Origin of the sequence: Pseudocitrobacter cyperus (assembly GCF_039889165.1) — a bacterium.
Lineage (GTDB): Bacteria > Pseudomonadota > Gammaproteobacteria > Enterobacterales > Enterobacteriaceae > Pseudocitrobacter > Pseudocitrobacter cyperus.
On the sequence record NZ_JAYMYY010000005.1, the window covers coordinates 115,344 to 343,781 of the forward strand.

Annotated in this window: 207 protein-coding genes, 1 tRNA gene and 5 pseudogenes (2 of these 213 running past the window's edge); 124 read left to right on the forward strand and 89 right to left on the reverse strand. The window is 54.2% G+C overall.

All coding sequences use genetic code 11. The features are described from left to right. Window positions 1-310, forward strand: the 3' portion of a protein-coding gene (gene yicI, locus VSR74_RS16410; RefSeq protein WP_347795706.1) for an alpha-xylosidase. 2,009 nt of this gene lie to the left of the window's left edge; 310 of the gene's 2,319 nt are visible here — the last part of the coding sequence; the start codon falls outside the window, past its left edge; the stop codon is at window positions 308-310. Between the two features lie 75 nt (window positions 311-385). Here yicI and VSR74_RS16415 read toward each other — a convergent pair whose 3' ends face one another. Both VSR74_RS16415 and VSR74_RS16420 read right to left on the reverse strand, forming a co-directional pair. After that, window positions 386-2,068: an AsmA family protein gene (locus VSR74_RS16415; protein WP_347795707.1), complete on the reverse strand. Its 1,683-nt coding sequence runs from the start codon at window positions 2,066-2,068 to the stop codon at window positions 386-388. Between the two features lie 120 nt (window positions 2,069-2,188). Then, window positions 2,189-3,580 carry a nucleobase:cation symporter-2 family protein gene (locus VSR74_RS16420; RefSeq protein ID WP_347795708.1) on the reverse strand — a complete coding sequence of 464 codons (1,392 nt, stop codon included), beginning with the start codon at window positions 3,578-3,580 and terminating at the stop codon, window positions 2,189-2,191. A 271-nt stretch (window positions 3,581-3,851) separates the two neighbouring features. On the opposite strand from VSR74_RS16420, the gene gltS reads away from it, so the two are divergent. After that, window positions 3,852-5,054 (forward strand): sodium/glutamate symporter, encoded by a 1,203-nt coding sequence (gene gltS, locus VSR74_RS16425; protein WP_347795709.1) that lies wholly within the window; start codon window positions 3,852-3,854, stop codon window positions 5,052-5,054. Between the two features lie 43 nt (window positions 5,055-5,097). On the opposite strand, the gene glpK is transcribed toward gltS, so the two are convergent. Next, entirely contained in the window at window positions 5,098-6,606 is a 1,509-nt protein-coding gene (glpK, locus tag VSR74_RS16430; RefSeq protein ID WP_347795710.1) for a glycerol kinase GlpK, read from the reverse strand. Window positions 6,607-6,627: 21 nt separating this feature from the next. Next, the gene (locus VSR74_RS16435) at window positions 6,628-7,476 is read right to left on the reverse strand and encodes an MIP/aquaporin family protein (protein WP_347795711.1); all 849 of its coding nucleotides are present in this window, start codon (window positions 7,474-7,476) and stop codon (window positions 6,628-6,630) included. Window positions 7,477-7,893: 417 nt separating this feature from the next. Between VSR74_RS16435 and zapB the strand changes: the two genes are divergently transcribed. The 4 genes from zapB to VSR74_RS16455 all read left to right on the forward strand — a co-directional run bounded on the left by zapB (window position 7,894) and on the right by VSR74_RS16455 (window position 11,533). Beyond that, window positions 7,894-8,139, forward strand: coding sequence for a septal ring assembly protein ZapB (gene zapB / locus VSR74_RS16440; RefSeq protein ID WP_347795712.1), 246 nt, complete (start codon window positions 7,894-7,896; stop codon window positions 8,137-8,139). A gap of 175 nt (window positions 8,140-8,314) precedes the next feature. Next, window positions 8,315-9,304, forward strand: coding sequence for a sulfate ABC transporter substrate-binding protein (locus VSR74_RS16445; RefSeq protein ID WP_347795713.1), 990 nt, complete (start codon window positions 8,315-8,317; stop codon window positions 9,302-9,304). A 101-nt stretch (window positions 9,305-9,405) separates the two neighbouring features. Further along, window positions 9,406-10,155, forward strand: a complete 750-nt coding sequence (locus VSR74_RS16450; protein ID WP_347795714.1) for a CDP-diacylglycerol diphosphatase — start codon at window positions 9,406-9,408, stop codon at window positions 10,153-10,155. A gap of 73 nt (window positions 10,156-10,228) precedes the next feature. Beyond that, complete coding sequence (locus VSR74_RS16455) at window positions 10,229-11,533, forward strand: SLC13 family permease (RefSeq protein ID WP_347795715.1); 1,305 nt, start codon at window positions 10,229-10,231, stop codon at window positions 11,531-11,533. Between the two features lie 50 nt (window positions 11,534-11,583). Here the strand turns inward: VSR74_RS16455 and tpiA are convergent, their stop codons facing one another. Both tpiA and VSR74_RS16465 read right to left on the reverse strand, forming a co-directional pair. Next, window positions 11,584-12,351: a triose-phosphate isomerase gene (tpiA, locus tag VSR74_RS16460; protein WP_347795716.1), complete on the reverse strand. Its 768-nt coding sequence runs from the start codon at window positions 12,349-12,351 to the stop codon at window positions 11,584-11,586. Window positions 12,352-12,463: 112 nt separating this feature from the next. Then, window positions 12,464-13,057 (reverse strand): DUF1454 family protein, encoded by a 594-nt coding sequence (locus VSR74_RS16465; protein WP_347795717.1) that lies wholly within the window; start codon window positions 13,055-13,057, stop codon window positions 12,464-12,466. A gap of 113 nt (window positions 13,058-13,170) precedes the next feature. On the opposite strand from VSR74_RS16465, the gene VSR74_RS16470 reads away from it, so the two are divergent. Then, window positions 13,171-13,590 carry a DUF805 domain-containing protein gene (locus tag VSR74_RS16470; protein WP_347795718.1) on the forward strand — a complete coding sequence of 140 codons (420 nt, stop codon included), beginning with the start codon at window positions 13,171-13,173 and terminating at the stop codon, window positions 13,588-13,590. On the opposite strand, the gene fpr is transcribed toward VSR74_RS16470, so the two are convergent. Both fpr and glpX read right to left on the reverse strand, forming a co-directional pair. After that, window positions 13,591-14,337, reverse strand: a complete 747-nt coding sequence (gene fpr / locus VSR74_RS16475) for a ferredoxin--NADP(+) reductase (protein ID WP_347795719.1) — start codon at window positions 14,335-14,337, stop codon at window positions 13,591-13,593. A 94-nt stretch (window positions 14,338-14,431) separates the two neighbouring features. Beyond that, window positions 14,432-15,442 carry a class II fructose-bisphosphatase gene (glpX, locus tag VSR74_RS16480; RefSeq protein ID WP_347795720.1) on the reverse strand — a complete coding sequence of 337 codons (1,011 nt, stop codon included), beginning with the start codon at window positions 15,440-15,442 and terminating at the stop codon, window positions 14,432-14,434. Between the two features lie 105 nt (window positions 15,443-15,547). On the opposite strand from glpX, the gene VSR74_RS16485 reads away from it, so the two are divergent. Further along, window positions 15,548-16,417 carry a hypothetical protein gene (locus VSR74_RS16485; RefSeq protein WP_347795721.1) on the forward strand — a complete coding sequence of 290 codons (870 nt, stop codon included), beginning with the start codon at window positions 15,548-15,550 and terminating at the stop codon, window positions 16,415-16,417. Here VSR74_RS16485 and recG read toward each other — a convergent pair. From recG to gmk, 5 genes are read right to left on the reverse strand one after another with little or no spacing between them, the layout of a single operon-like run. After that, on the reverse strand, window positions 16,402-18,483 hold the full coding sequence (gene recG / locus VSR74_RS16490) for an ATP-dependent DNA helicase RecG (RefSeq protein ID WP_347795722.1): 2,082 nt from the start codon (window positions 18,481-18,483) through the stop codon (window positions 16,402-16,404). The two genes, VSR74_RS16485 and recG, sit on opposite strands and share 16 nt — an antisense overlap. 3 nt (window positions 18,484-18,486) lie before the next feature. Next, complete coding sequence (gene trmH, locus VSR74_RS16495; RefSeq protein ID WP_347795723.1) at window positions 18,487-19,176, reverse strand: tRNA (guanosine(18)-2'-O)-methyltransferase TrmH; 690 nt, start codon at window positions 19,174-19,176, stop codon at window positions 18,487-18,489. Between the two features lie 4 nt (window positions 19,177-19,180). Further along, window positions 19,181-21,292, reverse strand: coding sequence for a bifunctional GTP diphosphokinase/guanosine-3',5'-bis pyrophosphate 3'-pyrophosphohydrolase (spoT, locus tag VSR74_RS16500; RefSeq protein ID WP_108476544.1), 2,112 nt, complete (start codon window positions 21,290-21,292; stop codon window positions 19,181-19,183). 18 nt (window positions 21,293-21,310) lie between these two features. Beyond that, on the reverse strand, window positions 21,311-21,586 hold the full coding sequence (gene rpoZ, locus VSR74_RS16505) for a DNA-directed RNA polymerase subunit omega (RefSeq protein ID WP_000135058.1): 276 nt from the start codon (window positions 21,584-21,586) through the stop codon (window positions 21,311-21,313). A 53-nt stretch (window positions 21,587-21,639) separates the two neighbouring features. Then, the gene (gmk, locus tag VSR74_RS16510) at window positions 21,640-22,263 is read right to left on the reverse strand and encodes a guanylate kinase (RefSeq protein WP_015962457.1); all 624 of its coding nucleotides are present in this window, start codon (window positions 22,261-22,263) and stop codon (window positions 21,640-21,642) included. Window positions 22,264-22,491: 228 nt separating this feature from the next. On the opposite strand from gmk, the gene ligB reads away from it, so the two are divergent. Further along, window positions 22,492-24,189 carry an NAD-dependent DNA ligase LigB gene (gene ligB, locus VSR74_RS16515; RefSeq protein WP_411914262.1) on the forward strand — a complete coding sequence of 566 codons (1,698 nt, stop codon included), beginning with the start codon at window positions 22,492-22,494 and terminating at the stop codon, window positions 24,187-24,189. A gap of 2 nt (window positions 24,190-24,191) precedes the next feature. Here ligB and VSR74_RS16520 read toward each other — a convergent pair whose 3' ends face one another. Both VSR74_RS16520 and VSR74_RS16525 read right to left on the reverse strand, forming a co-directional pair. Further along, window positions 24,192-24,809 (reverse strand): trimeric intracellular cation channel family protein, encoded by a 618-nt coding sequence (locus tag VSR74_RS16520; RefSeq protein WP_347795725.1) that lies wholly within the window; start codon window positions 24,807-24,809, stop codon window positions 24,192-24,194. A 208-nt stretch (window positions 24,810-25,017) separates the two neighbouring features. After that, the gene (locus tag VSR74_RS16525; protein WP_347795726.1) at window positions 25,018-25,881 is read right to left on the reverse strand and encodes a YicC/YloC family endoribonuclease; all 864 of its coding nucleotides are present in this window, start codon (window positions 25,879-25,881) and stop codon (window positions 25,018-25,020) included. Between the two features lie 124 nt (window positions 25,882-26,005). On the opposite strand from VSR74_RS16525, the gene rph reads away from it, so the two are divergent. From rph to VSR74_RS16540, 3 genes are all read left to right on the forward strand, one after another. After that, window positions 26,006-26,722, forward strand: a complete 717-nt coding sequence (gene rph, locus VSR74_RS16530) for a ribonuclease PH (protein ID WP_015962461.1) — start codon at window positions 26,006-26,008, stop codon at window positions 26,720-26,722. A 64-nt stretch (window positions 26,723-26,786) separates the two neighbouring features. Beyond that, a complete protein-coding gene (gene pyrE / locus VSR74_RS16535) occupies window positions 26,787-27,428 on the forward strand; it encodes an orotate phosphoribosyltransferase (protein ID WP_347795727.1) in 642 nt (213 codons plus the stop codon). A gap of 298 nt (window positions 27,429-27,726) precedes the next feature. Next, window positions 27,727-28,686: a reverse transcriptase domain-containing protein gene (locus VSR74_RS16540; protein ID WP_347795728.1), complete on the forward strand. Its 960-nt coding sequence runs from the start codon at window positions 27,727-27,729 to the stop codon at window positions 28,684-28,686. Here VSR74_RS16540 and slmA read toward each other — a convergent pair. The 3 genes from slmA to coaBC all read right to left on the reverse strand — a co-directional run bounded on the left by slmA (window position 28,683) and on the right by coaBC (window position 31,087). Further along, window positions 28,683-29,279 carry a nucleoid occlusion factor SlmA gene (gene slmA, locus VSR74_RS16545; protein ID WP_108476537.1) on the reverse strand — a complete coding sequence of 199 codons (597 nt, stop codon included), beginning with the start codon at window positions 29,277-29,279 and terminating at the stop codon, window positions 28,683-28,685. The two genes, VSR74_RS16540 and slmA, sit on opposite strands and share 4 nt — an antisense overlap. 151 nt (window positions 29,280-29,430) lie before the next feature. Next, the gene (gene dut / locus VSR74_RS16550) at window positions 29,431-29,889 is read right to left on the reverse strand and encodes a dUTP diphosphatase (RefSeq protein ID WP_015962466.1); all 459 of its coding nucleotides are present in this window, start codon (window positions 29,887-29,889) and stop codon (window positions 29,431-29,433) included. Next, complete coding sequence (coaBC, locus tag VSR74_RS16555) at window positions 29,867-31,087, reverse strand: bifunctional phosphopantothenoylcysteine decarboxylase/phosphopantothenate--cysteine ligase CoaBC (protein ID WP_347795953.1); 1,221 nt, start codon at window positions 31,085-31,087, stop codon at window positions 29,867-29,869. Before coaBC ends, dut begins: the two co-directional genes overlap by 23 nt. A gap of 174 nt (window positions 31,088-31,261) precedes the next feature. On the opposite strand from coaBC, the gene radC reads away from it, so the two are divergent. The 4 genes from radC to mutM all read left to right on the forward strand — a co-directional run bounded on the left by radC (window position 31,262) and on the right by mutM (window position 33,476). After that, entirely contained in the window at window positions 31,262-31,927 is a 666-nt protein-coding gene (gene radC / locus VSR74_RS16560; protein WP_347795954.1) for a RadC family protein, read from the forward strand. A 217-nt stretch (window positions 31,928-32,144) separates the two neighbouring features. Continuing rightward, on the forward strand, window positions 32,145-32,381 hold the full coding sequence (rpmB, locus tag VSR74_RS16565; protein ID WP_002436699.1) for a 50S ribosomal protein L28: 237 nt from the start codon (window positions 32,145-32,147) through the stop codon (window positions 32,379-32,381). Between the two features lie 20 nt (window positions 32,382-32,401). Continuing rightward, on the forward strand, window positions 32,402-32,569 hold the full coding sequence (gene rpmG, locus VSR74_RS16570) for a 50S ribosomal protein L33 (protein ID WP_003024094.1): 168 nt from the start codon (window positions 32,402-32,404) through the stop codon (window positions 32,567-32,569). Window positions 32,570-32,666: 97 nt separating this feature from the next. Continuing rightward, complete coding sequence (gene mutM, locus VSR74_RS16575) at window positions 32,667-33,476, forward strand: bifunctional DNA-formamidopyrimidine glycosylase/DNA-(apurinic or apyrimidinic site) lyase (RefSeq protein ID WP_347795729.1); 810 nt, start codon at window positions 32,667-32,669, stop codon at window positions 33,474-33,476. Window positions 33,477-33,498: 22 nt separating this feature from the next. Here mutM and coaD read toward each other — a convergent pair whose 3' ends face one another. Then, window positions 33,499-33,978 carry a pantetheine-phosphate adenylyltransferase gene (gene coaD / locus VSR74_RS16580; RefSeq protein ID WP_347795730.1) on the reverse strand — a complete coding sequence of 160 codons (480 nt, stop codon included), beginning with the start codon at window positions 33,976-33,978 and terminating at the stop codon, window positions 33,499-33,501. 7 nt (window positions 33,979-33,985) lie between these two features. Beyond that, window positions 33,986-35,263, reverse strand: coding sequence for a lipid IV(A) 3-deoxy-D-manno-octulosonic acid transferase (gene waaA / locus VSR74_RS16585; RefSeq protein WP_347795731.1), 1,278 nt, complete (start codon window positions 35,261-35,263; stop codon window positions 33,986-33,988). Between the two features lie 527 nt (window positions 35,264-35,790). On the opposite strand from waaA, the gene rfaQ reads away from it, so the two are divergent. The 8 genes from rfaQ to VSR74_RS16625 all read left to right on the forward strand — a co-directional run bounded on the left by rfaQ (window position 35,791) and on the right by VSR74_RS16625 (window position 43,865). Next, window positions 35,791-36,840 (forward strand): lipopolysaccharide core heptosyltransferase RfaQ, encoded by a 1,050-nt coding sequence (gene rfaQ, locus VSR74_RS16590; RefSeq protein ID WP_347795732.1) that lies wholly within the window; start codon window positions 35,791-35,793, stop codon window positions 36,838-36,840. Then, window positions 36,837-37,961: a glycosyltransferase family 4 protein gene (locus tag VSR74_RS16595; RefSeq protein ID WP_347795733.1), complete on the forward strand. Its 1,125-nt coding sequence runs from the start codon at window positions 36,837-36,839 to the stop codon at window positions 37,959-37,961. Before rfaQ ends, VSR74_RS16595 begins: the two co-directional genes overlap by 4 nt. Then, complete coding sequence (gene rfaP / locus VSR74_RS16600) at window positions 37,954-38,751, forward strand: lipopolysaccharide core heptose(I) kinase RfaP (RefSeq protein WP_347795734.1); 798 nt, start codon at window positions 37,954-37,956, stop codon at window positions 38,749-38,751. The genes VSR74_RS16595 and rfaP overlap by 8 nt, the downstream gene beginning before the upstream one ends. Window positions 38,752-38,849: 98 nt before the next feature. After that, window positions 38,850-39,866 (forward strand): lipopolysaccharide 3-alpha-galactosyltransferase, encoded by a 1,017-nt coding sequence (waaO, locus tag VSR74_RS16605; protein ID WP_347795735.1) that lies wholly within the window; start codon window positions 38,850-38,852, stop codon window positions 39,864-39,866. 19 nt (window positions 39,867-39,885) lie between these two features. Continuing rightward, window positions 39,886-40,908, forward strand: coding sequence for a glycosyltransferase family 8 protein (locus VSR74_RS16610; protein ID WP_347795736.1), 1,023 nt, complete (start codon window positions 39,886-39,888; stop codon window positions 40,906-40,908). A gap of 25 nt (window positions 40,909-40,933) precedes the next feature. After that, the gene (gene rfaY, locus VSR74_RS16615; RefSeq protein WP_347795737.1) at window positions 40,934-41,632 is read left to right on the forward strand and encodes a lipopolysaccharide core heptose(II) kinase RfaY; all 699 of its coding nucleotides are present in this window, start codon (window positions 40,934-40,936) and stop codon (window positions 41,630-41,632) included. A 201-nt stretch (window positions 41,633-41,833) separates the two neighbouring features. After that, window positions 41,834-42,643, forward strand: coding sequence for a 3-deoxy-D-manno-oct-2-ulosonate III transferase WaaZ (waaZ, locus tag VSR74_RS16620; protein WP_347795738.1), 810 nt, complete (start codon window positions 41,834-41,836; stop codon window positions 42,641-42,643). Between the two features lie 73 nt (window positions 42,644-42,716). Then, window positions 42,717-43,865 carry a lipopolysaccharide N-acetylglucosaminyltransferase gene (locus tag VSR74_RS16625; protein WP_347795739.1) on the forward strand — a complete coding sequence of 383 codons (1,149 nt, stop codon included), beginning with the start codon at window positions 42,717-42,719 and terminating at the stop codon, window positions 43,863-43,865. Between the two features lie 67 nt (window positions 43,866-43,932). Here the strand turns inward: VSR74_RS16625 and rfaL are convergent, their stop codons facing one another. From rfaL to rfaD, 4 genes are read right to left on the reverse strand one after another with little or no spacing between them, the layout of a single operon-like run. After that, the gene (rfaL, locus tag VSR74_RS16630) at window positions 43,933-45,150 is read right to left on the reverse strand and encodes an O-antigen ligase RfaL (protein ID WP_347795740.1); all 1,218 of its coding nucleotides are present in this window, start codon (window positions 45,148-45,150) and stop codon (window positions 43,933-43,935) included. A 29-nt stretch (window positions 45,151-45,179) separates the two neighbouring features. Beyond that, on the reverse strand, window positions 45,180-46,142 hold the full coding sequence (gene rfaC, locus VSR74_RS16635; protein ID WP_347795741.1) for a lipopolysaccharide heptosyltransferase RfaC: 963 nt from the start codon (window positions 46,140-46,142) through the stop codon (window positions 45,180-45,182). A gap of 3 nt (window positions 46,143-46,145) precedes the next feature. After that, the gene (gene rfaF / locus VSR74_RS16640) at window positions 46,146-47,192 is read right to left on the reverse strand and encodes an ADP-heptose--LPS heptosyltransferase RfaF (protein WP_347795742.1); all 1,047 of its coding nucleotides are present in this window, start codon (window positions 47,190-47,192) and stop codon (window positions 46,146-46,148) included. Window positions 47,193-47,201: 9 nt separating this feature from the next. Beyond that, a complete protein-coding gene (gene rfaD, locus VSR74_RS16645; protein ID WP_231825916.1) occupies window positions 47,202-48,134 on the reverse strand; it encodes an ADP-glyceromanno-heptose 6-epimerase in 933 nt (310 codons plus the stop codon). 216 nt (window positions 48,135-48,350) lie between these two features. Between rfaD and kbl the strand changes: the two genes are divergently transcribed. The 3 genes from kbl to VSR74_RS16660 all read left to right on the forward strand — a co-directional run bounded on the left by kbl (window position 48,351) and on the right by VSR74_RS16660 (window position 51,899). Then, complete coding sequence (gene kbl / locus VSR74_RS16650; protein WP_347795743.1) at window positions 48,351-49,547, forward strand: glycine C-acetyltransferase; 1,197 nt, start codon at window positions 48,351-48,353, stop codon at window positions 49,545-49,547. A gap of 9 nt (window positions 49,548-49,556) precedes the next feature. Next, window positions 49,557-50,582 carry an L-threonine 3-dehydrogenase gene (gene tdh, locus VSR74_RS16655; RefSeq protein ID WP_347795744.1) on the forward strand — a complete coding sequence of 342 codons (1,026 nt, stop codon included), beginning with the start codon at window positions 49,557-49,559 and terminating at the stop codon, window positions 50,580-50,582. Window positions 50,583-50,867: 285 nt separating this feature from the next. Continuing rightward, window positions 50,868-51,899: a glycosyltransferase gene (locus VSR74_RS16660; protein WP_347795955.1), complete on the forward strand. Its 1,032-nt coding sequence runs from the start codon at window positions 50,868-50,870 to the stop codon at window positions 51,897-51,899. Window positions 51,900-51,906: 7 nt separating this feature from the next. Here the strand turns inward: VSR74_RS16660 and VSR74_RS16665 are convergent, their stop codons facing one another. From VSR74_RS16665 to gpmM, 3 genes are read right to left on the reverse strand one after another with little or no spacing between them, the layout of a single operon-like run. Beyond that, a complete protein-coding gene (locus VSR74_RS16665) occupies window positions 51,907-52,827 on the reverse strand; it encodes a divergent polysaccharide deacetylase family protein (protein ID WP_347795745.1) in 921 nt (306 codons plus the stop codon). Between the two features lie 2 nt (window positions 52,828-52,829). Then, a complete protein-coding gene (envC, locus tag VSR74_RS16670) occupies window positions 52,830-54,101 on the reverse strand; it encodes a murein hydrolase activator EnvC (RefSeq protein WP_347795746.1) in 1,272 nt (423 codons plus the stop codon). Window positions 54,102-54,110: 9 nt separating this feature from the next. Then, a complete protein-coding gene (gene gpmM, locus VSR74_RS16675; RefSeq protein WP_347795747.1) occupies window positions 54,111-55,658 on the reverse strand; it encodes a 2,3-bisphosphoglycerate-independent phosphoglycerate mutase in 1,548 nt (515 codons plus the stop codon). 246 nt (window positions 55,659-55,904) lie between these two features. On the opposite strand from gpmM, the gene VSR74_RS16680 reads away from it, so the two are divergent. From VSR74_RS16680 to cysE, 5 genes are all read left to right on the forward strand, one after another. Beyond that, a complete protein-coding gene (locus VSR74_RS16680) occupies window positions 55,905-56,336 on the forward strand; it encodes a rhodanese-like domain-containing protein (RefSeq protein WP_347795748.1) in 432 nt (143 codons plus the stop codon). An 11-nt stretch (window positions 56,337-56,347) separates the two neighbouring features. After that, a complete protein-coding gene (gene grxC, locus VSR74_RS16685; RefSeq protein WP_347795749.1) occupies window positions 56,348-56,596 on the forward strand; it encodes a glutaredoxin 3 in 249 nt (82 codons plus the stop codon). A gap of 87 nt (window positions 56,597-56,683) precedes the next feature. After that, complete coding sequence (gene secB, locus VSR74_RS16690; protein ID WP_347795750.1) at window positions 56,684-57,151, forward strand: protein-export chaperone SecB; 468 nt, start codon at window positions 56,684-56,686, stop codon at window positions 57,149-57,151. Further along, window positions 57,151-58,170, forward strand: coding sequence for an NAD(P)H-dependent glycerol-3-phosphate dehydrogenase (gpsA, locus tag VSR74_RS16695; protein WP_347795751.1), 1,020 nt, complete (start codon window positions 57,151-57,153; stop codon window positions 58,168-58,170). Before secB ends, gpsA begins: the two co-directional genes overlap by 1 nt. A 79-nt stretch (window positions 58,171-58,249) precedes the next feature. After that, window positions 58,250-59,071 carry a serine O-acetyltransferase gene (gene cysE / locus VSR74_RS16700; RefSeq protein WP_015962494.1) on the forward strand — a complete coding sequence of 274 codons (822 nt, stop codon included), beginning with the start codon at window positions 58,250-58,252 and terminating at the stop codon, window positions 59,069-59,071. Window position 59,072: 1 nt separating this feature from the next. Here cysE and trmL read toward each other — a convergent pair whose 3' ends face one another. The 7 genes from trmL to VSR74_RS16735 all read right to left on the reverse strand — a co-directional run bounded on the left by trmL (window position 59,073) and on the right by VSR74_RS16735 (window position 69,573). Continuing rightward, window positions 59,073-59,546: a tRNA (uridine(34)/cytosine(34)/5-carboxymethylaminomethyluridine(34)-2'-O)-methyltransferase TrmL gene (gene trmL / locus VSR74_RS16705; RefSeq protein WP_347795752.1), complete on the reverse strand. Its 474-nt coding sequence runs from the start codon at window positions 59,544-59,546 to the stop codon at window positions 59,073-59,075. Window positions 59,547-59,737: 191 nt separating this feature from the next. Continuing rightward, the gene (gene lldD / locus VSR74_RS16710) at window positions 59,738-60,928 is read right to left on the reverse strand and encodes a quinone-dependent L-lactate dehydrogenase (RefSeq protein WP_347795753.1); all 1,191 of its coding nucleotides are present in this window, start codon (window positions 60,926-60,928) and stop codon (window positions 59,738-59,740) included. Further along, window positions 60,925-61,701, reverse strand: a complete 777-nt coding sequence (gene lldR, locus VSR74_RS16715; protein ID WP_347795754.1) for a transcriptional regulator LldR — start codon at window positions 61,699-61,701, stop codon at window positions 60,925-60,927. Before lldR ends, lldD begins: the two co-directional genes overlap by 4 nt. Beyond that, window positions 61,698-63,353, reverse strand: coding sequence for an L-lactate permease (gene lldP, locus VSR74_RS16720; RefSeq protein ID WP_347795755.1), 1,656 nt, complete (start codon window positions 63,351-63,353; stop codon window positions 61,698-61,700). Before lldP ends, lldR begins: the two co-directional genes overlap by 4 nt. 263 nt (window positions 63,354-63,616) lie before the next feature. Continuing rightward, the gene (locus VSR74_RS16725) at window positions 63,617-68,131 is read right to left on the reverse strand and encodes a YadA-like family protein (protein ID WP_347795756.1); all 4,515 of its coding nucleotides are present in this window, start codon (window positions 68,129-68,131) and stop codon (window positions 63,617-63,619) included. 43 nt (window positions 68,132-68,174) lie between these two features. Then, window positions 68,175-68,828, reverse strand: a complete 654-nt coding sequence (locus VSR74_RS16730; RefSeq protein WP_347795757.1) for a SadB/YajI family lipoprotein — start codon at window positions 68,826-68,828, stop codon at window positions 68,175-68,177. Between the two features lie 382 nt (window positions 68,829-69,210). Then, window positions 69,211-69,573: a YibL family ribosome-associated protein gene (locus VSR74_RS16735; protein ID WP_347795758.1), complete on the reverse strand. Its 363-nt coding sequence runs from the start codon at window positions 69,571-69,573 to the stop codon at window positions 69,211-69,213. Between the two features lie 271 nt (window positions 69,574-69,844). On the opposite strand from VSR74_RS16735, the gene VSR74_RS16740 reads away from it, so the two are divergent. After that, on the forward strand, window positions 69,845-70,060 hold the full coding sequence (locus tag VSR74_RS16740; protein WP_347795759.1) for a hypothetical protein: 216 nt from the start codon (window positions 69,845-69,847) through the stop codon (window positions 70,058-70,060). 5 nt (window positions 70,061-70,065) lie between these two features. Here the strand turns inward: VSR74_RS16740 and mtlR are convergent, their stop codons facing one another. From mtlR to mtlA, 3 genes are all read right to left on the reverse strand, one after another. Continuing rightward, a complete protein-coding gene (gene mtlR, locus VSR74_RS16745; RefSeq protein ID WP_347795760.1) occupies window positions 70,066-70,656 on the reverse strand; it encodes a mannitol operon repressor MtlR in 591 nt (196 codons plus the stop codon). After that, a complete protein-coding gene (gene mtlD / locus VSR74_RS16750) occupies window positions 70,653-71,801 on the reverse strand; it encodes a mannitol-1-phosphate 5-dehydrogenase (RefSeq protein ID WP_347795761.1) in 1,149 nt (382 codons plus the stop codon). The genes mtlR and mtlD overlap by 4 nt, the downstream gene beginning before the upstream one ends. A gap of 95 nt (window positions 71,802-71,896) precedes the next feature. After that, a complete protein-coding gene (gene mtlA, locus VSR74_RS16755; RefSeq protein ID WP_347795762.1) occupies window positions 71,897-73,804 on the reverse strand; it encodes a PTS mannitol transporter subunit IICBA in 1,908 nt (635 codons plus the stop codon). 525 nt (window positions 73,805-74,329) lie between these two features. On the opposite strand from mtlA, the gene VSR74_RS16760 reads away from it, so the two are divergent. From VSR74_RS16760 to VSR74_RS16815, 12 genes and pseudogenes are all read left to right on the forward strand, one after another. Beyond that, entirely contained in the window at window positions 74,330-74,659 is a 330-nt protein-coding gene (locus VSR74_RS16760) for a DUF3302 domain-containing protein (RefSeq protein WP_347795763.1), read from the forward strand. A 5-nt stretch (window positions 74,660-74,664) separates the two neighbouring features. Beyond that, on the forward strand, window positions 74,665-75,801 hold the full coding sequence (locus tag VSR74_RS16765; protein ID WP_347795764.1) for an HlyD family secretion protein: 1,137 nt from the start codon (window positions 74,665-74,667) through the stop codon (window positions 75,799-75,801). A gap of 56 nt (window positions 75,802-75,857) precedes the next feature. After that, window positions 75,858-76,466: a glutathione S-transferase gene (locus VSR74_RS16770; protein WP_347795765.1), complete on the forward strand. Its 609-nt coding sequence runs from the start codon at window positions 75,858-75,860 to the stop codon at window positions 76,464-76,466. Window positions 76,467-76,570: 104 nt separating this feature from the next. Beyond that, window positions 76,571-77,962 carry an L-seryl-tRNA(Sec) selenium transferase gene (gene selA / locus VSR74_RS16775; RefSeq protein WP_347795766.1) on the forward strand — a complete coding sequence of 464 codons (1,392 nt, stop codon included), beginning with the start codon at window positions 76,571-76,573 and terminating at the stop codon, window positions 77,960-77,962. Continuing rightward, on the forward strand, window positions 77,959-79,815 hold the full coding sequence (gene selB / locus VSR74_RS16780; protein WP_347795767.1) for a selenocysteine-specific translation elongation factor: 1,857 nt from the start codon (window positions 77,959-77,961) through the stop codon (window positions 79,813-79,815). Before selA ends, selB begins: the two co-directional genes overlap by 4 nt. A 167-nt stretch (window positions 79,816-79,982) precedes the next feature. Then, entirely contained in the window at window positions 79,983-81,134 is a 1,152-nt protein-coding gene (yiaY, locus tag VSR74_RS16785) for an L-threonine dehydrogenase (protein WP_347795768.1), read from the forward strand. A 94-nt stretch (window positions 81,135-81,228) separates the two neighbouring features. Further along, the gene (gene aldB, locus VSR74_RS16790; RefSeq protein ID WP_347795769.1) at window positions 81,229-82,767 is read left to right on the forward strand and encodes an aldehyde dehydrogenase AldB; all 1,539 of its coding nucleotides are present in this window, start codon (window positions 81,229-81,231) and stop codon (window positions 82,765-82,767) included. A 156-nt stretch (window positions 82,768-82,923) separates the two neighbouring features. Continuing rightward, window positions 82,924-83,247: a DUF3302 domain-containing protein gene (locus VSR74_RS16795; RefSeq protein ID WP_347795770.1), complete on the forward strand. Its 324-nt coding sequence runs from the start codon at window positions 82,924-82,926 to the stop codon at window positions 83,245-83,247. A 5-nt stretch (window positions 83,248-83,252) separates the two neighbouring features. Beyond that, a pseudogene (locus VSR74_RS16800) lies at window positions 83,253-83,336 on the forward strand (hypothetical protein); the annotation flags it as partial. Continuing rightward, a pseudogene (locus VSR74_RS16805) lies at window positions 83,331-83,462 on the forward strand (MipA/OmpV family protein); the annotation flags it as partial. The pseudogenes VSR74_RS16800 and VSR74_RS16805, both read left to right, overlap by 6 nt. Window positions 83,463-83,651: 189 nt before the next feature. Next, a complete protein-coding gene (locus tag VSR74_RS16810; protein WP_015962514.1) occupies window positions 83,652-83,837 on the forward strand; it encodes a type II toxin-antitoxin system HicA family toxin in 186 nt (61 codons plus the stop codon). Between the two features lie 16 nt (window positions 83,838-83,853). Further along, window positions 83,854-84,261 carry a type II toxin-antitoxin system HicB family antitoxin gene (locus tag VSR74_RS16815; protein WP_347795771.1) on the forward strand — a complete coding sequence of 136 codons (408 nt, stop codon included), beginning with the start codon at window positions 83,854-83,856 and terminating at the stop codon, window positions 84,259-84,261. On the opposite strand, the gene VSR74_RS16820 is transcribed toward VSR74_RS16815, so the two are convergent. The 5 genes and pseudogenes from VSR74_RS16820 to VSR74_RS16840 form a co-directional block, all read right to left on the reverse strand. Continuing rightward, window positions 84,258-84,569, reverse strand: a complete 312-nt coding sequence (locus VSR74_RS16820; protein ID WP_347795772.1) for a hypothetical protein — start codon at window positions 84,567-84,569, stop codon at window positions 84,258-84,260. The two genes, VSR74_RS16815 and VSR74_RS16820, sit on opposite strands and share 4 nt — an antisense overlap. Window positions 84,570-84,667: 98 nt before the next feature. Beyond that, window positions 84,668-85,363 (reverse strand): L-ribulose-5-phosphate 4-epimerase, encoded by a 696-nt coding sequence (gene araD / locus VSR74_RS16825; protein ID WP_347795773.1) that lies wholly within the window; start codon window positions 85,361-85,363, stop codon window positions 84,668-84,670. Next, window positions 85,357-86,217, reverse strand: a complete 861-nt coding sequence (locus VSR74_RS16830) for an L-ribulose-5-phosphate 3-epimerase (RefSeq protein ID WP_347795956.1) — start codon at window positions 86,215-86,217, stop codon at window positions 85,357-85,359. Before VSR74_RS16830 ends, araD begins: the two co-directional genes overlap by 7 nt. Next, the gene (ulaD, locus tag VSR74_RS16835) at window positions 86,217-86,873 is read right to left on the reverse strand and encodes a 3-keto-L-gulonate-6-phosphate decarboxylase UlaD (RefSeq protein WP_347795774.1); all 657 of its coding nucleotides are present in this window, start codon (window positions 86,871-86,873) and stop codon (window positions 86,217-86,219) included. The genes VSR74_RS16830 and ulaD overlap by 1 nt, the downstream gene beginning before the upstream one ends. Further along, a pseudogene (locus tag VSR74_RS16840) lies at window positions 86,870-87,097 on the reverse strand (carbohydrate kinase); the annotation flags it as partial. The gene ulaD and the pseudogene VSR74_RS16840, both read right to left, overlap by 4 nt. Here VSR74_RS16840 and yiaJ point away from each other — a divergent pair. Both yiaJ and VSR74_RS16850 read left to right on the forward strand, forming a co-directional pair. Then, a pseudogene (gene yiaJ / locus VSR74_RS16845) lies at window positions 87,090-87,755 on the forward strand (IclR family transcriptional regulator YiaJ); the annotation flags it as partial. The pseudogenes VSR74_RS16840 and yiaJ sit on opposite strands and share 8 nt — an antisense overlap. A gap of 89 nt (window positions 87,756-87,844) precedes the next feature. Next, on the forward strand, window positions 87,845-88,309 hold the full coding sequence (locus VSR74_RS16850; protein WP_347795775.1) for a 4Fe-4S binding protein: 465 nt from the start codon (window positions 87,845-87,847) through the stop codon (window positions 88,307-88,309). Window positions 88,310-88,354: 45 nt separating this feature from the next. Here the strand turns inward: VSR74_RS16850 and avtA are convergent, their stop codons facing one another. Continuing rightward, window positions 88,355-89,614 (reverse strand): valine--pyruvate transaminase, encoded by a 1,260-nt coding sequence (gene avtA / locus VSR74_RS16855; protein WP_347795776.1) that lies wholly within the window; start codon window positions 89,612-89,614, stop codon window positions 88,355-88,357. 174 nt (window positions 89,615-89,788) lie between these two features. Further along, complete coding sequence (locus VSR74_RS16860; RefSeq protein ID WP_347795777.1) at window positions 89,789-91,819, reverse strand: alpha-amylase; 2,031 nt, start codon at window positions 91,817-91,819, stop codon at window positions 89,789-89,791. A 302-nt stretch (window positions 91,820-92,121) separates the two neighbouring features. Here VSR74_RS16860 and VSR74_RS16865 point away from each other — a divergent pair, with 302 nt between their 5' ends. Beyond that, on the forward strand, window positions 92,122-92,946 hold the full coding sequence (locus tag VSR74_RS16865) for a protein bax (protein WP_347795778.1): 825 nt from the start codon (window positions 92,122-92,124) through the stop codon (window positions 92,944-92,946). A gap of 40 nt (window positions 92,947-92,986) precedes the next feature. Here the strand turns inward: VSR74_RS16865 and VSR74_RS16870 are convergent, their stop codons facing one another. After that, window positions 92,987-93,868, reverse strand: coding sequence for a LysR family transcriptional regulator (locus VSR74_RS16870; RefSeq protein WP_347795779.1), 882 nt, complete (start codon window positions 93,866-93,868; stop codon window positions 92,987-92,989). A gap of 115 nt (window positions 93,869-93,983) precedes the next feature. On the opposite strand from VSR74_RS16870, the gene VSR74_RS16875 reads away from it, so the two are divergent. After that, window positions 93,984-94,838: a Vmh family MBL fold metallo-hydrolase gene (locus VSR74_RS16875; RefSeq protein WP_347795780.1), complete on the forward strand. Its 855-nt coding sequence runs from the start codon at window positions 93,984-93,986 to the stop codon at window positions 94,836-94,838. 39 nt (window positions 94,839-94,877) lie between these two features. On the opposite strand, the gene xylR is transcribed toward VSR74_RS16875, so the two are convergent. From xylR to xylF, 4 genes are all read right to left on the reverse strand, one after another. Next, window positions 94,878-96,056 carry a D-xylose utilization transcriptional activator XylR gene (gene xylR, locus VSR74_RS16880; RefSeq protein ID WP_347795781.1) on the reverse strand — a complete coding sequence of 393 codons (1,179 nt, stop codon included), beginning with the start codon at window positions 96,054-96,056 and terminating at the stop codon, window positions 94,878-94,880. Between the two features lie 71 nt (window positions 96,057-96,127). Next, complete coding sequence (gene xylH / locus VSR74_RS16885; protein ID WP_347795782.1) at window positions 96,128-97,309, reverse strand: xylose ABC transporter permease XylH; 1,182 nt, start codon at window positions 97,307-97,309, stop codon at window positions 96,128-96,130. Then, window positions 97,287-98,828 carry a xylose ABC transporter ATP-binding protein gene (locus VSR74_RS16890; protein ID WP_347795783.1) on the reverse strand — a complete coding sequence of 514 codons (1,542 nt, stop codon included), beginning with the start codon at window positions 98,826-98,828 and terminating at the stop codon, window positions 97,287-97,289. Before VSR74_RS16890 ends, xylH begins: the two co-directional genes overlap by 23 nt. A gap of 68 nt (window positions 98,829-98,896) precedes the next feature. Continuing rightward, window positions 98,897-99,889 (reverse strand): D-xylose ABC transporter substrate-binding protein, encoded by a 993-nt coding sequence (gene xylF / locus VSR74_RS16895; protein WP_347795784.1) that lies wholly within the window; start codon window positions 99,887-99,889, stop codon window positions 98,897-98,899. A gap of 349 nt (window positions 99,890-100,238) precedes the next feature. On the opposite strand from xylF, the gene xylA reads away from it, so the two are divergent. The 3 genes from xylA (at window position 100,239) to VSR74_RS16910 (ending at window position 103,583) form a co-directional block, all read left to right on the forward strand. Then, window positions 100,239-101,561: a xylose isomerase gene (xylA, locus tag VSR74_RS16900; protein WP_347795785.1), complete on the forward strand. Its 1,323-nt coding sequence runs from the start codon at window positions 100,239-100,241 to the stop codon at window positions 101,559-101,561. 96 nt (window positions 101,562-101,657) lie between these two features. Beyond that, the gene (gene xylB / locus VSR74_RS16905; RefSeq protein ID WP_347795786.1) at window positions 101,658-103,112 is read left to right on the forward strand and encodes a xylulokinase; all 1,455 of its coding nucleotides are present in this window, start codon (window positions 101,658-101,660) and stop codon (window positions 103,110-103,112) included. Window positions 103,113-103,247: 135 nt separating this feature from the next. Continuing rightward, window positions 103,248-103,583 carry a YiaA/YiaB family inner membrane protein gene (locus VSR74_RS16910; RefSeq protein WP_347795787.1) on the forward strand — a complete coding sequence of 112 codons (336 nt, stop codon included), beginning with the start codon at window positions 103,248-103,250 and terminating at the stop codon, window positions 103,581-103,583. Here VSR74_RS16910 and VSR74_RS16915 read toward each other — a convergent pair. Then, entirely contained in the window at window positions 103,576-104,571 is a 996-nt protein-coding gene (locus VSR74_RS16915; RefSeq protein ID WP_347795788.1) for an acyltransferase, read from the reverse strand. The genes VSR74_RS16910 and VSR74_RS16915 overlap by 8 nt on opposite strands. A gap of 177 nt (window positions 104,572-104,748) precedes the next feature. Here VSR74_RS16915 and VSR74_RS16920 point away from each other — a divergent pair, with 177 nt between their 5' ends. From VSR74_RS16920 to hokA, 4 genes are all read left to right on the forward strand, one after another. Continuing rightward, window positions 104,749-105,054, forward strand: coding sequence for a YsaB family lipoprotein (locus VSR74_RS16920; RefSeq protein WP_347795789.1), 306 nt, complete (start codon window positions 104,749-104,751; stop codon window positions 105,052-105,054). A 138-nt stretch (window positions 105,055-105,192) separates the two neighbouring features. Beyond that, window positions 105,193-106,104 (forward strand): glycine--tRNA ligase subunit alpha, encoded by a 912-nt coding sequence (glyQ, locus tag VSR74_RS16925; RefSeq protein ID WP_015369211.1) that lies wholly within the window; start codon window positions 105,193-105,195, stop codon window positions 106,102-106,104. A 9-nt stretch (window positions 106,105-106,113) separates the two neighbouring features. Further along, window positions 106,114-108,183: a glycine--tRNA ligase subunit beta gene (glyS, locus tag VSR74_RS16930; RefSeq protein WP_347795790.1), complete on the forward strand. Its 2,070-nt coding sequence runs from the start codon at window positions 106,114-106,116 to the stop codon at window positions 108,181-108,183. A gap of 318 nt (window positions 108,184-108,501) precedes the next feature. Beyond that, window positions 108,502-108,654 (forward strand): type I toxin-antitoxin system toxin HokA, encoded by a 153-nt coding sequence (gene hokA / locus VSR74_RS16935; RefSeq protein WP_347795791.1) that lies wholly within the window; start codon window positions 108,502-108,504, stop codon window positions 108,652-108,654. A 158-nt stretch (window positions 108,655-108,812) separates the two neighbouring features. Here the strand turns inward: hokA and cspE are convergent, their stop codons facing one another. The 3 genes from cspE to VSR74_RS16950 form a co-directional block, all read right to left on the reverse strand. Then, window positions 108,813-109,025 carry a transcription antiterminator/RNA stability regulator CspE gene (gene cspE / locus VSR74_RS16940; RefSeq protein WP_004126446.1) on the reverse strand — a complete coding sequence of 71 codons (213 nt, stop codon included), beginning with the start codon at window positions 109,023-109,025 and terminating at the stop codon, window positions 108,813-108,815. 261 nt (window positions 109,026-109,286) lie between these two features. Beyond that, entirely contained in the window at window positions 109,287-109,577 is a 291-nt protein-coding gene (locus VSR74_RS16945) for an HTH-type transcriptional regulator (RefSeq protein WP_347795792.1), read from the reverse strand. A gap of 225 nt (window positions 109,578-109,802) precedes the next feature. Beyond that, window positions 109,803-111,173 (reverse strand): MFS transporter, encoded by a 1,371-nt coding sequence (locus VSR74_RS16950; protein WP_347795793.1) that lies wholly within the window; start codon window positions 111,171-111,173, stop codon window positions 109,803-109,805. 406 nt (window positions 111,174-111,579) lie between these two features. Between VSR74_RS16950 and VSR74_RS16955 the strand changes: the two genes are divergently transcribed. Continuing rightward, window positions 111,580-112,290 (forward strand): DUF3053 domain-containing protein, encoded by a 711-nt coding sequence (locus tag VSR74_RS16955; RefSeq protein WP_347795794.1) that lies wholly within the window; start codon window positions 111,580-111,582, stop codon window positions 112,288-112,290. Between the two features lie 54 nt (window positions 112,291-112,344). Here the strand turns inward: VSR74_RS16955 and ghrB are convergent, their stop codons facing one another. The 6 genes from ghrB to VSR74_RS16985 form a co-directional block, all read right to left on the reverse strand. Further along, window positions 112,345-113,322, reverse strand: a complete 978-nt coding sequence (ghrB, locus tag VSR74_RS16960) for a glyoxylate/hydroxypyruvate reductase GhrB (protein ID WP_347795795.1) — start codon at window positions 113,320-113,322, stop codon at window positions 112,345-112,347. Between the two features lie 21 nt (window positions 113,323-113,343). Further along, complete coding sequence (locus tag VSR74_RS16965; protein ID WP_347795796.1) at window positions 113,344-114,624, reverse strand: MFS transporter; 1,281 nt, start codon at window positions 114,622-114,624, stop codon at window positions 113,344-113,346. A 140-nt stretch (window positions 114,625-114,764) separates the two neighbouring features. Next, window positions 114,765-115,703, reverse strand: coding sequence for a sugar kinase (locus tag VSR74_RS16970; RefSeq protein WP_347795797.1), 939 nt, complete (start codon window positions 115,701-115,703; stop codon window positions 114,765-114,767). Window positions 115,704-115,706: 3 nt separating this feature from the next. Beyond that, the gene (locus VSR74_RS16975; protein WP_347795798.1) at window positions 115,707-116,456 is read right to left on the reverse strand and encodes a sugar phosphate isomerase/epimerase family protein; all 750 of its coding nucleotides are present in this window, start codon (window positions 116,454-116,456) and stop codon (window positions 115,707-115,709) included. A gap of 100 nt (window positions 116,457-116,556) precedes the next feature. Continuing rightward, a complete protein-coding gene (locus VSR74_RS16980; RefSeq protein ID WP_347795799.1) occupies window positions 116,557-117,573 on the reverse strand; it encodes a LacI family DNA-binding transcriptional regulator in 1,017 nt (338 codons plus the stop codon). Window positions 117,574-117,667: 94 nt separating this feature from the next. Continuing rightward, window positions 117,668-118,330: an OmpA family lipoprotein gene (locus VSR74_RS16985; RefSeq protein ID WP_347795800.1), complete on the reverse strand. Its 663-nt coding sequence runs from the start codon at window positions 118,328-118,330 to the stop codon at window positions 117,668-117,670. Between the two features lie 167 nt (window positions 118,331-118,497). Here VSR74_RS16985 and VSR74_RS16990 point away from each other — a divergent pair, with 167 nt between their 5' ends. Beyond that, entirely contained in the window at window positions 118,498-120,828 is a 2,331-nt protein-coding gene (locus tag VSR74_RS16990) for a molybdopterin guanine dinucleotide-containing S/N-oxide reductase (protein ID WP_347795801.1), read from the forward strand. Here the strand turns inward: VSR74_RS16990 and VSR74_RS16995 are convergent. Together VSR74_RS16995 and tag are read right to left on the reverse strand one after the other, a co-directional pair. Further along, a complete protein-coding gene (locus VSR74_RS16995; RefSeq protein ID WP_347795802.1) occupies window positions 120,791-121,237 on the reverse strand; it encodes an N-acetyltransferase in 447 nt (148 codons plus the stop codon). The two genes, VSR74_RS16990 and VSR74_RS16995, sit on opposite strands and share 38 nt — an antisense overlap. Next, a complete protein-coding gene (gene tag / locus VSR74_RS17000) occupies window positions 121,215-121,796 on the reverse strand; it encodes a DNA-3-methyladenine glycosylase I (protein ID WP_347795803.1) in 582 nt (193 codons plus the stop codon). The genes VSR74_RS16995 and tag overlap by 23 nt, the downstream gene beginning before the upstream one ends. Before the next feature lie 152 nt (window positions 121,797-121,948). On the opposite strand from tag, the gene VSR74_RS17005 reads away from it, so the two are divergent. From VSR74_RS17005 to VSR74_RS17050, 10 genes are all read left to right on the forward strand, one after another. Then, window positions 121,949-122,647 (forward strand): autotransporter domain-containing protein, encoded by a 699-nt coding sequence (locus VSR74_RS17005; RefSeq protein WP_347795804.1) that lies wholly within the window; start codon window positions 121,949-121,951, stop codon window positions 122,645-122,647. A 148-nt stretch (window positions 122,648-122,795) separates the two neighbouring features. Continuing rightward, window positions 122,796-124,001: an L-lactate MFS transporter gene (locus VSR74_RS17010; RefSeq protein WP_347795805.1), complete on the forward strand. Its 1,206-nt coding sequence runs from the start codon at window positions 122,796-122,798 to the stop codon at window positions 123,999-124,001. A gap of 252 nt (window positions 124,002-124,253) precedes the next feature. Continuing rightward, the gene (eptB, locus tag VSR74_RS17015) at window positions 124,254-125,945 is read left to right on the forward strand and encodes a kdo(2)-lipid A phosphoethanolamine 7''-transferase (protein WP_347795806.1); all 1,692 of its coding nucleotides are present in this window, start codon (window positions 124,254-124,256) and stop codon (window positions 125,943-125,945) included. 91 nt (window positions 125,946-126,036) lie between these two features. Then, window positions 126,037-126,113, forward strand: a tRNA-Pro gene (locus VSR74_RS17020). A 794-nt stretch (window positions 126,114-126,907) separates the two neighbouring features. Further along, a complete protein-coding gene (gene dppA, locus VSR74_RS17025) occupies window positions 126,908-128,515 on the forward strand; it encodes a dipeptide ABC transporter periplasmic-binding protein DppA (protein ID WP_347795807.1) in 1,608 nt (535 codons plus the stop codon). Between the two features lie 100 nt (window positions 128,516-128,615). After that, entirely contained in the window at window positions 128,616-129,635 is a 1,020-nt protein-coding gene (gene dppB / locus VSR74_RS17030) for a dipeptide ABC transporter permease DppB (RefSeq protein ID WP_231825969.1), read from the forward strand. A gap of 9 nt (window positions 129,636-129,644) precedes the next feature. Next, window positions 129,645-130,547, forward strand: a complete 903-nt coding sequence (gene dppC / locus VSR74_RS17035; protein ID WP_347795808.1) for a dipeptide ABC transporter permease DppC — start codon at window positions 129,645-129,647, stop codon at window positions 130,545-130,547. A gap of 10 nt (window positions 130,548-130,557) precedes the next feature. Beyond that, window positions 130,558-131,541 (forward strand): dipeptide ABC transporter ATP-binding protein, encoded by a 984-nt coding sequence (gene dppD, locus VSR74_RS17040; RefSeq protein ID WP_347795809.1) that lies wholly within the window; start codon window positions 130,558-130,560, stop codon window positions 131,539-131,541. Further along, window positions 131,538-132,548, forward strand: a complete 1,011-nt coding sequence (gene dppF, locus VSR74_RS17045; protein ID WP_347795810.1) for a dipeptide ABC transporter ATP-binding subunit DppF — start codon at window positions 131,538-131,540, stop codon at window positions 132,546-132,548. Before dppD ends, dppF begins: the two co-directional genes overlap by 4 nt. Before the next feature lie 258 nt (window positions 132,549-132,806). Beyond that, entirely contained in the window at window positions 132,807-132,914 is a 108-nt protein-coding gene (locus tag VSR74_RS17050; RefSeq protein WP_149463619.1) for a type I toxin-antitoxin system toxin Ldr family protein, read from the forward strand. 83 nt (window positions 132,915-132,997) lie between these two features. Here VSR74_RS17050 and bcsG read toward each other — a convergent pair whose 3' ends face one another. Genes bcsG through bcsE form a run of 3 tightly spaced genes read right to left on the reverse strand, consistent with a single transcriptional unit; the run spans window position 132,998 to window position 136,424 of the window. Then, the gene (gene bcsG / locus VSR74_RS17055; RefSeq protein WP_347795811.1) at window positions 132,998-134,677 is read right to left on the reverse strand and encodes a cellulose biosynthesis protein BcsG; all 1,680 of its coding nucleotides are present in this window, start codon (window positions 134,675-134,677) and stop codon (window positions 132,998-133,000) included. Then, window positions 134,674-134,868: a cellulose biosynthesis protein BcsF gene (bcsF, locus tag VSR74_RS17060; RefSeq protein WP_347795812.1), complete on the reverse strand. Its 195-nt coding sequence runs from the start codon at window positions 134,866-134,868 to the stop codon at window positions 134,674-134,676. The genes bcsG and bcsF overlap by 4 nt, the downstream gene beginning before the upstream one ends. Then, window positions 134,865-136,424: a cellulose biosynthesis protein BcsE gene (gene bcsE, locus VSR74_RS17065; RefSeq protein WP_347795813.1), complete on the reverse strand. Its 1,560-nt coding sequence runs from the start codon at window positions 136,422-136,424 to the stop codon at window positions 134,865-134,867. The genes bcsF and bcsE overlap by 4 nt, the downstream gene beginning before the upstream one ends. 171 nt (window positions 136,425-136,595) lie before the next feature. On the opposite strand from bcsE, the gene bcsR reads away from it, so the two are divergent. From bcsR to VSR74_RS17110, 9 genes are all read left to right on the forward strand, one after another. Next, on the forward strand, window positions 136,596-136,796 hold the full coding sequence (gene bcsR, locus VSR74_RS17070) for a cellulose biosynthesis protein BcsR (protein ID WP_347795814.1): 201 nt from the start codon (window positions 136,596-136,598) through the stop codon (window positions 136,794-136,796). Between the two features lie 10 nt (window positions 136,797-136,806). Continuing rightward, window positions 136,807-137,559, forward strand: coding sequence for a cellulose biosynthesis protein BcsQ (bcsQ, locus tag VSR74_RS17075; RefSeq protein WP_347795815.1), 753 nt, complete (start codon window positions 136,807-136,809; stop codon window positions 137,557-137,559). Next, complete coding sequence (gene bcsA, locus VSR74_RS17080; protein ID WP_347795816.1) at window positions 137,556-140,174, forward strand: UDP-forming cellulose synthase catalytic subunit; 2,619 nt, start codon at window positions 137,556-137,558, stop codon at window positions 140,172-140,174. The genes bcsQ and bcsA overlap by 4 nt, the downstream gene beginning before the upstream one ends. A gap of 13 nt (window positions 140,175-140,187) precedes the next feature. Then, complete coding sequence (gene bcsB / locus VSR74_RS17085) at window positions 140,188-142,500, forward strand: cellulose biosynthesis cyclic di-GMP-binding regulatory protein BcsB (protein WP_347795817.1); 2,313 nt, start codon at window positions 140,188-140,190, stop codon at window positions 142,498-142,500. A gap of 6 nt (window positions 142,501-142,506) precedes the next feature. Next, window positions 142,507-143,613 (forward strand): cellulose synthase complex periplasmic endoglucanase BcsZ, encoded by a 1,107-nt coding sequence (gene bcsZ / locus VSR74_RS17090; RefSeq protein WP_347795957.1) that lies wholly within the window; start codon window positions 142,507-142,509, stop codon window positions 143,611-143,613. Beyond that, the gene (gene bcsC / locus VSR74_RS17095; protein ID WP_347795818.1) at window positions 143,595-147,083 is read left to right on the forward strand and encodes a cellulose synthase complex outer membrane protein BcsC; all 3,489 of its coding nucleotides are present in this window, start codon (window positions 143,595-143,597) and stop codon (window positions 147,081-147,083) included. The genes bcsZ and bcsC overlap by 19 nt, the downstream gene beginning before the upstream one ends. Window positions 147,084-147,349: 266 nt before the next feature. Continuing rightward, on the forward strand, window positions 147,350-149,353 hold the full coding sequence (gene hmsP / locus VSR74_RS17100) for a biofilm formation regulator HmsP (protein ID WP_347795819.1): 2,004 nt from the start codon (window positions 147,350-147,352) through the stop codon (window positions 149,351-149,353). Between the two features lie 157 nt (window positions 149,354-149,510). Then, window positions 149,511-150,797, forward strand: a complete 1,287-nt coding sequence (locus VSR74_RS17105; RefSeq protein WP_347795820.1) for a dicarboxylate/amino acid:cation symporter — start codon at window positions 149,511-149,513, stop codon at window positions 150,795-150,797. Between the two features lie 229 nt (window positions 150,798-151,026). Beyond that, on the forward strand, window positions 151,027-152,514 hold the full coding sequence (locus VSR74_RS17110; protein ID WP_347795821.1) for a M16 family metallopeptidase: 1,488 nt from the start codon (window positions 151,027-151,029) through the stop codon (window positions 152,512-152,514). 137 nt (window positions 152,515-152,651) lie between these two features. On the opposite strand, the gene kdgK is transcribed toward VSR74_RS17110, so the two are convergent. Then, window positions 152,652-153,581: a 2-dehydro-3-deoxygluconokinase gene (gene kdgK / locus VSR74_RS17115; protein ID WP_347795822.1), complete on the reverse strand. Its 930-nt coding sequence runs from the start codon at window positions 153,579-153,581 to the stop codon at window positions 152,652-152,654. Window positions 153,582-153,779: 198 nt separating this feature from the next. Between kdgK and pdeH the strand changes: the two genes are divergently transcribed. Both pdeH and VSR74_RS17125 read left to right on the forward strand, forming a co-directional pair. Continuing rightward, the gene (gene pdeH / locus VSR74_RS17120) at window positions 153,780-154,553 is read left to right on the forward strand and encodes a cyclic-guanylate-specific phosphodiesterase (protein WP_347795823.1); all 774 of its coding nucleotides are present in this window, start codon (window positions 153,780-153,782) and stop codon (window positions 154,551-154,553) included. An 88-nt stretch (window positions 154,554-154,641) separates the two neighbouring features. Continuing rightward, window positions 154,642-156,678: an AsmA family protein gene (locus VSR74_RS17125; protein WP_411914265.1), complete on the forward strand. Its 2,037-nt coding sequence runs from the start codon at window positions 154,642-154,644 to the stop codon at window positions 156,676-156,678. Between the two features lie 134 nt (window positions 156,679-156,812). Here VSR74_RS17125 and VSR74_RS17130 read toward each other — a convergent pair whose 3' ends face one another. The 3 genes from VSR74_RS17130 to VSR74_RS17140 form a co-directional block, all read right to left on the reverse strand. Then, a complete protein-coding gene (locus VSR74_RS17130; protein ID WP_347795825.1) occupies window positions 156,813-158,135 on the reverse strand; it encodes an MFS transporter in 1,323 nt (440 codons plus the stop codon). A 272-nt stretch (window positions 158,136-158,407) separates the two neighbouring features. Further along, the gene (gene yhjD / locus VSR74_RS17135; protein WP_347795826.1) at window positions 158,408-159,436 is read right to left on the reverse strand and encodes an inner membrane protein YhjD; all 1,029 of its coding nucleotides are present in this window, start codon (window positions 159,434-159,436) and stop codon (window positions 158,408-158,410) included. A 51-nt stretch (window positions 159,437-159,487) separates the two neighbouring features. Beyond that, window positions 159,488-160,387, reverse strand: coding sequence for a LysR family transcriptional regulator (locus VSR74_RS17140; protein WP_347795827.1), 900 nt, complete (start codon window positions 160,385-160,387; stop codon window positions 159,488-159,490). Window positions 160,388-160,506: 119 nt separating this feature from the next. Between VSR74_RS17140 and VSR74_RS17145 the strand changes: the two genes are divergently transcribed. Further along, the gene (locus VSR74_RS17145; protein WP_347795828.1) at window positions 160,507-161,265 is read left to right on the forward strand and encodes an SDR family NAD(P)-dependent oxidoreductase; all 759 of its coding nucleotides are present in this window, start codon (window positions 160,507-160,509) and stop codon (window positions 161,263-161,265) included. 447 nt (window positions 161,266-161,712) lie between these two features. After that, window positions 161,713-162,339 (forward strand): response regulator transcription factor, encoded by a 627-nt coding sequence (locus tag VSR74_RS17150; protein ID WP_347795829.1) that lies wholly within the window; start codon window positions 161,713-161,715, stop codon window positions 162,337-162,339. Here VSR74_RS17150 and VSR74_RS17155 read toward each other — a convergent pair. Beyond that, window positions 162,295-162,771 carry a lysozyme gene (locus VSR74_RS17155; RefSeq protein ID WP_347795830.1) on the reverse strand — a complete coding sequence of 159 codons (477 nt, stop codon included), beginning with the start codon at window positions 162,769-162,771 and terminating at the stop codon, window positions 162,295-162,297. The genes VSR74_RS17150 and VSR74_RS17155 overlap by 45 nt on opposite strands. A 193-nt stretch (window positions 162,772-162,964) precedes the next feature. On the opposite strand from VSR74_RS17155, the gene VSR74_RS17160 reads away from it, so the two are divergent. Then, the gene (locus VSR74_RS17160) at window positions 162,965-164,545 is read left to right on the forward strand and encodes an STY4199 family HEPN domain-containing protein (protein WP_347795831.1); all 1,581 of its coding nucleotides are present in this window, start codon (window positions 162,965-162,967) and stop codon (window positions 164,543-164,545) included. Between the two features lie 26 nt (window positions 164,546-164,571). Here the strand turns inward: VSR74_RS17160 and VSR74_RS17165 are convergent, their stop codons facing one another. The 4 genes from VSR74_RS17165 to VSR74_RS17180 form a co-directional block, all read right to left on the reverse strand. Next, window positions 164,572-166,221, reverse strand: a complete 1,650-nt coding sequence (locus tag VSR74_RS17165) for an alpha,alpha-trehalase (RefSeq protein WP_347795832.1) — start codon at window positions 166,219-166,221, stop codon at window positions 164,572-164,574. A gap of 228 nt (window positions 166,222-166,449) precedes the next feature. Continuing rightward, a complete protein-coding gene (locus VSR74_RS17170; RefSeq protein ID WP_347795833.1) occupies window positions 166,450-167,280 on the reverse strand; it encodes an SdiA-regulated domain-containing protein in 831 nt (276 codons plus the stop codon). Between the two features lie 74 nt (window positions 167,281-167,354). Continuing rightward, the gene (gene gorA, locus VSR74_RS17175) at window positions 167,355-168,707 is read right to left on the reverse strand and encodes a glutathione-disulfide reductase (protein WP_347795834.1); all 1,353 of its coding nucleotides are present in this window, start codon (window positions 168,705-168,707) and stop codon (window positions 167,355-167,357) included. 101 nt (window positions 168,708-168,808) lie between these two features. Beyond that, complete coding sequence (locus VSR74_RS17180) at window positions 168,809-169,651, reverse strand: 23S rRNA (adenine(2030)-N(6))-methyltransferase RlmJ (protein ID WP_347795835.1); 843 nt, start codon at window positions 169,649-169,651, stop codon at window positions 168,809-168,811. A 231-nt stretch (window positions 169,652-169,882) separates the two neighbouring features. On the opposite strand from VSR74_RS17180, the gene prlC reads away from it, so the two are divergent. Then, the gene (prlC, locus tag VSR74_RS17185) at window positions 169,883-171,925 is read left to right on the forward strand and encodes an oligopeptidase A (RefSeq protein WP_347795836.1); all 2,043 of its coding nucleotides are present in this window, start codon (window positions 169,883-169,885) and stop codon (window positions 171,923-171,925) included. A gap of 7 nt (window positions 171,926-171,932) precedes the next feature. Further along, on the forward strand, window positions 171,933-172,685 hold the full coding sequence (gene rsmJ / locus VSR74_RS17190) for a 16S rRNA (guanine(1516)-N(2))-methyltransferase RsmJ (RefSeq protein WP_347795837.1): 753 nt from the start codon (window positions 171,933-171,935) through the stop codon (window positions 172,683-172,685). Window positions 172,686-172,798: 113 nt separating this feature from the next. On the opposite strand, the gene VSR74_RS17195 is transcribed toward rsmJ, so the two are convergent. After that, the gene (locus VSR74_RS17195; protein WP_347795838.1) at window positions 172,799-174,001 is read right to left on the reverse strand and encodes an NAD(P)/FAD-dependent oxidoreductase; all 1,203 of its coding nucleotides are present in this window, start codon (window positions 173,999-174,001) and stop codon (window positions 172,799-172,801) included. Window positions 174,002-174,220: 219 nt separating this feature from the next. Between VSR74_RS17195 and VSR74_RS17200 the strand changes: the two genes are divergently transcribed. Continuing rightward, window positions 174,221-174,724, forward strand: a complete 504-nt coding sequence (locus VSR74_RS17200; protein ID WP_347795839.1) for an RrF2 family transcriptional regulator — start codon at window positions 174,221-174,223, stop codon at window positions 174,722-174,724. 70 nt (window positions 174,725-174,794) lie between these two features. On the opposite strand, the gene uspA is transcribed toward VSR74_RS17200, so the two are convergent. After that, entirely contained in the window at window positions 174,795-175,232 is a 438-nt protein-coding gene (uspA, locus tag VSR74_RS17205) for a universal stress protein UspA (protein WP_004106650.1), read from the reverse strand. A gap of 422 nt (window positions 175,233-175,654) precedes the next feature. Between uspA and uspB the strand changes: the two genes are divergently transcribed. Then, window positions 175,655-175,990 carry a universal stress protein UspB gene (uspB, locus tag VSR74_RS17210; protein ID WP_347795840.1) on the forward strand — a complete coding sequence of 112 codons (336 nt, stop codon included), beginning with the start codon at window positions 175,655-175,657 and terminating at the stop codon, window positions 175,988-175,990. 60 nt (window positions 175,991-176,050) lie between these two features. Here the strand turns inward: uspB and pitA are convergent, their stop codons facing one another. Beyond that, complete coding sequence (gene pitA / locus VSR74_RS17215; RefSeq protein ID WP_347795841.1) at window positions 176,051-177,547, reverse strand: inorganic phosphate transporter PitA; 1,497 nt, start codon at window positions 177,545-177,547, stop codon at window positions 176,051-176,053. A 230-nt stretch (window positions 177,548-177,777) separates the two neighbouring features. On the opposite strand from pitA, the gene VSR74_RS17220 reads away from it, so the two are divergent. The 5 genes from VSR74_RS17220 to VSR74_RS17240 all read left to right on the forward strand — a co-directional run bounded on the left by VSR74_RS17220 (window position 177,778) and on the right by VSR74_RS17240 (window position 184,221). Beyond that, entirely contained in the window at window positions 177,778-178,968 is a 1,191-nt protein-coding gene (locus tag VSR74_RS17220) for a BaiN/RdsA family NAD(P)/FAD-dependent oxidoreductase (RefSeq protein WP_347795842.1), read from the forward strand. A 128-nt stretch (window positions 178,969-179,096) separates the two neighbouring features. Further along, window positions 179,097-179,234 (forward strand): hypothetical protein, encoded by a 138-nt coding sequence (locus VSR74_RS17225; RefSeq protein WP_347795843.1) that lies wholly within the window; start codon window positions 179,097-179,099, stop codon window positions 179,232-179,234. Window positions 179,235-179,297: 63 nt separating this feature from the next. Further along, window positions 179,298-180,365, forward strand: a complete 1,068-nt coding sequence (locus tag VSR74_RS17230; RefSeq protein ID WP_347795844.1) for an HlyD family secretion protein — start codon at window positions 179,298-179,300, stop codon at window positions 180,363-180,365. After that, complete coding sequence (gene rbbA, locus VSR74_RS17235; protein WP_347795845.1) at window positions 180,362-183,097, forward strand: ribosome-associated ATPase/putative transporter RbbA; 2,736 nt, start codon at window positions 180,362-180,364, stop codon at window positions 183,095-183,097. The genes VSR74_RS17230 and rbbA overlap by 4 nt, the downstream gene beginning before the upstream one ends. Next, entirely contained in the window at window positions 183,097-184,221 is a 1,125-nt protein-coding gene (locus tag VSR74_RS17240) for an ABC transporter permease (protein WP_347795846.1), read from the forward strand. The genes rbbA and VSR74_RS17240 overlap by 1 nt, the downstream gene beginning before the upstream one ends. Here VSR74_RS17240 and VSR74_RS17245 read toward each other — a convergent pair. Continuing rightward, window positions 184,205-185,086 (reverse strand): LysR family transcriptional regulator, encoded by an 882-nt coding sequence (locus tag VSR74_RS17245; protein ID WP_347795847.1) that lies wholly within the window; start codon window positions 185,084-185,086, stop codon window positions 184,205-184,207. The two genes, VSR74_RS17240 and VSR74_RS17245, sit on opposite strands and share 17 nt — an antisense overlap. A 96-nt stretch (window positions 185,087-185,182) precedes the next feature. Here VSR74_RS17245 and VSR74_RS17250 point away from each other — a divergent pair, with 96 nt between their 5' ends. Next, window positions 185,183-185,692: a phenolic acid decarboxylase gene (locus VSR74_RS17250; RefSeq protein ID WP_347795958.1), complete on the forward strand. Its 510-nt coding sequence runs from the start codon at window positions 185,183-185,185 to the stop codon at window positions 185,690-185,692. Window positions 185,693-185,695: 3 nt separating this feature from the next. Here the strand turns inward: VSR74_RS17250 and VSR74_RS17255 are convergent, their stop codons facing one another. Further along, window positions 185,696-186,745 carry an AI-2E family transporter gene (locus VSR74_RS17255; RefSeq protein WP_347795848.1) on the reverse strand — a complete coding sequence of 350 codons (1,050 nt, stop codon included), beginning with the start codon at window positions 186,743-186,745 and terminating at the stop codon, window positions 185,696-185,698. Between the two features lie 144 nt (window positions 186,746-186,889). On the opposite strand from VSR74_RS17255, the gene VSR74_RS17260 reads away from it, so the two are divergent. Continuing rightward, a complete protein-coding gene (locus tag VSR74_RS17260) occupies window positions 186,890-188,110 on the forward strand; it encodes an MFS transporter (protein WP_347795849.1) in 1,221 nt (406 codons plus the stop codon). Here VSR74_RS17260 and VSR74_RS17265 read toward each other — a convergent pair whose 3' ends face one another. Both VSR74_RS17265 and VSR74_RS17270 read right to left on the reverse strand, forming a co-directional pair. Beyond that, a complete protein-coding gene (locus tag VSR74_RS17265; RefSeq protein ID WP_347795850.1) occupies window positions 188,111-188,668 on the reverse strand; it encodes a DcrB family lipoprotein in 558 nt (185 codons plus the stop codon). Window positions 188,669-188,741: 73 nt separating this feature from the next. Continuing rightward, window positions 188,742-189,407, reverse strand: coding sequence for a 7-cyano-7-deazaguanine/7-aminomethyl-7-deazaguanine transporter (locus VSR74_RS17270; RefSeq protein WP_347795851.1), 666 nt, complete (start codon window positions 189,405-189,407; stop codon window positions 188,742-188,744). A 188-nt stretch (window positions 189,408-189,595) separates the two neighbouring features. Here VSR74_RS17270 and tusA point away from each other — a divergent pair, with 188 nt between their 5' ends. The 4 genes from tusA to VSR74_RS17290 all read left to right on the forward strand — a co-directional run bounded on the left by tusA (window position 189,596) and on the right by VSR74_RS17290 (window position 192,825). After that, complete coding sequence (gene tusA, locus VSR74_RS17275) at window positions 189,596-189,841, forward strand: sulfurtransferase TusA (RefSeq protein WP_149464092.1); 246 nt, start codon at window positions 189,596-189,598, stop codon at window positions 189,839-189,841. A gap of 185 nt (window positions 189,842-190,026) precedes the next feature. Further along, window positions 190,027-191,010, forward strand: coding sequence for a TRAP transporter substrate-binding protein (locus VSR74_RS17280; protein ID WP_347795852.1), 984 nt, complete (start codon window positions 190,027-190,029; stop codon window positions 191,008-191,010). Window positions 191,011-191,020: 10 nt separating this feature from the next. After that, a complete protein-coding gene (locus VSR74_RS17285) occupies window positions 191,021-191,530 on the forward strand; it encodes a TRAP transporter small permease (protein ID WP_347795853.1) in 510 nt (169 codons plus the stop codon). Window positions 191,531-191,541: 11 nt separating this feature from the next. Then, window positions 191,542-192,825, forward strand: a complete 1,284-nt coding sequence (locus tag VSR74_RS17290; protein WP_347795854.1) for a TRAP transporter large permease — start codon at window positions 191,542-191,544, stop codon at window positions 192,823-192,825. Window positions 192,826-192,865: 40 nt separating this feature from the next. On the opposite strand, the gene zntA is transcribed toward VSR74_RS17290, so the two are convergent. Both zntA and VSR74_RS17300 read right to left on the reverse strand, forming a co-directional pair. Continuing rightward, the gene (zntA, locus tag VSR74_RS17295) at window positions 192,866-195,067 is read right to left on the reverse strand and encodes a Zn(II)/Cd(II)/Pb(II) translocating P-type ATPase ZntA (protein WP_347795855.1); all 2,202 of its coding nucleotides are present in this window, start codon (window positions 195,065-195,067) and stop codon (window positions 192,866-192,868) included. A gap of 78 nt (window positions 195,068-195,145) precedes the next feature. After that, window positions 195,146-195,772, reverse strand: coding sequence for a lysoplasmalogenase (locus VSR74_RS17300; protein WP_347795856.1), 627 nt, complete (start codon window positions 195,770-195,772; stop codon window positions 195,146-195,148). Window positions 195,773-195,907: 135 nt separating this feature from the next. Between VSR74_RS17300 and VSR74_RS17305 the strand changes: the two genes are divergently transcribed. After that, on the forward strand, window positions 195,908-196,264 hold the full coding sequence (locus VSR74_RS17305; protein ID WP_347795959.1) for a DUF2500 domain-containing protein: 357 nt from the start codon (window positions 195,908-195,910) through the stop codon (window positions 196,262-196,264). Window positions 196,265-196,309: 45 nt separating this feature from the next. Here VSR74_RS17305 and VSR74_RS17310 read toward each other — a convergent pair whose 3' ends face one another. Continuing rightward, window positions 196,310-196,582 carry a DUF1145 family protein gene (locus tag VSR74_RS17310; RefSeq protein WP_347795857.1) on the reverse strand — a complete coding sequence of 91 codons (273 nt, stop codon included), beginning with the start codon at window positions 196,580-196,582 and terminating at the stop codon, window positions 196,310-196,312. Further along, on the reverse strand, window positions 196,572-197,168 hold the full coding sequence (gene rsmD, locus VSR74_RS17315; protein ID WP_347795858.1) for a 16S rRNA (guanine(966)-N(2))-methyltransferase: 597 nt from the start codon (window positions 197,166-197,168) through the stop codon (window positions 196,572-196,574). The genes VSR74_RS17310 and rsmD overlap by 11 nt, the downstream gene beginning before the upstream one ends. 192 nt (window positions 197,169-197,360) lie before the next feature. On the opposite strand from rsmD, the gene ftsY reads away from it, so the two are divergent. The 5 genes from ftsY to livJ all read left to right on the forward strand — a co-directional run bounded on the left by ftsY (window position 197,361) and on the right by livJ (window position 203,094). After that, window positions 197,361-198,872, forward strand: a complete 1,512-nt coding sequence (gene ftsY / locus VSR74_RS17320) for a signal recognition particle-docking protein FtsY (RefSeq protein WP_347795859.1) — start codon at window positions 197,361-197,363, stop codon at window positions 198,870-198,872. Window positions 198,873-198,874: 2 nt separating this feature from the next. Next, complete coding sequence (gene ftsE / locus VSR74_RS17325; protein ID WP_347795860.1) at window positions 198,875-199,543, forward strand: cell division ATP-binding protein FtsE; 669 nt, start codon at window positions 198,875-198,877, stop codon at window positions 199,541-199,543. After that, window positions 199,536-200,591 carry a permease-like cell division protein FtsX gene (gene ftsX / locus VSR74_RS17330; protein ID WP_347795861.1) on the forward strand — a complete coding sequence of 352 codons (1,056 nt, stop codon included), beginning with the start codon at window positions 199,536-199,538 and terminating at the stop codon, window positions 200,589-200,591. The genes ftsE and ftsX overlap by 8 nt, the downstream gene beginning before the upstream one ends. A gap of 239 nt (window positions 200,592-200,830) precedes the next feature. Further along, window positions 200,831-201,685, forward strand: a complete 855-nt coding sequence (rpoH, locus tag VSR74_RS17335) for an RNA polymerase sigma factor RpoH (protein WP_347795862.1) — start codon at window positions 200,831-200,833, stop codon at window positions 201,683-201,685. 305 nt (window positions 201,686-201,990) lie between these two features. Next, window positions 201,991-203,094, forward strand: a complete 1,104-nt coding sequence (gene livJ, locus VSR74_RS17340) for a branched chain amino acid ABC transporter substrate-binding protein LivJ (RefSeq protein ID WP_347795863.1) — start codon at window positions 201,991-201,993, stop codon at window positions 203,092-203,094. A gap of 173 nt (window positions 203,095-203,267) precedes the next feature. On the opposite strand, the gene VSR74_RS17345 is transcribed toward livJ, so the two are convergent. Next, the gene (locus VSR74_RS17345; protein WP_347795864.1) at window positions 203,268-205,559 is read right to left on the reverse strand and encodes a hypothetical protein; all 2,292 of its coding nucleotides are present in this window, start codon (window positions 205,557-205,559) and stop codon (window positions 203,268-203,270) included. A 191-nt stretch (window positions 205,560-205,750) separates the two neighbouring features. Here VSR74_RS17345 and VSR74_RS17350 point away from each other — a divergent pair, with 191 nt between their 5' ends. Both VSR74_RS17350 and VSR74_RS17355 read left to right on the forward strand, forming a co-directional pair. Further along, the gene (locus tag VSR74_RS17350) at window positions 205,751-206,020 is read left to right on the forward strand and encodes a type II toxin-antitoxin system TacA family antitoxin (RefSeq protein ID WP_347795865.1); all 270 of its coding nucleotides are present in this window, start codon (window positions 205,751-205,753) and stop codon (window positions 206,018-206,020) included. Between the two features lie 3 nt (window positions 206,021-206,023). Further along, the gene (locus VSR74_RS17355; protein WP_347795866.1) at window positions 206,024-206,560 is read left to right on the forward strand and encodes a GNAT family N-acetyltransferase; all 537 of its coding nucleotides are present in this window, start codon (window positions 206,024-206,026) and stop codon (window positions 206,558-206,560) included. Here the strand turns inward: VSR74_RS17355 and panM are convergent. Beyond that, entirely contained in the window at window positions 206,526-206,909 is a 384-nt protein-coding gene (gene panM, locus VSR74_RS17360) for an aspartate 1-decarboxylase autocleavage activator PanM (RefSeq protein ID WP_347795867.1), read from the reverse strand. The genes VSR74_RS17355 and panM overlap by 35 nt on opposite strands. A 421-nt stretch (window positions 206,910-207,330) precedes the next feature. Between panM and livK the strand changes: the two genes are divergently transcribed. The 11 genes from livK to ugpQ all read left to right on the forward strand — a co-directional run bounded on the left by livK (window position 207,331) and on the right by ugpQ (window position 218,414). Further along, window positions 207,331-208,440 carry a high-affinity branched-chain amino acid ABC transporter substrate-binding protein LivK gene (gene livK / locus VSR74_RS17365; protein WP_347795868.1) on the forward strand — a complete coding sequence of 370 codons (1,110 nt, stop codon included), beginning with the start codon at window positions 207,331-207,333 and terminating at the stop codon, window positions 208,438-208,440. 54 nt (window positions 208,441-208,494) lie between these two features. Further along, on the forward strand, window positions 208,495-209,421 hold the full coding sequence (livH, locus tag VSR74_RS17370; RefSeq protein WP_347795869.1) for a high-affinity branched-chain amino acid ABC transporter permease LivH: 927 nt from the start codon (window positions 208,495-208,497) through the stop codon (window positions 209,419-209,421). Next, complete coding sequence (locus tag VSR74_RS17375) at window positions 209,418-210,698, forward strand: high-affinity branched-chain amino acid ABC transporter permease LivM (protein WP_347795870.1); 1,281 nt, start codon at window positions 209,418-209,420, stop codon at window positions 210,696-210,698. Before livH ends, VSR74_RS17375 begins: the two co-directional genes overlap by 4 nt. After that, the gene (gene livG, locus VSR74_RS17380; RefSeq protein WP_347795871.1) at window positions 210,695-211,462 is read left to right on the forward strand and encodes a high-affinity branched-chain amino acid ABC transporter ATP-binding protein LivG; all 768 of its coding nucleotides are present in this window, start codon (window positions 210,695-210,697) and stop codon (window positions 211,460-211,462) included. The genes VSR74_RS17375 and livG overlap by 4 nt, the downstream gene beginning before the upstream one ends. A gap of 1 nt (window position 211,463) precedes the next feature. Beyond that, window positions 211,464-212,177: a high-affinity branched-chain amino acid ABC transporter ATP-binding protein LivF gene (livF, locus tag VSR74_RS17385; RefSeq protein WP_347795872.1), complete on the forward strand. Its 714-nt coding sequence runs from the start codon at window positions 211,464-211,466 to the stop codon at window positions 212,175-212,177. 208 nt (window positions 212,178-212,385) lie between these two features. Further along, a complete protein-coding gene (locus tag VSR74_RS17390; RefSeq protein WP_411914263.1) occupies window positions 212,386-213,138 on the forward strand; it encodes a hypothetical protein in 753 nt (250 codons plus the stop codon). 297 nt (window positions 213,139-213,435) lie between these two features. Further along, window positions 213,436-214,752 (forward strand): sn-glycerol-3-phosphate ABC transporter substrate-binding protein UgpB, encoded by a 1,317-nt coding sequence (gene ugpB, locus VSR74_RS17395; RefSeq protein ID WP_347795873.1) that lies wholly within the window; start codon window positions 213,436-213,438, stop codon window positions 214,750-214,752. A gap of 123 nt (window positions 214,753-214,875) precedes the next feature. After that, window positions 214,876-215,763 carry a sn-glycerol-3-phosphate ABC transporter permease UgpA gene (gene ugpA / locus VSR74_RS17400; RefSeq protein WP_347795874.1) on the forward strand — a complete coding sequence of 296 codons (888 nt, stop codon included), beginning with the start codon at window positions 214,876-214,878 and terminating at the stop codon, window positions 215,761-215,763. Further along, entirely contained in the window at window positions 215,760-216,605 is an 846-nt protein-coding gene (gene ugpE, locus VSR74_RS17405; RefSeq protein ID WP_276218844.1) for a sn-glycerol-3-phosphate ABC transporter permease UgpE, read from the forward strand. Before ugpA ends, ugpE begins: the two co-directional genes overlap by 4 nt. A 1-nt stretch (window position 216,606) precedes the next feature. After that, the gene (locus tag VSR74_RS17410) at window positions 216,607-217,677 is read left to right on the forward strand and encodes a sn-glycerol-3-phosphate import ATP-binding protein UgpC (protein ID WP_347795875.1); all 1,071 of its coding nucleotides are present in this window, start codon (window positions 216,607-216,609) and stop codon (window positions 217,675-217,677) included. After that, entirely contained in the window at window positions 217,674-218,414 is a 741-nt protein-coding gene (gene ugpQ, locus VSR74_RS17415) for a glycerophosphodiester phosphodiesterase (RefSeq protein WP_347795876.1), read from the forward strand. Before VSR74_RS17410 ends, ugpQ begins: the two co-directional genes overlap by 4 nt. Here ugpQ and VSR74_RS17420 read toward each other — a convergent pair. Beyond that, window positions 218,411-218,548, reverse strand: a pseudogene (locus tag VSR74_RS17420) (hypothetical protein); the annotation flags it as partial. The gene ugpQ and the pseudogene VSR74_RS17420 sit on opposite strands and share 4 nt — an antisense overlap. 175 nt (window positions 218,549-218,723) lie before the next feature. Between VSR74_RS17420 and VSR74_RS17425 the strand changes: the two are divergent. Then, window positions 218,724-219,830, forward strand: coding sequence for a colicin-like pore-forming protein (locus tag VSR74_RS17425; protein WP_347795877.1), 1,107 nt, complete (start codon window positions 218,724-218,726; stop codon window positions 219,828-219,830). A gap of 71 nt (window positions 219,831-219,901) precedes the next feature. Beyond that, on the forward strand, window positions 219,902-220,168 hold the full coding sequence (locus tag VSR74_RS17430) for a hypothetical protein (RefSeq protein ID WP_347795878.1): 267 nt from the start codon (window positions 219,902-219,904) through the stop codon (window positions 220,166-220,168). Between the two features lie 153 nt (window positions 220,169-220,321). Here VSR74_RS17430 and VSR74_RS17435 read toward each other — a convergent pair whose 3' ends face one another. After that, window positions 220,322-220,762, reverse strand: a complete 441-nt coding sequence (locus VSR74_RS17435; protein ID WP_347795879.1) for a DUF2756 family protein — start codon at window positions 220,760-220,762, stop codon at window positions 220,322-220,324. 121 nt (window positions 220,763-220,883) lie between these two features. On the opposite strand from VSR74_RS17435, the gene ggt reads away from it, so the two are divergent. Then, the gene (gene ggt / locus VSR74_RS17440) at window positions 220,884-222,635 is read left to right on the forward strand and encodes a gamma-glutamyltransferase (RefSeq protein ID WP_347795880.1); all 1,752 of its coding nucleotides are present in this window, start codon (window positions 220,884-220,886) and stop codon (window positions 222,633-222,635) included. Between the two features lie 89 nt (window positions 222,636-222,724). On the opposite strand, the gene yhhY is transcribed toward ggt, so the two are convergent. Continuing rightward, window positions 222,725-223,228 (reverse strand): N-acetyltransferase, encoded by a 504-nt coding sequence (yhhY, locus tag VSR74_RS17445; protein WP_347795881.1) that lies wholly within the window; start codon window positions 223,226-223,228, stop codon window positions 222,725-222,727. A 460-nt stretch (window positions 223,229-223,688) separates the two neighbouring features. Here yhhY and VSR74_RS17450 point away from each other — a divergent pair, with 460 nt between their 5' ends. The 5 genes from VSR74_RS17450 to gntU all read left to right on the forward strand — a co-directional run. Beyond that, window positions 223,689-224,726, forward strand: a complete 1,038-nt coding sequence (locus tag VSR74_RS17450; RefSeq protein WP_347795882.1) for an oxidoreductase — start codon at window positions 223,689-223,691, stop codon at window positions 224,724-224,726. Between the two features lie 121 nt (window positions 224,727-224,847). Continuing rightward, window positions 224,848-225,543 carry a pirin family protein gene (locus VSR74_RS17455; protein ID WP_347795883.1) on the forward strand — a complete coding sequence of 232 codons (696 nt, stop codon included), beginning with the start codon at window positions 224,848-224,850 and terminating at the stop codon, window positions 225,541-225,543. Between the two features lie 102 nt (window positions 225,544-225,645). Then, complete coding sequence (gntR, locus tag VSR74_RS17460) at window positions 225,646-226,641, forward strand: gluconate operon transcriptional repressor GntR (protein WP_347795884.1); 996 nt, start codon at window positions 225,646-225,648, stop codon at window positions 226,639-226,641. Window positions 226,642-226,776: 135 nt separating this feature from the next. Continuing rightward, window positions 226,777-227,310: a gluconokinase gene (gntK, locus tag VSR74_RS17465; RefSeq protein ID WP_347795885.1), complete on the forward strand. Its 534-nt coding sequence runs from the start codon at window positions 226,777-226,779 to the stop codon at window positions 227,308-227,310. Next, window positions 227,307-228,438 carry the 5' portion of a gluconate transporter gene (gntU, locus tag VSR74_RS17470; RefSeq protein ID WP_347795886.1) on the forward strand. The gene runs 209 nt beyond the window's last position, so the window shows 1,132 of its 1,341 coding nt (coding positions 1-1,132); its start codon is at window positions 227,307-227,309; its stop codon lies beyond the right edge, outside the window. The genes gntK and gntU overlap by 4 nt, the downstream gene beginning before the upstream one ends.

Here is a 228,438-nt window from a genome sequence, read left to right on the forward strand (position 1 = left end):
GCTGGGTAACAACAACCAGAAACCGAACTATGCATGGCATGAAGAGACGGCATTCCAGCTCTTCTGCCTGGATGATGGTCGCGAGGCTGCCTGTACCGTTCCGGCAACGGATGGTTCTGCGGCGTTCACCCTGAAAGCGGTACGTGCGGGTAGCACCATCACCGTGACGGGTGAAGGTAACGCGCGTGACTGGACTCTATGCCTGCGCAATGTGCAGCAAATTGCCGGTATCAAGGGCGGTTCGCATGCGGGCAGTGAACTGGGAGTGGTGGTGACAGCGCAAAGTAATACGCTGACGATTACCCTTTAATACCGCCGGATGGGCGCTGTCACTTATTCGGCCTACAGCATGTGTAGGCCTGGTAAGCGTAGCGCCATCGGGTAATTATGGGGCGGCTACCTCCCCACCCCGCATTGTCTGCGTGACCTGTTCCTTCGCCATATTCACCGCACTCAGTTGCCCGTTCACCGTCGGTTTCAGAGGCGCATCGGCCTGCACAGCGCCCGTTGCTGTCAGTTGAATATTACCGTCGCCGCTGATGGGCAGTTCCGGCCATCCCCACGCATGTAGTGTATTTAGCGGTATCCCGCGGGCATCCAGGCTGACGTTCACCTGACGTTGCGGTAACTGGGAAATCGTTGCCGTCGCTTTCATCATCCCTTTCCCGGTGTACGCATTAAGCTCACTGATATTTACCGTCGAAGCATTGGCCGATAGCGCAAGCGTTGGGCTATTCACATCAATACGGTTAAACGTTGCCGCCGCCGCACTCAGTTGCGCATTGCCGTTCCACACGCCCCACAGGCGATTTTTCACCAGTTGCAGGTTAGCGGCGCTGCCTTCCAGTGCCGTGACCTGCCACGGGAAATCCGGGTCGATATCGATGACCAGGTTGCGGCTGGCGTTGAATTTTTTAACGGTCACGCTGTTGAGCCACTCCGGTAGCGCGTCCATCCACAGTTGCTTCCAGTTTTTCGGCAAGGTGTACTCCAGGCCGACGATTGACGCATCGTCCAGAGTGAGCGCCTGCCCGTTGCGCAACCAGAAGCCGGAGGCGCGTACCGTGCTGCCTTCCCAGCGGCTGGTGAACTGGCGTAGAGCGATCCCCTGGTCTGACAGTTCACCGTTGAAAATAGGGTCGAGAAGATGCAGCGAACCGTAGATAAATTCGCTGGCGTTGAGGGTGATTTTACCGTCTGTACTTTGCCAGCCGCCCTGGCTGAGCGTCAGATTGCGCACATTCATATCGAGATCGGTGACAGCCCAGTCGGGCCCTTGCAAACGGGCATCGACGACCTCAAGGCGACCAATTTGCAGTGAAGGAACCGTGGTGAGTGGGGCGAAGAAATCGATCAGCCCTTTGTCGCTTTGCAGACGGATATCGTTCAGCCGCAGATTATCTACTACCCAGCTACCATCGGCGTTGCGGCGGGCATTCCCGGCCAGCGAGCCGCGCGCCATCTCCGCAGCAAGCGTACTGAGCGTGACCACGCCGTTATCGATATCCCCCTCAATGGACACATTGCTGCTGGGGATGCCATTCAGCGTCAGCGACCCGGCGTTCACCTGAAGATGCGTCTTCTTGCCCAGTACGTTTCCGACCTCTGGCACCCACGGCGCAACGCTACCGCTGACCCGTTGCGCACTCAGCTCCCAACCGGTTTCCGGGCTGTTGAATGCCATATTGTTCAGTTGCAGGCGATCGGCTGCAAAGGGAAGCGGCGCGTTGGAAGGCGAAAGATTGAGGGTTCCGTCCTGCAGCAGAATGGTATCGACATGCAGCGGATCGGTGATCTGGCGGGTGCTCAGGCCGATATCCACCGCTTTCGCGACCAGCGTTGCCGGTTTGCCGTCGCGCCCGAAGGTCACGTTTTTAAACAGGATATGAGAGGGTGATGAGAAGCGGTGATCCATCGCATCGAAAGTCACCTGATAATCGGTGTTATCCGTTATCCAGTCGCTGACTTCGCGAGCGCCCCAGCGGGTTTGCAGCAGGAAGTAGAAGGCGAGAATAACCACCAACAGTGCGATGAGCAGCCAGAGAAGCAGCTTTCCAATGAATTTCATGATCTTCCATCCTGAGAAGGGCACATAAGGCAGTTATGCACGAATTATGCGCAATGCTCAAGGCGGGAATGGTGTCTTTGCGTTTCAGCAACAGGGGCCGCAGCCCCTGTCACGCGGAGATTACTCTTTCTCAGGCGGGAAAATCAGATTCAGAACAATCGCCGTGATACCGCCTGCGGCGATACCGGAGGAGAGCAGGTTTTTCAGCCAGTCTGGCGCAAATTGCAGGATCTGCGGCTGCTGGGAGACGCCAAGACCAATGGCCAGCGACAGGGCGATAATCAGGATCGCACGGCGGTTCAGCGGTTCGCGGGAGACAATACGCACCCCGGAAGCCGCGATGGTGCCGAACATCACAAGCGTAGCGCCACCCAGAACTGGCTCAGGAATATGTTGTACGAAGCCGCTTACCGCCGGGAACAGACCCAGTACGATCAGCATCAATGCAACCACAAAACCGACATAGCGGCTGGCGACGCCGGTCAGTTGAATCACGCCATTATTCTGGCCGAAGCAGGAGTTCGGGAACGTATTGAACACTGCTGAAACAAATGAGTTCAGGCCGTTGGCCAGTACGCCGCCTTTCAGGCGTCGCATATAGACCGGGCCGGAAACAGGTTGTTCAGAGACGTCAGAGGTCGCCGTAATATCACCAATGGTTTCCAGAGAGGTGATCATAAACACCAGCATCAGCGGCAGCAGCAGATTCCAGTCGATGCCCAGGCCGTAGTAGAGCGGGGTTGGGATCATAATCAGGTCGGTGTTGGTCGGCGCGGTATTTTCCGGCAGCATGCCCAGGAACCAGGCCATCAGATACCCCGCCGCCATGGCAATCACCAGCGAGGCGATGCGCAGGTATGGGTTACGCTGACGATTGAGCAGGATAATGAGCACCAGAACGACCGCCGCCAGCAGCAGATTTTTCGGTGCGCCAAAGGTGTTATCGCTCATCGCCGCATAACCGCCGCCAATGGATGTCAGGCCGACCTGAATCAGCGACAGACCAATAATCATCACCACCACGCCGGAAACCAGCGGTGTAATGATACGACGCGCCAGGTGCAGCACGCGTGAAAGCACCATCTCAGTACAGCTCGCCAGCATCAGAGTGCCGAACAGCGCCGCCATCATTGTCGGCACATCGGCACCGCCCGTTTTCAGTGCCGTGCCGCCCATAATCAGCGGTGCAACAAAGTTGAAGCTGGTGCCCTGAATTGACAGTAAGCCAGAGCCCACCGGGCCCCAGGCTTTAATCTGGATGATTGACGCCACACCGGAAGCGAATAGCGACATGCTGATAATGTGCTGAGTATCGGCCGCTGGCAGACCCAAAGCCTGGCAAATCAGCAGGGCTGGCGTGATCACCGCGACAAACATCGCCAGCAGGTGTTGCAGGGCAGCAAACAGCGTTTGCGGCAACGGTGGACGATCTTCTAAGCGGTAAATCAACTCGCTATTTTGAGTGTGCGCAACCGGTTGCGCATTTTCAGACTCAAGAGTGTTGGCGGACATCAGAGGCAATCTCGTGCTGGGAAAGCGGCGATTTTATCGGACTGGTTGGTAAAAGCAAACGGTTGCATTGTGATGGCGTTAAAAAAATACCGGAGCTTAATCTTTATCAATAATTCATCACGTAAATAGTTCATATGCGTGATTAACCTTTTTCTGTCATTTCTTCGCACTTATTGATTACAATCTGTCCCCAGATCTTAAGATGAGATCTCAACGACGCAGGAAATTTGTCGCGTATGAATGAATCATGCGTTTGGTAAGGAGCTTAAAAATGTTTCATCTCGATACGTTATCTACGCTGGTCGCGGCGACGCTGGTGCTGCTGCTGGGGCGCAAACTGGTTCATTCCGTTCCTTTCTTTAAGAAATACACCATTCCGGAACCTGTAGCGGGTGGGCTACTGGTTGCGCTGGCGCTGCTGGTGCTGAAAAAGAGCATGGGCTGGGAAATCGACTTTGATATGAGTCTGAAAGACCCATTAATGCTGGCTTTTTTCGCCACCATCGGTCTGAATGCCAACCTTTCGAGTCTGCGCGCTGGCGGTAAAGTATTAGCTACGTTTCTGATTGTGGTGGTGGGGCTGCTACTGATGCAGAATGCCATCGGCATTGGTATGGCGAAAATGCTGGGGCTGGATCCATTGATGGGGTTGCTGGCCGGGTCGATCACCCTTTCTGGCGGCCACGGTACCGGAGCCGCGTGGGGGAAACTCTTCACTGAACGTTATGGTTTCGCCAATGCGACGGAAGTTGCGATGGCCTGCGCGACTTTTGGTTTAGTGCTTGGCGGCCTGATTGGCGGGCCGGTGGCGCGCTATCTGGTGAAACACTCTTCCTCTCCGGATGGTACGCCGGACGATCAGGAAATCCCGACAGCGTTTGAAAAGCCTGACGTTGGCCGTGTTATCACCTCGCTGGTATTGATTGAAACCATCGCCTTAATCGCTATCTGCTTAACGCTTGGGCGTGTGGTGGCGCAACTCTTAACCGGCACAATGTTTGAATTGCCAACCTTTGTTTGTGTGCTGTTTATCGGCGTCATCCTGAGTAACGGGCTGGCACTGGTCGGTTTTTATCGCGTATTTGAAAGAGCCGTATCTGTTTTAGGAAACGTCAGCCTGTCGCTGTTCCTGGCAATGGCGTTGATGAGCCTGAAGCTGTGGGAACTGGCGTCGCTGGCCTTGCCGATGCTGGCTATTCTTGGCGTTCAGACCATTGCAATGGCGCTGTACGCAATTTTCGTTACCTATCGGATGATGGGAAAAAACTACGATGCTGCTGTGCTGGCGGCGGGTCACTGCGGTTTTGGCCTTGGTGCAACGCCAACGGCGATTGCCAATATGCAGGCGATCACCGAACGTTTCGGCCCGTCACATACGGCGTTCCTGGTGGTGCCGATGGTAGGTGCGTTCTTCCTGGATATCGTGAACGCGCTGGTGATTAAGCTCTATCTGATGCTGCCGCTCTTTAGTTGATAAATGAAGCGGGGGCACCTGCTTGCCCCCGCCAGTATGTGGTTTACTCGCCGTGATCTTCCCAGGCCAGGGCGCGTTTCACCGCTTTCTGCCAGCCGCTGTAACGGTAGTTACGCTCGGTGGTTTCGATACCCGGACGGAACTCGCGTTCAATTACCGCTTTCTCCTGCAACTCATCCAGATTCTGCCAGAAGCCTACGGCCAGACCGGCAAGATAGGCCGCGCCCAGTGCGGTGACTTCCCGAACTTCCGGGCGCTCTACGCGGGTACCCAGAATGTCGGACTGGAACTGCATCAGGAAGTTATTGGCTACCGCACCGCCATCCACGCGCAGGGCATGTAAACGAATACCGGAGTCAGCCTGCATCGCTTCCAGCACATCACGCGTCTGATAAGCGATAGACTCGAGTGTCGCACGAATAATGTGGTTCGAGTTTACGCCACGGGTCAGCCCGAAAATCGCCCCACGCGCATACGGATCCCAGTACGGCGCGCCGAGGCCGGTAAATGCTGGTACGACGTAGACGCCGTTCGTGTCTTTCACTTTCGTGGCGAAATATTCGGAATCGAACGCGTCGCTGATGAGTTTCATCTCGTCACGCAGCCACTGAATAGAGGCTCCCGCCATAAACACCGCGCCTTCCAGCGCATAGTTCACCTCGCCGCGTGGGCCGCAGGCGATGGTGGTCAGCAGGCCGTGCTCGGATTTCACCGCTTTCTCGCCGGTGTTCATCAGCATAAAACAGCCGGTGCCGTAGGTGTTTTTCGCCATCCCTTCTTTTACGCACAGTTGGCCGAACAGCGCCGCCTGCTGATCGCCTGCGATCCCGGCGATGGGAATACGCGTACCGCCTTTACCGCCGATGTTAGTCTGGCCATACACTTCGGAGGATTTGCGCACTTCCGGCAGCATGGCGCGCGGGATGTCCAGCGCTTCCAGCATTTTGTCATCCCAGTCCAGCTCGTTGATGTTGAACAGCATGGTACGGGAAGCGTTGGTGTAGTCCGTGACGTGTACGCGTCCCTGGGTCATTTTCCAGATAAGCCAGGTATCGACGGTACCGAACAGCAGTTCACCACGTTTCGCACGTTCGCGAGAGCCTTCAACGTGGTCGAGGATCCACTTCACTTTGGTGCCGGAAAAGTACGGGTCGACCACCAGGCCGGTCGCTTTGCGTACATACTCTTCCATACCATCGCGCTTCAACTGCTCGCAGATATCCGCTGTACGGCGGCATTGCCAGACGATGGCGTTGTAAATCGGCTTGCCAGTCTCACGCTCCCATACCACCGTGGTTTCACGCTGGTTGGTAATACCGATGGCGGCAATCTGATCGGAGTTAATATCGGCTTTCGCCAGCACTTCAACCAGCGTTGAGCTTTGTGTCGCCCAGATTTCCATTGGATCGTGTTCAACCCAGCCTGGCTTTGGATAAATTTGTTCAAATTCACGCTGTGAAACACTGATGATATTGGCATCGTGATCCATCACCACGGCGCGGGAACTGGTGGTGCCCTGGTCGAGCGCAACGATATATTTTTTGTCAGTCATAATGCGTGTTCCATAGTCAGATTACAGCGAAGCATTGTGTTGAGCGCTACCGGTGGTGGTTTCTTTCTCTTCAACCACACAGGTATCACACGGCAAATGGCGGCCAATCAGTTTGCGATAGCTGAACGCACCCAGCGCCGCGCCCACCACTGGTGCGAACATCGGCACCAGGAAATAAGGAATATCTTTGCCGCCGGTAAAGGCGACGTTGCCCCAACCAGCCAGCCAGGCGAAGGTTTTCGGCCCGATATCACGCGCCGGGTTCATCGCAAAGCCGGTCAGTGGCCCCATTGATGCGCCGATCACGGCGATCAGCAGGCCAATCAGCAGCGGAGCGAGCGGGCCACGAGGGATACCATTGCCGTCATCACCCAACGCCATGATCACGCCCATCAGAATAGCCGTAATCACCATTTCTACCGCGAAGGCCTGCACAAAATTGAGATGTGGGTTCGGGTAAGTGGAGAATATTCCAGCAAGATCAAGACTTTCTACGCTACCGCGTACCATATGGTGCGTCAGTTCGTAATCGTAGAAAAGGTTGTAATAAAGCCCGTAAACTAACGCCGCTGCGCAAAATGCGCCAGCAAACTGAGAGACAATGAAAGGGAGCACTTTGCGGCGTTCGAAGCAGGCAAATAGCCATAACGCGATGGTGACAGCCGGGTTAAGGTGTGCGCCGGAAACCCCTGCGGTCAGGTAGATGGCCATCGCCACGCCCAGGCCCCAGATGATACTGATTTCCCACTGACCAAAGCTGGCCCCTGCGACTTTTAATGCCGCTACACATCCTACGCCGAAAAAGATCAACAGCCCGGTACCAAGAAACTCTGCGATGCACTGGCCCTTTAAGGTTGAGGTTTGGCTCATAATCGGATCCTGAAGACAGTTGTTAGTTATAGTGTCGTGGTGGTCGAAGACACCCACGCTGCCATGTAGGCATGATGTTAATTTATCGTTAACGAGCATAAACGAGAAATATCGAAATCAAGATATGTGTACTGCGTCATAAAATGAGCGATTTCGCGCTAAATTATGTGTCTTTACGGAACTAAAAAAAGAGAGCTGAATCATTTCATTCCTTTCCCGCGTTAACAAATAAGGGGTAAATGCGGCAAAAGCTCCAGGTCTTGACTGAAAATTGTTGCAAACCGCAATCTACGTGCCCTGGCGCTGGACAGGGGGAGCGGCGCTCCATACAATCGAAGGTCAGAAGTGCGCATATTTTCGTTAAGGCGTCGCCGGGTTCCCGGGACGATATCAACGCCTTGCAAGATCAGGAGAGGTATGACGATGTCATTAGAAGTATTTGAGAAACTGGAAGCAAAAGTTCAGCAGGCGATTGATACCATCACCCTGCTGCAGATGGAAATTGAAGAGCTGAAAGAGAAGAACAATGCGCTGGCGCAGGACGTTCAGTCTGCACAGCACAACCGTGAAGAACTGGAACGCGAAAACCACCAGTTGAAAGAACAGCAGAATGGCTGGCAGGATCGTCTGCAAGCGCTGCTGGGTCGTATGGAAGAGGTTTAATCTTCCACTGAGTTGCTGCCTTCCTCCGGCGTCATGCCAGGAAGGCAGTCGCCTCCCTCACTATCTCCCGCCTTATATTTCAAAATCACATAATCAATCTTTTTTTATTCTTTAATGTTCGATCCACTTTCTGGCAGGCTAGCCTCATCAACGACATAACAGAAGAGAGCGGGCGATGAACAAGTGGGGCGTGGGTTTAACTCTTTTGCTGGCTTCTACCAGCGTATTGGCTAAGGATATTCAATTACTTAACGTGTCTTACGATCCGACGCGCGAATTGTACGATCAGTACAACAAAGCATTCAGCGCACACTGGAAAAAAGAGACGGGCGATAATGTAGTGATCCGTCAGTCACATGGCGGCTCCGGCAAACAGGCGACGTCTGTCATCAACGGTATCGAGGCCGATGTGGTAACGCTGGCGCTGGCCTATGACGTTGACGCGATTGCCGAACGTGGCCGCATCGATAAGAACTGGATAAAACGCCTGCCGGACAACTCCGCGCCATACACCTCGACCATTGTTTTCCTGGTGCGTAAGGGCAATCCGAAACAGATTCATGACTGGAACGACCTGGTGAAGCCTGGCGTATCTGTCATCACGCCGAACCCGAAAAGCTCCGGCGGCGCGCGCTGGAACTACCTTGCTGCATGGGGTTATGCGCTGCACCACAACAACGGCGACCAGGCTAAAGCGCAGGATTTCGTTAAATCGCTGTTTAAAAACGTTGAAGTGCTTGATTCCGGCGCGCGCGGCGCAACTAACACCTTTGTTGAACGTGGGATCGGCGATGTGCTGATTGCGTGGGAAAACGAAGCGCTGCTGGCGACTCATGAGCTGGGCAAAGATAAATTCGAAATCGTTACCCCGAGCGAGTCGATTCTGGCAGAGCCAACCGTCTCTGTGGTCGACAAAGTGGTGGATAAGAAGGGGACTCAGGCCGTTGCCGAAGCCTATCTGAAGTATCTGTACTCACCGGAAGGTCAGGAGATCGCAGCGAAAAACTTCTATCGCCCGCGTGACCCGGAAGTGGCGAAGAAGTATGAAAACGCGTTCCCGAAACTGAAACTGTTCACCATCGACGAAGAGTTTGGCGGCTGGGCGAAAGCGCAACAGACCCACTTCTCTAACGGCGGTACGTTCGACCAGATCAGTAAACGCTAATAATATTCAGAGCGTAAGAGCCCGGTGAATTTTACCGGGCTTTTTTATTTGTCACGATTATGCGGTACCCTTGCCCCTCACTGAACTACAGGGAACGCACAATGAAAAAAGCGGGTTATCTCATTCTGGCAATTATCGTCATTGCTCTCGCGGCGGGCGCAGCCTGGTGGAAGTGGGCCGGAAATCCGAACGCGCTGCGTACCATCGTGCTTGACCAGTGTCTCCCCAATCAGCTACTGCATCAGGATCCTGCGCCGTGCGCTGACGTCAACCCGGATGCCGGATATGTCGTTTTCAAAGACCGCAACGGCCCGCTGCAATATCTGCTGATGCCCACTTATCGTATTAATGGTACGGAAAGCCCGCTGCTGCTGGAGCCGTATACGGCGAATTTTTTCTGGCTGGCCTGGCAGGCGCGTAGCTTTATGAGCCAGAAATACGGCCGTGAGATCCCCGATAGCGCCGTATCGCTGGCAATCAACTCGCGCAGTGGCCGCACGCAAAACCACTTCCATATTCATATCTCCTGCCTGCGTAGCGATATTCGCATGCAGCTTGACCAGAATATGGCGAAAATCAGCACCCGCTGGTTGCCGCTACCCGGTGGCCTGCGGGGTCATGAATATCTGGCGCGTCGCGTAACCGAAAGCGAACTGGTAAAAAGCAGCCCCTTCATGATGCTGGCGGAAGAGGTGCCTGACGCGCGCGATCATATGGGCAGCTATGCGCTGGCGATGGTGCGATTAAGCGATGAAAGCTTTGTCCTGCTGGCAACACAGCGCAATTTGCTGGCGCTAAACCGCGCGTCTGCCGAGGAAATTCAGGATCATCAATGTGATATTCTGAAGTAACCCTACCTGTTCTGGCGTTTACCTGACTCGTCTGCCGTCGTATTCTTGCTGAAAAAAACGACAGGAGTCAGGTATGTCGCTCTGGTTTTCCCATCCTCTTTTCCTTCCATCGCTCATTGTTGGCATTACCATCATCCTCTGGGCGACATCGCTGTTGCCTGAATTTATCACTGCGCTTTTATTCTTCACTGTCGCGATGGCGGCGAAAATCGCCCCGCCGGAGGTGATTTTCGGCGGCTTTGCCTCATCGGCGTTCTGGCTGGTATTTAGCGGCTTTGTGCTTGGCGTAGCGATTCGCAAAACGGGGCTTGCCGACCGGGCGGCGAGGGCGCTGTCGGCAAGACTGACCGATTCCTGGCTGCGCATGGTGGCGAGCGTGGTCTTGCTGAGTTATGCGCTGGCGTTTGTGATGCCCTCAAACATGGGGCGAATCGCGCTGCTGATGCCGATAGTCGCGGCGATGGCCTCGCGCGCGGGCATCAAAGAGGGCACGCGGTCATGGTATGGACTGGCGCTGGCGGTCGGTTTCGGCACGTTCCAGCTTTCCGCGACTATCCTGCCCGCCAACGTCCCTAACCTGGTGATGAGCGGCGCGGCGGAGGGCGCGTGGGGTATTCATCTGAACTATCTACCCTATCTGTTGCTGCACACGCCGGTGCTCGGCTGGTTGAAGGGAGCGCTGCTGATTGCGCTGATTTGCTGGTTATTCCCGGGAAAACCGCAGCCGCCAAAAGAGATTGAGGCAACCCCGCCGATGAGTGCGGCAGAGAAGCGCCTGGCCTGGCTGCTGGCGATTGTGTTAACTCTGTGGGTGACAGAGAGTTGGCATGGCATTGGCCCGGCGTGGACAGGGCTGGCGGCGGCGTGCGTGACGTTACTGCCGCGTGTCGGGTTTATCAGCGGCGAGGAGTTCTCGGCGGGAGTAAACATCCGTACCTGTATCTACGTGGCTGGCATCCTCGGGTTGGCTATCACCGTGACGCAGACGGGCATCGGCGATGCCGTCGGCGAAGCGCTGTTGCGCGTGATGCCGCTTGACCCTGAACGCCCGTTCACCAGTTTCCTGGCCCTGACGGGGATCACTACCGCGCTCAACTTCATAATGACCGCCAACGGCGTGCCCGCTCTCTACACTACCTTTGCGCAAAGTTTTGCTGAAGCGACAAACTTCCCGCTGTTGAGCGTCATTATGATTCAGGTACTGGGGTATTCCACGCCGCTTCTGCCGTATCAGGCGTCGCCGATTGTGGTGGCGATGGCGTTAGGAAAGGTGCCTGCAAAGGCGGGGATGATGCTGTGTCTGGCCCTGGCGGCGGCGAGTTATCTGCTGCTGTTGCCGCTGGATTATCTTTGGTATCAGGTGCTGGGTAAATTGTGAGTTTTTCCCCTCACCCTCTCCTTGCAGGAGAGGGTGAGGGGATAACAACATTAAGCCTGTTTAGCCGCTTCTGCTGCTTTAACGATCACCGCGAAAGCGTCTGCTTTCAGGGATGCGCCGCCAACCAGCGCGCCGTCGATGTCCGGCTGGGTGAACAGTTCTGCTGCGTTGCTCGCGTTAACGGAACCGCCGTACTGGATGATAACCTGCTGCGCGATTTTGGCGTCAGCTTTAGCAATGTGGTCACGGATGAATTTGTGAACCGCCTGAGCCTGAGCTGGGGTTGCAGATTTGCCAGTACCGATTGCCCATACGGGTTCGTAAGCGATAACCACGCCTTCGAATGCTGCTGCGCCCTGCGTTTTCAGGACTGCGTCAATCTGACGTGCGCAAACTTCTTCCGTTTTGCCCGCTTCGTTTTCTGCTTCGGTTTCACCGATGCACAGAACCGGAGTCAGACCCTGCTCTTTCAGCACAGCGAATTTTTTGGCGATCAGTTCGTCAGACTCTTTGTGGTAAGTACGACGCTCAGAGTGACCGATGATGATGTACTGCGCGCCGACATCTTTCAGCATTTCTGCGGAGGTTTCACCGGTGAATGCGCCAGACAGGTTCAGGTCGACGTTCTGCGCGCCCAGTGCGATGTGGCTACCGGCTGCGGCATGTTTCGCCATATCGATGTACAGTTCTGGTGGTGCGATGGCTACGCCGCAGCCTGCAACGCCAGCCAGCTCTTTACGCAGGTTAGCAATCAGCTCGTTTACCATGTGGCGGCTGCCGTTCAGTTTCCAGTTACCCATCACTAAAGGATGTCGCATTTTAATTCTCCACGCTTGTTAGCGAATTAAGGAATATGGCCGCCCGGGAGGGCAGCATGGTCTGTGAATCAGTATAGAGAGTGTTCATCCTGAAGGCTTTGCTTTTTATCATTTATTCGCCTCCTTCAAGATTTTCAGATAGCGCCAGCTTAATCGGTTCAACAGCGAAGGTCAGCCCTTTTTCGCCATTATCGGCGACAACATATCGAATCGCGCCTTCGCTGGTGGTGTAGTAATGCTTTCCTTTGCCCTGAGCCAGTAGCTTTTGCAGTTTTTGCTGGCTTTGCGCTTTAGTCAGCGTAGGCGTGAACAGATGCAGCACGGCCGTCATATACTCCAGCGCTTTGGCTTTCGCCGCTTTCTGTTCAGGGCCGGGAATGGGCAGCCAGGTTATCTGCATCGACTTGATTTTCAGCGTTCCGCGCTCCAGTGCGGTGGACGCATACAGATTCTCGTTAATTTTGCTCGCCGCGCGCGTCAGATTGAGCTTGTCGCGGCTGGCGGAGATTGAACGAAACTCACTGAGTATCAGCGTTGGGTTATCGATATTAAACCGTTCGCGGAACTGGCTGATGGAGAGATCAAAGGTAGGTGCTCCGGAGAGGAGATAGGGTGCCGTGGCATCGGGAGACTCAACGGCACAGGCGAAGCGGCCGACGCTCAGGGCGATTAAGCCTGCAAGACTCACAGAGATCCACTTCGTCATGTTGGTCGTCCTCATATTCTCCAGCAGACGATTAAAACGGGAACGGGCTCGCTTGTCAAAAAGAGAGGGTTTCAGGGTACACTACGCCGCATGATGAGAATAAGGAATCAGACATGACCCTACAACAATGGTTGTTTTCAATTAAGGGCCGCATCGGTCGCCGCGACTTCTGGATCTGGATGGGAATCTGGCTGCTGGCGATGGTGATTCTGTTCACGCTGGCTGGCGGCGAGATGCTCACTATTCAGACCGCGGCGTTTATTCTGGTTTGCCTGCTGTGGCCAACGGCGGCGGTCACGGTGAAACGCCTGCACGATCGCGGTAAATCGGGGATCTGGGCGCTGCTGATGGTGCTGGCGTGGATGCTGCTGGCAGGCAACTGGGCGATGTTGCCGGGCGTCTGGCAATGGGGCGTCGGGCGCTTCATTCCGACGCTGATTATCGTAATGATGCTGATTGACCTGGGTGCGTTTGTCGGCACCCAGGGGGAAAACAAATACGGTAAAGATACGCAGGAAGTGAAATACCGCTGATTACCAGTAATGCTCCGCCGTCATATGGCCTGGGCGGCGGCGCAGATGTTTGGTCATCTGGCGGGTATCTTTCAGCAATTGCTGGGTATCACGCACCATCTGTGGATTACCACACAGCATTACGTGACTGGTTTCGGCACTCATCGGCAGCCCGATTGCTTCTTCCAGCGCACCGCTTTCAATCAATGCCGGAACACGCCCGGTGAGCGATCCCTCTACGGTTTCGCGGCTGACGACCGTCTGAATGCGCAGCTTGCCTTCGTAACGCTTTTCAAGTTCCTGCATCAACGGCAGATAGCTCAGGTCAGCAGCAAAGCGCGCAGCATGAACCAGCACAATATTCTTAAAGCGCTCTAAATCTTTTCCTTCCTGCAAAATCGACAGATACGGGCCAATTGCCGTACCGGTTGCCAGCATCCACAGGGTTTCACAGTCGGGTACTTCATCCAGCACGAAGAATCCAGCGGCTTCGCTGACGATTTGCACGTCATCACCGGGTTTAAGTGCGGCCAGACGTGGGCTCAGTTTTCCCTCTGGCACGATGACCAGATAGAACTCAAGATCGGGATTGCCGGGGGCGTTAACGTAAGAATAGGCGCGCTGTACACGCTCGCCGTCGACATCCAGCCCCAGCTTGGCGAACTGCCCTGCGGTGAAGGGATTAACGGGGGCATGAACGGTGAGGCTAAACAGTGCATCAGTCCAGAACTGCACCTTCGTGACTTTACCTGTTATCCAGTCTGCCATGATCGTCTCCTCTGCGCGTTATTGTTCTATCTTCGCCGCGTCAGGAGAAGATTTCCAGCCCTGATGGGCTGGAAAGCTCAATTGAACAAATGATTTACAGGATGTGATTCTGGATCTCAGGGTCTTTGCGATCGAGATAATGAATCGACTGAATGCGGCGAATGGTACGCGATTTACCGCGGATCAGCAGCGTTTCGGTGGTGGCGATATTCCCTTTACGGCTGATGCCGTCGAGCAGGTCGCCTTTGGTGATCCCGGTGGCGGAAAAAATGACGTTGTCGCTGCGCGCCATATCATCCAGCGTCAGCACTTTCCCGGCTTCGATGCCCATTTCATGACAGCGGCGCAGTTCGTCCTCACCAATGCGACGGTTCTCTTCGCTGTCGCCTTTCACGTGATGACGCGCCAGCAGGCGGCCATGCATATCGCCATCCAGCGCGCGGATAACCGCCGCAGAGACCACGCCTTCCGGCGCGCCGCCGATACCGTAAAGGACATCGACCTCGCTGTCCGGCATACAGGTCAGAATGGACGCCGCGACATCACCATCAGGAATGGCGAACACGCGCACACCCAGTTTCTGCAACTCGGCAATCACCGCATCGTGGCGCGGCTTCGCCAGAATGGTGACCGTCAGTTCCTCAAACGGCTTATTCAGCGCACCTGCGATGTTGCGCAGGTTCTCTTCCAGCGGCTTATTGAGGTCGATAACGCCTTTTGCGCCAGGCCCGACAATCAGCTTCTCCATGTACATATCCGGCGCGTTCAGGAAGCAGCCTTTATCGCCCACCGCCAGTACCGCCAGCGCGTTCGCCTGGCCCATCGCGGTCATACGGGTGCCTTCAATCGGGTCAACGGCGATATCCACCGCATCGCCCTTACCCGTACCGACGCTTTCGCCGATGTAGAGCATCGGTGCTTCGTCGATTTCGCCTTCGCCAATGACGATGGTGCCATCGATGTTGACCTTGTTGAGCATGATGCGCATCGCATTTACCGCCGCGCCGTCAGCGACATTTTTATCGCCGCGCCCCAGCCATTTGTAACCTGCCAGCGCCGCCGCTTCGGTAACGCGCGAAAATTCGATAGCCAGTTCTCGTCTCATAGCAAACTCGTTTCAGAAGAAAAATTGCGCGAAGTTTAGCACAGCGGCACCAGACAGCCCTATTAATGACGGGTGTATCCTGTGTGGAAAAATTAGGGAGGCTTTATGAAACGGAGAAAAGTGCAGGAGCCAACGCTGCGCGAACGATGCCGGGCCATCTTTCAGGATGAGCCGCCGGTGCAGTACGTCTGGGAGCCGGAGTTCGATTACGATACGGAATCGTTGCGTGAGTTGGCAAAGACGCCGTGGCAGCAGATTACGGGGCATCAACTAGGCTGCTATTACGTATTAAATCTGGTTTATCACGAACCGATGCAGCCAGAACTGTTTCGCTATCTCTTTCCCCTGTGTCTTGCTGAGTGGCATGAAGTGCTGATGGATGACGGCTATGGTGATTATTTTGAAGAGTCGTTATTGAAAGCGCTGCGACGGCCTTATCTGTGGCAAGAGATGATGGATAGCCAACAGCGTCAAAAAGTTCGTCACTTTTTGATTGAGACGATGCTGGCGCAAATGGATAACGTCCGCAGCTTTGATCGGCATCCCTGCGGATGGCTGGCCACTTACAATGGCCTGGGCGGTGCGGCTGCGGTGATACGCGCTATCTGGACGCAGTGGTGGGCGCTGGAAACACCGGGCAGAGCCATTTGTGCGCTTCAGTACGCCGCTTACCTTATCTATCCGGAAGGTGACAATCCACTTTGGCCGGACGAGCCGCGCTTATGGTATCACCCGCTAAGCGATGAACATGCGTGGACGGCGGAAAATCGCGCGTTTTTACGCGGGGTGTTAACGCCTGATACTTTACTGGCTGGGGCTCAGGCCGCTGCCGAAAGATTGCGAGATGAACCGGAAGGCGCAATGGCAGCGCGTATCGCGAGCGACGCGCAGGAGGCTCGCGATATCATCACCATTCAAATTGAAGACCTACTGCTGGACTTGTCTCGTGCCGAGTCAGGTCACGCGTTGGAATAACGTTCCGTTTCCGGCATCCAGCGCTCGATCAGCGCGGTGGCCTGCTGTGGATAACGGTCATGAACGTGGCGGGCGATGCGCTGAACTTCGGGGATCATCGCCTGATCGCGCAGTAAATCCGCCACTTTGAACTCAGCATTGCCCGTCTGGCGTGTACCGAGCAGTTCGCCCGGGCCGCGAATTTCGAGATCTTTTTGCGCAATCACGAAGCCGTCGTTACTGTCGCGCAGCACCTGCAGGCGCATTTGCGCCGTTTTGGAAAGCGGCGATTTGTAGAGCAGAACGCAGTGGGACGCCACCGCGCCACGGCCCACGCGGCCACGTAGCTGGTGAAGTTGCGCAAGGCCTAAACGTTCCGGATTTTCGATAATCATCAGGCTGGCGTTGGGCACATCGACGCCCACTTCAATCACCGTGGTGGCGATCAACAGATGCAGGTCGCCCTGCTTGAAGGCGTGCATCACCGCCTGTTTCTCGGCGGGCTTCATGCGCCCGTGTACGAGACCGACGTTCAGTTCAGGCAACGCCAGTTTCAACTCTTCCCACGTGGCTTCCGCCGCCTGCGCTTCCAGCAGTTCTGATTCTTCAATCAGCGTACAGACCCAATAAGCCTGACGCCCCTCTTCGGTGCAGGCGTGGCGCACACGGTTAATGATATCGCTGCGGCGCGTGTCCGGGATCGCGACGGTGGTGACTGGTGTGCGGCCCGGCGGCAGTTCGTCGATCACCGAGGTATCAAGATCGGCATAGGCGGTCATTGCCAGCGTTCGCGGAATGGGCGTGGCGGTCATAATTAACTGATGGGGATGGAAGCCCTGCTGTTGGCCTTTCTCCCACAGCGCCAGCCGCTGGTGGACGCCAAAACGATGCTGTTCGTCGATAATCACCAGCGCCATGCCGTTAAACTGCACCTGTTCCTGGAAAATCGCGTGGGTGCCGACAATCATCTGCACCTGGCCGCTGGCAATTGCTTCCTGCTGCGCCTGACGCGCTTTTCCTTTCTGCTTCCCGGCGAGCCAGCCCACTTCGATACCGAGCGGCTCAAACCAGTTGCGGAAGTTATTGGCATGCTGTTCGGCGAGCAGTTCGGTTGGCGCCATCAGTGCCACCTGCTTGCCATGAGCAATCGCCCTCAATGCCGCCAGCGCGGCAACCAGCGTTTTACCGGAGCCCACATCACCCTGCACCAGGCGCATCATGGGAATATCCAGCGCCATATCGTGTTCTATCTCCGCCACTACACGCGTTTGCGCGCCGGTCGGTTTGAACGGCAGTGAAGCAAGGAAACGGCTTTTCAGTTCGCCCTGCGGGCTGAGCGGCAGGGCGTGATAGCGCTGAGCCCCGGCACGAAGCGCCAGCATGCTCAGGTTATGGGCAAGTAACTCTTCCAGAATTAAACGTTGCTGGGCCGGATGCTTGCCGGTTTCCAGGTCGCTAAGTTGAAGTGAAGGCGGCGGGCGGTGCAGGGTACGCAACGCTTCCGGCAGGCTCATCATGCCCTGTGCCAGTTCGGGTGGCAGCAGTTCGGCAATGGCGCAGGTGTCGAGTAAATCCAGCGCCTGGTCGGTGAGTTTGCGTAGCGTCGCCTGTTTGATGCCTTCTGTCGTGGGATAAACCGGCGTCAGTGTTTCTTGTAACTCTGGCGTGCTCAGATCGCCCTGTACGCGGTATTCCGGGTGGATCATCTCCGCGCCAAATTTGCCGCGCTTTGCTTCGCCGTAGGCCAGCACGCGTCGCCCGGTCGCAAGGCTGTTTTTCATCGCCGCGTTAAAGTTGAAGAAACGCATGGTGAGGATGCCCGTGCCGTCGCTAATCTGGCAGGTCATCATACGGCGGCCGCCGAAGGTAATGTTTGAATTGAGAATCTCGCCCTCTACCGTGGCATAGATGCCTGGCAGTAGTTCGCCGATAGGGTAGAGATGAGTGCGATCTTCGTAGCGCAACGGCAGGTGAAGCAGCAGATCCTGCACTGTGTGCAGGCCAATTTTGGCGAGCTTCTGACTTTGTGCTGCGCCAACGCCCGTTAGCGAACTGAGCGGAACAGCATCTAACAGGCGGCCTTGCATGGATTACCTCGTGGCCTGCATGGTGGCCCACCAGACTGCATCGGCTTCAATCTCGCCGCGATCGTTGACGTGTGGGTAGGGAAGGCCTTTGCGCTTCGCGACGTTTGCCAGCACCGGATAGCCGCCTTCAAACAGCAGGCGCTGTTGTTCGTCGTCCGGCAGCATACTGTTTTCACGCTGGTACATACCGGCGTTCTGCCGCTGGCGCTGCGCTTCATACAGAATCAGCGCGGAGGCCACAGAAACGTTGAGCGACTGCACCATCCCGATCATCGGAATGATGATGTCCTGGTCTGCGAGTGCTAACGCTTCCTGAGTGATGCCGGTTTTCTCCTGACCCATTAAAATACAGGTCGGACGGGTATAATCGATTTCGCGAAAATCGACTGCTTTATCGGAGAGATTGGTCGCCAGCACCTGCATGCCACGCCCTTTCAGATGCGAAACCGCCTCGCCAATCGTCGGATGCGTTTTCACCGAAACCCAACTGTTGCTGCCCGCCGCGGTCGACGCCATAGTGCGCATGCGGCTGCCTGGCCAAACGGCGTGAACTTCATGCACGCCCACGGCGTCAGCGGTGCGCACAATCGCTGAAACGTTATGAGGTTTGTGGACTTGCTCCATGCAGACGGTCAGGTCAGGCTGTCGCCTGGCGAGCATCTCGCGGATACGCGCATAACGTTTAGAGTTCATAAAACTAGTTTCGGTTACGTGTGACTTTAATGACGTCCGGCATTACGCGAATTTTGCGCATGATATTCGCCAGATGTACGCGGTCGCGCGCGGTCAGGCGGATAAAGGCGCTGTATACGCGGCCATCTTTCTCTTCGGTATTCAGGCTCTGAATATTGGATGTCGCAGTATTGATTGCCGCCGTCAGGTTGGCCAGCGCACCCTGATGGTTGAACATATCCACCTTAATTTCGGTGATAAATTCCTGCTCCGTCTCTTTATCCCACTCAACGGCCATAAACTTCTCAGGCTCTTTCTGATAGCCACGGATGTTACGGCAGGACTCATGGTGGATAACCAGGCCTTTGCCCGGACTGACGTGAGCAATGATGGGGTCGCCAGGAATGGGGCGGCAGCATTTTGCGAAGGTGATCAGTACGCCATCTGCGCCTTTGATAGGCAGATGCGCATGGCCGGAAGCACCCGGTGCCGAAGGCGTGGCTTCACCCTGTTGCAGGTTCTTCGCGACAACAACGCTCATGGCGTTGCCAAGACCGATTTCAGCCAGCAGATCGTCGAGCGAAGTGAGCTTCATGCGGTCAAGTTCACGCTGGATGTGCTCTGGTGGAATTTCCGCGAGCTTACGACTGCCGCCCAACGCGTGGTTGAGCAGACGGCGACCCAGACTCACGGAATCATCACGCTTGAGGTTTTTCAGCAACTGGCGAATTTTAGCTCGCGCTTTCGAACTGACGACAAAGTTCAGCCACGCGGCATTCGGGCGAGCGCCAGGTGCGGTAATAATTTCGACGGTTTGGCCGCTGGAGAGCGGCTGCGACAGCGGGTAAGGCTGACGGTCGACGCGCGCGCCCACGCAGGCATGGCCGATATCGGTATGCACCGCATAAGCGAAGTCGACAGGCGTTGCACCGGCAGGCAGTTCGACAATACGCCCTTCCGGTGTGAAAACGTAAATCTCATCCGGGAAGAGATCGGATTTAACGCTCTCGATAAATTCAAACGAGCTACCGGCGCTTTGTTGCAGCTCCAGCAGGCTCTGCATCCAGCGCTGGGCGCGGATTTGTGCGGTAGTGCTGGTTTCGCCGTGCTCTTTATAAGCCCAGTGTGCGGCAACACCCATCTCCGCCATCTGATCCATATCTTCGGTACGGATCTGAACCTCAACCGGCACGCCGTGCGGGCCGATCATCGAGGTGTGCAAAGATTGATAGCCGTTCGCTTTTGGAATGGCGATGTAATCTTTCACGCGCCCCGGGCGTGGCTTGTACAGGCTGTGCATCTGGCCGAGTACGCGATAACAGGTATCGGAATCATTGACGATCACGCGGAAGGCGTAGATATCCATGATCGAGTGAAAACGCTGCTCTTTGAGCACCATTTTGCAGTAAATCGAATAAAGATGTTTCTCGCGACCACTGACGCGGCACGGTATTCCCGCCTCCTGCAAACGCCCTTCGATTTCCGAGAGGATTTTTTGGATCATCTCTTTACGATTGCCGCGCGCGGCTTTCACCACCTCTTTAATCACGCGGTAACGGTTAGGGTACAGCGCTTCAAAACCCAGCTCTTCGAGTTCGGTTTTAATGTGGTGGATACCTAAACGGTGCGCCAGCGGGCTGTAGATTTCGAGGGTTTCACGGGCGATGCGGCGACGTTTGTCCGGGCGGAGTGAGCCCAGCGTGCGCATGTTGTGGGTACGGTCTGCGAGTTTGATGAGGATGACGCGGATATCCTGCACCATCGCCATAATCATCTTGCGAAAGTTTTCGGCCTGCGCCTCTTTCTTATCGCGGAACTTGAGTTTATCAAGTTTCGACACCCCTTCTACCAGTTCGGCGACGCTTTTACCAAAAAGCTGTTCCATGTCCTGGTAGGTGGCAGGGGTATCTTCAATCACGTCATGCAATAGCGCCGCCATCAGCGTTTCATAGTCGAGTTTCATCTCGGCCAGAATGCAGGCAACCGCTACAGGATGGGTGATATAGGGTTCACCGCTTGAACGTGTCTGGCCCTCGTGAGCATCACGTGCAACGAGGTACGCCTGCCGAAGACGTTTGATTTGATCTTCCGGCAGGTAGTTTTGAATCAGTTGATTCAGGCTTTCAAACAGATACAAGGGCGACCCGCTTTTTAATTAACGACGACCTTCAGCAATAGCGGTAACGGCCTGTAATTCAGCGGCTTCCTGCTCTTGCTGTTCCTGGCGCTCGCGCACGTCGAGGATCTGGTTGTTGATCAGACCTTCTTCGATTTCACGCAGTGCAATTACGGTAGTTTTATCGTTTTCTTCCGGTACCAGCGGATCCTTTCCGCCCACCTGCATCTGACGAGCGCGACGCGCGGCGACCAGTACCAGGTCAAAACGGTTACCAATTTTCTCTACAGCGTCCTGAACAGTTACGCGTGCCATACTTTAATGCTCCACAGGTGAAGAAATGACTGGGCATGATACTGAAAGTGGGTTCAGTCTGCCAATAGTTTGCTGATTAAAGCGTCATGTCGCTGCTTTTGGCGGCTCATGCGCAGACGTTCAGCGCGGATAATCGTTTTCAGATCGCCTAACGCGGTATCAAAATCGTCGTTCACGATCAGGTAATCATATTCCGCGTAATGGCTCATTTCTGCAACTGCCTGCGCCATTCGTTTGGTGATCACCTCTTCGCTGTCCTGGCCGCGGCCACGCAGGCGGCGATCCAGCTCAATTTTGGACGGTGGCAGAATAAATATGCTGCGCGCATGCGGCATTTTAGTGCGAATTTGCTGCGCGCCCTGCCAGTCGATATCAAGAAACACATCGACGCCCGTTGCCAGCACTTGCTCAATGGTTTCGCGCGAAGTGCCGTAGTAATTACCGAACACTTCCGCATGTTCAAGAAACGCGTCTCTGCCAATCATGGTTTTAAATTCGTCATGATTCACAAAGTAATAATGTTCACCGTGTACTTCACCCGGACGCGGCGCGCGCGTGGTATGCGAAACAGAAACCTGAGTGTCGTATAACGGTTGGGTTTTCAATAAAGCCTGAATCAGGCTGGATTTACCTGCGCCACTGGGGGCAGAAACAATATAAAGCGTGCCTTGAGCCATGAGTGTCTGTGTATGTTGCCAGCAATGAAGTTCTACATACGGGCTTATTATACACGTCGGCGCATCGTGACGTAGTCTTTGTCACACTTTTTGCGCTGGTTTCTTTCATTTTGCGTGCCAGTTTCCTGATTTCATTACCCGTTGCTGCAATAAATCAAATTCTGCGGAACCGTCCCCGGAGAATACGTTTTACCCGTTAGCACTCTTTTTCGCCTGGCGGTACAACGGATGCACAGCGCAAAAGGAGGGGCGAAAGTGAAAAGGATACTACTGCTGTTAATTGCAATCGTAACGGGGGCTCAGGCGACTTGCCCTGCCTGGGCTCCCGCACGGGCGGAGCGGGAAATTGCACAGTTAACGACGCAAATCGCACGCTGGAATGATGACTACTGGCGACAAGGGGTGAGTGAGGTGAGTGATGGCGTCTACGATCAGCTATCCGCGCGGCTGGGTCAGTGGCGGCGCTGTTTTGGTTACGATGAGCGCGGTGAAAGTACGCCGCCGATACTGGCTTCCGGGGTGAGGCATCCGGTTGCGCACACGGGGGTACATAAACTGGCGGATGCGCGGGCGGTGAATCAGTGGATGGCAGGCCAGCGGGATCTCTGGGTACAACCTAAAGTCGATGGCGTCGCAGTGACGCTGGTTTATCGCCAGGGGCGATTGCAGCAGGCTATCAGTCGTGGAGATGGTCTGAAAGGTGAGGACTGGACAGAGAAAGTGCGCCATATCCCTGCTATTCCGCAAAATGTGTCGGGAAGGCTAAGCGAGAGCGTTATACAAGGCGAAATCTTTGTGCAACGTGACGGACACATCCAGAAGCAGATGGGGGGGATGAATGCGCGAGCCAAAGTTGCCGGGGCGCTAATGCGCCAGCGGGAAAGCAAAACGCTGGCTAATCTCGGCATATTTATCTGGGCCTGGCCGGATGGGCCTAAGGAGATGGAAGAACGGCTGGCGCTGCTAAGTCAGGCAGGGTTTCCGTTAGCGCAACGCTATTCACAGAAGGTGGCTCGCCTGGAAGAGGTCGCCCGCTGGCGCGAGCGCTGGTTTAGTTCGCCGCTGCCGTTCGTTACTGATGGTGTGGTGATCCGCTCAGCCAATGAGCCGGAAGGTAAGCACTGGCTACCCACGCAGGGCAGTTGGGTTGCCGCCTGGAAATATGAACCGGTATCCCAGGTAGCCGAGGTCAAAGGCGTCAGCTTTACGGTAGGGCGCACCGGGAAAATTGCCGTAGTGGCGCAACTGCTGCCGGTAACGTTGGATGATAAACAGGTGCGGCGGGTGAATATTGGTTCTGTCGGGCGCTGGCAAACACTGGATATCGCCGCGGGAGATCAGGTATTGATTAGCCTCGCCGGGCAGGGGATCCCCCGCATTGATCGCGTGGTCTGGCGCGGCACACAGCGCACGAAGCCTGTTCCTCCCGTGCAGAAGTACCATGCACTCACCTGCTTTTACGCCACGCCCGGTTGCGAAGAGCAGTTTATGGCACGGCTGGAGTGGCTGGGGTCAAAGGCAGTTTTCGATATTGATGGTCTTGGGCGCGCGGGCTGGCAGACGCTGCATCAGGCGCACCCTTTTGCGCATCTCTTCTCATGGCTGACGCTGACGCCGGAACAGTTGCAAAGTACGCCTGGGCTCTCACCGTCCAGGGCAGCACAGTTATGGCATCGGTTTGACCTGGTTCGACAGCAGCCATTTAAACGCTGGGTTATGGCATTCGGCTTACCGCTTAATCAGGCTGCGCTGGATGCACTGGCGGATCATCGCTGGGAAGAGATAGCAGCGCGTGATGAGAAGGGGTGGCAAGATCTGCCCGGTATGGGAAACAAGCGCGCGAAGCTCATGGTTGAGGCAGTACATCACCCGGATATTTCCCGACTGACGCAATGGCTCGCCAGCCAGAAAATCCCCGGATTCTGAAATTAGTGCGCGTTGTGTTTGTAATAGAACACCGGTAGCCCCAGTTTCAGGCGCAGTGCCAGCAACCGCGCGGTAAAGCCAAAAAGCAGAGTGGCAATCACGACCACATCCTGGTTGCTGACATAATGTTGCAGGGCGACATAGAGCACGGCGGCGGAAAACGACACGCCTGCATATAGCTCCTTCTGGAAAACCAGGGGAATGCGTTTACAGAACATATCGCGCAGCACGCCGCCAAATACGCCAGTGACTACCGCGGCAATGGTGGCGATAACCGGGCCTTCGCCCATATCCAGCGCGATTTGCGCGCCGATGATAGAGAACACGACCAGGCCCAACGCATCCAGCACCAGAAACAGTTTGCGCAAATAGGGCATTACCGGGGCCACGATGGTCGTCAACACCGCCGCTGTCGCCACAATAATGACGTATTCCGGATGCTTCACCCAACCCAGCGGGTAGTGGCCTAACAAAATATCGCGCACCGACCCACCGCCCAGTGCGGTAGCCGTGGCGATGATGATCACGCCAAAAGTATCCATGCGTCGACGCCCGGCGGCCAGCGCGCCTGTCATGGCTTCGGCGGTAATCCCGATAAGGTAAAGAACGTGCAGTAACATAAGCGCCCCCGAAATTGATGGCGGAAGGGTAGCGATTTGTGTGCGGCGTCACGATTGAGATTTTCTAAGGTGAAGTGGTTTGGATTAGAAAAAATAATGGATGAATTTTGTTTGTTTGAGGTTTAGCGGGGTTGGAGCATTTTCATAAGATAATTTTAGCTTAGGAAAACTAAAGTGGCCCACGCGAGGTGGGCCAACGGAATACCGATTACTCGATGTTCTGAATCTGCTCGCGCATTTGCTCAATCAGAACCTTAAGTTCAATGGCAGAGTTCGTCACATCGGCATTGATGGATTTCGACGCCAGGGTGTTCGACTCGCGGTTAAATTCCTGCATCATAAAGTCGAGACGACGGCCAACGGCCTCTTTCTTCTTCAGGATGTTATAGGTTTCTTTAACGTGCGCTTCCAGACGGTCGAGCTCTTCGGCAACGTCGATGCGCTGCGCCATCAGCACAAGTTCTTGCTCGAGGCGGTTGTTTTCCAGTTGAACTTCAGCATCTTCCAGTTTTGCCACCAGGCGTTCACGCTGCCATTGCAGAATTTCTGGCATGTGCGCGCGCACTTTGGCGACTTCAGTGCTGACACCTTCCAGACGCTGTTCAATCAGCGCCTTCAGCGCCTGACCTTCTGTTTCACGGGCGATAATGAAGGCGTCCAGCGTGTTATCGAGCGCTGAAAGGATTTCAGCGGTAATCGCGTCGAGATCCTGTTCCTGTGCCGCCATCACGCCTGGCCAGCGCAGAATATCAACCGGATTAATCTCGCCTTCGTCGCTCTGCATTTTTACCCAGTTTGCGGCGTTAACCAGTTGCTTAGCCAGTTTCTCGTTGAGAATGAGCTCACCCTGAGCGCTGGCATCGGGCTCAAAACGCAGGGTGCATTCGACTTTACCGCGCGTCAGACGGGAACGCAGGCGCTCGCGTACAACCGGCTCCAGGCTGCGAAATTGCTCTGGCAGGCGGAAATAGGTTTCAAGATAACGCTGGTTCACTGAGCGCAGTTCCCAGGCGGCGCTGCCCCATTGGCCCTTGATTTCATGGCGGGCGTAGGCGGTCATACTGCGGATCATAGACGTTCCTGTTTTTAAAGGAGTGATGGGGGGATTATAGCTTTCACTCTCCTGGCAGGATAGGAATAACAGCCGGAAGTCCGTATAATGCGCAGCCACATTCGTTTTAAGCCGGAGATTTATCATGCGTCCAGCAGGCCGTAGCGCCAACCAGGTGCGTCCCGTCACCCTGACCCGTAACTATACAAAACACGCTGAAGGCTCCGTGCTTGTCGAATTCGGTGAAACCAAAGTCCTGTGCACCGCCTCTGTTGAAGAGAGCGTTCCGCGTTTCCTGAAAGGCCAGGGCCAGGGATGGATCACTGCAGAATATGGCATGCTACCGCGCGCCACTCACACCCGTAACGCGCGTGAAGCGGCAAAGGGCAAGCAGGGTGGTCGCACCATGGAAATTCAGCGTCTGATCGCGCGTGCGCTGCGTGCGGCGGTAGATCTGAAAGCGCTGGGCGAGTTCACCATTACCCTTGACTGCGACGTCATTCAGGCCGATGGCGGTACCCGCACCGCGTCTATTACCGGAGCCTGCGTGGCGCTGGCCGATGCGCTGAATAAGCTGGTCGCTGCTGGCAAACTGAAAACCAACCCAATGAAGGGCATGGTCGCGGCGGTGTCAGTCGGGATTGTCGATGGTGAAGCGCGTTGCGACCTTGAGTACGTTGAAGACTCCGCGGCAGAAACTGACATGAACGTCGTAATGATGGAAGACGGCCGCATGATCGAGGTGCAGGGCACCGCAGAGGGCGAGCCGTTCAGCCACGAAGAGTTACTCACCTTGCTGGCGTTGGCCCGAGGGGGTATCGAATCCATTGTAGCGACGCAGAAGGCGGCGCTGGAAAACTGATTATTAAGGCGACTGATGAGTCGCCTTTTTTTTGTCCGTAGAAAAGTAAGTGAGGAGCGAATCCATGAAACCGTATCAGCGCCAGTTTATTGAATTTGCGCTTAGCAAGCAGGTACTGAAGTTTGGCGAATTTACGCTGAAATCCGGGCGTAAAAGCCCCTATTTCTTCAACGCCGGGCTGTTTAATACCGGGCGCGATCTGGCGTTGTTAGGCCGCTTCTACGCCGAGGCGCTGGTCGATTCCGCAATTGATTTCGACCTGCTGTTTGGCCCAGCCTACAAAGGGATTCCGATTGCCACCACCACCGCCGTGGCACTGGCCGAACACCATGACCGTGACCTGCCGTACTGCTTTAACCGTAAAGAAGCCAAAGATCACGGCGAGGGTGGAAGCCTTGTTGGTAGCCCGCTTCAGGGGCGCGTGATGCTGGTTGATGATGTGATCACCGCGGGTACCGCGATTCGTGAGTCGATGGAGATTATTCAGGCGAATGGCGCATCACTGGCTGGCGTGCTGATTTCGCTCGATCGTCAGGAGCGTGGCCGCGGCGAGATCTCCGCGATTCAGGAAGTGGAACGCGACTACGGCTGCAAGGTTATCTCTATCATTACGCTGAAAGATTTGATTGCGTATCTGGAAGAAAAACCGGAGATGGCGGAACATCTGGCGGCGGTTCGCGCCTACCGCGAAGCTTACGGCGTCTGATTCATCAGGCTGCGGGTATCCGCCCGCAGCGTGATATGCCGAATAGTTTTTCGCGCAGCGCCCTGCTATGCTTTTCGTGTCAGCAGTGGCGATAGCGTTTCTGGAATTATCCAGAAGGGTCGGCGAGTCGCCGACTTAACGCCCGCAGTTCACTCATATACCCAAAGTCGTTCCATTGTACCCCGGCACGTTTCACGTGCACGCGCTGGCGCGCTGAGTACATTTCCACGCCTTCGGGATGGTTTTCGAGTATCGCCGCTGTTGGCGCCCACTTTATCTCAGCGATGTGGAGCGTTGAATGGATGCGACCCGGGTTTGCCTTCTGGCGCTGGACTTATTTAGCTCTCCGGGCTGGAGCGCTAACGAAGAGATTCGCAGGCTGTATGCGCTCAGCAACAGCACGTCGAAGCATTACCGAACCATCGTTTTGTCGAAGCGCAACGGCGGTGAACGGCAGATCCTGGCGCCTGATTATCTGCTCAAAACCGTACAGCGTAATATTCTAAAGAATGTGCTCGTACATTTCCCGGTTTCACCCTTTGCAATGGCCTATCGTCCTGGTAGTACCGTCGTTCACAACGCGCGGCCCCATCTTCATCAACCACAGATTTTGAAGCTTGATATAGAAAGTTTCTTCGAAAATATTAGTTGGTTACAGGTATGGCGGGTATTCCGCCAGACCACATTACCCAACGCCGTAGTGACGATGCTGACGCATCTTTGCTGCTATCGCGATGCGTTGCCGCAGGGTGCGGCCACCTCGCCGGCGATCTCGAACCTGGTCATGCTGAGTTTTGATGAACGGATGGGGCGTTGGTGTCAGGAGCGTCGGATTGTTTATACCCGTTACTGCGACGATATGACCTTTTCCGGCGAGTTTTCTGCCCGGCAGGTGCGTAATAAAGCCGCAGCGCTACTGGCTGAGCTTGGGCTACGGCTGAATAAACGTAAAACCGCGCATATACCGGCCCATAAACAGCAGACGGTAACGGGCATCGTGGTGAACGAAAAGCTGCAACTTGCCCGCGAACAGCGCCGATTGTTGCGCCAGGAAGTGCATTTCTGTCGGAAATTTGGCGTTGAGTCGCATCTCCGCCGCCGCGGTCTGCCGCCAGAATCGGCTCTGCGCTACCTTCAGAGTTTGCAGGGAAAAATGGCCTGGCTGCTACAGGTCAACCCGGACGATTGCGTATTCAGACAGGCATTGCGTGACGTGCAGCAGATGACAAGGCAGATTGCTCTGCCTGAGTCTTGTTAGCGAAGTTGGGTGGCCATTAACGGCCAGCGCGCGTCAAAATCATCGGTTGGGCGATATTTAAATTCACTGCGCACGAAGCGGGAGAGCATTCCTTCACAAAAGGCGAGCAACTGGCTTGCCAGCAGAGTTTCATCCGTCTCGTAGCCTTCCCCTTCGCGCATTTTGCGTTCACGCAGCACCTGACGCAGTTGGGCTTCAATGCGCTCGAAAAGCTGATTGATGCGCCCCTGCAGGCGATCCTGCTCAAACATCAGTGCGTGACCGGTGAGAATACGCGTCAGGCCAGGGTTACGTTCGCCAAACCCGAGGATTAGCAGAACAATCAAACGCAAACGCGCAGTGGTATCTTTTTCATCTTTTAAAATCAGGTTGATGCGGGTGATCAGGCTATCTTCGATAAACTCAATCAGGCTATCAAACATGCGTGTTTTGCTGGGAAAGTGGCGATAGAGCGCCGCTTCGGAGACACCGACGGAGGCCGCCAGTTTTGCCGTAGTAATGCGTTGGCTACCATCACTGGATTCAAGCATCAGCGCCAGAGATTGAAGTATTTCTTCGCGACGATTCCGTTTCGCAGTTTGCTTTTCTGCCATGTTCTAAAATACCCCTGAAAATAAATGCTCGTCAGGCAGACATCCACACAGCGGCCGCAAATCCGAATTTGCGGTGATGTTTTTGCATTATGGCGTTGTGGGATGCGTTCAAATGTAGCCATCCGCGCAGGCGGGATGGCTACAGATCCGGTTACTGACGCCCGGAGTGGCCGAAGCCGCCTTCGCCACGTTCGGTGGCATCGAAATCTTCAACCAGATTAAACTCGGCCTGTACGACCGGGACGATAATCATTTGTGCGACGCGTTCGCCCGGCTCTATGGTGAAGGTGGTTTGCCCACGGTTCCAGATAGAGACCATCAACTGGCCCTGGTAATCAGAGTCGATGAGACCCACCAGATTGCCCAGAACGATACCATGCTTATGACCCAGACCTGAACGCGGCAGCATCATCGCTGCCAGCGAAGGATCGGCGATGTGAATCGCCAGACCGGTCGGCAACAGCGTGGTTTGGCCTGGTTCCAGAACGATAGCGCTATCGAGGCAGGCGCGCAGGTCAAGCCCGGCAGAGCCAGGGGTTGCATAGGTCGGCAGCGGGAACTCCTGGCCGATGCGCGGATCCAGAATCTTAACGTCGATTTTTTTCATCATAACGGGTAACGATCTCGTTCAGTAATAGTTGGCCCAGCAGCGCTTTGCTGCTTAACGGTAAGCGTTTATCGCCGTCCTGCCAGAAAAGGTGTAATGCATTGTTATCGCTATTAAAGCCTTGATTTGCCTGTGATACATCGTTAGCGCAGATCAGATCGAGGTTTTTGCGGGCGCGTTTTTGCCGCGCATATTCTTCCACATTATTTGTTTCGGCGGCAAATCCGACGACGTAAGGGCGGTTCGTTTTTAGCGCTGCAACGCCTGCCACGATGTCCGGGTTTTTCACCATTTTGATAATAAATTCATCGCCCTGCGTGTCCTGCTTTTTAATTTTTTCATCGGCAATGGTGGCGGCACGATAATCCGCGACAGCGGCACAGCCAATGAAAATATGCTGTTTTTGCGCGCCAGCCTGAACGGCGGCGTTCATCTCCTGCGCGGTCGTCACATCGACGCGCTGAACGAATGCGGGCGTAGGTAGCGAAACCGGGCCGCTCACGAGTGTGACATTCGCGCCGCGCTGTGCGGCAGCTCCAGCGATAGCAAAACCCATTTTACCGGAGCTGTGGTTGCTGATATAGCGAACGGGATCTAATGGCTCGCGGGTTGGGCCAGCCGTAATCATGATGTGCAAATGTTGCAGATCTTTGACAGGCGAAAAATGTGCCGCAGCCATATCAACGATGGTTAACGGGTCGAGCATACGACCCGGGCCGATATCGCCACAGGCCTGGCTGCCGCTGTCCGGGCCCCAGATGAGCAGATTGCGAGATGCCAGAACTGACAGGTTATGCTGCGTGGCTGCCGCACGATACATCTGTTGATTCATCGCGGGCACCACGGCAACCGGTGATGGCGTCGCCAGACAGATGGTGGAAACCAGGTCGTTGGCCATACCAGCCGCTACGCGAGCGATGAGATCCGCCGTGGCAGGGGCGAGAATAACGAGATCCGCCCATTTACCCAGCTCGATGTGGCCCATTGCCGCCTCTGCCGCCGGGTCGAGCAGGCTGTCGGATACCGGATAACCGGAGACGGCCTGAAGGCTCAGCGGGGTGATGAAAGCTTTTGCCGCTTCGGTCATGGCAACGCGCACTTCGGCGCCACGGTCGCGCAGACGGCGCACCAGCTCGGGGGCTTTATAGGCCGCGATACCGCCGCTCACGCCGAGAACAATTTTTTTTCCGGCCAGGCTCATCATGATTCTTTCCTGTCGAGTTCATCAGAATTTGGGCATTTTATCACAATACTTTCGGGGTCGTGCGGTTAGGGAGTATCCACTTTGCGAGGGGCTACGCAAGAGTAAAAAGTGACCCGCGCAGGCTGCGCTTTGCTGTGGCAGGATGGCGCTCATCGTCAGGAGGATGTCGTTATGGAAATGCCGGAAGCGCTGATGCCGCGCGAAAAAATGCAAAAAATGGGTATCGAAGCATTATCTGATATTGAATTACTTGCGCTTTTTTTACGCACCGGCACACGAGATAAAGATGTGATGACATGGGCGCGGGATTTACTGCACGACTTTGGCTCGTTGTACGGGCTGCTTTCTGCTTCAGAGCAGGAAATCACCCGGCAATATGGCATGGGGATTGCGAAGTGCGCCCAACTTAAAGGCATTGCTGAACTGGCGAGGCGCTACTTTAGCCTGCGCGTACAGGCTGAACATGCGTTATTGAGCCCTGAGATGACGCGTGAATTTCTGCAAAGCCAGCTTAGCGATGAGATGCGTGAGGTCTTTATCGTTATCTTCCTCGACAATCAAAACCGGGTGCTAAAGCATAGTCGGCTTTTTTCCGGTACGTTGAGCCATGTGGAAGTACACCCGCGCGAAATTGTACGAGAAGCCATCAAAGTGAACGCAGCGGCAGTGATCCTTGCGCATAATCATCCTTCAGGGAGCGCCGAGCCCAGTAAATCCGACAGACTTATTACCGAAAGGGTGGTAAAATCATACCAATTCATGGATATACGCGTCCTTGATCACCTGGTGATAGGGCGAGGCGAGTATGTCTCTTTTGCCGAACGAGGCTGGATTTAGCAGATTATTACGCGATCCACCGGGATCTTTGTCTGTTCGGGACTTGAGCATAACGCCGGGTCAGCGTATACTACGCCACCTTTGAGAATCTCGGGTTTGGCATTTGGGCCTGGCAATCGAGAGTTCACTTAGAACTGCGATGACCGGGCTGTAAAGCCTGACGAGGCGCCGATACCCCATACGAAGCTCGAGCTAATTTGATTTTTGGAGAATAGACATGTCCCGAGTCTGCCAAGTTACTGGCAAGCGTCCGGTGACCGGTAACAACCGTTCCCACGCACTGAACGCGACTAAACGCCGTTTCCTGCCGAACCTGCACTCTCACCGTTTCTGGGTTGAGAGCGAGAAGCGTTTTGTCACCCTGCGCGTATCTGCTAAAGGTATGCGTGTAATCGATAAAAAAGGCATCGATACAGTTCTGTCCGAACTGCGTGCCCGTGGCGAAAAGTACTAAGTACTTAGAGGAAATAAATCATGGCTAAAGGTATTCGTGAGAAAATCAAGCTGGTTTCTTCTGCTGGTACTGGTCACTTCTATACCACCACGAAGAACAAACGTACTAAGCCGGAAAAACTGGAACTGAAAAAGTTCGATCCAGTTGTCCGTCAGCACGTTCTGTACAAAGAAGCTAAAATCAAATAATTTTAGTTTTGATGTCACGAAAAACCTCGCCCCGGCGGGGTTTTTTGTTTTCCGGCCGTCCCCATATTGAAGACATCAGTTAAACATCGGAGACGTTATGCCTGAATTACCTGAAGTAGAAACCAGCCGTCGCGGGATAGAACCACATCTGGTTGGCGCGACCATCCAGTATGCGATTATCCGCAACGGACGCCTGCGCTGGCCCGTCTCCGATGAAATTCACCGTCTGAGCGACAAACCCGTCCTCAGTGTTCAACGCCGTGCTAAATACCTGCTGCTGGAACTGCCGGATGGCTGGATTATTATCCATCTGGGGATGTCGGGCAGTCTGCGCATACTGACCGAAGAGCTTCCGGCAGAGAAACATGATCACGTCGACCTGGTGATGAGTAACGGCAAAGTGCTCCGCTACACGGATCCCCGCCGTTTTGGCGCCTGGCTGTGGGCCAAAGAGCTGGAAGGGCACAACGTGCTGGCGCATCTTGGCCCGGAGCCGCTCAGCGATGAATTTAACGCCGACTACCTGCAACAAAAGTGTGCGAAGAAAAAAACGGCGATCAAGCCCTGGCTGATGGATAACAAGCTGGTGGTGGGCGTAGGCAATATCTACGCCAGCGAATCACTTTTTGCGGCGGGTATTCACCCGGACAGACTGGCCTCATCGCTGTCGCCGCAGGAGTGTGCGTTGCTGGTGAGTACTATCAAGGCGGTGCTGCTGCGTTCAATCGAGCAGGGTGGGACAACGCTGAAGGATTTTCTGCAAAGCGACGGTAAGCCGGGTTACTTTGCGCAGGAATTGCAGGTCTATGGCCGCAAAGGCGAGCCTTGCCGGGTATGCGGAACGCCGATTATCGCCACCAAACATGCACAGCGTGCGACCTTCTATTGCCGGCAGTGTCAGAAGTGATGTTGTAGCAGGCCGGGTGAGGCTACTGTAATTTTTCCATTAGCGCCTGGTGAACATTGGCCGGCAGGAAGTCAGTGACATCGCCCTGATGGCGTGCTACCTCTTTCACCAACGATGAAGAGATGAACGACCACTCTTTAGACGGCATCAGGAAGACGCTTTCCAGTTCTGGCATCAGGTGACGATTCATATGCGCCAGTTGCATCTCATACTCAAAATCCGCCACAGCGCGTAGCCCACGAATCAGAACATTGGCCTGCTGGTCGCGGGCGAAGTTGGCCATCAAATCGCTAAAGCCAACGACTTCCACGTTATCCAGATGTGCAATTGCCTGACGCGCCAACGCGACGCGTTCGTCGAGGTTAAACATGGGTTTTTTGCTGGGGCTGGCGGCAATCGCCAGAATCACCTGATCGAACATTTTGCTCGCGCGGGTGATGATATCGATATGCCCGTTAGTAATGGGATCGAACGTGCCCGGATAAATCGCCCGTTTTTGCATGACAGCCTCAGTGCGCTCTGGGTGGCAGATAGGGTTCCAGCAGTTGCAGCATACGCTGTAGCGCGCCCTGATTCTGGTAGAGCACTTCAACTGCGTGACGACCGTAGAAGTTACGATAATCTTCGTCGGTCAGTAAAGAGGAAATCTCTTTCACCAGTGAGGCGGTGTCAGTCACCGTAATCAGACCGCTGGCCTGATCAAGACGGGCGCAGATATCTTTAAAGTTGAAGGTGTGCGGCCCCATCAGCACCGGAATAGCGTGCGCGGCGGCTTCCAGCGGGTTGTGACCGCCACGCTCAACCAGCGAGCCGCCAACGAATGCCAGGTCTGCAATTCCATAAAGCAGCATCAGTTCACCCATGGTATCGCCCACAACGACCTGTGTGCCAGGGGAGGGGACTTCACCGGAAGAGCGGGTGATGAAGCTTAAACCGGCCTGGCGAACCAGATTGATCGTGTCAGGGAAGCGTTCAGGATGGCGCGGAACCAGGATCAGCAATAAATCGGGGAAGGTTTTCAGCAGTTGTTTGTGTGCTTCGAGCATGATGCTCTCTTCGCCTTCGTGAGTGCTGGTCGCTATCCATACCTGGCGATGTGGCGCCCACTGGCGGCGCAGCGTAATGGCTTTGGTCGCCAGTTGCGGCGTGACAGAGATATCAAACTTCAGACTGCCGGTGACGGAAAGCTGGTTACGCTTCGCGCCTAGCGTGACAAAACGTTCGCCATCTTCTTCATTTTGCGCGGCAATCAGGGTAATGCGGCGCAACAGTGTCTGCACGAATTTGCCAAGCTTCGCATACCCGGCAGCGGAGCGCGCCGACAGGCGGGCGTTGGCAATGACAAGCGGGATTTTACGCTTATGCAGCGCGGCAATCAGATTCGGCCAGAGTTCGGTCTCCATGATTAGCACCAGTTTAGGATCCACTTTATTGAGAAAGCGGCTGATTGCGTCAGGAAGATCGTAGGGAAGATAAACGTGTTGAACATCGCTACCGAAGGCGGAAAGTACGCGCTCTGAACCCGTGGGTGTCATCGTTGTCACGGTAATCGGCAGGTCAGGGTAGCGATGGCGCAATGCGCGTACCAGCGGAATGGCTGCCAGCGTTTCGCCGACGGAAACCGAGTGCAGCATAATGCCGCCCGGGATCAACGGTTTGCGATAAAAACCGTAGCGCTCGCCCCAGCGTTTGCGGTATGCCGGTGCTTTACGGCCACGCACCCAAAGCCGTATCCAGATCAAAGGCTGAATAAGGTAGAGGAGTGTTGTGTAGAGCAATTGGAGCATAGTACGCAGTTGGCTTAGGAATGTGCTGAGGATTCTAAGTATTTAGCCCAACCTTTACCATCATTTTTGCCGATTTGAGCGGAATTAGCGGGAAAATATTCAATCAGCCAGGAATCGTTAAACAATATTTGCTTTTTTATATGATTAATTGAAGGTCTTTGTCTGGATATTGCCAGGTATAAGCGTATTCAAAAGTCGTTTAAGCTTGTTCTTAGTCTATGTTTTAAAAGTAAATTAACCCCTGTGAGGTCAAAAAATATTCAACTCGGATTGCGTTAGAATAAGTGATACACTAAGCCGCAATTAGAGCACGACGTCAGTATTCAGGTAGCTGTAAGCCTGGGGCGGTAGCGTGCTTTTTTTTCAATTCCGACTGGTAATTATACACAAAATCATTCACGTTGCATCAAGGCGGCAAAGGAGTGAATCCCCAGGAGCGTACATAAGTACGTGACTGGGGTGAACGAGTGCAGCCAACGCAGAGGCAGCTTGAAGGATGACGTGTATATCATCATAAAGAGCCGCTTGTGGAAAAAACGTTCATCCGAATCCTGGTCATTAAAATGCGTTTTCATGGGGATATGTTGCTGACAACACCGGTTATCAGTACGCTCAAACGTAATTACCCTGATGCGAAAATCGACATGTTGTTGTATCAGGATACGATCCCCATTATTTCGGAAAATCCGGATATCAACGCACTATATGGCATCAGTAATAAAGGCACAGCGGCAAAAGCGAAAATAACCAATTTCTTCTCTTTGGTGAAAACGCTGCGGACGAACCAGTATGACCTGATCGTCAATCTGACTGACCAGTGGATGATTGCAGTGCTGGTGCGCCTGCTGAATGCAAAAGTCAAAATCTCTCAGGATTTCGCCCATCGCCAGTCGGCATTCTGGAAAAAAAGTTTTACGCACCTTGCGCCATTTCAGGGAGAACACTGTGTGCTGCGTAATCTCTCCGCTCTGGCTCCTCTCGGATTAACGGAAACCTGTCTGGAAACATCTATGCCATACGCACCTGAACATTGGGAGCGTATGCGGCAACAACTGGATTCTTTCGGTGTGGGTGATAAATACGTTGTCATCCAGCCAACCGCGCGGCAACTCTTTAAGTGCTGGGATAACGACAAGTTCGCGCAGGTAATTGATTCGCTTCAGCAGCGGGGGTATCAGGTGGTGCTAACCTCCGGCCCTGGCGCGGACGATCTGGCCTGTGTCGAAGACATCGCGGCACAGTGTGCTGTCCGTCCGGTGACCGGGCTCGCCGGGAAAACGCGCTTTCCAGAACTGGGTGCGTTAATCGATCACGCGGTGCTATTTATTGGTGTCGATTCGGCGCCTGGGCACATCGCAGCAGCGGTAAAAACGCCGGTAATTTGTCTTTTTGGCGCGACCGATCACGTCTTCTGGCGCCCCTGGACTGACGATATTGTTCAGTTCTGGGCCGGAAATTATCAGGCGATGCCTCCACGATCGCAGCTCGATCGCAATAAACGCTATATGTCCGTGATCCCCGCAGAAGATGTCATTGCGGCAACGGAGAAAATGCTCCCACCGGGAGAGGCGCTATGATTGTCGCCTTTTGTCTCTATAAATATTTCCCGTTCGGCGGCCTGCAACGCGATTTCTTACGTATTGCGCAAACCGTCGCCGCGCGGGGTCATCATGTCCGCGTCTATACCCAGTCCTGGCAAGGCGATTGCCCGGCTGAATTTGAACTGATTACTGTTCCGGTGAAATCGCGGACGAATCACGGACGCAACGCCGAATATTACGCCTGGGTACAGGCGCATCTGAAAGCACATCCGGCGGAGCGTATCATCGGTTTTAATAAAATGCCGGGGCTGGATGTCTACTACGCCGCCGACGTCTGTTATGCCGAGAAAGTGGCGCAGGAGAAAGGCTTTTTCTATCGCCTGACTGCTCGCTATCGACACTATGCGGCGTTCGAACGCGCGACGTTTGAGAAGGGCAAACCGACACAGTTACTGATGCTGACGAATAAGCAAATCGCCGATTTCCAGAAGCATTATCAAACTGAACCTGAGCGCTTCCATATTCTGCCGCCGGGAATTTACCCGGATCGTAAATATAGTCGGCAAATCCCCGACGCCCGCACGGTCTATCGCGCTAAAAACGGCGTGGGTGAGCAAGATTTCCTGTTGCTTCAGGTTGGCTCCGATTTCACCCGCAAAGGCGTGGATCGTACCATTGAAGCGCTGGCCGCATTGCCGGATGCTATTCGCTGTAAAACCACGCTTTATGTCGTGGGACAGGATAAGCCTGGGCGGTTTGAAACCCTGGCTGCGAAGCTCGGTGTGCGCGAAAACGTACACTTTTTCTCCGGACGTAACGATGTATCAGAGCTGATGGCGGCGGCGGATATGCTGCTGCACCCGGCCTATCAGGAAGCAGCCGGGATTGTACTGCTTGAGGCGATTACGGGCGGTCTGCCAGTGCTGGTCAGTGAGGTTTGCGGCTACGCTCATTACATCGCGGCCGCAAACTGCGGTGAGGTGTTGGGCGAACCCTGGAAGCAAGCGGCGTTCAACGATGCGTTGCGTAAGGCACTGACGAACCCGCAACTCCGTCAGGCGTGGGCGGAGAATGCCCGACACTACGCGGATACGCAGGATCTTTACAGTCTGCCTGAAAAGGCGGCTGATATCATTATTGGTGATGTTCATGGTTGAGTTGAAAGAACCCCTTGCGACCCTTTGGCGCGGCAAAGATCCGTTTGAAGAGGTAAAAAAATTGCAGGGGGAAGTTTTCAGAGAGCTCGAAACGCGCCGTACACTGCGTTTTGAACTTGCCGGGAAAAGCTACTTCCTGAAATGGCACCGCGGTACGGCGATGAAAGAAGTGGTGAAAAACCTGCTTTCATTGCGTATGCCGGTACTGGGTGCTGACCGCGAATGGAATGCGATTCATAAGCTGCGTGACGTCGGCGTCGACACGATGTACGGCGTGGGCTATGGGGAAAAAGGACTTAATCCGATTCGCAAGGTGTCATTTATTATCACCGAAGACCTGACTCCGACTATCAGCCTGGAAGATTATTGTGCTGACTGGGTAGCGCAGCCGCCGCAGCCACGCGTAAAAAGGATGATTATAAATCGTGTCGCAACGATGGTCAGGAAAATGCATCAGGCGGGGATTAATCATCGCGACTGCTATATTTGCCACTTCCTGCTGCATCTGCCATTTGATGGCAATGAAGAAAACCTCAAGATATCTGTAATTGATCTGCATCGTGCGCAAATGCGCAGCCATGTTCCGCTGCGCTGGCGTGATAAGGATCTGATTGGACTCTATTTTTCTTCGATGAATATCGGGTTAACTCAGCGAGATATTTTCCGCTTTATGAAGATCTATTTTGCTAAGCCTCTACGGGATATCTTGCGCGATGAGCAGGGGTTGATAACTCAGGCCGCGACAAAAGCTGAACGGATCAGAGAGCGAACGGCAAGAAAGCATCTCTAGCGTTGAGCGATTTTAAATATGTTTGTTTCGCATCATAAAAATAACCAAAACATAATTGTGAGACGTGGATTCATCGTGCTGATGAGAAAGAGTGATCAATGAACCAGACTTACTTTGATGAGAGAGACGTTATTCTCTCGATCAATGACTACAACTATCTGCCCGATCCGGAGAGTGGCGCGTTCGATATTGCTTACGGGATTGATAAGAATTTCCTGTATGGCTGCGGTATTTCGATAGCATCTATCTTGTTTGCCAACCGGGAGCGTCGTCTGACGTTCCACGTTTTTACTGATTTTTTGACCGATAGTGTTCGTGAAAAGTTTGCCGCACTGGCGAAACAGTACCAGTCACGTATTGTCATCTATCTGGTGAATTGCGATAGACTCAAATCCTTACCGAGTACAAAAAACTGGTCTTACGCGACCTATTTCCGCTTTATTATTGCCGACTACTTTGCCGGGAAAAGCGAGAAAGTCCTCTATCTTGATGCCGATATCGGTTGTAAGGGGAGCATTCAGGAGCTGATCGATCTCCGTTTTGCGGATGATGAGATCGCGGCAGTCGTGATGGAAGGCAACACCGCGTGGTGGACAAAACGTGCCGATACGTTATCGACTCCGGGCCTGGCTGAGGGCTACTTTAACGCAGGGTTCTTGCTGATCAACATTGCTGCCTGGAATACTGCAGAAATATCCAGAAAAGCGATTGAGATGCTTCGAGACCCGGATGTGGTCAGTAAGATTACACATCTCGATCAGGATGTTCTGAACATGCTACTGGTCGGCAAAGCACGTTTCATCGATCCTGAGTTTAATACGCAATACAGTCTTAACTATGAATTAAAAAAATCGGTCATCAGGCCGGTGAATGAAAAGACGGTATTTGTCCACTACATCGGCCCGACAAAACCGTGGCACCTCTGGGGAGGATACCCGGTTTCTGAGTGTTTTCTTAATGCGAAACACCACTCACCGTGGCAGGATGATGCATTGTTAGCGCCGAAAACGGCGGCCCAATACCGGTACTGTGCCAAACACCAGTTGCACCAGAAGCAATTTGTTAAAGGTATATTGAGTTACGTTCTTTATTTTAAAAAGAAAATCACAAAATAAAATATATATAGGTGATGCAGTGAACTCACTTCCCGTAATTAAAATATCAGAATATAAAGTCTTTGATGATAGGACAATTTCTGGTGCTGATAATGACTCGTTAAATATAGCATATGGCGTAGATAGAAACTATCTTGACTGGGTCGGTATTTCTATTACTTCAGTTGTTATTAATAACAGTATTAATATCAATTACCACATTGTTGCTGATGAATTTAACTCTTCTTTCCTGAAAAATATAGAAGCATTAGCGAAAAAATACAAACTTAAAATAAGTTTATATTTAATTAATGCAGATAGTCTGGATTGTCTTCCGAGAACGAAAATCTGGTCGCGAGCTATGTACTTCAGGCTGTTTGCGTTCGAACTTTTCAGCAGCAAACTGGATAAACTGTTGTATCTCGATGCTGATGTTTTCTGCAAAGGGCGGTTAGATGAGTTGGCGGCCTGCGATTTAACGGGAAATATTGCGGCTGTAGTCAGAGATGTCGACTCAATGCAGAAAAAAGTGGTCGATCGGCTGAAAGATCCTGAGCTTCAGGGGAACTATTTTAACTCTGGGGTGGTTTATGCCAACTTGCAGGAATGGGTTAAAAATGATCTGACTAACCGTATCCTCACCATGCTGACACATGAGAATCATAATCGTCTCACGTATAAATATCCCGATCAGGACGTATTAAATATTTTATTAAAAGGTAAGGTAAAATACCTTCCGCGTAAATTTAATACTATTTATACGATAAAGAGTGAATTAAAAGACAAAACGCATAACAAATACAAAGAGACTATCTTTGATGAAACTGTTTTAATTCATTATACCGGAGTTACCAAACCCTGGCATAAATGGGCGACTTATCCCTCTGTACAGTATTATCTACAAGCCTTGACCGTATCACCCTGGAAAGATCAACCTCCTCGAGACGCACAGACCATTGTTGAATTGAAAAAAAGATATAAGCATTTTTTAGTTCAACATAAATATGTTGCCGGATTTGTTGCTGGTGTTTCCTATTTGCTGAAAAAAAATTCTACTCGCTAAGCGTCTTATTAACTTTTGGTTTACTATGAGTATTAAACATCACATTAATGATTATATTGTTTTCACTAAATCTGATGGTGAAAAATATATCGATGTATTTAACGATTTCTTGTCCTATAATATTAAGATATTGAAGGTTTTTCGCAATATCGAGGATACGAAAGTTTTATTGATCGATACCCAATACGGGAAGATGATCTTAAAAATATTTGCACCAAAAGCTAAAAAAACAGAACGTTTTCTCAAAGCGATGGTTAAGGGCGATTACTATGAGAAACTGTTTCAACAGACCGAGCGCGTGAGAAATGAAGGTTTGGATTCAGTTAATGATTTCTATCTGTTAGCTGAGAAAAAAACATTACGATTTTCTCATTTCTATATCATGCTGATTGAATACATTGATGGGGTTGAACTGGTTGATATCCCTGAAATTGATGATGATCTTAAACAAAAGATAAAAGAATCCATTATCGGTTTACATCAGCATGGGATGGTTTCTGGTGATCCTCATAAAGGCAATTTCATTATCGAAAATGGTGTTGTCAGAGTTATCGATTTATCCGGGAAGTCGCCTTCGACTATGCGTATGGCAAAGGATAGAATAGATCTGGAACGTCACTATGGCATCGTCAATGAAGTAAAAGATGCCGGCTACTATCGATTGATTCTTAAAAAGAAACTACGCAACTTTATCCGACGACTTAAAGGGAAAGAAGTCCGCTAACTGGTTATTACTGGTGGCGCCTCAATAATATCAGTCACAATATATATTTTAATCAATAATTGGCAGCACTGATCGATATAATCAGTTATAGACACATGTAGATTGAAAATGTTTATGCTATATACGTTTTTGTGGGGTTTATCGTAGTTCAAAGTTTGCTGTACTTGCCGGCGAAAAGTAGCCTATCTCTACAGGTTTTTTATGAAACACATTAAATATATTACACATGCTGATGTTCAGAGCCTGATTAAGTACAAAACATCGGACGATGTGATCATTTTTCTGTCGGGCCCAACATCAAAGAAAACGCCGCTTTCGGTTTTACGATCCAGAGATGTTATTGCCGTTAATGGCTCGGCGCGTTATCTTCTTGATAACAATATCAAGCCCTACATCTATCTGCTAACGGATGTTCGATTTCTCCATCAACGCCGTGATGATTTTTATGAGTTTAGTAAAAATAGCAGGAATACAATCGTTAATATCGACGTTTATGAGTCCGCTTCAGAGGAAGATCGGAAATATATTCGGGAGCATTGCCTGATGATCCGCTCTTTCTATCGAAGAGAAAAGGGTGGGTTAATTAAAAAAATTAAGTTCAATATCCTGAAGCGACTACATAATGATTTGCTTATATCCATTCCGCTATCTAAAAAAGGGCGTCTTGTTGGATTTTGCAAAGATATTAGCGTCGGGTACTGTTCCTGCCATACGATTGCCTACGCGGCGATACAAATTGCATATTCTTTACGATATAAGCGCATTATATGTTCAGGGTTAGATTTGACTGGAAATTGTCAACGCTTCTACGACGAATCGAATAACCCTATGCCATCAGAACTTAGTCGTGATCTCTTTAAAATACTTCCTTTTTTCCAGTTTATGAGAGAACGTGTGAAGGATATCAATATTTATAACTTATCTGACGATACTGCTATTCACTATAGCATCATCCCATTTATCGATTCATCAACCCTGGATGATGATGTGGTATATGAAAAGATAGGTTAATATATTTATCTTTTTTGAAATTATCTATTACTAGACGTTATATTTACAAAGCGAACTTGGGGCCATTTTCATCATGATTAAGAAAATAGTGTTTACGGTAACACCCATATTTTCTATCCCTCCTCGTGGCGCAGCAGCCGTTGAAACATGGATTTATCAGGTCGCCAAAAGATTATCAATTTCTAATGCCATTGCTTGTATTAAAAATCCGGATTATCCAGATTTTTACAAAGTAAATGAAACGTGTAATATTCACTACATTGGCTTTAGTAAGCTGTATAAACGCATTTTCCAGAAATGGACACGTCTGGATCCTTTACCGTATTCTAAACGAGTCCTTAATATCAGAGATAGTTATGCTAATGACGATGAAAGCGTCATTGTCATTCATAATAGCATGAAGCTGTATCGGCAGATTCGCAAACAGCGTCCTCAGGCCAAATTAGTTTTACATATGCATAATGCATTCGAACCTAAGGGTATCGATAAAAATACAAAAATGCTTGTGCCGAGTCAGTTTCTTAAAACGTATTATCAGGAACATATTCCTGGCATTGATATCAAGGTTGTACCCAACGGATTTTGTGCTGAAACTTACTCGGTGCAAAGTACCTGCATGCTCCGCCAGCAGCTCCATATTAATAGAAATGACAGAGTGCTGCTTTACGCCGGGCGCGTTTCGCCTGATAAAGGCATTCTGATGCTGTTGCAGGCATTTAAGAAGCTCATTGCTGAGCAGGACAATCTGAAGCTTGTCGTGGTCGGCGATCCCTTTGCCAGCCGACGTGGAGAGAAAGCGGAGTATCAAAAGAAAGTGCTCGACGCAGCAAAAGAGGTGGGCGATCACTGCATTATGGTTGGCGGACAACCCCCTGAAAAAATGCATGAGTATTATGCAGTAGCCGATCTCGTTATTGTGCCCTCACAGGTTGAAGAAGCATTCTGTATGGTTGCGGCTGAAGCGATGGCGGCGGAGAGGCCCGTGCTGGCGAGTAAAAAGGGCGGAATAAGTGAGTTTGTTAAGCCGGGTGTTACGGGTTATCACTTATCAGAACCTATTACGGTGGAAAGCATCGTAACGGACATCACCTATGTTCTTGCGGATCAAAACCGTGAACAGATAGCGAGGAGCGCGAAAGAACATGTCTTTTCTCATTACAGTTGGGATCATGTGACAGCATCTTTTGAACGCAATATCCGGGATTGGTTCGATAAAGCTTAGAAAGGCAAGCGTGGCATGATTTGGTGAAGAAAGCCCGCCGTGATGAGAATGTCACGGCGGGCTTTTTTTATTTGTTCTTTATTGCGAGTAATAAGCCAGAAATGATCCCCAGATGGGATATCTCAACCTGTTCAAAATTCCCTCGGATAATATAAAATCCAACGAAACTGAGAAACAGTAATAGTTCCACATTATAGGGTGACGCATCGTGATTGCGAAACACGCCTCTCGCGGTTTCTTTGACAATAGTGTAATAGATAGCCATCAGACCAAGAAGCCCCAGAATACCAGCTCCGAACCAGATATACAGAATCAGGTTGTGTGGCCCAATTGATTTCTTGAAATCCCATTGCGGGAAATCTTTTACGCGAGCGTTATACACTTCATGGTAAATATCATCGCCATAGCCATAACCTTTAATGGGATTTTCTTGTACTAATACCCAGGCGGTGCCCTGCGTACCATTGCCATAGCGATAAGTGCTGTCGGTCTGTTGCAGCTTAAAAATTAAGCTGGATCTGTTTTTATGCTGGTCGGGATGTGTGATGACAACACCGGCCGCAACGGCAAATAAGAGCGCACCGATTGTCAGTAACTTCCACTGACGATTAAAAATTGCCCAAGCGATTGCCACAATAAAAATTGCAACCCATGCTCCGCGCGATAATGAACCCAGCATCAGGAACATATACACAATGCCAAGTACGACAAATGCGGCCTTAGAGGCTTTATCCTTGAACAGCCATAGGTTTAATAGTGCAGGAAAAAGGAAAACCAGCGAATCAGAGATGTGTCTGTGATTGTAATTAGTAAATGGCAGGATTCCATTTTGGTAATCCTCAATATAGAGAAATATTTCTGCAAGCGATCTCAAACACAAACTGGCAAGGAATGAAACAAGTATTAATCTGGAGATGGTTTTCTTATCAGCATCTTTCAACAGCACAGGAATTAAAAGAACATATAATAAAAACCCTTTAAGAACCGTATTATTAAACTCTTTGAAACTGATGCGCATATCAGGAGAGATCAGTATTGAGTACAGCAAAACGATGGATAATAATGCTATAGCATAAAAAATACTGTTCTTAAATAAAGGAATGTACTCTCTCGGGCTTCTGGCGAATTGATAAATAACCGTTAAAATCATCAATATTTCAATGATATGTTTATAACGCGTAACACCATTCAGGAAATAGGTAGCAATAAAAAGGAAAACCAGAACTTTGTTCCAGTGTGGTTTCCATTTTTCTTTATTCTGGAAAATTGACGATGCTGCTAACATCTTAACTCCGTGATAAATTTGAGGTTAAATCAAATCTTATTAGTAAGCTTTTCGTACACAGCACTTGCCTCTACGTGGGCAAGATCCTGGGTGTCAGAACAGCACGCGATCTGGTTCTTCCCGTAACCACCAATTAACCCAGGGTCCGTTGGGCCATATAACGTAATATTCGGTCGATCCAGCGCCGCCGTGAGATGGCTGAGTCCGGTATCGACTGAGATGACAAATTTTGCCCCTGCCAGGACATGCGCGATGTCTTCCAGACTCAGGCGAGGGAGAACCTCGACAAAATCAAACCCTTCAGCCAGTCGTTTCGCTCTGGCTTCCTCATGTGGCGCTCCCCACGGCAGTTTCACCTTTAGCCCACTCCCCTGAAGTAAACCGATCAACTCTCGCCAGTGCGCTTCCGGCCAGTGTTTATCATCACGGGTGGTGGCATGGAGAAATACCGTATACGGTTCGGTATCTGCTGATGCCTGTGTCAGGAAGTGACGCGCAATGGCGTAATCCCCCTGTGTCTGTGGCTTCGCGTATCCCAGACTTTGGGCGAATAACTCGCGAGTGCGCTCCACGGCATGCTGTTGTTTAGCAATATGGTGGCGACGATTGTAGAACAGGCTCGCCAGCGGTTCGCGGGCGCTCTGCCAGTCCATGCCGTGTTTAATGCCGTGTGCCAGCCGTGTGACCAGCGCCGCGCTTTTCACCAGCCCCTGAGCGTCAATAATCGCATCGTAATGCACGGCCTGCAGCGCCTCGCGAAAAGCCTTGCGTTCAGCTTTAATCGGCGCGGAGAACCACGATTTGCGCCAGCGACGAATGGCCACCGGGATAACGCGCTCAACGGCTTCATGCCACGAAGGGATCTGCGCGAACCCCTCTTCGACCACCCAGTCAAAACGAATATCCGGGAATGCCTGCATGGCGTCAGTCAGGGCGGGCAACGTATGCAATACATCGCCCATGGAGGATGTTTTAACGATCAATACCCGCATCCGTCAGGCTTCCTCGTCCAGCAGCAGAGCGTTCAGCTCTTCCAGTACACGGGCCGGGGTGATGTCGATCAGGCTTTGATGATAGCCCTCGGCGGCATCGCCTTTACGCACTTTGTGGTAGCCGGTAATCAGGCGGATAACGCGCGCTTTATGTGATAGCGGCGGGGTGAAGTCCGGGCTGCTGGGGCCGTAAAGGGCGACCAGCGGGCGATTCAGCGCGGCAGCGACGTGCATCAGGCCCGAATCATTAGTGACTACGGCTTTACAGGCGGCAATCAGAACGACCGCCTGTTCCAGTTGCGTTTCACCGGCCAGGTTGCGGCACCAGGCTTGCTGTTCCACGCTCAGAGCGGCCAGAATTTCATTGCCGGCTTCGTGGTCTTTCGCGGAGCCAAACAGGACGATTTGGTAGCCTTCGTCGATCAACTGTTTCGCCAGCTCAGCGTAGTGGTAGTGCGGCCAGCGCTTCGCCGGGCCGAACTCCGCACCTGGGCAGAAGCCAATCATCGGACGCTCTGAAGAGATCCCGAAGCTGTTACAGATTTGCGACTTCTCGCCTTCGGCAACCTGCAGTTGCGGCCATAGCAGCGGCTGCGGCAGATCTTTCGCGCAGCGCATGACGCCTTTATCAAAGGCCAGCGCCACATAGCGCTCAACCATCAACGGCCAGGCGTCTTTATCCAGTACGCGGGCGTCGTTGAGCAGGCCGTAGCGCATCTCGCCACGCCAGCCTGTACGCAGGGGAATACCGGCAAAGAAGGGAACCAGTGCCGATTTAAACGAATTAGGTAGCACATATGCTCGGTCATAACGGCGGTCACGCAGGCTGTGTCCCAGCCTGCGACGTTCGCCTAACTCCAGCGCCCCGTGGCCTAACGGCATTGGGATTGCTTCGTTGACTTCCGGCATCCGTGCTAAAAGCGGACGGCACCACGCGGGCGCCATCACATCAATGACGGCCTGGGGATAACGCGCCCTGAGCGTGCGATAGAGACTTTGCGACATCATCATGTCGCCCACCCATGACGGGCCAATCACCAGTATCTTCATGTTGACTTCTTACGCGTCGCGGTTCAGCCAGGCCATATATTCCGCCACGCCTTCGGCAACGGTTTTGAACGGCTTATCGTAGCCCGCAGCGCGCAGGTTCGTCAGGTCAGCCTGCGTGAACGCCTGATAGCGACCTTTCAGTTTTTCCGGGAACGGGATGTATTCCAGCGTGCCTTTTTTGTGATACGCCAGTGCAGCATCCGCCACGGCCTGGAAGGATTCCGCGCGGCCAGTACCCAGGTTGTAGATACCGGAAACACCGTTTTCCCAGAACCACAGGTTGACGTCCGCCACGTCCCCGACATAGACGAAATCGCGTTTGAAGCCGTCGCTGCCTTCGAACAGTTTCGGGCTTTCACCGTTGTTCAGTTGGGTATTGAGGTGGAATGCGACGCTCGCCATGCTGCCTTTGTGGCCTTCACGCGGGCCATAGACGTTGAAGTAGCGGAAGCCGACAATCGGTGAGTTCGCTTCCGGCAGGATCTGACGGACATATTCGTCGAACAGGAACTTGGAGTAGCCGTAAACGTTCAGCGGTTTCTCATATTCGCGGGATTCGATGAAGTCGCTGGTGCGGCCGCCATAGGTGGCTGCTGAAGAGGCATACAGGAACGGAATTTCACGTTCCAGGCAGTAGTGCAGCAGTTCTTTGGAGTACTGATAGTTGTTATCCATCATGTACTTGCCATCCCACTCGGTGGTGGATGAGCAGGCGCCTTCGTGGAAGATCGCTTCGATTTCACCGAACTCTTCGCCAGCCATAATCTGGATCAGAAAATCTTCTTTATCCATGTAGTCGGCAATGTTCAGGTCAACCAGGTTTACGAACTTGGTGCCGTCTTTCAGGTTATCTACCACCAGAATGTCGGTGATGCCTTTGTCATTGAGCGCTTTAACGATGTTGCTGCCGATAAAGCCAGCGCCGCCGGTAACGATGATCATAACTGTAACCTTTGAAATGTGAGTGCCCTGGACAATCCAGGGCGCTAATGACTCTTATCATAACATCACATCGACCCGCCTTCAGCCTTTCGCCATCAAAGCCCCGGATGACGCGTGATTTATGCTGCAAAAACGGTAACTCGTGCTGCGTCATCTCGTACATACGTATAGCTTTAGGTAATATGTGCCGACATTTGCCGAATCTGGAGAGTTGCAATGCGTGGTGATTTTTACAAACAGTTAGCCGGTGACCTGGATACCGCCCGCGCGGAAGGGTTGTTTAAAGAAGAGCGTATTATTACGAGTGCTCAGCAGGCAGATATCACCGTCGGTGATGGTAGCCACGTGATCAACTTCTGCGCCAATAACTACCTGGGCCTGGCGAACCATCCGTCGCTGATTGCTGCCGCGAAAGCGGGTCTCGACAGCCACGGTTTCGGCATGGCATCGGTGCGCTTTATCTGCGGCACCCAGGATACCCACAAAGTGCTGGAGCAGAAGCTGGCGGAATTTCTCGGTATGGAAGATGCGATTCTTTACTCCTCCTGCTTCGATGCCAACGGCGGGTTGTTTGAAACGCTGCTGGGGCCGGAAGATGCGATTATCTCTGATGCCCTGAACCACGCCTCCATCATCGATGGCGTGCGTCTGTGTAAGGCCAAACGCTTCCGCTACGCCAACAACGACATGCAGGAACTGGAAGCGCGTCTGAAAGAGGCGCGTGACGCCGGGGCGCGCCATGTGCTGATCGCCACAGACGGCGTGTTCTCGATGGATGGCGTGATTGCCAACCTGAAAGGCGTGTGCGACCTGGCTGATAAATATGACGCGCTGGTGATGGTCGATGACTCTCATGCCGTCGGTTTTGTCGGCGAAAATGGCCGTGGTTCCCACGAATATTGCGACGTGATGGGCCGTGTGGACATCATCACCGGCACGCTGGGTAAAGCGCTCGGCGGCGCATCCGGTGGTTATACCGCAGCGCGTAAAGAGGTGGTGGAGTGGCTGCGTCAGCGTTCCCGTCCGTATCTGTTCTCTAACTCGCTGGCTCCGGCGATTGTTTCTGCGTCTATCAAAGTGCTGGAGATGGTTGCGTCCGGCGCTGAACTGCGCGACCGCCTGTGGGCTAACGCGAGCCTGTTCCGTGAAAAAATGAACGCCGCAGGTTTTACTCTGGCGGGTGCCGATCACGCCATCATCCCGGTGATGCTGGGCGATGCGGTTGTGGCGCAGGATTTTGCTCGCCTGCTGCAAAAAGAGGGGATCTACGTGACCGGTTTCTTCTATCCGGTAGTGCCGAAAGGCCAGGCGCGTATTCGTACCCAAATGTCGGCGGCACATACCCCTGAACAAATCGAACGTGCGGTGGAAGCCTTTATCCGCATTGGTAAACAACTGGGCGTGATTGCCTGAGGAAGCCAGATGAAAGCGTTGTCGAAACTGAAAGCGGAAGAAGGGATCTGGATGACCGATGTGCCGAAACCGGACGTCGGCCATAACGATCTGCTGATTAAAATCCGTAAAACGGCGATTTGCGGTACGGATGTGCATATCTACAACTGGGACGAATGGTCACAGAACACTATCCCCGTTCCGATGGTGGTCGGTCATGAGTATGTCGGCGAAGTGGTCGGCATCGGCCAGGAAGTGAAAGGCTTTAAGATTGGCGACCGTGTTTCCGGCGAGGGGCATATCACCTGCGGTCACTGCCGTAACTGCCGTGGCGGCCGCACGCATCTGTGCCGTAACACCATCGGCGTCGGCGTTAACCGTCCGGGCTGTTTTGCCGAGTATCTGGTGATCCCGGCGTTTAACGCCTTCAAAATCCCGGATAACATTTCCGATGATTTAGCCTCTATCTTCGACCCGTTCGGCAACGCGGTGCACACCGCGCTCTCTTTCGACCTGGTCGGTGAAGATGTGCTGGTTTCCGGCGCGGGCCCGATTGGCGTGATGGCGGCCGCAGTGGCGAAACACGTGGGTGCCCGTAACGTGGTGATCACCGACGTGAACGAATACCGTCTTGAGCTGGCGCGCAAAATGGGCGTCACCCGCGCAGTGAACGTCGCGAAAGAGAGCCTGGCTGATGTGATGGCCGAGCTGGGTATGACCGAAGGGTTTGACGTGGGCCTGGAGATGTCCGGCGCACCGGCGGCTTTCCGCACCATGCTTGATACCATGAATCACGGCGGGCGCATCGCTATGCTTGGGATCCCGCCATCGGATATGTCGATTGACTGGACGAAAGTCATCTTCAAGGGGCTGTTTATCAAAGGGATTTATGGTCGCGAAATGTTCGAAACCTGGTACAAAATGGCGGCACTGATCCAGTCTGGTCTGGATCTCACGCCAATCATCACCCACCATTTCAGCATTGATGACTTCCAGAAGGGCTTTGATGCCATGCGCTCGGGTCAGTCCGGGAAAGTGGTATTGAGCTGGGATTAATATTCCTCTCCTCACGCCCTTATTGGGCGTGAGGTCTATTACCTGTGATTAATCTTAAAACTTCCCGATATATGTAAATATTTGTCATTGTCATAAATGTTACGTATTTAAGGTTTAGTCTTATTTCATTACAAATCCCCCTCCCGCACGCTACCCCCTGTTTATAAAAATAATATTCTGTGGAGATTAAGGACGACTCCGAAATATTTTTGCCCCTTAATTAATTCTTAAGGTGTGAAAGGTAAAAGGTAGCCTACACGTTAAGGTGAACAGGTAATGAAAAAGATGAATAGCCCAGGGACACTCAGTGTCATCATCCCGTTGTATAACGCAGGTAATGAATTTAAAGCCTGTATGGAATCACTGCTGGCGCAAACCTGGACGGCGCTGGAAATTATCATTGTAAATGACGGCTCTACGGATAATTCTGCTGACATTGCAAAGTACTATGCTGAGAATTACCCACAGGTTCGTTTAGTGCATCAGGCGAATGCCGGGGCATCCGTTGCCCGTAACCGGGGGCTGGAGCTGGCCCACGGTGAGTATATCGCGTTTGTAGATGCTGATGACGTCACTTATCCGCAGATGTATGAAACCCTGATGACCATGGCGTTACAGGATAATCTCGATGTTGCCCAGTGCAATTCAGACTGGTGTGACCGGACGACAGGTGAAACCTGGCAATCCATTCCACACGATCGCGTTCACTCTACTGGCGTCATGAGCGGGCCGGAGTGGCTGCGGATGGCATTAGCCAGCCGTCGCTGGACGCATGTCGTCTGGATGGGGGTGTATCGCCATGAATTAATAAAACAGTGTAATCTGAAATTTGTACCCGGATTACACCATCAGGATATTCTCTGGTCGACAGAATTTATGTATAACGCAACGCGCGCACGTTATACCGAAGAATCCTTATATAAATATTTTCTCCATGACGTTTCGGTGAGTCGTAAAAAACGTACAGGGCGGAAAAATCTCTCTTATCAACGGCATTACATTAAAATTACCCGTCTGCTGGATAAACTTAATCGTGACTATGCCGGGAAAATCAAAATGTATCCCGAGTTTTACCAGCAAATAACCTATGAAGCATTACGGGTATGTCATGCGGTGCGAAAAGAGCGCGATATCATTACGCGTAAAATGATGATTGCTGAGATATTTGCATCGGGTATGTACAAGCGGATGCTTGCCAACGTGCGTAGCCCGAAACTGGCGTATCAGGCTCTGTTGTGGTCGGTGAGGTTGTATAGCTGGCAGGATCGCGGGCTGGCAAGCCGCAGGCTGGCACGTAAGGCGCTCAGCCTGCGCTAATTTCCCGCTACGGTTTATCCCACCCCTGCCATTGCAGACGCAGGTATTGCATTACGGTGCTGTTGCTGATGCTGTCTGCCATCACGGTGAAGAACTGGGTGGCATAGACAGGCTCAGGCGCTTTCTTCGTCTTACATAACGTCACGCCGCGGAACGGATTGCGCGGTTTGTCCGGCGCTTTGTCTTTTGGTGGCGTCGAGGTATCGATTTGCGGTTCGTTCAGTAAGCTGCTCGGGCGCACCAGGGTAATATCCGACGGCAGGGTGGGGAGCATTTGCTGCAACACACGCACGGTAGTCGGGTGCGGGTGGCCGATAGCGATAGCGGAACCGTTACGTCGCGCCAGCTCAACCGCCCGGTTAAACTGACGACGAATATCAGCTTCGTTCTGCGTATCGTCGAGGAACACTTTGCGTTTAATCACCTTCACGCCCGTGCCGCTGGCGGCACGCATCGCCTGGCTATTGCCAATCGTCATGCTATCGAGGAAGTAAAGGTTGTAGCGGCTCAGTGCCTGCATCACTTTCTGCATGCCGAACAGGCTGGAGGTCATCGCGCTGCCCATGTGGTTGTTCAACCCCACGGCATACGGCACTTTGCCAACCGCTTCGCGGATAATGCGTTCGATTTCGTCGCTGCTCATCTCCGGGCGCAGCGTGTCTTTTTCCAGCGGCTGTTTGCTGAGCGGCGCCATCGGTAAGTGAATTAGCACTTCATGCCCGCTATTGTGGGCTTTCGTCGCCATTTCATGTGCGTGGGGAGCATTAGGGAGAACGGCGACGGAGACCGCTGACGGCATTGCCAGCACCTGGTTCTCGTTATGCGGGCGATAGCCAAAATCATCAATGACAATCGCCAGCTTCCCCGCAAAGACTGGCGCCGCTAAGGTGAGGGCGCTAATAAGAAGGATCCTGCGAAATTGAAGCAAACTTATCTTCCCAACCACGGTAGTGGATTGACCGCCTGACCCTGGCGGCGAATTTCGAAATAGAGCGACGGTCGGCCCTGACCTCCGCTGTTACCAACCAGTGCAATCGGCTGTCCGGCGCGAACCTGCGTGCCTACGCTGACCAGCGCACTCTGATTATAGCCGTAAAGGCTCATATCGCCTTTTCCGTGCTCAACCACCACGACCAGGCCGTAACCCTGCAGCCAGTCGGCGAGGATCACGCGGCCATCGGCGATGGCTTTAACCTCAGTGCCTTCAGAGGCGCTGATAACCATCCCTTTCCAGCGCAGCTCACCCTGCAACTGTTCGCCGTAGCGGTGCAGCGTAGAGCCGCGAACCGGCCAGTAGGCCTGACCGCGCGGCGCGCCGAGACCACCGGTGCGCGACATTAGCGAGCGTTCGCTTTCGGTAGGTTTGTAGGTTTTGCCTTTGCTGGTGGCTTCTTTCTGGCGATTGCGAACCGCATCGGCTTCACGGGCTTCACGTTCGGCGCGCGCTTTGGCCGCCGCCGCTGCGCGGGCGATACTGTTGCGCAGGCGTGATTCGTTAGCGCGCAGTTCGCTTAACTGTTGCTGGCCAGCCTGAATTGAGGATTCCAGCCCGGCGATGGTTTTCTGCCGCTCGCTACGCGCCTGTTCAAGCTTCGCCTGTTGCGCTTTTTGCTCATACAGCAGGGTTTGCTGTTGGCTCTGTTTCTCTTCCAGCTCCGCTTTCTGTGCAGTCACCTGCTCGCGAGTCTGTTTAAGCTCGGCGATGGTTTCCTGGCGCGCCTGGTTGAGATAGCCGAAGTAAGCCTGCAGGCGTTGGCCGCGCTGGCTCTCTTCACCGCTGAGAATAAGCTGAATACCGGTGTGTTCACCCTGACGAAATGCCGCGTCGAGCTGGGCGGCCAGATTGCGCTCCTGGGTGGCGCGCTGGGCTTCCAGTTTAGCGATGGACGCATTCATTTCGTCGATTTGTTTATTGAGCTGCGTGAGGGTGGCCTGCGTTTCGCGAAGTTGACGCGCGGCGGCGGCGATGGCCTGATCCTGCGCTTTCAACTGGGCGAGCAGAGAGGAACGTTGTTGCTGCTGCTGGCGTACTGCGCGCTCTTTGGCGGCAATATCAGCCTGAATGGATTGTAACTGCGAGCGGTCATCGGCGTGGGCAGACGACGCGCACAGCAATACGCCAGCGCTGAGTGCGCTGGCGTATAAGGCGGACCGCAATGTGACCGCAGCCCCTTTAACTACAAAAATCGCCTTTCCCCTCATGGGGAGGGATTATTCCACGATGAACAGCGGCTTACCAGTCATCTCTTTCGGGATTTCCATGCCCATCAGCGTCAGCATGGTTGGTGCGATATCAGAAAGCTTGCCGCCATCGACTGCTTTCAGATTTTTCTCGCCCACGTAGATCAGCGGAACCGGCAGGTTGGTGTGGGCAGTGTGAGCCTGGCCAGTCGCGGGATCACGCATCTGCTCGGCGTTGCCGTGGTCTGCGGTGATCAGCAACTGACCGCCAACGGATTCAACCGCTTTCGCCACCTGATCAACACAATTATCCAGTGCTTCAACGGCTTTGATTGCCGCCTCCATTACACCGGTGTGGCCAACCATATCGCCGTTCGGGTAGTTACAGATAATGGTGTCGTATTTCCCGCTCTTGATGGCCGCGACCAGTTTTTCAGTCAGTTCTGCGGAGCTCATTTCTGGCTGCAGATCGTAGGTCGCCACTTTTGGCGAGTTGATCAGGATGCGATCTTCACCTTTGAACGGTTCTTCTACGCCGCCGTTAAAGAAGAAGGTGACGTGCGCGTATTTCTCGGTTTCGGAGATGCGCAGTTGCGTTTTGTCGTTTTTCGCCATCCATTCGCCGAAAGTGTTCGCCAGCGATGCCGGCGGGTAAGCGCACGGCGCTTTGATGTCGGCGGCGTATTCGGTCAACTGGATGAAATCGCCCAGTTTCACTTCTTTCTGGCGTTTGAAGCCGTCGAAGTCTGCGTTTACGAATGCGCGAGTGATTTCACGCGCACGGTCAGCACGGAAGTTCATGAAAATCAGCGCGTCGCCATCTTCCATTGCCGCATCAGCCTGGCCTTCGGCACGGATAACTGTCGCTTTCACAAATTCATCGTTTTCATCACGCGCATAGGCAGCCTGCAACCCTTCAACAGCGGTCGCGAACTGGAACTCGCCTTTCGCCTGAGTCATCAGGTTGTAAGCTTGTTCAACGCGATCCCAACGGTTGTCGCGATCCATTGCGTAGTAACGGCCAATGATGGACGCCACACGGCCTTTGCCCAGCGCGGCAAATTTATCTTCGAATTTCTTCAGTGAACCTTCTGCGCTGCGCGGTGGGGTATCGCGGCCATCAAGGAAGGCATGCAGATAGATTTTTTCTGCGCCGCGCTCGGCTGCCAGTTCAACCATCGCCAGGATGTGATCTTCGTGGCTGTGAACGCCGCCCGCAGAGAGCAGGCCCATGATGTGCACAGCTTTACCTGCTTTCGCTGCTTTATCAACCGCACCACCGAGAACCGGGTTAGCGAAGAAGGCGCGATCTTTAATTTCTACGTCGAGACGGGTTAAGTCCTGATACACGATACGGCCCGCGCCCAGGTTAACGTGACCCACTTCGGAGTTGCCCATCTGGCGATCTGGCAGGCCGACTTCCAGGCCGGATGCGTCGATCAGGGTATGCGGACGTTTGGCCCACAGGGCGTCCATTACCGGGGTTTTTGCGCTGTAAATAGCGTTATCCTGATGCTCTTCACGATGACCATAGCCATCCAGGATAACCAGTACCATAGGTTTTTTAGAAACCGACATTGCGACAACCTCATGCTCGAAGGAGAAAAAAATTTGCGCAATTTTACTACGGCTGAATCGATCAAACAGCTACTGAAGATCAAAAAAGAGGGAGGATTAAGCAATTGTAGAACCTATTTGCATGATTTTTTCCGAAGTCAGCCGCAGAAAATGCATTACATCGCGCGGCCTGGCTGTATTTGCTCCACTGCACAGGTATACTCCACCCCTGGTTTTTAAACATTAAGTCGGGAGTCGTTACCCCCCATGCAAGAAATTATGCAATTTGTTAGCCGTCACCCTGTGCTGAGCATCGCATGGATTGCCTTACTGGTGGCTGTATTGTTCACCACCTTCAAAGGCCTGGCGTCTAAAGTTAAAGTGATTACCCGTGGCGAAGCTACGCGCCTGATTAACAAAGAAGACGCCGTGGTTGTTGACCTGCGTCAGCGCGATGATTTCCGCAAAGGCCACATTGCTGGCTCTATCAACCTGCTGGTGGCGGACGTAAAGGCCAATAACGTCGGCGAGTTAGAGAAGCACAAGAACAAGCCGGTGATTGTCACCGACGCGTCAGGCATGCAGGCGCAAGAGCCCGCAAACGCACTGATCAAAGCAGGCTTTGAACAGGTTTATGTACTAAAAGAAGGTATTGCTGGCTGGAGCGGCGAAAATCTTCCTTTGGTTCGCGGTAAGTAAGGAGCATTTTCATGGCGACTATCGAAATCTACACCAAAGCAACCTGCCCGTTTTGCCATCGTGCAAAGGCATTGCTGAGCAGCAAAGGCGCGACCTTCCAGGAACTGCCGATTGATGGCGATGCGGCAAAACGCGAAGAAATGATTAAGCGCAGCGGTCGCACGACGGTTCCGCAGATTTTTATTGATGCACAGCACATTGGCGGCTGTGATGACTTGTATGCGCTTGATGCACGTGGTGGACTTGATCCCCTGCTGTAATAGCGCATTTGCGTGAGCGTCACGCCGACACGTATCGGTTTGAAGAATAACGCGTATTTTAAGGACAACACGAAAGGGTTTTTACACATGTCTGAGCAAAACAACACTGAAATGAACTTCCAGATCCAGCGTATCTACACCAAGGACGTATCTTTCGAAGCGCCGAATGCGCCTCACGTTTTCCAGAAAGATTGGCAGCCAGAGGTTAAACTTGATCTTGATACGGCTTCCTCTCAACTGGCGGAAGGCGTGTTTGAAGTGGTGCTGCGTGTCACCGTAACGGCTTCGCTTGGCGAAGAAACGGGTTTCCTGTGTGAAGTTCAGCAGGGCGGTATTTTCTCCATCGAGGGTATCGAAGGTACTCAGATGGCGCATTGCCTGGGTGCTTACTGCCCGAACATCCTGTTCCCGTATGCGCGTGAATGCATCACCAGCCTGGTTTCCCGTGGGACTTTCCCGCAACTGAACCTTGCGCCGGTTAACTTTGATGCGCTGTTCATGAACTATTTGCAGCAGCAGTCCGGTGAAGGTGAAGAACAACATCAGGATGCCTGATGAACGCACTTAATGCTTCAATGACTGTCATCGGTGCCGGTTCTTACGGCACCGCCCTTGCCATCACCCTGGCAAGAAACGGGCACCAGGTTGTGCTCTGGGGCCACGATCCCGAACATATCGCGGCATTACAGCGCGATCGCTGTAACGTGGCGTTTCTTCCTGATGTTCCCTTCCCTGACTCTCTACACCTGGAAAGCGATTTAGCGACGGCGCTGGCCGCCAGCCGCAATATTCTGGTTGTTGTGCCAAGCCACGTATTTGGGGTGGTGCTGCGTCAGATGAAACCGCTGATGCGCAGCGATGCGCGCGTGGTGTGGGCGACGAAAGGGCTGGAGGCTGAAACTGGCCGCCTGTTGCAGGACGTCGCGCGGGAAGCGCTGGGCGACGAAATTCCGCTGGCGGTGATTTCCGGGCCGACATTCGCGAAAGAGCTGGCGGCAGGGCTGCCTACGGCGATTTCACTGGCCTCGACCGATCCGGTTTTCGCTGACGATTTGCAGCAACTGCTGCACTGTGGCAAAAGCTTCCGCGTCTACAGCAACCCTGATTTTATCGGTGTGCAGTTGGGCGGGGCGGTGAAGAACGTGATTGCTATTGGCGCGGGGATTTCCGACGGCATCGGTTTTGGCGCGAATGCGCGTACCGCGCTTATCACCCGTGGCCTGACAGAGATGTCTCGTCTGGGTGCGGCGTTGGGCGCCGATCCTGTCACCTTTATGGGGATGGCCGGATTGGGCGATTTAGTGCTGACCTGCACCGATAACCAGTCGCGTAACCGCCGTTTCGGTATGGCGCTCGGCCAGGGCGAAGACGTTCAGGATGCACAAGATAAGATTGGCCAGGTGGTCGAAGGTTATCGCAATACCAAAGAAGTTCGCGAGTTGGCGCACCGTGTGGGTGTCGAAATGCCAATAACCGAGGAAATTTATCAGGTATTGTATTGCGGAAAAAGTGCGCGCGAGGCAGCATTGACATTATTAGGTCGTGCTCGCAAGGACGAACGCAGCGGCAAATAAATTCAGGAAACCTTTGTCACCCCAAATGACCCGGCTGGCACAGAACTGGCCGGTCATTCATCATCGTCTGGAGTATGCAATGTCGTGTGAAGAACTGGAGATTGTCTGGAACAACATTAAAGCTGAAGCGCGGGCACTGGCCGACTGTGAGCCAATGCTGGCAAGCTTTTATCACGCGACGCTACTCAAGCATGAAAACCTCGGCAGCGCCCTGAGCTACATGTTAGCCAACAAGCTGGCGTCGCCGATTATGCCCGCTATCGCTATCCGTGAAGTCGTTGAAGAGGCTTACGCCGCTGACCCGGAGATGATTGCTTCCGCTGCCTGCGACATTCAGGCTGTGCGCACGCGTGACCCGGCAGTAGATAAATACTCCACGCCGCTGCTCTATCTGAAAGGTTTTCACGCCTTGCAGGCCTATCGCATCGGCCACTGGCTGTGGTTGCAGGGGCGTCGCGCTCTGGCGATTTTCCTGCAAAATCAGGTTTCTGTAACGTTCCAGGTCGATATCCACCCGGCAGCGAAAATTGGCCGTGGCATCATGCTCGACCACGCCACCGGGATCGTCGTGGGTGAAACGGCGGTGATCGAGAACGACGTCTCGATTCTGCAATCAGTCACCCTGGGTGGTACCGGGAAAACCAGCGGCGATCGTCACCCGAAAATCCGCGAAGGCGTGATGATCGGCGCAGGCGCAAAAATCCTCGGCAATATTGAAGTCGGGCGCGGCGCGAAAATTGGCGCGGGCTCCGTGGTGCTGCAACCGGTGCCGCCGCATACCACCGCCGCAGGCGTACCGGCACGTATTGTCGGTAAGCCAGACAGCGATAAGCCGTCGATGGATATGGATCAGCACTTCAACGGCATTCACCATACGTTTGAGTATGGCGACGGTATCTGATTTAACCTCGTAAAATGGCGCCCGGATACCCCAACTGGCGCCATGCTTCATACACCACCACCGACACCGCGTTAGACAGGTTCATACTGCGGCTGTCCGGCATCATGGGAATACGAATTTTTTGTTCCGGCGGCAGGGCATCCAGAATAGACGCTGGCAGGCCGCGCGTTTCCGGGCCAAACATCAGATAGTCGCCATCCTGATAGTTCACCGCACTGTGGGCGGGCGTGCCTTTGGTGGTCAGGGCAAACAGGCGCTGGGGTTTTTCTGCCTCAAAGAACGCGTCGTAGTTTGAATAACGCGTGACAGCGGTAAATTCGTGATAATCCAGCCCCGCGCGGCGCAGACGCTTATCGTCCCAGGTAAAACCCATCGGTTCGATGATATGCAGACGAAAGCCGGTATTGGCGCAAAGGCGGATGATATTGCCGGTATTTGGCGGGATTTCTGGTTCAAATAAAACGATGTTAAGCATGCTGCCCCCTTAAGTGCGGTGGGCAGGATAGCAGAAAAGAGTGGAGAGGTGTGGGGGCTTTGGTCAGCGTTTTCCCCTCACCCTAACCCTCTCCCCAAAGGGGCGAGGGAACCGATCGTGCAAATTTGAAGAACTGCGCTGGTTTTCACCCTCGCCCCTTTGGGGAGAGGGCCGGGGTGAGGGGCTAGGCCCTACGCCGCATTCCCCTTCGCCAGGGGAGCCAGCGCCGCAGGCAGGGTTTTACCCAGCTCCTGCACCAGCGAGTCGCGGCTGATTTCACTAATCGTTTTCGCACCCGTCAGCGTCATTGCCACCTTCATCTCTTTCTCAATCAGGCTCAGCAGATTTGCCACGCCCGCTTGACCCGCCGTTGCCAGCGCATAAAGATACGCGCGGCCCAGCAGAACCGTATCTGCGCCCAGCGCGATCATGCGTACCACGTCCAGGCCGTTGCGGATGCCGCTGTCGGCGAGAATGGCAATATCGCCTTTGACTGCATCGGCAATCGCAGGCAGGGCGCGGGCAGAGGAGAGCACGCCATCTAACTGGCGGCCACCGTGGTTGGAGACCACTATGCCATCCGCGCCAAAGCGCACCGCGTCACGTGCATCTTCCGGGTCGAGGATCCCTTTGATCACCATCGGGCCATCCCAAAATTCGCGGATCCACTCCAGGTCTTTCCACGAAATCGACGGATCGAAGTTATTCGCCAGCCAGCCGATGTAATCCTCCAGCCCGGTGGGTTTGCCGAGGTAAGTGGAGATATTCCCCAGATCGTGCGGGCGGCCATTCAGGCCAACATCCCATGCCCATTGTGGGTGGGTTACGGCCTGCCAGTAGCGACGCATCGCGGCATTCGGGCCGCTCATACCGGAGTGGGCATCGCGATAACGTGCGCCCGGCGTCGGCATATCAACCGTAAATACCAGCGTGGAGCAACCCGCCGCTTTCGCCCGCTCCAGCGCGTTACGCATAAATCCGCGATCGCGAAGCACATATAACTGGAACCACATCGGGCGCTTGATAGTCGGCGCGACTTCTTCGATAGGGCAGACGGACACGGTAGAGAGGGTAAACGGAATACCGTGAGCATCAGCAGCGGCAGCGGCCTGCACTTCGCCGCGACGGGCGTACATGCCGCACAGGCCAACCGGCGCAAGAGCGACCGGCATGGAGAGCTTTTCCTTAAACAGCGTGGTTTCCAGGCTAAGGTCGGCCATGTTCTTCAGCACGCGCTGGCGCAAGGCGACCTGCGACAAATCTTCCACGTTGCGGCGCAGGGTGTATTCCGCATAGGCGCCGCCATCGATGTAGTGGAACAGGAACGGCGGCAGAATGCGCTGGGCGGCGGCGCGGTAGTCACTCGCGGCTGAAATAATCATGCTTTTTTCTCCCTGGAATGTTCAGCGTGGTCGTCGGGCAGACGGGTAATGCGCGCCTGACGAGCCAGATCTTCATCAAAACGTTTTATGGTGGTGTGGACGAAACCTAAATGGGCCATCATCGCCTGGCGCGCGCCTTCGGCGTCACCGGCCACAATGGCGTCAAGAATGGCCTGATGCTGTTCGGTCAGGCGGGCAAAGACCGGCGGTACCAGATACATACGCTGGCGGCTCTGCTTAACGGAGGATTGCAGTAAATCGAAGAAGCCGCGCATGGTTTGCAGCAGTACGACGTTATGTGAGGCTTCAGCGATCGCCAGATGGAAACGCACGTCAGCCTGGGAGGCGAGATCCGGGTCTTCGCTGAGCGTCGCTTCAAAGCAGAGGGCTATCTTCTCTTTGTCGGCATCCGTCGCGCGCATGGCGGCGTGCCAGGCGGTGCTGGCTTCAATGGCATGGCGCGCTTCCAGAATATCGAAGCTGTAATCCGGGTCATCGGCCAGCAGCGTTTTCAGCGGCTGAACGATGTTTTGCTCTGACCACGCTTCATGTGGCCAGCGCACAAACGTGCCGCCGCCGCGACGGCTGAGCAGCACGCCTTCACTGACAAGCGTAGCCAGCGCCTCGCGCAGGGAATTGCGCGATACACCCAGTTGGGCTGCAAGCTGGCGTTCGGCGGGCAACTTCATGCCCGCTTCGAGTTGTTGTTCTTCAATCAGCGCCCGCACGCGAGAGGCAATCTCGTCGGACAGGCGTCTGGGCATCACTATCATGGGATCATCCAGGTTAAGACATAGGCCTGAAGCGTGGTGATGACGCCCACCATGCAGGTGAAAATCAGGCTGTGTTTCACGGTAAAGCGGAACAGATCCGACTCTTTGCCCACCAGACCTACCGCCGCACAGGCGATGGCAATGGACTGCGGCGAAATCATCTTCCCGGTGACGCCGCCGGTGGTGTTGGCGGCCACCAACAGCACGTCAGAGACGCCAATCTGCTGCGCGGCGGTAGCCTGCAATGCGGCAAACAGGGCGTTTGATGAAGTATCGGAACCGGTCAGGAATACGCCCAGCCAGCCGAGGAACGGCGAGAAGAAGGTAAACGCATGCCCCGTATGGGCTAACGCCAGCGCCAGCGTTGAAGAGAGGCCGGAGTAGTTCGAGATAAAGGCGAACGCCAGTACCATGCCGATGGAGTAAATCGGCAGCGCCAGTTCTTTCAGCGTGGTACCGAAGGTGCTGATGGCATCTTTCGGTTTCATGCGCAGCCAGACGATAGAGAGCAGGGCGGCAAACAGAATCGCCGTACCCGTCGCGGAGAGCCAGTCAAACTTATACACCGCTGCATAAGCCGTGGCTTCGCTCACAACAGGCGGCATACGGGCGACCAGCTTGTCGAGATACGGAACCGGAATATTAATCACGAACTCATACATCGCCCCGCCCGGCGCGAACAACGCTTTGAACGGCGGGATGCTCCACAGCGTAACGGTGGCGGTCAGGAACAGGAACGGCGACCAGGCGCGAACGATTTGCCCGGCAGTGTAGTGGGTACGCGCCAGTGTCTGATCGACCTGCGATGCGCCCATATCGCCAAAGCGGAAGATACGTACCGGCTGCCAGCGTTTCAGGAACAGGGTCAAACAGACCAGCGAAACCAGTGAAGAGATAATGTCCGGCAGTTCCGGGCCAATAAAGTTAGAACTCAGGTACTGGGCAATGGCGAATGAACCGCCCGCCACCATTACCGCAGGCCACGTCTCTTTGATTCCGCGCCAGCCGTCCATAATCGCCATGATCCAGAACAGCACGATAATGGTCAGGAATGGCAACTGGCGGCCTACCATCTGGCCGATTTCGAAGCTATCCAACCCAGTCACCTGCCCGGCAACCAGAATCGGAATACCCATCGCGCCAAAGGCGACTGGTGCGGTGTTCACAATCAGGCATAGCCCGGCGGCATACAGCGGATTAAAGCCTAAACCGACCAGCAGCGCAGCGGTAATTGCCACGGGCGCGCCGAATCCCGCCGCCCCTTCCAGGAATGCCCCGAAGGAGAAGCCGACGATCAGCATCTGCAGGCGCTGGTCGGGCGTAATCGACAGTATTGATGATCGGATGATGTCGAACTGCCCGGTTTTCACTGAAATTTTGTAGACAAAGACGGCGGCGATGATGATCCAGGCAATCGGCCACAGGCCGTAGAAAAAGCCATACACCACGGAGGCCAGGGCGTTATCCACCGGCATTTTGTAGAACAGCAGGGCGACGGCCAGCGCGATAGCGACCGTCCAGCTTGCGGCGATGTACCCTTTCAGCTTGAGCTTAATCAGCGCGAAGAAGAAAAAGAGTATCGGTAGCGATGCGATCAGGCTGGAAAGCCAGATGTTACCAGCAGGATCGTAGTTTTGTTGCCAGAGGCTCATTGTGCAGGTCTCCTGGGGGCCATCCGCATAATGTGCCGAGTCTGTGCTCGATTCATTGTCACAATATACGTAAAAGTGGCCCTGCCAATATTGTATTGTAGGGATAATGACAATGAATGGTTAATCAAATGTTGCGGAATGGCAACGTCTGGCTGGAGGCTTTTTGATGAAGTGTGAACCTGTGGTCGGAATTATGTTGAAGTGGTAGGGCCAAATGACAGGAAGGGGCATTGCCCCTTCCTGATGTAACAACTATACAACCATTACCACTGGATGCCCGCGCCTATAGCCGCAGAGTAATCTCCCTGGCTATTGGTGCTGCCCTGCAGTTTGTAGACCCAGCTACCGCTGGCGCTGACCATCGACACCCCTAACGCCACGGCGGATTCGCCGTTATAGGTACCGCCGCCAATCGACGCCATGCTGGCGCCTGGTGCGTAAGCCTGCGGCAAACCGGTCATCGCCATTGCGGAGGCGATACCGCCGCTCAGCTTGCTTTCGGTTTTAGAGAGTTTATGGTCCATTTCCACCATGCGCTGATCGGTGTACTGCTTCGTTTCCTGAATGTTTTGCTTCAGTTGCGCATAGTTAACGGCATCATTGTCGTTCACCGCCGCAGAGACATTGCTGATGCGGGTGGTGCCGCCTTTGCCATCACCCAGGTTAAGGGTGCTGTAGTTGATGGTGCCATCCGCATTGGTTTCATAACGCAGGCTGCCTGCGGTGGAAGATTTCAACTGCGCGACGTTAACGGCATCGGTGTCGTTTTTACCGGCGGCGACGTTGGTAATACGGCGCTGGTTGGTGGAAGAGCCCACAGAGATCGTATTCTCTTCATCCGCCACGGAACCGGTGCCCAGTGCGACGCTGTTGTCAGCGGCGGCGATGGTGCCGGAGCCAATGGCAACGCTATCCGTACCCTGTGCGTTAGCATCAGCGCCCGTGGTGTTGGTCTTGAAGTATTTGGTGCTACCGGTCGACACGATATCGCCAATACCATTTTCGATGTTGGTGACACGGGTATCGAGGTTACTCACCTGATTGTTCAGGTTATCGATACTTTGGGTGTTTTGCGTCACGCGCGAGTCAGTGACTTTCAACTGGGCGACGTTAACCGCGTCCGTATCCTGCGAACCTGCCGCCACGTTGGTTATCTGACGTTGGCCATCCGCGCTGCCGACGGAAAATTCACCGACGGAGTTTTGCGGAGCATCCATATTGTATGCGGTATAGTTGCTCTGCGCGCCAACGGTGGTCTGCGAACCGCTACCTATAGCGATACTGTCAGCGTGATTCACCTGCGCCCGGCTGCCGATGGCGATACCGTTGATTGCGTCCTGCACCACGAGGGTGTTGTAGCCGATACCAATCCCTGCATTACCATTGACTACCGTTTTTGCCCCCATCGCCATCGCGTCGGTGCCCACGGCCAGAGCGTCTTCTTCCGTTGAGTTGGCGTGAAAATACTTGGTCGGTGTGGTCGCCACCGCGCCAATCGCGTTCTGCAACTGACGCACGGTGACAACATCGTGCGCTTCGCTACCATCGGCGACGTTGATGATCTGACGATAGCTTTGACCATCGGTACCCACAGACAGTGCGCCGAGCAGTTCACCGTCGGTGGTGTCGTAGCCAATGACGACGCCGTTTTCGCTGATGCTGGTATTGCGTGAGCCTTTAACAATCACACGATTTGAGGTGGAACCGCTGCCTAATGCGACACCGCCCTCGATGGTGCTGCTGCTGTCCATCCCCATTGCCAGGCTGTTATCAGCGGAGGCAACCGCGTTGTAACCTACCGCAGTAGCGCCGTTGCCTGATGCGCTCGCATCATGGAACTTCAGCCCGGTATCGTTGGTGCGGATGTAGTTCACACCTGCACCGTTCTCTTCGATATAGGTAGCGCTGGTATCGCCGGTGATCTGGGTGATCATATTTGTGGTGGCATTCAGCGCATCGGACACGCTGTTGTACTCGGTGTTGTCGATGGTGAAGGTCGGCGCGCTGACGTGGCCGTCAGCATCAATGGTCGAACCGCCGCCCAGTGCTTCCGCAATAGAGCTGCTGATGCCATAGAGTTGCCCGCCGTTAACCGCGTCGGTGCTGGTGTCGGCAATGGTTCCTGCTGCGACGTTGGTGATCTTGCTGTCGATGCCGTTGTGGCTGGCGCTAAAGGCATTAGCGTTGCTGTCCCACAGCAGGGCGTCGTCCAGGGTGGCGTCGATCGCGCTCAGCGCATCACCCACGTTGTCGTAATCGCTGTTGGCGATGGAATAGCTTGGCGCAGTGATAGAACCGTCCGCATTGACACTGGCGCCGCCACCCAGCGCGTCGGCAACAGAATCGCTGACGCCGTAGAGCTGACTGCCGTTGACGGCGTCGGTGCTGGTGTTGGAAACGGTGCCCGCCGCGACATTGATGATTTTACTGGTGGTGCTGGTGCCGTGCGCGGCGTTGAAGGCTCCGTTAATCGTATCCCATTGCAGAGAATCGACCGCAGATACGGTGCTCAGAGTGGTATCAAGCGCGGTGAGCGCGTCACTCAGGCTGTTGTAGTCGTTATTAGCGATAGTGTATGTTGGCGCGCTGATGGTGCCGTCGGTATTCACTGCCGCCCCGCCACCGATAATATCGGCAACGGAATCGCTCAGGCCGTAGAGCTGGCTGCCGTTAATGGCGTCGGTGCTCTTGTCGGAAACGGTGCCCGCCGCGACATTGATGATTTTACTGGTGGTGCTGGTACCGTGCGCGGCGCTGAAGGCGCTTTTGCTGGCATCCCACAGCAGGGCGTCATCCATGGAGGCGTCCAGCGCGGTGATGACATCACCCATGCTGTCATAGGTGTTATTGTTGAAAGAGTAAGTAGGGCCAGTGACAGAGCCATCGGCATTGACCGTGGAGCCGCCGCCCAGCGCGTCGGCAACAGAGTCGCTTACGCCGTAAAGCTGGCTGCCGTTGATGGCATCGGTGCTGGTGTCGGAAACGGTGCCCGCTGCGACATTGATGATTTTGCTGGTGGTGCTGGTGCCATGCGCGGCGCTGAAGGCGCTTTTGCTGGCATCCCACAGCAGGGCGTCATCCATGGAGGCGTCCAGCGCGGTGATGACATCACCCATGCTGTCATAGGTGTTATTGTTGAAAGAGTAAGTAGGGCCAGTGACAGAGCCATCGGCATTCACCGTGGAGCCGCCGCCCAGCGCATCGGCAACGGAATCGCTCAGGCCGTAAAGCTGGCTGCCGTTAATGGCGTCGGTGCTGGTGTCGGAAACGGTGCCCGCCGCGACATTAATGATTTTGCTGGTGGTGCTGGTACCGTGCGCGGCGCTGAAGGCGCTTTTGCTGGCGTCCCACAGCAGGGCGTCATCGAATGATGCATCCAGCGCAGTGATCGCGTCACCCATGTTGGTGTAGTCGGTATTGTTGACGGTGTAAGTCGGGCCAGTAATCGAGCCATCGGTATTTACCGTGGAGCCACCGCCCAGCGCGTCGGCAACGGAGTCGCTTACGCCGTAAAGTTGACTGCCGTTAATGGCGTCGGTGCTCTTGTCGGAAACGGTGCCCGCCGCGACATTAATGATTTTGCTGGTGGTGCTGGCACCGTGCGCGGCGCTAAAAGCGTTTTTGCTGGCATCCCACAGCAGGGCGTCATCGAATGATGCATCCAGCGCGGAGATCGCGTCACCCATGTTGGTGTAGTCGGTATTGTTGACGGAGTAAGTCGGGCCGGTGATAGAGCCATCGGCATTCACTGTCGAGCCGCCGCCCAGCGCATCGGCAACAGAATCACTTACGCCGTAGAGTTGACTGCCGTTAATGGCATCGGTGCTGGCGCTGGAAACTGTTCCTGCTTTTACATTGGTGATTTTGCTGGTGGCATCGGTGCCGTGCGCGGCGCTGAAGGCGTCGGTGTCCCATTGCAGGGTGTTGTTATCGAGCCCGGTCAGGGCTGCGCCCACATTGTTAAAATTACCGCTTTTCAGTCGGTAAGTGGGGGCGTTAACGGTACCGTCACGGTTGACTGTCGCACCACCGCCCAGTCGGTCTGTGACTGATTTGCTAATAGCATACAGTTGTGAACCATTGATGGCGTCGGTGCTATCGGTCGAGATATCACCAGCAGCCATATTGACGACTTTTCGCTGTAATGTACTGCTACCGACTGAAACTGTGTTGTCTCTCTCTGCAACTGACCCGGCACCAAGGGCGACAGAGTTATTGCCCGATACGATGGTTTGATTACCGATGGCGATACCGGCATCGCCCACAACAGAACTATTCGACCCCATTGCAATGCTATTCTCAGCATTAGCTGCCGCACCCCGACCCAGCGCAAGGGAATAGTCCCCGGAACTTTCGGCACCGCTGCCGATTGCGATAGTCCGGTTACCTGTCGCTTTCGACAGTTGTCCTAAAGCCACCGATCTTACTCCGGTCGCCTGGGTCTTATAACCTAATGCCGTCGCTCCCTCAGCAGCGTAACTGTTCGTTCCTATTGCAACACCAGCGGTCTGCCCTTCTGTTACCAATGTCGATGCTACAGCTCCTTTACCAATGGCAATCCAGTCATCCGTGGCTGGCGTTGCTTCAGCACTTGTCCCACCATCAAGGCCAACAGAGGCATATACTCCTGCTGATGAGAGTAACCCACTGGTTACCACTAATGCAGAAATGAGGAGTTTGCTGCGCCCCGATTTTTTGCCACGGCTTTTCGCGGTTTCGCTGGCGACCGTGACATTGCCGGTAGCCGGGTTCCGGATAACTTTAAAAATTTTATTCATTATAAATTTTCTCTATTCCTTGATGTGGAGTGATCGCCAAATATTACTTTTTGGCTTTTTTCTGTTGGCCCGTCGCAGGTTGAAGTGTGTCGAACTGCAGGTTATCCATATTGATAGCCATCTTCAGATACTTCAGGTTATTTGGAGAAACCCCTTTTAACGTCAGATTAATGTCCTGCCACTGACCGGGTAATAATTTCAGTGATGAATCCATTGCTGTGCTGAATAATAATTGCTGCCACTTCGCTAAGGCTTTCTGGTCAAGGGGTTTTTCATTGCCCCATGTCACATGGAAACCAATATTTGATACAGGAACGCTGAGCAGATTAACCAGTGACATTTTGACGACGCTACCGTTATCTACGGGGTCTATGGCGGTCACCCGCGCCGCCAGGCCAACCGCGCCGTTATTTAAAATAAAGTATTTCGTTTGTTGCGGATTAAACTCGGTAAAGACAAAGGCTTCCTGTTGCTTTTTAAGATCGCCCACTACGCCGGCCAGGGCTTTTGTGCCATTGCTTAATGCGACAATCTGTTTTTCCAGTAGGTCGATTCGTGCCTTCTGCTGGGCCAGTTGTTGGGTTTGCTGCTGATTCAGGCTGTCGCTTGATTTTATACTTTCGATGTAATCGCAGCCCGCCAGAGGCAGTATTAATGACATTGCTAATAGGTTTATGTATTTATTATTACATGGCATATAAGAACTTCCTTATTTATTTCCACGCTATCCCTGGTGGTGCTATGGAATTTCCTTAAATGTGAGATTCGGGCTGGTTATATCGGTAATGAATTAACGATCATTCAGTTGGCAAGTAAGATATTTATATTCATTTGCTAATTGAATGCATCAATGGTGTGTGAATGATGCGTTTCTATTTATGTCAAAAAGATATTATTTTGCGCGCGATTTTAATGGCTGGAAACAATTTGTGTCAATAGGGAGGCTGGAATTGACGATAGAGAATAAATATTATGAATATAAATGGAATTAAATATTTTAAATAATGATGAATAATAAACAAGATAAATGGCATTCACCGACCTGAACGCCGGTAAATGCCGCAGAGAGGGGGCGAAGCTTAGAACTCTACCTTTGAAAACCCGGTCATTACCTGCAAGCCCATTTCGCGACCCAGCGCGGTCATCGGGTGAACCACGATCAGCCCACGCACGCTTTTCTTCAGTTTGCCCATGTCGGCCTGCTCTTTTTTCGTAATCGCCCGCTGGAATGGCATTTTGGACAGCTTCTGCGCTTCTTTGCTCAGCTTTTGAGTATGAACTTCACGCAGACGTGCGATTTCGACTTCCAGCTTCGCTTTTTCGCTTTCCAGTTCAGCGTATTTATCGGCGTTTTCAACCAGCGACAGTTCAGCCTGCTGGTGATGAATGGCGTCCAGACGGTCGCTCAGGCGTTTGATTTCGTTTTTTTCGATTTCTTTCATTTGGCGTATATCTGATAAAAAATGACGTAATAGCGCATAGTATGCGCGACAGCGAGCATAATCGATAGTCAATTATATAAAAGAATCGTATTAGTCGAGCCGTTATTGCGCTGCGTATTATTAGTAATTATATGAAATTATGGCGTTTTATGAAAAATGGTTAAGCAGATCTCTTTTTTGACAAGTGATGCGGAAAATCCGCACATTTTCCCCAAACGTATCGCCCTAAATTGTCCATTCTGAAGGCAGAAATCATGAGGAGGACGACGTTATGGGCAAACTCGGCGAAAACGTACCACTTGTCATCGACAAAGCCGTAGATTTTATGGCGTCCAGTCAGGCGTTTATGGAATATCTGAAGAAATCGCCTCGCCTGAGTCATATACCGGAAGAGATCCCCGAAGAGAAAGCCGCGATGTTTCTGGAGCGATTAGAGTACTACCGCAATCTCTATCAACCGGTTGACAGCCAGGCGAAAGAAGTCTGACGGCGTTATTTCTGGAAGGCTTTTTTCAAGCTGATTCGGGAAATCAGCTCGGTCAGAGAAAGTACCATCGTTGAGCGAACGACCTGTTGATAACGCTGTTTTTGCATTGCCAGCAGGTCGGCATCGCTATCATCAAGCAGCGGCGCGGGCGGCAGGGCAGAGACGCAGTGCAGTTCACCTAACGGGCCGAGAATCTCATCGTCGGTGAAGGCATATTCGCTGCCATCATGATTTAACTCTTCGCGCAGCGCCATCAGCAATTCCGCATCTTCATACTCATGACGGCTAATCACGCCCAGCCCATAAATCAGCTTGAGCCGAACCGAAAGGTCGCCCAGCGGGCCGCTACCGTCCAGCAACGGTTCGACAGCGTATTTCACCGCGTAATCGTCTTTGCGGAACACCTGCAGCACCAGAATATTGACCGCCTCGGTCAGTAGCTCGACGGCGGCAATGAGGAAACTTCTGACGGTTTTGCCAGCATTCAGACGCTCAAGCACACGGTTTTCAAAAGCCTGTGTTTCTTCCATTATTGCCTGCATATCTGACAATCTATTGTTCAGGCGCAGGATAGCCTGCGCCGGGTCTTGCATCATTTGCTGGCGTTATAGAGGGCGACGGCGGCTTTCACCACGTCGCTGTTCGCGTCCAGACCAGAGATCTGCGCCAGCGCGGCCTGCGGGCCTTTTTCATCAATCAGCGCGGCCAGTTCCAGCGCCTGCGGATCCTCTTCACTGCGGAAATGCATCGCAGCGGCAATACCTTTTACCAGATTAACGTGCGGCAAACCGTACTCCAGCGTGCCCAGCAGCGGTTTAACCAGACGGTCGCCCGCGCTCAGTTTACGCAGCGGCTGACGGCCTACGCGCTCAACGTCATCTTTCAGATACGGGTTTTCAAAACGACCGAGGATTTTCTGAATGTATGCTGCATGTTTCTGTGCATCAAAACCGTAGCGTTTGATCAGTACCGCGCCGCTTTCTTCCATCGCGCCTTTTACCACCGCACGGATTTTCTCATCGAGAATCGCATCACGGATAGTTTGATGCCCGGCCATTTTGCCGAGGTAGGCGGTTATAGCATGACCTGTGTTCAGCGTGAAGAGTTTACGTTCGACAAATGCCATCAGGTTATCGGTTAATTCCATGCCCGGAATGTCCGGCAGCGCGCCTTTAAACTGGGTTTTATCGACGATCCACTCGCTGAAGGTTTCCACGGTCACTTCCAGCGGGTCGTTCGTTGCAGAAGCAGACGGCGGCACAATACGGTCAACGGCGGAATCGACGAAACCGACATTCGCTTCCACCCATGCTTTATCTTCCGCAGCGACGGCGGCCATCACATGGCCCTTCAACTGGCTGGTACCGCGCACCATGTTTTCACAGGCGATGATATTCAGCGGGGTGTTTACGCCCTGGGCTTTACGTTTGGCAAGGCCTTTGGCAATGGCTGGCGCGATGCGCTCCAGTACCACCGGGCCGACGGCGGTAGTCACCAGGTCAACCTGAGCAATCAGATCTATCACGTCGTCACCGATGCTGCTGACCGCGTTTACGCCGGAGACGGTATCAACCTGCTCATTTTCACCCACTACGTGAACCTGGTAGCTATGACGTGCATTCAGGGCATCCAGCACGACCTGGTTTACATCGGCGAACGTCAATGTAATGCCCGCGTCGGCCAGCAGTTTGCCGATAAAGCCACGTCCGATATTACCTGCGCCAAAATGTAATGCTTTCATAGTATTAACCTTCATTAATGTTTTTGACCCGAGAGGGCTGGGGTGAGGCTTTTCCCTCACCCTAACCCTCTCCCAATGGGAGAGGGAATAGTGTCTTACTTCTGCAACAGCGCCAGAACTTCTTCCACGCTGGTGGTGCTGGCCAGACGTTCGATGACGGATTCGTCATCCAGCGCGTTGGTCAGGCCGGTGATCACCTGAATGTGCTCGTTGTTGCGCGCGGCGATACCAATCACCAGACGGGCAATGTCGTCCTCGTCTTCGCCGAAGCGCACGCCTTCCGGATACTGACAGAACACGATCCCGGTTTTCAGCACGCGGTCTTTCGCTTCGATGGTGCCGTGCGGTACCGCGATAGATTCACCCAGGTAAGTTGGTGTCAGTTTTTCACGATCCAGCATCGCCTGCACATACTCAGGCTCAACGTAACCGCCTTTCACCAGTTGCTCACCGGCAAACAGAATCGCTTCTTCTTTGGTGGCGGCTTTGCGACCGAGGAAGATGTTATCTGCACTCAGTTTGAACAGGTTAGCGTTGCTGTCGTCGAAGCTGTCTTTCAGGCTGTCTTTCACCTTCACTTCGTTTTCGGTATGGCGCTGTGCGGCAACCAGACGCTCAGTCAGGCTGGTGTACAGGCCACTGTCGAGGAAGTTAGTCAGCGAAATGTGCTGTGCCTGCGGTACCTGGCGCATCGCACGTTCGGTCAGGTCGCGGTGGGTGATGACCAGGTCAACATCCGGCGGCAGGTTGTTAATCGCGCAGTTGGTGACTGAGATGTTGCTCAGGCCTGCATCCTGCACTTTCTTACGCAGAACGCCTGCGCCCATTGCGCTGGAACCCATACCGGCGTCGCAGGCAACGATGATTTTACGCACGTGGCTCAGGTCGTTGGTGACGTCGCCGGCCGCCAGCGGGGTGCCGCCTTTGGATTCCGCTTTCATGTCATTCATACGACGGGTTGCCGCTTCGATGTCATCTTCTTCTTTCACCTTGCTGGTTTTCAGCAAGATGGTAGAAACGATGAAGGAGACTGCCATCGCCGCAACGATAGCCGCGATGTTAGCGAAGTACGCGCCTTTTGGCGTCATCGCCAGTACGGCCAGGATGGAACCCGGGGAAGCCGGAGAGACCAGGCCGCCGTTCAGAAGGGTCAGGGTGAACACGCCAGTCATACCACCCAGAATAACCGCCAGAATCAGACGCGGGTTCATCAGCACATACGGGAAGTAGATTTCGTGGATACCACCCAGGAAGTGGATGATTGCCGCACCGCCCGCAGACTGTTTAGCACTGCCGCGACCGAAGAACATGTACGCCAGCAGAACGCCCATACCCGGGCCCGGGTTGGCTTCAATCAGGAAGAAGATAGATTTGCCGAGGTCATGAGACTGCTGAATACCCAGCGGTGAGAAGATACCGTGGTTAATCGCGTTGTTCAGGAACAGGATTTTCGCCGGTTCTACAAAGACAGAGGCCAGCGGCAGCATGTCGTGTACAACCATGAAGTTAACGCCCGCCGCCAGCAGCTTAGACAGGACTTCTACTGCCGGGCCAATGCCGAGGAACGCCAGAATGGCGAGGATCATACCAATGATGCCAGCGGAGAAGTTATTCACCAGCATCTCAAAACCGGATTTAATTTTACCGTCTACCCAGGCATCGAATTTCTTGATGCAGTAGCCGCCCAGCGGGCCTGCAATCATGGAGCCGAGGAACATCGGCATGTCTGCACCGACGATAACGCCCATGGTGGTAATCGCACCGACCACGCCGCCACGCTCGCCGCCAATCAGCTTACCACCGGTATAACCGATGAGCAGCGGCAGCAGATAGGTGATCATCGGGCCAACCAGCTTCGCCAGCGTTTCGTTCGGCAACCACCCTGTTGGAATAAATAACGCGGTGATAATACCCCACGCGATAAACGCGCCGATATTTGGCATCACCATGTTGCTGAGGAAGCGACCAAAGCTTTGCACCTTGATCTTGATATCGGATGACATAAAACACCCCTTGTTTCTGTTTACCCGCAGGTCGAACACCTGAAGTTTTATTGTTAATTGGCGGCAGAGGTAGTAGCCGAACCCTGGTTGATGATGCGAAATCTGGCACTGAATCGTTAAGCTGTCCAGATGGTGGGCTGTTACGTGACTTAGATCACACAACTATAGGAGATACCCGATGATTTTGAGTGATCACAGTCACAAAAACGCTGTGTAAAAAAACAACACAGCGGAAAAAAGCAGCATCAGGCATATGTATATGTGATGTTAATCACGTTTTGTTTTTGGTGGTTTGTCTCTTTTTTGTGACTTGATTCACAAGAAATTTTTAAGGCGGGCGGGCGAGGTGTGATCCGGGGCAAGTTCTGCCCGTGAGAAGTGAGAGGGCTGTAACTGAGCAACATCACGCAAAAGAGAATAATAAGTGGGGAGTATGGCGAAACGATAAATTGCCGATTATGTTCAAAGTAGGCGAAATTTCAGCCCATCACGGTTAATCAACAGCGTGGATTCGAGGTTACGGCTATGTTCCTGAATTACTTTGCGCTTGGCATTCTGATCTTCGTTTTTTTGGTTATCTTTTACGGCATTATTATTATTCATGACATTCCCTACATGATTGCGAAGGCGCGCAATCATCCTCACGCCGATGCGATCCACGTCGCGGGCTGGGTCAGTCTTTTCACATTACACGTTCTTTGGCCATTTCTGTGGATTTGGGCAACCCTCTACCGACCCGATCGTGGGTGGGGGATGCAGCATCCTCCCGGGGTGAATGAAGACGATGCGCTGCGCCAACGTGTTGCCGAGCTTGAGAAACAACTGAAAAAAATGCAAACGCCTTCTGGGGAATAGCCATCATGGATCTGTTGATTATATTGACCTACGTCGCGCTGGCCTGGGCGATTTTTAAGATATTCAGGATCCCGGTAAATAAATGGACGGTACCCACGGCGGTATTAGGTGGGGTATTTATTGTCGGCGCCCTGATATTAGGGATGAACTATAACCACCCCTATACTTTTCAGGCGCAGAAGGCCGTTATTTCTATCCCCATTACGCCACAGGTGACTGGCGTGGTGAGTGAGGTGACGAACAAGCAGAACCAACTGATTAAAAAGGGCGAAGTGCTGTTTAAAATCGACCCGACGCGCTATCAGGCGCGCGTTGATCGCCTGGAGGCGGATTTAGTCACCGCGATCCACAGCACGGAGGTGCTGAAAGGCCAGCTTGATGAAGCGCTGGCGAATACCACCCGTGTCTCGGCAGAGCGCGACCGATTGTATAAGGATTATCAGCGTTACTTGCAGGGCAGTAAGGCGAGGGTAAATCCGTTTTCGGAAAGCGACATTGATAACGCCCGACAAAATTATCTGGCGCAGGATGCGTTAGTAAAAGCCTCTATTGCCGATCAATCACAGATTAAAAGCCAACTGGACAGCGTGCTCAACGGCGAACAGTCACAGGTTGCCAGCCTGCGCGCGCAGTTAACCGAAGCCAAATTTAACCTTGATCAAACCATTATTCGCGCACCCAGCAACGGGTTTGCCACCCAGGTACTGATCCGCCCCGGAACCTATGCGGCGGCACTGCCGTTACGGCCGGTAATGGTCTTCGTGCCAGAGCAAAAACGGCAGATTGTGGCGCAGTTCCGCCAGAACTCGTTATTGCGTTTAAAACCTGGCGATGAATCTGAAGTAGTCTTTAACGCCCTGCCGGGGCAGGTTTTCAGCGGCAAGTTGACCAGCATTCTGCCGGTTGTGCCCGGCGGCTCTTATCAGGCGCAGGGGACGTTGCAATCGCTCAATATTGTCCCCGGCTCAGATGGCGTGATGGCGCTGATTGAGATTGCGCCCGGTACCGATGTCGATGCGCTGCCGGACGGCATTTATGCGCAGGTGGCGGTCTATTCCGACCACTTTGAACATCTGTCGATTATGCGCAAGGTGCTACTGAGGATGACGAGCTGGATGCATTATCTTTATCTTGATCATTAACGGTAACAGCATCTTTTTGCCATACTTCTCTTTTTCGTTGGCAAAAAGGACATGGCATGAAACTCATTGGCAGCTATACCAGCCCTTTCGTTCGCAAAATCTCGGTTTTATTGCTGGAAAAGGGCATTCCATTCGAATTTGTGAATGAACTTCCCTATAACCTGGAAAATGGGGTGGCGCAGTACAATCCGCTGGGCAAGGTGCCGGCATTGATGACGGATGACGGCGAGTGCTGGTTTGATTCCCCGATTATCGCGGAGTATATCGAGCTGCTGAATGTTGAGCCGCAGATGCTGCCGCAGGAGCCCCTGGCCCGGCTGAAAGTGCGTCAACTGGAAGCGCTTGCCGACGGGATCATGGATGCTGGCTTAGTGGCGGTGCGCGAACTTGCCCGCCCGGCGGCGCAGCAGTCGGAAGCGGAATGTCTGCGCCAGCGCGAGAAAATCAGCCGCAGTCTGGATGTGCTTGAAGCCCATCTGAAAGAGGGCGCGATTAACACCGATACGCTCAATCTGGCGACCATCGCCATCGCCTGCGCGATTAGCTATCTCAACTTTCGTCACATTGCGCCGGGCTGGTGTGTTGAGCGCCCCAATCTGGTGAAGCTGGTGGAAACCCTGTTCCAGAGGGAAAGTTTTGCCCGCACCGAACCGCCAAAGGCTTGACCACGCGCTATAACACTTCCTGTGGTGACGCTGTACAATCCCTCCTCACATGGACTCCCTCTCCCGTCGGGAGGGGGGAAAATCGTTAACCGTCAGGCCAATTCATGACTACTGATACTCGCTCTCTTTACAGCCAGCTTCCCGCGACCGACCGCCTGCTGCGCGACGCCGCTTTTACTTCCCTTCTGGAAAACCACGGTCATTCTCAGGTGGTGGAACAGATCCGCCAGTTGCAGGATGAAGCTCGCCTCGCGATTCGTGAAACCGGCGCGCTACCGGGCTGGTGCGACGACTGGTCTGCTGAAGTGACGCGACGGTTCGCGGCGGATACGCAAAGCGCGATTCGCCCGGTGATTAACCTGACCGGCACGGTGCTGCACACCAACCTGGGGCGCGCCCAACAGGCGGAAGCCGCCATTGCGGCGGTAGCCCAGGTGATGCGCGACCCGGTGACGCTGGAGTATGACCTTGATGACGCCGGGCGCGGCCATCGCGATCGCGCGCTGGCGGATTTGCTCTGCCGCCTGACGGGGGCGGAAGATGCCTGCATTGTTAACAATAATGCCGCCGCGGTGTTGTTGATGCTGGCGGCGACGGCGAGTGGTAAAGAAGTGGTCGTCTCGCGCGGCGAACTGGTGGAAATTGGCGGTGCGTTCCGCATTCCGGACGTGATGCGCCAGGCGGGTTGCGAACTGCACGAAGTCGGCACCACCAACCGCACCCATGCCCGTGACTATCGCCAGGCGGTCAATGAAAACACCGGTTTGTTGATGAAGGTGCACACCAGTAATTACAGCATTGAAGGCTTTACCAAAGCGGTAGAAGAAGCTGAGTTGGCTGAGATTGGCCGCGAGCTGGATATCCCGGTGGTGGCGGATTTAGGCAGTGGTTCGTTGGTCGATTTGAGCCAGTACGGCCTGCCGAAAGAGCCGATGCCTCAGGAGATGATTGCCGCAGGCGTCAGCCTGGTGAGCTTTTCCGGCGATAAACTGCTGGGTGGCCCGCAGGCGGGGATTATCGTCGGTAAGAAAGCGATGATTGCGCAGCTACAGCAACATCCGCTCAAACGCGCGCTGCGCGCTGATAAAATGACCCTGGCGGCGCTGGAGGCGACCCTGCGCCTCTATCTGCATCCTGAACGGCTTGCCGCTGACCTGCCGACGCTGCGTCTGCTTAATCGCCGTGCTGATGAGATCCGCGCACAGGCTGAACGCCTGCTTGCCCCCCTGATTCAGCACTACGGCGACGAATTTTCTGTTACGGTGATGGATTGCGCCTCGCAAATCGGTAGTGGCTCGTTGCCCGTCGATCGCCTGCCGAGTGCCGCCATCACCTTTACCCCTCTTGATGGCCGCGGCAGCCGCCTCGATGCGCTGGCTAACCGCTGGCGTAGCCTGCCGGTGCCGGTTATCGGGCGTATTTACGATGGGCGATTATGGCTCGATTTGCGCTGTCTTGAGGATGAATCACGTTTTCTGGAGATGTTGCTGAAATGATTATTGCCACCGCCGGGCATGTTGACCACGGCAAAACCACGCTACTGCAGGCGATCACCGGCGTAAACGCCGATCGCCTTCCGGAAGAGAAATCGCGCGGAATGACCATCGACCTGGGCTACGCCTACTGGCCACAACCGGATGGGCGGGTGCTCGGGTTTATCGATGTGCCGGGACACGAGAAGTTTCTCTCCAACATGCTGGCAGGCGTGGGGGGCATTGATCATGCTCTGCTGGTGGTGGCCTGTGACGACGGTGTGATGGCGCAGACGCGCGAACATCTGGCGATTCTGCAACTGACCGGCAAACCGACGCTGACGGTGGCGCTGACGAAAACCGACCGGGTGGATGCGGCGCGCGTGGCGGAGGTGCGTCACGAGATAGACGCTGTACTGCGTGAATATGGTTTTGACGACGCGACGCTGTTTGAAACCGCCGCCACGCAGGGGCTGGGTATTGATGAATTACGCGCGCATCTGCTGCAACTTCCGGAGCGTGTAAATCCGGAGAATCAACGTTTTTGTCTAGCGATTGACCGCGCATTCACTGTGAAAGGCGCCGGGCTGGTAGTGACAGGAACAGCGCTTTCCGGTGATGTAAAAGTGGGAGACACGCTGTGGCTGACGGGCGTCGATAAACCGATGCGCATACGCGGTATCCACGCGCAAAATCAGGCGACGGAACAGGCGCACGGCGGGCAGCGCATCGCCCTTAATATCGTCGGTGACGCGCAGAAAGAGGAACTCAATCGCGGCGACTGGCTGCTGTCGCAGCAACCACCCGCGCCGGTCGAACGCGTGATTGTCGAACTGCAAAGTCATGTTCAGCTCACTCAGTGGCAGCCGCTGCATATTCACCATGCCGCCAGCCACATCACCGGGCGCGTGTCGCTGCTGGAGAACAACCTCGCAGAACTGGTGCTGGACACGCCACTGTATCTGGCCGATAACGATCGCCTGGTGCTGCGCGATATCTCTGCGCGTCAGACGCTCGCCGGTGCGCGCGTGGTGACGCTTAATTCCCCGCGCCGCGGCAAACGTAAGCCGGAATATCTGGCATGGATTGCCGAACTGGCGACCGCTGAGAATGATGCACAGGCGCTCTCCATTCACCTGAAACGTGATGCGGTGCAGCTTAGTGATTTTGCCTGGGCGCGCCAGTTGAGCGAGCAGGGGCTCCAGCACTGCATTGACCTGCCGGGCTATATCCTCGCCGGAAACGCGCTGCTGGATGCGCCTTTAGCCGCACGCTGGCAACGTAAGCTACTGGATGCGCTGGCGGTTTATCACGATCAGCACAAAGATGAACCGGGGCCTGGGCGTGAGCGTCTGCGTCGTATTGCCCTGCCAATGGAAGATGAGGCACTGGTACTGACGCTGATTGAGCAGATGCGCGAAAGCGGCGTGGTCGCCAGTCATCACGGCTGGCTGCATCTGCCTGAACATAAAGCCGGGTTTACGGAAGAGCAGGATGCAGTCTGGCAAAAGGTTGCGCCGCTGTTTGCTGATGAACCCTGGTGGGTGCGCGATTTAGCCCAGCAAACCGGGAGCGATGAGCAACTGATGCGCGCGGTGCTCCGCCAGGCGGCGCAGCAGGGGATGATTACGGCGATCGTTAAAGATCGTTATTACCGTAACGATCGTATCGTGACATTTGCGAGCATGATCCGCGAGTTGGATCAGCAAAAAGGTTCCACCTGCGCGGCAGATTTTCGCGACAAACTCAATGTGGGCCGTAAGCTGGCGATCCAGATTCTGGAATATTTTAATCGTATTGGATTTACCCGCCGTCGCGGTAACGACCATTTATTACGTGATGCGCTACTTTTCCCTGACAATAAACGTAACGATTAATTTTAATAAAAAATGAATTGATACAAAAATAATATTAATTAAGACCAGATGCGCAGAAATAGTACATCTGGTCTTTTTTGCTATAGCAAAAATAGAATATTGATCATGTTTTTTATTTTATGGATTACGTACCCTACGCGCCTACTCCATTAAATTAAGGAACGATCATGGCTGCATCCACTTTTTATATTCCTTCCGTGAATGTTATTGGCGCTGATTCATTAAATAGCGCAATGGATACGATGCGTGATTACGGTTATCGCCGGGCGTTAATCGTAACGGATGCTATTTTGAATAAACTGGGCATGGCCAGTGAGGTGCAGAAAGGGCTTGCCGATCGTGATATTTTCAGTGTGATTTATGACGGTGTGCATCCTAACCCGACGACCGCGAACGTTAATGCCGGCCTGAAAGTGTTGCAGGAAAATGATTGCGACTGCGTGATCTCTCTGGGCGGCGGTTCTCCGCACGACTGTGCCAAGGGTATTGCGCTGGTGGCCACTAATGGCGGCGATATTCGTGATTACGAAGGGGTCGATTGCTCTGCAAAACCACAATTGCCGATGATTGCCATTAACACCACGGCGGGTACGGCATCAGAGATGACCCGTTTCTGCATCATCACTGACGAAACGCGCCATATCAAAATGGCGATTGTCGATAAGCACGTTACCCCCATCCTTTCCGTCAACGACTCCTCGCTAATGACAGGCATGCCGAAATCGCTGACGGCGGCAACCGGGATGGATGCGTTGACGCATGCTATTGAAGCTTATGTTTCCATCGCAGCTACGCCTATCACTGACGCCTGCGCGTTGAAAGCAGTCACCATGATCGCGGAGAACCTGACCGTCGCCGTCGCGGATGGCGCGAACGTCGAAGCCCGTGAAGCGATGGCTTACGCTCAGTTCCTGGCGGGAATGGCATTTAACAACGCGTCGCTCGGCTATGTCCATGCAATGGCGCACCAGCTTGGCGGCTTCTATGACCTGCCGCACGGCGTCTGCAATGCCGTTCTGCTGCCACATGTACAGGCCTTCAACAGCAAAGTGTCTGCCGCGCGTCTGCGCGACTGCGCACAGGCAATGGGGGTGAATGTTGCGGGTCTGAGCGACGAGCAGGGCGCACAGGCATGCATCGATGCCATTTGTAAATTGGCGCGCGACGTGGATATTCCGGCGGGTCTGCGCGATCTGAACGTAAAAGAAGAAGATATCCCGGTTCTGGCGACTAACGCGCTGAAAGATGCCTGCGGTTTCACTAACCCAATTCAGGCGACCCACGACGAAATTATGGCGATTTATCGCGCCGCAATGTAATTCGTGACCTTTGTCGTAAACCTATGAACGGCTGGCGCTTTTTTCGCCAGCCGCGTCTACTCTTGTAAGACTGCAACAGCAAGGAGAGACGGCGATGACGAACAATCCCCCTTCAGCCCGCATTCAGCCGGGTGAGTACGGTTTCCCCCTGAAGCTGAAACCCCGTTACGACAACTTTATCGGCGGCGATTGGGTTGCACCTGTCGACGGTGAGTATTATCAGAACCTGACGCCGGTGACCGGGCAACTGCTTTGCGAAGTGGCTTCGTCCGGTAAGCGTGATATCGACCTAGCGCTGGATGCTGCGCATAACGCCAAAGAAAAATGGGCACAGACATCCGTGCAGGATCGGGCGGCTGTCTTGCTGAAAATCGCCGATCGCATGGAGCAAAACCTCGAACTGCTGGCGACGGCGGAGACCTGGGACAACGGTAAACCGATCCGCGAAACCAGTGCAGCCGATGTGCCGCTGGCGATTGACCATTTCCGCTACTTTGCCTCGTGCATCCGCGCACAAGAGGGCGGTATCAGTGAAGTGGATAAAGATACTGTCGCCTATCACTTCCATGAACCGCTGGGCGTGGTCGCGCAAATTATTCCGTGGAATTTCCCGCTGCTGATGGCAAGCTGGAAAATGGCGCCAGCGCTGGCCGCAGGTAACTGTATTGTACTGAAACCCGCGCGTCTGACTCCACTTTCAGTACTGCTGCTGATGGAGATTATCGGCGACTTACTGCCACCTGGCGTCATCAACGTGGTGAACGGCGCGGGCGGAGAAATCGGCGAATATCTGGCGACATCTAAGCGCATCGCGAAAGTTGCTTTCACGGGCTCGACCGAAGTCGGCCAGCAAATCATGCAGTACGCGACCCAAAACATCATTCCGGTGACGCTGGAATTGGGCGGTAAATCGCCGAACATCTTCTTTGCCGATGTGATGGATGAGGAGGACGCGTTCTTTGATAAGGCCCTGGAGGGCTTCGCGCTCTTTGCCTTCAATCAGGGAGAAGTCTGTACCTGCCCGAGCCGGGCGCTGGTGCATGAGTCTATCTACGACCGCTTTATGGAGCGGGCGATCCGTCGGGTAGAGAGCATTCGTAGCGGTAACCCGCTGGATAGCGTCACGCAAATGGGCGCACAGGTGTCACATGGCCAGATGGAGACCATCCTTAACTACATCGACATCGGTAAGAAAGAGGGCGCAGACGTGCTGACCGGTGGACGTCGCAAGCGCTTCGACGGCGACCTGCACGAAGGCTACTACCTGGAGCCCACCATTCTGTTCGGCCAGAACAGCATGCGCGTCTTCCAGGAGGAGATTTTCGGCCCAGTGCTGGCGGTGACGACCTTTAAAACCACCGAAGAAGCGCTGGCGCTGGCTAACGATACCCAGTATGGCCTGGGGGCTGGCGTCTGGAGCCGCAACGGCAACCTGGCGTATAAAATGGGGCGCGGTATTCAGGCCGGACGCGTCTGGACTAACTGCTATCACGCTTACCCTGCGCACGCGGCCTTTGGCGGCTATAAGCAGTCGGGCATTGGCCGTGAAACCCACAAAATGATGCTGGAACACTATCAGCAAACGAAATGCCTGTTGGTGAGCTATTCAGACAAACCGCTCGGTCTGTTCTGATTTCACTGCGTTATCTGCCCGGCGGCACTGTGCCGCCGGGTCTGCCATATATCAAAACCTATATGGCATTATATAAATTAGATGTTTGCATCATATCTCATTACTCTTCTACTATTTCCCATCCCCCGGTTATTTATTTTTAATCTCTGAGGATTTATGTTTCTTAATTATTTTGCGCTGGGCGTACTGATATTTGTATTCCTGGTCATATTCTATGGCATTATCATTCTTCATGACATTCCGTATCTGATTGCGAAAAAACGCAATCATCCCCACGCCGACGCTATTCACGTTGCGGGTTGGGTGAGCCTTTTTACTCTGCATGTTATCTGGCCTTTTCTGTGGATTTGGGCAACGTTATATCGTCCCGAACGCGGCTGGGGCATGCAAAGCGCAGATTCATCGATTATTCAGCTTCATGAGCGTGTGGCCGGGCTGGAAAGAAAACTGGCTGAGGCTAAAGCGTCCTCAGCGGAGTAATATTTATGGATTTACTGATTATCCTGACCTATGTCGCTTGCGCATGGGCAATGTTTAAAATATTTAAAATCCCCGTTAACCCTTTAACGAAGAACATCATTTTACAGGCGAGCGCGATGTACAGCGTGCTGCCGGATGACATCAAAAACAGCCCGATGGTTGATCGTGAATACAGTTTTACCTTCCTGACCGGCGCGAGCTGGCATTTCCGATAAGCGCACTAACCCGGCGTTTTGCGAAGATATTCGCATCCTTACCTGTCTATTACACACTTCCCTGTTTTTCTTTTCGAGCCACTTTCCTGAAGCGAAATCTCCAGGCTGCATCATGTTTGGCGCTGCGATATTGTGATGGTGGTTACGCGATGGGTGTGTATTGTGTGTATAATTAATAAGGGCATGGATGTGAAGAGCGCGGAGGTTATTGCCATTCTGAAGCAGCATGGTTGGGTACATGTTCGTACCCGGGGAAGCCATCAGCAGTTTCATCATCCCAGCCGAGCGGGGCTGGTCACTGTGCCGCATCCTCGAAAAGATATTAAACCGGGAACCCTGGCCCAGATTTGCCGCCAGGCCGGGATAAAAATGTAAATCACCAGGAGTTTTTATGTTCTATCCGGCTTATATACACACCGACCCCGATGGCAGCAGCAGTGGTTTTTTTCCTGATGTTCCGGGTTGTTATTTCGCGGGAGATTCTCTTGATGACACCTTTCAGGATGCGCGAGGGGCGCTGGTTGCGCATTTTGAAGCGCTTTGTGAGCTTAATAAAGAATTGCCCTTACCGGGTTCTGTGGAAACGCATCTGGCTTGTGATCCACAAAACTATACTGGCGGGCAGTGGTTGCTCGTCGACATCAATATGAATCAGTTTGAGGGCAGAGCCGAACGGATCAACATCACGATGCCGAAACGGCTCCTGCAAAAGATTGACGCGTTTGTTCGCAGCAATCCCGACTATGCCAACAGAAGCGCATTTCTGGCTGAAGCTGCAAGGCGAGTGTTGCCGGGTTAATCCAGCGTTTTCACCTCAAGCGGGCGGAAACGACTGTAGATCCACAGCCCCAGACAAGCGATTGAGCCCAGCAATGCGGTAAAGAGGACGGTAACGAACAGGGCGCTGAATATTGCGGCCGGAAGCGCGAGAATGCCATGCACCGGCTGATCGTTCCATTTCACCATATCAGCGCCAAAGATCCCCATCACACCGCACACCACCGCAAAAATTTGCAATGGAATACCCAGACCTATCAGCATCAGCCGATAGATGGATGACGGTTTGATGCGCTTCAGGGTGACGACGGTGCTGCTGTCCTTGCTCATTTTTATTTTCTCATGGGAAGGTAAGGTGGCGTGATTATATCATGAGGAAATGAACCTGACCCGGCAAGCACGTGTCGTGCTGCCGGGTGGGTAATGAGTTACTGCCCGTAATACGCCTTCTCCCCATGCTTACGCAGATAATGCTTATCAAGCAGCGTGTTTTGCATTTCCGGCAGGTGTGGCGTGAGCTGGCGGGAGAAGAGCCCCATATACGCGCACTCTTCCAGCACGACGGCAGTGTGTACCGCGTCGGCGGCATTTTTTCCCCAGGCAAACGGGCCGTGAGAATGAACCAGCACCGCCGGAACCTGCATGGGGTTCAGCTCGCGTTCCTCGAAGGTTTTGATGATCACTTCACCGGTCTGATATTCGTATTCGCCGTTGATTTCATCGTCGGTCATCAGCCGTGTACAGGGGATGGCGCCATAAAAATAGTCGGCATGTGTTGTGCCCCAGGCGGGGAGATCCAACCCGGCTTGTGACCAGATGGTGGCGTGGCGAGAGTGGGTATGCACAATGCCGCCGACTTCCTGGTAGCGGCGATAGAGCGCCAGATGCGTTGGCGTGTCGGAAGAGGGTTTTTTACTGCCCTCAACGACTTTGCCGGACGCGATATCGACCACCACCATATCTTCGGCGGTCATCCTGTCGTATTCAACGCCGGAAGGCTTGATCACCATCAGCCTGCGGCTTTTATCCACCGCACTGACGTTACCCCAGGTAAATGTCACCAGGTGATGCGCAGGCAGCGCCAGATTTGCTGCCAGCACTTCAGCTTTCAGTTGTTCTAACATGTGAATCCTCCCTCCTGCATACGCGCCTCTATCCAGCGGCGCGCCTGAATAATTTCCAGCACCGGTTCGTTGGCTTTTTCTGTCCACATCTCAATCAGGAAGGCGCCACGATAGTTCAGCTTTTTCAGGGTGTGGAACACACCGACAAAATCCACGCAGCCTTCGCCAAACGGCACATCGCGAAACTGCCCCGGGCTTTGTTCGGTAACAGGTCGAGTGTCTTTCAGGTGAATCGCGGCGATGCGGTCAATGCCTAACGCCAGCTCAGCAGGCACGTCGTTGCCCCAGGCGCTCAGGTTGCCGACGTCCGGGTAGACGCTGAACCAGGGTGAAGAAAGCATTTCATCCCACTTTTTCCATTTGCTGATGGAGTTCATAAAAGCGGTGTCCATGATTTCCACCGCCAGCATCACTTGCGCTGCTGCGGCCTGTTCCACCGCCCAGGCGAGGCCCTCAGCGAAACGCTGCTGTGTGCTATCGTCATGGTCTTCGTAATAGACGTCATAGCCGGCAAGCTGAATAGTGCGGATGCCTAAATCACGCGCCAGTTTGATGGCTTTGCTCATGATGTCGCGCGCGCGTGCGCGCACGTTTTCATCGCGGCTGCCGAACGGAAAACGGCGGTGCGCCGACAGGCACATCGACGGAATAGCGACGCCGGTTTCCAGCATTGATTCGACCAGAGAGGCGCGCTGTGCGGTGCTCCAGTCGAGGCGGGATAAGCGTTCGTCGGTCTCATCGATGGACATTTCAACAAAATCAAAGCCGCAGCTTTTTGCCAGCACCAGACGCTCCGGCCAGGTGAGATCTTTTGCCAGTGCTTTTTCATAAATGCCTAGCGGGTGACGACGCATCATTTTTCTCCCCAGATAGCGTGGATCTGTGCGTGAAATTCCGCCGCGACCTGGGCCGGGTTAGCCGCCCCAGCCAGCGCGCGTCCTGCGATAAAGGCTTTGGCGTTGATCTCTTTAAACAGAGGCAGGTCGGCAGGCGTGACGCCGCCGGTGATGGAGAGTTCCAGCCCGATATCGGAGAGCGCTTTCATGCGTGACAGGTCAGCTTCTCCCCACTGTTGCCCGCTGGCCTGTGCGTCGCGGCCGCGGTGGTAGATGGCCTGGCGAATACCGGCAGCGTACCAGGCGCGGGCGTCGTCGAGCGTCCAGTTGCCGAATAGCTCAATCTGGATCTCCGCATTGCGCGCCTGTGCCACTTCATGACCTTTAATGACCGTGGCCAGTGGGGCGGCGCAGATAATCGTCATCCAGTTCGCACCTGCATCGAATGCCTGTTGCGCCAGCGTTTCTCCGGCATCCGCGACCTTACAGTCGGCAACAATGATTTTGTCCGGGCACTGCTCGCGTAAGGCGCGGACGGCGTTCAGGCCTTCCGTCAGGCAGAGGATAGTGCCCGCTTCGATGATATCCACATGGTCGCGCAGTAGCGCCACGTCGCGCTGGGCGGCCTGAAGGCTGGTGTGATCGAGGGCCAGTTGTAACAGGGGAGTACTCATGCGTTATGCTCCTTGATACGGGCATGAAAGCCCTGTAGTGCTTCAATAAGGAATTGATAGTGCTGATATTTTCTCTGATAGGCTGCATGGGCGCAGGCGTCAGGCAATAACGTGCGGATCGTCGGTTTGTGGGCATGCAGGGCGAGGTGAAAATCAGCGAAGAGCCCGGTTCCCACCTGTGCGGCCAGCGCTGCGCCAAAGCAGCCAGTTTCCTCCACCTGCGGCGTCACGCCTGCACCTGCTGCCGGAAGCTATCGGCTGACCACTAAATTTATTGCCGTTGGGCAAAAAGCGCTGTCGTCGCTCAATATCATTCACGTCGCCGCACCGCATCTTGAGGCGTTGAATCTGGCGACGGGCGAGACGGTGAACTTCTCCAGCCGTGAAGATGATCATGCGATTTTGATTTATAAGCTGGAGCCGACCACGGGCATGCTGCGTACCCGCGCTTATATCGGCCAGCACATGCCGCTCTACTGTTCGGCGATGGGCAAAATTTATATGGCCTTTGGCCATCCGGATTATGTTGAAAGCTACTGGCAGAGCCATCAGGAACAGATTCAGCCGCTGACCCGCAATACGATTATTGGCCTGTCAGCGATGTACGATGAACTGGCAGAAATTCGGGAAAGCAGTATGGCGATGGATCGTGAAGAGAATGAGCTGGGCGTTTCATGTATCGCGGTGCCGGTGTTCGATATTCATGGTCGCGTACCTTACGCCATCTCGATTTCTCTTTCGACGTCACGTCTCAAGCAGGTTGGTGAGAAGAACTTACTGAAACCGTTACGCGAGACTGCGCAGGCGATTTCAAACGAACTGGGTTTTACTTGTTCGCAGCTAGCCTTTCGGGCTTCCAGCCAGAATCTTTCTGGCGTCTGACAAAAAATACGCCTTTGCCGCGTGGGATCAAGGCGTTCCCGCCATTCGCTCTGGCACTCTTACGGCTTGAGACCCGGTTGGAGTGGAGAATGAACCCATTTATTGTTGCGGATGCGCGAAAGTGCATTGGCTGCCGAACCTGTGAAGTCGCCTGCGTGGTGGCGCATCAGGCTGAGCAGGATTGTGCGGCGGTGTCGCGCGAGGTTTTTTTCCCCCGCATTCAGGTGGTGAAAGGTGATACGTTTTCGTCTGCGGTGGCGTGTCATCAATGCGAGGATGCACCGTGCATGAATGTATGCCCAACAGGTGCGATTCGTCGCGAAAATGCGTATATCGCCGTCGAACAGAATCGATGCATCGGCTGTAAAAGCTGTATGGTGGCGTGTCCGTTTGGGGCGATGCGAGTCGTCGTGCAGAATGCGCGGTCGCAGGCGATAAAGTGCGATTTATGCAAACATCGCGCGCAGGGGCCGGCATGCGTTGAGGCGTGTCCGACATCGGCATTACGCTGTGTGGACACGAGTAAGATTAGCGTGAAGGCGAAGTTTGCCTGATGGCGCTTCGCTTATCAGGCCTGGCGTGCGCAGGCCTGAGCTGCATTACAGACAGTTACTTTCCTGCCATGCGCGTTCCACTTCTTCCGCCAGAATTTTCACGCCCGCTTCAATTTTATCCGGCTCCGGCACATAGTTCATGCGCATGCACTGGTGAGTGTGCGGCCATGGTTTTTCCAGTCCGGGGAAGAAGTAGTCGCCCGGTACCATCAGCACGCCGCGTTTTTTCAGGCGCTGATAGAGCAGTTCGGTGGTGATCGGCAAATCTTTAAACCACAGCCAGAGGAAAATGGCGCCTTCGGGTTTATGAATTAAGCAGCGTTCTTCTGGCAAATAGCGGCGAATGATCGCGATTGTTTCCTGAACGCGCTGATAGTAGAACGGTTTAATCACCGTTTCTGACAGCTTGAGCAGGTCGCGGCGTTTGATCATTTCGCACATCATCGCCGGGCCCATTCCGCCGGGAGCGAGGCTGATAATGCCGTTCATGTTACTGATGGCGGTGATGATCTCTTCGTTGGCGATGATAATGCCGCAGCGGCTGCCCGGCAGGCCGAGCTTAGAAAGGCTCATGCACAGCACGATGTTCGGGTTCCACAGCGGGCGCGCTTCGCTGAAGATAATGCCCGGGAACGGCAGGCCGTAAGCGTTATCAATCACCAGCGGGATGCCGTGCTGATTCGCCAGCGCATCCAGACGCAGTACTTCCTCATCGGTGATGACGTTGCCGGTCGGGTTAGTCGGTCGCGAGACGCAAATCATCCCCGTTTCTTCGTTGACAGGCAGGCGGTCAAAATCGACGTGATATTTAAACTGGCCGTCCGGTAGCAGTTCGATGTTAGGGCGCGTGGAGACAAACAGGTCATCTTCGAGGCCGGAATCGGCATAGCCGATATACTCCGGCGTCAGTGGGAAAAGCACTTTGCGCGTCGTGCCATCGGCGCGTCGGCCAGCGAAGAGATTGAACAAGTAGAAAAACGCGCTCTGGCTGCCATTTGTCAGTGCAATATTCTGTGGTTCAATATCCCAGCCTAATTCTTCGCGCAGCATTTCCGCCAGCGCCGCCAGTAGCTCACTTTTCCCCTGAGGGCCGTCGTAATTGCATAGCGCATCGGTGGCTTTGCCGCTTTCCAGCATATCCCCAAGTAGATTTTTGAAGTATTCATTCATCTGAGGAATTTGTGCGGGGTTGCCACCGCCAAGCATGATGGCGCCCGGCGTGCGCAGGCCATCGTTCAGGTCTTCCATCAGACGCGTAATGCCTGAGTGGCGGGCGAATTTATCGCCGAAAAGTGAAAATTTCATCGCGGATTATCTACTGGTATTGCTGCAAAGAGGCTCACCATAACGCCACCGTCCGCGCGGTGCAAATGACTTAACGCCAGGTGTGTCGGAATAACTGGCTACGATTATCTACGTATGCGGAGCTTTATGTTGTGGCGGCCCGCTCTGCATCGAACGGGCCGCATGGATGAACCTTCAGCGATTTCCAGCCCAGATAACCATCACTTTATCGTCACCGTTTTGCCGCACGAATCCATAGCCCTGTGGGAGCGTCAGCGTCGTCTGTTTGCCTGCGCCCACCGCCGGGTGGCGCGCGCGGAACTGGCCTAAACGCTGCCAGTGCGCGACGCTCGCGGCATATTTCCCGCTGACATCCTGCCAGTTCATCTCTGAACGCGTACCCTGAAGCGGGTCAGAACCGGTCGGGCCAAACGGGCGGTTTGATTCGTCGCCATAGAAAATCTGCACAGCACCTGGGGCAAGCAGCAACAATTCTGCGGCGTGGCTGCCTTTCTCCCGGAACAGACGCGTGTCGTGCGACGAGAGATAGCTCAGCACGTTGAACGATTGCAGCTTATCGGCCATCTGCTGCCAGGTGTGGTCAATATTCGCCAGGCAATCCACCGCTTTCGCCGCCTGATCCTGATAATCAAAGTTAATCATTGCGTCGAAGCCATGGCGGTAATAGTCGCTTTCCATTACGCCGTGGCCCCAGGCCTCGCCGGTCATCCAGAACGGCGCGTTATCCAGTGCTTTGTCCGGGTTAGCTTTTTTCCACTCCGCCAGTGCCTGGCTGGAGTGATCCTTGAGCTGCTGCCAGCCTGCCATTTCAACATGTTTGGCGGTATCGACCCGAAAGCCGTCGATGCCGTAATCGCGTACCCATTGACTCAACCAGTGGGTGAGATAATCGCGTGGCGTGAAATCCGCAATCGCTCTGGCCTGCGTGTCGGGCTTATGGGCATAGAAATTGGGCAGCCCCACGGCGGCGGTGGATTCAGTTTTTAAATCTGGCAGGAAGGCCAGCGACATGGTCAGATCGTCAAAACCGGGGCTGTCATAGTCGCCGATGTCGGTGCGTATCCAGCCTTTCCCCCACCACTTTTCCCATGCGGCTTTATCGCTGAAGTTGATGTAATCGTTGAAGCTGTGCCAGGTTTGACCGGGGCCCGGCGTCCAGTCCGTCCAGTTTTTCCCCAGCGTTTTCTCAACCTCGTCACCCTGTAAATAGAGCGCGCCAAACTGGAACTGCTGCATATCGGCGAGGGTGGCATAGCCTGTGTGGTTCATCACTACATCAAACAGAATGCGCATGCCGCGCTGATGCGCCCCCTCTACCAGGTTGCGCAGGTCGTTTTCGTCGCCCATGTTGGCGTCGAGTTTTGTCCAGTCCTGGGTGTAGTAACCGTGATAGGCATAGTGAGGGAAGTCGCCTTTGGTGCCACCGCCGACCCAGCCGTGGATCTGCTCCAGTGGCGAGCTTATCCACAGTGCGTTGACGCCAAGTTGTTGCAAATAATCGAGTTTACTGGTTAGCCCCTTGAGGTCGCCGCCGTGAAAAGTGCCTATCTCCTGCATACCGTCTTTGCGGCGGCCATAACTGTTGTCGTTGCCAGGTTCGCCGTTGACAAAACGATCGGTCAGGACGAAATAGACGGTCGCGTTGTGCCAGCTAAAGGCGGCGGGTTTATCCGTTTCAGCGCTTTCCAGCAGTAATAGCCCATTGCTTTCCGCCGCCGGTTGCAGGGTGATTTTCCCCCGTTTGACCTGTGTTGTTTGGCCGCTGTAGAAATCGCGCACGCGGCTGCCTTCGGCAAACGTCTGGCTGACATCGATGGTCAGCGGCTTTCCGTCCCAGCGTGGGCACTGGCGAATTGCCGTTTGTACGCGACTTTCAGCCGGGCTCTGTATGGAAATGGCCAGCGTCGGCGTGCCGGAGCGGGTGTCTATTTCCAGTTGATACTGTCCGTCGCGAAAGATGCGCCACTGCGGCGCGTCACCCTGACAGGGTTCCAGTGAAAGCACTTGATTGAGCTTAATCCCTGCCGCGGGCTGCCAGCACTGTTTGTCAAAATTTAACGTGAGGGGGCGAGTACCCTTCTCGAGTGATTTTTGGGTAACGAACTTGCCTGTGCCTTCGGCGGTAAACGCCGGGAAGTCATTGACCGCCCAGGCGGCGAGAGCGGACGTTGGGAGCAGTAGCGGTACAAGGGCTGCGAGTTTCATATCGTGTCCTGTCGCGGTTTTTTCATCAGTGTGGCAGTAAACGACAGCGCAAACCTCATCCTCTCAGGGGGAGGATAAAAAGGGGTGAGTGATGAGCGTCAAAATTCAGTAAAAAGTGCGATAACCCTATCATTTTTAATGATTACTATTAGGTTCGTGGCTTTTCACCATGGCATTGTTTAGGACTAGGACTATTCAAGCGGGTGCGCAGGCGGGCTATTTTTGGTATGATTTGAGATTAAACTCTCAATTTCGAGACAAAAATAAGGTGTTGGAATGCATAAATCCGACCAGGAGACCTAATGATATCGACTCCCATTCGACGATATGGGGCAGCGATACTTATGTTACTCACCATGATTTTTTCAGGTGGGGTGTTAGCATCGACTCACACAGTAACAGAGCATCATAAAGCCTCGGTAAAGAAGATCAGTAACACTAAGGTTAGCAGTAAACAAGAGTATTCTCGCAATAGTGTAAAGAGCAGTTCACTTCCTGATTTGCGAAAATACCCTTCCGGAACCCCAAGGAAAAGAGCGTTTCTCCGGACGGTAATGCCTTATATTACTAGTCAAAATGCAGCAATTACGGCTGATCGTAACTGGCTGATCGCAAAACAGTATGAAGGCCGTTGGTCTCCATCGGAGCGTGCGCGCCTGAAAGATATCACCACGCGCTACAAGGTGAAGTGGAACGGTAATACTCGTAAGGTGCCATGGAACTCATTACTGGAACGCGTGGACATCATCCCTGGCAGCATGGCGGCGACCATGGCTGCGGCAGAAAGTGGTTGGGGGACGTCAAAACTGGCGCGCGCCAATAACAATCTGTTCGGTATGAAGTGTGGTTCCGGTAAGTGCAAAAATGGTTCCGGTAAAGTGAATGGCTATACGCACTTTGATTCTGTTAAAGAGTCCGTGCAGGCCTACGTGATGAACCTGAACACGCATCCGGCATACTCTTCATTCCGTAAGTCTCGCGCCCAGTTGCGTAAGACGGATCAGGAAGTCACTGCCAGCGCGATGATTCATAAGCTGAAGGGCTATTCCACCAAAGGTTCGAGCTACAACAACTACCTGTTCGCGATGTACCAGGATAACCAGCGTCTGATTGCGGCGCATATGTAATCCTGAAGCCGGATCATAAAGGGAGCGGAAGCTCCCTTTTTTACGGCTTTGATAACGTCTTTTCCAGTAAATCCAGAAACGGCCTGAGCCCCCCAGGCTGATACTCCCGCGATAAATACATACCATAAATTGCCAGTCTCGCAGGTTCATAATCTGCCAGTAATGAGACCACGCTTCTTTGCGCCAGGGCTTCTCTGGCTTCCATCTCCGGTACCATCGCAATGCCACAGCCTGCGACGGCGGCATCCAGCAGTACGGTTGAAATAGTGGCACTGAAATTGCCGCTGATTTCCACGGAAATATCCCCTTCCTGCGCAGAGCTAAAATGCCAGTTTTGCCCGGCAAAACGGCTGTAATGCAGACAGTTGTGGTTTGCGAGGTCAGCGGGTTTTTGCGGGATGCCGTGGCGTGCCAGGTAATCCGGCGAGGCGCAGAGCACGGAACGACACTCACCCAGACGGCGGGCGATGGTACCGGGCTCCGGGTTATTCGTTATCCGTACAGCCACGTCGATACGCTCGCTAACCAGGTTTATCGGATGGTTATTTACATCCAGCTCCAGACGCACAGCCGGGTAGCGGGCAAGAAAATCAGCAACGATTGGGCCAATGATGCAGGAAGCGGTCAGGTGGGCGCAGGCGACGCGTAAAACGCCCGAGGGTTCATTCTGTTGATTCCGCTGCTCAATCTCCTGTGCGAGCTGAATCAGGTGGCGTGTTTTCAACAGAATCTCTTCCCCGGCCGGAGTCAACGTCAGGCGGCGCGAGGTGCGATGAATAAGTCGTGCGCCAGCCCACTGCTCCATCTGTTCCAGATAACGGCTGACCATCGGACGCGAGATCCCTAATGCCCGCGATGCAGCGCTCAGGCTGCCTAATTCACAGATGCGATTAAAGACGCGCGCGGCAGTGACTCTGTCCATAAAAGGTTCCATCTGATCGTTTTATGAAACTAAGCATATCGGTTTTCGGGAATTTTGACAGGTGATGAAATCCGTAAAATGGGTGGCAGTCACTCATAACATCATCAGGTTCACCATGAAACGCGCATTTATCGTTATCGCCACCCTTGTCATCAGCAGCACGGCTTTTGCCGCCCCGCTGACGATGGAGACCTATAACCCTCAGGAAAAAGCCGTTTTTCCTGTCTCGTCTACACTGGTTTACGGCCCCTCTGAAGCCGTGCTGTTTGATGCCCAGTTCAGCGTTAAAGACGGTGAAAAGCTGGTGGAGATGATTCGTAACAGCGGTAAAAAGCTTACGCGTATCGTTATCACCTCCGGCGATCCTGACTTCTATTTCGGTCTGGAGCCGATAGTGAAGGCCTTTCCGAAAGTCGACATTGTCGCGACGCCTGCGGTGGTATCGCATATCGAAGCCACGCGCGATGCCAAGCTGGCGTACTGGGGCCCCCAGCTAAAAGCGGATGCGCCACATCAGCTTTATACGCCACAGCCCCTCCGGGAGATGCGTTTCACCATTGATGGAGAAACGGTGGAAATTAAGCACCCGGAAAGCTATGCCGCATATGTCTGGATCCCGGCGAATAAGGCGATTCTTGGCGGTACCGGCGTTGCGTCTGGCATTCATATCTGGAGTGCCGATACGCAGACGGTGACGCGTCGAAATGAATGGCGCAGCGTACTGAAAGAGATGCAGGCAGAACAACCGCAGGCGGTGATCCCCGGGCACTATCTTGGCCGGTTGCCCTCCGGTGCGAAAGCCATCGCCTTTACGCTTGATTATCTGCAAAAATTTGAGCTGGCACTGAAAAGCCAGAAAGATTCCGCCGGGGTGATCAAGGCAATGAAAAAGGCCTATCCAGACCTTGCAGACGAGAGTTCGCTGGAATTGAGTGCAAAGGTCAATACGGGCGAGATGGCCTGGCAGTAACCGACAAGAAGCCCTCCTGCAGGAGGGCGTCTCACGCTTTTACAGCCGTACTTCGCTGTGTTGTTCGCGGTATTCTTTAGGTGTGGTGTCATACTCTTTTTTAAACACCGAATAGAAATATTGCAGGGAAGGGTAGCCGCAGACTTGCGAAATTTCGTTGATCGATAACGAGGTTGAGATGAGCAAACTGCGCGCTTTTTCCAGCTTTTCGCTGTGGATCACGGCGTGAATGGTTTCGCCCACTTCCTCTTTAAACCGTTTTTCGAGATTCGAGCGAGAAATGCCGACCGAATCGAGCACCTGTTCCACCTTAATGCCTTTGCAGGCGTTATTGCGGATATAGTGCATCGCCTGAATGACTGCCGGGTCATTCAGCGATCGGTAGTCGGTTGAGCGTCGTTCAATCACCCGCATCGGGGGCACCAGCAGGCGCTGTAGTGGCAGGGTTTCGTTATCCAGCAGACGGTGCAGCAGCTTTGCCGCCTGATACCCCATTTGCCGCGTGCCCTGCGCCACTGATGAGAGTGCCACGCGGGAGAGATAACGGGTCAGCTCTTCGTTATCGATACCAATCACACACAGCTTTTCCGGCACCGGGATATGCAAATGCTCGCAAGCCTGCAATATATGGCGCGCGCGGGCATCAGTAACGGCGATGATCCCGGTTTGCGGTGGCAGGGTTTGCAGCCAGTCGGCCAGGCGGTTTTGCGCGTGTTGCCAGTTTTCCGGCGCCGTCTCCTGCCCCTGATAAATCACGCCGCGATACTTCTCTTTAGCGACAATCTGGCTAAAGGCATATTCACGCTCCACCGCCCAGCGTTTGCCGCTGGTGCCAGGCAAACCGTAGAATGCGAAGCGATGCACGCCTTTCTCTTTTAAGTGCAGGAAGGCGGTTTCGACCAGAGCGTAGTTATCCGTGGCGATGTAATGGACGGGGGGATATTGCTCCGGGCAATGATAGGAGCCGCCGACGCCGACAATGGGCACAGTTACGTCAGCCAGCAGCGCTTCAATATGGGGATCGTCGTAATCAGCGATCACCCCATCGCCAAGCCACTCTTTGATGTTTTCGATACGTGCGCGGAAATCTTCCTCAATGAAAATATCCCACTCCGACTGCGACGCCTGTAAATACTCGCCAACCCCTTCGACCACCTGGCGGTCATAGGCTTTATTCGCGTTGAATAACAGGGTAATACGGTGACGCTTTTCAAACATGGTTCAATTTCCCTGGTGAATCATGAATGACAATACCGGCCTAATGGCCGGTATTGTCATCGTACATCGTATCAAGCGCGGCGTTTGGTGGCCGAATCCATCCAGACTGCCAGCAGCAAAATGGCGCCCTTAACGATATATTGCCAGAAAGTGGGCACGTCCATCATGCTCATTCCATTATCCAGCGATGCCATGATAAATGCGCCCATTACCGCGCCTGCGACGCTACCTACGCCACCGGCCAGGCTGGTGCCGCCAATCACGCAGGCGGCGATAGCGTCCAGCTCGGCAATGTTGCCTGCCGACGGTGAACCTGCGCCAAGACGTGAGCTGAGGATTAACCCGGCGATCGCCACCATCAGGCCGTTGATGGCGAAGACGGCAAGCTTGGTGCGTTCGACGTTAATCCCTGACAGGCGCGCGGCTTCGATGTTACCGCCGATGGCGTAAATGCGACGCCCAAACGCCGTGCGCGTGGCCATAAACATCCCGCCCAACAGCAGCAGCGTCAGCAGCAGAACCGGCGTCGGCACGCCGCGATAGTCATTCAGCAGCCAGATTGCGCCCAGTACAATTATCGCCGTCAATGCCTGACGCCCGACCACGCCGGTAGACGTCGGAGTGGCGAGCCCAAGATTCTGCCGACGCATGCGCCCGCGCCACTGCCAGACAATAAATGCCATCAGGCCAATCGCGCCGAAGGAGAAGCCAATGCCATCAGGCAGATAGCTTTGACCAATTTGCGACATCGCGGCGCTGGTGGGCGACACGGTTGTACCGTTGGTAATGCCAATCAGAATACCGCGGAACGCCAGCATCCCGGCGAGAGTGACGATAAACGACGGCACTTTGCGGTAAGCCACCCACCAACCGTTCCATGCGCCGAGCACCAGCCCCATTGCCAGCGTCACAATGATGGTCAGCGGAAGCGGCCAGCCGAGCCAGACGTCAAAAATCGCCGCCGCGCCGCCAAGCAGACCCATCATCGAGCCAACAGAGAGGTCGATTTCGGCGGAGATAATCACGAACACCATGCCTACCGCCAGAATGCCGGTAATGGCGGTCTGGCGCAGCAGGTTAGAGACGTTACGGGCGCTGAGGTATGCGCCGTCGGTGGTCCAGGTAAAGAACAGCATGATCGCCACAATGGCGGCAATCATCACGAAAACCTGTAAGTTCAGCGACTTCAGGTTAAACGTCGGTGACGGCGTCGGGGCCGCCAGTTTAATTTCAGACGGGGTGTTTTTCGACATGACGTTCGCTCCTCAGTGCGGCTTCCATCACCTGTTCCTGGGTCAGGTTGTGGTTTACCAGATCCGCTTTCAGTTTTCCTTCGTGCATCACCAGCACCCGGTCGCTCAGACCCAGTACTTCCGGCAGTTCGGAAGAGATAACGATCACCGCGATCCCTTGTTGCACCAGTTGGTTAATCAGTTTGTAGATTTCATATTTCGCGCCAATATCAATGCCGCGAGTCGGTTCGTCGAGAATCAGAATGCGCGGGTTCAGTAACAGACAGCGCGCGAGAATCGCTTTTTGCTGGTTGCCGCCGCTGAGACGGCCAATCGGCAGGTCAGGGGAGGACGTTTTCACTTTCAGTCGTTCGAGGGATTGCAAAATGCACTGCTGCTCACGTGCGTCATCCAGGCTGCTTAACGCCCCGCTGAACTGACTGAGAGCTGCCAGCGTCATGTTTTTTCCTACTGCCATGACCGGTACGATGCCGTCTTTTTTGCGATCTTCCGGCACCATTGCGATACCGTGAGCAATCGCCTGCTGGCAGTTGTTGATGGTGATAGGTTGGCCATCAAGATAGATTTTTCCCTCCCAGCGCCCGCGCCAGACGCCAAACAGGCACTGCACCGCTTCGGTACGCCCTGCGCCGACCAGCCCGGCAATGCCCAGAATTTCGCCACGCTTGAGGCTGAAGGAAATATCATTTACCCGTTTAATATGGCGATTAACGGGATGCCAGGCCGTGAGATGTTCCACCCGCAGGATCTCAGTGCCAGTGGTGTGCGGTTCGTTGGGGTAAAGCGCCGTTAGCTCGCGCCCCACCATCATGGTGATGATGTCGTCCTCGCTCATGCTGCTGGCGTCGCGGGTACCGATGTGCTGACCATCGCGGATCACGCAAATGGTGTCGGAGATAGCCTTCACTTCATTGAGCTTGTGCGAGATGTAGATGCAGGCGATGCCGTGGTGCTGAAGGTCGCGGATGATATCCAACAGCACGGCGGTTTCCTGCTCGGTGAGCGAGGCGGTTGGCTCGTCGAGGATCAGCAGACGTACCTGCTTATTCAGCGCTTTGGCGATCTCCACCAGTTGCTGTTGCCCGAGCCCTAAATCGCCGACGCGGGTGTCGGGTGAAATCGCCAGGCTCACCTGGGCGAGTAGTTTTTCGCAGCGCAGGGTCATGGCGTCGTAATCGAGAATACCGCGGCGGCTGATTTCTGTGCCGAGGAAAATATTCTCCAGCACCGTAAGGTGCTTCACCAGCGCCAGCTCCTGATGAATAATGGCGATACCTTTTCGCTCGGTATCGCGAATATGCGTCGGCGTCAGCGTTTCTCCGGCGAAAATAATCTCGCCGTCATAGCTACCATGCGGGTAAATACCGCACAGTACTTTCATTAACGTTGATTTCCCTGAGCCATTTTCACCACACAGTGACACCACTTCGCCGGGGTTTAAACGCAGGCTGACATTATCCACTGCTTTCACCACGCCAAAGGCTTTGGTGATATTTTTCATTTCAAGTAAATAAGACATAGCTGCTCCACGTAAGCCGTTAATTCAGGCCGAGCGAGAACGGCTGCCCCGTTTCCGGGGCAGAAAAATTAGAGTTCGCTCTTCTTATGGAACCCGTCTTTGACAACGGTCTGGTCGATATTGGTTTTATTGACTTCAATTGGCGTCAGCAGGCGGGATGGCACATCTTTCAGCCCGTTATTCAACGTGGCGTCTGATTTTGGCGTTTGATCGTTGCCGAGTTCGACGGCGATTTCAGCGGCGGTAGTCGCAAGCGTGGTGATAGGTTTATAGACGGTCATGGTCTGGGTGCCCGCAATAATGCGTTTCACCCCAGCAAGATCCGCATCCTGCCCGGAAATCGCCACTTTGCCCGCCAGCCCCTGCGCGCTTAGCGCCTGAATTGCGCCGCCGGCGGTGGCATCGTTAGAGGCTACCACGGCGTCAATTTTATTGTTATTTGCGGTGAGGGCGTTTTCCATAATTTTCAGCGCGTTTTCGGGCAGCCAGCCGTCAGCCCATTGATCCCCTACAACGTTAATTTTTCCGCTGTCGATATAGGGTTTTAATACTTTCATCTGCCCCGCGCGGAACAGCTTGGCATTATTATCTACCGGCGAACCACCCATCAGGAAATAGTTACCTTGCGGCACCTGATTCACCAGGCTCTGCGCCTGCATTTCACCGACTTTTTCATTATCGAATGAGATATAGAAATCGATATCCGCGTTATTGATCATACGATCGTAAGCCAGAACTTTAATACCTTCCTGTTTGGCTTCTTTAATGACGTTACTGAGAACCTGGCCGTTGTATGGAATAATAACCAGAACATCGACACCGCGGTTGATCATATTCTCAATCTGCGACATTTGTGTTTCTTCGTTACCATTAGCTGACTGTACAAATACTTTTGCGCCCAGCGCTTCAGCCTTATTCACAAAAATATCGCGGTCTTTCTGCCAGCGCTCCAGGCGTAGATCGTCGATAGCCATACCGATTTTCACTTCTTTTGCGCTGCCCGCCATGCTGGTAAGCAGAAGGGATGCACATAGCGTGAGGCAAAGATTCTTGATTTTCATAGTCGTAATGCCTTTTTGTAGGGTAGATATAAGATTGGCGATAAAAGAAACAAACACGACTTAACACGCTGCAAATTTTTAACACAGAAAGCAGAACTGGCAATTACAGATTTTTATCTTTCCATTATGATATTTGGTTTAATTGTCAATTTATGATCGTGATCGAATTTTAAAATTCGACCGGGAGAAACTTACATAAAATTTGCGGCGGCCTTATTTTGCGAGCCAGCGCACGTTTGTGGATTCTCTTAATCGCAGTGTGAAATAACGTAATTGAGGAAGTGGAAATCAGAACTCAGTATTACAGGACGAATTATTCCTCGCCGCGTATCTGATTACGGAGTTCATTATGCAAGCTTATTTCGACCAACTGGATCGTGTTCGTTTCGAAGGCCCTAAAACGGAAAATCCGCTGGCTTTCCGTCACTATAACCCTGACGAACTGGTGCTGGGTAAACGGATGGAAGATCACCTGCGCTTCGCCGCCTGCTACTGGCACACCTTCTGCTGGAACGGTGCAGACATGTTCGGCGTGGGCGCATTCGACCGTCCGTGGCAGCAGCCGGGCGAAGCCATTGCGCTTGCGAAACGTAAAGCGGATGTCGCATTCGAGTTCTTCCATAAACTGAATGTGCCTTACTACTGCTTCCACGATGTGGACGTCTCCCCGGAAGGCGCGTCGCTGAAAGAGTATCTGAACAACTTCGCACAGATGGTAGACGTGCTGGCTGAAAAACAGCAGCAGAGCGGGGTAAAACTGCTGTGGGGCACGGCGAACTGCTTCACTAACCCACGTTACGGTGCAGGTGCCGCCACTAACCCGAATCCGGAAGTCTTTAGCTGGGCGGCGACGCAGGTCTTCACGGCGATGAATGCCACGCACAAACTGGGCGGTGAAAACTACGTCCTGTGGGGCGGGCGTGAAGGTTACGAATCTCTGCTGAATACTGACCTGCGCCAGGAGCGTGAGCAGATTGGCCGCTTCATGCAGATGGTCGTTGAGCACAAACACAAAATCGGTTTCCAGGGGACGCTGCTTATTGAACCGAAGCCGCAGGAACCGACCAAGCATCAGTATGACTATGATGCTTCGACCGTTTACGGTTTCCTGAAACAGTTCGGCCTGGAAAAAGAGATTAAACTGAACATCGAAGCGAACCACGCGACGCTGGCGGGGCACTCGTTCCATCATGAAATCGCCACCGCGATTGCGTTGGGCCTGTTTGGTTCCGTCGATGCCAACCGTGGCGACCCGCAGCTTGGCTGGGATACCGACCAGTTCCCGAACAGCGTGGAAGAGAATGCGCTGGTGATGTACGAAATTCTCAAAGCAGGCGGTTTCACCACCGGCGGTCTGAACTTTGATGCCAAAGTGCGCCGTCAAAGCACCGACAAATATGATCTGTTCTACGGTCATATCGGTGCGATGGATACCATGGCGCTGTCGCTGAAAGTCGCGGCACGTATGATTGAAGGCGGCGAGCTGGATAAACGTGTGGCGAAACGCTATGCGGGCTGGAATGGTGAACTGGGTCAGCAGATCCTTAAAGGGCAGATGTCGCTGCAGGAGCTGGCAAAATATGCTGAGCAGCATCAACTGGCGCCGCAGCATCAGAGCGGCCATCAGGAGTTGCTGGAGAATCTGGTCAATCACTACCTGTTCGACAAATAATAGAAAAACACCGGGCGGCAGCCTGTTTGCCCGGTTTACCCGACTCCTGGCCCGGTAAGCGCTCTCGCCACCGGGCTTTTTTAAGGAACGCGCGCTATGTATATTGGGATTGATCTGGGTACATCTGGCGTCAAGGCCATCCTGCTGAGCGAAGAGGGAGAGGTCGTTGCGACGCAGACGGAAAAAATTACCGTTTCTCGTCCGCATCCGCTGTGGTCTGAACAGGATCCGCAACAGTGGTGGCAGGCGACGGATCGGGCAATTAAAGCGCTCTCACAGCAGCACAGTCTGCAGGACGTGAAAGCGTTAGGGATTGCCGGGCAGATGCACGGCGCAACGCTTCTCGACAAACAACAGCGCGTTCTGCGTCCGGCAATTTTGTGGAACGACGGTCGCAGCGCGGAAGAGTGCGAACTGCTTGAAGAGACGGTGACAAACTCTCGTCAGATTACGGGCAACCTGATGATGCCGGGTTTCACCGCGCCAAAATTGCTGTGGGTAAAGCGTCACGAGCCGGAAATTTTCGCCCAGGTCGATAAGGTACTGCTGCCAAAAGATTATCTGCGCCTGCGTATCACCGGCGATTTCGCCAGCGATATGTCTGACGCGGCGGGTACGATGTGGATGGATGTGGCGAAACGCGACTGGAGCGATGTGATGCTCGCGGCCAGCGGCCTGAGCCGTGACAACATGCCTGCGTTGTATGAAGGCTGTGAGATCACCGGAACCCTGCTACCGTCAGTGGCGCAGGCGTGGAATATGCCCGTTGTACCGGTGGTTGCCGGCGGCGGCGACAACGCTGCGGGCGCCGTTGGTGTCGGAATGGTTGATGCCGGGCAGGCGATGCTCTCGCTCGGAACGTCCGGCGTTTATTTTGCGGTCAGCGAAGGTTTCCTGAGTAAGCCTGAAAGCGCGGTGCATAGTTTCTGTCACGCACTGCCTGGACGCTGGCATTTGATGTCGGTGATGCTGAGTGCCGCCTCATGTCTTGACTGGGCGGCGAAACTGACCGGGTTGGGCACGGTGCCTGCGCTTATCAGTGCCGCGGAGTCTGCTGATGAGAGCGCTGAGCCGGTGTGGTTCCTGCCTTATCTCTCCGGCGAGCGCACGCCGCATAACAATCCGCAGGCTAAAGGTGTCTTCTTCGGCCTGACCCATCAGCATGGCCCGGCTGAGCTGGCGAGAGCAGTGCTGGAGGGCGTGGGCTTTGCGCTGGCGGATGGCATGGATGTGGTTCACGCCTGCGGTGTAACGCCCAAAAGTGTGACGCTGATCGGCGGCGGTGCGCGTAGCGCTTACTGGCGTCAGATGCTGGCGGATATCAGTGGGCAGCAACTGGATTACCGCACCGGTGGTGATGTCGGCCCGGCGTTGGGGGCTGCGCGTCTGGCGCAACTTGCCATTCACAAAGATAAACCGTTCGCCGATCTACTGCCGCAGTTGCAGCTTGAACAGGCGCACTACCCGGATGCGCAACGCCATGCGCAATATGCGCCGCGTCGTGAAACTTTCCGTCAAATTTATCAGCAACTGCTGCCGTTGATGTCCTGACTTGCCCGCCCCGTTGCCGGGGCGGATTTTTGCCGAGTATTTATAGATTCCGAATTTTTCCAAACTTTAGTGTTGCTCTGATGTTGCTGTGCGGTTTCCGTTCATAATGCGTTTGTTATGGATAAGGAGATCACAATGAAACTAACGCTGAAAATCCCACAGGCTGCCCTGTTTATTGGCCTCATCCTTTACGTTTTTTGCCTGTGGCGCGATTGCGCGGAGCTTATTGATAAAGGTTTTTTTATGGCGGTGTTGAGCCTGGGGCTTTTCGCTATCGCGGTGTATAAGCGCTTGCCTGAAACAGAGCGGGAAGCGTCGCGCTTTAGTGGGGTATGCCGTTTTATGTTGCTGTTGGCGGCCGGGTTACTGCTGGTGGGGGTCTGGAATTTGCCCCTTAACCTGGCGGAAAAGGGGCTGTGCGTGGCGGCCTGGTTTGTGGCGATGTATGGCGCAGCGCGCTGTTCTAGCTGACGAATCTTTTGCTGTCCACGCGCTGTAGCAGCATAGAGAGCAGCAGGCTGCCTGCGAGCGTTACGCAAAATATCCACATAATATCGAGCAGCGGCCAGCTTTTGAGATCCCCTCCGCCGCTGCGTAACGCATGAATGATCAGCGCATGAAAGCCGTAAATGCCAAGGGAGTGGCGCGAGATCAGCCCTAATCCCGGCAGAACGCGGTGGTTCAGGCAATTTTTTACCACGATGAACAGGGTGGCCGCGCAGATAAATACCATCGGCCCACAATACACATACCAGGTGTCAGCAAAGTTTCCGCGCCAGCTCAGTTCATGCAGCGTACCGCGTGAAATGACCACCACGGCCAGGATAAAACCGAGGCCGCATAGCCCGCTCAGCCAGCGTTTATTCGTCTCCATCATGCCAATCGCACGCCCCAGCAGGCCATACAGGACATAGTAAAACGTGTCGCCGCTGATATAGAGATTCACCGGCAGCCACTCAATCCCCCCTGTTTTTAGCGTCACCATATTGGGGTTGGCGATAATGCCAATCACCGCCATCAGCGCCAGCAACATTTTCCCGTTTATCACTTTCACCTCAATCAGCGGTGAGAGCAGGTAAATCACCATAATCGCGAAGAAAAACCACAGATGATAGAACACCGGTTTTTGCAGAATATTTTTCAGCGACCCTTCGATGGGAATATGGGTAAATGCCGCGATATAGATAAGCGCAACCGTGCTGTAAAACAGCAAACAGAGTGCAATACGTAGAAAATGGCGCGGCTGGGCGCTGCGTGGGCCGAAAAAGAGATAGCCGGAGATCATGAAAAAGAGCGGCACGCTAACGCGTGAGGCGGAGTTGAGAACGTTAGCGATGTCCCAGTTGACCGGGCTGATATTGTGCGCGTTGGTGATGTACCAGGTTGTCGTATGGATCATGACTACCATCAGGCAGGCGATCCCGCGTAGATTATCAATCCAGCTTATTTTGGGTTGCATTAGGGCGGTTTTCTCCTGATTAAACAAATTCTGACTCGCGATTTATTAGGCTATTTGACTGGAAAAATCCGAGTTTTTCACCCCATGCTTGTAGAGTTGCGGTGTGATTCGCAGAATGCCAGCGCAGCACAGAACCCAAACTAAAATAACAGCCCGATAGCAAGGCAGTAACGAAAAATGATGATGAAGCGACTGATTCCCCTGTTGGCAGGGCTTTTACTGGCGGGATGCGCCGCGTCCGAACCGCCAGCGCCAATGAAAGCGCAGAATGCGAAAACTAACCTTGCGCGATCGCTGGGGATGGAAAATCTTTGCAGAGAACGCGTTGCCGAGCGCTACAACACTGCCGCGCAGAAAATTAACGTAACCGGTTTTGAGCGTTTTCAGGGCAGCTATGAATTACGTGGCTATACGCTACGCAATGAAGGTTTTGTCTGTTCTTTCGACGCAAATGGCGATTTTTTACACTTATCGATGCGCTAAGAGTGACAATATGGCACGAAAAGTCGGCCTGTTTTCCTCTATTTTCCCTAAACAGGCTGCTTTCGTACTGTATATCTTCCACCCAGCGGGTATACTGATCCCTTCCTTTAAATCCACACGTATCCAGCACGAAATAATATGCAAAAGTTTGATACCAGGACCTTCCAGGGCTTGATCCTGACCTTACAGGATTACTGGGCTCGCCAGGGCTGCACCATTGTTCAACCATTGGACATGGAAGTTGGCGCGGGAACCTCTCACCCAATGACCTGCCTGCGCGCGCTGGGGCCAGAGCCGATGGCGACTGCGTATGTGCAGCCTTCCCGTCGTCCTACCGATGGCCGCTACGGCGAAAACCCCAACCGTTTACAGCACTACTACCAGTTCCAGGTGGTGATTAAGCCTTCTCCGGACAACATTCAGGAGCTGTATCTCGGTTCCCTGAAAGAGCTGGGAATGGATCCGACCATCCACGATATCCGCTTCGTGGAAGACAACTGGGAAAACCCGACGCTGGGTGCCTGGGGTCTGGGCTGGGAAGTGTGGCTAAACGGTATGGAAGTGACCCAGTTCACTTACTTCCAGCAAGTCGGCGGCCTGGAGTGCAAGCCTGTTACCGGCGAGATCACTTACGGTCTGGAACGTCTGGCGATGTATATTCAGGGCGTGGACAGCGTTTACGACCTGGTCTGGAGCGACGGCCCGCTGGGTAAAACTACCTACGGTGACGTGTTCCATCAGAACGAAGTGGAACAATCCACCTACAACTTCGAATATGCGGATGTGGACTTCCTGTTCACCTGCTTTGAGCAGTACGAGAAAGAAGCTCAGCAACTGCTGGCGCTGGAAACTCCGCTGCCGCTGCCTGCTTACGAACGTATTCTGAAAGCCGCTCACAGCTTCAACCTGCTGGATGCGCGTAAAGCCATCTCCGTCACCGAGCGTCAGCGCTATATTCTGCGCATTCGCACCCTGACCAAAGCAGTGGCAGAAGCTTATTATGCTTCCCGTGAAGCCCTTGGCTTCCCGATGTGCAACAAAGACAAGTAAGAGGCGGCCATGTCTGAGAAAACTTTTCTGGTGGAAATCGGCACTGAAGAGCTGCCACCAAAAGCACTGCGCAGCCTGGCTGAGTCCTTTGCTGCGAACTTCACTGCGGAGCTGGATAACGCCGGCCTCGCACACGGCAACGTTGAATGGTTTGCCGCCCCGCGTCGTCTGGCGCTGAAGGTTGCCAACCTGGCGGAAGCCCAGGCCGATCGCGAAGTCGAAAAACGCGGCCCGGCGATTGCCCAGGCGTTCGACGCTGAAGGTAAACCCAGTAAAGCGGCAGAAGGTTGGGCGCGTGGCTGTGGCATCACCGTTGATCAGGCCGAGCGTCTGACCACCGACAAAGGCGAATGGCTGTTGTATCGCGCCCACGTGAAGGGCGAAAGCACCGAAGCGCTGGTGCCGAACATGGTTGCCACGTCTCTGGCGAAGCTGCCGATCCCGAAACTGATGCGCTGGGGCGCGTCTGACGTACACTTCGTGCGTCCGGTGCACACCGTGACCCTGCTGCTGGGCGACAAAGTCATTCCGGCAACCATTCTGGGTATTCAGTCCGATCGTGTGATTCGCGGCCACCGCTTTATGGGCGAGCCGGAATTTACCATCGACAACGCCGATCAGTACCCTGAAATTCTGCGCGAGCGCGGGAAAGTCATCGCCGATTACGCTGAGCGTAAAGCGAAGATTAAAGCTGATGCCGAAGAAGCGGCGCGTAAGATTGGCGGTAACGCTGATTTAAGCGAAAGCCTGCTGGAAGAAGTGACCTCGCTGGTGGAATGGCCGGTTGTTCTGACCGCAAAATTCGAAGAGAAATTCCTCGCGGTGCCGTCTGAAGCGCTGGTTTACACCATGAAGGGCGACCAGAAGTACTTCCCGGTGTATGCAAACGACGGCAAACTTCTGCCGAATTTTATCTTCGTCTCTAACATTGAGTCGAAAGACCCGCAGCAGATTATCTCCGGTAACGAGAAAGTGGTTCGCCCACGTCTGGCGGATGCCGAGTTCTTCTTCAACACCGACCGTAAAAAACGCCTCGAAGATAACCTGCCGCGCCTGCAAACCGTACTGTTCCAGCAACAACTGGGTACGCTGCGCGACAAAACTGACCGCATTCAGGCGCTGGCGGGCTGGATCGCCGAGCAGATTGGCGCTGATGTGAATCACGCGACCCGTGCGGGCCTGCTGTCCAAGTGCGACCTGATGACCAACATGGTCTTCGAGTTCACTGACACCCAGGGCGTGATGGGCATGCACTACGCGCGTCACGATGGCGAAGCGGAAGATGTGGCCGTGGCGCTGAACGAGCAGTACCAGCCGCGCTTCGCTGGTGATGACCTGCCGTCTAACCCGGTGGCCTGCGCACTGGCGATTGCTGACAAGATGGACACCCTGGCGGGTATCTTCGGTATCGGTCAGCATCCGAAAGGCGATAAAGACCCGTTTGCGCTGCGTCGTGCCGCGCTCGGCGTGTTGCGTATTATCGTTGAGAAGAACCTCAACCTTGATCTGCAAACGCTGACTGAAGAAGCGGCGCGTCTGTACGGCGACAAGCTGACGAACGTTAAGGTCGTTGATGACGTTATCGACTTTATGCTGGGTCGCTTCCGCGCCTGGTATCAGGACGCTGGCTATACCGTTGACACCATTCAGGCTGTTCTGGCGCGTCGTCCGACACGCCCGGCAGACTTCGATGCGCGCATGAAGGCAGTCTCTCACTTCCGCACCCTGGAAGCGGCTTCTGCGCTGGCTGCGGCCAACAAGCGTGTCTCTAACATCCTGGCGAAAACCGATGAAGTGCTGAATGATCGCGTAAACGCCGCGACCCTGAAAGAACCGGAAGAAATTGCTCTCGCCATGCAGGTTGTGGTGCTGCGCGACAAACTGGCACCGGCTTTCGCGGAAGGGCGTTATCAGGAAGCGCTGGTTGAACTGGCTGAACTGCGTGAGCCTGTCGATGCCTTCTTCGATAAAGTGATGGTCATGGTTGATGATAAAGAACTGCGTATCAACCGTCTGACTATGCTGTCGAAACTGCGTGAACTGTTCCTGCAGGTTGCGGATATTTCGCTGCTGCAATAAGTTTACTGCTGATAAATAAAAACCTGCCGAATGGCAGGTTTTTTTATGCACTAATATAAACAAGTAATAATCATTCGATTAATGTGTGTGTGCTTACACATTTATTTTGCAAAAATCTTTTCAGAATGCATTAATTCTTTTGCGTACGCGGAGTTTGCTAGAATAGCGACGGGTGCTTGAGACTGTTTGTCTCAGGTATTACCAAAAGGCAGACAGAGAAAAGCCCCACCTGACTATAAATCAAAGTGAGGCCCCTCTATGCATGAACACCATAAAGGTAGCCTCTTGCTTGTTGGAAATCAACACCGGAGGCCGGAAATGCCGCAAAAATATTTGTTATTTGGCTTAGTAGTGATTTGTTTCACACTATTATTATTTACCTGGATGGTAAGAGATTCACTGTGTGAATTACACATCAAACAGGGAAGTAATGAGCTGGCGGCATTTTTAGCCTGTGGAAATAATAAGTAAGAGCATTTGGCGGGGAGAAATCTCCGCCTTTCTTACGGTGTGATGCATTCTCAATGCACCCTTTCTATTTGTGATATTAATATTCCTGCGGCAGTAAATGGCAGGCAAAAAAAATCCCCGCCCGAGGGCAGGGATTTAAAATTCTTTGCGGCTTAAACTTACAGAGAAGTTACGTTGCCAGCAGCAGGGCCTTTAGCGCCGCTTTCGATGGTGAAGGACACTTTCTGACCTTCGTCCAGAGATTTGTAGCCTTCGTTCTGGATAGCAGAGAAGTGTACGAACACGTCTTTAGAACCATCGTCAGGAGTGATGAAGCCGAAACCTTTATCAGCGTTGAACCATTTTACGATACCAGTCATTTTACCGGACATAGAAATTACCTTTATAAATTAAGTGAGCCTTACGGCAATATGGCATGCTTTACAGAATTTAAAGCGTAAAGGAAATGTCGCTACGAGGGGTACCAATGGATAACCTTGAAGGGAACTGCTTTACTCAACTGCTTTGTGGTCTGTGCGTCAAACCGTGAAGCTATTAACGCATACTTCTGCCCCTGAACGCAAACCTTATCTTTGTAAAATATTAAACGGCCCTGAAAAAAGGCCGTCATAAAAGTAAAAAAATCTTATTAATCAGCTTATTAAGCGTTTGCAAATTTGTGGATCTGCCTGGATTAATCGCATCAGATTAAGCTCAGTGGCGGACGGTTTTACCCGTCTGGACTCCCATTCCTGGAGTGTTGATACACTAACGCCCATCGCTTTGGCCAGATCGGCCATCTGCAAACCAGTGCCTTTACGCAGTTCTTCGAACTCGGCAAAGACAGACGTTTTTGGTGTCAGGGCGGTCATCGGCGAAGCATCTTTGAAAACAATTTGTTCCAGACTGCTTAGCAGTTCAAATGTTGGATCTTTTTCTTCCATTGATAACTCCTGTAAACACACAGCGGGATCGTGAATATCGTAGAGCTAATTAAGAATAGTCGGGATTTTTGACGAACAGATGATTGCGGATGTGACTATTTGTGATATTCATTTTCACTGTGGCGCTTACGGGCAAAAAAAGCTCAAAAATCAATGGCAGCACCACAAGGTATATTTTTGTAAAAATGGCTATGCATCCGGCGGCTGAACCGCCGGTTCGTAAACTCAGGCTTTTTGCGTATTGCTACTTAACGAAGGCGTTTGCTCACCATTTGTTTCCTTGTGACGCTGGCTGACGATATGTTTTATCAACAGCGCCAGAGCCGAAAGCAGCGCCGGAATGGCGAGCAGTGTAAAAATGGTCTGGAACGATAGCTCCGCCTGCATCAGGAATGCGCCGCTAAACGCGCCCAGAATGCCCCCAAAACGGCCGAGACCGAGCATCCATGCCACGCCCGTTGCACGGCCCTGGGTGGGGTAAAATCCTGCGGCGAGTGCTGGCATGGACGATTGCGCGCCATTCATAATTGTCCCGGCAATGAATACCATGATGCCCATCAATACCAGGCTGCTGGTTGAGAAGCCGACCAGACAGACAAAAACACCCGTCAGCACATAGCCCACCGCGACGACTTTGTTCGGGTTAAGTTTGTCCATCAGCACGCCGAGGATCAGTACGCCGATACCGCCGCCCAGCGGGAAGAGCGCGGTGATGACCGAGGCCTGACTCAGGGTCGCGCCGGTTTCGCGGATCAGTAATGGCAGCCAACTGGTCAGTAAGTAGAAAATCAGCAGTCCCATAAAGTAGGTCAGGCACAGCATCACCGTACCCACGGCGTAGCGAGGGGAGAAAATCACGCCCAGCGCAGATTTCTCTTTCACCTGCCCGGCTTCCTGCAAAACGAACCGGGCGTTTTCCGCAACAGGCGCAATACGTTTCAGGATGGCGGCAATTTTGTGCGGTGACTGGTTTTTTACCACCATATAGCGGGCCGATTCCGGCAGCATAAAAATAAGCACTACTGCCAGCGCCAGGGGCATGACGCCACCTAAGATCAACACGCTCTGCCAACCATAGTGCGGAATAAGCCACGCGGAGATAAAACCGCCCATCGATGAGCCAATCGGGAAGCCGACGAACATCAGGTTTACCAGCAGGGCGCGACGGCGTTCTGGCGCGTATTCGCTCATCAAGGTTGCGGCGTTTGGCATCGCAGCCCCTAAACCAAGCCCGGTCAGGAAGCGTAGCAGCGTCAGTTGCGTTAAATTGGTGGCGAAGGCGGTCGCCAGGCTAAATCCGCCGAAGACCAGAATCGACAGCACCAGCACCTTTTTACGGCCAATACGATCCGCCATTGGGCCTGCCGTCAGCGCACCGACTGCCAGCCCGACCAGCGCCGCGCTCATCACCGGGCCGAGATCGGATTTTTGTACGCCCCACTCCTGTACCAGGTCGGAGGCGATAAAACCGATAATCGCGGTATCAAAACCGTCCATCGCAACGGTTACAAAGCATAATGCGAGGATCATCCACTGGTATTTCGAGAAGGGATGATCGTTGATAAAAGCCTGAATATCCGTGGTTGTCTTCGACATGCGGCAATTCCTGAAAACGGCGGGGAGAAAGCTTCTCCCGCATGAACTTGGGCGATTATCGAACCTATTTTCGATAATCGTGCAATTCATCAAAGCACTTAACTTTTACGCCGACAATGCAGGGGAAATCAGGAAGTGTGCGATTATCGTACGACTTATTCATCACAATAGAACGCATGGTGATTAAATCTATATTTATCAGCTTGTTAATGGCGAAATATCTTTCGCGATGCGTCGCCATAAATGTGATGAACGCAACATTGTATTAACATTGTTATTGTGAACCCCTTTTCTGCGTTATTTCATGTCAGGAAAAGGTATCCTGCAACGCGCTGCTGGACTATCCTTGTCAGCGTTGGGCACGCGGGTGCCTGTTTGCGCTTTTTTTGGCTGAAGGAGTAATAAAATGGCGACAGGAAAGTCCTGCTCTCGCTGGTTTGCGCCTGTTGCGGCGTTATTGATGGTTGTTAGCCTGAGCGGGTGTTTTGATAAAGAAGGCGACCAGCGCAAAGCGTTTGTCGATTTCCTGCAAAATACAGTGATGCGCGGGGGCGAGCGTCTGCCTACGCTGACCGCTGACCAGAAAAAACAGTTTGGCCCCTTTGTGTCTGATTACGCCGTCATTTACGGCTATTCGCAGCAGGTGAGCCAGGCGATGGATGCGGGTCTGCGCCCGGTTGTCGATAGCGTTAACGCCATTCGCGTTCCGCAGGATTATATGACTCAGCGTGAGCCACTGCGTCAGGCTAATGGTTCGCTTGGCGTGCTGAGCCAGCAACTGGAAAATGCGAAGATGCAGGCCGATGCGGCGCATGCGGCGCTGAAACAGACCGATGACCTGAAACCGGTCTTCGATCAGGTTTATACCAAGGTGGTGACGACTCCGGCTAACGCTCTGCAACCGCTGATCCCGGCGGCACAGATCTTCACTCAGCAACTGGTTCAGGTGGGTGATTTTGTCGCCCAGCAGGGGACTCAGGTGAGCTTTGTGGCGAATGGCATTCAGTTCCCAACCTCTCAGCAGGCAAGCCAGTACAATTCGCTGATTGGCCCGCTGGCATCCCAGCACCAGGCGTTTACTCAGGCCTGGACTGCGGCGGTCGACGCGACGAAGTAATGTTCGCTTTGATGGCAGCAAAAGTAAGGCGGGGAAATCCCCGCCTTATCTGTTTTATTTCCCAGCCACCTGCGGGTTCACGCAGTTTTTATCCACTTTCCCCTGCAAGGCATCAATCAGGTTATCTACCGCACAGGCGGCCATATTAAAGCGCGTCTCGTGGGTAGCGGAGCCGATATGCGGCAGCGCGACGACGTTAGGTAGCGTTAGCAGGGGTGAGTCAGCAGGCAGCGGCTCTTGTTCAAAGACATCCAGCCCGGCGGCATGAATTTCACCCTCTTGCAGAGCGGCAATCAGTGCCTTCTCATCGACTACCGGGCCGCGGCCCGCGTTGATAAAGATGGCTGAGGATTTCATCTTCGCGAACTGCGCTTTGCCGAACAGATGGTGTGTTTCGTCCGTGAGCGGCAGGATCAGGCACACGAAATCGGACTCCTGCAACAGCGTATCGAGGTCACAGTAACGCGCGCTGAAACGCTCTTCGGCCTGCGGATGCGGGCGGCGAGCGTTATACAGAATCGGCATGCCGAACCCGCAGTGCGCGCGCTGAGCCAGCGCCATGCCGATGCGGCCCATTCCGACGATACCCAGCGTTTTGTGATGCACATCGGTGCCGAACCAGTCCGGGCCAATGCTTTTTTTCCATTCACCCGCTTTAACGCGATCCGCCACTTCCACCACCCGACGCGCGGTGCTGAGTACCAGCGCCATTACCGTATCTGCTACGGTTTCCGTCAGCACGGTGGGGGTGTGCATCAGCAGAATTTTACGCGCGTTCAGCGCATCGACATCAAAGTTGTCGTAGCCCACAGAGACGGTCGAGGCCGCACGCAGTTTTGGCATTTTCTCCAGCAGCGCTTCGTTAACGGCTTCGCTGGAACCCAGCAGACCGACCGCGTTCGCGAACAGGTCTGCATGCTGTTGGACGGTTTCCGGGCGCAGGTTAGGCACCTGCGTAACGGTGAAATGGGCTTCCAGGCGATGCAGTAAATCGTCAGGCAGTGCCTTGTAGAGAATAATGGACGGCTTCATGCGACTCTCCGTAAGTGTGATTTAAGCGTGGCGTGCGCCAACGGGAATTTGTTGATTATTCGCGGGCTTAACAATCAAAGTAAGCCACACCGAGGCGAAAAGCGCCACCCCCATAAAAATGTAAGAGGCAGACGGTGAACCGGTCGCGCCGTTGAGATAACCGACGAACCAGGAACCAAAGAATGAGCCCAGTGCGCCCATACTGTTAATCAGTGCCATTGCGCCCCCGGCGACATTGCGAGGCAGCATCTCAGGGATGATGGCAAAGAACGGGCCATAGGGCGCGTACATTGCAGCACCGGCAATGACCAGCAGGGTGTAGGAAATCCAGAAGTGGTTGGCGCCCACCGCCCAGGAACCGATAAAGGCGAACCCGGCAATCAATAGCAGCGGCCAGACAAACAGCTTACGATTTTGCATTTTGTCGGAAGCCCAGGAGACCAGGATCATCGCCGCAGTGGCGGCCAGATACGGCACAGATGACAGCCAGCCCACTTCCACCATGCCAAGGTTTGCGCCACCGCTGCGAATAATCGACGGCAGCCACAGCACGAAACCGTACACGCCGATACTCCAGGCGAAATACTGCATGCACAACAGAATCACGTTGCGGGAACGGAACGCCTCGCCGTAGTTACGCACGGCTTTAATGCCCTGCTGCTCTTTATCGAGTTCGGCCTGCAATGCGGCTTTTTCGGATTCAGACAACCAGCCCGCCTGCGCTGGTTTATCTTTTACCAGCACCCACCAGCAGAACGCCCAGATGATGGCCGGGAAACCTTCGATGATAAACATTTCACGCCAGCCGAGCGCCTGAATCAGATAGCCGGAAACCACCGACATCCACAGCACCGTAACCGGGTTCCCGAGGATCAAGAAAGTGTTCGCGCGAGAACGTTCGGATTTAGTAAACCAGTTACTGATGTAAATCAGCATCGCTGGCATCACTGCGGCTTCCACTACGCCGAGGATAAAGCGAATGGCGGCGAGCATCGGGATATTGCTGACCATCCCGGTGAGCGAGGCGCAGGCACCCCACAGAATCAAACAGACAAAAATCAGTTTGCGCACGCTTCGGCGTTCTGCGTACATCGCGCCTGGGATCTGGAAGAAGAAGTAGCCGAGAAAGAAAAGAGCGCCCAGCAGGGAAGAGATCCCTTTGGTGATACCTAAATCTTCATTGATGCCCGCCGCAGAGGCGAAGCTGAAGTTTGCACGATCGAGATACGCCAGGCTATACGTGATAAACACGATTGGCATGATGTACCACCAGCGTTTGGCTGCATTGGTTGAGCTATTCATAGTCCTGCCTCTGTAGTTGTAGGGTCAGAGTGTTATTTGGGGAAGGTGCGCGCTGGTGCCCTCACCCCGGTCAAAACCAACAATGTGCACAATCCGTTCCCTCTCCCTTGAGGGAGAGGGTTAGGGTGAGGGGGAAGGCGCTACTCCCCTAACGCCTCACGGGTCGGTAATCCTTCACTGTCGCCCTGAACCTGAATGGCCAGCGCGCCAATCTTATTTCCGCGAGTCACGGCATCATGAAGCGAGCGTCCTTCCAGCAGGGCGCTAATCACCCCGACCGCGAAGCCATCACCCGCACCCACCGTATCGACCACCTTGTCGACTTTCACCGGCGCGACGCAGCCTTTTTCACCTTCCGCTGTCTTATACCAGGCACCGTCTGCCCCGGTTTTCAGTACTACTGCTTTCACGCCACGAGCCAGGTAAAAATCGGCAATGGCTTCCGGCGTCTGCTGTCCGGTCAAAACCATGCCTTCTTTCAGGCCAGGTAAAACCCAATCTGCCTGGAACGCCAGATGGTTCAGTTTCTCCACCATCTCAGCTTCGCTTTTCCACAACACCGGGCGCAGATTTGGGTCGAATGAGAGGGTTTTACCCTGTGACTTAAATGTGCGGGCCGTATGGTCGAGCAACGCGTATGACGAATCAGAGAGTGCCGCCGCGACGCCGCTCAAGTGTAGATGGCGTGCGCTGGCGAAATAGTTTTCGTTAAAATCGTCGAGTGAAAGATGGCTGGCTGCCGAGTTTTTGCGGAAATACTCCACGATGGGATCGGTTCCATTTTCAACTTTAGATTTCACCTGAAAGCCGGTAGCGAAACGCTTATCGCAGGTGACGCCTGTCGCATCAATGCCCTCTTTTTTCAGGCTATTGATTACGAACTGGCCAAAGCTGTCATGGCCGATGCGGCTCACCCAACCCACGCGTAGCCCCAGTCGCACCAACCCGGTAGCAACATTTAACTCGGCGCCGGCAACGCGTTTGATGAACTGTTCGACCTCACTCAGGTCGCCTGTTTGCGTTGCGACAAACATCGCCATCGCTTCACCGATGGTGATGACATCCAGTTGTTTATTCATTGCTTAATCCTCGCGTAACAGATTGACATAGCGGCGAGTTACCGCGGTCAGGTCGTCGCCTTCCAGTGGAAACTCGATCCCGCGCGGCGCATCGGCGGGCAGGGCGCGTAATACGTCCAGCCAATCGCTGTTTGCCGGGTCTGGCGGAACGGCGCGGAAACTGTTCTGGTGTGGTACTGCCGCTTTTACGTGGATGTAGCACACCGCCGGTGCCAGTTGCTGCGCGGCTTCCTGCGGGCAATTTCCTACCCACTGCCAGTTGCCCATATCAAAAGTCAGGCGCACGGGAAGGCTGAGCACACGGCAGGCGGCCTTGAAACGCTGCATTGGCGGTAGCTGGCCGCATTCGGTTTGATCATTTTCCACCACCAGCGCCATACCGCTGACAGTAAGCCAGGTACGCAGGGTTTCCAGCGGCGCTTTACGCTCGAAATGGCCGAGAGAGACTTTTAGCCACAGGGCGTTCAGTGTGCGGGCTTCTTCGAGCAGAGCGGGGAGGTGAGGGTTTAGGGTACCGTCAGGGAGAAACAGCGGTTCCGGGGCGGAGTAGCAGGCGAGTAATTTTCGCGCTTCAATTTCGCGCGCCAGTTCTGGCAGGGCGTCCAGCTCGGTATTGCTGAACATTTCACGGCGGATCTCGACACCGTCTGCGCCCGCTTTCGCGATAATCGGCAGCATCGCCGCTTGTCCACCCGCGGCCCGGACGTGGTCATGTCCATAAGCGGCGGTAACGACGATAATTTGTCTTTTCATGGGGAACTCCAGCGTCATCTTATGAGTAATACGCTAGATGGAACCGGTTCCAAAGAAAAGCTCAGGATGTTGAATTTATGATCGCCATCACGAAGGATCGTTAACGGGAGGTTGATCCCCTGATAATCAGTTCGCCAGAGAAAACCTGTTCATGAATGGCGGTACTGCCGCCTTCGATACGGCGAACGACCTGCTCGACGGCCGCGAAGCCAATTTGCCAGGTGGGTTGTTTTAAGGTGGTGATGCCAACACCCGCCAGTTCCGCCCATTCGAGTTCATCGAAGCCCAGCAGGCCGATATCGCTTCCCCAGTTGAGACCGATGCGTTTGAGTGAACGGGCAACCTGAAGGGTAAGCGCGCCGTTGGCGGAGATAATCGCTTTGCGCATGCCGCGGTAGCGGGTGTGAAACTCCCGCAGCGTATTATCAAGCCGGGCATTTTCCGCCAGCGGGACTTCGGCATTTTCAGACACCACGCCGGGATAACGCGCAAGCGTCGCATTAAACGCGGCAAGACGTTCGCGGCGGGTGTTGACCGTGCCGAGCGGTTCGCTGAGAAACAAAATCGCTTCGAAGCCCTGGTCAATGAGATGCTCAGTGGCGGTGGTGGCCGCCTGGGTATTGTCGAGCCCCACCACATCGCAGGCGAAATCAGGAATTTTGCGGTCAATGAGTACCATCGGAAGCGAGGATTGTTGCAGACGATTAAGCGCTTCTTCGCGCATACCAACCGCGTTCACCACAATCCCTTCCACCTGATAGCTGCGCAGCAGGTCGAGGTAATGCTGCTCCTGATCGACTTCGTTGTTGGTATTACACACCAGTGGGGTGAAGCCTTTCTCGCGGCAGGCGGCTTCGATACCGCTTAGCACGTTAACGGAGTAAGGGTTGGTGATATCGGCGATAATCAGGCCTATCAGGCGCGTGCGGCCACGTTTCAGGCTGCGCGCCATCAGGCTGGGGCGATAATCCAGTTCGGCGATGGCGTGTTCAATCCGCGCCAGTAGCGCATCGGAAAGCAGATGTTTCTCACCGTTCAGGTAACGGGAGATGCTGGTTTTACCGGTTTTTGCTGCTTTTGCGACGTCGCTAATCGTCGGGCGTGCTGATTTCGCCATAAGGGCCTCTCTTTGCAAAGTGAGAACACCTTAGCGCGAAAATCTGGCTAAGCAAGTGATTTGCCCGGTAAACATGGCGTTACCGGGCGTTCTGTTACTGAAGAGGGCTTAAGGTGATTTCGACGCGACGGTTCTGCGCTTTGCCTGCTTCGGTACTGTTGCTGGCGATAGGATTCGCCGGACCCATGCCGCTTGTGCGGATACGGGTTGCGGCAACACCCTGGGTGATCAGGGAACTGGCGACGGAGTCCGCACGTTGCTGAGACAAACGCATGTTCAGATCCTGGCCCCCGGTGCTGTCGGTGTAACCAATCACGTTCACTGCTGTTTTCTCATACTCCTTCAGCACCATTGCGACGCCAGTCAGGGTATTCGCACCTGCCGGTTTCAACGTTGCGCTGCTGCTGTCAAAGGTCACGTTGCTCGGCATGTTTAGTACGATGTTATCGCCGTTTCGCGTCACGCTAACGCCCGTTCCCTGCATTTTCTCGCGCAGTTTCGCTTCCTGCACGTCCATGTAGTAACCGACGCCGCCGCCGAGGGCAGCCCCTGCTGCGGCGCCAATCAGCGCGCCTTTGCCGCGATCTTTCTTCGAAGAGGAGAGTGCGCCAACACCCGCGCCCACTAAAGAGCCGATACCGGCTCCAATGCCGGATTTGCCCGCTTCGCGCTCACCGGTGTAGGGGTTGGTGGTACAGCCAGAAACGGCCAGCGCTCCGCTCACGACGGCGGCAATCATCAGTACGCTTTTTTTCATCTTAGTTCCTTAATCCTTTTTTATTCTTTGCCACAGCGAGCGTGGCGGTTGATTATGACGTGGAAATAAGCGGAAAATTCCATCCATAACTCCGATTTATGTAAAAAATAATGAGTGATGGTGAATCCATCGCCACAACACCTGCATCGAACACTCAGGAGCACGCTTTGGCCAACTCAGTGAAAACACACACAATCTTAACCGCCGCCCACTGGGGGCCCATGCTGGTGGAGACCGACGGCGAAACCGTATTCTCCTCGCGCGGGGCGCTGGATACCCCGTTTGTTAACTCTTTGCAAAGCGCAGTGCGCGACCAGGTGCACAGCAAAACGCGGGTACGGTACCCGATGGTGCGTAAAGGTTATCTGCTGTCACCGGATGCGCCGCAGGGCATCCGTGGGCAGGATGAATTTGTGCGGGTGAGCTGGGATGAGGCGCTGGATCTGCTCCACGCGCAGCACAAACGTATTCGTGAGACGTATGGCCCGTCGTCGATTTTCGCGGGTTCCTATGGCTGGCGTTCGAACGGGGTGCTACACAAAGCGGCCACGCTGCTGCAACGTTATATGAGCCTGGCTGGCGGTTATACCGGCCATCTTGGCGATTACTCGACCGGCGCGGCGCAGGCCATCATGCCGCACGTCGTGGGCAGCAATGAAGTTTATCAGCAGCAGACCAGTTGGCCGATGGTGCTAGAGCATACGGATGTTGTGGTGTTATGGAGCGCTAACCCGCTGAATACACTGAAAATTGCCTGGAACGCTTCGGACGAACAGGGCATTCCATTCTTCGATAAGTTACGCAAAAGCGGGAAACGCCTGATCTGCATCGATCCGATGCGATCGGAAACCGTCGAATTTTTTGGCGATGCGATGGAGTGGATCGCCCCGCATATGGGTACCGATGTTGCGATGATGCTCGGAATTGCCCATACACTGGTGGAAAACGGCTGGCATGACGCTGAGTTTTTAGCCCGTTGCACGACGGGCTACGCCCGGTTCGAGGCATATCTGTTGGGGAGTGACGGGCAGCCGAAAACCGCAGAGTGGGCGGCGGCAATCTGCGGTGTGAGCGCCGACAAAATTCGCGAATTGGCGCAATTGTTCCACGAAAATACCACCATGCTCATGGCGGGCTGGGGAATGCAACGTCAGCAGTTTGGCGAGCAGAAGCACTGGATGGTGGTCACGCTTGCCGCCATGTTAGGGCAGATCGGCACACCCGGCGGCGGTTTTGGCCTCTCTTATCATTTTGCCAACGGCGGTAATCCGACCCGTCGCGCCGCGGTGCTGGCGTCGATGCAGGGGGCCGTGAAGGGCGGAACTGATGCGGTGGATAAAATCCCCGTTGCCCGTATCGTTGAGGCGCTGGAAAACCCCGGCGCACTCTATCAGCATAATGGAATGGACAGGCACTTTCCGGATATCCGTTTTGTCTGGTGGGCGGGCGGCGCCAACTTTACCCATCATCAGGATACCAACCGTTTAATCCGTGCCTGGCAGCGCCCGGAACTGGTGGTGATTTCTGAATGCAACTGGACGGCGGCGGCGCGGCATGCGGATATTGTTCTGCCCGCCACAACCTCCTTCGAGCGCAACGATCTCACCATGACCGGCGATTACAGCAATCAGCATCTGGTTCCCATGAAGCGGGTGGTGATGCCACAGGGCGAAGCGCGGGATGATTTCGACGTTTTTGCTGAACTGAGCGAACGCTGGGAAGCGGGCGGGCGTGAACGCTTTACCGAAGGTAAAAACGACCTGCAATGGCTGGAAACCTTCTATTGTATTGCAGCAGAGCGAGGTGCAAGCCAGCAGGTAACGCTGCCACCGTTTGCTGATTTCTGGCAGGCCAACCAGCTCATTGAAATGCCAACCAGCGAGCAAAATAGCCAGTTTGTTCGTTTTGCCGCTTTCCGTGCTGATCCGCAGGTCAATCCGTTGAAAACGCCGAGTGGAAAAATCGAAATTTATTCCGAGCGCATCGCCAGTTTTGGTTATGCCGACTGTCCGCCGCATCCCGCGTGGCTGGAGCCGGATGAGTGGCATGGCAACGCCGAGCCGCAGCAGCTTCAGTTGCTCTCTGCGCATCCGGCGCATCGTCTGCACAGCCAGCTTAATCATACATCGCTGCGTGAACAGTATGCGGTGGCGGGGCGTGAACCGCTAACCCTGCATCCGGATGATGCGCGGGCGAGAAATATTGAGGATGGCGATCTGGTACGCGTCTGGAACCATCGTGGGCAGGTGCTGGCCGGTGCGGTGGTGAGCGCGGGAATTAAGCCTGGCGTTATCTGCCTGCATGAAGGGGCGTGGCCGGATCTTGACCTCCAGGCTGAAGGCATCTGTAAAAACGGTGCCGTAAACGTGCTGACCAAAGACCTCCCCAGCTCGCGGCTGGGGAATGGCTGCGCGGGTAATACGGCACTGGCCTGGGTGGAGAAATATCGGGGGCCGGCGCTTACGCTAACGGCGTTTGATCCGCCTGCCAACGCATAATCCAGGTTGGGTGCTTTGTATCTTCCTGCCATGCGCCGTCTTCAATACGAAAACCGAGCGCATGGTAGAAATTCACCGCCCGATCGTTCTTCTGGTAGACCTCCAGGCTTAAGTCTGGGTAGCGCTGTTTCACATGGTTGAGCAGTTCGCTGCCGATACCGCGATGTAGCGCCTGCGGGGCAACGAACAGCGCGCCGATAAACTGGTTATCCATCACGCTGATAAAGCCCAGCAGCGCGTCGTCCTCTTCCCATACCCAGGTGTCCGCCGCCGGTAAGTAGACGTCGCGCACCAGGGCGAGGCTGTCATGCCAGTACTGCTCATCGATAAAAGGATGCGCAAAGGTGGTGCTTTCCAGCCATAGCGTCAGCAGCGGATCGAGGGATTTAGCTGTCCACTTGCCGATCATGTTGGTCTCCGGGGTGGCAGAAGCAGCTCGTCACGTGATCGTTAACCAACCCGCACGCCTGCATAAAGGAGTAGCAAATCGTCGTGCCAACGAACTTAAAGCCACGTTTTTTCAGCGCTTTTGATAAGGCATCTGACGCGGGCGTGGAGGTCGGTATCATCGACAGTTCCGTGGCCTGAGTGACGATTGGCGTGTTATTGACAAACGACCAGACGAAATCGACAAATGATTCACCGCTCGCTTCCATCGCCAGGTACGCACGGGCGTTGCCGATAATGGCCTGAATTTTGCCGCGATGGCGAATAATCCCGGCGTCCAACACCAGCCGTTCGACATCTTCTTCGGTCATCGCCGCAACCTTCTGCGGGTCAAACTGATGGAAGGCGTTCCGGTAATTTTGCCGTTTTTTCAGCACGGTTATCCACGATAGCCCCGCCTGTTGCCCTTCCAGACAGATCATCTCAAACAGTTGTTGCCCCTCTTTCTGGGCAACTCCCCACTCCTTGTCGTGATAGTCGATATAGAGAGGATCCTGACTGACCCATCCACAACGCTGCATATCTTTCTCCTGTTTGCGTGTTCTGGCCTGATAATAAAACCTGCAAATCAACCTTGACGCCAGAAATAAAGAGACAATATTTAATAAAGGGATTTCAACCCCTAAAAACATAACAATATCGCCGGGTTCGGCTCTACTCTGGAGTCGCTTGAATGATTGATAAGAAATGCACTGGCTATGGGCCGGGCGTTTTGACTGCGCCTGTCTTTATTTGCTTATTATTTACGACTCAGGCGCAAGCCTGGCAGCAAGAATATATCGTAACCGACACGCAAAGTAGCACTGCTGAACGCTATACCTGGGATAGCGATCACCAACCGCGCTATGACGACATTCTGGCGGAGCGGATTAAAGCGGCCAGCAATGAGCCGGGGCTGGCCATGACGACGCCGGAAGAGACCGCGCTGGATACCACAAAATCGATGAGTATAGGCTGGAATATACCCTTGACTGAGAGTCTCACCACCGGGCCGATAGCGGCATGGAACTATGACGGCTCGCCGGGGAATGCCTTCAGCGACTCGGGGGATGTCGGCAGCTATACCGATCCCCTGTGGCATGCCAGTATCAGTACGTTGGGCTGGCGCGTTGATTCGCGTTCCTGGTGGGGAGTACATCCATGGGCGCAGGTGAGCTATAACCAGCAATATGGTGAAAACCAGTGGAAAGCCCAGTCCGGCCTGAACCGCATGCCGGGCACTAATCAGGAAGGAAACTGGGTTGATGTGACGCTTGGCGCAGACATGTTGCTTAATCAGCATGTCGCTGCCTATGCCTCGCTTTCGCAGGCTGACAACATGACGGCCGGTTCTAATTATCTTTATACGATGGGCGTAAGCGCGCGCTTTTGATGTGCCGGATGACATTCCGGCACAATGCCATTCATTCCGCTCTCAGTGCATTTCATTCCGTCCTCAATGCACTTCATGCCTTTTCCCCCCATTGAATACGCGGGTTTCGTTATCGTAGCCGCAGTTAATTCAAGAAGGCATCTTCATCATGAACGCTGCAACTCAAAACCATACTCGCTGGCTGACGCTTATCGGCACTATCATTACCCAGTTCGCGCTCGGTTCAGTGTATACCTGGAGCCTGTTTAACAGTTCGCTCTCCAGCAAGCTGGATGCACCGGTCAGCCAGGTCGCTTTCTCCTTCGGTTTATTAAGCCTTGGCCTGGCGCTCTCTTCCTCGGTAGCCGGGAAATTGCAGGAACGTTTTGGCGTGAAACGCGTCACCATGGCCTCGGGGATTTTACTCGGCGTCGGCTTCTTCCTGACCGCACACTCCAACAGCCTGATGATGCTGTGGCTGAGTGCTGGCGTACTGGTTGGCCTGGCCGATGGGGCGGGCTACCTGCTGACGCTCTCCAACTGCGTGAAGTGGTTCCCGGAACGTAAAGGGCTGATCTCCGCCTTTGCTATCGGTTCTTACGGTTTAGGTAGCCTCGGATTTAAATTCATCGACAGCCATTTGCTGGAAACGGTCGGCCTGGAAAAAACCTTCATGATTTGGGGCGCGATTGTGCTGGTGATGATTGTCTTCGGCGCGATGCTTATGACCGATGCGCCGCAGCAGGAAGTGAAAAGCGTTAACGGCGTGGTTGAAAATGACTTCACCCTGGCGGAATCCATGCGTAAACCGCAGTACTGGATGCTGGCGGTGATGTTCCTGACCGCCTGCATGAGCGGCCTGTACGTGATTGGCGTAGCGAAAGATATCGCTCAGGGCATGGTACATCTGGATATCGCCACGGCGGCAAATGCGGTAACGATTATCTCTATCGCTAACCTGAGTGGCCGTCTGGTGCTGGGGATCTTGTCTGATAAAATCTCCCGTATCCGCGTCATTACTATCGGTCAGGTCATTTCGCTGGTGGGCATGGCTGCGCTGCTCTTCGCACCGCTCAACGCGACCACCTTCTTCGCGGCAATTGCCTGCGTCGCCTTTAACTTTGGCGGCACCATCACCGTGTTCCCGTCGCTGGTCAGCGAGTTCTTCGGCCTGAACAATCTGGCGAAAAACTACGGTGTAATTTACTTAGGTTTCGGTATCGGCAGCATCTGCGGTTCGCTGATTGCCTCACTGTTCGGCGGCTTCTACGTGACCTTCTGCGTTATCTTCGCTCTGCTGATTATCTCGCTGGCGCTGTCCACGACGATTCGTCAGCCGGCCCAGCCAACACTGCGCCAGATACACGCTCACTAAATGCAAGTCCGAAAAAAGAGGAGCTATGCTCCTCTTTTGCCCTTTTTAACCCCCCAACCGTCCGCTTCCGCACTTGCTTTTTTGTAAATATCTGTAGCGAAAACGCACATCATTGCCACTTTTCTCTCTTACTGTGGTCTACTTAGCCGCGCGTGTACCGAACGGACTCTATTACTCCCGCACAATTGCCTGATGCGCTGCCAGGATGGAACGGCGCTGGATCTGTTGTTCCCTTTTTTCAGGGTTATTTGCATGCGATATTTAAAAACGATGTCTCAGCAGACGCTGTGCTGGCTGCTGGCTGTTTACATCGGTCTGTTTATGAATGCTTCCGTGTTCCTGCGTCGCTTTGAAGGTTACGCTCAGGATCTCACTTTCTGGAAAGGCGTCGCGGCCATCGTTGAGATGATTGCCGCTGTTCTTATCTGCTTTTTCTTACTGCGCGTGATGTCGTTACTCGGCAGGCGAGTATGGCAGGTGCTGGCTTCGCTACTGGTATTGATTTCCGCGGGTGCCTGTTACTACATGACCACCATGAACGTCATGATTGGTTACGGTATTGTCGCGTCGGTTATGACCACGGATATCGACCTCTCGAAAGAGGTGGTTGGCTGGACGCTGGTTATTTCAGTTGTGCTGATCAGCGCCATCCCGCTGTTCCTTATCTGGTTTAACGGCAGCAACATGACGCTGTGGCGCCAGATTCGCACGCCGGAACTGCGCTGGCGCAGCGTGCTGGTGGTACTGCTGGCTGGTTTGATGGTCTGGGGGCCGGTACGTTTTCTGGATATGCGCCAGAAGCGTGATGACCGTATCGCGGGCGTGGACATGCCGAGCTATGGCGGCGTACTGGCGAACTCCTATTTGCCGTCGAACTGGCTCTCTGCGCTGGGGCTTTATGCCTTTGCTCAGGTGGATGAATCATCAGATAACAAATCCCTGATGAATCCGGTGAAGAAATTTACCTATACGCCGACGCAAAATCTTGACGATACCTATGTCATTTTCATCATCGGGGAAACCACCCGCTGGGATCACATGGGCATGCTGGGGTATGAACGTGACACCACGCCGAAACTCTCGAAAGAGAAGAATCTGGTGATGTACCGTGGTTACTCCTGTGACACCGCGACCAAGCTCTCCCTGCGCTGCATGTTCGTGCGTCAGGGCGGGGCGGAAGATAACCCGCAGCGCACGCTGAAAGAGCAGAACGTGTTTGCGGTGCTTAAGCAGTTAGGTTTCAGCTCTGACCTGTATGCGATGCAGAGCGAGATGTGGTTCTATACCAACACGATGGCGGATAACATCGCCTACCGTGAGCAGATCGCCGCAGAGCCGCGCAACCGGGGTAAAGCCGTCGACGACATGCTGTTGTCGAGCGAAGTTCAGCGCTCGCTGGATGATAACCCGCAGGGTAAACATCTGATTGTGTTGCATACTAAAGGGTCGCACTACAACTATACGCAGCGTTACCCGCGTGCTTTCGCGAAATGGGGGCCGGAGTGTTATGCGGTTGATCGTAAGTGTCCAAAAGACCTGATGATCAACTCGTTTGATAACTCCATCACCTACGTCGATCACTTTATCGATACCATTATTGACCAGGTGCGCGATAAAAAAGCGATTGTGTTCTACGCCTCAGATCACGGTGAGTCGATTGAAGAGCGCGAGCACCTGCACGGTACACCGCGTCATATGGCGCCGCCGGAGCAGTTCCGCGTACCGATGATGGTGTGGATGTCGGATAAATATCTGGAGAATCCGTCCAATGCTGCGGCCTTTGCTCAGTTGAAGAAGGAAGCGGATATGAAGGTGCCACGTCGTCACGTTGAACTGTATGACACCATTATGGGTTGCCTCGGTTACACCTCGCCAAACGGCGGTATTAACGAGAACAACAACTGGTGTCACATCCCGGATGCCAGCAAGAAAGCCGTGAATTAACAGGGATGGCGACTTTCTCGCCGAATGGATGGCTTTTTTAGGGTAAGGGATTGACGAGGGTGCATCACAGCAGTAAGATGCGCCCCGCATTCGGTGATTGGCGCAGCCTGGTAGCGCACTTCGTTCGGGACGAAGGGGTCGGAGGTTCGAATCCTCTATCACCGACCAAATTTGAAAAGCCCGCTCTATGAGCGGGCTTTTTGCGTCTGGTGTTTGAAGGCAACCCTCACCCTGGCCCTCTCCCTGAGGGAGAGGGAACCGATCGCACGCGTGTTTAAGTTCGTGCCGGTTTTCTCTCTCTCCCTGAGGGAGAGGGAACCGATCGCGCACATGTTTAAGCTTAGTGCCGGTTTTCTCCCTCTCCCTGCGGGAGAGGGCCGGGGTGAGGGCAACAGCGTGCGCCGATCACACATAAGCCCCTTTTCGTATCTGAATCACCACCACCTTGCCATTTTGTGACCTATTCCATTGCATTTTTTTATACATAGTCAGATCTTTTTTTTCGTTGCTTATGGATAACCTCAGCATTTTCCCCTGTGCGTTTTAACGTTCGCGGTATTTATCGCTCAGATAATCACCGTTCTGTCATTATTTTTTCATAATGTGATTAAACGTTAATCACTGACCTCTGAAAAATATCAAGAACAAAACCCTGGCTTATAGCCAGTAGCATAAATTTCTCTGCTGAAAATACCGCACTGGAGTTTTTTTAATCTTTGCCTGCCAATTCTCACCCTCGTTGTAAATCCCGGATGAGTGTATTGACGTTTTCACATTCTGTTGACAGATTGTAGGGCACGAGGGGCATTTCAGGGAGGATCTGCGCTGCAACTCTCACGCTTACCTGAAAGGAATCTCCATCCCCTGTAACGCCTTCGGGCACCACCGACCAGACCGGTTAAAAAACATATAAAGGCTGGCGGAATAACAACAACACAACACACATAACCTGGAGCAGAATAATGAGTATTTCCTTGAAGAAGTCAGGGATGCTGAAGCTTGGTCTCAGCCTGGTGGCGATGACGGTTGCTGCCGGTGTGCAGGCCAAAACCCTGGTTTATTGTTCTGAAGGCTCGCCGGAAGGCTTTAACCCACAGCTCTTTACCTCGGGAACCACCTATGATGCCAGCTCGGTGCCAATCTATAACCGTCTGGTGGAGTTCAAAATTGGCACCACGGAAGTCGTTCCTGGCCTCGCTGAAAAGTGGGATGTCAGCGAAGATGGCAAAACCTACACTTTCCACCTGCGTAGCGGTGTGAAGTGGCATGACAGCAAAGATTTCAAACCGACGCGCGACTTTAATGCCGACGACGTGGTGTTCTCATTTGATCGCCAGAAAAACGCTCAAAACCCGTACCATAAAATCTCTGGCGGCAGCTATGAATACTTCGAAGGCATGGGCCTGCCGGAGCTGATTAGCGAAGTGAAAAAAGTGGACGATCACACGGTTCAGTTCGTGCTGACTCGCCCGGAAGCGCCGTTCCTTGCCGACCTGGCAATGGACTTCGCCTCTATTCTGTCAAAAGAATATGCTGACAATATGCTGAAAGCCGGTACGCCGGATAAAGTAGACCTGAACCCAATCGGTACTGGCCCATTCCAGTTGCAGCAGTACCAGAAAGACTCCCGTATTCTCTACAAAGCCTTCCCGGGCTACTGGGGCACCAAACCGCAGATCGACCGCCTGGTGTTCTCCATCACGCCTGACGCCTCCGTGCGTTACGCCAAACTGCAGAAGAACGAATGTCAGGTGATGCCGTATCCGAACCCGGCGGACATTGCCCGTATGAAGCAGGATAAAAACATCAACCTGATGGAGCAGGCGGGCCTGAACGTCGGTTATCTCTCGTATAACGTGCAGAAAAAACCGCTCGATGAGGTGAAAGTTCGCCAGGCGTTGACCTACGCGGTGAACAAAGAAGCGATCATTAAAGCCGTTTATCAGGGCGCAGGCGTGGCCGCGAAAAACCTGATCCCGCCAACCATGTGGGGCTATAACGACGACGTTAAAGACTACAGCTACGATCCAGAGAAAGCGAAAGCGTTGCTGAAAGAAGCAGGCCACGCGGACGGTTTCACTATCGATCTGTGGGCGATGCCGGTACAGCGCCCGTACAACCCGAACGCGCGCCGTATGGCGGAGATGATTCAGGCTGACTGGGCGAAAGTCGGCGTCAAAGCCAATATCGTGACCTACGAGTGGGGCGAGTACCTGAAACGTGCGAAAGATGGCGAGCACCAGACCGTCATGATGGGCTGGACTGGCGACAATGGGGATCCGGATAACTTCTTTGCAACCCTGTTTAGCTGCGCGGCTTCCGAGCAAGGTTCTAACTACTCGAAATGGTGCTACAAGCCGTTTGAAGATCTGATTCAGCCAGCCCGCGCGACTGACGATCACAACAAGCGTATTGAACTCTACAAACAGGCTCAGGTAGTGATGCATGACCAGGCTCCGGCGCTGATCATCGCTCACTCCACCGTATACGAGCCGGTGCGTAAAGAAGTCAAAGGCTATGTGGTTGATCCGTTAGGTAAACATCACTTCGAAAATGTCTCTATCGAATAATAACGATGTTCCCCCTCTCCCTCAGGGAGAGGGTATTTACATTTGTGAGCAATACAGGCACCCAGTTCCAGGCTGAGTGTCACTAGAGAGAATCCGGGTTATGTTGCAGTTTATTCTCCGACGTTTGGGACTTGTCATCCCCACGTTTATCGGTATTACCCTTCTCACGTTTGCGTTTGTCCATATGATCCCCGGCGACCCGGTGATGATTATGGCGGGCGAGCGTGGGATCTCCCCTGAACGCCATGCTGAGCTGTTGGCCGCGCTCGGCCTTGATAAGCCGATGTGGCAGCAGTACCTCCATTACATTTGGGGTGTAATGCATGGTGATTTAGGGGTCTCGCTGAAAAGCCGTCTTCCGGTGTGGGACGAGTTCGTGCCGCGTTTTAAAGCGACGCTGGAACTCGGTATCTGTGCCATGATGTTCGCCGTTGCCGTGGGTATCCCCGTGGGCGTGCTGGCGGCGGTAAAACGCGGCTCTATTTTCGATCACACTGCGGTCGGCCTGGCGCTGACCGGCTACTCCATGCCTATCTTCTGGTGGGGCATGATGCTGATTATGCTGGTCTCGGTGCAGTGGAACCTGACGCCGGTTTCCGGGCGAGTCAGCGACATGGTGTTCCTTGACGATTCCAACCCGCTGACCGGCTTTATGCTGATTGATACCGCCATCTGGGGCGAAGAGGGCAACTTCATCGATGCCGTGGCGCATATGATTTTGCCTGCCATTGTGCTTGGCACCATCCCGCTGGCGGTGATTGTGCGTATGACCCGTTCTTCCATGCTGGAAGTGCTGGGCGAGGATTACATCCGTACCGCGCGCGCCAAAGGGCTGACCCGTATGCGGGTGATTGTGGTTCACGCGTTGCGTAACGCTATGCTGCCGGTGGTGACGGTGATTGGGTTGCAGGTCGGTACATTGCTGGCAGGCGCGATCCTGACGGAAACCATCTTCTCCTGGCCGGGTCTGGGCCGCTGGCTGATTGACGCCTTACAGCGTCGTGACTATCCGGTGGTGCAGGGCGGTGTGCTGCTGGTGGCGACGATGATTATCCTCGTCAACCTGCTGGTTGATCTCCTGTACGGCGTGGTGAACCCGCGTATCCGGCATAAGAAGTAAGGGGCCATCATGTCACAAGTCACTGAAAATAAAACGGTGTCCGCACCGGTGCCGATGACCCCGCTACAGGAGTTCTGGCATTACTTTAAACGCAACAAAGGCGCGGTCGTTGGGCTGGCTTACGTTGTCATCGTACTGTTCATTGCGATTTTCGCGAACTGGATTGCGCCCTATAACCCGGCGGAACAGTTCCGCGACTCGCTGCTCGCGCCGCCGGTGTGGCAGGAAGGCGGAAGCTGGGCGCATCTGTTAGGCACGGATGATGTGGGCCGCGATGTGATGTCGCGTCTGATGTACGGCGCGCGTCTTTCGCTGCTGGTAGGCTGCCTGGTGGTCGTGCTGTCGCTGGTTCTTGGGATCATCCTCGGGCTGGTGGCGGGCTACTTCGGCGGCCTGATCGATAACGTCATCATGCGCGTGGTCGACATCATGCTGGCGCTGCCGAGCCTGCTGCTGGCGCTGGTACTGGTGGCGATTTTCGGGCCGTCTATTGGCAACGCCGCACTGGCGCTCACCTTCGTCGCATTGCCGCACTATGTGCGCTTAACCCGCGCCGCCGTGCTGGTGGAAGTGCACCGCGACTACGTCACCGCCTCTCGCGTGGCGGGAGCGGGCGCGATGCGCCAGATGTTCGTCAATATCTTCCCGAACTGCCTTGCGCCGCTGATCGTTCAGGCGTCGCTCGGTTTCTCTAACGCCATTCTCGATATGGCCGCCCTCGGCTTCCTCGGCATGGGTGCGCAACCGCCAACACCGGAGTGGGGCACCATGCTCTCCGACGTGTTGCAGTTCGCGCAAAGCGCCTGGTGGGTCGTGACCTTCCCGGGGCTTGCGATCCTGCTGACGGTGCTGGCATTTAACCTGATGGGTGACGGTCTGCGTGACGCGCTCGATCCCAAACTGAAGCAGTAAGAGGTTCGAGATGGCGTTATTAAATGTAGATAAATTATCGGTGCACTTCGGTGACGAAGATACACCGTTCCGCGCCGTTGACCGCGTCAGTTACAGCGTGGATCAGGGGGAAGTGGTAGGCATTGTCGGTGAGTCTGGTTCGGGTAAATCGGTGAGTTCGCTGGCGATTATGGGGTTGATTGATTATCCCGGCCGCGTGATGGCTGAAAGCCTGGTATTTAACGGCCAGGATCTGAAGCGCATCTCGGAAAAAGAGCGGCGCAACCTGGTGGGCGCCGAAGTGGCGATGATCTTCCAGGATCCGATGACCAGCCTTAACCCGTGCTACACCGTCGGTTTCCAGATAATGGAAGCGATTAAGGTACATCAGGGCGGTAATAAGAAAACGCGCCGCCAGCGGGCGATTGACCTGCTCAATCAGGTCGGCATTCCCGACCCGGCCTCGCGTTTAGACGTTTATCCGCATCAGCTTTCCGGCGGGATGAGCCAGCGCGTGATGATCGCCATGGCGATAGCCTGTCGGCCAAAACTGCTGATTGCTGATGAACCGACAACGGCGCTCGACGTGACCATTCAGGCGCAGATCATCGAACTGCTGCTGGAGTTGCAGCAGAAGGAGAACATGGCGCTGATCCTGATCACCCACGATCTGGCGCTGGTGGCGGAAGCTGCGCATAAAATTATCGTCATGTATGCCGGCCAGGTGGTCGAAACCGGCGCCGCGCACGATATCTTCCGTGCGCCGCGTCACCCTTATACTCAGGCGCTGCTGCGCGCGCTGCCGGAGTTTGCTCAGGATAAAGCGCGTCTGGCCTCGCTGCCGGGCGTGGTGCCGGGGAAATATGACCGCCCGAATGGCTGCCTGCTCAACCCACGCTGCCCGTATGCGACGGATAAATGCCGCACTGAAGAACCGGATCTGAACCTGCTGGACAGCGCGCGTCAGTCCAAATGTCACTACCCACTCGATGACGCCGGGAGGCCTACACGATGAGTACCCAAGAGGCCGCCCTGCAACAACCGCTGTTGCAGGCAACCGATCTGAAAAAATACTACCCGGTGAAGAAAGGGCTGTTTGCTCCTGAACGGCTGGTGAAAGCGCTGGACGGCGTGTCGTTCACGCTTGAACGAGGCAAAACGCTGGCGGTGGTGGGCGAATCCGGCTGCGGGAAATCGACCCTGGGTCGCCTGCTGACCATGATTGAAACCCCGACCGGGGGGGCGCTTTCGTATCAGGGGCAGGATCTGCTCATTCCTGACCCGCAGGCGCAGAAACTGCGTCGGCAGAAAATTCAGATAGTCTTCCAGAATCCCTATGGCTCCCTGAACCCGCGCAAAAAAGTCGGGCAGATTCTGGAAGAGCCGTTGCAGATCAACACCGCGCTCAGCAAAGCCGAGCGTCGGGAAAAAGCGCTGGCGATGATGGCGAAAGTGGGGCTTAAAACCGAGCACTATGACCGCTATCCGCATATGTTCTCCGGTGGCCAGCGTCAGCGTATCGCTATCGCCCGGGGGCTGATGCTCGACCCGGACGTGGTGATTGCCGATGAACCGGTTTCCGCGCTGGACGTCTCTGTGCGCGCGCAGGTGCTGAACCTGATGATGGATCTTCAGCAGGAACTGGGGCTCTCTTACGTCTTTATCTCCCACGATTTGTCAGTGGTCGAGCACATTGCCGATGAAGTGATGGTGATGTACCTGGGCCGCTGTGTGGAGAAGGGCACCAAAGACCAAATCTTCAACAACCCGCGTCATCCGTATACCCAGGCGCTGCTTTCGGCAACACCGCGTCTGAATCCGGACGATCGCCGCGAGCGTATCAAACTGACCGGCGAGCTGCCGAGTCCGCTGAACCCACCGCCGGGCTGTGCGTTTAACGCTCGCTGTCACCGTCGTTTTGGGCCATGTACTCAGCTTGCACCGCAGTTGAAAGAGTACAACGGTCAACTGGTTGCGTGCTTCGCCGTAGACCAGGATGAAAATCCTGAGAAGGCGGTTTAACACCTGGAAGGCAGCGCGCAAATTGCATGATTGCCTGGTGAAGGGGATAAACAGAAAAGCGTAGTATCAACGCCAGGCCGGGTTCGCCCGGTCAGGCGCAATGTTGCGGGGGCTTGATCCCCGGCGGCGTTGGTTGCTGGAAAGAGAAAACCCCCGCACGTTGAGAGGATTAACCTGACAACATAACGGGGGCGATTCTTGACTCCAGACCATTCAAGGATAGCCGCGAACCGTTGTCATTTCAAGCAAGGCGGCTATATGACGTTCGCACAACTCTGTGTGATCTTCTGGCACGATCTGGCAGCGCCGATTCTGGTGGGGGTTATTACCACCGCAATCGTGAGCTGGTGGCGTAACCGGAGATAATCCGCAGGCGGGCGTCAGGCTGTCGTAATGGCAACGTGCGCCCGAAACAGGCCGCAGGGGTGACATCCTGCTGCCTTTTTTGCTTACTGCGGATACGGTACCCAGTCGCCGCCATTCAGGCGAACGTATGGTTTACCCTGGTACTGCATTACAACGGCGTTGGAGTTCTCCGAGACGGCAGCGGTCTGCGGCAGGTTGTTGGTATATGCCTGCCAGTCAACGCTGTCTTCATTGAACATTTTGCCATCCACGGCGCGCGCAACCAGTTCAGATACCGCCAGATAGCTACTCGGTTGATCAACAACGATAGGTGCGCCCTGATGCGGGGCTTTCATACCGAAGAATTTAATCGCCGCCGGGACGTGCGTGATGGATGGGCTCGGAATATCACGCAGCCCGGAGACCTGCATTTTATCGCCCTTTAACGCTGCGCCGTGTTCCGGAACGATCACCACCATCACTTTACGACCCGATTTTTCCAGTTCGGTGAAGAAAGTGTCCAGCTCATCAAACAGCTTTTGCGCGCGAGCTTTGTAATCTGCGGTTTTGCTCTGTCCCTGATAGTGGTTCCCGTCGTGTAACGGCAGAATGTTGAAGAACGTAGCGGTACGCTTGTCTGAAGCCTGTTCTTCGGCGCCCAGCCAGCGCTGCAGCACCGCGAGATCGTCATACACAGGCGAACCATCGAAGGAGAGCAGATTGACCGGCAGTTTGCTCTGATCCATCAACGGGCTTTGCATTCCGCCGTAATTACGCACTTCCTTCAGGAAGTCGCCGAAGACGCCGTCATGATCCAGCATCAGTTGTTGGCCAAAGCCCAGTTTGCTCAGGTTATCGAACAGATAGCACTGATTCCCGGCAGGCTGATAGAGGTTGGTATGAGACGGCTGCCCGCAACTGGCGCGCAGCAGGCGAATCGCCGCTGGGCCACTGTAGGAGGTCGCGGAGTTAAAGTTGGTAAAACGGATATCAAAGTGTGACCACAACGGATGCTGCATCAGGCCTGCGGCTTCAATATCCGCGTTGGAAAGCGAACAGATGTTGATGACCAGCAGTTCAAACGGCTGGGCATCCGCAGGCAATTCGGTCGGGAATTTTGTCGTGCGTTTTTCTTCCGCCTGATAAAAGCTGTTCAGCCAGGCATTAAGATTCGCGGATGTAGGCGGTGCGGTTTGCGCCGGGATATCGCCCACCACCGGCGTGTTGCCCGCCGTGGCGACTGTCGCCGCCGCGGTACCGCCTGTCGTTGTCACGGTGCTGGTTGGCTGCCCGCCAGGGAACAAGGAAAAAGAGGGGCCGACCAGGGTTATCAGGTTCAGCCACACCATCGCGGCCACCACAAAGACAGTTACCCGAATCCATTGTGTTAAGAACAACCAGGCGACCAGCAGCACAAAGAAGGCACCGACCATCTGCCAGTTAATAAAGCGGGTAATCAGATCCCAGATATAGTCGGCGCTGAATCCGGCGATTTGCGAGCCCTGGCTCATGATGCTTTCCGGGCCAGGTAGCCAGGTATCATGCCAGAAGAGGGCAAAGCCTATCGGTATGGCAATCCAGTTGCGCCATTTGTGCAGACGGCGATTGGGCAGCGGAAACAGCAGAAACGCCATAAACACCAGGTTCTGCATGGCGTGAAAATTGAGATAACCGGCCCACAACAGGCCAAATTTTACCAGGAAGTAGAAGTTCCAGCCGGACAAGCCGCGCCAGTATTGCCAGAGCGGCGATGAGGCCGTGGCGGTCTGTGTTGAATTGGTCATTTTTCTGTTTTCGCTCTGGAACCTGCATTCCGGCGTATAACGCCTGCCGGTTTGACATAACGTGGTTTAAAGAACATCAATCGGAAGGCATTTTCAATGCGTCGCTGATAGTGACGCGTCAGATAACCCAACGGGAAGAATAGTAGCGCGCACAGTACCACCAACTGAATAATATCGCTTATCGACATCATGATGACTGTTCTCCCGTATCAGCAGATAAACGGCGTGGTTCCGGGTAGCGGCGCCAGTGCCGGCCATCGTGCGTGGCGTTGATGATTTTTCCAGGCTCGGTGGTGATCGGCAGCGGTTTTGTCCAGCGTTCGGGTTTTACATCCTGCATGTCAACCAGCTCTGCTGCGATTTGCTTATCTTCGAACCAAATCACGCGGTTAGAGAAGATATCGCCAGTGGGCAACGGGAAGATATGATTCAGCGCGATATCAAGGTCGTTTACCCGGCAGAAGGATAAGAAGATCACCAGACGTTTATCCGCAATGGTCGCGATGTCGCCCATACGATGCGGGCGACATAGGGTTAACGCCTGTTCCACGCGGAGCCCTGGCGCCGGACGCAACGCGACCATTACGCCCTTGCCATCTGCAGGCAGGAGGGGGTTATTGACGATTTTTTGCACCGCATCGCAGAAGACATCCCACTTTTGATAGCCTTTGAGTTTCAACGGCTCAGTATTACTAAAGAGGGTAGCCAGATCTTCCGGTACCCGGCGGCTGAATTGCTGATTTTGTATGCTTTCAATTAGGGTCAGGCAGCGGGATAGCGCGGAACTATGGGAAATCACCAGGTTTGCGCCACAGCTTAGCAGCAGACGTTCATCAGTCGCTCGCAGGCTGGGGACGCTTTCGCGCACCACTATTTTCAGCGCGGTTCCGCGTTGGCGGCGCAGGGTATGAATATAGCGCGCAAGCTGTTCAATCTGGCTGTTCTGCCCCATAACAAAGATAACCGTAGCGGCCTGAGCGGTACGCGCGGCATTAAATACCGCATCGTTAGTATCGAACACGCTCCAGTGCTCAGAAAGCGGTGGGGCACCTTCCAGGAACGCAATATTACTGAGTACCTCTTTTTCATCGGTGCGCGGCTGAACATTTGCCAGCTCTTCCTGCACTAATTCCCAGCCCGCCTCATTTTGCTTAATAAGGAGTTGCTGACGTGCGCTGACCCCTTTTTCATTAGCCCAAAAGGCAATGTCAAAGAGTTGTCCATCGCCCTGATAACGTAAACTGGCCAGGCCCGCCAGCGACCCATATTCGCTGAGCAGGCGTGAGGTTTGTACATCAGTACTGTTGCCCGGACTGAGAATCAAAAGAGTACAACGATGGTATTTAGCCCATTTGCAGGATTTACTTAACCAATCGTGAAATTTCTCTGGAGGGATATTTTTCCATGCATTATTACTGCATAGAACGACGACTAAAAAATTTTGCGGGTCAATCGAACACAATAAATCGCGGCGCATGAAGTATAGACTGTTTTCATTTTCCTGCATGGAAAAAAGGTCTATCTTTTGCGGCCCTTGGTTTTCATTCAACTTTATGATTTTCTTTGGATCTTGCCCCATACATACCACCGCTACTCGCGCCTCTTTGTGCTGGGCGGAGAGGGTTTGATTAAGCAGGCTTACGGCGTCTTCATGGCGATCGGTATTAATCCACCACACGCCGCCAACAGGCATGTGACTGACCTCGTCCCATAATGACTGAATACCTATAGAAAATATGGGGTTCATCGCGTCCTTCTTTTTATAGATTGCCTGTGTGTTAGTTTACTAGCGAAACCAATAGAATAAACCTAAGATTGAAATTAAATAACATCAGATTTAGCATGTAAACGCTTTTCAGGAAAAGCTTAGTAGTCAAAGGACGTGTTTTCCTACCTTATTCATTATGGATTGTTTAAAATGCCTGATAATGAACTTGTAACATCATCAGATTCGACGCTCGGCTATACATTCCAGAATGACTTCCTGGCGTTGAGTCGGGCTTTTTCTCTACCTGATATTGATTACACCGATATTTCCCAACGCGAACAGCTAGCCGCCGCGTTCAAACGTTGGCCTTTGCTGGCTGAGCTTGCAGAACAAGAAAGCGAACAAAAATAAGGAAGCCATAATGGCCATTCTGGGACTTCAGGGCGTGCGGGGCGGGGTGGGAACCACTTCTGTTACGGCTGCGCTCGCCTGGTCATTGCAACTGCTTGGCGAATCGGTACTGGTCATTGACGCCTGTCCCGACAATTTGCTGCGCCTGTCATTTAATGACGACATTGCGCATAAAGGGGGATGGGCGCGCGCGGTGCTTGATGGCCAGGACTGGCGAGATGCAGGCATGCGCTACACGTCTTTGATTGATGTGCTGCCGTTTGGCGCGTTGACGCCAGGCGAGCGTGAGAATGTCCTGTCGCTTTCAGACTCGCTTGCTGAAATGACCGCGATTGCCGAGGCGTTGTACCGTCAGGGGGAGTATCAATGGATCCTTATCGACCTGCCGCACGGGTTCTATCCCTGGACGCAGCCCCTGCTGGCGGCCTGCCACAATATTCTGATGATTGTTCAGCCGGACACCAATTGCCATGTGCGTCTTCATCAGCAAGCGCTACCGGTAAACAGCCATATTTTGATTAACGACCTGCGCGTCGGGAGTCAGTTGCAGGAAGATCTCTACCAGGTATGGTTGCAATCTCAGCGTCGATTGCTGCCAATCGCCATACATCGCGATGAAGCGATGGCGGAGTGTATGGCGGCGAAGCAACCGCTGGGAGAATATCGTCATGATTCGCTGGCCGCGGAAGAGATACTGACGCTGGCAAGCTGGTGCCTGTTGCACTATTCCGGCGTCCATTCAGCCGGGGAGGCGGCATTATGATACGCCTCAGCGCCTGGCTGGTCGCTCCGGAAGCCTATGCGCGTCTGCACACGCGCTATCAGGGCTACCGCCGCGCAGGCGCATCCGGTTTTAGTGCCGGGCTTGGCTGCTTTTGGGTGGCACTGGTCTGGGCGCTGATCCCGCTTGAACACCCCCGCTGGCAGCGGTTGCTCGCCAGTCAGGATACGCTTTACCCACATATTGACGCTCATCGCCCTCGTCCGCTCGATCCGCTGCGCTATCTGCTGCAAAGCGTATGGCTGCTGACGACGAAACGCCCTGTATCTGCGAAGCCGCCTGGCTGGCGCTCGCTTGCGGCGGTGCGAGGCGTAATGGGCCGCTATCACCAGTGGATAGCGGCGATCCCCGAGAGGGTCAATGCGCGAACAGGGCACCTCGAAAGCCATAAAGAACTGGCGCATATTAACCCTAAAATACGCAAAATCGTGCTGGGCGTCGTGGTGACGCTTTCACTTATTCTGGCGCTTATCTGTATTACTCAGCCTTTTAATCCGCTGTCGCAGTTCATCTTTTTGATGCTGTTATGGGGTGTGGCCCTGCTGGTGCGCCGTATTCCCGGGCGTTTCTCGGCGCTGATGCTGATTGTGTTGTCGCTTACCGTCTCCTGTCGTTACATCTGGTGGCGCTACACCTCTACGCTTAACTGGAACGATCCGGTCAGCCTGGTGTGCGGGTTAATTCTGTTGTTTGCCGAAACCTACGCCTGGATTGTGCTGGTGCTGGGTTACTTCCAGGTGGTGTGGCCGCTCAATCGCCAGCCTGTGCCGTTGCCGAAGGATATGAATCAATGGCCGACAGTCGACATTTTTGTCCCGACTTATAATGAAGATCTCAACGTGGTGAAGAACACGGTTTACGCCTCGCTGGGTATCGACTGGCCAAAGGATAAAGTCTCTATCTGGATCCTCGACGATGGGAACCGCGCGGAATTTCGGCAGTTTGCGAAGGACGTAGGCGTCGAGTACGTTGCGCGCAGCACCCATGAGCACGCCAAAGCGGGGAACATCAATAACGCGCTGAAGCTGGCAAAAGGCGAATTTGTCTCGATTTTCGACTGCGACCACGTGCCGACGCGCTCGTTCCTGCAAATGACGATGGGCTGGTTCCTGAAGGACAAAAAGCTGGCGATGATGCAGACGCCGCACCACTTCTTCTCACCCGATCCGTTTGAACGCAACCTGGGCCGTTTCCGTAAAACGCCGAACGAAGGCACGCTGTTTTATGGCCTGGTGCAGGACGGGAATGACATGTGGGATGCGACCTTCTTCTGCGGCTCCTGCGCCGTTATTCGCCGTAAACCGTTGGATGAGATTGGCGGTATTGCCGTCGAAACGGTGACTGAAGATGCGCACACTTCGCTGCGCTTGCACCGTCTGGGCTACACCTCGGCCTATATGCGTTTACCGCAGGCGGCGGGGCTGGCGACGGAGAGTTTATCCGCGCATATTGGCCAGCGTATTCGCTGGGCGCGCGGGATGGTGCAGATTTTCCGTCTCGATAACCCCTTGTTTGGTAAAGGGCTGAAGTTTGCACAACGGCTCTGTTACCTCAATGCGATGTTCCACTTCTTATCCGGCGTGCCAAGGCTTATCTTCCTGACGGCGCCGCTGGCTTTTCTGCTGCTGCACGCCTATATCATCTACGCCCCGGCGTTGATGATTGCGCTGTTTGTGTTGCCGCACATGATCCATGCCAGTCTGACCAACTCAAAAATTCAGGGTAAGTACCGTCACTCTTTCTGGAGCGAAATCTACGAAACGGTGCTGGCCTGGTATATCGCGCCGCCGACGCTGGTGGCGCTGATTAATCCGCACAAAGGTAAATTCAACGTCACCGCAAAAGGCGGGCTGGTTGAAGAGGAGTATGTCGACTGGGTGATTTCCCGGCCATACATCTACCTCGTTTTGCTCAACCTGGTGGGCGTGGCTTTCGGTATCTGGCGTTACATGTATGGCCCGGAAGACGAAATGCTCACTGTCTGGGTCAGCCTGATTTGGGTCTTCTACAACCTGATTATTCTCGGCGGCGCAGTAGCCGTATCGGTGGAAAGTAAGCAGGTTCGCCGCTCGCACCGTGTCGAGATCAAAATGCCCGGCGCAATTGCCCGCGAAGACGGTCATCTCTTCTCCTGTACGGTGCACGACTTCTCCGACGGCGGGGTGGGGATAAAAATCAACGGTGATGCGCAGGTGCTGGAAGAGCAGAAAGTACATCTGCTGCTCAAGCGCGGTCAGCAGGAGTACGTCTTCCCGACGCAGGTAGTACGCGTGATTGGCAGCGAAGTTGGCTTGAAATTACTGCCCATGACCACGCGGCAGCACATCGATTTTGTGCAATGTACCTTTGCGCGCGCCGATACATGGGCGCTCTGGCAGGACAGCTATCCGGAGGATAAGCCGCTGGAAAGCCTGATGGACATTCTCAAGCTTGGTTTCCGGGGCTATCGCCATCTGGCGGAGTTCGCCCCACCGTTTGCGAAAATAATATTCCGGACGCTCATTTCGCTGGTGGCCTGGGTGGCTTCTTTTGTCCCGCGTCGCCCTGAACGTGAAGCGGTGCAGACGCACCCACAGCCAGCTATGGCTCAACAATAATGATGATTACACGATGAAAAGAAAACTCTCCTGGATTTGTGCAGTGGCGATGGGAATGGGCAGTTTACTGCCTGCGGCAAGCTGGTCAGAACCGACGAACGTCGCGCCGGTGATGCCGCCTGCACAGGAGAGCGCGACATCGCCTGCTGCTGAGCCATCTGACGCCTTGCCGGTCGTGGTTGAGAGCACGCCATCGCGCGATGTTAAGCTCACTTTCGCGCAGATTGCGCCGCCGCCGGGCAGTATGGTGCTGCGGGGCACTAACCCTAACGGCTCAATTGAGTTCGGTATGCGCAGCGATGAAGTGGTCTCGAAAGCGTTGCTCAATTTGACTTACACGCCATCGCCATCGTTGCAGCCCGTGCTGTCGCAACTGAAGGTGTATCTGAATGAAGAGTTGATGGACGTGCTGCCTGTAACCAAAGAGCAGTTAGGCAAAAAGGTCAGCGCACAGATCCCCATCGATCCGCTCTATATCACTGACTTTAACCGGGTGCGTCTGGAATTTGTCGGCCACTATCGCGATGTCTGTGAAAACCCGGCCAACTCGACCGTCTGGCTGGATGTCGGCCGTAATAGCTCGCTGGATTTAACCTACCAGGCGCTGAATGTGCGGAACGACCTCTCCCATTTCCCGATTCCGTTCTTTGACGCCCGGGATAATCGCCCGTTAACGCTGCCAATGGTGTTTGCCGATGCGCCAGACCTGAAGCAGCAGCAGGCAGCGAGCATTGTCGCCTCGTGGTTTGGTTCGCGAGCCGGCTGGCGTGGACAGACCTTCCCGGTCAGCTACAACACCCTGCCGGATAAAAACGCCATCGTCTTTGCCACCAATGATAAGCGCCCGGACTTCCTGCGCGATCATCCGGCAGTGAAAGCGCCGACGATCGAAATGATCAACCATCCGAACGATCCTTACGTCAAACTGCTGGTGGTGTTTGGCCGTGACGATAACGATCTCCTGATGGCGGCAAAAGGGATCGCCCAGGGCAATATTCTTTTCCGCGGCGACAGCGTGGTGGTGGACGATGTGAAACCGCTGCTGGCGCGGGTGCCGTATGATGCGCCGAACTGGGTGCGTACCGATCGCCCGGTAACTTTCGGCGAGCTGAAAACTTACGAACAGCAACTGCAATCTACCGGGCTGGAACCGGCGTCGATTAACGTGGCGCTGAATCTGCCGCCGGATCTCTACCTGCTGCGCAGCAATGGCATCGATATGGATCTGAAATATCGCTTTACCATGCCGCCGGTGAAAGACAGTTCGCGTATGGATATCAGCCTGAACGATCAGTTCCTGCAGTCGTTTAACCTCAACAGCACCCAGGAAGTGAGCAGCCTGCTGCTGCGTCTGCCGGTGTTGCAGGGGCTGGTGGACGGCAAGAACGAAGTGACGATTCCGGCGCTGCGTCTGGGCGCGATGAACCAGCTACGGTTCGATTTCCAGTATATGAACCCCATGCCGGGCGGGACGATTGAAAACTGTATTATCTTCCAGCCAGTGCAGAACCATGTGGTGATTGGCGATGATTCGACAATCGATTTTTCGAATTACTATCACTTCCTGGCAATGCCGGATCTGCGCGCGTTTGCTAACGCGGGCTTCCCGTTCAGCCGGATGGCGGATCTCTCCGATACCACCATCGTCATGCCGAAAAAACCTGGCGTTGAGCAGGTTTCAACCCTGCTGAATACGGTGGGCACAATGGGCGCGCAGACGGGCTTCCCGGCAATGAACGTCACGCTTGCCGATGATGGCAGCGATATTCAGGGTAAAGATACGGATCTGCTGTTGATAGGCTCTATCCCGCAAAGACTGAAAAATGACAAGCAGATCGACTTGCTGGTTGAAGCGACGAAGAGCTGGGTGAAAACGCCGCAGCGCCATCACGACCTGCCGGGCATTTATCTGGATGAAAACGCCCGTAAACCGAACGTACAGACAGATGTCACCTCCTCCGGGCCGATGGCGGCCATTGTTGGCTTCCAGTCACCGTATAACGACCAGCGCAGCGTGATCGCGCTGTTGGCAGACAGCCCGCGCGGTTATGAGTTGCTGAATGGCGCCCTGAACGACAGCGGCAAACGAGGCGCAATGTTTGGCTCTGTTTCGGTGATCCGCGAATCCGGCGTCAGCAGCCTGCGCGTGGGAGATGTGTATTACGTTGGCCATCTGCCGTGGTTTGAACGCCTGTGGTTTGCCCTCTCTAACCATCCGATTCTGCTGGCGCTGTTTGCGGCCGTGAGCATCGTACTGCTGGCGTGGGTACTGTGGCGACTGCTGCGCATCATCAGCCGCCGTCGACTGGATCCTGAAGACGAGTAAGCCGTGATGAAAAGCATACGCTGGATAGTTTTGCTGTTAGCGCTGGGCACGATGGTACAGACCCAGGCGGCCTGTACCTGGCCTGCCTGGGAGCAATTTAAAAAAGACTATGTCAGTGCCGAAGGGCGCGTCATCGACCCGAGCGACGCGCGTAAAATTACCACTTCGGAAGGACAGAGCTATGCGCTGTTCTTCGCGCTGGCGGCCAATGACCGCGAGATGTTCAGTAAGCTGTTCGACTGGACGCAGAACAACCTCGCGCAGGGCGACCTGAAAGCGATGCTGCCCGCCTGGTTATGGGGCAAAAAAGAGGACAATACGTGGACGGTTCTGGATACCAATTCCGCTTCTGATTCTGACGTCTGGATTGCCTGGTCGCTGCTGGAGGCCGGGCGTCTGTGGAAAAATACGCAGTACACCGAGACCGGGAAAGCGCTTCTCTCGCGTATTGCCCGTGAGGAAGTGGTTAATGTACCGGGGTTAGGCTCGATGCTGCTGCCGGGTAAAGTGGGTTTTGCCGAAGCGAATAGCTGGCGGTTCAACCCCAGCTATCTGCCGCCACAACTGGCCAGCTACTTTACCCGCTACGGTGCGCCGTGGACTACTCTGCGCGAAACGAACCAGCGCCTGCTCATTGAAACCGCCAGCAAAGGCTATGCGCCGGACTGGGTCAATTTCGAGAAGGGGAAAGGCTGGCAGAAACAGAGCAAAACGCCTTTAGTGGGCAGCTATGACGCTATTCGCGTCTATCTGTGGGTAGGGATGATGCACAACAGCGACCCGCAAAAAAATCGCCTGTTAACCCGTTATAAACCGATGGCGGCGCAGACCGCCCGGGAAGGCGTTCCGCCGGAAAAAGTCGACACCCTGACAGGGAAAGTGACCGGCAATGGCCCGGTCGGTTTCTCCGCCTCTCTGCTGCCGTTTTTACAGGACAGAGACGCGCAGGCCGTTCAGCGCCAGCGCGTGGCTGACAACTTCCCTGGCGCCGACGCCTATTACAGCTATGTCCTGACCCTCTTTGGCCAGGGCTGGGATCAACACCGTTTTCGCTTCAGCGCCCGCGGTGAATTACTACCTGACTGGGGCCAGGAATGCGCAAGTTCACACTAAGTCTACTCACACTCTCGTTAAGCATGACGCTGGTTCCGGCGAGTTTCGCCGCGCCATCGGCGCAGGAACAATTGCTGAATCAGGTAAGGCTGGGGGAATCCAGCAAGCGCGAAGATATCGTGCAGCAGTCCCTTTATCGCCTGGAGTTGATCGACCCGAATAACCCACAGGTTCTGGCCGCGCGTTTGCGCTACATGTTACGCCAGGGGGATACCGCCGGGGCGCAGAAACAACTGGAACGGCTGAAAGCGCTGGCGCCCAACTCTACGGAATACAATGCCTCGCGAACGGAGATCTTGCTGAACTCCGCCGATGGCCGCCAGGCATTGCAACAGGCGCGATTGCTGGCGACCACCGGGCATGCGGAAGAAGCCCTCGCCGCCTACGAGAAAGCGTTTAGCGGGCCGCCGCCGGACGGCGATTACGCGGTGGAGTACTGGACAACGGCGATGAAAATCCCGGCGCGCCATAACGATGCGCTCTCCCGCCTGCAAAAACTCAATCAGCAGATGCCGGGCAACGTCACGCTCCAGTCGACGCTTGCGCGAACTCTGCTTGCTGACAATCGCCGCGACGACGCTTTTGCCGTTCTTGAACAAATGGCGAAATCCTCCAGCGGGCGCAATGAAGCGGCCGATCTCTGGCTCAATGCGATTAAAGATCAGCCGCCGAGCCAGGCCAGCGTGCAGTCGCTTCAGCGCTACCTGCAGGTGTTCACCACCGGCGAGCAGGCGGATAGCGCCCGTGGCTTGTTGGCCGATCAGCAGAAAACGCTATCCGACCCGGCAGTCCGGGCGAAGAGCGAAGCCGCAGCGGCGCTGGCGTCGGGCAATGCCGCGTCGGCTATCTCTGAATTGCAGCGCGCGGTCTCGTCAAACAATAAAGATGCCGACGCCATTGGTACTCTGGGGGAAGCTTATTCTCAGAAGGGCGATCGCGCGCGCGCAGTGGCGCAGTTGCAAAAAGCCATCGCGCTTGATCCGCAAAACAGCAGCCGCAGTAAGTGGGACAGCCTGCTGAAAACCAACCGCTACTGGCTGTTGATCCAGCAGGGTGATGCGGCGCTGAAAGCCAATAACCCGCAGCAGGCGAAAACCTTCTATCAGCAAGCGCAGCGGGTTGATAACAGCGACAGCTACGCCATTCTTGGCCTGGGGGATGTGGCGGCGGCGCGCAAAGATTATCCGACCGCGGAAGGCTACTATAAGCAGACTCTGCGGATGGACAGGGATAACAATCTTGCCGTGCGTGGCCTGGCGAACGTTTACCGGGCGCAGTCTCCGGAGCGAGCGACCGCTTACATACAAACCCTATCCGCCGCCCAGCGGCGGAGTATTGATGATATCGAACGTAGTCTGACCAACGAGCGTCTGGAGCAGCAGGCCGAAGAGCTGGAAAGCAAAGGCCAGTGGGCGCAGGCGGTGGAAGTGCAGCGTCAGCGTCTGGCGCTGAACCCGGACAGCGTATGGGTGACTTATCGACTGGCGAAAGATCTCGACAGCGCCGGGCGGCGCGGCGAGGGTGATACCTTGATGCGCAATCTGGCGCAAAAACAGGCCAAAGACCCGGATCAGGTTTACGCATACGGGCTCTATCTCTCCAGCACCGATCGTGATGACGCGGCGATTTCGCATCTGGCGACGCTGCCGCGAAGCCAGTGGAACAGCAATATTCAGGAACTCTCCGATCGTCTGGAAACGGCGCAGCTTATGCAGCAGGCCAATAGCCTGCGCGATGGCGGGCAGGAAGAGCAGGCGATTGCGTTGCTGAAAAAACGGCTGCCGTCTGCCCGTATTTCCCTGACGCTGGCGGACTGGGCGCAGCAGCGTGGCGACTCAGCGCAGGCCATTGCGCTCTACAATGACGTTCTCGGCCAGGATCCGCAGAACGAAGACGCGCGACTGGGGCTGGCGGAACTTTACCTGGTTCAGGGCGATAAAGACAAGGCTCGCGCGCAGTTGGCGCAGATACCGGCGTCGGACGAAGCGCTATCGATGGGCATGCAGCGTCGCGTGGCGCTGTTACAGTCTGGCCTCGGTGAAAACGATAAAGCGCGCAATAGCTTTAATTCACTGGCGCAGCAGGCGAAAGCCCAGCCGCCGTCAATGGACAGCGCGCTGGTGCTGCGCGATGCCGCACGTTTCCAGGCGCAGGATGGCAACCCGCAGCAGGCGCTGGAAAGCTATAAAGATTCGATGGTGGCGACCGGTATCACGCCGACGCGCCCTCAGGATAACGACACCTTTACCCGCCTGACGCGCAATGATGCCAGCGACGATTGGCTCAAGCGTGGCGTGCGTAGTGATGCCGCCGATCTCTATCGTCAGCAGGATCTTAACGTGACCCTGGAGCACGATTACTGGGGCTCCAGCGGCACCGGCGGGTACTCCGCGCTGAAAGCGCACACCACCATGTTGCAGGTGGATGCGCCACTCTACGATGGCCGCATGTTCTTCCGCTCCGACTGGGTGGACATGAATGTTGGCAGTTTTTCGCGCAACAGCAACGGCAGCTACTCGCAGGACTGGGGTACCTGTGGGATTAAAGACCACAGTTGTCACGGCGGCGCGAGTTCTAACGACAATGGCGTCAGCATGGCGGTGGGCTGGAAAAATGACACCTGGAGCGGTGATATCGGTACGACCCCGATGGGCTTCAACGTGGTGGATGTGGTCGGCGGCCTGAGCTACAGCAGCAGCCTTGGCCCATTTGGTTATACCCTGGAAGGACATCGTCGACCGATATCCAGCTCCTTACTGGCCTTTGGTGGTCAGAAGGACAACAGTAAAGATGGTCACACCGGGAAAAAATGGGGCGGAGTACGTGCCGACGGCGGCGTGTTGAGTATGAGTTACGACAAAGGCGAGGCCAACGGCGTCTGGGCATCGCTGGGGGCGGATCAGCTTACCGGTAAAAATGTGGAAGATAACTGGCGTGTGCGCTGGATGACCGGTTACTACTACAAAGTGATTAATGAAAACAACCGCCGGGTAACGGTCGGTCTGAACAATATGATTTGGCACTATCAGAAGGATCTGAGCGGCTATACCCTGGGTCAGGGTGGATACTATAGCCCGCAGGAGTATGTGTCGTTTGCCGTGCCAGTGACCTGGCGTCAGCGCACGGAAAACTGGTCGTGGGAGCTGGGTGGCTCGGTGTCCTGGTCGCATTCACGTACCAAATCGCAGGCCAGCTATCCTCTGATGAATCTGGTGCCGCCGGACTGGCGTGAAAATGCCAGCCAGGACAGCAGTGATGGCGGCAGCAGTCAGGGCTTCGGTTATACCGCGCGGGCGCTGGTGGAGCGGCGAGTAACCTCAAACTGGTTCGTGGGCGCGGCGGTGGATATTCAGGAAGCGAAGGATTACACCCCAAGCCATGCGCTGCTGTATGTGCGTTATTCGGCGGCGGGTTGGCAGGGCGATCTGGATATGCCGCCTCAGCCGCTTATTCCGTATGCGGACTGGTAATATAAAAGGCTAAATTCATCGACAACTGTCACGTAATCCATCCTCTTAGCGTATAATCGGCCCGCGATACGTCATATTTTGTTACGTTATTGCGGGCTTTGTCCTGTTTTGTTGCGCATCTGATATCTGCACAGTATGGCGTTGCGCTCGCTGTTGCGGATTGTCGTTTTTGTCGGCCTGTACCTTTTCGGTCATCTTTTGACTTTGTCATCGACCTCGTTATTCTCAATGACGGGCAGTGCGTTAAGTATTAGTGGAGAATCCTTTTGCGCGTTAGCCGTTCACTTACAATCAAACAAATGGCAATGGTTGCAGGTGTAACCATGGTGTTCGTGTTTGTCTTTTGTTTCATTCTGCTGTTCCATTTTGTGCAGCAAAATCGCTATAACACCGCCACGCAATTAGAAAGTATTGCCCGCTCCGTTCGCCAGCCCCTCTCTGCGGCGATACTCAAAGCTGATATCCCGGAAGCCGAGACGATTCTGGGGCGTATCCAGCCGTCAGGGATTGTCAGCCGGGCCGATGTCGTCCTGCCTAATCAGTTTCAGGCGCTTCGCATGAGCTTTATCCCTGAACGCCCGGTACCGGTGATGATCACCCGTATCTTTGAACTGCCGGTGCAGATATCGCTGCCGCTCTATTCGCTGGAACGGCCCGCTAACCCGCAGCCACTGGCCTATCTGGTGCTGCAATCCGATTCCTATCGGATGTATAAATTCGTGATGAGCGCCCTTGCGACGTTAGTGACTGCTTACTTACTTTTGGTGCTGATCCTCACCGTTGCGCTGACGTGGAGCATTAACCGTTTGATCGTGCGCCCGTTGCGCACTATCGCCAATGAACTGAACGATATCTCACCGGAAGAGCGTGTCGGGCACCAGCTATCGCTGCCGCGCCTGCACCATGATGATGAGATTGGCAAAATGGTGCGCAGCTACAACCGTCACCAACAGCTTGCCCTGCGCCAGTACGACGAACTTTGCAGCCGCTCGACCCGCTTCCCGGTGTCGGAACTCCCCAACAAAGCCTTCTTACTGGCTCTGCTTGAGCAGACTGTTAGCCAGAATAAAACCACGGCATTAGTTATGGTCGCCTGCGAAACCCTTCAGGATACGGCAGGCGTGCTGAAGGAAGAGCAGCGTGAAATGTTGCTGCTGACGCTGGTCGAGAAGTTGAAACAGGTGATTTCACCACGCATGGTGCTGGCGCAGGTCAGCGCCTATGATTTCGCCATTCTGGCTGAAGGCGTGACCGAACCGTGGCATGCCATCACATTAGGTCAGCAAGTACTCACTGTCGTGAATGAACGCCTGCCGTTGCAGGGCATTCAGCTTCGCCCGACGGCCAGCATCGGTATTGCGATGTTTGAAGGCGGCCTGAGTGCGGAGCAACTCTACCGTCGCGCTATTTCGGCTGCCTTCAGCGCCCGCCGCAAGGGTAAAAATCAGATTGAGTTTTTTGACCCTGAGCAGATGGAGAAAGCGCAGAAACGCCTGACCCAGGAGAGCGATATTCTCTCGGCGCTGGATCATCATCAGTTCGCGGTCTGGCTACAGCCGCAATTCGACACCGCGACCGGCAAAGTGTGCAGCGCGGAAGTCCTGCTTCGTCAGCAGCAGGTCAATGGCGAATGGGAACTTCCCAATGACCTGATTGAAACGATTGAGTCCTGTGGGCTGATGGTGACGGTGGGGCATTGGGTGCTGGAAGAGGCCTGTCGGTTACTGTCGGCGTGGCAGAAGCGCGGCATTATGCTGCCGCTGTCGGTCAATCTCTCGGCGCTGCAACTGATGCACCATAAGATGGTGCCGGATATGCTGGCGCTGCTTGAACGTTATCGTATCGCGCCGGGAACGCTGGTGCTGGAAGTGACAGAAAGCCGCAGCATTGACGATCCGAAAGCCGCGGTGGCGATTCTGCGCCCGCTGCGCAACGCCGGCGTGCGTATTGCGCTGGATGATTTTGGCATGGGTTACGCCGGGCTTCAGCAGTTGCAGCATATGAAGTCGCTGCCGGTGGATATCCTGAAAATCGATAAGCTGTTTGTCGACACTCTGCCGGAAGACGCCTGCATGGTGGCGGCGATTATCCAGTTAGCGCGTAGCCTGCATCTGCGACTGGTGGCGGAAGGCGTTGAAACACAGGAGCAGTACGAGTGGCTGAAATCGGAGCAGGTTGATGTCCTGCAAGGTTTCCTCTTTGCGCGCGCTGTTTCCCCTGAGGTCTTTGAGCAGGATTACCTGCCCAATATCACGGTGCAACCGGGTTGAAAATGAGTGAGCCGTTGTGCGAAGTAGCTCAAGGTTTTTAACAATTCAGTTGCAAATGCAGCTATAAATATTTCAGTTATGTTTCGTGGGTGTTATTTTGAGGTCACAAGTTGGGTAATCCCCTACCTGGTTTGTGGTTTTATCTTAAGGACATCCTATGAAAACCTCTTTCTTCAAAAGCCTCTATGTGCAGGTTCTGACAGCCATCGTTATCGGTGTGCTGTTGGGCCACTATTACCCTGAGTTAGGTGCACAAATGAAACCGCTTGGCGACGCGTTCGTTAAGCTGATTAAAATGATTATCGCACCGGTTATCTTCTGTACCGTCGTCACCGGCATCGCCGGTATGGAAAGCATGAAGGCGGTAGGGCGCACCGGTGCGGTGGCGCTACTCTACTTCGAAGTGGTGAGCACCATTGCGCTGATTATCGGCCTGGTGATTGTTAACGTGGTGCAACCCGGCGCGGGTATGAACGTTGACCCGGCGAGCCTGGATGCGGGCGCGGTTGCGGTATACGCTGAACAGGCGAAGGATCAGGGCATTGTCGCCTTCTTGCTGGATGTGATCCCCTCAAGCGTGATTGGCGCGTTTGCCAGCGGCAACATCCTCCAGGTGCTGCTGTTTGCGGTGCTGTTTGGTTTTGCATTGCACCGTCTTGGCAGTAAAGGGCAACTCATTTTTAACGTCATTGAGAGCTTCTCGCAGGTTATCTTTGGCATCATCAACATGATCATGCGCCTGGCGCCGATAGGGGCTTTCGGGGCAATGGCCTTCACCATCGGTAAATACGGTGTGGGCACCCTGGTGCAACTTGGCCAGTTGATCATCTGCTTCTACATCACCTGTATTCTGTTCGTGGTGCTGGTACTCGGTTCTATCGCCAAAGCGACAGGGTTCAGCATCTTCAAGTTCATCCGCTATATTCGTGAAGAATTGCTGATTGTACTGGGTACATCTTCCTCAGAGTCGGCGCTGCCGCGTATGCTGGATAAGATGGAGAAACTGGGGTGCAAGAAATCGGTGGTGGGGCTGGTTATTCCGACAGGATACTCGTTTAACCTGGATGGCACGTCCATTTACCTGACGATGGCGGCGGTGTTTATCGCCCAGGCGACGAACAGCCACATGGATATTTTCCATCAAATCACTCTGTTAGTCGTGCTGCTCCTCTCCTCTAAAGGGGCGGCGGGTGTCACCGGGAGCGGGTTCATCGTGCTCGCGGCAACTATCTCCGCCGTTGGGCATTTACCGGTCGCGGGCCTGGCCCTGATTCTGGGTATCGACCGCTTTATGTCGGAAGCGCGCGCCCTGACTAACCTGATTGGTAACGGCGTGGCGACGATTGTGGTCGCGAAACGCGTTAAGCAACTTGACCAGCAACAACTGGATGATGTGCTGAATAATCGTACTCCGGCCAATAAATCGCACGAATTATCCTCTTAAATCCTCAACTTAAGCCCGCACTCCCTTGCTGGAGTGTGGGCTCCTGCGCATAATTAGGCGGCGTTGCTTATTGCATGCATCGACGTCATGCTATCGTAAGACATTATTTTTCGTAGCGATGTGACGTTTTGACGATCGTGTGGTCAAACAGACGTGTTTACGACATTCTTTTAGGCAACCACGACGTGTGGATTGCCTTTGTAACCAGGAACGTTCATCAGGGGTTCACATGCAGGGCACAAAAATTCGACTCTTAGCTGGCAGTTTGCTGATGATGGCAACAGCGGGTTATGTGCAGGCAGAGGCGCTACAGCCCGATCCCGCCTGGCAACAGGGTACCCTGGCTAATGGTTTTCAGTGGCAGGTTCTTTCCACGCCTCAGCGTCCCAGCGACCGCGTTGAAATCCGGCTGGTGGTGAATATCGGCTCGCTCTCTGAGAGTGCGCAGCAAACTGGCTATAGCCATCTCATTCCCCGTATTGCGCTGACGCAAAGCGGAAGCTTACAACCGATGCAGGCTCGCTCATTGTGGCAGCAGGGCATCGACCCGAAACGGCCGCTACCGCCGGCAATCGTTTCCTATGATTACACTCACTTCAATTTAAGCCTGCCGAATAACCGCACGGACTTACTGAAAGAGTCTCTCTCGTGGCTTGCCAGCGCGGGCGGTAATGTATCCATTACGCCAGAGACGGTGGAGCATGCCATCAATACCCAGGATATGGTCGCCACCTGGCCGCAGGATACGAAAGATGGCTGGTGGCGCTACCGTCTGAAAGGTTCCACTATGCTGGGGCACGACCCAGCCGAGCCGCTGAAACGCCCGGTGGATGCCGAGCAGGTGAAGGCGTTCTACCAGAAATGGTACACGCCGGACGCCATGACGCTGATTGTGGTTGGTAATGTCGATAGCCGCACAGTAGCGGAACAAATCAACAAAACCTTCGGGGAACTGAAAGGAAAACGTGAAACGCCGGCGGCTGTGCCGACGCTTTCACCGCTGCGCCCGGAAGCGGTCAGCATCATGAGCAATAACATTAAGCAGGATCGCCTGTCGCTGATGTGGGATACCCCATGGCAACCGATTCGCGAGTCTGCGGCGATGTTACGCTACTGGCGTGCCGACCTCGCGCGCGAAGCGCTGTTCTGGCATGTTCAGCAGAAGCTGAGCAAAAACAACGCGAAAGACATTGCGCTGGGCTTCGATTGCCGGGTGCTGTATCTGCGCGCGCAGTGTTCTATCAACCTGGATTCGCCGGGCGAGAAGCTCAATGGCAATCTCGGTGTGGTCGCCAAAGAGCTGGCTGAAGTACGTGATAACGGCCTGCCTGTCGAAGAGTTTGACGCGCTGATAGCGCAGAAAAAACTCGAACTGCAAAAGCTGTTTGCGACCTATGCGCGCACCGATACGGATGTGCTGATGAGTCAACGTATGCGCTCGTTGCAAAATCAGGTTGTTGATATCGCGCCGGAGCAGTATCAGCAGCTCCGCCAGAACTTCCTCGAATCGTTGACGCTTGACATGGTGAACCAGGATTTGCGCGGGCAACTGTCGCAGGATATGGCGCTGATTTTACAGCAGCCAACCGGTGAGCCAGAGCACAACATGAAAGAACTGAAGGCCGCCTGGGATAAAGTGATGGCAGCAACCGCGACGGCTGAACCGGTCAGCGGTGATGATGTGCGTCAGGAAGTGTCGGATATTCCGCCACAGTAACACAACCCTCACCCCTCACCCTGCCCTCTCCCCATAGGGGAGAGGGTGATGTTTGGTGCAATATTTACGCTTTGTGCTCGATCTGTTCCCTCTCCCCTATGGGGAGAGGGTTAGGGTGAGGGGTAAGGGGTTCGCCCTTAAGCCGGCATCGCCTCACGCGGGATAATCGCGCCGCGATACTGAATCACGGTGCTGGCAGTCTGGTGGCCGCGCTTCGCTGCCGCTTCGGCATCGCCGCCGGTTAAACGCACCGCCAGGTAGCCCGCGCTGAAGGAATCCCCCGCCGCCGTGGTATCCACCACTTTCTCTTTCGGCAGTTTCACCGCCGGAACATCAAGGAGCGGTTGCCCAACAATCGCCACCAGGCAGGAGTCGGCGCCGCGTTTGACCACCACTTCCTGCACGCCAGCCGCATGAGTACGGGCAATCACCTCTTCAACCGGCTTCTCGCCCCACAGCGCGTCTTCGTCATCCAGCGTCAGGAAGGCGATATCCGTGCATTCCAGCATCTGCTGGTAAACCTGTTGCGTCTCTTCTTTGCTGGCCCACAGACGCGGACGGTAATTGTTGTCAAAAATAACTTTCCCGCCGTTGGCGCGGCATTCACGCAGCAGAGAGAGCAATTTTTCGCGGCTTGTCGGGCTTAAAATCGCCAGGCTGATACCGCTCAGATAGAGATAGTCAAAGGTGGCCAGCTCTTCACAAATTGTGGCGGCTTCTTCGCTCTCCAGCCAGAATTTAGCGGCGGCTTCATTACGCCAGTAGTAGAACGTGCGTTCGCCCGTTTCATCAGTTTCGATGTAGTAGAGACCCGGCATACGGTTGTTCATTCGCTGAATCAAACCGGTTCCGACGTTTTCTGCTGTCCATGCGTCAAGCATTTGCTGGCTGAAAGTATCGGTGCCCAGCGCAGTGACGTAATCAACATGCAGCGCGGCGGCATCAACCTGGCGTGCGATATAAACAGAGGTATTTAACGTATCGCCGCCGAAGCCGCGGGTAACGTCTGCGCCTTTCTCGGACAGCTCAATCATGCATTCGCCAATCACGGCAATTTTTTTAGACATAGTCGTGAACCTGATCTGAATCGGAATATTAGCGCTAGTGTGCGCTGCGCTGTTTTAGTGGTCAACTATATTAAAACAACGTTCCATTAATTTTTTGAGCTAGCGCGTGTTAGCGTAAATTTTTGCGTATAAAGTTCTCCATTTCGCCGCCGATAACCTTCTGACGAGTTCCATTCGACCCTCTAACAGGAAGCTGAAATGAAGTTAACGTCGGTCATCCCGCAGTTGAGCATTCCTGCGCCAGGTATCGCGGGTTTGCAAACGCAGCGCTACTGGCTGGAGTGTGAACGCGTCTACACTTACCAGCCCATCTACACCATCGAAGGTCGCCTGATGGCGATTGAAATCCTCACGGTGGTGACACACCCTGCTCATCCGCACCAACGCATTGCTCCCGACCGTTATTTCTCTGAGGTTCCCGTCAGCCAACGTATTACGGTATTAAAAGAACAGTTACAAATGTTGGTTTTGAAACAGAGTTTTTTTATTCAAAATCAAATCCTTGCATCGGTAAATGTCGACGGCCCCACGCTGATGGCAATGCGTCAGGATCCCGCGCTTAAAGCGCTGATTGAGCCGATCGACTGGCTGCGTTTCGAACTGGTCGAGCATACGCGCCTGCCGCAGGAGTCTTCGTATGCATCAATCTGCGAGTTTGGCCCGCTGTGGCTCGATGATTTTGGCACCGGCATGGCGAACTTCTCGTCGCTGAGCGAAGTGCGCTACGACTACATCAAAGTGGCCCGCGATCTCTTCGTCATGTTGCGTAAAACCCCCGAGGGGCGAAACCTTTTCACCCTGCTGCTGCAATTGATGAACCGGTACTGCCGCGGCGTTATCGTGGAAGGCGTCGAAACGGAAGAGGAGTGGCAGGATGTACAGGAGTCACCCGCGTTTGCCGCCCAGGGCTACTTTCTTTCCCGCCCGGTGCCGATGAAAACCCTTGATGATGTGGTGATTGCATTTTCCTGAATTTTACCGCTCTCTTCTCCCTCAGCTATCTTTATGAGAGGTGAGGAATTTCACAAAAGGAGCGAGCGTGACGAAATTAAGCAAGGCGATTGCCATCACCGCAGGGGTATTAGTCTCCCTGATTATCCTGCTGTTGGTTATTATTGCGACCTTCGACTGGAACCGACTGAAGCCAACCATCAACGAAAAAGTCTCTGCAGAGCTGCATCGGCCTTTTGCCATACGCGGCGATCTTGGCGTGGTGTGGGAGCGTCAAAAACAGGAAACCGGCTGGCGTAGCTGGATACCCTGGCCGCATGTGCATGCTGAAGACATCATGCTGGGCAACCCGCCGGATATCCCGGACGTCACTATGGTGCATCTCCCGCGTGTAGAAGCCACGCTGGCTCCGCTGGCGCTGCTCACCAAAACCGTCTGGCTGCCGTGGATCAAACTGGAACAGCCAGATGCGCGCCTGATCCGACTCTCTGAGAAGAACAACAACTGGACTTTTACCATCGGTGATGGCAAGGACGAGAAAAACGCCCAGCCTTCGGCGTGGTCGTTCCGTCTGGATAACATTCTGTTTGATCGCGGGCGTATTACCGTGGATGACAAAGTGAGTCAGGCGGCGATTGAGATCCTGGTTGATCCGCTGGGCAAGCCGTTACCGTTCAGTGAAGTCACGGGCAGCAAAGGAGAGGGGGATAACGCAAAGGCCGGGGATTATGTTTTCGGTCTGAAAGCGCAGGGGCGCTATCGTGGCGAGCCGCTTACCGGTACCGGTAAAATTGGCGGCATGCTGGCGCTGCGTGGTGACGGACAGCCTTTCCCGGTGCAGGCCGATTTCCGATCTGGCAATACGCGGGTGGCGTTTGTCGGTGCGGTGAATGATCCAATGAAAATGGGCGGAGTCGATCTTCAGCTCAAATTCTCCGGTGATTCCCTGAGCGATCTCTACGATCTCACTGGCGTGCTGCTGCCCGATACGCCGCCGTTTGAGACGGATGGTCGGCTGAAAGCAAAAATTGATAGCGAAACCTCCTCAGTCTTTGACTATCGTAATTTTAACGGGCGTATCGGCGACAGCGATATCCACGGTTCGCTGACCTACACCACCGGGAAACCGAGGCCTAAGCTTGAGGGCGACCTGGAGTCGCGCCAGCTACGGTTGGCAGATTTAGGCCCGCTTATCGGCGTCGATTCAGGGAAGGGCGCGCAGAAAGCGAAAAATTCGGAGGCGCGTAAGGGGGAATCGACAATACAGCCAGCCGATAAAGTGTTGCCTTACGACCGTTTCGAAACGGATAAATGGAATGTGATGGACGCGGATGTACGCTTTAAAGGGCGACGCATCGAGCATGGCAGCACGCTGCCAATAAGCGATCTCTCCACCCATATCATCCTGAAAAATGCGGATCTGCGTTTACAACCGATCAAACTGGGGCTGGCGGGTGGCACCATCAGCGGCAATATTCACCTGGAAGGCGACCGCAAACCGATGCGCGGACAGGCGGATATTCAGGCGCGTCGCCTGAAGCTGAAAGAACTGATGCCCAACGTCGAGCTGATGCAAAAAACGCTCGGTGAAATGAACGGTGATGCGCAGTTCCGCGGCACCGGAAATTCGGTGGCGGCATTGCTCGGCAACAGTAATGGCAACCTGAAGCTGCTGATGAATGATGGCCTGATTAGCCGTAACCTGATGGAGATCGTTGGGCTCAACGTGGGTAACTTTATCGTCGGGCAAATCTTCGGCGACGATGAAGTGCGGGTAAACTGTGCGGCGGCGAATCTCGATATTGTCAACGGCGTGGCGCGTCCACAGATTTTTGCCTTTGATACGGAAAACGCGCTGATTAATGTGACCGGTACAGCCAGCTTTGCCTCTGAGCAGCTTGATTTGACGATTGACCCGGAAAGTAAGGGGATTCGTATCATCACCCTGCGCTCACCGCTGTATGTGCGCGGCAGCTTTAAGAACCCGCAGGCGGGGGTGAAAGCCGGGCCATTGATTGCCCGTGGCGCGGTGGCTGCGGCGCTGGCGACGCTCGTCACGCCAGCGGCGGCGCTGCTGGCGTTGATTTCGCCGTCAGAAGGGGATGCAAATCAGTGCCAGACCATTTTGTCACAGATGAAGCATTGATGTTGGATGGTGCGCGCTGGTGCCCTCACCCCGGCCCTCTCCTACAGGGAGAGGGAGAAAACCGCACATGCCTCGCTATTGGCACCATCGGTTCCCTCTCCCGGCGGGAGAGGGTTAGGGTGAGGGGGCATGTTTTACAACGCCTGATGCTTCGTCTCATGGGTCAGCAGCAGCGCAATCAGCGTCAACGCCGCCATCGCTGCCAGATAGACGCCTACGTAGTACAACCCGTAGCTGCCCTGTAACCAGGCCGCGATATACGGCGCAACCGATGCGCCAAGAATCGACGACACGTTATAGGAGAAAGACGCCCCGGTATAACGCACTTCCGTCGGGAACAGCTCCGGCAGCAGCGCGCCCATCGGGCCAAAGGTCAGCCCCATCAGGCTCAGGCCGATCAACAGGAACAGCATAATCAGCGATGGCTCACCGGAACCCAGCAGCGGCCGGAAGAAGAACAGAGCGAACAGAATAATCATCGATGTGATAACAATCATGCTGGAACGGCGACCAAAGCGGTCAGCCAGCAGCCCGGCAATCGGCACCATCACGCCAAAACCGATCACCGCCAGCATCAGCATCCACAGCACTTCATTACGCGGCAGCCCCAGGCCGTTCGGTGCAGCAGCGGTGCTATAGCTCATTGAGTAAACCGTCATAATATAAAACAGGGTATAGGTTGCCAGCATGATAAAGGTGCCGAGAACCGTCACGCGCATATGTTTGGTCAGCAGCGTGCCCATCGGCACTTTCACCTGTTTTTTCGCCGCGGCGACTTTGGCGAATACCGGGGTTTCATGCAGCGATACGCGCACGTACAGGCCAATAATGACCAGTACTGCGGAGAAGATGAACGGCACACGCCAGCCCCAGCTCATAAACTGCTCGTCGCTGAGTAACCAGGAGAGCAACAGGAAAGTGCCGTTAGCGAAGAAGAAGCCAATTGGCGCACCCAGTTGTGGGAATGAACCATACAGCGCGCGTTTTCGCGGCGGAGCGTTTTCCGTCGCCAGCAGCGCCGCGCCGCCCCATTCACCGCCCAGCCCTAACCCCTGACCAAAACGCGCCAGCGCCAGCAGCATCGGCGCCAGAATGCCAATGCTTTCATAACCCGGCAGCAGGCCAATGATGACGGTGGAGATCCCCATCGTCAGTAGAGAGGCAACCAGCGTGACTTTACGCCCGACGCGGTCGCCGAAGTGACCGAACAGCGCGGAGCCAATTGGGCGTGCGACGAAGGCAATGGCAAAAGTCGCCAGCGACTGGAGTGTCGCCGCCGCCGGGTCGCCCTGCGGGAAGAAGATATGCGGGAAAACAATGACCGCGGCAGTGGCGTAAATATAGAAATCGAAGAACTCAATGGCGGTGCCGATGAGTGACGCGACGACAACTTTATTGCGCGAGTTAACCGGCGTGATGTCTTGTTCGTTATCGAGTGTTGTGGCGGTAGCTTGCATAGTCTTTTCTTATTTTATAGCGAACGAAAGGCCATATTAGACATAGCAAAATCGACATTTCAATCTGTAACAGACCGGGTTGATGCGTGAAAAAACGGCAAAAAGTGAATAGTTTTTAAGCCAGCGAAATCGCTTCTATGAAATGCTTCACAGAATTTACACGATAGTGGATAAAACTGGTTTTTGGTTAAAAAAAAGTTACCAACTGGATTTATCTGCTGAAATGATGGATCGGGCTGAAATTTTGCATTTTCATTCAGCCCGATTTTAATTTAGCGGTGGGTTTTACCCGGCATGCGCGGGTCATCTTTGTACTGGGCGGTGGCTATCCATGCAGCACAGAACAGCGTTAAGCGGGCAAAGAAGTAGAAGAACGCCATCAGCCCCAGAACCGAACCAAATGCCGCGCCAGAAGGTGATTTCACCAGCGCAGGCAGGGTCCAGGTCATGATGATTTTAATCACCTCAAAGCCAATCGCCGCGATGAACGTGCCGCGAATCAGCGCTTTTTTGCGCGGGCGATGGCGTGGGAGTCGCCAGAAGATCCAGAAGAAGAGCAAATAGTTGGCGAAAATGGAGATGGCCAGGCCAATCAACCGCCATGCGGGTTTCAGCCATTCGATGCTGTCCAGGTAGAGGGCTGAAATAATCATCTGCTGTGCGGCGCCGGAAACCGACGTGATCGACAGTGTGACAATCAGAGCGACAAGCAGGCCAATCAGCGAAACAAAATCACGCAGATACTTAATCCAGATTTTCTCCTGATCCTGCGGCGTGCGTTCCCAGACATCGCGCGACTGGGCGCGAATCGCCTCGCGCAGGTTGCCCATCCAGTTAACCCCGGAATAGAGCGCCACCGCAAGCCCGACTAAACCGACGGTAGTACGCTGCTGCACGGCGGTATTGATGGTGCTTTTTAGCGTGGCAGCAAGCGTCGGGTCGCTGACGTTGGTGAGGATTTTATCGAAGATATCCTGCAGAAGCGTTGGGTGTGAGGCGAGGATAAAACCCCCCGCGGCAAACGACACCATCAGAATCGGGATCATCGACAGGAACGAAAAGTAGGTGATGGCTGCGCCAAACTGATTACCCAAACGATCGTTAAAGCGCTCGGCAGCGCGGAGCAAGTGGGCGATGATCGGCTGCTGCTGAATCTTTTGCGCGGTATGAGTCACTTTATTGAGTGCCTGCGCGGCTTTACCGGGCTCTTCGGGTGCCCGATGTTCTTCGGTATCGATAGGTTTGATGGGGTCGTGCTCCAGTTCCTGAGTAGGACGTTTTACGTCATTTTCCGGCGTCATCAGGTCGGTTTTCCTTTTCTCTTGTTTACTATCACTAAATTATAGACTCTGCTAATCAACGTACTCTTTCATCACCTCAGTTAACCATTCCATAAAGAGATGCACGCGGCGCGACAGATTACGGCGATGGGGATAAATCAGCGATACCGGCATCGGCTCCGCACGGTATTGCGGCAGGATCTCTACCAGCTTGCCGCTGCGCAACGCTTCCCGTACTCCGACGCGCGGTACCTGAATAATACCGAGCCCGGCAAGGCAGGCGGCATGATAGGTTTCAGTGCTGTTCACCGTTAGCATGCCGCCGGTATTCACCCAGCGCGTGGTGTTATCAATCACCACTTCAAACCCCTGCGGGCGCACGCCGAGACTGGTGGCGTAATGCACCACCGCGTGATCGTCGAGATCCTCCAGCGACGCGGGATAACCGAATCGTGCCAGATAATCCGGACTGGCGCAGTTTACCACCGTCAACTTGCCGAGCGGCCTGGCGATTAATCCGGAATCTTTCAGATGACCCACGCGTACCACACAGTCAAACCCTTCGCGGATCACATCAACCAACCGGTCGCTGCTGCTCAACTCCAGCTCAATACCGGGGTAGTTCTGCAAGAATGTCGGTAATCGCGGGATAACCAGGTTTCTGGCAACGCCGACCGGCATGTCCACGCGCAGGCGTCCGCTCACGCTGCTGGGGTCGCTCTGGAACAGGCTGTCGAGTTCCTCCAGATTGCTGAGCAAATCTTTGGCGCGTTCGTAGTAGACCATCCCGTCCTGCGTCATCTGAACACGGCGTGTGGTGCGGTGCAAAAGGCGGCAGCCGAGCTGATTTTCCAGCGCCTGTATCTGGCGCGATACGCTACCTTTAGGAAGACCGAGGGTATCGGCGGCGCGCGAAAAACTCTCCAGTTCCGCCACGCGGATGAACAATTGCATTGCGTGAATTTTATCCATCCTGACACCTTATTGTTGTTGTAAGTGAGACAGTGAAGCGCAATAAACCATATTTATTGTTCTTTTAGCACCTAATAAGCTTGTTCTCAACGCACAAACCATCTGAAGTGAGGTTTACCATGACGCAACGTATCGCATTAGTGACCGGCGGCAGCCGTGGGCTGGGTAAAAATGCCGTATTGAAGCTGGCAGCCCAGGGAACAGATATTATTTTTACCTACCATAGCCAGCAACAAGCCGCGCAGGATGTGGTAAATGAAATTCAGCAAACAGGCGCGAAAGCGGTGGCATTACAGCTTAACGTCAGTGATATTCATGATTTTGAACGCTTTGCTGAACAGGTGAAACAGGCACTGAAAGAGACGTGGCAACGCGACACGTTTGATTATTTAGTGAACAATGCCGGAATTGGCATCAACGCGCCGTTTGCCGAGACGACGGAAGCGCAATTTGATGAATTATTGAACATCCAGTTTAAGGGGCCATTTTTCCTGACTCAGCGCCTGCTGCCGCTAATAAAAAATGGCGGGCGCATCCTTAATGTTTCGACGGGGCTCGCACGCTTTGCGCTACCGGGGTTTTCCGCTTATGCGGCGATGAAAGGGGCGATGGAGGTGCTGACGCGCTACCAGGCGAAAGAGCTGGGCGCGCGTGGTATTTCGGTGAACATCATTGCACCCGGTGCGATCGAGACTGATTTTGGCGGTGGTAGCGTGCGCGATAATGAACAGGTGAATCAGTACATTGCATCACAAACTGCGCTGGGGCGCGTGGGTATGCCGGATGACATCGGCGACGCGATTGCCGCACTGCTGAGCGATAAGCTCGGCTGGATGAACGCCCAGCGGGTGGAGGTTTCCGGGGGGATGTTTTTGTAGGGGGAGCCCCTCACCCCCGGCCCTCTCCCCAAAGGGGAGAGGGCGAAAACCTGTGCAGAGATTGGCAATGTGCACAATCATTCCCTCTCCCCTTTGGGGAGAGGGTTAGGGTGAGGGGAACCCAACAACGTATGCTATTCCACACCTGGTAACACTCAACTCTTCTCACCGTCTTTTCTTTATTTCCGCCATCGCGCTATTCTTTTGGAAAATTAATATTCATCCCGCTGAAGATTATATTAAGGATTTCCTTAAGTGTAATGTAATAAATAATATGAATAAGTAATACTCTCCCTCTGGGTGTAATCATTCATAATAAAAATGTTTTTTATTATCACTTCCCTCAGTAGAATAGCCCAGGCCAAACAGCGAGTTCTTATTTACCTTCGCTAGTAATACCCTTCACACTTCAATGTGTTAGGTCAACTTTTCTGATGAGGAATCAGTATGCAGGTAATCATGTTTGACAGGCAGTCGATATTTATTCATGGAATGAAGATCAGTTTGCAGGAAAATATTCCTGAAATAGATATTTACCCCGTAAGTCAGGCAGATGAACTGTGGCGACGGTTGCTGGAATATCCGGATGCGTTACTTATTCTGGATGGCGACATGGATAAATCGTTTTGCAGTTGGTTGTTACAGGAAAAAGCGCAGCAGTTTCCGTTTTCATATACGGTTATTGTGACGAGCGATTGCCAGCAGGGCTGGTTGAGGGAGTCTCTGGCCTGGAATGTGCAGGCGATTGTTCCACGCCATGAGAGCGTAGAGACGTTTGTTCAGGCGATTAACAGCGCTGCCTGCGGTTTAATGTGCCTTCCAGGAGACTGGTCGTTTGGCTATGAAAGCGAGCGGCGCGGCCTGGATATGTTAAGCCATCGTCAGCGTGAAATTCTGGAACTGCTGGCAAACGGCGAGTCGAATAAAGAGATTAGCCGAACGTTGAACATCAGCGCCGGAACGGTGAAAGCGCATCTTGAATCGCTGTACCGGCGTCTGGATGTGAAAAATCGTACACAGGCCGCAATGTTATTCGGCGCCTGTGAGCTTTCCATCCAAAGCTATTCCGAATAACGTGCATTCGGCCTGACGCTGTATGTTCAGGCCGTTGCCCCGTATTCCATTCATCTCAATATCTGCCTGCCAGAGCGCCATCGCCTCCGGGAATCGCCGCTGATTGATTAGCCTGAGTATTGCCGATCCGGCGAGTGTCTGTGGCCCGATACTCAGCGCGAGAGAGACCAGCGCATCGTACTGGCTTTGGGTTAATTGCACCTGAAGCTCATGTTTCAGCATCTCCTGGCAAGCGTGAATATCTTCTACCAGCAGCGTCTGTGCCTGTTGGCGGCTCAGCGGCAGCACGAAGGTTTCATTTTCCTGTATCAGATGGCCATAACCCACCACCCACAGATGACATTCATCCAGGTAAGGTTCGGCAGAAAACCCCTGGAATAGTTTGATAAACGATAACCCTTCCGGGCTGATCTGTTGGGCGGTGTTTGCCATTTTTTCCTCACTTAGTCAATTGGTTAGCGAGTGTAGAGGAAGTGTGGTAACGCGCCTATTCGCCAGATGGCCTGGGTCAAATACGCAAGCCAGTGCGGCCGTATCAACAATATATTTCATTACCTGCGAGTTTTGCTGCAACAATAGAATGAAAGGTTAATCGTGAGCTGCAAGCTGTTGGTTAAGGACGTGGATGATGCCTACCCCATCGCATCAATTATTTGAACACTGCCTGAGCGTTATCCGCCAGGCGTCTGTTGAGATCCTTAATTTACTCGACCAGCGCGTCGGGGAAGGAAAGGAGCCTCGCTGGTTTCTGGAGCAACTGGATCAGGCCAGATTAAACCTTGGCGGCTGGGCGAGCGTTGCCAAAAAGCTCAACCTTAATGATGCGGAACTCAGCGAATTTACCTTACAGCTCCGTCATTTGCAGAAGCTCGTGCCGCGCTATGAGCGGGGTCAGCCGGTGACGGATAATCAACTCATCGCTGCGGCGAGAATGGTTGTCGCGCTGGAGCTTGTGCGCCAGCGGCAGCCGCTTCTGACCTTCGGCAGCGATTCCGCGGCGGACGCCGAGCAGCTTGAAGCTCTGGCGCTACGGCAACTACGGATGATTCAGTTGGCGCTGGCAGCGCTTGTGCGGCAGGTCTGGCCGGAGACGACCCGCCTGCATAATCATCTCAAACTCCAGTTTGGCGCAGAGCGCGTCCGTCGCTGGCTGTCGCGCAGCGAAGGGGGCGACATTCTCAGTGGTATGCAGTTCAGCGAGCTGGCGCTGTTGGTGATTGATAAGAAAGCGTTCTCAAGGGACTATTCGTCGCTGTTTTACAGCCAGACCAACCTGACGCTTCTCGCCGAGCCACGTCTGACGCTGCACGCCTTTCTGGAGGATATTCGCCAGATTCGCGCGGCGGTTGTTGGCAAACGGGCCATCTCCTCTACGGCATTTCTGTTGCTGGATATTTATGCCCGACAGATTGCCACGCCTTTACAGCGAGCCTATGAGCAGGGGAGAACACTGGTGAATCCGGCCAGTCTGATGTCGGCCGACGGGAATGTGGTGCAACATTTCTGGGATGAACAACGTGACTTTTCCCGCCTCTACGGCGCGGATGATGAGCCTGTTCACGATGCCATTGAGCGGATGCGCAAAGGGCCAACGCGAACGCCGGAAGCGCGGGAGCGATTAATCTCGACGGGATTATGGGCCGCTGTGGGCGTGATGGTACTGGTGATGGTGGTTGGGGGAATCTGGATGTTCAATTCTTCTCCTGTTACCACCCCGGCCAGCGCATCGGCGACACCTGCGCCCGGCATAGAAGCCCCGTCGCGAGATTCGCCGCGCACACAACTGGCGAATCGCGGCATTAACTGGGATATCAACGGATTGCGGTCGGCTATCGATCGTAACGACGCTGAAGTTGTGCAGCTATTCATGCGTGGGGGAATGGAGTGGCAGCTCGCCTGGACCGAGCAGGCACTGTCAGCGCAGCATGACGAGGTGATCGCGCTGCTGTTACGCTATCGTCTGCAAATGGATGAGCCGAAACCATGTCGACGCTTTATCACCACGCTCGGTCATGCGCTTGCCGGGGGCGAACCCTTAAGCGGAGAGCGCAAGGATATTTTGCAGACGTTCTGCACCCGGCCTGCCGTTGTGGATGCTCAGCGGCTGGAGGTGGAGAAAGCCAGCCGCCGCGCCAGCGCACAGCCAACAGCGCACAACACGCAGTGGCTGAAGATACAAAGCGATATCTACGCGGTAATTAAGTAGATACGGGGGAGAACCATCAGCAGAGACTACGGTTCGCCGTAAAGGCCAATCAACCGACGTACCACGCCGTTAGTCCAGCCGAAACCATCCTGCAATGGATACTCCCCGCCGCCCCCTTCGCGCGGTGTGCCCTCGGCAATATGGTATTTCTCAATTAACTTGTGGTGGTCGCGATAGAAGTGATTCACGGTTTCCAGCCAGTTATGAGCAATTTCATTGCCCAGCACATCGTGACCATAGAGTTTAAACCCCTGGATCGCCATCCACTGTAGCGGCGCCCAGCCGTTGGGGTAATCCCACTGTTCACCGCTTTCGTACTCGGTTGCCAGGATACCGCGCGGCGTAAGCAGGCGTGCACGTATGGCCAGCGCCAGCCTGTCCGCCTGCTCATGGGTCGCCATGCCGACATACAGCGGAACGACGCTGGCGGCGGAAAACAGCGCCAGTTGTTCGCGCCGCCAGTCATAGTCGCGAAATACACCGCACTCTTCATCCCAAAGGTAGTGCGACACCGCAGCCCGACGGGCGCTGGCTTTCTGTTTAAATAGCGCCTGAGTCTCTTTATCTCCCTTCAACCCGGAAAGATTCGCGATGGTATTTTCCAGTTTGAACAGAAAGGCGTTCAAATCGATGGGAATAAACTGGGTGGTTCGAATGCTCGCCAGCCGGGTGGTATCGCGCAGCCAGCGTGAGGAGTAGTCCCAGCCGGAAGCCGCACCCGCGCGCAAATCGCGATAAACTTCGTTTGGCGGGCGTCCTGAATGTTTGGCGGTTTCGACGTCCTCAATCCACGACTCGTCACGCGGCGTATCACGATCGTCCCAGTAGCGGTTGAGCAGGGAGCCATCCGGCATGCGCACGACGTGGCGATAGGCCTGATTGGGGATCAGCGATTCCGCACCGTCCATCCAGAAGCTGTACTCCATCTTCAGATGGTCGAGATAACGTTTGGCACCGCGCACGCCATCCTCTTCGAACAGCTCAACCATCAGCGCGAAGACCGGCGGCTGAGAGCGGCTCAGGTAGTAGGTGCGATTACCGTTAGGAATGTGGCCGTAGCGTTCAATCATCCACGCGAAATTGTCCGCCATACATTTGAGCAGGTCTTCGCGCCCGCTCTCTGCCAACCCCAGCATGGTGAAGTAGGAGTCCCAGTAATAGGTCTCACTAAACCGTCCGCCGGGTACGATATAGGACTGCGGCAGCGCCAGCAGCGATGAGCCGGGAATGTGATCCTGCGGTTCGCGGGTCAGCACCGGCCAGAGCGTATCGATGTGCTCTTTCAGGGATTTATCCGGGTCTGACATGTACTCGCTGTCGTGCGTCTCGGGAAGCCAGAAATTCTCTTCGACAAATCGTCGCAGGTCGAACCCAGGCTTACGTTTAATGCGGCGGTAGTGGATCAGGATATCCAGCGGATCCTTTTTCGGCGCACAGTCGGGGAAGGTTTTGCTATCGCGAAAGATATGCGCGCGTTGCACATTCTCGAATAGCTCCAGATAACGATCGGCAGGCGTCAGGGCATCGGAGGCGGGCAGGCCCTCGATAACTTCCGGCTCCGGTTCGGCATCAAGCATTTCATCCAGTTTTAATTCGAACGGATCCGCCTCGTAGCACAGTTCGACTTCTATCGCTAAGGCCTCGGACTCTTCGTTACGTATTTTCTGGTTGAACATAGTGCAGGCAACCTCCGGTGGGCGTCATTTTACATCCCGGTTTTACCCGGCCATCTATAAAGCGTAGACATTCGCTTCGGTTACGGGGGAACAAAGTGTGCGGTAGATCACGGTTTATAATGAGGTGGTGGAGAGTATTATTTTTCAGGTTGATGAAAAATAACAAAAAAATAAAATCCCGGTCGCTGGCGCTTGCGGGATTTTCAGAACAATCGATTGTAACGGATTTTATCGCTGGCTGAATTTATAAAACAGATTCGGTTCGCTGACGATATACAAATTACCACGGCCGTCGGTGGCGATACCTTCCGGCTGCGGAATAGAGCGAGCCAGGCCGTAGTGACCCGCTTTAAGCTGCATAAATTTCAGTTTATGCTCTTTATCAACAACAACGACTTTCTGTGAAATATCGGAAAGAATATAGAGGTCAGACGTCGAGCCATCGAAATCCATTCCTGAGATATCCCGGACATACCAGGAGAGCATTAATTCATTGAGCGGGTTTTTCCCTGTTTTAAATGCCCCTTCGTCATCTAAAATATTAAAAATCCGAATGGGCTTTTTTTCTTGCGCCGTCACCATGCGGGAGAGTTCTGGTTTCCAGGCTAATCCCTCAACGCCGCTGTTTTTCTTTTTGGCTTGAATGTCCGGGCGGTAGGTTTCGGCGTGGCTAATATCTATTTTTTGCGTTGCATCGGTAATGGTGATAATCGCCAGCGTACCGCTCTTTTCTTTGGAGAGATAAAAACGTTGATTGCCGATGTACTCGATGGCCTCAAGGTCTGCGGGTTTATCTGTTTCGATGCGGCGTAGTACTTTGCCGTCAGCGGCGAGTTCAAGAATTAACGACGGCGCATCGGTGACGGCGAACAGTGTTTGTGTGTCATGATTCCAGGTAAGGCCAGATAATCCACCGTGTAAATCAGGAATTTGTTTTGCATCTATCGTAACACGATAGTTATCTATTCGTGGGTAGTTTGTAATGTAGTAATAGAAAGAAAAAATACAAACAATGAAAATAATAAAGAGGGGAAATATTTTGGTTTTTTTATTCTTCATAAACCCACAGTGAATTAACGGAAGAGTAAGATATCCCCTACATGATGCCATGCAGGGGATTGCGCTAACGATATTTAGCGCATAGTAACAAACTCTTCCGCCGCTGTCGGGTGAATTGCCACGGTATTATCGAAATCTTTTTTGGTCGCGCCCATTTTTAACGCCACGGCGAATCCCTGAAGGATTTCATCCATACCAAAACCGATACCATGAATACCGACAATTTTCTCTTCCGCGCCGACGCACACCAGCTTCATCCGGCAAGGCTGACGGTGAGAGGTGACGGCGGTATACATTGCCGTGAAGGAGGATTTGTAAACCTTCACCGCGTCGTCGCCATACTGCTCACGGGCCTGCGGCTCGGTTAAACCGACGGTGCCGATGGGCGGGTGGCTAAAGACCACCGTCGGGATGTTGCTGTAATCCAGATGCTCATCCGGTTTGTTGTTAAACAGGCGCTCGGAAAGACGACGGCCTGCGGCAACCGCTACCGGGGTCAGTTCAACGGCACCCGTGTTGTCACCGACGGCGTAAATGCCCGGAACGTTAGTGTTCTGGAATTTATCAACAACGATATAGCCTTTATCGTTGGTTTTCACGCCTGTCGCCGCCAGGTTGAAGTTGTCGTTTGCCGGTTCACGACCAATTGCCCAGATCAGGCAGTCGACCGTCTGGCTGCGGCCATCTTCCAGTTCAATGGTCAGGCTGCCATCGGCATTTTTCACCACGGCTTTCGGAATCGCTTCGGTGTGCAGCGTCGGGCCTTCTGCGTTCATCACTTCGACCAGCGTCTCGACAATTAGCGGGTCGAAGGTGCGCAGCGGCGCGTGTTTGCGCACAAACAGGTGCGTTTCTGCGCCCAGACCGTTAATCACGCCCGCCAGTTCCACAGCGATATAGCCCGCACCGACCACTGCAACGCGTTTCGGCAGCGCTGGCAGTGCGAAGAAACCGTCAGAATCGATACCGTATTCCACGCCCGGAATATCCGGATGGCTCGGACGGCCGCCGGTGGCGATCAGGATATGATCGGCAGTGATCGTTTCCCCGTTCACTTCCACGGTTTTCGCATCAATAAAGCGGGCAAAGCCTTTAATGACGTCGACTTTATTTTTCGCCAGGCCGTTGTCATAGGAGGTATGAATACGGTCAATATAGGCGGTACGGCTGGCAATCAGTTTATCCCAGTCGAAGTGGTTGATGGTGGTATCAAAACCGTAGTCCGGGCCGTACATGTGGATGGCTTCGCGGATTTGCGCGGCATGCCACATCACTTTTTTCGGCACGCAACCGACGTTAACGCAGGTGCCGCCCAGCTCTTTGGCTTCAATTAGCGCGCACTTCTGGCCGTACATGGCCGCACGGTTGATTGAGGCGATGCCGCCGCTGCCGCCGCCGATAGCGATATAGTCGTAATGTTTGCTCATGACCGCTCCTTCCTGTTCATTGTCGGGCGAGGGCAGTGGCCCTTCGCCAAAAGATCCGCGATTGTATACCTGAAACTGATAGATTCTGGCTATGTCTGCGATTACTCGGGCACGATCCAGCTTACGGTTGCGTGGCCAATACCGGTCGGAACCAGTTTTTTGTGCAGCCATGGCAGCACATTATTCATCTGCTGTTCCAGCTTCCACGGCGGGTTGATGACAATCATGCCAGATGCTGTCATGCCGCGCTGATCGCTGTCCGGGCGTACCGCCAGCTCGATTTGCAGAATTTTGCGGATGCCGGTCGCTTCCAGGTCTTTGATCATGCGCTTGATTTGCGCGCGCAGTACCACCGGATACCACAGGGCGTAAGTTCCGGTCGCAAAACGTTTATAGCCTTCGTGAATGCCCGTCACCACCGCCTGATAGTCAGTTTTAATCTCATATGGCGGGTCGATAAGCACCAGGCCGCGGCGGGAGGCTGGCGGCAGTTTGGATTTCAGTTGCTGATAGCCATCGGCTTTTTCGACGCGCGCACGGTTGTCTTTCTGGAACTCAGAACGCAGCAACGGGAAATCGCTGGGGTGCAGTTCGGTCATCTGCAGGCTGTCTTGCTCGCGCAGGAGCTGGCGGGCAATCAGCGGCGAACCCGGGTAGTAACGCAACTGTCCGCTGCGGTTGAAGTGGTTTACCACGCTGATGTAGGGCTCCAGCTCAGCGGGCAGGTCGTCCTGCTGCCAGATGCGGGCGATACCTTCCAGATACTCACCGGTACGCTCGGCGTGCTCACTGCTTAACTGGTAACGGCCCGCGCCCGCATGGGTGTCCAGGTAGAGAAACGGTTTTTCTTTCTCTTTCAGTGATTCAATAATCAGGCTCTGAACGGTGTGTTTAAGGACGTCGGCGTGGTTGCCAGCGTGAAAGCTGTGGCGATAACTGAGCATGGGTAAAGGGGTTCCGCTAAGTAAAACATGGGCCCGTTACCGGGCAATAAAAAAGCATATCCGAACAGTATACCGAAAAGTCGTCGTTGCCGCGAAAGCGCAACGCTTATCATTGAAATTCACTACACTTAACCCCATGCTACGTATATTACATGCCGGACAGGGCGATAGCCGCCACCCGACAAAAACGCGCTTAAGCGTTGGTTTCCCTTTTTAACCAGGACTGTGCATATGACGAATCCATTACTGACTCCCTTCGAATTGCCGCCGTTTTCCGCTATCAAACCAGAGCACGTTGTTCCCGCTGTCACTAAAGCGCTGAACGACTGCCGTGAAAATGTGGAACGTGTGGTAGCGCAGGGCGCACCGTACTCCTGGGAAAACTTGTGCCAACCGCTGGCAGAAGTGGATGATGTGCTGGGGCGTATCTTCTCGCCGGTGAGCCATCTGAACTCGGTAAAAAACAGCCCGGAACTGCGCGAAGCTTACGAACAGACTTTGCCGCTGTTGTCTGAATACAGCACCTGGGTCGGTCAACATGAAGGGCTATACAAAGCCTATCGCGACCTGCGCGACGGCGATAACTACGCCACGCTCTCTACCGCACAGAAAAAAGCGGTTGATAACGCACTGCGTGACTTCGAACTCTCCGGTATCGGTCTGCCAAAAGAGAAACAGCAGCGCTATGGCGAAATCGCCACCCGCCTTTCTGAGCTCGGCAACATCTATAGCAACAACGTACTGGATGCCACCATGGGCTGGACGAAGCAGGTAAGCGATGAAGCTGAACTCTCCGGCATGCCGGAAAGCGCGCTGGCTGCGGCTAAAGCGCAGGCTGAAGCTAAAGAGCTGGACGGTTATCTGCTGACTCTGGATATCCCGAGCTATCTTCCGGTGATGACCTACTGCGACAACCAGGCGCTGCGCGAAGAGATGTATCGTGCTTACAGCACCCGCGCCTCCGATCAGGGCCCGAATGCCGGTAAATGGGATAACAGCCCGGTGATGGCGGAGATCCTCGCTCTGCGTCATGAACTGGCACGGTTGCTGGGCTTCGAAAGCTACGCCTTCAAATCACTGGCCACCAAAATGGCGGAAAACCCACAGCAGGTGCTGGAATTTTTAACTGACCTCGCCAAACGCGCGCGTCCGCAAGGTGAAAAAGAGCTGGCGCAACTGCGCGCCTTCGCCAAAGCGGAATTTGGCGTTGATGATCTGCAACCGTGGGATATCGCGTACTACAGCGAAAAACAGAAACAGCACCTCTACAGCATCAGCGACGAGCAACTGCGCCCGTACTTCCCGGAAAACAAAGCCGTTAACGGCCTGTTTGAAGTGGTGAAACGCATTTATGGCATTACCGCGAAAGAGCGTAAAGATGTCGACGTCTGGAGCCCGGAAGTTCGCTTCTTCGAGCTTTATGATGAAAACAACGAACTGCGTGGGAGCTTCTACCTCGACCTGTACGCGCGTGAACACAAACGTGGCGGGGCCTGGATGGACGACTGTGTCGGCCAGATGCGTAAACTCGATGGCTCGCTGCAAAAACCGGTCGCTTACCTGACCTGTAACTTTAACCGTCCGGTGAACGGCAAACCGGCGCTGTTCACCCATGATGAAGTGATTACCCTGTTCCACGAATTTGGCCATGGCCTGCACCACATGCTGACCCGCATCGAAACTGCGGGTGTTTCCGGTATTAACGGTGTGCCGTGGGATGCTGTCGAACTGCCAAGCCAGTTTATGGAAAACTGGTGCTGGGAGCCGGATGCGCTGGCGTTTATCTCCGGCCACTACGAAACCGGTGAACCGCTGCCGAAAGAACTGCTGGATAAAATGCTGGCGGCGAAGAACTACCAGGCTGCGCTGTTTATTCTGCGCCAACTGGAGTTCGGCCTGTTCGATTTCCGTCTGCATGCGGAATTTAACCCGGAACAGGGGGCGAAAATCCTCGAAACCCTGGCAGAAATCAAAAAACAGGTCGCCGTGGTGCCGGGGCCGTCGTGGGGTCGCTTCCCGCATGCCTTCAGCCACATCTTTGCCGGCGGCTATGCGGCGGGCTACTACAGCTATCTGTGGGCCGACGTGCTGGCGGCGGATGCGTTCTCCCGCTTTGAAGAAGAGGGGATTTTCAACCGTGACACCGGGCAGTCGTTCCTTGATAACATCCTGACCCGCGGTGGTTCTGAAGAGCCGATGGCGCTGTTCAAACGCTTCCGTGGCCGTGAACCGCAGCTTGACGCGATGCTGGAGCACTACGGGATCAAAGGCTAATCGGTCAGTGAAAATCTGCTTAATTGATGAAACGGGCGCCGGAGACGGCGCCTTATCTGTTCTTGCCGCCCGCTGGGGGCTGGAGCACGATGAAGACAACCTGATGGCGCTGGTGTTAACGCCGGAGCATCTGGAACTGCGTAAGCGCGATGAACCGAAGCTTGGCGGCATCTTCGTGGATTTTGTCGGCGGTGCGATGGCGCACCGGCGCAAGTTCGGCGGCGGTCGCGGCGAAGCGGTGGCGAAAGCGGTGGGTATTAAGGGGAGCTACCTGCCGGACGTGGTGGATGCCACGGCGGGACTGGGACGTGATGCCTTTGTGCTGGCTTCCGTTGGCTGCCATGTGCGGATGCTGGAGCGCAACCCGGTGGTTGCGGCGCTGCTCGACGATGGCCTGGCGCGCGGCTACGCTGACCCGGAAATCGGCGGCTGGTTGCAGGAGCGGTTGCAGTTGATCCACGCCTCGAGCCTGACGTCGCTTGCGGACATCACCCCGCGCCCGCAGGTGGTTTATCTCGACCCCATGTTTCCGCACAAGCAGAAAAGCGCGCTGGTGAAAAAAGAGATGCGCGTGTTTCAGTCGCTTGTGGGGCCGGATCTTGATGCGGATGGGCTGCTGGAGCCCGCCCGTTTGCTGGCGACAAAACGGGTGGTGGTGAAGCGGCCCGATTACGCCCCGCCGCTCGCGGATGTGGCGACAACCAATGCGGTGGTCACGAAGGGCCATCGGTTTGATATTTATGCGGGGACGGCGGCGTAGGGGCGTGCGGCCTGATGCCCTCACCCTAACCCTCTCCCACAGGGAGAGGGAACCGATGGTGCCAATGGTGAAGGTTGTGCGGTTTTCTCCCTCTCCCTGTGGGTGAGGGGCCTCTACACAAACGGCGCGTATGGATCCGCCATCTCAAACGCCGCTGCTCTTTCTGCTTTTGGCGGGTAAATGAGTTCGCTGACAATCGACACCTTCAGCTTTTTCGCCTCTTCGCGCGTCAGTTTTACCTGCTGATCCCAACCTTCCGTATACACCGCGCCCCAGGCGCCGAGATCCAGGCAGGTGACGTACATCTCCTGGCGATACGGTGATGGCTCAACGTTCAGCAGACTCGCCGCCGCGTTGTTCCCGGCGAATTTACCCAGCAGGATCGCGTGCTGGCAGGTCATCAGCGCGTGGTTGCCTTTGTCATCTGTCGCGGCACAAGCCACGTCTCCGGTGGCGTAGATCTCTTCATGGCCTTCAACCTGAAGGTTTGCATTCACATGCAGACGCCCCTGGCGATCGCGCGGGGCGTTAATTTGTGTTGTCAGATCGCTGGCCTGAACACCCACAGTCCAGATCACCGTCGAAGAGGTAATGCTCCGGCCGTCTTTAAGGGTTACACCGCCAGCGTCTACTGACTCCACTTCGGCGTTCACCATCCACTCAACACCCAGTTCGTTAGAGGCGCTAACGATCACGTTACGCAGTTCTTCACTGTAGCGCGCACCCGGCTGTGCGCCGCGTTCAACTACGACTACTCTGGTCTTAGCATTTGAGCCCAGAATGTCACGCAGCCTGCCTGGCAGTTCCATCGCCATCTCAATACCGGTGAAGCCGCCGCCGCAGACCACGACCGTATTGCGCGCTTCGCTTTCCGGTTTATCGGCCAGCGAGTGCAGATGCTTCTCTAACTCAGCAGCGCTTTCCAGTTGATCGAGATCGAAGGCATGTGCCTGAACGCCCGGGACAAATGAACGGTTCAGGTGGCTGCCGCTCGCCAGAATCAGACGATCATAACGATGCTGGTGGGTTTTACCTTCAGCGTCTTGCCAGCTCACACTGCGTGTGTCGCTATGAATCGTTGACACCGTACCATGCAGGAATTTTACGCCGGTGATGTCGAACAGCGGCATCAGCGGGGAGACCAGCGTTTCCACGTTATTTTCATAAAAACGCGGGCGCACACGCAACTCCGGTTGTGGGGCAATGACAGTAATATCAATGGCCTGGCTATCATTTTTATCCGCCAGGCGCGCCGCGCTGAGGGCTGCCCACATTCCGGCGAAGCCGGCGCCGACGATCAAAATTTGTTTACGCATCGCTCTTTCACTCTGTTCATGTTGATTTATTTACTCGGATTTTATTTGTCGTAGTATAAAAAGACAATGAGAAAAATGGATGCTGCACTGGTTTTGTGGTTATCGTATTGATTAATTGGTATTTGTTTTTTATCAAACGTAAGCGGGAAAGGAAGTGTCTGGATTGCTGAGGGCAAAATAGCTACAATAACTCAGAGTTATTTTGGCTGAGATTAAAACATGGCATTTTACAGTTCCGGGGTTGAATACGGCATCCATAGCCTGATGTGTATGGTAGACAGCAAAGGCGACGCCCGGGATATGAGTGTGCGCGAAATTGCTGAGCTGCAAAGCGTACCCTATGACTACCTGGCCAAAATCTTCACCCGCCTGTCAAAAGCCGGGCTGGTGCGTAGCATCGAAGGTAAAGGCGGTGGATTTCAACTGGCGAAACCCGCGGAGCACATCACGGTGAAAGACGTGGCGATGGCTATCGACGGCGAGAAACGCATCTTTGAATGCCGCGAGATCCGCCAGCGGCTGGCAGTGTTTGATGAGCAGCCGCCAGAGTGGGCCTGTGAAGGTATTTGCGGCGTGCGTTCGGTAATGGACATGGCGCAGCAGCGTATGGAAGAGGCGCTGGCCCAGCATACTATTCTCGACCTCGCCCGTAAGATGTACCGCAAAGCGCCGGATGAGTTTGTTATTGAGGTGCAGGAGTGGATAGCCGCGCGTAAAGCGTAGCGAAATGGCAGGCATCAGGCTTACAAAAACGCCCGCAGAAAGCGGGCGTTTGCTCATGCGCGAGGAGTGATTACTCCTCTTCTTCGTCGCGCAGCGGAACGATCAGCATATCAACGTGAACGGTGTTGATGAGCTGGCGCGCAGAAGACATCAGTTTGCTCCAGAAGTCCTGATGATGACCGCAAACCACCAGATCCATATCGTATTTCTTAATGGCGTCGACCAGCACCTGGCCCAGATCGCCGCTGCCGCTCAGGGTTTCGGTGATTGGGTAGCCCGCATTGGTGGACAGCTCAGACAACGCGTGATGTGTCTCTTCCGAAATGCGTTTCTGCATATCGCCCAGATTCACATCAATAAGGCCGGTATAGAGATCGGAGTAGTTCACATCAACATGAATCAGGGAAACTTTCGCGTTGTACGGACGTGCCATAGAAACCGCTTTTTCAACCAGCACTTTGCTTTCTGGTGAAAGGTCTACCGCGATAAGAATGTGTTTGTAAGCCATGGTGTTACTCCTTCCATAAAGTTGTCGATGACCAATGGGCGTGAAGTCGCCCGCGTCCTGCATGTCGATTGCGCGGGGGTTAGCCCTGCCTTAAATCTGCTGCATCCAGGGATGCTAATCAGGTCTCGTAAAGTGTTAACGACCTAATTGTAGAAGATATTTCTACATTATAGTGACCGGCTCTGCGCGTCAATGTGGTGCGATCACCAATTTGTTAAACAAATTTATCTAAAGACACTTATTGATAACGCTTCAGGTTGTGGTAAAAATTTTCACTAATCTCCTACACTATTTAATGAGCCGATCGGATAAATAAACGTGATCGGATTCTCACCTTTTCACTGAGCTGTCTAAGGCTATTGGTTATCGGGGTGCGGTAGCCCGGGAGGAGTCTCCGCTGGGTGGGTCGCCGGGGAGGAGGTATGATCAGCACAATCGCGCTGTTTTGGGCCCTGTGTGTCGTGTGTGTGGTGAATATGGCACGCTATTTCTCATCGTTGCGTGCATTACTTGTGGTACTGCGTGGTTGCGATCCCTTGCTCTATCAGTATGTTGATGGTGGAGGTTTTTTTACCTCTCATGGCCAACCCAGCAAGCAAATGCGGCTGGTTTGGTACATCTACGGTCAGCGCTATCGCGATCATCATGACGACGAGTTTATCCGCCGCTGTGAGCGTTTGCGCCGCCAGTTTATTTTGACCAGTTCATTGTGTGGTTTAGTGGTTGTGAGCCTGATTGCATTGGCTATCTGGCATTAACCTTCGCCATAAAAAAAGACGGGCCAGTTTCCTGACCCGTCTTTTTTGTCTGCCTGATGATTAGATAATCATCAGTGAAAGCCAGTACAACCCACCTGAAAGCAGAATCGACGCAGGCAGCGTGAAGACCCAGGCCATCAGAATGTTGGTGACGGTTTTGCGTTGCAGACCGCCGCCGTCCACGATCATCGTACCCGCCACGGAGGAGGAGAGAACGTGGGTGGTCGATACCGGCATCCCGGTATAACTCGCAAGGCCAATGGATACCGCAGAGGTCATCTGCGCCGCCATACCCTGCGCGTAAGTCATGCCTTTCTTACCGATTTTCTCACCGATGGTCGTCGCGACGCGGCGCCAGCCAATCATCGTACCGCAACCCAACGCCAGCGCGACCGCCATGATGATCCAGACCGGGGCATACTCGATAGTGTTGAGCATATCGCCTTTCAGTTTCTTCAGCAGACGCTGATCGTCAGCGCTTACTTCTGGCAGCTTGGCGACTTTATCAGTGGTATCAGAGATACACAGCATGATGCGGCGTAACTGACTACGCTGCTCGACGCTCAGTTTGTCGTAGGTTTCGATATCCGCCAGCATGTTCTTCACGCGGGTTAACGCATAGAGAGAGTTTGCCGGGTGACAATGCAGTTCGCCAGATGGCGTGATCGCACTCTCAGGTTCCGGGATAATCTGGTCGACGCCTGTGACTTTTTTCAGCAACGCAGGATGCTGCTGATAGAAGACTTCAACGTTATTGATAGCATCGCGGGTACGGGTGATTTCATAGCCCGACGCGTTCATGTTGACCACGAATCCTGCCGGTGCGACGCCAATCAGTACCAGCATGATAAGACCAATGCCTTTCTGCCCGTCGTTTGCGCCGTGAGAGAACGCTACGCCAATAGCCGAGATGATCAGGGCGATACGTGTCCAGAATGGCGGCTTTTTCTTGCCGTCTTTCTTTTCACGCTCTGCCGGCGTCAGGTGGATACGCGCACGTTTTTTCGTACCGCTCCAGTAGCGACGCAGCAGGAACACCAGACCACCTGCGAAGACCAGGCCGACAATCGGTGACACGATAAGGGAGCCGAAAATATTCAGCACTTTCGGGATGTTAAGCGCGTCCACCACCGATGTGCCGGTCATCAGCGCATTGGTTAAACCAATACCGATAATCGCGCCAATCAGCGTGTGGGAACTGGATGCCGGCAGGCCAAAATACCAGGTGCCGAGGTTCCAGATAATCGCAGCCAACAACATGGAGAAGACCATGGCGAGGCCGTGCGCCGAACTGACATTAAGCAGGAGATCTGTCGGTAACATATGCACAATGGCATAGGCTACGCTCAGCCCGCCCAGCAGAACGCCGAGGAAGTTAAAGATAGCCGCCATGGCAACCGCAAGCTGCGATCGCATAGCGCGAGTATAAATCACGGTTGCCACTGCATTGGCCGTGTCGTGGAAGCCGTTGATGGCTTCGTAGAACAGGACAAAAATCAGAGCAAGTACCAACAAAAGCCCGGTATGTAAATCCAGACCTGCGAACAAATGTAACATAGTGCGTTACGCCATTTTGAGGACATGAACGCGCGGCATTATCATGGACTTTGGCAGCGCGGGCAAAGTGAAATATGGAGTTTTTTTGATATTTCTCTACCTTTGTATAAATACGGAAAATGATTATTTCAGTATTTTCAAGCGGATATACAGGATTGTCTTATATTTCACTGGTATGACGAGCATGAAAAATTTACACTTCCCGACAATCACTAAGTTGAGGATAGTGCGTGGAAAGGTTTGATGCCATTGTAATTGGGGCCGGTGCCGCAGGAATGTTTTGTGCCGCGCAGGCTGGGCAGGCGGGCCTGCGCGTGCTGTTGCTGGATAACGGTAAGAAGCCGGGACGTAAAATATTGATGTCCGGCGGTGGCCGCTGCAACTTCACGAATCTTTATGTCGAACCAGCGGCTTATCTCAGCCAGAACCCTCATTTTTGCAAATCTGCGCTGGCACGCTACACCCAGTGGGACTTCATCGACCTTGTGGGAAAACACGGCATTGCCTGGCATGAGAAGACCTTAGGGCAACTCTTCTGCGACGACTCCGCTGAACAAATCGTTAAACTGCTGGTGGATGAGTGCACAAAAGGCAATGTCACTATGCGTCTGCGCAGCGAAGTATTGAGCGTTGAACGTGATGAAGAGGGCTTTAGCCTGCAACTCAACGGCGAAACGGTCACAGCCAAAAAACTGGTGATAGCCAGCGGCGGGCTGTCGATGCCAGGACTTGGCGCCACACCATTTGGTTACAAAATTGCTGAGCAGTTTGGCCTTAACGTATTACCGACCCGCGCCGGGCTGGTGCCTTTTACGCTGCATAAGCCAATGCTGGATGTTTCCCAAACTATCTCTGGTGTTTCCGTTCCCTCGGTGATTAGCGCTGAAGACGGCACCGTGTTCCGCGAAAGCCTGCTATTTACCCACCGCGGACTCTCCGGCCCGGCGGTGTTGCAGATCTCCAGCTACTGGCAGCCCGGCGAGTTTGTTACCATCAATCTGTTACCGGATATCGACCTCGCCGAATTTCTCGATGCGCAGCGCGCGGATCACCCGAATCAGAGCCTGAAAAATACCCTGGCGATGCATCTGCCGAAACGCCTGGTGGAGTGTTTACAGCAACTGGGGCAGATTCCTGATGTCACGCTAAAGCAACTCAATGTTCGCGATCAGCAAACGCTGGTCGACACCCTCACTGAATGGCGCGTACAGCCAAACGGCACGGAAGGCTACCGCACGGCGGAAGTCACGCTGGGCGGGGTGGATACCAACGAACTCTCCTCACGCACAATGGAAGCGCGCAAAGCACCCGGCCTCTACTTTATTGGTGAAGTGATGGATGTCACGGGCTGGCTGGGGGGCTATAACTTCCAGTGGGCATGGTCAAGCGCCTGGGCATGCGCGCAGGCGCTGGGGGATTAGCGCCGGTAACGCATTTTTCAGCAGCCTCCTCTGTCTGAAGAACACAATAGACATACAAAAACCAGGTGTTACTATCATATTGATAGTATCAATGAGTACGCGTGTTTCATTTACAGCCAGGAACGCTGATGATGACAACATTACTACCCGATTTCTCAGCACCTTCATCCAGCACTCTCCTTTGCGGTGAGCGTCATCACGACGCCTGTACACCGTCTGGCTATCTCTCTTCTTTCCTTCTTATCCCGGAGGGAAATCGACGCTGAACGCTTGTTCGGCGCGCTTTGTGACACGCGTGGTTTGGTAACAGGGATTATGGCGGGTCGAATATGGACAACATTAAGCGTCATTTAACAGGATGGATTATTGGTATCGCGGTGGTGGTGGCCGCAGTGGCGTGGTGGATGTTACGGCCCGCAGGCGTGCCGGACGGTTTCGCCGCCAGTAATGGCCGAATCGAGGCCACTGAAGTGGATATTGCGACAAAAATCGCCGGGCGTATCGACACGATTCTGGTGTCGGAAGGGCAGTTTGTGCGCCGGGGCGAAGTGTTAGCGAAGATGGATACGCGCGTGCTACAGGAGCAACGGCTGGAAGCCATTGCGCAAATTAAAGAAGCGGAAAGCGCCGTGGCGGCCGCGCAGGCACTGCTTGAACAGCGTCAGAGTGAAATGCGCGCCGCGCAGGCGGTAGTGAAGCAGCGCGATGCTGAACTGGCATCCGTGTCCAAACGTCATACCCGTTCACAAACTCTGTCGACGCGGGGAGCCGTCTCGGCTCAGCAGTTAGATGACGATCGTGCGGCAGCAGAGAGCGCCCGCGCAGCGCTGGAATCGTCGAAGGCGCAGGTCTCGGCGTCCAGTGCGGCCATTGAAGCGGCGCGCACCAATATCATTCAGGCGCAAACCCGCGTTGAAGCAGCACAGGCGACCGTGAGGCGTATTCAGGCGGATATCGATGACAGTGAACTGAAAGCGCCGCGTGACGGGCGCGTGCAGTATCGTGTCGCGGAGCCCGGCGAGGTGCTGGCGGCGGGCGGCAGGGTGCTGAATATGGTCGATCTCAGCGATGTTTATATGACATTCTTCCTGCCCACCGAGCAGGCCGGGCTGCTGAAAATTGGCGGAGAAGCACGTCTGGTGCTGGATGCCGCGCCGGATCTGCGCGTTCCGGCGACCATCAGCTTTGTGGCAAGTGTCGCCCAGTTTACGCCCAAAACCGTGGAAACCCGCGATGAACGCCTGAAGCTGATGTTCCGTGTGAAAGCGCGTATTCCGCAGGAACTCCTGCAACAGCATCTGGAGTACGTGAAAACCGGGCTGCCGGGTATGGCGTGGGTGCGTCTTGATGAGCAGCAACCCTGGCCGGATGATCTGGTGGTGAGGCTGCCGCAATGAACGGGCAGGTACGGGAGCCTGTCGCGCAGCTTGAGGGCGTGAGTCAGCACTTCGGGGCGACGGTGGCGCTCAATAACGTCACGCTGAACATTCCTTCACGCTGCATGGTAGGGCTGATTGGCCCGGATGGCGTGGGTAAATCGAGCCTGTTGTCGCTGATTTCCGGCGCGCGGGTGATTGAGCAGGGTAATGTCGTGGTACTGGGCGGCGATATGCGCGATGGGGATCACCGGCGCAGTGTCTGCCCGCGTATTGCCTGGATGCCACAGGGGCTGGGGAAAAACCTTTATCACACCCTATCGGTATACGAGAACGTCGATTTCTTCGCCCGCCTGTTCGGCCACAATAAAGCGGAGCGTGAAACACGGATCGCCGAACTGCTGAACAGTACCGGGCTGGCGCCGTTTCGCGATCGCCCTGCCGGGAAACTTTCCGGCGGGATGAAGCAAAAACTGGGACTGTGCTGTGCGCTGATTCACGACCCGGAGTTGTTGATTCTGGATGAACCCACGACCGGCGTTGACCCGCTCTCCCGCGCACAATTCTGGGATCTGATCGACAGCATCCGCGCACGGCAAAGCAATATGAGCGTATTGGTCGCGACCGCCTATATGGAAGAGGCGGAACGCTTCGACTGGCTGGTGGCAATGAACGCGGGTGAAGTGATGGCGACGGGCAGCGCGCAGCAACTGCGTGAAAAAACCCACTGCCAGACACTGGAACAGGCATTTATCGCCCTGTTGCCGGAAGCGCAGCGCCAGGCACATAAGCCGGTGGTTATTCCGCCGTATCAGGCAGAAAATGCGGAGATCGCCATTGAAGCACGTGACCTGACCATGCGCTTTGGCGATTTTGTCGCGGTTGATCATGTGAATTTTCGTATCCCGCGCGGTGAGATTTTCGGTTTTCTGGGTTCGAACGGCTGCGGTAAATCAACCACCATGAAAATGCTGACGGGGCTGCTTCCTGCAAGCGAAGGCGAAGCCTGGCTATTTGGTCAGCCTGTTGACCCGAACGATATCGAAACCCGCCGACGGGTGGGTTATATGTCGCAGGCGTTTTCGCTCTACAGCGAACTGACCGTGCGGCAAAACCTTGAACTGCACGCGCGCCTGTTCCACATACCCGAAGCGGAGATCCCCGAACGGGTGGCGCAGATGAGCGCGCGCTTTATGCTGAACGACGTTGAGGATGTGCTTCCGGCCGCGCTGCCGCTGGGTATTCGTCAGCGTCTCTCGCTGGCGGTGGCGGTGATCCACCGCCCGGAAATGCTGATTCTGGATGAACCGACCTCCGGCGTTGACCCGGTGGCGCGCGATATGTTCTGGCAACTGATGGTCGACCTGTCGCGGCAGGATAAAGTCACCATTTTTATCTCCACCCACTTTATGAACGAAGCGGAGCGCTGCGACCGCATGTCGCTGATGCATGCGGGAAAAGTGCTCGCCAGCGGTACGCCGCAGGAGCTGGTGGAACGTCGTGGCGCGGCAAATCTGGAAGAGGCGTTTATCGCCTGGCTTCAGGAAGCATCCGGCCCTGCGCCGGAGGTGCCGCCGCCTGACGAAATCCCGGTGGTGCATGAAGCGCCAAAATCGCCGCGTCAGGGCTTCAGCCTGCGGCGTCTGTTGAGCTACAGTCGCCGCGAAGCGCTGGAACTGCGCCGCGACCCGGTGCGTTCAACGCTTGCGATGCTTGGCACGGTCATCCTGATGCTGATTATGGGCTATGGTATCAGCATGGACGTGGAGAACCTGCGTTTTGCGGTGCTTGACCGCGACCAGACCCTGAGCAGCCAGCAATGGTCTCTTAATCTTGCGGGTTCCCGCTACTTTATCGAACAGCCGCCGCTTTCCAGCTATGACGAACTGGATACGCGCATGCGGGCGGGCGATGTGGCCGTTGCCATTGAAATTCCGCCGAATTTTGGCCGCGATATTGCGCGTGGTACGCCGGTAAAAATCGGCGTCTGGGTGGATGGCGCCATGCCGAGCCGCGCAGAAACGGTGCAGGGTTACGTACAGGCGATGCACCAGACCTGGCTACAGGATGTCGCCAGTCGCCAGCCGATGAAGAATGCACAGACCAGTCTGATGACCATCGAAACGCGCTACCGCTATAACCCCGATGTGAAGAGCCTTCCGGCGATTGTCCCCGCGGTGATCCCGCTGTTATTGATGATGATCCCCTCGATGCTTAGCGCCCTGAGCGTGGTACGTGAAAAAGAGCTGGGTTCTATCATCAATCTCTATGTCACGCCGACCACGCGCAGCGAATTTCTGTTGGGTAAGCAGTTGCCCTATATCGCGCTGGGGATGCTCAACTTCTTCCTGCTGTGCGCGCTGTCGGTGTTTGTTTTTGGGGTTGAGCATAAGGGCAGTTTTCTTACGCTTACGCTGGCGGCGCTGCTTTACGTCACCATCGCCACCGGGATGGGGCTACTGATCTCCACCTTTATGAAAAGCCAGATCGCCGCCATTTTTGGCACCTCGATCATCACACTGATCCCGGCGACGCAGTTCTCCGGGATGATCGACCCGGTAGCGTCGCTGGAAGGGCCGGGGAGGTGGATAGGTGAGATCTACCCGACCAGCCATTTTCTCACTATCGCCCGCGGCACGTTTTCGAAGGCGCTGGATCTGGGTGATCTCTGGCCACTCTTTATTCCGCTGCTGGTTGCGGTGCCGCTGGTGATTGGCCTGAGCGTGCTGTTGCTGAAAAAACAGGAGGGGTGATGCGCCGATTACGCAATATTTATAATCTGGGGATCAAGGAGTTGCGCAGCCTGCTGGGCGATAAGGCGATGCTGGCGCTGATTATTTTTGCCTTTACGCTGTCGGTCTATTCTTCAGCGACGGTTACGCCGGGGTCGCTGCATCTGGCGCCAATCGCGATCGCGGATATGGATCAGTCGCAGCTTTCGAACCGTATAGTAAACAGCTTCTATCGCCCGTGGTTTCTGCCGCCGGAGATGATCACCGCCGATGAGATGGACGCCGGGCTGGATGCCGGGCGCTACACTTTTGCCGTGAATATCCCGCCTAATTTCCAGCGCGACGTGCTGGCCGGGCGTCAGCCGGATATACAGGTGAACGTCGATGCCACGCGCATGAGCCAGGCGTTTACCGGCAACAGCTACATTCAGAGCATCATCAATGGCGAAGTGAACAGCTTTGTCGCCCGCTACCGGGATAACAGCGAACCGCCGGTGGCGCTGGAAACGCGCATGCGCTTCAACCCGAACCTTGAACCCGCGTGGTTTGGCGGAGTGATGGCGATTATCAACAACATCACCATGCTGGCGATTGTGCTGACAGGCTCGGCGCTGATTCGTGAGCGTGAGCATGGCACCGTGGAACATTTGCTGGTGATGCCGATTACGCCGTTTGAAATCATGATGGCTAAGATCTGGTCGATGGGGCTGGTGGTGCTGGTGGTGTCGGGATTGTCGCTGGTGCTGATGGTGCAGGGCGTACTGGGGGTGCCGATTGAGGGCTCGATACCATTGTTTATGCTGGGGGTTGCGTTAAGTCTGTTTGCCACCACCTCCATTGGGATTTTTATGGGCACGGTGGCGCGCTCGATGCCGCAACTGGGGCTGTTGATGATTCTGGTGCTGCTGCCGCTACAGATGCTCTCCGGCGGCTCGACGCCGCGCGAAAGCATGCCGCAAATGGTGCAGGACATTATGCTGTCGATGCCGACCACCCATTTTGTCAGCCTGGCGCAGGCTATTCTTTATCGCGGTGCCGGGTTTGATATTGTCTGGCCGCAGTTTGTCACGCTGCTGGCAATTGGCGCGGCGTTTTTTATGATTGCATTATTACGCTTCAGGAAGACGATTAGCACAATGGCGTAGCGCTATCCGGCGCGGCAAACAGTTTCAGTAGCGTCTCTACCTGCTCATCCAGCGGCACGAGATCCTGCTTCACGATCAAATGCAACGGCGTGGCGCGCCGTGCGCCGTGATGCAGGGGTAAGGGTTTCAGAACCCCCTGTTCCAGCAAGCGCTGTATACGTTCTTCCGGCAGCCAGCCGTAGCCGACCTGATACATCACCGCATCAATGGCGGCATCTATCGTTGAGAAGGTCCAGGCGTCGTTACCCGGCTGGTGCGTGCTGTCGTGGTCGGCAATCCGCACCAGCGGCCAGGTGCGCAGCATCTCATCACTGAAGGGCTCATCCTGATGAAACAGCGGGTGGTCGCGATGGGCGACGGCGACAAAGTCGATGTTCATCAGCCACTCGCCGCGTCCGGTAATATCCTGACGGCGCGTCAGGATCATGACATCCGCTTCCGCCTGCGCGGTATCGCTGTCGGTGCTGCTTTCCAGAACTTCCGTTAACCTGACCTGGGTTTGCGGATAGCGCTGCTGAAACTGGCGCAGAATCGCAAACAACCGCTTACGGGGAAAAACGCTGTCTACGACCAGATCCAGCCGGGTACGCATCCCATCACGCAGCGTTGCCGCACGGGTTTCGACCCAGGCAAAGGCTTTCAGCAGCGGTTTTACCTGGCTGAGTAATAGCTCTCCGGCAGGGGTGAGCACCGCGCGACGGCCTTCCGGTACCAGCAGTGCGACGCCCAGACGTTCCTGTAGCAGTGACAGGTTATAGCTTACCGATGACTGGCTGCGATGGGTCTCTTCCGCGGCTTTGGCAAAGCTCCCCAACTCAACTACTTTTTCGAGAAGCATCCACTGTTCCAGGGTTGTCTTGTGCATAATTGATTTAAAATTTAGATGAATTTCATTCAAACATAGCGTTATTCATTCATATTTTAAAGCAATAAGATAGCCTCATCGAAAAGAGGAGAATAAATAATGAGCAGCTTTGATAAACAAGATTTGAGCGGTTTTATCGGTAAACATCTGGTCTATACCTACGACAACGGCTGGAACTACGAGATTTACGTGAAAAACGCCACCACGCTCGACTATCGTATTCACAGTGGCCTGGTGGGAAATCGTTGGGTGAAAGACCAGCGCTCGTACATCGTGCGCGTGGGTGAAAGCATCTACAAAATTTCGTGGACTGAACCGACCGGTACTGATGTCAGCCTGATTGTTAACCTGGGCGACAAACTGTTCCACGGCACTATCTTCTTCCCGCGCTGGATCATGAATAACCCGGAAAAAACCGTCTGCTTCCAGAACGATCATATTCCGCTGATGAATGCCTATCGTGACGCAGGCCCGGCTTATCCGACCGAAGTGATTGATGAGTTCGCGACCATCACCTTTGTTCGCGACTGCGGCCCGGACGATGACAGCGTCATCGCCTGCGCCGCCAGTGAATTGCCGAAAGATTTCCCGGCAAACCTGCGCTAATAACTAGCCCGGCAGGCGGCTTTTAGGCCGCCCCGGGCCAAGGAGTATCGCCAGTTTGCTGCCGCCCTTTGTGGTTTCCATCCAGATTTTACAGACGCTGGTGAGCGGTACTGAGAGCAACATGCCGACAGGCCCCAGCAGCCATCCCCATATCAGCAACGATAAGAACACCACCAGCGTCGACATCCCCAGACGATGCCCCATCACGCGCGGTTCAAGAATATTCCCCAGCACCATGTGCACCACCAGAAACAGCGCACCCACCATCAAACATTCATAGTAGCCATTAAACAGCAGCGCCTGAACCATCGGTGGAATGGCGGAGATCACCGAACCAATATTGGGTATGTAGTTCAGCAGAAAAGCCAGCACGCCCCACATCAGCGCGAACTGTACATCGAGCAGCAACAGGCCGAGCCAGACAATGATGCCAGTCAGCAGGCTTATCAGGGTCTTCAGCGCCAGATAGTGGGATACGCCTTTCAGCGCCCGGTGCAGCCCGGCGATGTGAATTTTCGGGTTGGAGAGCGCAAAGCGCAGTTTATAAGGCACATGGCGGGCTTCGAAAAGCATAAACACTACGGTCATGATCAGCAGCACGATGCTGGTCATCGCCCCGGAAAGCTGAGTCATTAAGGTGGTCGCCAGCGTCATGACTTTCTCAGAATCCATCCGCTGGAGGAGCCTTTCCGGCGAAATGTGCAGATGCAGAAACGGCAGCATCTCCTGTAATTCAATAAACTTACGGGTGAGCTCTTTGTTGTAGCTCGGCATCAGGGCAATGAAGTCATTGACTGATGAGGCGAGTACGGCCATTAGCGCCGTAAGGAAGAAGAGCATCACTATCATCACAATGGTGATGGCGAGTGCGCGGGAAAATCCCCGCCGTAAAAACCACGTCACCAGCGGGTTCAGGACAATAGCGAAAAAGAGCGCCAGTAGAAGCTGAACGATAATATCGGCGGCGGAGTGGATACCTGCCAGGATCACCACCAGAGCGGCGAGTTTGAGTAAAATATGCAGGCCTGCTTTATCAGGCTGTGGGGATGTCATGTCTCATTCCTTTTGATCGTTCGCCATTAAGTGTAGTGCGAAGCGGCAGGTGCATTATCCTAAAGTGTGCGGCGCAAAAGCGCACGACTTCACTTTCCGCGCATGCAATAATAAAAACATCGTTTTAAAACCCGGATGTTCGTTATGCCTGAAGCCGCAGATGGGGCGCAACTCAGCGGTTTTCGCCTCAATTTACGCATCGTCTCCGTCGTCATTTTCAATTTTGCCAGCTACCTTACCATCGGCCTGCCGCTCGCGGTACTGCCGGGCTATGTCCATGATGTGATGGGGTTTAGCGCGTTCTGGGCGGGGCTGGTTATCAGCCTGCAATACTTCGCCACGCTGTTAAGCCGCCCTCATGCCGGGCGCTATGCCGACCAGCTCGGCCCGAAGAAAATTGTGGTGTTTGGCCTGTGCGGCTGTTTCCTTAGCGGGCTGAGTTATCTGCTGGCGGCGATGGGCGGTGGCTGGCCGATGGTGAGCCTGCTGTTATTGTGCCTGGGGCGCGTGATCCTCGGCATCGGCCAGAGCTTTGCCGGAACCGGCTCGACGCTGTGGGGCGTTGGTGTGGTGGGCTCGCTACATATTGGGCGGGTGATTTCCTGGAACGGCATCGTCACTTATGGGGCGATGGCGATGGGCGCACCACTCGGCGTGGTTTGCTATCACTACGGTGGCCTGCATGGCCTGGCGATAGTCATTATGGCCGTCGCGGCACTGGCGGTGATTTGTGCCCTGCCGCGCGCGGAAGTGAAAGCGGCGAAAGGCAAAGTGATGTCGTTTCGCGCGGTGCTGGGGCGCGTCTGGCCTTACGGTATGGCGCTGGCGTTGGCCTCTGCGGGCTTTGGCGTTATCGCAACCTTCATCACGCTGTTTTATGACGCCAAAGGCTGGGATGGCGCGGCGTTCGCGCTGACGCTCTTTAGCTGTGCATTCGTTGGTACGCGTTTGCTGTTCCCCAACGGCATCAACCGCCTGGGCGGGCTGAACGTGGCGATGATCTGCTTTACGGTTGAGATTATCGGCTTGCTGTTGGTGGGCTTTGCGGTGACGCCGCTGGTGGCGAAAATCAGCACCTTCTTTGCGGGGGCAGGCTTCTCGCTGGTTTTCCCGGCACTTGGCGTGGTGGCGGTGAAAGCGGTACCGCAGCAGAATCAGGGCTCGGCGCTGGCGACCTACACGGTGTTTATGGATCTCTCGCTCGGTATTACCGGGCCGCTTGCCGGGCTGATGATGGCATGGATGGGCGTGTCGACCATTTATCTGGCCGCTGCGGGTTTAGTGGCGATAGCGTTGCTGCTGGGCTGGCGGTTAAAAAAACGGCCTCCGGTTGAACAACCGAAGGCCGCGTCGTCATCAGACTAATTAGTTGATAACGATAGTATTGATAATGTTCTCAGCGGCAGCCTGCGCCTGCTGCTGATTGTCTGCCGGCAGGGTCACTTGCATGGTCAGCAATTTGCCGTCGATTTTACCAAGAATAACCGAAGAGTAAGCGGTCTGGCCTTTGGCGGAGATGATGCTGTCGAGCTGTTGCAGCGTATGACCTTTCACCTCGATGGATTTATTGGTCACCACCTGCAACTGCGGGTCGCGGTTGCGCTGCTGCTCTTCCAGGCGTTTTGCCATCACGCCCAGATCTTCGCTGGTGTTGTCGCCCACGATAACGATAACGGCTTTCTGCCCGGTCGCATCGGAGTAGACATGCATATTATTGCTCTGAGTACCCATTTTGCCGCTCTGGTCGGTCATATCCGCGGGCAATGAGAAGCTCAGCTTGCCATCCAGCAGGCTCACAGGCTGCCCGGAGGTGTTGCTCTCTGCCGCCGCACCCTGCTCCGGAGCTTTGGTATCGCTGTTGTCACAGGCTGCCAGCCCGGCAACCAGCAGGCCAATACCAACGTATTTCACCAATTTGCGCATTGACTTCTTCCTTTCGATAAACGGCCATTAACGGCTCATTCACCCATCTTATCACAACTCGGAAAACGAACCTTTAACCTGGCTGCATTGCTGACAAATCAGATTTGTCTGCCAGCCTTTTCATCAGCATATTTAACAGCACGCCGTACATCGGCAGGAAGAAGAGAATGCTGATCAGCACCTTAAAGCAGTAATCGACCAGTGCAATTTCCACCCAGTGCTGCGCCATGAACGGGTCGGTGCTGCGCCAGAAGGCGATGAAAAAGAAGGCCAGCGTGTCGCTGATATTACCGAACAGCGTTGAGGCGGTCGGCGCCAACCACCAGTGACGGCTCTGACGCAGACGGTTAAAGACGTGAACGTCGAGGATCTGCCCCAGCGCATAGGCCATAAAGCTGGCGGCGGCGATACGGGCGACAAACAGATTGAAGCTTGCCAGCGCGCCAAAACCTTGCCACTCACCCATATAAAAAAGTGATGAAACCGCGTAGGAGACTATCAGCGCCGGGATCATGACCGCAAAGACGATGCGTCGCGCCAGCGGTGCGCCAAAGATCCGCACGGTGAGGTCGGTGGCGAGGAAAATAAACGGAAAGCTGAATGCGCCCCAGGTGGTGTGGAAACCAAAAACTGAGACTGGCAGTTGCACCAGATAGTTACTGGAGATAATAACCAGTAAATGAAACAGCGATAGCCAAACCAGCGCATGCTTGCGCTGTGCGGATGTAAAGAGAGTCATATTGTACCTTTTTAGTGTTTGGGGTGAGGGAACCCAATAAAACGATTTGCCCTTTTTGAACCAAGGTGGCGAATAATACTGCTTCCACATTGCTTTGCAATGGTTGTTTTTCACGCAATCGTTAACCTGACTTGCGTCACAAAAATGCAGGCGTAAACTAGGGGCGATTTTTCCACAGTGAGACCAAAATGACCGATCTGTTCGCCAGCCCAAACCATACCCTGGACGCCCTCGGCCTCCGCTGCCCGGAGCCGGTGATGATGGTGCGCAAAACCGTGCGCACGATGCCCGTGGGCGAAACGCTGCTGATTATTGCCGATGACCCGGCGACCACCCGCGATATCCCCGGTTTCTGCACGTTCATGGAACATGAACTGATTGCCAAAGAGACGGACGCTCTGCCATATCGCTATCTGCTGCGTAAATCCCACTGATTTTATCAGGGCAGATTTTGTGATCTGCCCTGAAATATCGTTATCACATCGTTAAAATCGCGTTTCGAAATTGTTTCTTTTGTGAGTTATCTCACCGCCCGCCTTGCACTTCCCGTCTAGTTTTTAAGCGTAAAAATAAAACAACGTTTTATCTCTTATCTCAAAGATACCGCTGGAGCTGACCGATGAAGATGACTGTTAAGCCATTCGTGGCCGCTTTTTGCCTCTCAACCGCCGCCCTCTTTTTTACCACACATGCCTCAGCGCAGGTGATCAAGGCCGCTGATGTTCATCCGGAAGGCTATCCCAACGTGGTGGCGGTGCAGCATATGGGGGAGAAACTCAAACAGCAAACCGATGACAAGCTGGAGATTAAAGTTTTCCCCGGCGGGGTACTGGGCGATGAGAAGCAGATGATCGAGCAGGCGCAAATGGGGGCGATTGACATGATCCGCGTGTCGATGGCGCCGGTGGCGGCAATTCTGCCCGATATCGAAGTCTTTACCTTGCCCTACGTGTTTCGCGATGAAGATCATATGCATAAGGTGATCGACGGCGAGATTGGCAAGCAGATTGGCGACAAGCTCACCAATAACCCGAAATCACGGCTGGTCTTCCTGGGCTGGATGGATTCCGGTACGCGTAACCTCATTACCAAAGAACCGGTGCTGAAGGCGGAAGATCTTAAGGGCATGAAGATCCGCGTACAGGGCAGTCCGGTTGCGCTGGCGACGTTAAAAGACATGGGCGCGAACTCCGTCGCCATGGGCGTCAGCGAAGTCTACAGCGGCCTGCAAACGGGGGTGATTGACGGCGCAGAGAATAATCCACCGACGTTTATCGCCCATAACTACCTGCCCGTCGCCAAAAACTATACCCTGAGCGGCCATTTTATCACCCCGGAAATGCTGCTTTACTCGAAAGTGAAGTGGGACAAACTGAGCGCGGACGATCAGCAAAAAATCATCACTCTGGCTCGTGAAGCGCAGCTTGAGCAGCGTGAGCTGTGGAAAGCCTACAACGAACAAGCGCTGACGAAGATGAAAGCGGGCGGTGTGCAGTTCCACGAAATCGACAAAACCTTCTTCGTTCAGGCTACGGAGCCGGTGCGCAAAGCCTATGGCGAGAAGCATCAGGATCTGATGAAAGCCATTGCCGATGTCCAGTAACGGAGGCCCTATGTCTGAACGCTTTTCGTGGGTAATGGACAGGCTCTATATGCTGTCGATGTGGGTGGCGGGGGTATCGCTGCTGGTGATGACTATTGTGATTCCGGTGGGGATATTTTCCCGCTACGTGCTTAATCGGGGTGAGTCCTGGCCGGAGCCGGTCGCCATTATCTGCATGGTGACTTTTACCTTTATCGGCGCGGCGGTCGGCTACCGCGCCGGGTCGCATATCGCTGTCAATATGCTCACCGACCGGCTGCCCGCCCCGTTGCAAAAGGTTGCGGCGCGGCTGGTGGATCTGCTGATGCTGCTCGTTACCGCCGTTATGTTCTGGTACAGCTTCTGGCTCTGCGTTGAACTCTGGGAGCAACCCGTTGCTGAATTTCCGGTAATGACCTCTGGCGAGAGCTATCTGCCGTTGCCAGTGGGTTCTGCGGTGTTAATTCTGTTTGTGATTGAGCGCCTGCTATTCGGTTCGCAGGAACACCGCCCGGTGGTGCTTGTCGGCAACCACGGTTGATGAGGTGAAAAATGGATGCGTTTATTTTGCTTTTCACCCTCGCCATTTTGTTGGCCGTGGGGATGCCCGTTGCATTTGCTGTTGGCCTGAGCGCCGTCGCCGGGGCGCTATGGATTGATTTGCCGCTGGAAGCATTGATGATCCAGATAACCAGTGGGGTGAATAAATTTACCCTGCTGGCGATCCCGTTCTTTATTCTGGCGGGCGCGATCATGGCCGAGGGCGGCATTGCCCGGCGGCTGGTCAACTTCGCCTATCTGTTCGTGGGCTTTATTCGCGGCGGGCTATCGCTGGTGAACATTGTCGCCTCGACCTTTTTCGGCGCGATTTCCGGCTCATCAGTGGCGGATACGGCATCAATCGGTAGTGTGATGATCCCGGAAATGGAAAAGAAGGGCTACCCGCGTGAATACGCGGCGGCGGTCACGGCGAGTGGTTCGGTGCAGGCGATCCTGATCCCGCCCAGCCATAACTCGGTGATTTACTCGCTGGCGGCGGGCGGCACGGTGTCCATTGCTTCGCTGTTTATTGCAGGGGTGCTGCCGGGATTGCTGCTTGGGCTGTGCCTGATGATCCTGTGCCTCGGTTTCGCCCATAAGCGCGGCTATCCTAAAGGGGAGCGCATCCCGTTAAAGCAGGCGTTGAAGATTTTTGTCGATGCGCTGTGGGGGCTGATGACGGTGGTTATTATTCTCGGCGGTATTCTCTCCGGGATTTTTACCGCCACGGAATCGGCGGCGGTGGCCTGCCTGTGGGCCTTCTTCGTCACTATGTTTATCTACCGCGACTACAAATGGAGCGAGTTACCGAAACTGATGTGCCGGACAGTGAAAACCGTCAGTATCGTGATGATTTTGATCGGTTTTGCCGCGGCTTTTGGCGCAGTGATGACCTATATGCAGTTGCCCGTGCGCATTACGGCGTTCTTTACGTCGCTCTCGGATAACAAGTACGTCATTTTGATGTACCTGAATATTATGCTGCTGCTGATTGGTACATTGATGGACATGGCGCCGATTATCCTGATCCTGACGCCAGTGCTGCTGCCGGTGACGAATGCGCTGGGCATCGACCCGGTGCATTTTGGCATGATCATGATGGTGAATCTGGGGATTGGCCTGATAACGCCGCCGGTGGGGTCGGTGCTGTTTGTCGCCAGCGCGGTGAGTAAGCAGAAAATTGAGAGCGTGGTGAAAGCGATGCTGCCGTTCTATGGGATGTTATTGCTGGTGCTGGGGCTGGTCACCTACGTTCCGGCGATATCGTTATGGCTTCCGCGGGTGTTGGGGATGTAATAATGTGCCGGATGGCGTCGCCGCCATCCGGTGTTTCCCGTCACCGCAGTTTAATCCGTAACAACCGCAGCGCGTTCAGCGTGACCAGCACCGTCGCCCCGGTATCCGCCAGCACCGCCAGCCACAACCCGGTTATGCCGAGCAGGGTGGTGACGAGGAAAATGCCTTTTAACCCCAGCGCGATTGCGATGTTCTGCCGCACATTGGCGTGGGTTGCTCGTGCCAGGCGCAGCATCTGCGCCAGCCCGGTCAGGCGGTTGTGAGTCAACGCGGCGTCAGCGGTTTCCAGCGCCACATCACTGCCGCTGCCCATCGCGATACCTATGGTCGACGCTTTCATCGCCGGCGCGTCGTTAATCCCATCTCCAACCATCGCCAGCGGCGCTTTGGCATTCAGCGCCGTCACCTCGCTGACTTTATCTGCGGGTAACAGCCCGGCGCGGAAATCGAGCCCCAGTTCGCCCGCGATGGCGGCGGCCGCGCGTGGGTTATCACCGGTCAGGATAATGCCCTGGATGCCCAGCGTATGCAGGGTATTGATAGCTTCACGGGCATCATCACGCAGAGTATCGCGCAGCGCCAGCACACCCAGCAGTGTCTCGTCGCGCGTTATCAGCACCACCGTGTTACCGGCTTTTTCCAGTTCTTCGATCTGCGTCTGATGAGCATCCGCCGGGAATTTACCCGCCGCGCAAATCAGAATGCGTTGCCCATTAACGTCTGCTTCAATACCGGAACCGGCCAGCGTGCGCTGGTTGTCGGCTGAGGGTAGCGTTAGCTGGCGCTGTTGCGCTTCACGAACAATGGCTTGCGCCAGCGGGTGGGTTGAACCCTGTTCCACGGCGGCAGCCAATTTCAGCAGATGATTTTCGTCCAGGTCGGCGGTGGCGACAATCGCCGTTACCTGCGGTTTGCCGATGGTCAGGGTACCGGTTTTATCGAATGCCACCTGCTGAATACGACCCAGTTGTTCCAGTGCGGCACCGCCTTTAATCAACGCGCCGTAGCGTGCGGCGGTTGCCAGGCCAGAGGTAATCGCCGCCGGGGTGGAGATCACCAGCGCGCACGGGCAGCCAATCAGTAGCAGCGTCAGGCCTTTGTAGATCCACTCCAGCCACGGCGCGGAGAACGCCAGCGGCGGCACCAGCGCAACCAGCAGCGCCACGACCATAATTGCCGGGGTGTAAATGCGGCTGAAGCGGTCAATAAAACGTTCAATGGGCGCGCGACGCTCTTCTGCTTCTTCTATTAAACGCAGAATACGGTCGATGGCGCTGTCGCCGGGCTGCGACGTCACGGTGATTTGCACCAGACGGTCAACGCTGGTGGCGCCAGCGCTGACGCGCTCGCCCGCACTGTGTTCCACCGGAATAGATTCACCGGTTAAGGCGCTTTCATCAAAGCTGGCGAAAGGTGAGAGCAGCGTACCATCAGCAGGTAGACGCCCGCCCGCTGCCACTTCAATCACGTCACCAGGGCGTAAATCCTGCTGCGCTATCGTTTCACGCAGGTCGCCACGCACGCGCACGGCGGTATCCGGTTTCAGCGCCATTAATGCACTGACGCCCTGACGTGCGCGGGTCGCCGCCCAGCCTTCCAGCCGCTCGCCAATGAGAAACAGCAGCAGCACCATCGCCGCTTCCGCCGTTGCACCAATAAACAGTGCGCCAATGGCTGCGACGCTCATCAGCGTTTCAATAGCAAACCAACTCCCGCTCTTAATCAGGCGCAGCGCCTGACGGGCTACCGGATAAAGTCCAACCAGGGTGGTGGCGATAAATGCGGCATTGCCGAGCGGATGATTGAAATGCTCCAGCCCCCAACTGATAGCCATCAGCAGGGTTAGCAGGATGAGCGGCAGGTTCTCGCGCAGGCGGGAAGGCGTTTCTTCCGCTTCAGGAGAATGGGTATCACGCAGGGTGTAACCGGCGGCAGTCACTGCCTTTTCCACCTGCGCGCGAATGTCGTTATCGGCATCGACCAGCAACTTTTCGGTGGCGAACAGGACTTTGACCTGGTTAACGCCGGGGATCTGGCTTACCGCCGTTTCGACTTTGCGCGCGCAGGCGGCGCAGTCCATGCCATCGACAAGCCAGCTATAGCGGGCATCCGGCAGGCTGTCGGCAACGGTAGATGCGCACTCGCCGTCGCAGCAGCAGTCGTCCGTTTTGGCGGGCGCAGGGGTAAACTTCAGCGAGGAAAACTGCGGCGCTTTAGCGGGCTTCGTCTCTGGAGTCGACATGGTATCCTCCGGTTAATGATCGTTGTTTCATTAAACGCAGCATACACTCTGGAGTCGACTCCAGAGTCAAGAGCCATTTTACAGATAGAGCGCGCGGACAATCAAAAAGTGCCCGGCAAAGTAGCAGGCCGACGAAATGGCATTATCGGCGCGGAAGCGATAACGATAGTGGCTCACCAGCCAGACGATATTCCCCAGCAACAGCAGCGCCGCGCCGACGAACCCGGAAAGCGCCGGGCTGGTAGGACGCAGGAACCACAGTTCACCCGCCAGCCAGACCATCACCAGCGTCATGGCGATAAAGGTTGCGACAGGTATACGGAGTTCTTCCAGCTTGCTCCAGATAACGGCCAGCAGCAGCGCGCCAATCACCAGCAATACCAGCGGCAGCGGCCAGAAGAAGCTGAGCGTCATCTGGCTGGCAAACCAAATGGTATACAGCAGATGCGACAGGAAGAAGGCGCCGATGGCATAGAGCAGACGCTGGCGTGGTAAAAGCGTAAGCGCATCGCCAACCAGAGAAGCACAGAGCCCTGCAACCACCAGATAGCCAACGGCCTCAAACATCGGCGCTTGCCAGGCGAGAAACAGAAGAAGAATAAGGGTGACCGGTTTAAACACCCAGCGCTGCCAGGCCGGGCCACGGTATGACGCATCGACATATAGCCATGCGGATAAGCAGACAGCAATAAACGACCAAAGCATATTAAGTCCCTGTTATCATTAATGGGGTATTACACGCGTAGTCCTGGTCTTCAGTGTAGTGTTCATGGGCGGTCAATGACAATCGTCTTCCATGCCGTATTGCCCGAATTGCGTAAATTCTTATGAGATATGATGATGAGTAAGATGCCGTTGTTTTTCGTCATTGTGGTCGCAATCATCGTGATTGCCGCGTCGTTTCGCTTTGTGCAGCAGCGGCGGGAAAAGCAGGAAAACGACGCCGCGCCGCTGTTGCAAAAACGCGTTGTGGTCAGCAACAAGCGTGAAAAAGTGCTGAACGACCGTCGTTCGCGCCAGCAAACGGAAATTCCTGCGGGCAGTACCCTGCGCTACGACGTGAGCTTTAAACCGGAAGCGGGCGGACTGGAGATGAGTTTCCGTCTCGACGGCGCGCAGTATCATGCGTTGACGGTGGGCGACAAAGGCGTGCTGAGTTATAAAGGCTCGCGGTTTGTGGCGTTTAAGGCAGATTAACAGGCCGGATAAGCGCAGCGCCATCCGGCAAATAACAGAGAACGACTACTTCTTCTTCGGCATGATTTTCTTCTGCCACACCAGCAGTTCAAAGACGCCAAACAGGAAGATGCGCACCTTCTCGCCTTTGGTCATTTGCGGGCCGTCTTTCGGCATGGTGGACTGCAGCAGCGCCAGTTGCATACCGTGCATCAGCACCATAAACACCAGCGCGACGTTAACGAAAATATTCAGCGGACGCGGGAAGGGCTGGATGAGATTGAGCACCAAAAATGCCCAGACGCATAGCATCAGCAAGCGACCAAAATTAATCAGCATCGTTTTCTCCTTGTGCTTCACGATGGTACAGGCGATATGCCACCTGACCGGCAACCTTCTCGCGATGCAGCGCCCAGTTTACGGGAACCGCTGGCAGGCCGTTTTCCACTTCGCTTTCAACATAGATAAGCGCATCGTCCGCCAGCCAGCCGTTGTTCTCCAGCAGGGCGAGCGTTTCAGCGAGCAGCCCTTTACGGAACGGCGGATCGACAAAAACGATATCATGCGGCGTGCCCGGCTGGTTGAGGAATGAGAGCGTGTTCGCATTCACGACCTTGCCCTGATTCGCCTTCAGCGTGGCGAGATTTTTCTGCAACTGCTGGGCGACCTGTTTGTCCATCTCCAGCAGCGTTGCCCCCGCGGCATAACGCGAGAGCGCTTCCAGCCCGAGCGCGCCGCTTCCGGCAAAGCAGTCGAGACACCGGGCGTCCACCATTGACGGCGCCAGCCAGTTAAACAGGGTCTCGCGCACGCGGTCAGTGGTGGGGCGCAGGCCGGGGCTGTCCGGAACCGGTAATTTTCGGCCACGCCACTGGCCGCCGATAATGCGGATCTGGCCGCTGCCCGCAGAGGTTGGTTTCTTCATTTTATTGCTCTGGTCGCTCTTTTGGCCTGCTATTCTAACGATCTGCTTACTTCGACGAAACCTTAATCCGCAGGCGGTGATGCGCGCCGCGTTAAGTGGTAGACTAACCGACTAATTTCATCATTATTTTAGCTTTCGCCCCTGTAATGGCGAAACAGCGCCATAAATAAACCGCGAGGAGTTAAGTCGCAAATGGCAAAAGAGAAGAAACGTGGCTTTTTTTCCTGGCTGGGCTTTGGGCAAAAAGAACAGCAGCAGGACGTTGAATCTGAACAGAAAATCGAAGAGCAGGCGTCAGAAGAACAGCCTGTAAAAGATGACGCGGCGGCGATTGAAACCGCGCAGGAAACGCCTGTTGAACACACTGAGCAGGAGAGCGAAGCCTTTGCTGCTGACGTCGTCGAAGTCACCGAAGAGATTGTGGAAAGTGAAAAACCGCAGCCGGATGAGGCCGTGGTGCCGGAAGCCACTCCGGAAGCGGTGATTGAACACGAAGAGCTGCCGCTGCCGGAAGAGGTCGCGCAAGAGATTGCCGAACCAGAAGTACAGGCCGAAGAGGCGATGATTGAAGAGGTCATCGAACCTGTTCAGGAAGCCGAACCCGTTATTGCAGAGGTTGAGCCAGAAGCAGCGGTAGTGGAAGAGACCGTCGTTGAAGATGAACCCACTATTAGCGACGAAGAACTCGATGCGCAGGCACTGGCAGCGCAGGACGCCGCAGAAAATGCCATCGATGGCGAGGAAGCCACCGAAGAAGTACAGCAGGAGCAGGAGAAGCCAACGAAAGAGGGTTTCTTCGCGCGACTAAAGCGCAGCCTGCTGAAAACAAAAGAAAATCTCGGTTCCGGATTTATCAGCCTGTTCCGCGGCAAGAAAATCGACGATGATCTGTTTGAAGAGCTGGAAGAACAACTGCTGATTGCCGACGTCGGCGTAGAGACAACGCGTAAAATCATCAGCAGCCTGACTGAAAGCGCCAGCCGCAAACAGCTTCGTGATGCCGAGGCTCTGTACGGCCTGCTGAAAGATGAAATGGGCGATATCCTCGCAAAAGTGGAAGAACCGCTTAATATTGAAGGCAAAACCCCGTTCGTTATCCTGATGGTCGGTGTTAATGGCGTGGGTAAAACCACCACTATCGGTAAGCTGGCGCGTCAGTTCGAGCAGCAGGGTAAATCGGTGATGCTGGCGGCGGGCGATACGTTCCGCGCCGCAGCGGTGGAGCAGCTTCAGGTTTGGGGTCAGCGTAATAACATTCCGGTCGTCGCGCAGCACACGGGCGCAGACTCCGCATCGGTTATTTTCGATGCCATTCAGGCGGCGAAGGCGCGCAATATCGACGTGCTGATTGCTGATACCGCAGGGCGTTTGCAGAATAAATCGCACCTGATGGAAGAGCTGAAGAAAATCGTTCGCGTGATGAAAAAGCTCGACGTAGAAGCACCGCATGAAGTGATGCTGACCATTGACGCCAGCACCGGTCAGAACGCCATTAGCCAGGCCAAACTGTTCCATGAAGCCGTTGGCCTGACGGGGATCACGCTCACCAAACTGGACGGTACCGCAAAGGGCGGGGTTATCTTCTCTGTGGCTGACCAGTTCGGTATTCCGATTCGCTATATCGGCGTCGGCGAACGTATCGAGGACTTGCGTCCGTTTAAAGCGGGCGATTTTATTGAGGCACTTTTTGCCCGAGAGGACTAACAATGATTCGCTTTGAACACGTCAGCAAAGCCTATCTCGGCGGGAGACAAGCGTTGCAGGGAGTCACCTTCCATATGCAACCAGGCGAGATGGCATTCCTGACCGGCCATTCCGGCGCAGGGAAGAGTACCCTGCTGAAGCTTATCTGCGGAATTGAACGGCCAAGCGCCGGGAAAATTTACTTCAGTGGGCATGATATCAGCCGTCTGAAAAACCGTGAGGTGCCGTTCCTGCGTCGCCAGATCGGCATGATTTTCCAGGATCACCATCTGCTGATGGATCGCACCGTATTTGATAACGTAGCGATCCCGCTGATTATTGCCGGGGCCAGTTACGATGATATTCGCCGCCGCGTCTCTGCGGCGCTGGATAAAGTCGGCTTGCTCGACAAAGCGAAAAACTTCCCAATTCAACTCTCCGGCGGTGAGCAGCAGCGCGTGGGTATCGCCCGTGCGGTGGTGAACAAACCTGCTGTACTGCTGGCGGATGAACCGACGGGTAACCTGGACAACGCGCTGTCGGAAGGCATTCTGCGTCTGTTTGAAGAGTTTAACCGCGTTGGCGTCACGGTGCTGATGGCGACCCACGACCTGGGCCTTATCTCCAGCCGTTCTTACCGCATGCTGACGCTCAGCGATGGCCATTTGCATGGAGGCCAGATGCATGAATAAGCGCGAAGCCATGAATCAAATCCGCCAGTTCGGCGGCCGACTGGATCGTATTCGTCAATCTGTAGGTAAAGGCGGCAGCGGGCGCAATGCGCCGAAGCGGCCGAAAGCGCCGCCGAAACCTGCCAATCGCAAAACCAATGTGTTCAACGAGCAGGTGCGTTATGCCTGGCAGGGCGCATTGCAGGATCTGAAAAGCAAACCGTTCGCCACGTTCCTGACGGTGATGGTGATCGCCATCTCCCTGACGCTGCCGAGCGTGTGCTACATGGTCTACAAGAACGTGAACACGGCGGCGTCGCAGTATTACCCGTCACCGCAGATTACCGTTTATCTGCAAAAAACGCTGGATGACGATGCGGCAGCGCGCGTGGTCGCGCAGTTGCAGGCGGAGCAGGGCGTGGAAAAGGTGAACTACCTTTCACGTGATGAAGCGCTGGGCGAGTTCCGTAACTGGTCGGGCTTCGGCGGCGCGCTGGATATGCTTGAGGAGAACCCGTTGCCTGCGGTGGCGGTAGTGATCCCCAAACTCGATTTCCAGAGCACCGACTCGCTGAATACGCTGCGCGACCGCGTGGCGCAGGTCGATGGCGTGGACGAAGTGCGTATGGATGATAGCTGGTTTGCGCGCCTGGCGTCGCTCACCGGGCTGGTTGGGCGCGTGTCGGCGATGATTGGCGTGCTGATGGTGGCGGCGGTATTCCTCGTCATCGGTAACAGTGTTCGCCTGAGCATTTTTGCTCGTCGCGATACCATCAACGTACAGAAACTGATCGGCGCAACCGACGGGTTTATTCTGCGTCCGTTCCTCTATGGCGGTGCGCTACTCGGTTTTTCCGGTGCATTTCTTTCACTGATTCTGTCAGAAATTTTGGTGATGCGGCTCTCATCCGCCGTCACGGAAGTGGCGCGTGTATTCGGAACTCAGTTTGAACTCAATGGGTTATCGTTCGATGAATGCCTGTTACTGCTGCTGGTGTGCTCGATGATCGGCTGGGTTGCAGCATGGCTTGCAACGGCACAACATTTACGTCGATTTACTCCCGAGTAATAAAGTTCTGTTATACTCTTCCCCTGCTACGAGTTCCCGTTAGCAGGGGATACGTTTCACCCTTTCCATTCCCCTGCCCTCGTCGGGTGTCACATTTTGTGCGTAATCTATTCACAGTGTTGCATTGAACTTGTGGATAAAATCACTGTCTGATAAAAGAGTGAATGGTAATCTCGTTGCTCAAAAGCTCTGGCACGATTGTTGCTCAACGGCCAGACGATATTGATTGAGAGGATTGAATGACCAAAGAAATGCAAAATTTAGCTTTAGCCCCTGTTGGTAACCTGGAGTCTTACATCCGGGCTGCGAACGCATGGCCGATGTTGACGGCTGATGAAGAGCGGGCGCTCGCTGAAAAGCTGCATTACCAGGGCGATCTGGAAGCAGCTAAAACGCTGATCCTGTCTCACCTGCGCTTTGTTGTTCATATCGCTCGTAACTACTCGGGCTATGGCCTGCCGCAGGCGGACTTAATTCAGGAAGGTAATATCGGCCTGATGAAAGCCGTTCGTCGCTTCAACCCTGAAGTGGGCGTGCGTCTGGTCTCTTTCGCCGTACACTGGATCAAAGCGGAAATTCACGAATACGTACTGCGTAACTGGCGTATTGTGAAAGTCGCAACGACCAAAGCACAGCGTAAGCTGTTCTTTAACCTGCGTAAAACCAAGCAGCGTCTGGGCTGGTTTAACCAGGATGAAGTCGAGATGGTCGCGCGCGAACTGGGCGTATCCAGCAAAGATGTCCGTGAAATGGAATCCCGTATGGCGGCGCAGGACATGACTTTTGACATGTCTTCCGACGACGAATCCGACAGCCAGCCAATGGCGCCGGTGCTTTATCTGCAGGATAAAACGTCTAACTTTGCCGACGGCATCGAAGACGATAACTGGGAAGAACAGGCGGCTAATAAGTTGACTGATGCGATGATGGGTCTGGACGAGCGTAGCCAGGACATTATCCGCGCCCGCTGGCTGGACGAAGACAACAAGTCGACGTTGCAGGAACTGGCCGATCGTTACGGCGTTTCCGCGGAACGTGTTCGCCAACTGGAAAAGAACGCGATGAAAAAACTGCGCACCGCGATTGAAGCCTAACCGCACAACGCGTTAAGCAGTACCTGATAACCCCTGGATGCGAGTCCGGGGGTTTTTGTTTGTTCAGAGCCATCCGGCGATTGTTCATGACACTGACGATGTCATAAATCTGTTACATCCCTTCTAAATTTCTCGTTTCAAAATCCGAAAAATGGGGTATGTTTTTAGCAGACTATGCTGCTATGACACCGCATGCATCGGTTCTGACTAATATCATATGCTTATCTTATAGATAAAAGCAGAATAACGTGTCGCACAACAACATCACAACAAATACAATCACCATAACAATGGGGAACCTCAGGATGAACATGAAGGGTAAAGCGTTACTGGCAGGATGTATCGCGCTGGCGTTCAGTAACATGGCTTTCGCTGAAAATATTAAAGTCGCGGTCGTGGGCGCGATGTCGGGCCCGGTGGCGCAGTATGGCGATCAGGAGTTTACCGGTGCTGAGCAGGCGGTTGCGGATATCAACGCCAAAGGCGGCATCAAAGGCAACAAGCTGCAAATCGTAAAATATGATGATGCCTGTGACCCGAAACAGGCGGTAGCGGTGGCGAACAAAGTGGTTAACGATGGCATCAAATATGTTATCGGCCACCTTTGCTCCTCTTCGACTCAGCCCGCTTCTGATATCTATGAAGATGAAGGCATTCTGATGATCACCCCGGCGGCGACTGCACCGGAGCTGACCTCTCGCGGCTATCACCTGTTGCTGCGCACCACCGGCCTGGACTCTGATCAGGGCCCGACGGCGGCGAAGTACATTCTGGAGAAAGTGAAGCCGCAGCGTATTGCTGTCGTTCACGATAAACAGCAGTACGGTGAAGGTCTGGCGCGTGCTGTGCAGGATAACCTGAAGAAAGGCAACGCTAACGTCGTCTTCTTTGACGGGATCACCGCAGGCGAGAAAGATTTCTCGACGCTGGTCGCGCGCCTGAAGAAAGAGAACATCGATTTCGTTTACTTCGGTGGCTATCACCCGGAGATGGGGCAGATCCTGCGTCAGTCTCGCGCGGCAGGCCTGAAAACTCAGTTTATGGGGCCGGAAGGCGTGGCGAACGTCTCGCTGTCCAACATCGCGGGCGACTCTGCGGAAGGCCTGTTAGTGACCAAACCGAAGAACTATGACCAGGTTCCGGCGAACAAACCGATTGTGGATGCGATTAAAGCGAAGAAACAGGATCCGAGCGGCGCGTTTGTGTGGACTACCTATGCGGCGCTGCAATCACTGCAGGCGGGCCTGAACCAGTCTGAAGATCCGGCGGAAATCGCCAAATACCTGAAAGCGAACTCCGTAGAGACCGTGATGGGGCCGCTGTCATGGGATGAAAAGGGCGACCTGAAAGGCTTTGAGTTCGGCGTGTTTGACTGGCATGCCAACGGCACGGCGACTGATGCGAAATAACAAATTATATACACAAAATCATTCAAGTTGCATCAAGGCGGCAAGTGAGTGAATCCCCAGGAGCGTACATAAGTACGTGACTGGGGTGAACGAGTGCAGCCAACGCAGGGGCAGCTTGAAGGATGACGTGTATAAAGCCTGTGCCCGATGCGTATTTACCATCGGGCATTTCATTAAGGCGCAGGAACCTCTTGTAAAGGCTGGTGATTTCTCCACTCTTTCACTTGCTGGAGATCGAACCACGCCCGGTTTTTCTCATCTGACCGCAGCATTTGCAGATAACGATCCGTTACCCGATAACCGCTGTATTCCATCGGGATAATCATCTCCCCCTGTTCGCTGATGATCCCGGCCTGTGTGTTTTCTCCGTCGGCGTCAGAGAAGGCAATGAGCCAGGCATCAATCGGCGGGATATATTCCAGCGACGTTCCACGATGGTGGAAGAACGGCTGACCTTGCCCGTCGACCATGCTGAGTTCGCCGTTATCGCCAATAACCGCAAAATGATTTTTCTTTGCCGTGTGGTAAATCATTTTCGCTGCATGGACGAGCGTTTTCCCTTTTTGATCAACAAGATAATATTTTCCATCCGCGTCGTCAGCGATAAATATACCTTCATCCAACCGTATAGACCTGAAGGTGGGCGGCAGCAGCCATTGCAGGGTATTCAGGTCAAAAATTCCCTTTTTCACACCATCGCCTGTCACCGCCAGGTGTTGCTCGAAAATATCGACGGAAGATTTAGCCTGGAGCAGAAGCTTCCCTTGTTCGTTAAACACCGACCAGGCAATATCCTGCCCCTCTTTGTCTTCTAATGTTGAGAGGATAAATGGCGGCTGCGGGTGAAAAAAGCGATAACGACCGTTTTCAGGCTGGGGGATAATAAGATTGCCGTGGTTATCGATCAGCCCTTCGGCAACGGTAAAGTAACGATCTTTGCTCCTGCCGGAATCGTTTCTTTGTGATTCATATTTGAACAGATTTTTTAATTCCTGCTCAGGAATTGCCGCGAGCGGGCTTTTCGTCAGATCGAGTTGTTTAAAAACCTGCGCCAGGAACATTTGCTCGCGTAAATCGCCGCTCGCATCAGGTACGCCGAGAACCAGCGTAAGCTGCTCATTGATTTTGATAAGGTAGTTATAACGAACATAACTTTTGCCTGTGTAGAGAACCACATTGCCTTCGCGCTTCCCTTTTTGTTTATCGATTGACGCTAAGCCAATCTTATCTTCGTCTACTAATGTATCTATCGAATGTGCGTACAGTTGCACATAAATATTTTCTTTCGTTTTTTTTGATGGAAACCAGATGGGGGCTATCATCATACTGCTGCCTGGGTTGAAGAACCGTGTGGGTTTCTCAAGCATGAGATCCATTGCTTTCCACATCGCTTTTTCCACCTCAGCCTGGTTAAAGACATCGCTGACCTTCGCCTGATACTTTTCCTCTAACGCCTGCCGGGATAACTGTAAATATGACATTGAGACGGTTTTTTTTCCCAGATAACGCGGATCCATCGTGCGTAACACGGAAAATTCTCGGGCGATTTGTTTTGCCGTTGCGGCATTGGCGATACCGATAAAATAGCGTTGGCTGGCGTCGTCATAGTGATAATAAAACGCTTCCAGCTTCCCCTGCGAATTGTAATAAATCGCGCCGTTGTCCGTTTGTAAAAGCACCTGCGTTTGATTCTTTAACAGCTGCGTCAGCGTGATATCACCCGGTTTGCCGTTGAAGATATACAGCGTGCCGCCATGTCTTTCCTGCTGACTGTAATAAGTAAAAATAAGGGTATCGCCATCGGCCTGTGATGCCAGAGGAAGCGCGTCGAGGTTACAGTCACGCGTGCAGTCCCTCGGTGTACGATCAACCAGGCGCATGTCGATAGGCATCTTAATGACAAAAGACTTACTGAGCGAAAACGGCGTGCCGAGAAAGTCATCCAGCGAGAGATGTTTGAAATAGTCGATGTTCTCGCGCATTTGCGCCTGGTATGCGCTTTCGCTTTGCTTCTGCTCTTGTTGACGCTTTACCAGCTCCGGTGAGTCGGCGCTGACTTTCTTAAGGGTCAGGGTTATCTGGCAGGCGTGATAGCCACAATCGGTGCCCTTATCTGACAGCAGTTGCAGGGTGTGCCCTTTGCCCTGCGTGATGGTGTAATCAACATCATTAAGCTGAACGCGTTCGTTCTCAATAGTCTTCGTGCCGTTGTTGATAGGCGTGTAGTACGTTACAGAGGATGGCGTAAAGTTGAAGTAGTTATCCGCGTTGACTTGCTTGATGTTTTTTGCAATTTGGCGTTGCTGTTCCGGGAATAGCAGACGGTTGTCCTGCGGTTTGGCGTGGCTGTTATCAAATTCAACCTTTACATCGGCAACCAGATAATAACCCTCATGAGTTTTATCTACGCCGTCACAGCCGGATAGCAGCACACAAGCTGCCAGTATGGTAATGAATCCCTTCATCTTGTTTTCCTTGTAAATTATTAACACGCTAATTTACTACTTTGCTAACCTGTTAATCTATGCGATTACTCGCAGGGACGGATAAATGTTGGCCTGTTTTTAATACAATTATTGCCAACACCGTTAACTGGCGTATAGTTGTTTGTACGGTAATTTTCCGTACAAATTGAAGTTAAAATTAAGAGGCTGTTATGCCAGCACTAAAAAAACAGCGAATCGATCTCCGGTTGAGTGATGATGATAAAAGCATGATTGAGGAGGCAGCGGCGATCACCAATCAGTCCGTGACTCAGTTCATGCTGAACAGCGCCTCGGAAAGGGCGGCGGCTGTCATCGAAGAACATCGACGTATTGTCTTAAATGAAGACTCCTGGAAACGCGTGATGGATGCGCTTGATACGCCTCCGGAGCTGAACGAAAAACTGAAACGCGCAGCGAGACGTCTTTTAGACATGGAGTAGAGCGTGCAAGACCTGATTATTGAGATTCTCCAGGACGATGTGGAGTATGACTGGCGTCAGTTTGATTGCGGCGAAGCGTCTTTGAATCACTTTTTGAAAGAGCATCTGCGCCGCCAGCATGATGGCAAAGTTTTACGTGGTTATGTGCTCAGAAGCGGTAATGTGGTGCTAGGGTATTACACCCTGTCCGGGAGCTGTTTTGAGCGGTTGGCGTTGCCTTCGAAATCAGGGCAGAAGAAAATTCCTTATCGGAATGAACCCGGAGTTACTTTGGGTCGACTGGCGGTGGACAAATCGCTTCAGGGAGAAGGATGGGGTTCGCTGCTGGTGACACATGCCATGAAAGTGGTGTACCAGGCATCACAGGCCGTGGGCATTTATGGCCTGTTTGTCGAAGCGCTGAATGAGAAAGCCCAGGCTTTTTATCTTTCGCTGGGCTTTATCCCGCTGGTGAGAGAAAACAGTCGGTCACTGTTCTACCCAACACAGTCCATTGAGCGGCTGTTCACCGCTTCTCCCAACCATCCGCCTGTGCCGTAAAGCCCAGCGCCTGCATAAATGCCGCCATTACGCCACGGTCTTCCACGCCGATATCCGCCATCCACCAACTGGATGCCTGTGGGTTATCCGCGATAGTTTCTTCCAGCAGGTATTGCCCTACGCCGCGGCGACGGGTGATTTCCCGCACACGCAGGGAATCCAGCGTTGCCTGTGTTCCTTCGAGCGTCACGCGCACGGCGCCCAGCAAGCGCTCATTAAAAAGCGCGGCGTAGATACGGTGGGTATCATCAAGCGTTAGTGAATCAATGTCGTACTCCGGCCAAATTTTTGCCAGATCGAGACGATCCTGCGCGCTGAAGCGCTGTAAGCGGATGATGGTCAGCTTCATTATGAAAAAATCCTGCCAAAACGGGTAACTGAGTGTACCTAATTTTCCTTTCAGGGCGATTCTGTTTTTCATTTATTCATTAGCTGATTAGTTTTAATCGCCGGATAAAGGCAGTTTTATCCAGTATGGATTGAAAAATAAGCAGTGTTTTACCCTGGAAAGTAGTGATTTATCCCGCCTTAAGTCCCGTTATTTTATGCTGAATTATGGACTTTTTTTGTTTATCTCGGCATAAATACAGAATATTATCTCTGCTTAATAGACTGAAAAATAGAGATTTTAGTCTTGTTTTAGCCAAAAAACCGCGCTAAATCATTAAAGAGACTGGTAAAAATAGCGTTGTTTAAAAAAAGAACAGAGTGCGTTTTGACCATAAAACTACAAAATAAATAGATCACGTCACGAATGGGGATACATAACTATGAGACCGAATGCGAAAACAGCGATCGCAGGGTTGATCGCACTGGCAATGTCGCATGTTGCGATGGCTGAGGATATTAAAGTGGCCGTTGTCGGCGCGATGTCCGGCCCGGTAGCCCAGTGGGGCGACATGGAGTTCAACGGCGCGCGTCAGGCGATTAAAGATATCAACGCCAAAGGCGGTATCAAAGGCAACAAACTGGTTGGCGTGGAGTATGACGACGCGTGTGACCCGAAACAGGCCGTTGCCGTGGCCAACAAGATTGTTAACGATGGCATTCAGTACGTTATCGGCCACCTCTGCTCTTCTTCCACGCAGCCGGCTTCCGACATCTATGAGGATGAAGGCATTCTGATGATCACGCCGGGCGCAACCAACCCGGAACTGACCCAGCGCGGCTATCAGCACATCATGCGTACCGCCGGTCTCGACTCCTCTCAGGGCCCGACTGCGGCGAAATATATTCTGGAGAACGTGAAGCCGCAGCGTATCGCCATCATCCACGACAAACAGCAGTACGGTGAAGGGCTGGCGCGTTCCGTGCAGGAAGGCCTGAAAGCGGGTAAAGCCAATATCGTCTTCTTCGACGGGATTACCGCGGGTGAGAAAGATTTTTCCGCGCTGATCGCCCGCCTGAAAAAAGAGAATATCGATTTCGTTTACTTCGGCGGCTACTACCCGGAAATGGGCCAGATGCTGCGCCAGGCGCGTTCAGTCGGCCTGAAAACCCAGTTTATGGGCCCGGAAGGCGTGGGTAACGCATCACTCTCTAACATCGCGGGCGATGCCGGGGAAGGGATGCTGGTGACGATGCCGAAACGTTATGACCAGGAACCGGCCAACAAAGCGATTGTGGATGCACTGAAGGCGCAGAAGAAAGATCCAAGCGGCCCGTATGTGTGGATCACCTATGCAGCGGTGCAGTCTCTGGCAACCGCGATGGAGCGTACCGGCAGCGATGAGCCGCTGGCGCTGGTCAAAGATTTGAAAGCAAACGGTGCTGACACCGTGATTGGGCCGCTGAAATGGGATGAAAAAGGCGATCTGAAGGGATTTGAATTTGGTGTTTTCCAGTGGCACGCCGACGGGTCATCAACCCCGGCGAAGTAACTGTCATCCCACCCTCCGGGCGCAATACCCGGAGGGGTTGAAAAAGGTCTGAATATGTCCGAGCAGTTTCTCTATTTTATGCAGCAGATGTTTAACGGCGTTACGCTGGGAAGCACCTATGCATTGATCGCCATCGGTTACACCATGGTTTACGGCATTATCGGCATGATTAACTTCGCCCACGGCGAGGTGTACATGATCGGTAGCTATGTCTCCTTTATGATCATCGCCGCCCTGATGATGATGGGCATCGATACCAGTTGGTTGCTGGTCGCCGCCGGGTTTATCGGCGCGATAATCATCGCCAGCGCCTACGGCTGGAGCATCGAGCGGGTGGCTTATCGCCCGGTGCGAAACTCCAAACGCCTGATTGCGCTGATCTCCGCTATCGGGATGTCCATCTTCCTGCAAAACTACGTCAGCCTGACGGAAGGCTCGCGTGACGTGGCGCTGCCGAGCCTGTTTAACGGCCAGTGGACTATCGGCAGCAGTGAAAGTTTCTCTGCCAGCATCACCACCATGCAACTGGTTATCTGGATTGTGACCTTTATCTCTATGCTGGCGCTGACGCTGTTCATCCGTTATTCCCGCATGGGCCGCGCCTGTCGCGCCTGCTCGGAAGACCTGAAAATGGCGAGCCTGCTCGGTATTAACACCGACCGCGTTATCGCGCTCACCTTCGTGATTGGCGCCGCGATGGCCGCAGTTGCAGGTGTTCTGCTCGGCCAGTTCTATGGCGTGATTAACCCGTATATCGGCTTTATGGCCGGGATGAAAGCTTTCACCGCAGCCGTTCTGGGCGGTATCGGCAGTATTCCGGGCGCGATGATCGGCGGCCTGATCCTCGGTATCGCCGAGGCGCTCTCTTCTGCTTATCTGAGTACCGAATATAAAGATGTGGTGTCGTTCGCCCTGCTGATTCTGGTACTGCTGGTGATGCCGACCGGTATTCTGGGTCGCCCGGAGGTAGAGAAAGTATGAAACCGATGCATTTTGCGATGGCGCTGCTTTCGGCCGTCATGTTCTTTATTCTGGCGGGCGTCTTTATGGGCGTTCAGTTGCAACTGGATGGTACGAAGCTGGTGGTCGGTTCGGCGGCGGACATCCGCTGGCAATGGATTTACATCGGCACGGCGGTGGTTTTCTTCTTCCAGTTGCTGCGGCCTGCGTTCCAGAAGAGCCTGAAAAATGTCTCCGGGCCGAAGTTTGTGCTGCCGGCGATTGATGGTTCCACTGCTAAACAGAAACTGTTTCTGGTGGCGCTACTGGTGATTGCCGTCGCGTGGCCGTTTATGGTGTCGCGTGGTACGGTGGATATCGCCACTCTGACCATGATTTACATCATCCTCGGCCTCGGTCTGAACGTCGTTGTTGGTCTTTCTGGCCTGCTGGTGCTGGGCTATGGCGGTTTTTATGCCATCGGCGCGTACACCTTCGCGCTGCTGAACCACTATTACGGCCTCGGTTTCTGGACGTGTTTGCCGCTGGCGGGGCTGGTTTCTGCGGCGGCGGGCTTCCTGCTCGGCTTCCCGGTGCTGCGCCTGCGCGGTGACTATCTGGCGATTGTCACCTTAGGCTTTGGTGAAATCGTCCGTATCCTGTTGCTGAATAATACCGAGGTGACTGGTGGGCCGAACGGGATCAGCCAGATCCCTAAACCGACCTTCTTCGGCCTGGAGTTCAGCCGTACCGCCCGCGAAGGCGGCTGGGATACCTTCAGCAACTTTTTCGGCATCAAGTATGACCCGTCTGACCGCGTGATTTGGCTCTACCTGGTGGCGCTGCTGCTGGTGGTGTTCTCCCTGTTTGTGATTAACCGTCTGCTGCGTATGCCGCTGGGGCGCGCATGGGAAGCGCTGCGGGAAGATGAAATCGCCTGCCGCTCGCTAGGCCTCAGCCCGACGCGCATCAAGCTGACGGCGTTTACCATCAGCGCCGCGTTTGCCGGTTTCGCTGGTACGCTGTTCGCTGCGCGCCAGGGCTTTGTCAGCCCGGAATCGTTCACTTTCGCCGAATCCGCGTTTGTGCTGGCGATTGTGGTTCTGGGAGGAATGGGCTCGCAGTTCGCCGTGATCCTGGCAGCTATCCTGCTGGTGGTATCGCGTGAACTGATGCGCGACTTTAACGAATACAGCATGCTGATGCTGGGTGGTTTAATGGTGCTGATGATGATCTGGCGACCTGAGGGCTTGCTGCCGATGACCCGTCCACAGTTGAAGCTGAAAAACGGGGAAGCGAAAGAAGGAGAGCAGGCATGAGTCAGCCATTATTATCCGTTAGCGGCCTGATGATGCGTTTTGGCGGCCTGCTGGCGGTGAACAACGTCAATCTGGAATTACACCCGCAGGAAATCGTATCCCTGATTGGCCCGAACGGCGCGGGGAAAACGACAGTCTTTAACTGCCTGACCGGTTTTTACAAACCGACGGGCGGCACCATCATGCTGCGCGACCAGCATCTGGAAGGGCTGCCGGGTCAGCAAATCGCCCGCATGGGTGTGGTGCGTACTTTCCAGCACGTGCGCCTGTTCCGCGAAATGACGGTGATTGAAAACCTGCTGGTGGCACAGCATCAACAACTGAAAACCGGCGTTTTCTCCGGCCTGCTGAAAACCCCGTCGTTCCGCCGTGCGCAAAGTGAAGCGCTCGACCGCGCTGCGACCTGGCTTGAGCGTATTGGTCTGCTGGAACACGCTAACCGTCAGGCGAGCAACCTGGCTTATGGCGACCAGCGTCGGCTGGAGATCGCCCGCTGCATGGTGACGCAGCCGGAAATTTTGATGCTCGATGAACCCGCGGCGGGTCTCAACCCGAAAGAGACCAAAGAGCTGGACGAGTTGATTGCGGAACTGCGCAACCATCACAACACCACCATTCTGCTGATTGAGCATGATATGAAGCTGGTGATGGGCATCTCCGACCGCATCTACGTGGTGAACCAGGGGACGCCGCTGGCGAACGGTACGCCGGAGCAAATTCGTAATAACCCGGACGTCATCCGCGCATATTTAGGTGAGGCATAAAATGGAAAAAGTCATGTTGTCTTTTGACAAGGTTAATGCCCACTACGGCAAGATTCAGGCACTGCATGAGGTGAGCCTGCATATCAACCAGGGTGAAATCGTCACCCTGATCGGCGCCAACGGCGCGGGAAAAACCACGCTGCTGGGTACGCTGTGCGGCGACCCGCGCGCCACCAGCGGGCGGATTGTCTTTGATGATAAGGACATTACCGACTGGCAGACCGCGAAAATCATGCGTGAAGCGGTGGCGATTGTCCCGGAAGGGCGTCGCGTCTTCTCGCGCATGACGGTGGAAGAGAACCTGGCGATGGGCGGTTTCTTCGCCGAACGCGATCAGTTCCAGGAGCGTATTCAGTGGGTATACGAACTCTTCCCGCGTCTGCATGAGCGCCGTATTCAGCGGGCGGGCACTATGTCCGGTGGTGAACAGCAGATGCTGGCAATTGGCCGTGCGCTGATGAGCAACCCGCGCCTGCTGCTGCTGGATGAGCCGTCGCTGGGTCTGGCACCCATTATCATTCAGCAGATCTTCGACACCATTGAGCAACTGCGCGAACAGGGGATGACCATCTTCCTCGTTGAGCAGAACGCCAATCAGGCGCTGAAGCTCGCTGACCGTGGCTACGTGCTCGAAAACGGTCACGTGGTGCTCGAAGATACGGGCGACGCGTTGCTGGCGAATGAAGCGGTGAGAAGCGCCTATTTGGGCGGGTAACGCCACGGCAAAAATATCGCAGAAGTGATAAACCAGTATTGTCAGTCATTATCAGGAGCCGAAAGGCTCCTTTTTTTATGGAGGAATCAAAATCCGAATTTGCCGTTCAGCTATTGCCATTATTTAATTTCGGCGGTTATAAGTAGCACCAAATACCTCGTACTTTATATGGATTATTCAGTAAATAATTGATTCAGGGAGAAATACGGTGCCACTCTTATTGATTTTGTCGGTTGCAGTACAATTATTTTGCGCTTTTCATGTTATACGTTCTGGTAGCGATCGCTATTGGATTTTTATTATCCTGGTGTTTCCCGGGATGGGATGCCTTATCTACTTTTTATTTGTAGTTCTACCGGATGCGAGTTCCAGTTATCACGGATGTTCATTGACCGCTCTTGCCATGGATAAAATAAGCCCGGAACGTCATCTTAGAAAACTGACGGAAGAGTTATCGATTGCTGAGACAAATCAGAATCACTTTTTGCTGGCAAACGAGTTAGCACGCCTGGGGCGGTATCATCAGGCTATCCCTCATTATCGGGAGTCGCTGCGTGGCATTTTTGCTCATGAAGCACCCATGATGTTGAGCCTTGCCAGGGCTGAGTTCGCCACCCAGGATTTTGCGCGTTGCCAGCAAACGCTGGAAGATTTGATTAAATTCAATCCAGATTTTCAATCTTCAGAGGGGCACTTACTTTTTGCCAGAGCTTTAGCCGCTCAGGGAGACTACGTAGCGGCAGAGAGTGAGTTCAAGGTACTTGTGGAATACTACCCGGGCCCGGAGGCACGGATTCGCTACGCGGAAATGCTGGAAAAATCGAACCGCCTTCATGAAGCGAATGAGCAATATGTCGCTGTTGTCGAAACCGCTAAGCGGTCAAGGTCGCAATACCGTAAATACCATCGCGAATGGATTAAAATAGCGAATGAGAAACTCCGGCAAGCTATTGTCAAATGAATGAAAGCATTTCCTCTTTGCTACCCTGATGGGAAAACACGGTGAAGAGATAAAGGCGCTGGCAGATAAATAATAGATTTAAAATAGCGGCTTTTTGTCTCTTTACCCCCACCTATACGTGTCCCACCTCCCATTTTCCTGTCACCGCAGCGTCATCGTCTTGCCATCCCTCTGCCGCCTGACTATCTTTTTTTTGTAATAAAAAAGTTATTTTTCTGTAATTCGAGCATGTCATGTTACCCCCGCGAGCATAAAACGCGTGAAATCGCGCATCCAGAACAACAAGAGAGATAACCGATGAAACTGTTACGACATACAGCCTCAGGATTGGCGCTCAGTCTGGTATTTGTTGGCCAGGCGCTGGCAGTGACTAACATTCCCTTCTGGCATTCGATGGAAGGGGAACTGGGTAAAGAAGTTGATTCTCTGGCGCAGCGTTTCAATGCCGCCAACCCTGATTACAAAATTGTGCCCATCTATAAGGGTAACTACGAACAGAACCTGAGCGCGGGGATCGCCGCGTTCCGTACCGGGAATGCGCCGGCGATTTTGCAGGTGTATGAAGTGGGCACCGCCACGATGATGGCGTCGAAAGCCATTAAGCCGGTGTATGAAGTGTTTAAAGAGGCCGGGATTAACTTTGATGAGTCGCAGTTTGTGCCGACGGTTTCCGGTTACTACTCCGATGCGAAAACCGGGCATCTCCTTTCTCAGCCGTTTAACAGCTCAACGCCTGTTCTCTACTACAACAAAGACGCCTTTAGAAAAGCCGGATTAGACCCGGAACAGCCACCGAAAACCTGGCAGGATTTAGCGGCCTACACCGGGAAACTGAAAGCGGCGGGAATGAAGTGCGGCTATGCCAGCGGCTGGCAGGGCTGGATCCAACTGGAAAACTTCAGCGCCTGGAACGGCCTGCCGTTTGCCAGCAAAAACAACGGGTTTGATGGCACTGATGCGGTGCTGGAGTTCAACAAACCGGAGCAGGTGAAACACATTGCGCTGTTGCAGGAGATGAACAAGAAGGGCGACTTCAGCTATGTGGGGCGTAAAGATGAATCGACCGAGAAGTTCTATAACGGTGATTGCGCGATCACTACGGCCTCTTCCGGGTCACTGGCGAACATCCGCCAGTACGCCAAATTCAACTACGGCGTGGGCATGATGCCCTACGATGCGGATGCCAAAGACGCACCGCAGAACGCCATTATCGGCGGGGCGAGCCTGTGGGTGATGCAGGGTAAAGATAAAGAAACCTACACCGGCGTAGCGAAGTTCCTCGAATTTCTGGCGAAGCCGGAAAACGCCGCCGAATGGCATCAGAAAACCGGTTATCTGCCGATCACCACCGCCGCGTATGACCTGACCCGCGAGCAGGGGTATTACGAGAAGAATCCGGGCGCAGACACCGCGACGCGTCAGATGCTGAACAAGCCGCCGCTGCCGTTCACCAAAGGGCTGCGTCTGGGCAATATGCCGCAGATCCGCGTGATTGTGGATGAAGAGCTGGAAAGCGTGTGGACTGGCAAGAAAACGCCACAGCAGGCGCTGGATTCCGCCGTTGAACGTGGGAACCAGTTGCTGCGCCGCTTCGAGAAATCGACGAAGTCTTAATCCGTACTTTCCCCCTCACCCTAACCCTCTCCCTCAGGGAGAGGGAACAGAACTGCGCGGGTTTTCACTCTCTCCCACTGGGTGAGGGCCGGGGTGAGGGGCAATTCAACCAAGAGTCTAACTATGTCCTCATCCCGTCCGGTGTTCCGCTCGCGGTGGCTGCCCTATTTACTGGTGGCTCCGCAACTGGTTATCACCGTTATTTTCTTTATCTGGCCTGCGGGTGAAGCGCTGTGGTATTCACTGCAAAGCGTTGATCCGTTTGGTTTCTCCAGCCAGTTTGTCGGCCTGGATAACTTCGTCGCCCTGTTCCAGGACAGCTACTATCTCGATTCCTTCTGGACGACGATCAAGTTCAGCACCATGGTGACGGTCAGCGGTCTGGTTATCTCGCTGGTCTTCGCTGCGCTGGTGGAGTACATCGTGCGCGGCAGTCGGTTGTACCAAACGCTGATGCTGCTGCCTTACGCCGTCGCGCCTGCGGTTGCTGCCGTGCTGTGGATTTTCCTCTTTAACCCCGGACGTGGGCTGATTACTCATTTCCTCGCGGAATTTGGCTACGACTGGAACCACGCGCAAAACAGCGGCCAGGCGATGTTTCTGGTGGTATTTGCCTCGGTCTGGAAGCAGATCAGCTACAACTTCCTGTTCTTCTACGCCGCGCTGCAATCCATTCCGCGATCGCTCATTGAAGCAGCGGCGATTGACGGCGCAGGCCCGATTCGCCGCTTCTTCAAGCTCGCCCTGCCGCTGATTGCGCCGGTGAGCTTCTTCCTGCTGGTGGTGAATCTGGTGTACGCCTTCTTCGACACCTTCCCGGTGATCGACGCCGCGACGGCGGGCGGCCCCGTGCAGGCGACGACCACGCTGATTTATAAAATTTACCGCGAAGGTTTTACCGGGCTGGATCTCTCGGCCTCCGCCGCGCAGTCGGTGGTGCTGATGTTCCTCGTCATCGTGCTGACGGTGGTGCAGTTCCGCTATGTGGAAAGTAAGGTGCGTTACCAATGATTGAGAACCGTCCGGGGCTGACGATATTCAGCCATACGATGTTGATTCTGGGGATTGCGGTGATCCTCTTCCCGCTGTACGTCGCCTTCGTGGCGGCGACGCTGGATGACCAGGCGGTTTTCGCCACGCCGATGACGCTGATTCCCGGTACGCATCTGCTGGAAAATATGCATCACATCTGGGTGAACGGTGTTGGCGTGAACAGCGCGCCGTTCTGGCGAATGATGCTCAACAGTTTTGTGATGGCGTTCAGCATCACTGTGGGCAAGATTACCGTCTCAATGCTTTCCGCTTTCGCCATTGTCTGGTTCCGCTTCCCCCTGCGTAACCTCTTCTTCTGGATGATTTTTATCACCCTGATGCTGCCGGTTGAAGTGCGTATCTTCCCGACGGTAGAGGTCATTGCCAACCTGAAGATGCTCGATAGCTACGCCGGGTTGACGCTGCCGTTAATGGCGTCGGCGACCGCGACGTTTCTGTTTCGTCAGTTCTTTATGACCCTCCCGGATGAGCTGGTGGAGGCCGCGCGTATCGATGGAGCATCACCGATGCGTTTCTTCCGCGACATCGTCTTCCCGCTGTCGAAAACCAATCTGGCGGCGCTTTTTGTGATCACCTTTATCTACGGCTGGAACCAGTATCTGTGGCCGCTGCTGATCATCACTGATGTGGATCTCGGCACCACCGTTGCGGGCATCAAAGGGATGATCGCGACCGGAGAAGGCACAACCCAATGGAACCAGGTGATGGCGGCGATGTTATTAACGCTTATCCCGCCCGTGGTGATTGTTTTAGTCATGCAGCGTGCCTTTGTACGCGGTTTAGTGGACAGTGAGAAATAAGATGGCAGGACTGAAATTACAGGCAATAACCAAAAGCTGGGATGGTAAAACCCAGGTCATTAAACCGCTGACGCTGGACGTGGCCGATGGCGAGTTTATCGTGATGGTCGGGCCCTCCGGCTGCGGGAAATCCACGCTGCTGCGCATGGTGGCCGGGCTTGAAAGGGCGACCAGCGGCGATATCTGGATTGACGGGAAACGCGTAACCGAAATGGAACCGAAAGATCGCGGTATTGCGATGGTGTTCCAGAACTACGCCCTCTACCCGCATATGAGCGTGGAAGAGAACATGGCGTGGGGGCTGAAAATCCGCGGTATGGGAAAACAGCAGATTGCCGAACGCGTGAAAGAAGCGGCGCGCATTCTGGAACTGGACGGGCTACTGAAACGTCGCCCACGCGAGCTTTCCGGCGGCCAGCGCCAGCGCGTGGCGATGGGCCGCGCCATTGTGCGCGACCCGGCGGTGTTCCTGTTCGATGAACCGCTCTCAAACCTGGATGCCAAGCTGCGCGTGCAGATGCGCCTTGAGCTACAGCAACTGCATCGCCGCCTGAAAACCACCTCGCTGTACGTCACCCACGATCAGGTCGAGGCGATGACGCTCGCCCAGCGCGTGATGGTGATGAATGGTGGCATCGCCGAACAGATCGGTACGCCGGTAGAAGTGTACGAAAAGCCCGCCAGCCTGTTTGTGGCGAGCTTTATCGGCAGCCCGGCGATGAATCTGCTGGCCGGGCGTATCAATAATGAAGGCACGCACTTTGTGCTGGAAGATGGTCTGTCGCTGCCGTTGAATGGCTATTATCGCCAGCACGCCGGGCGTAAAATGACCCTCGGTATCCGCCCGGAGCATATTGCGTTAAGCTCGCAGGCAGAAGGTGGCATACCGCTGGTGATGGACACCCTCGAAATGCTGGGCGCGGATAACCTCGCGCACGGTCGCTGGGGCGAACAAAAGCTGGTAGTACGCCTGGCGCACCAGGAGCGCCCGACGGCGGGAAGCACGCTGTGGCTGCATCTTCCGGACAATCATTTGCATCTTTTTGATGGCGAAACAGGACAACGAGTATGAGTAACTGGCCTTACCCTCACGTAGCTGCCCATCGTGGCGGCGGCAAACTGGCGCCGGAAAACACCCTGGCGGCTATCGATGTGGGGGCGCGTTATGGGCATACCATGATTGAGTTCGACGTTAAGTTGTCGAAAGACGGCGAAATTTTCCTCCTGCATGACGACAACCTTGAGCGCACCAGCAACGGTTGGGGCGTGGCAGGCGAACTGAACTGGCATGATTTACTGCGTGTGGATGCAGGTAGCTGGTTTAGCGGGGCGTTTAAGGGGGAGCCATTGCCGCTTCTGTCTCAGGTGGCAGAGCGATGCCGTGAACACGGCATGATGGCGAATATTGAAATCAAACCGACCACCGGCACTGGGTCTTTGACCGGGAAAGTGGTGGCGCTGGCGGCGCGGGAACTGTGGGCGGACATGACGCCGCCGCTGCTCTCATCCTTTGAAATCGATGCGCTGGAAGCGGCGCAGCAAGCCGCGCCGGAGCTACCGCGTGGGTTACTGCTTGATGAGTGGCGCGACGACTGGCGCGAACTGACCACGCGATTGGGCTGCGTGTCGATTCACCTCAACCATAAACTGCTGGATGAAGCGCGGGTAGACGCCCTGCGCGAAGCGGGGCTGAAGATTCTGGTATACACGGTAAACAGACCCCAGCGTGCTTCACAACTGCTGCGCTGGGGCGTGAACTGCATCTGTACCGATGCTATCGACGTCATCGGCCCGGACTTCCATCCTTAAGGCAGATTCGTTTTCACCGGCAGACTGGGGTTATTATTCAACATGTCGCCATTCTGCCGTTGAGGCAACATATGCTGCTGATTATTCAGCAGCGAATCGCTGTTTCCTGATGCCCCGCTTTGGTTCAGCATCCCAGTTAAATACCTCCTTATAGAGTTTGTACATTTGTGATAGTGGTATATTACAAATAAGAGTTTGATAATGTATATATATTTACTGCATGTAGACTGCAGCACATTTTTATGGGTAATTATAAGCTGCTGCAATTAAATATCTTATTGTATTCATCAACTCAATAAAGGATTTACTATGCCCGGATTTAACTATGGTGGCGGAAGTGGTGATGGTACTTCGTGGAGTTCTGAACGAGGAACGGAGCCAGACCCTGGAGGTGGAAGTAAGTCAGGGGGCGGTCGTAACTCTGGAGGTAATATAAATCTAGATATATCAGTTTTGAAGGCTGGTGATTCTCTCAAAACTCCACTTGGAATAATTATTATTAACTCTCGCGGTCAACCTACCATGAATGGTATAGTTATGACGCCTGACAATTCATCATTAATTACAATAGCACCAGGACATCTAGCTAGAGTTTTAAATTCATTATTAGAAAAAAACCGTAAACAAGATAACATATATCTTACAAAAAAAGACGAGGCAGTATCAAAATTTTCAGTTGATTACATTGGGATAATTGAGTCAATTCAAAATGGAGTATTCCCTACGGGATATTCATTGAAAGATGGTAAAGTTGGTAGTATGCAACCATACTATACTACTACTCGAGGAGGTCATGGCGATCACTCGCGTTTTCTGGCTGGTACACGTTTTACAGAAGAACCTGTTCTCACCGCAGCTTATAAACTTGGAAAAATACAGTTAAAAGATGCTGTGAAATTTACTAGTGATTTTTATCAGGAGTTGACATCAAGACTAGGAAAGGCTGCTGGGAACTATGCGAAGGATCTAGAGAAGAATGTCAATGGAAAGAAGATACGGAGTGTTGAGCAGGCATTATCAGCAATAACAAAATATGAAAATTTACTGGGAACTAAATTCAATGCAAAAGATCGTAAGGCTATCGCTACTGCCCTTGAATCAGTTCATTATGAAGAGTTGGCGGTTAAATTAGCCAAATATAGCAAGGTCTTTAAATATACCAGTAGTATGATTGATGCTTATGATACCTACCGGGAATTAATCACGGCCTTAAAAACAAATAGCTGGCGTCCATTCTTTATAAAGGTTGAATCTTTGGTGGTGGGGAAGGCTGCGACAGGAGTTGCTGCATTTCTGATGGCATCGATCACTGGTATTCCTATTGGGCTTATAGGGTTTGCATTTATAATGGCTTTGGTCGGTGCCTTGGTCGATGATTCAATGATTAACTCATTAAATAAAAAACTAGGGATATAATAGTAAAAAAAGCAGGCAATTATCACTTGCCTGCTTTTTTATTTATAAAGATATAAACTATGCTAAGCGGAATGGCAAAGAATAAACATGTCAGCCAATATAAAGCATATAATCCATTTTTACCTATGTCATCAGCGAAAAAGCCTTCATGCCAGAAGTTATTGGGCGTGATGCGTGAAAATATAAGCTCTAATGATTTTTTCGAAAATGGGAAAAGAGGACAGCTAATTAATGCAATTATTCTCAGTGTGAATATATTTCCATCTGCCGGACGTAAAAACCAATCCATTACGATGAATGCGAGTATCGAGAACGCTATAAATCCATTTCGTAGATAATAATTTAATGTCATTTTGCTTTCAGATTCTCACCGAAACATGCCATGCATAGCAAGAAAATCATTATGATTGAAAGCGCTGCAGGCGTCCATATAGTTGCCTGCAATGGATCCCCAGCGCACACTACGATTACTGCGCCGGGGACTTACATCCTTAAGGCAGATTCGTTTTCACCGGCAGACTGGGGTTGTTATTCAACATGTCGCCATTCTGCCGTTGAGGCAACATATGTTGCTGATTATTCAGCAGCGAATCGCTGTTTCCTGATGCCCCGCTTTGGTTCAGCATCCCGCCGTTAGTATTGGGGAGCATTTGCTGACCTGCGGGGGTTCGCTCCCCCGGCTGAGCCTGCTGTATCCGCTGCCTGTCATTGTTCATTTGCGTCTGAAGCTGCTGCTGCTGAACGCGCGTTTGCGTCTGCAACTGCTGATTCAGCATCCCTTTCTGTTGCACCTGCTGGGATTTCATCTGCGTTTGTAACCGCTGCTGGCTCGGAATTTTATAGTCCGGCAGATTGGGATTGTTGGTGGTATTAAGTGGCTGTGCGACAGCGGCAAACGGAAGCAGTGCCGCCAGAATCAGTAATCGTTTCATTGTTTCTCCTCCCTTCTGAGGGATCTCTTAAGTTTACCTCGTTTTGGCCATAACGATGATTTTTTAGGAGTTTTGAACCAGGCTTAAGCGGGCCCTGTTACCCCAATTCTGGAGAACAACGATGATGAAACAGACGTTTGCGCGTTGGCTGGCGATTGCCGCGTTGACCGCGGGAGGGAGTTTTGCCGTGGCGGCAGCGACGACCGAGCCTGCTGCACCACCGGTATCTTATGGCGTAGAGGAAGATGTTTTTCACCCGGTGCGCGCGCATCAGGGGATGGTGGCGTCGGTAGACGCGCTCGCCACGCAGGTCGGGGTGCAAATCCTGAAAGAGGGCGGAAATGCCGTTGATGCAGCGGTCGCAGTGGGATATGCGCTGGCAGTCACGCACCCGCAGGCGGGCAATCTGGGTGGCGGTGGATTTATGCTGCTGCGCACCAAAGACGGAAAGACAACGGCGATTGATTTCCGTGAAATGGCTCCCGCCCAGGCCACGCGCGATATGTTCCTCGATGATCATGGCAACCCGGACAGCAAAAAATCGCTGACCTCGCATCTGGCCTCCGGCACGCCGGGCACGGTGGCGGGTTTCTCACTGGCGCTGGAAAAGTACGGCACACTGCCGCTCAACAAAGTGGTTCAGCCCGCGTTCAAACTGGCGCGCGATGGCTTTGTGGTGAACGATGCGCTGGCAAACGATCTCAAAACCTACGGCAGTGAAGTTATTCCCAACCATGAAAACAGCAAAGCGATTTTCTGGAAAGATGGCGAGCCGCTGAAAAAGGGCGATAAGCTGGTGCAAAAAGATCTGGCAAAAAGCCTGGATCTGATTGCTGAAAACGGCCCGGATGCGTTTTATAAAGGCGCCATCGCCGATCAGATTGCTGATGAGATGCACAAGCACGGCGGACTGATTACCAAAGCGGATCTCGCGGAATATAAAGCGGTAGAGCGCACGCCGATCGGTGGTGATTATCGTGGTTATCAGGTATTCTCGATGCCACCGCCTTCTTCCGGCGGGATCCACATTGTGCAAATCCTCAATATTCTCGAAAATTTCGACATGCATAAATATGGCTTTGGCAGCGCCGATGCGATGCAGGTGATGGCGGAAGCTGAGAAGCGCGCTTATGCGGATCGTTCAGAATACCTGGGCGACCCGGATTTTGTGAAGGTGCCGTGGCAGGCGCTGACCAGCAAAGCCTACGCCAAATCGATAGCCGAACAGATTGATATCAACAAGGCGAAACCGTCCAGCGAAATTCGCCCTGGCAAGCTCGCGCCTTACGAGAGCAATCAAACCACCCATTTCTCGGTGGTGGATAAAGACGGTAACGCGGTGGCAGTGACCTATACGCTGAACACCACCTTTGGTACCGGCATTGTTGCCGGGAACAGCGGCATTCTGATGAATAATCAGATGGATGATTTCTCCGCTAAGCCGGGCGTGCCGAACGTTTATGGCCTGGTCGGCGGTGACGCGAATGCGGTAGGGCCGAAGAAGCGTCCGCTATCGTCCATGTCGCCAACGATTGTGGTGAAAGACGGCAAAACCTGGCTGGTGACTGGTAGCCCAGGCGGCAGCCGGATTATCACCACGGTGCTGCAAATGGTGGTGAATACCATCGATTATGGGATGAATGTTGCGGAAGCCACTAACGCGCCGCGATTCCATCACCAGTGGCTGCCGGATGAGTTGCGCGTGGAGAAGGGCTTTAGCCCGGATACGCTGAAACTTCTGGAGCAGAAGGGGCAGAAAGTGGCGCTGAAAGAGGCGATGGGCAGTACGCAGAGTATTATGGTCGGGCCGGACGGCGTGCTGTATGGCGCGTCAGATCCGCGTTCGGTGGATGATTTGACGGCGGGGTACTGAATTTACCTCCCTCATTCTAACCCTCTCCCACAGGGAGAGGGGACTGTCCGTGCGGTCTGCTTTTCTCCCTCTCCCTGTGGGAGAGGGCATCAGGCCGCGCTCATTCCTTTCACTCGCGCCATAAAATACGCATCCACATATTCCCCGTTGCGCAGACCATACTTCTTCCCGGTGCCTTCAATTTCAAAGCCGTGCTTCTTATACACCGCAATCGCCGGGGCATTATCGACAAATACTGTTAACTCGATACGCTCTACGCGCAGCCAGTTGTCGCACATATCAATCATCTCGCGCACCAGGGCGCTGGCGACGCCGCGGTTTTGCCAGCCAGCATCAACGCAAATACCAAAATCGGCCACATGGCTGCGGCGCGGGCGTTGCGCTACGTCGATGCACAGATGCCCGACCACCGTGTCGTCAATGCAGGCGACAAGCTGCTTGATGCCGGGCTGGTCGGCGAGACGCGCTTCCCACATTTGTTCAGAAGGATGAGGAACCTGTAGCGTGTTGTAATATACCTCCGGCTGGGCGTGGATCTGCCGAATGGCAGCGTAATCTTTTGGTTCCGTGTGGCGTATTACTATCTCACTCATTCCTTGTTTCCTCTGTGGGGGGATTATCCCCTTCAACATCATTGACTTTAAAAGCGGAGTCAACTGACATTTTTTGCAAAAAGTGTTGGACAAGTGCGAATGAGAATGATTATTATTGTCCTGCATTCAGGAAGACCCCTGAGGGAGAACCTGAAAGCACGACATTGCTCACATTGCTTCCAGTATTACTTTAGCCAGCCTTGCGCTGGCTTTTTTTTGGTTTTGTTCCAGCCTGGCTTACTTGCCATTTTGTTCCCGGGCTGTGCTCGCAATCCTCACGTACATTAAGTACGTTCCGGTTGCTGCGCGCAGGCCGTGAACAAACTGGCTGCGACGCCGACGGATGGTGCGCGGGCATTCTTGCTCTATTTCTCCGGCTCCGGCCACTAACACACTTCCTCGTTTTGTCTCTCTTCGCTTTGCGCTATGGTGTAACCAGATACCTTAAAAGGACGACATCATGACCCTACACTGTGCATTTATCGGTTTTGGTAAAAGTACCACCCGCTATCATCTTCCCTACGTTCTTAACCGCAAAGATAGCTGGCATGTGGCGCACATCTACCGTCGCAGCGCGAAGCCGGAAGAGCAGCAGCCGCAATACTCCCATATCCATTTCACCAGCGATCTGGACGAAGTGCTGAATGACCCCGAAGTGAAGCTGGTGGTGGTGTGTACTCATGCCGATAGCCATTTTGATTACGCAAAGCGCGCGCTGGAAGCCGGGAAAAACGTGCTGGTTGAGAAGCCGTTCACCCCCACGCTTGCTGAAGCGAAAGAGCTGTTTGCGCTGGCGAAAAGCAAAGGGTTGACCGTTACGCCATATCAGAACCGCCGTTTTGACTCCTGCTTCCTGACCGCGAAAAAGGCCATTGAAAGCGGCAAACTCGGTGACATCGTGGAAATTGAAAGCCACTTTGACTACTACCGTCCGGTGGCGGAAACCAAACCCGGCTTGCCGCAGGATGGCGCGTTTTACGGCCTTGGCGTGCACACGATGGATCAGATCATTTCTCTGTTTGGTCGCCCGGATCATGTCGCCTATGACATCCGCAGCCTGCGCAATAAAGCCAACCCGGATGATACCTTCGAAGCCCAGCTTTTTTACGGCGATCTGAAAGCCATCGTTAAAACCAGCCACCTGGTGAAAATCGACTACCCGAAATTTATCGTCCACGGCACCAAAGGCTCGTACCTGAAATACGGTATCGACCAGCAGGAAACCAGCCTGAAGGCCAATATCATGCCGGGTGAGCCGGACTTTGCCGCTGATGACTCCATCGGGCAGCTTGAGTACGTCAACGCTGAAGGCGTGACGGTGAAAGAAGAGGTGAAACCGGAAACGGGCGACTACGGGCGTGTGTACGATGCGCTGTATCAAACGATTGCTCACGGCGCGGAGAATTACGTCAAGGAATCTGAAGTTCTGACCAATCTGGAGATCTTAGAGCGCGCCTTTGAACAGGGATCGCCTGCCACCGTAACGCTCGCCAGATAAGATGTTAAGGCTCCTCTATTCTTGTTCACATTTTTTGAACAGAGGAGTCAATTTTCACCCACTATCATCCCAGGCCGTTTGGGGCCACACTTACTCCATCGAAAACATGAGGGGGTAACAAATGATTTTCTTACGCAAAGCAAATGAACGTGGTCATGCAAATCATGGTTGGCTGGATTCCTGGCATACCTTCTCGTTTGCTAACTATTACGACCCGAATTTTATGGGCTTCTCGGCACTGCGCGTGATTAACGATGACGTGATTGACGCAGGCCAGGGGTTCGGTACGCACCCGCACAAAGATATGGAAATTTTGACCTATGTACTGGAAGGCGCCGTTGAGCACCAGGACAGCATGGGGAACAAAGAGCAGGTTCCGGCAGGTGAGTTCCAGATTATGAGCGCGGGTACCGGTGTACGTCACTCCGAGTACAACCCAAGCAACACTGACCGTCTGCGCCTGTATCAAATCTGGATTATTCCAGAAGAAACCGGCATTACGCCGCGTTACGAACAGCGCCGCTTTGACGCTGAGCAGGGTAAACAACTGGTGCTGTCGCCGGATGCGCGTGATGGTTCGCTGAAAGTGCATCAGGATATGGAACTTTACCGCTGGGCGCTGGCGAAAGATGAGCAGTCGGTGCATCAGATTGCCGCCAACCGCCGCGTGTGGATTCAGGTGGTAAAAGGTAACGTCACCATCAACGGCACCAAAGCGACGACCAGCGATGGTCTGGCGATCTGGGATGAGCAGGCGATTTCGGTTCATGCCGACAGCGAAAGTGAAATCCTGCTGTTCGATCTGCCGCCAGTATAATAACGCGTAAATAAATAACCTAACCTCCCCAATCAACCGGGGAGGTTATCTTATCTCCGTGGTAAACTGAGAGAATGTTTCACTTTGATTTCTCTCAGGACGATGAAAAAGAAAAGACCCGTACTTCAGGATGTGGCCGATCGCGTCGGCGTGACCAAAATGACGGTCAGCCGTTTTTTACGCAATCCGGAGCAGGTCTCCGTCGCGCTGCGAGGTAAAATTGCTCAGGCCCTGGATGAGCTGGGTTATATTCCTAATCGTGCCCCTGATATTCTCTCCAATGCGACCAGCCGTGCGGTTGGCGTACTCCTCCCTTCCTTAACCAACCAGGTATTCGCTGAAGTGCTTCGCGGCATTGAAAGCGTGACCGACGCGTATGGTTATCAGACGATGCTTGCGCACTACGGCTATAAGCCGGAACTGGAGCAGGAGCGTCTGGAATCGATGCTCTCCTGGAATATTGATGGCTTGATCCTCACCGAGCGATCTCACACGCCGCGTACCCTGAAAATGATTGAAGTCGCGGGCATTCCGGTGGTTGAACTGATGGACAGCAAATCGCCGTGCCTCGATATTGCGGTGGGATTCGATAACTTTGAAGCCGCGCGGCAAATGACGGCAGCGATTATCGCGCGCGGCCACCGGCATATTGCCTATCTTGGCGCGCGTCTCGATGAACGTACTATCATCAAACAAAAGGGTTATGAGCAGGCGATGCTCGATGCCGGGCTGATACCTTACAGTGTGATGGTCGAGCAGTCGTCGTCCTACTCTTCGGGGATTGAACTGATGCGCCAGGCGCGTCGCGAATATCCGCAGCTTGACGGCATCTTCTGTACCAACGATGACCTTGCGGTGGGCGCCTCCTTTGAGTGCCAGCGTCTGGGCTTACGTATTCCTGATGATATCGCCATTGCCGGTTTTCACGGTCATGATATCGGGCAAGTGATGGAACCCCGCCTGGCAAGCGTCCTGACGCCGCGTGAACGCATGGGGCGCATCGGTGCCGAACGTCTGTTAGCGCGGATCCGAGGTGAAACAGTTACGCCTAAAATGTTAGATTTAGGTTTCACTTTGTCACCGGGCGGTTCAATTTAGCCCTAACAAATTTGAAGTAGATCACACATATTCACTTCTGGCACGAATGGTGATTGCTTCTCCACTGGCCCGGCATGACAATGTTACCGATAACAGTTACCCGTAACAAATTCTTGTGTCCAGCAGGAGGACGCTTTGAGCACGACTAATCATGATCACCATGTCTACGTTCTGATGGGCGTATCTGGCAGTGGTAAATCCGCTGTCGCCAGTGAAGTGGCGCATCGACTGAATGCCGCGTTTCTTGATGGCGATTTCCTTCACCCACGTAGCAATATCGTCAAAATGTCCTCCGGCGAACCGCTGAACGACGACGACCGCAAACCGTGGCTTCAGGCGCTGAACGATGCCGCATTTGCCATGCAGCGTACCAACAAAGTTTCCCTGATTGTCTGTTCTGCGCTGAAAAAAGCGTACCGCGACATTCTGCGTGAAGGTAACCCGAATCTCTCCTTCGTCTATCTGAAAGGCGATTTCGACCTGATCGAAAGCCGTCTGAAAGCGCGTAAAGGTCACTTCTTCAAAACGCAAATGCTGGTTACGCAGTTCGAAACGCTGCAGGAACCGAATGCTGAAGAACGCGATGTGCTGGTGGTTGATATCGATCAGCCGCTGGAAGGCGTTATCAACAGTACTATTGAAGTGATTAACAAAGGCAGTAACGCGTGACAACTTTAACGCTGGTTTTAACAGCAGTAGGCTCTGTTCTGCTGCTGCTGTTTTTAGTCATGAAGGCGCGTATGCACGCCTTCCTGGCTTTGATGGTGGTTTCTATTGGTGCAGGTCTTTTCTCGGGTATGCCGCTGATTAAAATTGCGGAAACCATGGAAAAAGGGATGGGCGGTACGCTGGGCTTCCTGGCTATCGTGGTCGCGCTGGGCGCGATGTTCGGCAAGATCCTGCATGAAACGGGCGCGGTCGATCAGATTGCCGTCAAGATGCTGAAATCTTTTGGCCACAACCGCGCGCACTATGCGATTGGCCTGGCCGGTCTGATTTGTGCACTGCCGCTGTTCTTCGAAGTGGCGATTGTGCTGCTGATTAGCGTCGCGTTCTCTATGGCGCGTCACACCGGAACTAACCTGGTGAAACTGGTGATTCCACTGTTCGCCGGTGTTGCGGCGGCAGCGGCCTTCCTGCTGCCTGGGCCCGCGCCGATGTTGCTGGCTTCCCAGATGCACGCCGATTTCGGCTGGATGATTCTGATTGGTCTGTGCGCGGCGATCCCGGGCATGATCATTGCTGGCCCGCTGTGGGGCAACTTTATCAGCCGCTACGTTGAGCTGAGCATTCCGGACGACATCACCGAGCCGCACCTGGGCGAAGGCAAGATGCCGTCCTTCGGTTTCAGCCTTGCGCTGATCCTGCTGCCGCTGGTACTGGTCGGTCTGAAAACGATTGCCGCGCGCTTTGTTGCTGAAGGCTCCACCGCGTACGAATGGTTTGAATTTATCGGGCACCCGTTCACGGCTATCCTGATTGCGTGTCTGGTTGCTATTTATGGTCTGGCATACCGTCAGGGCATGGCGAAAGACAAAGTGATGGAGATCTGTGGTCACGCGCTGCAACCTGCGGGCATCATCCTGCTGGTTATTGGTGCAGGTGGCGTGTTCAAACAGGTTCTGGTTGACTCTGGCGTGGGCCCGGCACTGGGCGAAGCGCTGACCGGTATGGGTCTGCCGATTGCCCTGACCTGCTTCATCCTGGCGGCTGCGGTGCGTATTATTCAGGGTTCCGCGACGGTTGCCTGTCTGACGGCGGTTGGCCTGGTGATGCCAGTGATTGAACAACTGAACT

What these genes read in the sequence shown, in the direction of transcription:
- VSR74_RS16415 (WP_347795707.1), bottom strand. Translation starts at nt 2,068, where the DNA reads ATGAAATTCATTGGAAAGCTGCTTCTCTGGCTGCTCATCGCACTGTTG.
- VSR74_RS16420 (WP_347795708.1), bottom strand. Translation starts at nt 3,580, where the DNA reads ATGTCCGCCAACACTCTTGAGTCTGAAAATGCGCAACCGGTTGCGCAC.
- gltS (WP_347795709.1), top strand. Translation starts at nt 3,852, where the DNA reads ATGTTTCATCTCGATACGTTATCTACGCTGGTCGCGGCGACGCTGGTG.
- glpK (WP_347795710.1), bottom strand. Translation starts at nt 6,606, where the DNA reads ATGACTGACAAAAAATATATCGTTGCGCTCGACCAGGGCACCACCAGT.
- VSR74_RS16435 (WP_347795711.1), bottom strand. Translation starts at nt 7,476, where the DNA reads ATGAGCCAAACCTCAACCTTAAAGGGCCAGTGCATCGCAGAGTTTCTT.
- zapB (WP_347795712.1), top strand. Translation starts at nt 7,894, where the DNA reads ATGACGATGTCATTAGAAGTATTTGAGAAACTGGAAGCAAAAGTTCAG.
- VSR74_RS16445 (WP_347795713.1), top strand. Translation starts at nt 8,315, where the DNA reads ATGAACAAGTGGGGCGTGGGTTTAACTCTTTTGCTGGCTTCTACCAGC.
- VSR74_RS16450 (WP_347795714.1), top strand. Translation starts at nt 9,406, where the DNA reads ATGAAAAAAGCGGGTTATCTCATTCTGGCAATTATCGTCATTGCTCTC.
- VSR74_RS16455 (WP_347795715.1), top strand. Translation starts at nt 10,229, where the DNA reads ATGTCGCTCTGGTTTTCCCATCCTCTTTTCCTTCCATCGCTCATTGTT.
- tpiA (WP_347795716.1), bottom strand. Translation starts at nt 12,351, where the DNA reads ATGCGACATCCTTTAGTGATGGGTAACTGGAAACTGAACGGCAGCCGC.
- VSR74_RS16465 (WP_347795717.1), bottom strand. Translation starts at nt 13,057, where the DNA reads ATGACGAAGTGGATCTCTGTGAGTCTTGCAGGCTTAATCGCCCTGAGC.
- VSR74_RS16470 (WP_347795718.1), top strand. Translation starts at nt 13,171, where the DNA reads ATGACCCTACAACAATGGTTGTTTTCAATTAAGGGCCGCATCGGTCGC.
- fpr (WP_347795719.1), bottom strand. Translation starts at nt 14,337, where the DNA reads ATGGCAGACTGGATAACAGGTAAAGTCACGAAGGTGCAGTTCTGGACT.
- glpX (WP_347795720.1), bottom strand. Translation starts at nt 15,442, where the DNA reads ATGAGACGAGAACTGGCTATCGAATTTTCGCGCGTTACCGAAGCGGCG.
- VSR74_RS16485 (WP_347795721.1), top strand. Translation starts at nt 15,548, where the DNA reads ATGAAACGGAGAAAAGTGCAGGAGCCAACGCTGCGCGAACGATGCCGG.
- recG (WP_347795722.1), bottom strand. Translation starts at nt 18,483, where the DNA reads ATGCAAGGCCGCCTGTTAGATGCTGTTCCGCTCAGTTCGCTAACGGGC.
- trmH (WP_347795723.1), bottom strand. Translation starts at nt 19,176, where the DNA reads ATGAACTCTAAACGTTATGCGCGTATCCGCGAGATGCTCGCCAGGCGA.
- rpoZ (WP_000135058.1), bottom strand. Translation starts at nt 21,586, where the DNA reads ATGGCACGCGTAACTGTTCAGGACGCTGTAGAGAAAATTGGTAACCGT.
- gmk (WP_015962457.1), bottom strand. Translation starts at nt 22,263, where the DNA reads ATGGCTCAAGGCACGCTTTATATTGTTTCTGCCCCCAGTGGCGCAGGT.
- ligB (WP_411914262.1), top strand. Translation starts at nt 22,492, where the DNA reads ATGCACAGCGCAAAAGGAGGGGCGAAAGTGAAAAGGATACTACTGCTG.
- VSR74_RS16520 (WP_347795725.1), bottom strand. Translation starts at nt 24,809, where the DNA reads ATGTTACTGCACGTTCTTTACCTTATCGGGATTACCGCCGAAGCCATG.
- VSR74_RS16525 (WP_347795726.1), bottom strand. Translation starts at nt 25,881, where the DNA reads ATGATCCGCAGTATGACCGCCTACGCCCGCCATGAAATCAAGGGCCAA.
- rph (WP_015962461.1), top strand. Translation starts at nt 26,006, where the DNA reads ATGCGTCCAGCAGGCCGTAGCGCCAACCAGGTGCGTCCCGTCACCCTG.
- pyrE (WP_347795727.1), top strand. Translation starts at nt 26,787, where the DNA reads ATGAAACCGTATCAGCGCCAGTTTATTGAATTTGCGCTTAGCAAGCAG.
- VSR74_RS16540 (WP_347795728.1), top strand. Translation starts at nt 27,727, where the DNA reads ATGGATGCGACCCGGGTTTGCCTTCTGGCGCTGGACTTATTTAGCTCT.
- slmA (WP_108476537.1), bottom strand. Translation starts at nt 29,279, where the DNA reads ATGGCAGAAAAGCAAACTGCGAAACGGAATCGTCGCGAAGAAATACTT.
- dut (WP_015962466.1), bottom strand. Translation starts at nt 29,889, where the DNA reads ATGATGAAAAAAATCGACGTTAAGATTCTGGATCCGCGCATCGGCCAG.
- coaBC (WP_347795953.1), bottom strand. Translation starts at nt 31,087, where the DNA reads ATGAGCCTGGCCGGAAAAAAAATTGTTCTCGGCGTGAGCGGCGGTATC.
- radC (WP_347795954.1), top strand. Translation starts at nt 31,262, where the DNA reads ATGGAAATGCCGGAAGCGCTGATGCCGCGCGAAAAAATGCAAAAAATG.
- rpmB (WP_002436699.1), top strand. Translation starts at nt 32,145, where the DNA reads ATGTCCCGAGTCTGCCAAGTTACTGGCAAGCGTCCGGTGACCGGTAAC.
- rpmG (WP_003024094.1), top strand. Translation starts at nt 32,402, where the DNA reads ATGGCTAAAGGTATTCGTGAGAAAATCAAGCTGGTTTCTTCTGCTGGT.
- mutM (WP_347795729.1), top strand. Translation starts at nt 32,667, where the DNA reads ATGCCTGAATTACCTGAAGTAGAAACCAGCCGTCGCGGGATAGAACCA.
- coaD (WP_347795730.1), bottom strand. Translation starts at nt 33,978, where the DNA reads ATGCAAAAACGGGCGATTTATCCGGGCACGTTCGATCCCATTACTAAC.
- waaA (WP_347795731.1), bottom strand. Translation starts at nt 35,263, where the DNA reads ATGCTCCAATTGCTCTACACAACACTCCTCTACCTTATTCAGCCTTTG.
- VSR74_RS16595 (WP_347795733.1), top strand. Translation starts at nt 36,837, where the DNA reads ATGATTGTCGCCTTTTGTCTCTATAAATATTTCCCGTTCGGCGGCCTG.
- rfaP (WP_347795734.1), top strand. Translation starts at nt 37,954, where the DNA reads ATGGTTGAGTTGAAAGAACCCCTTGCGACCCTTTGGCGCGGCAAAGAT.
- waaO (WP_347795735.1), top strand. Translation starts at nt 38,850, where the DNA reads ATGAACCAGACTTACTTTGATGAGAGAGACGTTATTCTCTCGATCAAT.
- rfaY (WP_347795737.1), top strand. Translation starts at nt 40,934, where the DNA reads ATGAGTATTAAACATCACATTAATGATTATATTGTTTTCACTAAATCT.
- waaZ (WP_347795738.1), top strand. Translation starts at nt 41,834, where the DNA reads ATGAAACACATTAAATATATTACACATGCTGATGTTCAGAGCCTGATT.
- VSR74_RS16625 (WP_347795739.1), top strand. Translation starts at nt 42,717, where the DNA reads ATGATTAAGAAAATAGTGTTTACGGTAACACCCATATTTTCTATCCCT.
- rfaL (WP_347795740.1), bottom strand. Translation starts at nt 45,150, where the DNA reads ATGTTAGCAGCATCGTCAATTTTCCAGAATAAAGAAAAATGGAAACCA.
- rfaC (WP_347795741.1), bottom strand. Translation starts at nt 46,142, where the DNA reads ATGCGGGTATTGATCGTTAAAACATCCTCCATGGGCGATGTATTGCAT.
- rfaF (WP_347795742.1), bottom strand. Translation starts at nt 47,192, where the DNA reads ATGAAGATACTGGTGATTGGCCCGTCATGGGTGGGCGACATGATGATG.
- rfaD (WP_231825916.1), bottom strand. Translation starts at nt 48,134, where the DNA reads ATGATCATCGTTACCGGCGGCGCTGGCTTTATCGGCAGCAACATCGTT.
- kbl (WP_347795743.1), top strand. Translation starts at nt 48,351, where the DNA reads ATGCGTGGTGATTTTTACAAACAGTTAGCCGGTGACCTGGATACCGCC.
- tdh (WP_347795744.1), top strand. Translation starts at nt 49,557, where the DNA reads ATGAAAGCGTTGTCGAAACTGAAAGCGGAAGAAGGGATCTGGATGACC.
- VSR74_RS16660 (WP_347795955.1), top strand. Translation starts at nt 50,868, where the DNA reads ATGAATAGCCCAGGGACACTCAGTGTCATCATCCCGTTGTATAACGCA.
- envC (WP_347795746.1), bottom strand. Translation starts at nt 54,101, where the DNA reads ATGAGGGGAAAGGCGATTTTTGTAGTTAAAGGGGCTGCGGTCACATTG.
- gpmM (WP_347795747.1), bottom strand. Translation starts at nt 55,658, where the DNA reads ATGTCGGTTTCTAAAAAACCTATGGTACTGGTTATCCTGGATGGCTAT.
- VSR74_RS16680 (WP_347795748.1), top strand. Translation starts at nt 55,905, where the DNA reads ATGCAAGAAATTATGCAATTTGTTAGCCGTCACCCTGTGCTGAGCATC.
- grxC (WP_347795749.1), top strand. Translation starts at nt 56,348, where the DNA reads ATGGCGACTATCGAAATCTACACCAAAGCAACCTGCCCGTTTTGCCAT.
- secB (WP_347795750.1), top strand. Translation starts at nt 56,684, where the DNA reads ATGTCTGAGCAAAACAACACTGAAATGAACTTCCAGATCCAGCGTATC.
- gpsA (WP_347795751.1), top strand. Translation starts at nt 57,151, where the DNA reads ATGAACGCACTTAATGCTTCAATGACTGTCATCGGTGCCGGTTCTTAC.
- cysE (WP_015962494.1), top strand. Translation starts at nt 58,250, where the DNA reads ATGTCGTGTGAAGAACTGGAGATTGTCTGGAACAACATTAAAGCTGAA.
- trmL (WP_347795752.1), bottom strand. Translation starts at nt 59,546, where the DNA reads ATGCTTAACATCGTTTTATTTGAACCAGAAATCCCGCCAAATACCGGC.
- lldD (WP_347795753.1), bottom strand. Translation starts at nt 60,928, where the DNA reads ATGATTATTTCAGCCGCGAGTGACTACCGCGCCGCCGCCCAGCGCATT.
- lldR (WP_347795754.1), bottom strand. Translation starts at nt 61,701, where the DNA reads ATGATAGTGATGCCCAGACGCCTGTCCGACGAGATTGCCTCTCGCGTG.
- lldP (WP_347795755.1), bottom strand. Translation starts at nt 63,353, where the DNA reads ATGAGCCTCTGGCAACAAAACTACGATCCTGCTGGTAACATCTGGCTT.
- VSR74_RS16725 (WP_347795756.1), bottom strand. Translation starts at nt 68,131, where the DNA reads ATGAATAAAATTTTTAAAGTTATCCGGAACCCGGCTACCGGCAATGTC.
- VSR74_RS16730 (WP_347795757.1), bottom strand. Translation starts at nt 68,828, where the DNA reads ATGCCATGTAATAATAAATACATAAACCTATTAGCAATGTCATTAATA.
- VSR74_RS16735 (WP_347795758.1), bottom strand. Translation starts at nt 69,573, where the DNA reads ATGAAAGAAATCGAAAAAAACGAAATCAAACGCCTGAGCGACCGTCTG.
- VSR74_RS16740 (WP_347795759.1), top strand. Translation starts at nt 69,845, where the DNA reads ATGGGCAAACTCGGCGAAAACGTACCACTTGTCATCGACAAAGCCGTA.
- mtlR (WP_347795760.1), bottom strand. Translation starts at nt 70,656, where the DNA reads ATGATGCAAGACCCGGCGCAGGCTATCCTGCGCCTGAACAATAGATTG.
- mtlD (WP_347795761.1), bottom strand. Translation starts at nt 71,801, where the DNA reads ATGAAAGCATTACATTTTGGCGCAGGTAATATCGGACGTGGCTTTATC.
- mtlA (WP_347795762.1), bottom strand. Translation starts at nt 73,804, where the DNA reads ATGTCATCCGATATCAAGATCAAGGTGCAAAGCTTTGGTCGCTTCCTC.
- VSR74_RS16760 (WP_347795763.1), top strand. Translation starts at nt 74,330, where the DNA reads ATGTTCCTGAATTACTTTGCGCTTGGCATTCTGATCTTCGTTTTTTTG.
- VSR74_RS16765 (WP_347795764.1), top strand. Translation starts at nt 74,665, where the DNA reads ATGGATCTGTTGATTATATTGACCTACGTCGCGCTGGCCTGGGCGATT.
- VSR74_RS16770 (WP_347795765.1), top strand. Translation starts at nt 75,858, where the DNA reads ATGAAACTCATTGGCAGCTATACCAGCCCTTTCGTTCGCAAAATCTCG.
- selA (WP_347795766.1), top strand. Translation starts at nt 76,571, where the DNA reads ATGACTACTGATACTCGCTCTCTTTACAGCCAGCTTCCCGCGACCGAC.
- selB (WP_347795767.1), top strand. Translation starts at nt 77,959, where the DNA reads ATGATTATTGCCACCGCCGGGCATGTTGACCACGGCAAAACCACGCTA.
- yiaY (WP_347795768.1), top strand. Translation starts at nt 79,983, where the DNA reads ATGGCTGCATCCACTTTTTATATTCCTTCCGTGAATGTTATTGGCGCT.
- aldB (WP_347795769.1), top strand. Translation starts at nt 81,229, where the DNA reads ATGACGAACAATCCCCCTTCAGCCCGCATTCAGCCGGGTGAGTACGGT.
- VSR74_RS16795 (WP_347795770.1), top strand. Translation starts at nt 82,924, where the DNA reads ATGTTTCTTAATTATTTTGCGCTGGGCGTACTGATATTTGTATTCCTG.
- VSR74_RS16815 (WP_347795771.1), top strand. Translation starts at nt 83,854, where the DNA reads ATGTTCTATCCGGCTTATATACACACCGACCCCGATGGCAGCAGCAGT.
- VSR74_RS16820 (WP_347795772.1), bottom strand. Translation starts at nt 84,569, where the DNA reads ATGAGCAAGGACAGCAGCACCGTCGTCACCCTGAAGCGCATCAAACCG.
- araD (WP_347795773.1), bottom strand. Translation starts at nt 85,363, where the DNA reads ATGTTAGAACAACTGAAAGCTGAAGTGCTGGCAGCAAATCTGGCGCTG.
- VSR74_RS16830 (WP_347795956.1), bottom strand. Translation starts at nt 86,217, where the DNA reads ATGCGTCGTCACCCGCTAGGCATTTATGAAAAAGCACTGGCAAAAGAT.
- ulaD (WP_347795774.1), bottom strand. Translation starts at nt 86,873, where the DNA reads ATGAGTACTCCCCTGTTACAACTGGCCCTCGATCACACCAGCCTTCAG.
- VSR74_RS16850 (WP_347795775.1), top strand. Translation starts at nt 87,845, where the DNA reads ATGAACCCATTTATTGTTGCGGATGCGCGAAAGTGCATTGGCTGCCGA.
- avtA (WP_347795776.1), bottom strand. Translation starts at nt 89,614, where the DNA reads ATGAAATTTTCACTTTTCGGCGATAAATTCGCCCGCCACTCAGGCATT.
- VSR74_RS16860 (WP_347795777.1), bottom strand. Translation starts at nt 91,819, where the DNA reads ATGAAACTCGCAGCCCTTGTACCGCTACTGCTCCCAACGTCCGCTCTC.
- VSR74_RS16865 (WP_347795778.1), top strand. Translation starts at nt 92,122, where the DNA reads ATGATATCGACTCCCATTCGACGATATGGGGCAGCGATACTTATGTTA.
- VSR74_RS16870 (WP_347795779.1), bottom strand. Translation starts at nt 93,868, where the DNA reads ATGGACAGAGTCACTGCCGCGCGCGTCTTTAATCGCATCTGTGAATTA.
- VSR74_RS16875 (WP_347795780.1), top strand. Translation starts at nt 93,984, where the DNA reads ATGAAACGCGCATTTATCGTTATCGCCACCCTTGTCATCAGCAGCACG.
- xylR (WP_347795781.1), bottom strand. Translation starts at nt 96,056, where the DNA reads ATGTTTGAAAAGCGTCACCGTATTACCCTGTTATTCAACGCGAATAAA.
- xylH (WP_347795782.1), bottom strand. Translation starts at nt 97,309, where the DNA reads ATGTCGAAAAACACCCCGTCTGAAATTAAACTGGCGGCCCCGACGCCG.
- VSR74_RS16890 (WP_347795783.1), bottom strand. Translation starts at nt 98,828, where the DNA reads ATGTCTTATTTACTTGAAATGAAAAATATCACCAAAGCCTTTGGCGTG.
- xylF (WP_347795784.1), bottom strand. Translation starts at nt 99,889, where the DNA reads ATGAAAATCAAGAATCTTTGCCTCACGCTATGTGCATCCCTTCTGCTT.
- xylA (WP_347795785.1), top strand. Translation starts at nt 100,239, where the DNA reads ATGCAAGCTTATTTCGACCAACTGGATCGTGTTCGTTTCGAAGGCCCT.
- xylB (WP_347795786.1), top strand. Translation starts at nt 101,658, where the DNA reads ATGTATATTGGGATTGATCTGGGTACATCTGGCGTCAAGGCCATCCTG.
- VSR74_RS16910 (WP_347795787.1), top strand. Translation starts at nt 103,248, where the DNA reads ATGAAACTAACGCTGAAAATCCCACAGGCTGCCCTGTTTATTGGCCTC.
- VSR74_RS16915 (WP_347795788.1), bottom strand. Translation starts at nt 104,571, where the DNA reads ATGCAACCCAAAATAAGCTGGATTGATAATCTACGCGGGATCGCCTGC.
- VSR74_RS16920 (WP_347795789.1), top strand. Translation starts at nt 104,749, where the DNA reads ATGATGATGAAGCGACTGATTCCCCTGTTGGCAGGGCTTTTACTGGCG.
- glyQ (WP_015369211.1), top strand. Translation starts at nt 105,193, where the DNA reads ATGCAAAAGTTTGATACCAGGACCTTCCAGGGCTTGATCCTGACCTTA.
- glyS (WP_347795790.1), top strand. Translation starts at nt 106,114, where the DNA reads ATGTCTGAGAAAACTTTTCTGGTGGAAATCGGCACTGAAGAGCTGCCA.
- hokA (WP_347795791.1), top strand. Translation starts at nt 108,502, where the DNA reads ATGCCGCAAAAATATTTGTTATTTGGCTTAGTAGTGATTTGTTTCACA.
- cspE (WP_004126446.1), bottom strand. Translation starts at nt 109,025, where the DNA reads ATGTCCGGTAAAATGACTGGTATCGTAAAATGGTTCAACGCTGATAAA.
- VSR74_RS16945 (WP_347795792.1), bottom strand. Translation starts at nt 109,577, where the DNA reads ATGGAAGAAAAAGATCCAACATTTGAACTGCTAAGCAGTCTGGAACAA.
- VSR74_RS16950 (WP_347795793.1), bottom strand. Translation starts at nt 111,173, where the DNA reads ATGTCGAAGACAACCACGGATATTCAGGCTTTTATCAACGATCATCCC.
- VSR74_RS16955 (WP_347795794.1), top strand. Translation starts at nt 111,580, where the DNA reads ATGGCGACAGGAAAGTCCTGCTCTCGCTGGTTTGCGCCTGTTGCGGCG.
- ghrB (WP_347795795.1), bottom strand. Translation starts at nt 113,322, where the DNA reads ATGAAGCCGTCCATTATTCTCTACAAGGCACTGCCTGACGATTTACTG.
- VSR74_RS16965 (WP_347795796.1), bottom strand. Translation starts at nt 114,624, where the DNA reads ATGAATAGCTCAACCAATGCAGCCAAACGCTGGTGGTACATCATGCCA.
- VSR74_RS16970 (WP_347795797.1), bottom strand. Translation starts at nt 115,703, where the DNA reads ATGAATAAACAACTGGATGTCATCACCATCGGTGAAGCGATGGCGATG.
- VSR74_RS16975 (WP_347795798.1), bottom strand. Translation starts at nt 116,456, where the DNA reads ATGAAAAGACAAATTATCGTCGTTACCGCCGCTTATGGACATGACCAC.
- VSR74_RS16980 (WP_347795799.1), bottom strand. Translation starts at nt 117,573, where the DNA reads ATGGCGAAATCAGCACGCCCGACGATTAGCGACGTCGCAAAAGCAGCA.
- VSR74_RS16985 (WP_347795800.1), bottom strand. Translation starts at nt 118,330, where the DNA reads ATGAAAAAAAGCGTACTGATGATTGCCGCCGTCGTGAGCGGAGCGCTG.
- VSR74_RS16995 (WP_347795802.1), bottom strand. Translation starts at nt 121,237, where the DNA reads ATGATCGGCAAGTGGACAGCTAAATCCCTCGATCCGCTGCTGACGCTA.
- tag (WP_347795803.1), bottom strand. Translation starts at nt 121,796, where the DNA reads ATGCAGCGTTGTGGATGGGTCAGTCAGGATCCTCTCTATATCGACTAT.
- VSR74_RS17005 (WP_347795804.1), top strand. Translation starts at nt 121,949, where the DNA reads ATGATTGATAAGAAATGCACTGGCTATGGGCCGGGCGTTTTGACTGCG.
- VSR74_RS17010 (WP_347795805.1), top strand. Translation starts at nt 122,796, where the DNA reads ATGAACGCTGCAACTCAAAACCATACTCGCTGGCTGACGCTTATCGGC.
- eptB (WP_347795806.1), top strand. Translation starts at nt 124,254, where the DNA reads ATGCGATATTTAAAAACGATGTCTCAGCAGACGCTGTGCTGGCTGCTG.
- dppA (WP_347795807.1), top strand. Translation starts at nt 126,908, where the DNA reads ATGAGTATTTCCTTGAAGAAGTCAGGGATGCTGAAGCTTGGTCTCAGC.
- dppB (WP_231825969.1), top strand. Translation starts at nt 128,616, where the DNA reads ATGTTGCAGTTTATTCTCCGACGTTTGGGACTTGTCATCCCCACGTTT.
- dppC (WP_347795808.1), top strand. Translation starts at nt 129,645, where the DNA reads ATGTCACAAGTCACTGAAAATAAAACGGTGTCCGCACCGGTGCCGATG.
- dppD (WP_347795809.1), top strand. Translation starts at nt 130,558, where the DNA reads ATGGCGTTATTAAATGTAGATAAATTATCGGTGCACTTCGGTGACGAA.
- dppF (WP_347795810.1), top strand. Translation starts at nt 131,538, where the DNA reads ATGAGTACCCAAGAGGCCGCCCTGCAACAACCGCTGTTGCAGGCAACC.
- VSR74_RS17050 (WP_149463619.1), top strand. Translation starts at nt 132,807, where the DNA reads ATGACGTTCGCACAACTCTGTGTGATCTTCTGGCACGATCTGGCAGCG.
- bcsG (WP_347795811.1), bottom strand. Translation starts at nt 134,677, where the DNA reads ATGACCAATTCAACACAGACCGCCACGGCCTCATCGCCGCTCTGGCAA.
- bcsF (WP_347795812.1), bottom strand. Translation starts at nt 134,868, where the DNA reads ATGATGTCGATAAGCGATATTATTCAGTTGGTGGTACTGTGCGCGCTA.
- bcsE (WP_347795813.1), bottom strand. Translation starts at nt 136,424, where the DNA reads ATGAACCCCATATTTTCTATAGGTATTCAGTCATTATGGGACGAGGTC.
- bcsR (WP_347795814.1), top strand. Translation starts at nt 136,596, where the DNA reads ATGCCTGATAATGAACTTGTAACATCATCAGATTCGACGCTCGGCTAT.
- bcsQ (WP_347795815.1), top strand. Translation starts at nt 136,807, where the DNA reads ATGGCCATTCTGGGACTTCAGGGCGTGCGGGGCGGGGTGGGAACCACT.
- bcsA (WP_347795816.1), top strand. Translation starts at nt 137,556, where the DNA reads ATGATACGCCTCAGCGCCTGGCTGGTCGCTCCGGAAGCCTATGCGCGT.
- bcsB (WP_347795817.1), top strand. Translation starts at nt 140,188, where the DNA reads ATGAAAAGAAAACTCTCCTGGATTTGTGCAGTGGCGATGGGAATGGGC.
- bcsZ (WP_347795957.1), top strand. Translation starts at nt 142,507, where the DNA reads ATGAAAAGCATACGCTGGATAGTTTTGCTGTTAGCGCTGGGCACGATG.
- bcsC (WP_347795818.1), top strand. Translation starts at nt 143,595, where the DNA reads ATGCGCAAGTTCACACTAAGTCTACTCACACTCTCGTTAAGCATGACG.
- VSR74_RS17105 (WP_347795820.1), top strand. Translation starts at nt 149,511, where the DNA reads ATGAAAACCTCTTTCTTCAAAAGCCTCTATGTGCAGGTTCTGACAGCC.
- VSR74_RS17110 (WP_347795821.1), top strand. Translation starts at nt 151,027, where the DNA reads ATGCAGGGCACAAAAATTCGACTCTTAGCTGGCAGTTTGCTGATGATG.
- kdgK (WP_347795822.1), bottom strand. Translation starts at nt 153,581, where the DNA reads ATGTCTAAAAAAATTGCCGTGATTGGCGAATGCATGATTGAGCTGTCC.
- pdeH (WP_347795823.1), top strand. Translation starts at nt 153,780, where the DNA reads ATGAAGTTAACGTCGGTCATCCCGCAGTTGAGCATTCCTGCGCCAGGT.
- VSR74_RS17130 (WP_347795825.1), bottom strand. Translation starts at nt 158,135, where the DNA reads ATGCAAGCTACCGCCACAACACTCGATAACGAACAAGACATCACGCCG.
- yhjD (WP_347795826.1), bottom strand. Translation starts at nt 159,436, where the DNA reads ATGACGCCGGAAAATGACGTAAAACGTCCTACTCAGGAACTGGAGCAC.
- VSR74_RS17140 (WP_347795827.1), bottom strand. Translation starts at nt 160,387, where the DNA reads ATGGATAAAATTCACGCAATGCAATTGTTCATCCGCGTGGCGGAACTG.
- VSR74_RS17145 (WP_347795828.1), top strand. Translation starts at nt 160,507, where the DNA reads ATGACGCAACGTATCGCATTAGTGACCGGCGGCAGCCGTGGGCTGGGT.
- VSR74_RS17150 (WP_347795829.1), top strand. Translation starts at nt 161,713, where the DNA reads ATGCAGGTAATCATGTTTGACAGGCAGTCGATATTTATTCATGGAATG.
- VSR74_RS17155 (WP_347795830.1), bottom strand. Translation starts at nt 162,771, where the DNA reads ATGGCAAACACCGCCCAACAGATCAGCCCGGAAGGGTTATCGTTTATC.
- VSR74_RS17160 (WP_347795831.1), top strand. Translation starts at nt 162,965, where the DNA reads ATGATGCCTACCCCATCGCATCAATTATTTGAACACTGCCTGAGCGTT.
- VSR74_RS17165 (WP_347795832.1), bottom strand. Translation starts at nt 166,221, where the DNA reads ATGTTCAACCAGAAAATACGTAACGAAGAGTCCGAGGCCTTAGCGATA.
- VSR74_RS17170 (WP_347795833.1), bottom strand. Translation starts at nt 167,280, where the DNA reads ATGAAGAATAAAAAAACCAAAATATTTCCCCTCTTTATTATTTTCATT.
- gorA (WP_347795834.1), bottom strand. Translation starts at nt 168,707, where the DNA reads ATGAGCAAACATTACGACTATATCGCTATCGGCGGCGGCAGCGGCGGC.
- VSR74_RS17180 (WP_347795835.1), bottom strand. Translation starts at nt 169,651, where the DNA reads ATGCTCAGTTATCGCCACAGCTTTCACGCTGGCAACCACGCCGACGTC.
- prlC (WP_347795836.1), top strand. Translation starts at nt 169,883, where the DNA reads ATGACGAATCCATTACTGACTCCCTTCGAATTGCCGCCGTTTTCCGCT.
- VSR74_RS17195 (WP_347795838.1), bottom strand. Translation starts at nt 174,001, where the DNA reads ATGCGTAAACAAATTTTGATCGTCGGCGCCGGCTTCGCCGGAATGTGG.
- VSR74_RS17200 (WP_347795839.1), top strand. Translation starts at nt 174,221, where the DNA reads ATGGCATTTTACAGTTCCGGGGTTGAATACGGCATCCATAGCCTGATG.
- uspA (WP_004106650.1), bottom strand. Translation starts at nt 175,232, where the DNA reads ATGGCTTACAAACACATTCTTATCGCGGTAGACCTTTCACCAGAAAGC.
- uspB (WP_347795840.1), top strand. Translation starts at nt 175,655, where the DNA reads ATGATCAGCACAATCGCGCTGTTTTGGGCCCTGTGTGTCGTGTGTGTG.
- pitA (WP_347795841.1), bottom strand. Translation starts at nt 177,547, where the DNA reads ATGTTACATTTGTTCGCAGGTCTGGATTTACATACCGGGCTTTTGTTG.
- VSR74_RS17225 (WP_347795843.1), top strand. Translation starts at nt 179,097, where the DNA reads ATGATGACAACATTACTACCCGATTTCTCAGCACCTTCATCCAGCACT.
- VSR74_RS17230 (WP_347795844.1), top strand. Translation starts at nt 179,298, where the DNA reads ATGGACAACATTAAGCGTCATTTAACAGGATGGATTATTGGTATCGCG.
- rbbA (WP_347795845.1), top strand. Translation starts at nt 180,362, where the DNA reads ATGAACGGGCAGGTACGGGAGCCTGTCGCGCAGCTTGAGGGCGTGAGT.
- VSR74_RS17240 (WP_347795846.1), top strand. Translation starts at nt 183,097, where the DNA reads ATGCGCCGATTACGCAATATTTATAATCTGGGGATCAAGGAGTTGCGC.
- VSR74_RS17245 (WP_347795847.1), bottom strand. Translation starts at nt 185,086, where the DNA reads ATGCACAAGACAACCCTGGAACAGTGGATGCTTCTCGAAAAAGTAGTT.
- VSR74_RS17255 (WP_347795848.1), bottom strand. Translation starts at nt 186,745, where the DNA reads ATGACATCCCCACAGCCTGATAAAGCAGGCCTGCATATTTTACTCAAA.
- VSR74_RS17260 (WP_347795849.1), top strand. Translation starts at nt 186,890, where the DNA reads ATGCCTGAAGCCGCAGATGGGGCGCAACTCAGCGGTTTTCGCCTCAAT.
- VSR74_RS17265 (WP_347795850.1), bottom strand. Translation starts at nt 188,668, where the DNA reads ATGCGCAAATTGGTGAAATACGTTGGTATTGGCCTGCTGGTTGCCGGG.
- VSR74_RS17270 (WP_347795851.1), bottom strand. Translation starts at nt 189,407, where the DNA reads ATGACTCTCTTTACATCCGCACAGCGCAAGCATGCGCTGGTTTGGCTA.
- tusA (WP_149464092.1), top strand. Translation starts at nt 189,596, where the DNA reads ATGACCGATCTGTTCGCCAGCCCAAACCATACCCTGGACGCCCTCGGC.
- VSR74_RS17280 (WP_347795852.1), top strand. Translation starts at nt 190,027, where the DNA reads ATGAAGATGACTGTTAAGCCATTCGTGGCCGCTTTTTGCCTCTCAACC.
- VSR74_RS17285 (WP_347795853.1), top strand. Translation starts at nt 191,021, where the DNA reads ATGTCTGAACGCTTTTCGTGGGTAATGGACAGGCTCTATATGCTGTCG.
- VSR74_RS17290 (WP_347795854.1), top strand. Translation starts at nt 191,542, where the DNA reads ATGGATGCGTTTATTTTGCTTTTCACCCTCGCCATTTTGTTGGCCGTG.
- zntA (WP_347795855.1), bottom strand. Translation starts at nt 195,067, where the DNA reads ATGTCGACTCCAGAGACGAAGCCCGCTAAAGCGCCGCAGTTTTCCTCG.
- VSR74_RS17300 (WP_347795856.1), bottom strand. Translation starts at nt 195,772, where the DNA reads ATGCTTTGGTCGTTTATTGCTGTCTGCTTATCCGCATGGCTATATGTC.
- VSR74_RS17305 (WP_347795959.1), top strand. Translation starts at nt 195,908, where the DNA reads ATGAGTAAGATGCCGTTGTTTTTCGTCATTGTGGTCGCAATCATCGTG.
- VSR74_RS17310 (WP_347795857.1), bottom strand. Translation starts at nt 196,582, where the DNA reads ATGCTGATTAATTTTGGTCGCTTGCTGATGCTATGCGTCTGGGCATTT.
- rsmD (WP_347795858.1), bottom strand. Translation starts at nt 197,168, where the DNA reads ATGAAGAAACCAACCTCTGCGGGCAGCGGCCAGATCCGCATTATCGGC.
- ftsY (WP_347795859.1), top strand. Translation starts at nt 197,361, where the DNA reads ATGGCAAAAGAGAAGAAACGTGGCTTTTTTTCCTGGCTGGGCTTTGGG.
- ftsE (WP_347795860.1), top strand. Translation starts at nt 198,875, where the DNA reads ATGATTCGCTTTGAACACGTCAGCAAAGCCTATCTCGGCGGGAGACAA.
- ftsX (WP_347795861.1), top strand. Translation starts at nt 199,536, where the DNA reads ATGAATAAGCGCGAAGCCATGAATCAAATCCGCCAGTTCGGCGGCCGA.
- rpoH (WP_347795862.1), top strand. Translation starts at nt 200,831, where the DNA reads ATGACCAAAGAAATGCAAAATTTAGCTTTAGCCCCTGTTGGTAACCTG.
- livJ (WP_347795863.1), top strand. Translation starts at nt 201,991, where the DNA reads ATGAACATGAAGGGTAAAGCGTTACTGGCAGGATGTATCGCGCTGGCG.
- VSR74_RS17345 (WP_347795864.1), bottom strand. Translation starts at nt 205,559, where the DNA reads ATGAAGGGATTCATTACCATACTGGCAGCTTGTGTGCTGCTATCCGGC.
- VSR74_RS17350 (WP_347795865.1), top strand. Translation starts at nt 205,751, where the DNA reads ATGCCAGCACTAAAAAAACAGCGAATCGATCTCCGGTTGAGTGATGAT.
- panM (WP_347795867.1), bottom strand. Translation starts at nt 206,909, where the DNA reads ATGAAGCTGACCATCATCCGCTTACAGCGCTTCAGCGCGCAGGATCGT.
- livK (WP_347795868.1), top strand. Translation starts at nt 207,331, where the DNA reads ATGAGACCGAATGCGAAAACAGCGATCGCAGGGTTGATCGCACTGGCA.
- livH (WP_347795869.1), top strand. Translation starts at nt 208,495, where the DNA reads ATGTCCGAGCAGTTTCTCTATTTTATGCAGCAGATGTTTAACGGCGTT.
- VSR74_RS17375 (WP_347795870.1), top strand. Translation starts at nt 209,418, where the DNA reads ATGAAACCGATGCATTTTGCGATGGCGCTGCTTTCGGCCGTCATGTTC.
- livG (WP_347795871.1), top strand. Translation starts at nt 210,695, where the DNA reads ATGAGTCAGCCATTATTATCCGTTAGCGGCCTGATGATGCGTTTTGGC.
- livF (WP_347795872.1), top strand. Translation starts at nt 211,464, where the DNA reads ATGGAAAAAGTCATGTTGTCTTTTGACAAGGTTAATGCCCACTACGGC.
- ugpB (WP_347795873.1), top strand. Translation starts at nt 213,436, where the DNA reads ATGAAACTGTTACGACATACAGCCTCAGGATTGGCGCTCAGTCTGGTA.
- ugpA (WP_347795874.1), top strand. Translation starts at nt 214,876, where the DNA reads ATGTCCTCATCCCGTCCGGTGTTCCGCTCGCGGTGGCTGCCCTATTTA.
- ugpE (WP_276218844.1), top strand. Translation starts at nt 215,760, where the DNA reads ATGATTGAGAACCGTCCGGGGCTGACGATATTCAGCCATACGATGTTG.
- VSR74_RS17410 (WP_347795875.1), top strand. Translation starts at nt 216,607, where the DNA reads ATGGCAGGACTGAAATTACAGGCAATAACCAAAAGCTGGGATGGTAAA.
- ugpQ (WP_347795876.1), top strand. Translation starts at nt 217,674, where the DNA reads ATGAGTAACTGGCCTTACCCTCACGTAGCTGCCCATCGTGGCGGCGGC.
- VSR74_RS17425 (WP_347795877.1), top strand. Translation starts at nt 218,724, where the DNA reads ATGCCCGGATTTAACTATGGTGGCGGAAGTGGTGATGGTACTTCGTGG.
- VSR74_RS17430 (WP_347795878.1), top strand. Translation starts at nt 219,902, where the DNA reads ATGGCAAAGAATAAACATGTCAGCCAATATAAAGCATATAATCCATTT.
- VSR74_RS17435 (WP_347795879.1), bottom strand. Translation starts at nt 220,762, where the DNA reads ATGAAACGATTACTGATTCTGGCGGCACTGCTTCCGTTTGCCGCTGTC.
- ggt (WP_347795880.1), top strand. Translation starts at nt 220,884, where the DNA reads ATGATGAAACAGACGTTTGCGCGTTGGCTGGCGATTGCCGCGTTGACC.
- yhhY (WP_347795881.1), bottom strand. Translation starts at nt 223,228, where the DNA reads ATGAGTGAGATAGTAATACGCCACACGGAACCAAAAGATTACGCTGCC.
- VSR74_RS17450 (WP_347795882.1), top strand. Translation starts at nt 223,689, where the DNA reads ATGACCCTACACTGTGCATTTATCGGTTTTGGTAAAAGTACCACCCGC.
- VSR74_RS17455 (WP_347795883.1), top strand. Translation starts at nt 224,848, where the DNA reads ATGATTTTCTTACGCAAAGCAAATGAACGTGGTCATGCAAATCATGGT.
- gntR (WP_347795884.1), top strand. Translation starts at nt 225,646, where the DNA reads ATGAAAAAGAAAAGACCCGTACTTCAGGATGTGGCCGATCGCGTCGGC.